The organism is Mesorhizobium loti (genome assembly GCA_014189435.1).
In the GTDB taxonomy this organism is placed as follows: Bacteria; Pseudomonadota; Alphaproteobacteria; order Rhizobiales; family Rhizobiaceae; genus Mesorhizobium; species Mesorhizobium loti_G.
Genome location: CP050293.1, coordinates 463,552 through 694,237, shown reverse-complemented (window position 1 = coordinate 694,237; position 230,686 = coordinate 463,552). Strand labels below are relative to the sequence as shown.

The window sequence follows — 230,686 nt, the reverse complement described above, 5'->3', positions numbered from 1 at the left end:
CGCGCGCCAGGTTTCCCGGCCAAACTGGAAGTCTGACGCCGGCTGGATATCAAGCGATTTCAGGGCGTTGTCTGGATCGGCGGATCCATCTGAATCAATCTGTCAACGGCTTGATTCAGTATCTGAGCGTCAATGCACCCGGCAGGATCTCGAAGGTCGCGGGTATGCGTCCCGGCGACTCGCCGTCTATGTCGACCAGCGCGCCATTCTTCTCGGCATCGCCGAGCGGTTCGACCACCACTTTCCTGCCGCGCAGGATGGTGATCGCAGGGTGGTTGCGGTGCCGGCCGCCATAGAGCAACCGGATGTCCCAGATCAGCTTCAGCTTGCCGGCCGCGCGCAGGATGACGATGTCGAACTGCCCGTCCGTCAGTTCGGCGTCCGGCGCGATCATCATGCCGCCGCCGAAGAACTTTCCATTGGCCACCGCCACCAGCGCCATGCGCGCCTCGACCGGCGCACCGTCGTCGACCGTGATCCTGACGTCCTGGAAGCGGTAGCGGATGAACTCGACCACGGTGCGCCACAGGAACAGCGCCTTGGCCGACATCCTGCCCTTGCGCTTGTCGGCATTGACGGCGCGGTCGGTGGCGCCGGAAAGCCCCAGACTGGCGATGTTGATGAAGTGCCGGCTGGCCAGCGCGCCGTGATCGTCGATGTAGCAGATGCGACCGGCATCGACCTTGCGAGCCTTGGCCTCGGCAATCCGCTTCAGCACCGCGTCCACCTCTTTCGGCAGGCCGAGCCCGCGCGCGAAATCGATGCCGGTGCCGCACGGCAACAGACCAAGTTCGGTGGTCCGGCCGCTCTCCTTGGTCGCCTGCAGCAGCCCGTCGGCAACTTCGCTGGCGGTGCCGTCACCGCCAGCCGCTATCACCAGATCGAAGCCACTCGCCGCGAGATCGATTGCCAGCCTTTCGGCGTCGCCTTCGGCCTGCGTCTCGCGCAGCTCGAATTCGCCGAAATGCTTCTTCAGCGACGCGGCGACCTCGGGCCAATGCCGTTTCAGCCGGCCGCCACCGGCAATCGGATTGAGAACCACCCCGACTTTCAAGCACATCCTCCCGCAGGACATCGAAACGCTCGGCGCCTCGAATCCTTTGCCGGCATTGAAGCCCGCACCGGTCGGCAGGGCAAGGGCCGAATGTCCGCCGCTGCCGCCCATCATGACGGATAGGAAAATCCCGCTATTCCTAATTGATCCCCGATAATCCCGTTATCCACAGGCCTGCGGCCATTCCCTACGACCCTTACCCGGCGTACGTTAAACCCATCTCAGGCGGCTACCGATCATCAAGCCGAAAGGCGAAGTGAAAGGCGGATTTCCTGAGGCCCGTACGGCCCGGATCGAGAGCAGGCTTGCCTGGTTGAGGGACGGATGCCGAGACCTACGGGGCCGCGGAAAGCGTGCCAACGCCGACGGCGGACCGATGCTGCCATGAAGGACGGCAAAAACCTTCGATGGTGCGCAGGGCAAAGCTCGCAAGGGTGGAGACCGGCGTGGTCCCGAACGGACGCTGCTCTCGGGTGGCGACTGGCAGGACCGTCAAAATCAAGGCCGGCAAGGCGCGACGACTTTACGGGAGTTGCTGCCGCGACCGGGTCCTGATCTGACAGGGAGGCGCTGGGAGAAATCCCGGCGCCGACTGTCTTTTTGACTATCCCCACAATTTTTGCGGTGTTTCCGCTTGGGGCTGCAACCGGCGACAAAAATCGGCTAACGTTCGGCGTCACTCGGAGGGGGATACTTCATGACGCTGATCCAGAAGCTTGCCGTTGCCTACGCCTTCCTGTTCTTCGGCGTCGTCGCCATCGGCTACATACCGGCGTTCAACGATGCCAACGGCAATCTGTTCGGCCTGTTCTCGCTGCAATGGTATGACGACCTGCTGCACGCCTTCTCCGGCGTCTGGGCGCTGGCCGCCGCCTTCATCTCGCACCGCCAGGCGGTGTTCTATTTCAAGCTGTTCGGTTCGGTCTACCTGTTCGACGGCGTGCTCGGGCTGGTCACCGGTTCCGGCTGCCTCGATGCCGGCATCTTCATCAACGGCTTCCGCTCCCTCAACGATATCGAATTCCCGGCCCGCTTCTTCGCCAACCTGCCACATATCGTCATTGGAGGCTTCGCCGTCTATGTCGGCTTCTGGTTGGCCAAGCGCGTACACGACCACTTCGCCACGGCCTGATCGGGCATGTTCCTGTTCCGCTGGTTGAAGCGCATCGTCAAGACGATCCTGTGGCTGATCGTCATCGTCATCCTCATCCCGATCGTCGGGCTGAGCTACGGCTTCCTGACGACGTCGTCGCTCGACAAGACGCCGCTGCCCGGCATTGCCGACGGCGCGCCGCCCAAGGCGCTGGCCGACAAGATCCGCGCCGAGATCCCCTTCTACCAGCGGCCGGAGGAATCGACCTTCCTCACCTATCCGGAATGGGCGATCGTCTACGCCGCGCGCGAATATGCCGGCTTCGTCGACAAGGACCAGCCGGGCGGCTTCCCCTACTGGTCCTATGTCGGCCGCTTCTGGCAGGATTACGCCATGGTGATCCGCGCCAGCGCTCCCTACAAATTCAACTACGCCAACCACCAGATGCTGGTCATCGTCGGCACCAGCCACTCGATCGAGCATATCCTGCAATGGGCCTATGAGAACACGGTCGGCCGCATCACCGAGGCGACATCTGCCAAGCGCACCGCCGCCGACATCTATCAGGCCAAGGTGGCGGCCGACTATGCCGCTTTCCTCGACCAGGTGCCTTGGTATCAGTTCCCCTATGCCGAAAAGCGCGCCGGCCTGTTTGCCGTGCAGCCGGCGCCGGGCGACAGTTCCGTCCGCACCAGCGAACGCAAACTTGCCTTCGGCCTCGCCGACACCATCAAGCAGGGCTATGCCGACCTGATCAAAAAGGCACTCGCCGCGACGTCCGACCCGGCCTTCCTCGACATCCATGTCTGGGCCAAGGGACCCGTCGGCGAAGCCACCCGCAACGAGCCCGACACGTTGCTCGAGCGCGACATGGGTTCCGACGGCACCGTCTTCGTCACCAAGCGCTATCAGGTGTTCACCGAAATGATCCCGCGCCTGATAGACAAGGGCGTGTCCTTCGTCGAGATCGGCGGCAATGACGAGATCATGGTCACAGTGCTCTCCACCGACACGATCGCCGTCCCCGAAGGCATGCGCATCCTGTTCAGCTATCCGCTGCCGGCCGATCCGGCAACGCGCCGCACCGGACTGACCGTCGCCGTGCGCAAGCTGCATCTGGTGCTGCCGGCGCTGATCAAATCAGGCGCCAGGCTCGAACACGTTTATGACTATTGAGACGGTAGCCCGGCAATGCGCCGACTGATCCGCATCGTTGGCTGGCTCGCGCTCACGCTGGTCGTGCTCGTTGCGGTCGCGCTTGCCGGCTTCCGCGGCGCGGCGGCGTTGCGTGAGACCCTGTCACCCGAGCAAGCAGCCCCGCCGGGAGCGCTGTTCGTAACGGTCGACGGTCTGAAGATGCACTATCAGGTCTGGGGTCCTCCGGACGGGCCGCCGCTGCTCCTGTTTCACGGCACGGCCTCCTGGGCCGAAACCTACCGCGATATCGCCGCGCCATTGGGAGAACAGGGCTTTCGCGTCATCGCGCCCGACATGCCTCCTTTTGGCTACTCGGAAAGACCAGCTGATCAGGACTATTCGCGCGCCGCCCACGCCAAACGCGTCCTCGGTTTTGCCGACGCGCTTGGCCTTCGTCATTTCAGCGTCGGTGTCCACTCCTATGGCGGCGGCGGCGTGATCGAAGCGGCGTTCCTGGCACCAGAGCGCATCGACTCGATGATCCTGCTGGACGTGGCACTTGGCCTCGGCCGGACCGAGGCGCCGGCTTTACCGTTCGCATCCTTCCTGAACATGGCCTGGCCACGCCAGTTGCTGACCGCCTCGACCTTCACCAATCCGCTCATGGTCGGGCCGGGTCTGCGCTCCTTCATTCAGAACGACGCCATGGTGACCCCTGAGCGCATCGCGATTTACGCACGTCCGCTCGACGTTGAAGGCACGACCAATGCGGTTGGTCATTGGCTGTTCAGCGGCCTCTTCAACGACGAGCGAAAATCGCTTGCCGCCAACAAGGCGAATTATCGCGCCTTCACGCCGCCCGTTCTCGTCATCTGGGGGCGGGAAGATACGACCACGCCCCTCGAACAGGGTCAGGAGATTGCCTCGTTGTTTCCGCACGCCGAACTGGCGGTTCTCGATGGCGTCAACCACATCCCGCAGGTCGAACGCCCGCCAGACGTGGTGCGGCTGATCGCGAATTTCCTCAAGCGGGCCTTGCCGGCCACGCGATAGGCGGGCTGTTTGATGCTCCGCCACGCTCATTTCACAATCGCGGCCCAATCCCGCCTTGTTCGCGCGCGAAGGAATGGGAAGGAAGTATGGGCTGCCGGGGGGCATCTCGAAGGGACAAGACCGTGATCAAGACCGCCCTTGTCGCCATGACCATCGTCGGCTGCGACTGCGACGCCAAGCTGTGCGAATATATCGGCGAGACGCCGGCCAAGTGGTCGACCATCGCCGAGTGCGAAGCGGCGATGAAGAGCCAGATGCTGCACGAGCGCAATTTCAACTATCCGCTCGTCTCCGGCATCTGCCGCACGAAGGGTTCGTCGTCCTCCTCGCAATTGGCCGCGACCGCGTCGCGCCCGGAATTGAAGCCCGCCAGCCGGGTTGTCAGGACCGAAAGCCCGTTGCCGCCTGAATTGAGCCACCGGCCGAGCGTCTCGGTCGGTTCGCCGACGACGGCCATAGAAGCCGACGCCGCCCGGCCCGTCGCCTATGAACAAGTTGTCGATGGCGGAACCGGCGTGCTCTATCGCACGAAAAACGGCTACGCCGTGGTCAAGACCGATCTTGGCCGCGCCGTCTCGGCGACCGCCGGCGCCGCGAAGCGCTCCGTGAACTGGCTGGCCGGACTGGTGCCGAAGGGGCTCTAGGCCCGCTAGCGTCTCGGTTTGACGACCACAACATGCAAGCGCGGCATCCTATCGTCACACCTGGTGTTCGAGATCAGGCAGGAACATAGGTCAACCTGATCACGCCATCGCCGATCAGATCGCTGGCGACAAAGCGAAGCGGCGGCCGGGGGCCGGCGAAGAATGGCTTGCCCTGACCGAGCACGAATGGGTGGAAGTAGAGTTGATACTCATCGATAAGGCCAAGGTCGGTCAGGCTTCGCGCCAGATCTGGTCCAGAAACTGAAATCTCCCCAACGAGTTGGGCCTTAAGCCCACGTATCACCGCCTCGACGTCATCCGCGACAAGGGTGGCGTTGGGGCCGACCGACTTCAGCGAGCGCGACACAACCCATTTCGGTTGGCTCCGCCACGCCGCCGCGAATTCGTGCCTCTCCGCACTCCATTCCGCACTGTCTTCGTCCCAATAACGCATGACCTCGTACATACCGCGACCATACACGCTGCCGGCCAAGTCGCGCACTTGCTCTATCCAGTGGCGAAAGACCGTGGGGCCTGATGACATTCTCATGTGGTCGACGTAGCCGTCGAGGGACACGTTCATTCTGAAAATGAGCTTCGCCATGCTGTAGGATCTCCAACCCAGGGTCGTCAGAATAACTTGGGCCACCGTTATGCAAAAGTGTGGACCCCCAGCCGAAATCCAAACCGAGACACGACCCTGGTCTCCTACAGCTTGACCTTCAGGCTCTGCCAGAACTTGTCGATCAACGGCTGTTCGGTGGCAGCGTCCTCGCCGGCAACGCGGGTGATGAACAGCAGCCCCCGATCGGCCAGGCCGAAGCCGACGATCTCGAAATCGGCGGTGTCGGTGCGTGTCTTCACCTGAGCGCGGATGCCGGTCAATTCCTTGCCGTCGGCAAGTTTGCGCGTCGTCGGCTCCTGCGTCAGCGTGGCGCCGGCCTGCACCGATTCCTTGGTCATCTCCTGCAGCATCAGCTGGTTGAGCGACACCGGATTCATCTTGCCATATTCCTGCACGACGACGATCGTGCCCAGCGCCGACGCCATCAGATACTGCGCGATATCATCGCCGAGATCGGTCTTGGTCACCGAAATGCTGCTGGCATGGACGAACGAGAAGTCGCTGCCTGAAAAGGTGGCGAAGTCGTTGCGCTCGAGCGTCACCAAGCTCCGCTTGCCGCCGGGCAGCGTCACGTCTGCGCTTTCGCCGGGATCGATATCGACCGTCACGCCGTCGATGGTCAGCTTGAAGGCCTTGAGGTCCTCGGCTCCGGCCGGTCCAGCGCACAGCGCAATGAGGGTGAGTGCTGCCGCCGATACCATCCGCATGGCTTGTTCTCCTGCTTTTTATACCACCCCGCTGAGCGCCTTGATGGCACGGTAGAAGGTCGAGGAAAACAGTTCCGTAGGGTCATACTGCCGCTTTGCCGCCAAGAAGGCCGGCAGTTCGGGATAGGAGGCCAGCAACTCCTTGGCCGTATAATGCAGTTGGTAGGGCAGGAAGAACCGGCCGCCATGCTTGATCGTCACATCGATCAGCGCCCGCGTCAGCGCCCGCATCCTGGCATTGCCGTCGGCATCGGTGGGCTGATTGATGTAGAGCACCAGCGAGTAGGCCGGCTCCGGCGCGTAGGTCAGTGCGACATCCTCCTTGTGGACGATGCGCACCGAGGCATTGAGCACCGGCAGCGTCTGGTTGCGCAGGATCTCGCGAGCTTCCGTGATGAATTCGACATAGGCGGCGCGTGGAATAAAATATTCGTGCAGGATGTCGGTCTCATCCATTTGATCGTTGAAGAGATAGGGCACCGAATCGTGCATCGGATTGTTGCGCGTGACGAGACAGGCCTCGCCCTCGGCCATCGCCGAAGTACGCGCCACCGTGCAGCTTTCGAACTTCGGCTCCAGCGTCTTTTCGGTGAACCATTTCAGCTCCTGGAACAGGCTGCCCCATTTCGCCAGGTTGATGATCACCCGTTTCAGCCCGACCGATCCCGGCTCGCCAATCGCTGGCTGGTCGGCCGGCGGCTGTTCGGCCACCTTGTCATAACGGTAGACGATCATGTCTTCGAGGAAATTGCCTGGCGCCGTCGACAGATGGCCGTAGAACAGGCCGATCTCCTTGTTCGGCTCCAGCACCTCGGTGAAGAATTTCGGAAAATCGTCCGATTTGATGATTTCGCGCGAGGTGCGGTAGACGGCGTTGTCGACGATATCGAGCGTCGCCTCCAGCACCACGCCGAACAGGCCGTAGCCGCCGACGACGTGGCGGAACAGATCGGTGTTCTCGGTGGGCGAGCAAATGGTCACTGAACCGTCGGCCAGCATCACCCGCATCGAGCGGATCGAGCCCGCCACCGAACCCGCCTGATGGTCCATGCCATGCGCATTGACCGACAGCGAGCCGCCGACCGAAAAGATGTCGGTCGACTGCATCGCCTTCACGGCAAAGCGCGGATGCAGGAGGTTCTGGATGTCGTGCCAGCGCGCGCCCGGCTGCAAGGTCATGGTCTTCGCCGCGGCGTCGACCGTCACCTTGTTGAACTTTCTGAGGTCGAGCACCAGCGCGTTGTCGTCAAAGGCATGCCCGCCCATCGAATGGCGGATGGCGGCCAGCGAGATTTTCAAGCCATTGGCGCGCGCGAAGGCCAGCGCCTTGGCGATGTGCTCGTCCTCGCTGACCTCGACCACACCATAGACCGGTGTCCTCGACAGACCGCTGGCATCGTTGATGTCGCCGCCTTTTGCCGACCAGGGCAGCGAAGGATCGAAGGCCGGCTCATTCTCCAGTGGCTTTAGAGGCAGCGCGATACCATCGATATCGGCAATCCGTCCGGCGTTCTTTGGTCCCGAAGGTCCGCGCGCCAGCCGCGCCACCGTGGTGCCGCCCCACAGCACCGCGCCGCCGACCACAGCCGCACCCAGCAGCAGCCTGCGCGACAGGCGAAACCCTTTTTGTTCGTCAGCCATGAATATCCCCCGTTGGCCAAGGGATAGCGCGGCTCTTTGGCAAAAACCATAGCGAAGCCGTCGGGACAGCGTTCCGCCTGGCATCGAGGGGTGGAGTGCACGAAAGTGGCCGGCTCCCGGAGGAACCGACCAGAATTGGAACAGGGTCTGAAAACTGCGTCAGCAGGTCTGCCGACGCACGGCGCTTACGCCCTACGAAGCCTTCTTGATCGACGTCACGATGCCGGTCTTGTCATCGACAGTCACCGCAACCTTGGCACCGACCTTCAGTTTCCCGATCGTCGCTTCCGGCGACAGCTGGTAGATCTTGCCATCGTCGAGGGTGATCGACTTGGTCGTCGGGTCAACGGCCTGGATGGTGCCCTGAACGGTCGCGGCATACGCCGTGCCGAGGAAGGCGAGCAGAGCGGCTGTGGTTGCGAGGGTCTTCTTCATTGCTAAGCACTCCGTGCTGTTTCACTTTTCCGGACCGCCGCCTTGGCAAACGACAGCACCGGACGGCCCGAAACTGGAACGGAAAGCGCTCCCTCCGCAAATCACATTGAGTGAATTTTCGCAAACAATATCATAGGCTTAATTCCGACACATTGCTTGCTGCCGACATCATTTCCGGCCGCTTCGGCTCCCCCGATGGGCGCACTTCTGTCCGCGAAAAGAGTCGTTTAGCCGGATTGTGGCGGGCGGTTTCGATCACGGCGCGGCCGCCGCAATCCGTCTCGATCGGCATCACGAAACAGACTACCGACCGATCATCTCTACACATTTTGTTTCATGGATCAGCTCAAACTCGCCACTCCGAAGTGGATGAAACTCGCGCTCCGGTTGCAAATCGGGAACGGATACACGATGGTGCGCCGTTACGATGAAGGGGGGCCTTCCATGAAACTTGCAGTCCGGACCATGATGTCCCTGATGCTCGCGCTTGCTCCGGGATCGGCCGGCGCACAAGGCGCGGATCCGGGCGACGACAAAACGGTTATCTTTACTCCCGACGATCCGGAGATGGCGGCGGCGACCGCGCAGGCGCTCGCCAGCCTGGACGACTTCCTGGCACTGTCCGAGGCTCCTCCCTCCGACACAGACAGGTTCAAGTTGAAGGTCAAGGTGCGGGACGGGAATGTCACCGAACACTTCTGGGTCATACCGTTCCGCCGCACCGAGACCGGATTTGTCGGCATATTGGCAAACCAGCCGGAGGAAGTGCACAACGTCGTCCTCGGCCAGAACATCGAATTCACCAGGGACGACATTTCCGACTGGGGATACACACGCGGCGGGCGCCAGGTCGGCGGCTTCACCGTCTGCGTCATGTTCAACAAGATGTCGAAAGAGGAGGCGGACTATATGCGCGGCAAATACGGCTTCGACTGCTGACGGCTCGGCCCGGTCACCCCCCCTCGTCCTTCGCGCCGATCTTGCGCACCAACGCCGCCGTAGCCAGCATCGCGCCCATGTCTGATATCATCGGCGCGACATGCGTGGTGTAGTCGAGCGGCACTGAAATATCCGGCAGCTCGAAGAAGTTCTTCGTCTGTGGCAGCAGCAAGAAACCATCGCTGCCGTTGAGCGCGACGCGGGCCGGGTCGTCCGGCCAGGTTTCGCCAAGCCATTTCAGCGCCTGCGCCAGCCGGCCGCTCACCAGTGGCTGTGCCGCCCCGAGATTGTCGGTTCGGAACTCGTAGGCGGCATCGAGCAAAGCATCGCCGCTGGACAACTCTTGCAGCTTGCTGGCGAAGATGCCGCGAAAGAAGCTGATGACCGCGTTTGTCCGCCGCGTCGCCACCAGCATGCCCGGGAACGGCGCGATCGTCTCAAAAGCGACGATGACGCCCTGGAAGGCGGTCGACGAGCCCTTGCCCGACCCTTCCCGCAGATGCGCCTCGTAGAGTTCGAACGGAAACCCTTCGTAGCGGCCCGCCACGATGTCGTCGAACGCCTGCCGGTTGAACGGACCGACCGCCGTGCGTGGCAACCGGTCGAAGGAATTCGGCGTCACGCTATGCTGGTAGCGCATATCCGCGATGAAGCCGAAGATGATCGGCAGCAGCGTCTCGCGGAACGATTGCTGCAGCCGCGTCGCCGGTTTCCTGGCCTGGAAATAGAGCACGATCGAAGCCGCGAAGCCGATGACGTAAAGAAACACATGCGGCGTCGAGAACCATTGCTCGTAGGGGTCGGCGACCTTGTTGAACAGCCAGGCGACCAGCACCACGGCCACCAGCACCAGCCCGACGAACACCGGCACCCGCCACCGCACCTGCCGGACCGCCGAGGCCCTCGCCGCTTCATAGGCCTCGATGTCTTTCCGGATGCCGGCGATGACCGTCTCGCTCGGCATGAAATCCGCTGTTTCCACCGCCACCCCCCACTGCCTGACTATGCTCATGATAGCCGGTTTTGTTCGATGTATCGACTGCAGCGCCTCTTCAACAAATGTTCGCGCCGCCCCTCATCGCCCTGCCGGGCACTTCTCCCCGTAAACGGGGCGAAGGACGCCTTCCTTGGTGATTTCGCCAATCATCAACGCTGGGAAAAAGTGCCGACGATGCGATCTGCGGGCTTCTCCCCGTTTACGGGGAGAAGGTGCCGGCAGGCGGATGAGGGGCGGCGCGACGCTTGAGGTAGGACTCACGCCGTTAAGAAAAGATCGCACCCAGCCGCCCCCCAACCTTCCTCTTCATCGCGCCCTGCAGCGCCTCCACCGACACCAGCCGCTCATGATCCCCGCCTCGCAAGCGCACAAACGGATGCAGCCGGTAGGCCGCAATGGCGCCGCGCGTGTCGGCATCGGCACTGACGTCCACAACGAAAATCCCGCCGATGCGACCCGGCCACGGCTGGCGGGCAAAGGCGGTGCCGAGGAAATCGCCAAGCCCGTAGGCGACGATCGTCCTGTCGATCCTTTCCAACGGCTGCACGACATGGGCGTGATGGCCAGCGATCAGCCCGACGCCCTGCCCGGCCAGCCGCCTGGCCAGCACCCGCGTCTCGGCGCGCGGAAAATGCCGGAACTCCCAGTCCCAATGCGGCACGGCGCAAAGAAGATCGACACCATCGCGCGACCAACGCGCCGGATCACTGTCCATTGATACGCGCCCCGTGAACACGCTTTCATCGGCGTTGCGCCACAGCGTGAAGGCGGCAAAGCCGATATCAAGCGGTCCGACCTGGACAGGCACCACCGGACCGTTGGCAACGAGGCCCACCGTCCGGATGCCGAGCCGCTGCAACGCCGCGACCGTCTCGTCGAAGCCGGCGACGCCCTGGTCGAGCACATGGTTGTTGGCCAGCGACAGCACGAGCTTTTCGCGCGCAATGCCGACCGCCGCCAGCGCCTCGGCCAGGAACCGCTCGCTCATCGCGTGATGCGTGCCGAGCCTCGTGCCCAGCGCCGCACTTGCTCTGTCCACAACAGGGCTTTCACAATTGCCGATCACCAGATCGGCAGCGCCGAGCAGCGCCTTGACTTCCGGATCGCAATCCGGCGCGCTGCGGTTGGCCACCGCCGAGATGTCGCCGACGAAGGCAAGCCGCACCGTCCGCTTCGGCGACGGATCCATCAGCGTTCCCGCCATCGGCGCAAAGTCTCGTGCGTCGCCGACGAGCGACGGCTTCACGAAACGCGGCAGCCAGGACAGCTTGTAGGAAAGCGGATAATTCGACACGCGGCGCCCAATTGTTTGCCCTGTGTAGACCGTCCGTGGGGCGGGTTGAAGCGCGACGCTGCAAAAGGTGTATATTTGCTCTGCGCGACAAATCTTGGGGGAAAAGATGACACGACTGACATGCCTGCTGACATCCGCTTTCATGCTGATTGTGCCCCTGTCTTCCGCGTCGGCGGCAATGCCGGAAGCGGCAACCGCACTGTTCGAGGCGAAGACCGTGGCCGTGCGCGACACCGCTCTCTCGACGCTGGAGGCCGCCGCGCCAAAAGACCCGGCATCAGCCTACGCCGCCGGCGCCGGCGAGTTCTTCACGGCATTGGAGATCCTGGCCAGCGGCCTGCACCGGCATGGCTTCGAGAGCCCGCAATCCTTCATGCTGCCGCTGATGCGGCTGCCGGTGCCCGACAATCCCAATCCCGAGCCGCTGACCTATGAGCAGTTCCGCGCCATCCTGGTCGGCTTCCGCGACCGGCTGGAAAAATCCGCCGCCACGTTTGCGTCGGTGCCGGCGGACGCCGATATCGGCATGGCGATCGACCTCACCCGTACCGGCATCGACCTCAACGAGGATGGCACCATCGCGCCGGACGAGAGCATGGCAGCGATCATCGCCTCGTTGTCACGCGGCGGCATCTCGTCGGACGCCGCCGCCCCCACACTGACATTCCGCTTCGACCGCGCCGACGGCTATTGGCTGCAGGGCTATGCCGAGTTTCTGATGGCGCAGGCCGATTTCTGGCTGGCGCATGATTTCAGGAGCACTTTCGACGGTTCCTTCCACATGCTGTTCCCGCGCGCCAAGCTGCCGTTGCAGGATATTCTCGTGCCGCCGGCCAGCGACATGGGCAGCAGCATCTTCGCCTCGGAATGGCGTATCGCCGATTTCATCTCGCTGGTGCATCTCGTCAACTGGCCGGTGGTCGAACCGGAGCGGAGGCAAGCGGCGCGCCGCCATCTGCTCGAGATGATCCGGCTATCGCGCGAGGACTGGAAGGCGATCCGCGCCGAGACCGACAATGACCGCGAATGGCTGCCGGGACCGCAACAGAAGGGTGAAAACCCGCTCACCGGCCTCGAAGTCGGCGAAGACCAGGTCCAGGCCTGGCTCGCCGCCCTGACCATGGCCGAGGATCTGCTCGAAGGCCGCACGCTGCTGCCGCATTTCCGCATCACCGGCAAGGGCATCAACATGAAGCGCTTCTTCGACGAGCCAAAAAACTTCGACCTCGTGCTGTCGATCACCGGCCCGGCCATCGCGCCCTACCTCGAAAGCGGCGAGATCCTGACCAGCGACGATTTCGACCAGATCCAGCGCCAGTTCGGCGGTGGTGGTTTTTTGACCTTTGCGCTTTGGTTTAACTAACGCGCAAACCCATGCAGCCGGCTCAGCAGCCATTGCAATGGATTGGCGACGAAGGCGCGAGTGACGAAGCTGTCGTGGGCGGCATCCGAGGCGAGGAAGGCGATGGTGCCGGCTTCGAGGCTACGAGGTGCGTCGGAATTGGCCTTGACGCCCTGGCTCGCCAGCAACCGTCGAATCTCCGCATTGCCGGAGGCCGATGACTGGCCATAGGCGCTGACGAAAAAACTCTTCCTGTGGCGCACGATCCAATCAGCGAAAATGTCGGCTTCGTCGAAGACGGCGTCGAGCAGGATGACGCCGAGCAGCCGGCCGCTGACGTCGCCATTCTTGAGCACGAAGGCGGCCGGGTTGTAGCCGCCGCTATAGGCGACCAGCACCACCGGCATGGCGTCGAATTTTGCCGCCTTGGCGCCGGTCAGCTTGGCCAGGCCATGTGCCGCCTCGGTCATGAACCCGGCAAAATAGCCCGGCGTCCAGAAATTGCCGGCGCTGGAATCCTGCGCGTTGCTGGCAAATTGCGGCGCCACCAGCACGGCGTTGAGGCCGGACGCCTCGACCTGGGCGACGACCCGCTGGCGGCCGACCACATCGCGCTGGAGGATCGCGCCATTGCCATGGAAGAACACCACGATGACCGCCGGCCTGGCGGGATCGAAGCCGCGGGGCACCGCCAGCAGCGTCGAGCGGTCGGAATAGGTCTCGTCTTCCCAATAGATGCCCCCGCGCGGCGAGGTGTGGCCATGCCGGCCATTGGCGGTCACGTCGAGAAAAGGCCCGGAACCATCCGGCAGCTTGCCTCCGTAGGGAAAGGGCGATGTCTTGAACGGCACGATCGTCGATATCGCCTTGCGCAAGCGCGCGCCCTGGCTCGCCACCGGAAATGCCGCCGTAGCCAGCAAGCCAGTGACGATGGCGCGCCGGTCGGGCATCAGGCCGTTACCAGCCGGACAGAAGGCGCCTTCGACGGCAGCAGCACGGCAAAGAAGGCCGGGATGGCGACGAGATAGGCGATGGCCGCCCATTGCAGCACGGCGCTGAGGCCGAAGCTGGTGGCGACGATCGGCACCGCGGCCGAGCCGATCACCGAGAAGCAGCCATTGATGCCCCAGGCCCAGACGAACAGATGCTCCTTGCCCAGCCGCGCCAGCCAGGTCATGGCGGTGGCCATCGGCATGCCCATCAGGAAGGCCGGCGGCGACACCAGGAGGAAGCAGAGCAGCAGCCGGACCGCATAGGGATAGGCGCCGATCCAGTCGAGCACCGGCGACAGAGTGAAGCCGCACGCCAGCAGCAGCACGCAGATCGCCAGCAGCACCACAGGCAGCAGCGTCCTGGCGCGGTCGAAGATGCGCTCCGCAAACAGGCTGCCAAGGCCGGAAAACACCAGCATCGACGAGATCAGCACCGAGGCCGATACGGTCGGATTGGCAAGCGCCACGGTGAAGCGGCTGATCAGCCCGACCTCGACCATGATGTAGCCGAGGCCGAGGCAAGCGAAATAGAGGATGGTGCCGAGCTTGCCGCGCGAGCGCGAGAACACGATGCGCCAGCCGAAAAGGACCGGCAGCAGCACCAGCGACGCCGCCGTGATGCAGGCAATGCCGAGCGTCGCCCAGATCAGCAGATAGCCCCAGTCATCCTGGAACAGGTCGAGCCTGTCCAGCGTCCGCGGCAGGTCGGCGACCTTCACATAGGCGGCGAAATAAGGCTGGTCGTTGCTAAGCGCATGTGCGTCGAAGACATAGTCGCTGGCGAGCTTCTCCCAGCCGCCGGTCAAAAGCGCGTGCCAGGCCATGCGCTCCAGCGCCGTCGCAGGCAGCACCTGCGGACCGGCATCGCCGCCAGCACCAGCGCAGGTATCGAGCGTCGGATCGGCGGGCTCCGTTGGATCGCAGTCGGGGTTCATCGGGGCGGTCGGATCGGCCGGCGCCGTCGCGTCGGGCTGGGTCAGCGTCGCGTCTTCGCCGCTGCCGAAGATCGAGGCGCGATAATCGTCGAGGATCTTTTGCGCCGCCGAGCCGTCATAGGCCATGCCGGGGTAATAGATCTCCTCCCACGACATCGACCTGGTGTAGTCGCGCAACGTCTTGATTTCCGCCTCGGTGAAACCGCCGCGCTTGAACAGCACCGTCGTCGTCGACAGATAGCTCGACACGGCGAAGATGTCATTGGCAGCACCTTGGCTGTCGAATGTCCTCGCCGCCTCGGCGATGGTCGAATAGAGCTTCAGCACCGATTTCGGCGGCTCTTCCTTGTTCCACAAGGTCACCGACAGCACGCCGCCATCGGCCAGCGCTTGCATGTAGCTCAGCATCGCCTCGCGCGTGTAGGCATACTTCTCCGAGATGGCGAAGCCGCCCGGATTGGACAGGCCGACGCTGTCGGCGAGGCTGAGATCGATGACGTCGTAGCGCTCTGTCGTGTTGGCGAGGAAAAGACGCCCGTCATAGTCGATCACCTTGAGGCGCGGCTCGGCCAGGATGTCGCCGGTGACGTCCCTGAGGATGGGGTCGCGGAACGCCCGCAAGGTCATCGGGTTGCTTTCGGCGACAGTCACCGAGGTCGAGCCGGCATCGAGCGCGGCCTGCGTGGAGATGCCGCCGCCGAACTGCACGACGAAGGTCTTGGGTCTAGCCTTGATGACATAGGGGTAGTGCATCGGCAGATAGCGGAAATAGACCTGCTCGGCTGGCGCCAGGTTGCGCATGATGCCTTCCGGCCCGTCGCCGTCCCGATACATGCCGACATAGGTGTTGGCCGGAACCTCGGGCATGCCGAAGGCGGCATTGTCGCTCAGGCCCGGCGCGAAATGCATGTAGGAGCTGGCATAGACCTGCAAATCGCCGAACGGCGAGACGCCGCGGTAGATGCGCTTGCCGTCCGGGAAGTTGCGGGCATAGGCGACGCCCTTGTACTGCGACACGGCGATATCGGGAATGCCGAGCAGGCCGGGCAGCATGAGATAGCCAGCGATCGACAGCGCTGCCACGACCGCGCCGGCGACAACGCTCTTCCAGGCGCCGAAGGCGGAGAACCATAGCAGCGAACCGGCGGCCCACAACAGCAGCGGCACGACGATGATGGTTTCCGGCGAGAACAGATACATTGACACCAGAACGACGAGGCCTGCGAGCCCCGAGCCGGTGAGGTCGGCGAAATAGACGCGGCCGAACGCCGTGCGGCTTTTCAGGAAGACGATGCCGAGGAAGAACGCACCGGCCAGGAACGGCAGGAGGTAGAGCAGGAAATTGGCCAGCAGCCGCCATTTCTGCTCAGGGTCGGAGACCAGGAAGATGGCGTTGAACGGCACCGTCTGGGCGATGAGATTGGAGCCGACGGCAAGCGGGCCGATCAGCAGCAGGGCTGATGTGGCGGCCCCTTGCCAGTGCTTGTCGAACCAGTCCTTGCCGGCGAAGATGACGACGCTGGACAGCGAGAAGCCGAGCATTGCGAGGCTGACCACCAGCGAGCCGAAATGCGACCAGCTGCCGACGGCGAACACCCGCATGACCGATATCTGCAACGCGATGATGGCGCCGGCGATCAACCCGACCGCAAGGTAGTGCGCGAGCCGCGGCGCCTCCAGCGAGGCTATGCTTGGTCGAGAGGTCGATACGACGGCTGCCATTCAGGCCCCTTGATGCAGCGGTTTCAGCTCGGCAGGCTTGGACCGGCGCGGCAACTCAGCCGTTGTGCGTGCCGACGATCTGGTCGCCTTCCATCTTGGTAAAGGGCACGAAAGGCACCACCTTGCCATTGTAGATATCCGAGCGGACGATGTTGAACGTACCGTCGGCAAGCTGCTGCTTGATCACCTTGAGCACATGCTGGGCGCCCGGCGGGCCGACCGGAATGACCATCACGCCATTGGGCTTTAGCTGTTGCAGCAGCGATGGCGGAATGTGGTCGATGCCGCAGGTGACGATGATCTTGTCGAACGGGCCGACGCTTTCCCAGCCATAATAGCCGTCGGCATTGCGGCTGGTGACCGAGCCGAACACGCTGTAGCCGCGATCGATCAGCGCGTCATAGGTGCGGCGGGTGCGCTGCGCCAGCGGGTTGATGATCTCGATCGTGTGCACCTTGTCGGTGAGATTGGCCAGATAGGCCGACTGGTAGCCGGAACCGGTGCCGATCTCGAGCACGGCTTCGCCGAACTGCACGTCGATGACCGTCGTCATGCGCCCGACCAGATGCGGACCGGAAATCGTCACGCCATAGCCGATATCGAGGAAGGCGTGATCATAGGCACGCCCCAGATTCTGCGGCAGCACGAACGCTTCACGCGGTGTGGAAAGGAAGGCGCGCTTGTTGCGGTCGTCCAGCACGTCCTTGTTGTAGACCATGATCTGGAAGCGATCGAATCGCTCAGCCAGAAACTTCGGATCCTCGCCACGATTGGCCACCATCCACTCGATGAACGCCTTCTTGTCGTTCACCGGCACCTCGGCGTTCCGGTCGTAGGGCACTGGCAGGGCAGCCCTGACGGCGCCTGGAAGAATGGAAAATGCCGCCGCCGCCCCCGACAGCGCCAAGAAATCCCGACGCTTCATGGAAAAAGCCTCCCAAAGTGGCCTTTGCCACCCCAAAACCCAGCACTTGATCCGATTGCACCGCCTCCCAAAACGAGTCAATGGCCGTCAGGAGACGGCCGTCCGGGCGGGAAATTTGTGGCAGGAGGGCAACAGTTTTGCGGGTGCCGGGCGCCTTTTAGGCAATTCCGGCTGGCAGTCGCTGCGCTGCAGGTACCACTGCAGGGCACTGCGAAAAAATTAGCAAGGGCTGTTTTGCTTGACTCGGCTGTCAAAAACAGGCAGCAAAACTGGGTCGGAAGGGCGACAACACCACTTTCCTGGCCGTGGATGAGGCCTCATTTGGCTCAAATCCACATCTCGTCGTTGGTTTTGAGAGGGATTGATTAACCAACTTTGTCCATATTTTGAAGCAATCGGCAACCAACGACAGGCGCGGCAAACGCGTCGGGGACCACCTGGGATCACTCGCAGAATGGTCGTCGCGGCTCACAAGGCCACGTACGGGGAAAACCGATTGGAGCGAGATTGGTTGCATGGCGTTGTCGAGTAAACAAAAAATAATCTGGGAACAGCGTGAAGGCGGCGAGTTCGTCGGTGCACCGCGTTCCTCTTCCTTCAACGCTGGCCGGGTCGTCCGCTGGATCGCACTGCCTTGCGCCAGCACTGCCATCGGCCTTTGGCTGATCGGCACCATGGCTGGCCTCAGCTCCGTTGGCGCCTCGCTCTCGGCGACATCGGGTGGCCTGCCGCAGACGCTGTCGATGTCGGGATCGCTCGCCCTTGCCGATCCGCTGAAACAGCATTTCTTGAAAGCACCCTTCGTGCTGGCCAATGCCCATGGCGGCGCTCAGGCGCTGCATGACCATGCCGTCCAATGCGGCGCCAGCTGCTTCAAACTGGCTGAGGTGAGCCCTCTGGCGGAGAAATCCGCGCGCCTTGTGGCGCAGGCAAAGCCGGTACCCGCCGTTGCAAAATCGAAATCGCAGGAACGCTTCGAACGCATGGAAGCGTCGCTGTCGCCGAACAGGCTCGCCGCTGCCTTTGCCGGCGCCGGAAAACCTGTGGTCGCTGCCGACACCCGCCCGGTGATTTCCACCGTTGCGCCGCAAATTACCGAGGCGTCGCTAGTGCCATCCGTCCAGGTCATGGCCAGCCTGTCGGATGACATGCCGGCTCCGGCGGCGGAACGCTTCGCTCGGCTGAACACCGGGTCCGCCGTCGTACAGACTGCGCCAGCGCCGATGGGCTTTGCCCAGTCGGAGACGCCGGATAATTCGCAGCTGGCGCTTGCCCTCCTGGAGTCGCTGCCAGCCGACGACGAGGCGTTTGCCTCACCGCTGCCGATCGAGGAATCGCCGGCTGATGTCGCGGTTTCGCCTGTCGAAACCCAGCAGGACCAACCCGGCGATGCAGCCTCGCTGCCGGGCGCGCTGACCGACGATGTGCCGTTGCCGACCCGCCGCCCGCAGTTCGACGCGCCGCAGCAGCCCAAAATCGTGCAACAGCAGTCCAAGCCCATTCAGCAGCCGAAGCCGGCGCGCGAGACGGTTCAGCCGGCCCAGCCTTCCCAGCCGGCAAAGCCGGGGCGTCAGGGCCGGCCGGCCGATGGCGGCGACGTGCTGGCCTATGCCAAGCCGGACACGCCTTCGGGCGGCCTCGGCAAGGCATTCAGAAACCTGTTCAATTCGCCGGGGTCCAGGAGCGGAGCCAGCAATGGCGTCGCCGTTTACGACATCAGCGCCGGGACCGTCTACATGCCTGACGGCTCGAGGCTCGAGGCGCATTCGGGCATCGGCGCCATGGCGGATCAGCCGCGCTATGCCGACCAGAAGAACCGCGGACCGACACCGCCCAACACCTACAATCTGTCGCTGCGCGAGTCGCGCTTTCATGGTGTGGAGGCCTTGCGCCTGACACCGGTCGATGGCCGCAACAAATACAATCGCGACGGCCTGCTGGCCCATACCTACCTGCTTCGGGGCCGCTACGCCCAGTCGAGCGGTTGCGTCGCCTTCAAGGACTATGCGCGCTTCCTCGCCGCCTTCAAGAAGGGCAAAATCAAACGCCTCGTGGTGGTGCCGCGCCTGAACGGATCGCCGACCCGCGTTGCGGCGGACAACGCACGCGGCGCCTGATCCTTCAGGGCGGGCACGCAACCACCGTCTCCTCCTGACAGCCTTCTGTCAGGAGCCGCATCTAGCGAAGCGGCTCACCTCATCCCACTCTTTCCATTTTGGCCAGGAAATCCCATATTCGGGACATGGCCAAATCTCCCGATAAGAAAACGCCGCCGACGGCGAATGACGACCGCGCCGCACCGAAGCGGCGCAGTCCGCTGACCGATTTCCTCGACGCCTCGGAGCCGCTGCATGGAGGCGGCTTCGCCGAAATGCCGCAGCCAGAGTTCTCGGGCACGCCGCTGACCGGTTCGATCGCGGATTGGGCCGAGCAGATCGAGCAGGAAGCCGAAAAGGAAGGACGTCTTGTCGGCAAGGGCGACGGCGGCAAATCGCCGAAGCCGTCGAAGAAGATACCCGAGCGCTCAAGCTCGCCGGGGCGCAGCTCGCGCGGCACCTCGATGGGTGGCGCGGCGTCAGCCAGGGAGCGCACGGCAGCCGGCCTCAATCCGGTCGCCGGCCTGGACATTTCGCTGGAAGACGCCGAGACCATGGCCTCTGGCAGCGTCACCGCGACGGTGGCCGCGCTGTCGGCGCTGATCGAATCCGGCAATCCGCTGCACAAGGACGGCGTGCTGTGGACGCCGCACCGCCCTGCCCGCCCAGAAAAGTCCGAAGGCGGCATTGCCATCAAGATGGTGTCGGATTTCGAACCGGCCGGCGACCAGCCGACCGCGATCAAGGATCTGGTCGAAGGCGTCGACAACAACGACCGCACCCAGGTGCTGCTCGGCGTCACCGGTTCCGGAAAAACCTTCACCATGGCCAAGGTGATCGAGGAGACACAGCGCCCCGCCTTGATCCTGGCGCCGAACAAGACGCTGGCGGCGCAGCTCTATTCCGAGTTCAAGAAATTCTTCCCCGACAACGCCGTCGAGTATTTCGTCTCCTACTACGACTATTACCAGCCGGAAGCCTACGTCCCGCGCACCGACACCTTCATCGAGAAGGAATCCTCGATCAACGAGCAGATCGACCGCATGCGCCATTCGGCGACGCGTTCGCTGCTCGAGCGCGACGACGTCATCATCGTCGCCTCTGTGTCGTGCATCTACGGTATCGGCTCGGTCGAGACCTACACGGCGATGACCTTCCAGATGCAGATCGGCGACCGGCTCGACCAGCGCGCTCTGCTCGCCGACCTCGTCGCCCAGCAATACAAGCGCCAGGACATCAACTTCGTGCGCGGCTCGTTTCGCGTGCGCGGCGACACGATCGAGATATTCCCGGCCCACTTGGAAGACCGCGCCTGGCGCATTTCGATGTTCGGCGACGAGATCGAGCAGATCACCGAGTTCGATCCGCTGACCGGCCAGAAGACCGGCGAGCTGAAAAGCGTCAAGATCTACGCCAATTCGCACTATGTGACGCCACGCCCGACGCTGAACCAGGCGATCAAGTCGATCAAGGAGGAGCTCAAGCACCGGCTGGTGGAACTGGAACGGGCCGGCCGCCTGCTTGAGGCGCAGCGGCTGGAGCAGCGCTGCCGCTTCGACCTGGAGATGCTGGAGGCGACCGGCTCCTGCGCCGGCATCGAGAACTATTCGCGCTATCTCACCGGCCGCCAGCCGGGCGATCCGCCGCCGACGCTGTTCGAATACATTCCCGACAATGCGCTGGTCTTCATCGACGAAAGCCATGTCACCGTGCCGCAGATCGGCGGCATGTATCGGGGCGACTTTCGCCGCAAGGCGACGCTGGCCGAATACGGCTTCCGTCTGCCGTCCTGCATGGACAACCGGCCGCTGCGCTTCGAGGAATGGGACGCCATGCGCCCGCTTTCGGTCGCCGTCTCGGCGACGCCGGGCGGCTGGGAAATGGAGCAGGCCGGCGGCGTCTTCGCCGAACAGGTCATCCGCCCGACCGGGCTGATCGATCCGCCCGTCGAAGTGCGCCCGGCCAAGAACCAGGTCGACGATGTCGTCGGCGAGATCCGCGACACCACCAAGGCGGGCTACCGCACGCTGGTCACCGTGCTGACCAAGCGCATGGCCGAGGACCTGACCGAGTATCTGCACGAGCAAGGCATCCGCGTCCGCTACATGCACTCCGACATCGACACGCTGGAGCGCATCGAGATCCTGCGCGATTTGCGCCTCGGCGCCTTCGACGTGCTGGTCGGCATCAACCTTCTGCGCGAAGGCCTCGACATTCCCGAATGCGGCTTCGTCGCCATTCTCGATGCCGACAAGGAAGGCTTTCTACGCTCGGAAACCTCGCTGATCCAGACCATCGGCCGCGCCGCCAGAAACGTCGACGGCAAGGTCATCCTCTATGCCGACCAGGTCACCGGCTCGATGGAGCGGGCGATGGCCGAAACCAACCGCCGCCGCGAAAAGCAGGTGGAGTGGAACGAGGCCAACGGCATCACGCCGGAATCGGTCAAGTCGCGCATCTCCGACATTCTGGATTCGGTCTACGAGAAGGACCATGTCCGCGCCGACATCTCGCAGTTCACCGACAGCGCCGGCGCCATGATGGGCAACAATCTGAAGGCCCATCTCGACGCGATGGAGAAACAGATGCGCGATGCCGCCACCAATCTCGACTTCGAGAAGGCAGCCCGCATCCGCGACGAGATCAAGCGGCTGCGCGAGATGGAACTGTCCATCTCCGAAGACCCGCTGGCCAAATATGCCGACATGGAAAGTCCCGCCTCAGGCCGCGAAAAAGGCAAGCACAACAAGGGCGTGGCCAAACATCGGACAGCAGAGGAGCAGGAGCGTTTCCGCAAGTTCGACGAAGCACGCGCCGCCGAAGAGGCGGCCAGGGCTGCCCGGCCCAACCTCTTCCGCAAGCCTGATCTCGACGAGATGGGCGCCGATGGCACGGTGCCGGTCAAGAAGCCGCTGTTCGCCAAACCCTCGCTCGACGCCATGGGGCCGGGCACCGACATGCCGACGCCGGCCGGCGCGGTATCGCGCTCGCTGTTCAAGAAACAGTCGGCCGAAGAGGCACACGGCTCCGACTTCGGCATTCCGGGCGACCCGGCCAAGCCGCTGTTCAAAAAGAATTCGCTGGATGAAATGACCGTGCGGCGCACGGAAAAGCCGGTCGAAGGAAAGGTGCCGGCCAAGCCGCAGCCAATCTCCCCCTCGTGGGGGAGATGTCCGGCAGGACAGAGGGGGCGCGAAGGAACGCACCGATTCCGCCAAGCCAATCGTCCGTCAGCGCGCCGGCATCGGCTCCTACGAGGACCCGGGCGACGCCCGCCGCGAAAAGCGCCGACCTGGGAAGACTGGGCGGCCTGGGAAGTAGTTCATTCGAAACGCCGGCGGGACAGCGCCCCCCTCTGTCCTGCCGGACATCTCCCCCACGAGGGGGAGATTGGCGGCTTCAGCGCATCACTCCCTCTTGGACCAAGCCCTTGCCACCATCCCCGCCTTTGGTGTAATCGCTTCCGCACACTCAACGTCTTGTCTTGAAAGGAGGGCTCACGTGTTCGATTTTTCTCGTCACCATCGTCAGCGTGGCCCGATTTCTGCCCTGCGAGCTAGCTTGCAGGGCTGACCAGGGACGGTCCGGGTTTTTCCCGCTTCGATTTTTTGGTCTGCCCTTCGTGGTGCCGCAACGCCGAGCCTGATGGCCAGCACGCGCACCGTCAAAGTGCACCCGGAGTTGTTTCCGGCAAGACCAGAGAAATCAAAAAATGGCCCTGATCAGCCTCAAATCCCTCGGCGTCACCATGAGTGCGCCGCTGTTTGCCAATCTCGACCTCACCATCGGCACCGGCGACCGGCTCGGCATCGTCGCCGCCAATGGCCGCGGCAAGTCGACCTTGCTGAAATGCCTGACCGGCGAGATGGAGCCGACCTCCGGCGACATCACCCGCACGCGCGGCCTGCGCGTCGGCCATGTCGAGCAATCCGTTGCCCCGGCTCTTCTCAGCCGCAGCTTCCATCAGGTGGTCGCCGACGCCTTGCCGCCCGAGCAAGCCGACAGCGAGATGTGGCGCGTCGATGTGGTTCTCGATTCGCTCGACGTGCCCGAGCCGATGCGCGAACGGCAAATGCAGGCGCTGAGCGGCGGCTGGCAGAGGCTGGCGCTGATCGCCCACGTCTGGGTCACCGATCCGGACGTGCTGCTGCTCGATGAGCCGACCAACCATCTCGACCTTGCCCGCATCAGCCAGCTTGAGATCTGGCTGAACACGCTGCCGCGCGAGGTGCCCGTCGTCATCGCCAGCCACGACCGCGCTTTCCTCGACGCCGCCACCAACCGGACGCTGTTCCTGCGCCCGGAGCAGTCGCCGGTGTTTTCGCTGCCCTACTCCCGCGCCAGGCAGGCACTCGACGAGGTCGACGCCTCGACGGAGCGCAAGTTCCAGCGCGACATGAAGGTGGCGCAGCAATTGCGCCGGCAGGCGGCCAAGCTCAACAACATCGGCATCAATTCGGGCAGCGACCTGCTGACGGTCAAGACCAAGCAGCTCAACCAGCGCGCGGAAAGACTGGAGGAAGCGGCGAACCCCGCGCACCGCGAAAAGTCGGCGGGCGCGATAAGACTGGCCAATCGCGGCACCCACGCCAAGGTGCTGATCACGCTCGACGATGCGGCCGTCGAAACGCCCGACGGCACGCTGCTGTTTCGGACCGGCAAGCGCCACATCTGCCAGGGCGACCGCATCGTCCTGCTCGGCCGCAATGGCGTCGGCAAGTCGCGCTTCGTCACCTTGATCCGCAATGCCATTGTCGAGCCGGACACGGTGCGGAATGTGAAGGTGACGCCATCGACGGTGCTCGGCTACAGCGACCAGGCGCTGTCGGGCATCAGCGGCGACGACACGCCGCTGGCGATGGTCTCGCGCCGCTACGATGTCGGCGAACAGCGCGCCCGATCGCTGCTTGCGGGCGCCGGCGTGGTCATCGAGATGCAAGAGAAAAAGATCGGCGTGCTGTCGGGCGGCCAGAAGGCGCGGTTGATGATGCTGGCGCTGAGGCTCGCCAATCCCAACTTCTATCTGTTGGACGAGCCGACCAACCATCTCGACATCGATGGCCAGGAAGCCCTGGAAGCGGAACTGCTGGCGCATCAGGCAAGCTGCGTGCTCGCCTCGCACGACTTCATCCGCGCCATCGGCAACCGCTTCTGGCTGATCGAGAAGCGGCGGCTGATAGAAGTCGAGGACCCGGAGGATTTCTTCCGCTCGGTCGCCGAGGCGGGTAGTTGAGGGCTTGGCGATAGAACCTACGAAATTCCAGCCTGTCGATGACGGGCCCGAATTTCGTATCATTGCGTGAGACGTTTTCTTGCGTTTCGCAACGTATCATATGAAGATACGTCGGCAGCAACAGATGATGGGTTCAATGCTGAACATCAATCCCCCGATCCATCCCGGAGAAATCCTCCGCGAGGAATATCTCGTGCCGCTTGGCCTGAAGTCTTACACGCTGGCCAAGAAGCTGCATGTGCCGCGCACGCGCATCGAGCGCCTGGCCAGCGAGATGACCCCAGTAACGCCCGATACCGCGCTACGCCTTGCGAAATTTTTCGGAACCACGCCGCAGTTCTGGATGAACATGCAGGCGAGCTACGACCTTGCCGTGGAGGGAGAGGCCAAGAAAGCCGACCTTGAAACGATCGAGCGATTGGAAACCGCTGCTTGATACAAGCTGCTCCACCGCAGTCCGCATCGAGCCGCCTGTAGTGGCTGCGACAAAATTTTCAGCGGTCTGTCGGATCGCCTGAATCTGCCGCGTCCTTGGGATGCCGACACAATGATGCCGGCTTCAACCGAGGACAAAGCATCATGTTCACCCTGTCATCCATAGGCCGCATAACCACCCGCTACATGCAAGCTCGCGCCCGCCATCGCAGCGAGCGCGCCCTGCTTTCGCTGCCGATCGAATTGCGCAAGGACATCGGCTGGCCGGAAATCGTGACCGACGCGCAAAATGGCCCACGTATCCGCAGGGCTCCCTGACCCATGCAGCCGGGGTACCAGGCCATCAATGCCGGCCGCCATCTGGCGACCGCCAATCAGTCATGCGTCTCGCCCGAAAGTGGTGTCGCCAGCATCGACACGCGCTTTTCGAAAGCCTCGAACCAGCGCGTCAGCCGCGCCCGTGAGCGAAAAGGCGGAAGGTGACGGAACGCCATCCAGGACAGCGTGGTGGCCAAGGCTATATGGCCGACATGGAGTGGCGCCTCGTCGTCCAGCGTGCTTTCGATCCAGTCGTAGCTCGCCTCGATCTTTTCCCGGTATCCGTCGGCGAGAGCAGCATAACGCAGCTGTTCGGGTCTCCTTTCTGTCTCCCAGCGCAACGCTATGCCTGTCTGCGCCAGGCCCTGGGCGACCGACTGCAGCCGCAACGCCTGCCAGCGCGCCTCGCCGTCTTGCGGCAGCAGCTTGCGGCCATCATGCAGCGTGTCGAGATAGGCGCAGATGACATCGGAATCGAAGATCGGCGACGCGTCGGGCCGCACCAGCACCGGCACTTTGCCGAGCGGGTTTTCGGCGTAGACGCGAGCATTGCGCAAGGTCGGACTGGTCTCGTGATGAATGACTTCCAGCCGATCGGCAATGCCGGCTTCATGAGCGAAGACGAGCGCCTTGCGCGCGAAGGGTGAGTGGGTCTGATAATAGAGGATCATTGTCGTCTCGGAGGTGAGGAAGCGTCGCGTGATCCATCCGTTCTAGCCCGCGAGCGGCGAGAATTGCGCTCTGATTGGGGGCGGCCGACGCAAGTTCGTTTCACGCCTCTCGCTCCAGCCGGCTGCCCGACCTATCCGGGGCCGACCACTAAAAATTTTCGCGACCATGTAGGATCGCCGTCACCTCATGCGTCCTGTGGTTGGCAAGGCCAAACCCAAAGAGGAGCAAGACATGACTGATCAGACCCCCGTTCAGCCCGCGGCCAAAGTGCTCGGCGGATTGACCCCCTATCTGCAGCTGGATGGCGCCTTCAAGGCTGCCGAATTCTACAAGAAGGCCTTTGGCGCCGAGCAGGTCTTTTTCTACCCGCCGGATGAGCAAGGCCGCACCATGCACATCCATCTCCACATCAACGGCTCGACGCTGATGCTCTCCGATTTCTATCCCGAAAACGGGATGCCGGCTGTCAAGCCGCAGGGCTACACCATGCAGCTTCACCTCGGCAGCGACGACATCGATGCCTGGTGGAAGCGCGCCGTCGATGCCGGCTGCGAAGTCGCCGTGCCGCTCCAGGTCATGTTCTGGGGTGACCAGTGGGGCAATATGCGCGACCCGTTCGGCGTCGAGTGGGCGATGAACGCACCGGCGAAGAAAGCCTGATCTATCGCCATGGCGAAGCCCTCACCGGCTAGCGCCGGTGAGGCGCTTTGAACTTCCAGGAGGAGACCCGCAATGTCCTATGTCGATGGTTTTGTACTCGCCGTGCCCAAGGCGAAGCTCGATGACTACAAGAGGCTGGCCCACCTCACAGGCCCAATTTGGATGGAACACGGCGCGCTCGCCTATGTCGAATGTATCGGCGACGACGTCCCCTATGGCGAGTTGACCTCGTTTCCGCGTGCCGTTCAGGCAAAAGACGACGAGATCGTCGTCTTCTCCTGGGCCGTCTATGAATCGCGAGAGCGCCGCGATGCCGTCATGGCCAAGGTGATGGCCGACCCGCGCCTGACACCCGATTGGGGCCCCATGCCGTTCGACGGCAAGCGCATGATCTTCGGTGGCTTCCAGCCGTTCATGGAGCTTTGAGTAGCTGAGCCCCCATCGCTTCGTCATCCTATGGCGGAGCAAGGAGCGAAGCGACGCGGCGCAGACCATAGGATCCATGCCGTGACCCAAAGGCGTTGCAACGGTGACGAATTCTGCCCCGTTGCATCCTTCGATCGAGGTCACGGAATGGATCCTCGGGTCTCCGCGACGCCGCTTCGCGGCTGCTCCGCCCGTGGATGACGAAGCTTGGGGGCTTCGGCCAATCTGTAACCAGCGTGGCTAATCTAGCCTATCCAGCAGCGGCTTCAGCCGGTCACCATAGCGCTTCCAAAGATCGACCGAGCCCTGATACATCGGCTGGCGCACCTGCGCGGCGGATGCGGTGCGCACCGGCCGGTCGGTCTCGTGGAAGGACAGCGCCGCATCGTCCCAAGGCAGGCCGAGATAGGCGATCAGCGCCCGCGTCTGGCCTTCCTGGTCGGCGACGAAATCCTCATAGCGCACATCGTGCACGACGCCTGGCAGCACCGTGTGCCAATGCGCCATGATGTCGGTGTAGAGATTGTGGAAGTCGGCGAGTTCGCCGAGATCGTAGCCATAGCGGTGACTGTCGCCGCGGAAATGCACCTTGTAGATCGACAGGCAGGTGGCCGCCGCATCGCGCGCGCAGTGGATGATCCTGGCCTTCGGCATCATCATGTGGATGAAGCCGACAAGCAGGAAGTTGCCCGGCATTTTGTCGGTGACGTGGCGCATGTTCGGATAGCGGGCATGCAGCATGTCAAGATAGGCTTGGCCTGCCTCGGCAAAATCCGAATCGCCGGTATCCGATACGCCCCAGGGGAAGCCACCCGGCATGGTCGCCGGGAACTGCCTGCCGACCGCCTTCTTCAAGATGCTGAGCTCGCCGGCGCCATAGACCTGCGGATGGCTGGCAATGATCTGCTCGACCAGCGTCGTGCCCGAGCGCGGCATGCCGACGACGAAGATCGGCGTGTCGTCGCCGATTGAGCTGGGCTTGTGTTTCTCGAAGAAGCCGGCATCGAAGGTTGCCTTCATCGCCTCGAACTCGGCCCGCGTCCTGGCCTGGTCGTAATCGATACCCTTGCGGCGGATCGCATTGCCCTCGGCGAAATAGTCGAAGGCCCGGCCATAATCCTTCAGATCGTCATTGGCCTTGCCGAGACCGAAGGACAGCTGCATGCGCGACAGGCTGTCCTGCGGCGCCTTGGCATGCTGAGCCTCCATGCTGGTCAGTTCGCTGTCACGTTCCTTCTGGCGCTTGACCTGCGTCAGCATCAGCCAGGCTGTGGCCATGGCGGGGTTGATCGCCAACGCCTGCCGAAACAGATCCGCCGCCTCGTCGAGCTTGCCCTTTTCCATCAACCCGACGCCGAGCCCGTGCAGCAGGTCGGCATCCTTGGGGCGTATCGCCAGCGCTTCGCCGAAGGCAGCCAGCGCCTCGTCCAGCCGCCCGGCTTCCTGCAGGGTTTCGGCAAGCCCGATGCGGGCGCGCACATGGAAGGGGTTGCGAGCAACCGTGCCGCGATAAATCTCTTCGGCCTCTTCGAACTGGCCGACCTGCTTCAGCGACGAGCCGAGATTGTCGCGCGCCGCGAGCTGGTCCGGCCGCAGATCCACCGCGCCGCGGAAGAAATCGATGGCCGCTGCAAGGCGGCCGAGGTCGCGCATCACCGTACCGAAATTGTTGAGGAAATCGGGATTGGTCGGCTGCATGCTCACCGACCGTTCGATGAGATCCAGCCCTTCTTCGCTACGCCCGGTCTGGTGCAGCAGCAGTCCCAGGAAATGTGCAGCGGCCGCGTGCTTGGGCTGACGCGCCAGCACCTGCCGGTAGATCGTCTCAGCCTCTTGCCGGCGCCCGGCCTGATGCAGTTGCAGCGCCTGTTGCACATACTGGTCGAGGCCCAGCGGCGGCTGTCCTCCCGCGCCAGACCTGGCTTCCGCACCCGCCGCTCGTCTCTGATCTCTGTTAATGGGAAACCTGCCGTGTTTGTCCGCCTGCCGCGATCTAGGCCATTGGCGCGCCAGGTTCAAGTCTTCGCGTGGTTCCGCGCCCTTTCCGTCGCCGCGAAAGCGTTCAAATCAGGCGGTTGGTCTCGGCGACCTGTCTGGCCCGCCTTACGGTGCCATCGGTATCAGCGATCGTTCGCCTTGCCGCCTCATCGCTTCTGATGGTCAGCCGTGCCGATTTGACGATCATCGGCTTGCCGGTCGGGCTGGCGGCAATGGCGTGCATGATGGTTGGCTTGATGATCGGGTTGATCGCTACGGTCATGCCTCTCGGGGTTCTGACGGAAACCATGGCTTTTTCCTTCCAGGAATAAATAAAATGCAAGTGCCGGGAAAATCGGCCCAGCGTAGGTTTAAGCAATTTTTTGAAAGCCACTGAGCCATATCAGGATTTTTCAAATAATTACAGCGATCTATTTTTTTGCCGTCGTCCCAGTTTTTCATGAATCTTCTTGAACAATTAGTCCTATCAGCCTATATAGACGACATCGCTTTGGGCCAGAATTGGCATCTCGCGGCGTCAGAGGTTCTCGACCCGCCAATCTCATTCCAAATCTTCGATACCGGGCGCGCGGCATATTCGCTCCGCGGCCATGTCTCATTCTTCGAAAGACCCAGATGAACACCGGAACCGTGAAGTTCTACAATGGCCAGAAAGGCTTCGGCTTCATTCAGCCAACCGATGGCGGCAAGGACGTTTTCGTCCATGTCAGCGCGCTGGAGCGTGCCGGCTTCCCCGGCCTCGCCGAAGGCCAGAAGCTGCAGTTCGAGTTGGAGCGTGACACCAAGGGCCGCGAGTCGGCCGCCAATTTGCAATTGATCTGATCCGGCCGAATTCGATGACCGCTGACCACGGATGTACTGGCAGCTCTCGAAAGCGGCTTATTTCCAGCGACTGCCGGAAATAGGAAAGCGGGGCTCGTCCCCGCTTTTTTGCTTTCAGGACCGCTGCTTTGCACAGGTAAGACAATGCCGGACCGCACCACCCACTCCATCGCGCATTTCGCGGCACCTTTCGTGCTCGGCGGGCTGGAAGGGCAGCTGCCGGCCGGCGACTACGATATCGATCACGACGAAGAGTTGATCGAGGGCATGTCGCGGCTTGCCTGGCGCCGCGTCGCCACCTTCATCCATCTGCCGGCAAGGGCAGTGAAAAACCCGCCCACCAGCCAGCTTGTCGCCATCGATTACCTCGAACTCGAAACTGCGCTGAAGCGCGACAGGGAGAATGCAGCATGATCCGTTTCCAGCAGAATGCGCGCACGCGCACCGACACGCCGGCGCACCAGTTTGCGATCGGTCAGACCGTGCGCATGAAGAGCCGCACCGGCCTCGTCCAGAAGACCGCCGAACTGTTCCAGATCAAGAGCAGGCTGCCGGTCAAGGACGGCTCGCCGCAATACCGCATCCGCAGCGAGCAGGAGACCCATGAGCGGGTCACCACCGAAGACAATCTCGAACCGGCCGATCCGGTTGTTGCCGACAGCCCGGTTGTTGCCAACGACCCTGTTGCTGCCAGCAACCCGGCCGTCTGAGACCCCACGCCAAACCAACACGCAGCAGGAGCACGACATGTCCAAGGGTCAACAGCGAAGCAACCGCGAGACACGCAAGCCGAAGAAGGACAAGGTCGTGGCCAAGCCCGCCTCGCCGTTCGGCTCGTCGGTCAAACAGGCGGAAAGCAGCCTGAAGCCGAAGTCGAAAGGCTGACAAACTGGAGGGGCGCGCCTCTTGCGCCCTCTCCGTCGTCCCTGTGTGAGGCGGCGAATCGACTGAACAGGCCCGCGCAATGGTCTGCCACGGAGGCGCGCTTGAACTTCGTCATCGAGTTCTACCGGTCGCGCGACACCGACGAAGCCACGCTCGACAAGGTGTCGCTGGAAGCGCCGAACCTGCGCGCCGCGCTGCAGGGCGCCACCGCGCTGTTCCACACGCTGGCCATGCCGCAAATCCCCGATCGCCTCCGCATTTGCGACGACGATGGCAGCGAGCTTTATGCCGGCCCTGCTGACGGTGCCTACCCGGTCTAGGGCAGCGGGGCTTGCCGCACGGCCCCATTAAAGTTCGTGTAAGATCGACGCCCTAAGATCCGCCTGAACCGGGCCGCTGCCGCGATTGGTGGCCCGAGACGTTGCGGGCGACGATCGCCGCTCGAAGGCAGGAGGCGCATGGACAGGTCGCGCATCATCGTGACGGCGGTGGTGTTGGCCATGCTGGGCGCCATCGTGCCCATCGCGGCGATGTTTCACCTTGCATGGATCCAGGCCGTCCAAAAGGAACACGAACGGCTGCAGCTGTTCGCCAGCCGCGCCATTGCCAGGGCCGACATCTCGCTCAACGATGCCACCGCCGCCTTGCGCCAGATCGACCAGTTCACCGGCATCCGCTGTTCGGCGGACCACATAGCCCGGATGCGGCAACTCACCATCAACACACGCCCTATCGAAGAGATGGGCTATTTCGAAAACGGCCTGCTCAAATGCTCTTCCTGGGGACTGACCGAAGGGCGCGTTGCGCAATCCACCCCGGACTTCACCACCAGGAACGGCATTGCCGTCACCGCCCGCATGCAGCCGGTGATGAGCGAGGGCCATTCGCTGATGGCGCTGCAATACAGGGACCACAACGTCCTTGTCGATCCGGTACGCTTTGTCGACGTCATAGTCGATCCCGGTGTCCAGCTCGCTTTGTCGACGCAAACGGGCATTCTGCTTGGCGCGCTGAACGGGCCGGATCCCGCCCGCATCGAGAAGATCATCGCCGGCCCCGGCGAAGGCATCGATGACGATCTCCTGTTTGCCACCGCGCGCGGCACGGGCTGGATCGCTGTCGCCACCGAGCCGACAAGCCAGATCCTGGACAGCGTTCGCCAGCAGCGGCTGCTCCTGCTCCCGCTCGGCGCCTTCATGGCCGCCTTCATCATCGGCATGGTTGTCTGGCTGTCGCGAAGGCGGCTTTCACCGCTTGGAGAATTGCAGATCGCCGTGCGCAAGCGCGAATTCATCGTTCACTACCAGCCGATCGTCGAACTCAGGACCGGCAATTGCATCGGGGCGGAAGCGCTGGTGCGCTGGAAGCGGCCGAACGGTTCCCTGGTCCGGCCCGATCTTTTCATTCCGCTGGCGGAAGAGAGCGGCCTGATCACGGCGATCACCGATCAGGTCATTGCAATGGTTGTGTTCGACCTCAACAGGCTTCTGGTCGCCGATCGCTCGCTTCACATTGCCATCAATCTCAGCGCAGCCGATGTCAGCACGGCGCGGGTCCTGCCCATTATCGAAAAGGCCTTGCAGCACACCGGGATCCAGCCCCAGCAGATCTGGCTCGAGGCGACGGAGCGCGGGTTTGTCGATATCAACTCGGCGCGTTCGACGCTCGCTCGTGCCCGCGAACTTGGCCACGCAGTGGCAATCGACGACTTCGGCACCGGCTACTCCAGCCTGTCCTATCTCGAAGGGCTGCCACTCGATGCGCTCAAGATCGACAAATCGTTCATCGACACGATCAGCACGAATTCCGCCACCAGTTCCGTCACCCCGCACATCATCGACATGGCCAAGACGCTGAAGCTGAAGATCGTCGCCGAAGGCGTGGAGACGCAGGCACAGGCCGACTACCTCGCGGAGCGCGACGTCGACTACGGCCAGGGCTGGCTGTTCGCCAAAGCCATGCCTGCATCCGAGTTCATCACTTACTGTCGCCGGGTGAAACTGCCGGCTTAAAGGCAGACAGAACACTGTCTGGCGAAGTCTGCAGGTGGCACTTGCCTTCTACCTTCGTGTGGAGAAGGCAAGCAACCCAGCCTTCTCAGCACGGTCCGTCGCCAACGACGCGATAGTCCGAGGCACGGGCTTCGCAGGAATTGGGGAAGGTACGCATCTCGCCGTGCCGGCGAGCGCACACCGGCGCATATTCGCGGGTGCAGAACGTCTGCTCTTCGCCACCGCCGCCACCGCCGCCACCACCGTCGCGGCACGGACCGTCGCGCACGATGCGATAGCCGGCCCGGTCGGCAAGACAGGCATTGGCGAAGGTCTGGCGGTCACCGCCGCGTCGGGCACAGACCGGCTCGTACTGCTTGCTGCAATATTGCGGTTCGGGCCGTGGCGGGCGTGGACGCGGCCCTGGTCCCTCATCGACCACGACGGTGCAGGCGGCAAGAATTGCCGACAGCAACAGGATGGCAAAACCCTGTCGCGAAAAGATTGCCGCCAGAAATTTCATGATGATCTCCCACGATCGCGTCCTCGGTGCCGATCCTCGCCATTCCCTTGCCAAATGCAACCCCCGTTTGCAGCCCTTACAGCCGGAAACGGCGCTTGGGCGGTGGTCGGGCATCAGCCTCCCCGGCGACCTCGACCTCTGGCCTATTCGTGGCCCGGCTCTGGCCGATGACCCGGCCGGCAAGCAAGCCTATGCCGGGCTGATCGATGTTCAGCTTAGTCGATCCATGCGTCGGGATGCGCCAATGCGGCGGCCCGCGGCGCTATCTTGCAACCATCACGTTTCCGTGCGATAAATTCCGTGTTCGGGCATTTGCGACCCGGAGAGCGGAACGTTTTGGACGACCTTTCCCCGATACTGTGAATCTCTGACGGCCCCGTTTTCGGCGGGGGGTGTGACCATGCGCCAATGCATGACTGCCGAAGCAACCACCGGGAACTGCCCTTTGCGCCAGGCGGCGGGCAGGACCACCAAAGACTGAACGGGTGAAGGAGTTTCCCCAATGGCCCAGACCGGCACCGTTAAATTCTTCAACGCGACCAAAGGCTTCGGTTTCATCACGCCCGATGGTGGCGCCAAGGACGTGTTCGTCCATATTTCCGCGATCGAGGCTTCGGGCCTGCGCACGCTCGTCGACGGCCAGAAGGTCACTTTCGACGTCGAGCCGGACCGCATGGGCAAAGGCCCCAAGGCCGTCAACCTCCGCGCTGCCTGAGCCATCGGCACGCCGCACGTCTCTCGGACGCGCGACGGAGGCTCCAATGCCTGAACCTGGCTTGGAGAGGGATTTGAATTTTGAAAGGCGCGGCGATCTTCGTCGCGCCTTTTTCGTACCGAAAAAACAGACCGATGCATGTCGCGCAAAAGTGGTCCCCGTTTTGGGCGAACGATATGCATGAAAACAAGGACTTAAAGCGCAACGCAACGCGCTTCAGGTGCCCGCAAAACTTTCTCTTGCCGATGACGCTAAAATAAAGGACAAATTTCCACTCGGGCATTTGCCGGCCCGAGACTGGAGTTTATGGGACAAAGGAGCTTCCCATGCCGCAGACCGGCACCGTCAAATTCTTCAACCATGCCAAGGGCTTCGGCTTCATCACGCCCGATGATGGCGCGAAGGATGTTTTCGTCCATATTTCAGCCGTGCAGGCGTCAGGTCTTCCCGGTCTCGAGGATGGCCAGAAAGTGTCATTCGACACCGAGCCGGACAAGCGCGGCAAGGGTCCGAAGGCCGTCAACCTGGCGGTCGGCTGAGCCAGCTTCAGACCGGTGACGGCGGGCAGTTTCGCCCGTAGAGAGCGCGTGACCTTTGACGCCTGTTTTGAAAAAACGCGTCAAAAACCGTTCAGCCCCCGTTCAGCCACGGTCGCATATTAGTCTTTGGTAAAGCCGGACCGCATCCCCCGAAACTGCACGGGCCGGCACGAAGGAGACCGACATGAACAGAATTTTCAAAACCGCCGTCCTGGCCGCCGCCGTAGCCGCCACCACGCTCGCGACCTTGCCCGCCGCCAATGCGCGCGACTGGCGCCGTCACGGCCATCACGGCAATGGCGATGCGATCGCCGCCGGCGTCCTTGGCCTCGCGGCCGGCGCGCTGATCGGTGGCGCGTTGGCCAATGACAGGCCCCCGCCCGACGCTGACCGCTACTACGATGACGGTTACTACGATCGTGACGTGGTGGTGCGCCCGGCCCCGGTCCGCCGCTACTATGCGGAGCCGAGGGTGGTCTACGCCGATCGCTATGCCGAGCCGTGGACGCGTGACTGGTACGAATACTGCTCGGACCGCTACCGCAGCTTCAATTCCCGCACCGGCACGTTCACCGGCAATGACGGCGAACAGCATTTCTGCACTGCCAACTAAGACCAAGGGCTTCCCTGCCCCCAAACAGAAAGCGCTGACCGCAAGGCCAGCGCTTTTTTTGGGGACATCGCAGGATTTGGGACCGGCGAATATCGGCACGCCTAAACGAGAAAAGGATTGGTCCGCCGTTCCTCGCCGAAGCGGCCGCCGGGACCGTGGCCGCAGATGAAGCCGATGTCGTCGCCGAGCGGCAGGAGCTTGTCCTTGATCGAGGCGATCAGCGCCGCATGGTCGCCGCCCGGCAGGTCGGTGCGGCCGACCGAACCGCGGAACAGCACGTCGCCGACATGGGCGAACTTGGCCGCGCGGTTGTAGTAGACGACGTGGCCAGGCGCATGGCCGGGGCAATGCAACACCTCGAACACATGGCCGCCGAACGACACGGTCTCGCCTTCGATCAGGAACCGGTCGGGCACGCAGTTGCGTGCACCAGCGATGCCGTAGCGTCTGCCCTGGTTTTCCAGATTGTCGAGCAGCGACTTGTCGGCCTCATGCGGGCCGACGATCTCGACGCCGAGCGCCTCCTTCAGCTCCATGGCCCCGCCGGCATGGTCGATATGGCCATGCGTTATCCAGATCGCTCCGGCCGATATCGCATTGTCCTTCAGCGCCGCCAGCACCTTGTCGATGTCGCCGCCCGGATCGACGACGACACCGTGCTTGTCGTCCATGTCGAAAAGGATGGTGCAATTCTGCTGAAACGGTGTGACCGGCACGATGCCGGCATTGAGCTGACCCATGATCGTCCTTTCGCTATGCCAGCGGTGATGTAGAGGCGCGGGCGAAGGGCGTCCACCCCTCGAAAGACGAACAGTCAGTAGCCCAAAACGGAAATGGGCGGCCGAAGCCGCCCATTTGAAAAGACCGAATGGCCGCTTACTTCTTCATGGCGCCCATGACCGCGCCGAGAATGCCGGTCAGGATCGCGCCGCCCCCGGCGCCGCCGACGATGTTGTTGAGGTTCAGCGCGCTGCCGAGACCGCTCGTTGCCGCTGCCGCAGCCGCCGGATCGACCGCGCCGCCGCCCAGCAGGCTGCCGAGGATCGCCGCGCCGCCGACGCCACCAATGGCTCCACCCAGGATTTTGGGAAGCTGACCCATCGCCGCCGTCTTGAGCGCCGCACCGATCGCCTGACCACCGATGACGCCAGTAATCACCTGTATGATGATCGGAAGAAGCGTGTTCATGTCCATAAGATTAGTCCCTCCATAGCTGCCAGCCTCCCGGGCCGACAGCATCATGAGACGCCGAATTGGACGAAAGTCAAATGCAGAAACGCTGAAATAAAAGGGGCGGCCCGAAAACCGCCCCTGCTTGCTCGAAAAGCTGTGACTTTCGTTATTCTGCGGCGATCGCGTGCTTCGGTTGAACGGCGGCAGAATAGTCATTCATAAGGTTTTTGGCGATTTCACCGACCTCGAATCGGTAAGGTCCGATCTCCGAAACCGGCGTTACTTCCGCTGCCGTCCCGGTCAGGAAGCATTGCTCGAAGCCCTCGAGTTCTTCCGGCAGGATGGCGCGCTCGATCACCTCCAGACCGCGATCCCTGGCCAAGCCAATGACCGTGCGGCGGGTGATGCCGTCGAGGAAGCAGTCGGGCTTGGGCGTGTGGATCTTGCCGTCCTTGACGAAGAAGATGTTGGCGCCGGTCGCTTCCGCGACCTGGCCGCGCCAGTCGAGCATCATGGCGTCGGCATAGCCCTTGGCCTCGGCGGCATGCTTCGACATGGTGCAGATCATGTAGAGGCCGGCGGCCTTCGACTTGGAAGGCGCGGTGCGCGGGTCGGGCCGGCGCCATTCCGCCACATCGAGACGGATGCCTTTCAGCTTCTGCGCAGGATCGAAATAGCTCGGCCATTGCCAGATGGCGATGGCGCAGTTGATACGGTTGTTCTGCGCCGAAACGCCCATCTGTTCACTGCCGCGCCAGGCGATCGGCCGGACATAGGCGTCCTGGAAACCCTGCTTCTTGAGAAGCGTGGTGGAGGCGTCGTTGAGCTCGGCCACCGAATAAGGAATCTTGAAGCCGAGCAGGCGCGCCGATTCATGCAGACGCTCGGTGTGTTCGTTGAGCTTGAAGATCTCGCCGCCATAGGCGCGCTCGCCCTCGAAGACGGCGCTGGCGTAATGCAGGCCATGGGTCAGCACATGGATCTTGGCGTCGCCCCACTGGACGAATTCGCCGTTCATCCAGATGAAGCCATCCAGTTGATCGAAGGGAACGGATGCCATGGTAACCTCCCGCGGGCGGCAGCCCGCATAGTGTTGTATCGTTGGTGTTTCGTGTCAGCCGCCCAAAGCGGCTTTTATGGTGGAGCGTAGGCGGATAATTGCGCTCTGGCAAACTCAGGAAGTTCCGGAAAAACCGCCTTCCCTTGCCTTTTCGTTCGCAATCCGCCCAAAAGCTTGTCAAAAATTACCATTGCAGGGAAATTACGTCAATAGTACTGACATAATCTCTCTTTCATACGGGGAAATGATGACGGATCGAAGCCCAGCTGCCGGAAAACCGATCAGGACCGCGATGTCAGACGAGGACGGCATCGACTTCGCCATCATCGAGCTGCTCTTCTTCGCCTATCGTGACTTCACCTCCGATCCGGATCAGATCCTGGCCGATTACGGCTTCGGCCGGGCCCACCACCGGGTGCTGCATTTCGTCAACCGCAGGCCCGGCCTGACGGTCGCCGAACTGCTCGACGTGCTGAAGATCACCAAGCAGAGCCTGGCCCGCGTGCTCAAGCAATTGATCGACACCGACCATGTCGTGCAGTTGCAAGGTCCGCGCGACCGCCGCCAGCGCGAGCTTTATCCGACGGCCAAGGGCCGTGCGCTGGCGCTGGCGCTGGCGCGGCCACAGTCGCGCCGCATCCATGCTGCATTGGGAGATTCCGGAATAACCGAACGGACCTTGGTGGAACGGTTCCTCGAAGCGATGGTCAATCCGGAACTGAGGGCGCAGATCGACGTTGGGTCCGTAAAAATGTCAGGGAAAAGCCATGGAGAGCACTGAACGGGTCGATCACGCGGCCGCACCGGACGACGACGCGCCACATCTGCTTGTGGTCGACGACGACACCCGCATCCGCAATCTTCTCAAGCAGTATCTGACCGAAAACGGCTTTCGCGTGACCGTCGCCGGCAATGCCGGCGAAGCCAGACGCAAGCTTGCCGGCCTCGACTTCGACCTTCTGGTGCTGGACGTCATGATGCCCGGCGAGACGGGCGTCGACCTGACCAAGTCGCTGCGGGCCGAAAAGAACGTACCGATCCTGATGCTGACCGCACTGTCGGAGACCGACAGCCGCATCTCAGGGCTTGAGGCCGGCGCCGACGACTATCTGCCAAAACCTTTCGATCCGCGCGAGCTGATCCTGCGCATCAACAACATCCTGCGCCGTGGCGGCCCGGCGACGACGCCCAAGGTCGAGCAGCTGGTCTTCGGCCCCTACACCTTCCAGATAGCCAGGCGCGAGTTGAAGCGCGGCGGCGAGGCGCTGAAGCTGACCGACCGCGAGCAGGAGATCCTGGCGATCTTCGCCGCAAGGGCCGGCGAGACGATACCCCGCCACGAGCTTGTCGGCGACGATTCGGAAGTCGGCGAGCGCACCATCGACGTCCAGATCAACCGGCTGCGCCGCAAGATCGAGCGCGATCCGTCCAATCCGGTCTGGCTGCAGACCGTACGCGGTATTGGGTATCGGCTCAGCGTGGAATAGAATGCCGCCTGCGGCCGGCTGAACGGCTGCGGGCAAGCGAAAAGAGCGAATGGCAACCACGGAACTGGAACAGCCAGGCAATGGCGGCTTGAGCGCACGCGCCGCGCGGACGCTGAAGGCGGTGCCGCGCGCCTGGAACCGCTTCTGGCGCCTCGTCTCGCTCTATATGCCAAAGCGGCTCTATGCCCGCTCGCTGATCATCGTCATCGCGCCGATGATCCTGCTGCAATCGGTCGTCGCCTTTGTCTTCATGGAACGCCATTGGGCAACCGTGACGCAGCGCCTGTCGCAGGCCACCGTGCGCGACATCGCCGCCATCATCGACCTGATCGAAACCTATCCGCGCGATGCCGACTACACCAACATCATCCGCATCGCCCAGGACCGCATGCAGCTGAAGGTCGACCTGTTGCCGCCCGACCCACTGCCCGCGCCCGGCCCAAAGCCGTTCTTCTCGATTTTGGATGATGTTCTGTCGTCCGAGATCACCCGCCAGATCAACCGGCCGTTCTGGATCGACACGGTCGGCAATTCCAACATCGTCGAGGTGCGCGTCCAGCTTGAAAACAAGGTGCTGCGCGTCTTCGTGCGCCGCAGCCAGGCCTATGCCTCGAACACCCACATCTTCCTGATCTGGATGGTCGGCACCTCGCTGGTGCTGCTGATGATCGCCATTCCCTTCCTGCGCAACCAGATCCGGCCGATCCTGACGCTTGCCGAAGCCGCCGAAAGCTTCGGCAAGGGCCGGCCGATGCCGCGCGATTTCCGGCCGCGCGGCGCCGAGGAGGTCCGTCGTGCCGGCTTTGCCTTCATGCAGATGCGCGAGCGCATCGAGCGCCAGATCGAGCAACGCACCGCCATGCTGACCGGTGTCAGCCATGACCTGCGAACCATCCTCACCCGCTTCAAGCTGCAGCTTGCGCTTTCCGGCGGCAAGGCCGAGACCAAGGCGGCGCTCGACCAGGACATCGACGACATGCAGTCGATGCTCGAAGGCTATCTCGCCTTTGCCCGTGGCGAGGCTTCGGAAGACGCCGGGCGGTTCGATCTCGAGGCCTATTTCGAGAAGCTCGACGAGGAAGCCAGGCTGCGCAAGCGCAAGCTGTCGACGACGCTTGCCGGCGACCCCGATGTGCATGTGCGGCCGAACGCCTTTGCCCGGCTGATGTCCAACGTCATCGGCAACGCCTTCCGCTATGCGAAGACGGTGGAGGTCAACGCCAACCATGGCCGCGGCTCGCTGCTGGTCACCATCGACGACGACGGTCCGGGCATTCCCGCCGACCGGCGCGAAGACGTGTTCAAGCCCTTCGTGCGGCTCGACGAGGCGCGCAACCTCGACGCCAGCGGCACCGGGCTCGGCCTGTCGATTGCCCGCGACATTGCCCGCAGCCATGGCGGCGACATCACCCTTGAAGACAGCCCGCTCGGCGGACTTCGCGCTATCATCAAGGTTCCGGCATAGTCGGCGCAGGGCGGGGCTTCATCCGCCCGTCATGAAACCATGGTCAAGAGCGCGCATGAAGCGCGCGACCTCACTTGATTCGGCCTTGCCGCCTCACTTCGACCCCGTGCCCGCCCGGGTGCGCTGGAGCGAAGCGAGGGCTGCGGGCTGGTCGCCGTTCCGGCATCGTCTCAAGGCAACCGTCGACCTTTCAAGCAAAGGGCCGCCATGCGCATACTGATGGTCACCGACGCCTGGCGCCCGCAGGTCAACGGCGTCGTCCACACGCTGGAGCGGCTCACCGAAACGCTGAAATCCTTCGACGTCGCGGTGGATTTCCTGACGCCCAACATCTTTCGCACCTTGCCCCTGCCGACCTACCCCGACATCAGGCTGGCGCTGACCACGCCCGGCCATGTCGCGCGCCTGATCGACGCCGGCAAGGCCGACCACATCCACATCGTCACCGAGGGTCCGCTGGGCATCATGGCGCGGCGCTATTGCCGCAATGCCGGCCGGCCGTTCACCACCAGCTATCACACGCGCTTTCCTGAATATCTCAGCGCACGCCTGCCGGTGCCGGAGAGCTGGGCCTATCGCTGGCTGCGCGATTTCCACAATTCCGGCCAGGGCACGCTGGTCGCCACCCAGTCGCTCGCCGACGACCTCTCGGCGCGCGGCTTCACCAAGCTGCGGCCGTGGACGCGCGGCGTCGACACCGACCACTTTCGGCCGGACAAGAAGAAGGACCTCGGCTTCCCCGGTCCAGTCTTCCTCTGCGTCGGCCGCGTCGCCATCGAAAAGAACCTCTCCGCCTTCCTCGACCTCGACCTGCCGGGCAGCAAGGTGATCGTCGGCGAAGGCCCCGAGCTTGCCAGGCTCAAGGCGAAATACCCGCAAGCCCATTTCCTTGGCCACCGCCCCAATGACGAACTGGCCGAGATCTATGCCTCGGCCGACGTCTTCGTCTTCCCGAGCCGCACCGACACCTTCGGCAACGTCATCATCGAGGCGCTGGCCAGCGGCACGCCGGTTGCCGCCTATCCGGTGACCGGGCCGATCGACATCGTCGGCGACGGCTTTGGCGGCGCGGTGTCGAACGATCTGCGCGAGGCCTCACTTGCCGCCCTCAACGTCGACCGCGCGCAGGCACGCGAACGCGCCATGCGCTACAGCTGGAAAGCCTGCGCGGAGATGTTTCTCGACACAGTCGAGGAAGCGCTTGGCACGACGCGGAAGCTGGCAGCCTAAAGAGCGCCAGATTAGATGATTCAAATGATAATGCAGTCCAAGACTGTATAATCATCGACGCCTAATATAAGGCGCGCCGCCATCTCGCTTTCCCAAAGACATGGAGAACCAATAGTCTTTGTCGGCGACTAAAAATTTACCATTTCTGCCCCACATTGCAGCATGTTCGGAGCAACATTCCCCAACAAAATCGACAATCCCATGAGTCATTTCACCAGGCTCAAAGGTATCTTGCTGATATTTCTACTGGTGGTGGCTTTCTTGCCAGTACTGCTCGTCGACATACCGGCTATGGCAGACTATCCAAATCATCTCGCAAGAATGTCGATCCTGATGCGCGCCGGCACGCCCGAGGCCCATCCCTACTATGAAGCCGCGTGGGCACCCTACCCTAATCTAGCCATGGACCTCATTGTCCCGTTCGCTGGACGCTTGATCGGGATCGAGTTGGCATCAAGGCTCTTCTATCTGATCGCGCAAATGCTGGTCGTTAGCGGAGCAATGGCCGTCGGAGCGGCCGCGCAGGGGCGTGTGATCCTCAGCGGCTTTGTTGCTTCGCTCTTCCTCTACGCCATGCCCTTCGCTTTCGGATTCGTGAATTTCGAATTTGCGCTAGGGATCGCTCTTTGGGCCGTCGCGGTCTGGATTTGGCTCGCGGAAAGACCTTTGCCGCTGCGCCTTGCCATCCACGCCGTCTTCGTCGTGGTTCTGTATATCTCTCACTTATTTGCCCTCGGCCTGTATGGCATCGTGGTGGGACTGTACGAACTCTCGCGCTGGCCCGACCATATTGAGAACTGGAAACGCACGATCTTGCTGGTTGCCGGAATGGCTGCTCCCGTCGTCGCAGTTGGCGCCCTGGCGCTCGCCTGCGGCGGCAACGTGGGTGGCGAAGGAACCGAATGGGCCCTGTCGGCAAAATTGGTAGCACTGGTTCAAGTCAACGGCTTCAGCAGATACACTTCCTCAGCCGTGACAGTGGTGCTGACCATTCCCACTTACCTTGCGGTGAAGCACAGGATGGTGGCGGTCTCTCGCGTCGGCTGGTGGATAGGTATTGGGCTCCTGTGCCTGTTCATTGTCATGCCGTTTCGCGTTGCAGACACGGCCTTTGTCGACGGGCGCGTTCTTCTGGCACTTATTCTGATCCTGCCAGCTTTCGTCACGATCAAGTGTCCGCAAGGCCCGCGCGGAACACTTTTCGTCGCGCTGGCGTTTGGCGTCGGGCTTGCAAACAGTGGCATCACGATCTGGGCGCAATTGTCGTGCCGCAGCGAATATCGTACGCTTATGACCGCGTTCGACGCCATTCCAATGGGCTCGCGAATCCTTACCGGCCAGAACGGCCCTCCAGACGACCCACCAACGAATCTGCTCCTTTATCCAATGTACAATGCTGCCGCGTTGGCCGTAGTCACACGCGATGCACTGATGCCAACACTGTTCACCTATCCGGGAAAACAGCCGGTGAGGCCCCGGCCGGAAGTAGCAAACCTGACCGTACCGCAAGGCGAGCCTATCCCGATGTCTGAGCTGGAGGCCTACGCCGCTGGTGCATCCCCACCGGTCGAGGCGGCGTATGCAGCGCATTGGACCCGTGACTTTGACTATCTGCTGGTAATCGGGCCGGAGAGTGGCCCGCCACGACACGGCAACCTTGAATTAATCGCCGAAGGCAAGCAGTTCAAATTATACAGGATAAGGAAATTGGTCGACGCGGACGGGAAAAGCCGATGATGTTCACGCGCGCCACTCCTGTCACGTCATCCGCATCGAATCCATACTGAAGCATCAGCCGAAAAGGATAATCAATCTGTCCCGGTTCGCCTGAAGGCGTGGGTTCTGATCCCCAGTTGGGATCCTAAAACAACCTGCCGCCATCCGGCACCTTGCGCTCAATCGCGCCGAGCACCACAGCGCCCTCCTCATCGGGAAAACCCAGCGTCAGCACTTCCGACATGAACGGCCCGATCTGGCGTGGCGGGAAGTTGACCACAGCGAACACCTGCCGGCCGATCAGCGTCTCTGGCGTATAGTATTTGGTGATCTGCGCCGACGATTTCTTGATGCCGATGCCGCCGCCGAAATCGATCTTCAGCTTGAACGCCGGCTTGCGTGCCTCCGGAAATGGTTCCGCCTCGACGATCGTGCCGGCGCGGATGTCGACACGATCGAAATCGGCAAAACTGATCTCGGGCTTGCGCTCGCCGCTCGAACTCATCTTGGTCTTGTCTGCCTTACGGGGACTCAGGCGTTGCCGTAGGTCTCGAACAGCACACCGGCCAGTGCGTCCTTGGCCGAGGTTCCAGACCAGACGACAAACTGGAACGCCTGGAAATAGCATTCGCAGGCTTCCAGCGCCGACGACAGCAACACTTCGACCTGCTGGCTCGACGGCTCGACCCCGCCTGCCAGCAGCAGCGACTGGCGGAACATGATCGCGCCTTCCTGCTCCCAGAGGTCGAAATGGCCAAACAGCATCTGTTCGTTGATCAGCGACAAGAGCCGCATCACTTCCAGTGCGCGGGTCTCCGGCACCTTGATGTCGAAGGCACAGGCCAGGTGCAGCGCCTCGAAATCCTCCATCCACGAGAAGGAGACGTGATAGTCGGTCCAGCTTCCGGCGACCGAGATCGAAATCTCGTCGTCGCCGGCCCGCTCAAAGGACCAGTCATTGTTGTGGGCCACCTGCTCGATAACATCCACCGGATGGATTTCGCGGGAGAATTCGAGTTCGAGAAGTTCCATGGAATGCTTCCTGTCGTTCTGTACGAGCGCCGCCACACGCTCCGCGGGAGGGCACACACAACGAACAATCTTGTCTAGAACTCGGACGGTCAGGACTTTCTTCGCGCAAAAGACTACGTCTCGACGCAAAGACCCCAGACCGGACCCCACCGCCCGGCCGCATGACCCTGCTCCGAATCATGCAACAAATTCAGTCTATTGATCGGGAGTCGCGTGAACAGCCCAATTTTTCGCACTGCGTCATTCGCATGTGGAAAGCCGCTGTCACAAAGATTCATGCAATGCCGTTAAGCGATTCACGGCAAAGCGCTTTTCAGGATCGGGCTATGTGGAAAAGTTTAACGATTATTTTTTTGTACGCGGCTTGGCCGCCGCCGCCGGTGCGGCGTCACCGGCCAGTTCGGCAAGCTTCGCCTCGAGCGCCTCGATGCGGGCGGCAAGGCGGGTGTTTTCTTCCCGAGCCTTGGCGGCCATCTCGCGCGCGGCTTCGAACTCTTCGCGCTGCACCACGTCCATGGTGTTGAGAATGCGCTCGGCCTGGCCCTTGAAGGCGGTCTCCACCTCACGGCGCACGCCCTGGGCGGCGCCGGCGGCGTCGGTCATCAGCTTGGCGAATTCATCGAGAATGCGGTTCGGTCCGGTCGACATGGCAAATCCTCGCTTGCTCAAGATGACGTAGTGGTGCTGTGCGCGGAATGCAAGAACGTTGAAGCCTGCTGCGGCATCAAGTCGAGAGCGCCCACCTTGCCTTGACCCTGCCAAAACCCTGCCGCATGGTCCGCGCCCAAATGCGATCGCAACCGAGAGTTCCCCGTTGAACGAATATTTCCTGCTGCCGCTGGCCTCCCTGCCCTTCCCCAACATCAACCCGATCCTCATCCAGATCGGGCCGCTGGCGGTGCACTGGTACGGCGTCGGCTACATCGTCGGCATCCTGTTCGCCTGGTGGTATGCCAAGCGGCTCGCCTCAAACGCGAAGCTGTGGCCGAACGGCGTCCTGCCGATGAAGCCGGAGGATCTCGACGACTTCATCGTCTGGGCGGCCATCGGCGTCGTGCTCGGCGGCCGCACCGGCTATGTGCTGTTCTACGACCTGCCGCGCTACATCGCGCACCCGCTCGACATTTTCGCGGTCTGGCAAGGCGGCATGTCGTTCCATGGCGGCCTGCTCGGCGTCATCCTCGCCATGACGCTGTTTTCCATTAAACGCGGCATCCGCACCTGGTCGCTGTTTGACGTCGTGGCCGCCGGCGTGCCGGTCGGTCTTGGCCTGGTGCGCGTCGCCAATTTCATCAATTCCGAGCTCTGGGGCCGGCCAACCGACGTGCCCTGGGCGTTCGAATTCCCCAATGGCGGACCGTTTGCACGCCATCCGAGCCAGCTCTACGAGGCGCTGCTCGAAGGCGTGGTGCTGTTCCTCGTGCTGCGCATCCTCACCCATTCGCGCCTCAAGCTGAAGACACCGCGCTTCGTCGGTGGCGCCTTCATCTGCGGCTATGGCCTGTCGCGCATCTTCGTCGAGTTCTTCCGCGAGCCCGACCAGCAGCTCGGCTATCTCCTCGGCACCAACTGGCTGACCATGGGCATGATCCTTTCCACCCCGATGGTGCTGGCCGGCATCTGGGCGATGGTGACCGCCAAGCCGGTGGCACAGCCGCAGCCGGCATGACACGGCTGAAGACCCGCATCGTCGACCTGATCGAGGCACTGGGGCCGCTTCCCGTCAACGAATACATCGCGCTGTGCCTGTTCGACCCCGCGGACGGCTACTACACGACGCGCGAGCCCTTTGGTGTGGCCGGCGACTTCATCACCGCACCCGAGATCAGCCAGATGTTCGGCGAACTGGTCGCTGTGTGGATGTATCAGGCCTGGGCAGCGACCGGCCGGCCGCTGCCGGTCACCATCGCCGAGATCGGGCCTGGCCGCGGCACGCTGATGAAGGACATGCTGCGCACGCTGTCGCGGCTTGATCCCGATCTGGCCAACGGCGCAGCCTTCGCCATGATCGAGACCAGCCCGCGCCTCACAGAGGTCCAGCAACAGACGCTTGGCGTCACGCCTTTTGCGATCGGCTGGCACGAAACCATCGAGACCTTGCCGCGGCAGCCGCTGTTCATCGTCGGCAACGAGTTGTTCGACGCCGTTCCCGTCCGCCAGTTCGTCCGCGCCGGCGCCGGCTGGCGCGAGCGCATGGTCGGCCTCGACGACGCCAATGACCTTTGCTTCTTCGCCGGCGCCGGCTCGGTCGACCCGACACTGTTGCCCGCCGATGCAGCGGACGCCCCGCAAAGCGCGATCGTCGAGGTCGCACCGGCCCGTACAGCACTGATGGCGGCCATAGCCGAGCGCATATCCAGGCATGGCGGCGCCGGCCTGTTCCTCGACTATGGCCATCTCCAGCCGGGTGTCGGCGACACGCTGCAGGCCTTGCGCAGCCACAATCACGAAGATGTGCTAGCCAATCCGGGCGAAGCCGACCTCACCTCTCATGTCGATTTCGCCACCCTTGCCGCGATCGTGCGTGCGCATGGCCTCGACGCCCATCTGTCGACGCAGGGCGACTTCCTACTCGGCATGGGCATTCTCGAACGCGCCGGCCGGCTCGGCACCGATGCCGACCAGGCGGCACGCGACAAGATCACCGAGGCCGTCGAGCGCCTTGCCGGGCCGCAAGCCATGGGCGATCTGTTCAAGGTGCTTGCGGTGCTGCCGCACGGCGTGGCGGTTCGGCCCTTTGCCGAGGCGGATTGACTTTTTACCGCCGCCCCTCCCAATCTCCCGTCCGGCGAAGAGCGGCCAAACCGCCTGCCCCGGACTTTTTCTTGACGAAACCGCCCACACGGACAACAACGCCCGCATGTTGAATCAGACCAAACCGGATCCCGTTCGGTCGCCGCTGCTGGACAAGGCGCAGGCACAAGGCATCCGCCACGGCTATTTCACCCGCATCGGCGGTGTCTCCAGCGGCATCTATCAGGGCCTCAACATCGGCACCGGATCGGACGACGACCAGTCGCTGGTGGCGCAGAACCGTGCCCGTGTCGCCGCTTGGATGGGCGTGCCCGCGAGCCGTCTGTTGACCGCCTGGCAGGTCCATTCGCCCGACGTCGTCATCGCCAGCGAACCCTTTGCCGGCGAACGGCCCAAGGCAGACGCCATCGTCACCGACCGGCCAGGCATCGCCATCGGCGCATCGACCGCCGATTGCGGTCCGGTGCTGTTCGCGGATGCCGAGGCGCGCATCATCGGCGCCGCACATGCCGGCTGGAAAGGCGCTTTCACCGGTGTGCTTGAAAACACCATCCTGGCCATGGAAAGCCTTGGCGCCCGGCGCGACAACATCGTCGCCGTGCTCGGCCCCTCGATCGGCCCTGATAACTATGAGGTCGGGCCGGAATTCGTCGCCCGCTTCGTCGAGGCCGACGCCGAAAACATCCTCTATTTCGCACCCTCGGCAACCCCCGGCCATGCGATGTTCGACCTCAACCGCTACACGGTCGACCGGCTGGCCAAGGCCGGTGTGACGGCGCAGGGCCTCGGCCGCTGCACCTATGCCGAGGAAGATCTGTTTTACTCCTACCGGCGCACCACGCACCGCAAGGAACCCGATTACGGCCGGCAGGTTTCGGCAATCGTTTTGGAGAGGGAATAATGGCGTTGCATTTTGAACGATCGGAATTTGACGCGCGGCGCGACCGGCTGATGATCGAAATGGCCGAGAAGAAGCTCGACGCCATCCTGCTGTTCGCGCAGGAAAGCATGTACTGGCTGACCGGCTACGACACGTTCGGCTTCTGCTTCTTCCAGTGCCTGGTGGTGAAGGCCGACGGTTCGATGGTGCTTTTGACCCGCTCGGCCGATCTGCGCCAGGCGCGCCAGACCTCGATCATCGACAACATCGTTCTGTGGACCGACCGCAACGGCGCCAATCCGGCGGTCGACCTGCGCAATCTGCTCAACGAGCTCGACCTGCTCGGCGCCCGCATCGGCGTCGAATACGACACCCACGGCCTGACCGCCTTCAATGGTCGCCGGCTCGACGAACAGTTGCAGACCTTCGGCCAGATCGCCGATGCGTCCGGCATTGTCGGCCGGCTGCGCCTGTTCAAGAGCCCGGCCGAGATCGCCAAGGCCGAGAAGGCCGCCAACCTCTCCGATGATGCGCTCGACGCGGCCCTGCCGCTGATCAAGCAGGGCGGCGACGAGGCCCTGATCCTGGCCGCCATGCAGGGCGCGATCTTCGCCGGCGGCGGCGACTATCCGGCCAACGAGTTCATCATCGGCTCCGGCGTCGACGCGCTGCTGTGCCGCTACAAGGCCGGCCGCCGCAAGCTCACCAAGAACGACCAGCTGACGCTCGAATGGGCCGGCGTCTTCAACCACTACCATGCGCCAATGATGCGCACGGTGCTGACCGGCAAGGTCTCGAAGCGCCATCAGGAGCTGTTCGACGCCGCCCGCGCAGCACTTCTGGCCGTCGAAAAGGCGATGATGCCGGGCAACAGCTTCGGCGACGTGTTCGATGCGCATGCCCGCACCATGGAGGCGCACGGCCTGACCAAGCACCGGCTGAACGCCTGCGGCTACTCGGTCGGCGCCCGCTTCACGCCGTCCTGGATGGACATGCCGATGTTCTACCAGGGCAACCCCGAACCGATCGCGCCCAACATGACGCTGTTCGCCCATATGATCATCATGGATTCCGACACCGAGACGGCAATGACGCTTGGCCGCACCTACCTGACCACCGAATCCCAGCCGAAGCCGCTGTCCCGCCATGATCTCGACTTGATCGTACAGTGAATCCATAATGGGAGGCGTTCTTCGCCAAGGAGTTAGAAGGCAAATGAGACGATCGCATGTGACGACCGTGTCATTGCTTGTGGCATTGGCTCTTGCCGCCTGCACCAACGCAAAGGACGTGCTCGAACCGTCGGCCATCACCCCGCCGGCAACGTCGGGCCAGACGCTGCCCGCCACGCCAGGCAACACGGCGGCCACGGTTCCGGCGCCGGCCGGCACCATTGCGGGCGCGCCTGCAACCGCCACCACCCCGGTCACATCAGCCCAAAGCGCCGCGATCCTGTCGAAGACCCGCCTGCAGATCGCGCCGATCGTCGGTGCTTCGGTGGAAGCCGCGACGCCGCTGACGGCGGAACTGCAGACGCGCGCCAGGCAGCGCGGCATCACGCTCGCCGGCAGCGCCGACCAGACCGCGACCCATGTGCTGAAGGGCTATTTCTCGACGATGACTGAAGGCGCGGACACCACCGTCATCTATGTCTGGGACGTTTATGACCCCTCAGGCAACCGCCTGCACCGCATCAACGGCCAACAGAAGGCGCCGTCGGTCAATTCCGGCGCCAGCGCGGGCGGCGACAGTTGGAAGGGGGTCTCGCCGGCCACCATGCAGGCGATTGCCGACCAGACCATCGACCAATTCGCTGCCTGGCTTGGCGGCAAGGCGGGTTGAGATGTTGCAGGCCGGCGATGACGCGGAGCTTTCTTGAGGTTAGCCGGCGGATTCCCGATCTCGGCGCTTGCAATACCGGCGCGGGCCGCTAAAAGCCCGGTTAAAGGGCGCAGGCGAGTCCGTCAGGTCTTTCCATCCTCCACCAGGAACCGTGCATGAAACTCTTCGCGGGCAATTCCAACAGGGTGCTGGCCGAAGCGGTCGCCCGGTACCTCAACGTCCCGCTGGGCAAGGCCAGTGTCAGGCGCTTCGCCGATCAGGAAATCTTCGTCGAAATCCAGGAAAACGTGCGCGGTGAGGATGTCTTCATCCTGCAATCGACCTCGTTCCCGACCAACGATCATTTGATGGAACTGCTCATCATGATCGATGCCTTCATGCGCTCGTCGGCCAAGCGCATCACGGCGGTCATCCCCTATTTCGGCTACGCCAGGCAGGACCGCCGCGCCTCCGGCCGCACGCCGATCTCGGCCAAGCTGGTCGCCAACATGATCACCCGCGCCGGCGTCGACCGCGTTTTGACGCTCGACCTGCATGCCGGCCAGATCCAGGGCTTCTTCGACATCCCGACCGACAATCTGTTTTCCGTGCCGGTCATGGCCCGCGACGTAAAGGCCAAATACAAACAGCTCGGCAACGTCGTGGTGGTCTCGCCCGACATCGGCGGTGTGGTCCGCGCCCGTGCGCTGGCCAAGCGCTTCGATGCGCAACTGGCCATCGTCGACAAGCGCCGTGAGCGGCCGGGCGAATCGGAAGTCATGAACATCATCGGCGCGGTCGCCGGCAAGGATTGCCTGCTGATCGACGACATCGTCGATTCCGGCGGCACGCTGTGCAATGCCGCCGATGCGCTGCTGGCCAACGGCGCCACCAGCGTCACCGCCTACATCACCCACGGTGTGCTGTCGGGCGGCGCGGTTGCCCGCATCAGCGGCTCGAAGCTGCAGGAACTGGTGATCACCGATTCCATCCAGCCGACCCAGGGGGTGCTCGACGCTCCCAACATCCGCGTCATCTCGATCGCCGACCTGATGGGCGAAGCCATCTCGCGCACGGCGACCGAGGAATCCGTTTCCAGCCTCTTCGACTAGATCGGCACCAAGCGTTACGGCGCAGGGCTTTCCAACCGAACCGGACCGATAAGGCGACGGGCGACTTCCACGCTTTCGCGTGCGCCGCGCATGTAGCCACGCGGCGAGGCGCCCAGCATGCGCTTGAACATGGTGATGAAGGCCGGCACGCTGTCATAGCCGAGATCGAGCGCCACCCTGGTGATCGGTTCGCCGTCTGCGAGCCTGGGCAGGGCCGCGAACAGGCAGGCCTGCTGGCGCCATGTCGACAGCGACAGGCCGGTCTGACGCTGGAAGGCGCGCGTGAAGGAGCGGCGGCTCATGCCGGCGGCATCGGCCCACTCGTCGATCGTCGCGTGCGGCGACGGTGCAGCGACGAAGCGCCGGCAGAGCGCCGACAGCCTGGGATCGGACGGGAATGGCAGCCCGAGCGGCCGTTCCGGCAGGGTCGGGATTTCATGCAGCAGCAGGTTCATGATCAACCCGCCGCGCCCTTCCAGTTCGCCGCCTTGCGGCAGCTTTTCCGATTCGACGATCAGGCTGTGCATCAGATCGGTGACGCCGACGACGCGCAAGCCTTCGGGCAGCCCGGGGATCGCCTGCGGCATGACATAGACCGAACGCATCGAGACATCGCCCAGCATTTCGACGGAATGCTCGGTGCCGGCTGGTATCCACATCGCGTGGTCGGGCGGCACCATCCAGCGCCCGTAGCGCGTCGTCACCAGCACCACGCCGACCAGCGCATGCAGCAGCTGGCTGCGGCTGTGGCGGTGCTGCGGCACGCGATAGCCGTCCGGATATTCGGTCGGCAGCGCCACTGCCGGCCCGGCCACTTGCTCCAGCCACTGCCAGCGGCTCTCGTGCAACTGACCGAGATTGGCATTGCCGGCGTGAAAGACTTCTTTGCCGTGCGGCATCCTGTATGGCCCACTTGCGAAACTATTGGACCAAACCACGAAAGAAGTAGTGCCGCAAGCAGCTTATAAGGCAACCGTCCCCTAGGCGGCCTTTAGCAGCGTCCGCCAGTTTGCCCTGCGGGCCTGCCCGCCAAAAAGACCACGGAGCCTTACCTTGACCGATACGACAGCCGCCAGCGTCGCCGCACCGGCGAGCGCCAGTCACGCTTCAGCCCAGGCGACGGCCTTCACCGTCATCCTGGCGGTGAGCTTCTGCCACTGCATCAACGACATCATGCAGTCGCTGCTATCGGCCATCTATCCCTTGCTGAAAGAGAATTACGGCCTCGATTTCTGGCAGATCGGCCTCCTGACCTTCACCTTCCAGGTGACCGCATCCTTGCTACAGCCGCTGATCGGCATGATCACCGACAAGCGGCCGATGCCCTATTCGCTGCCCTACGGCATGGCGTCGTCGCTGATCGGCCTGATCGTGCTGGCCTATGCCGGGCATTACTACCTGCTTCTGATCGGCGCCTCGCTGATCGGCATCGGCTCGGCGATCTTCCACCCGGAATCCTCGCGCATCGCCCGCTTTGCCTCCGGCGGCCGCTTCGGCCTGGCGCAGTCGCTGTTCCAGGTCGGCGGCAATTTCGGCCAGTCGATGGGGCCGCTGCTGGCGGCCTTCATCGTCGTGCCCTTCGGCCAGACCAGCATCTCCTGGTTCGCCGTCGGCTCGCTGATCGGCATCATCGTTTTGTGGCAGGTCGGCGGCTGGTACAGCCGGCTGCGCGCAGCGCAGGGCAACCGCAAGACGGCAAGCTTCGTCTCGCCCTTCCCGCGCCGCAAGGTGATGAATGCATTGATCGTGCTGACCCTGCTGGTGCTGAGCAAGAACGCCTATATCGCCAGCCTCGCCAGCTACTACACCTTCTATTCCATGCATAAGTTCGGCGTTTCGGTGCAGATGTCACAGGTCATGCTGTTCCTGTTCCTCGGCGCCTCGGCGCTCGGCATCCTGCTCGGCGGCCCGTTCGGCGACCGCTACGGACAGAAGGCGATGATCTGGTTCTCCATCGTCGGCGTGCTGCCCTTTACGCTGGCCCTGCCCTACGCCAATCTGGAATGGACGATGGTGCTGACGGTGCTGATCGGCCTGATCCTGTCGTCGGCCTTCTCCAACATTGTCGTCTTCGCGCAGGAGTTGGTGCCGGGACGTGTCGGCATGATCGCCGGCATCTTCTTCGGCTTCGCTTTCGGCATGGGCGGCATCGCCGCTGCCGTGCTGGGCGTCGTCGCCGACATGAAGGGCATCGATTATGTCTTCCAGATCTGCTCGTATCTGCCGCTGCTCGGACTGCTGACCGTGTTCCTGCCGAACATGAAGGAAGCCAGGAAGGCACAGGTCGCTGCCGGCTAGAAATCAGCTCATCTTCCGGATTTGACAAGAGGGCGCGGCATTGCTGCGCCCTCTTTGATTCTTTCACTATACGACGGATGAAAAGCTGCTAGGAGATAGTAATCAACGAAGGCTTGGGGCCTCTGACGTCTCTGGAGAATGATATGCGCAAGATCGTGTTGGCCGTGTTGGGTGTGCTTCTTGTTACCTTGCCGGCTACGGCACGCATCGTTGCTTTTCCACCGGGTTTCAAGACGCAGTCCGTCGAAACCAACGGCACCAAACTCTATGTGCGCGTAGGCGGAAAGGGTCCCGCCGTCGTGCTGCTGCACGGCTTTGCCGATACCGGAGACATGTGGGGCGCGGCGGCGGCCGCACTTGCGAAGGATCATACCGTCGTCGTACCGGATCTGCGCGGCATGGGCCTGTCCGCTCACCCGGAAGCGGGCTACACCAAGAAGAACCAGGGCGTCGACATCGCCGGGGTGATGGACGCGCTTAAGATCGACAAGGCCGACCTGGTTACGCACGACATCGGCAACATGGTCGGCTATGCGCTTGCCGCACAATATCCCAAGCGCATCACCAAATGGGTCATCATCGATGCGCCGCTGCCCGGAATCGGCGACTGGGAGAAGATCAAGCAAAGCCCGCTGCTTTGGCACTTCAACTTCCGCGGCCCGGACATGGAGCGGCTGGTCGCGGGTCGCGAGCGCATCTATCTCGACCGCTTCTACAACGAGCTGTCGGCCAACCCCAAGAAGATCGACGAGGCAACGCGCAGGCACTACGCCAAACTCTATGCCCGCCCGCATGCGATGCATGACGCTTTCGAGCAGTTCAAGGCCTTTGACCAGGACGCGATCGACAACCAGGCGATGCTCGCCGCCGGCGGCAAACTGACCATGCCGGTGCTGGCTGTTGGCGGGGAAAAATCCGCCGGCGCCACGCAGGCCGATATCCTGCGGCTTGTTGCCACCGACGTCACGGGCGGCATCGTGCCCGACTCCGGTCACTGGATCATGGAGGAAAACCCCGACGCCACCGTCAAGCTGATCACTGGTTTTCTCGCCAAATAGACACTGTCCCGCGGACATTTCGATCAAAGCACAAAGCACCCGCCTGACGGCGGGTGCCTCTGTCTATCTGACTGGACGATTCTAGGCCTTGAAGAAGGCCAAGAGGTCGGCATTGATGACATCGGCATGGGTCGTCGCCATGCCATGCGGAAAACCCTTGTAGACCTTGAGCTCGCCCTTCTTGAGCAGCTTGACCGACAGCAGCGCCGAGTCGGCGATCGGAACGATCTGGTCGTCGTCGCCATGCATGACCAGCACCGGCACGTCGATCGCCTTCAAATCCTCGGTGAAGTCGGTTTCCGAGAAGGCCTTGATGCAGTCATAGTGCGCCTTGGTGCCGCCCATCATGCCCTGGCGCCACCAATTGTCGATGACGCCTTCCGACACTGCCGCGCCGGGACGATTGAAGCCATAGAACGGGCCTGCTGGGACATCCCTGTAAAGCTGGGCGCGGTTGGCCGCCACGCCGGAGCGGAAGCCGTCGAAAACTTCGATCGGCAGGCCGCCGGGATTGGCCGCCGTCTTGAGCATGATTGGCGGCACGGCGCCAATCAGCACCGCCTTGGCGACACGACCGCCGGCGCCGTACCGGGCGACATAGCGCGCCACTTCGCCACCGCCGGTCGAATGGCCGACATGGATGGCGTTCTTGAGGTCCAGATGGGCGGCGAGTTCCGCGACATCGGCGGCATAGGTGTCCATCTCGTTGCCGATATCCGTTTGGGTCGAGCGGCCATGACCGCGGCGATCATGGGCAATGACACGGTAGCCCTGTGCCAGGAAGAACAGCATCTGGGCATCCCAGTCGTCGCTGCTCAACGGCCAGCCATGATGGAAGACGATGGGCTGGCCGGTTCCCCAATCCTTGTAGAAAATCTCGGTGCCGTCCTTGGTGGTGATCGTGCTGCTGCCGAGCTTGGTCATCTCAAATCTCCATTTATTGGTTTCGCGACAATCAATATCGCGATAACAATAAACCTAGCGCAGTTCAAAACCTCTGTCCACGAAAAATACATATCGCGATATCATTTTTCGTGGTACACAATCCGTGACTAGTCGGCAAAAGGAATGCGCCGTGCCTCTCCCGTTGGACAATCAACTCTGTTTCACGCTCTACGCCACCAGCATGGCGATCAACCGCACCTACAAGCCGATGCTGGACGAGATGGGCATTACCTATCCGCAGTACCTGGTGCTGAACGCGCTTGGAGAGGCCGATGGCATGTCGGTCGGCACGATCGCCCACAGGCTCGCTCTGGAATCGAGCACCGTCACGCCACTGGTGAAGCGAATGGAGCAGGCCGGGCTGGTGACCCGCCAGCGCAGCCAGACAGACGAGCGCCAGGTGCAGGTCGACCTGACATCGGCCGGGCGCGCGCTGCTTGTCCAGTGCAACTGTCTGAACGAGACCTTGATCGAGCGCTCGGGCATGACGCTGGCCGAGCTTGATGCCTTGAACCGGCAGATCCAGGCGTTACGCGCCGCATTGAGCGGCGACCGGTAAGCCCACAGCCCCTGCGTAGCCGCTTGGACCGGTCATGGGTTGATGGCAATCAGCGTGACTTTTGACCCACAGCGGCCAGATGGCGGCTAAGCCAAACGTCGGAAAGAGGCCGTCATCATGCGGACTTGAGCACGGCAAATGACCGTTTGCGCATGGCCCGCTTTGCCTGGAAACTGGCTGCGGGAGCGGGACGGCCGACATGAAAGCCCTGGACCTTGTCTATGCCGAATTCGCGCATGAGGGTCATCTGTTCGTCGGTCTCCACCCCTTCGACCAGGATTTTGTGGCCGCGATTTCGAACCAGCGTAATAATGTCCTGGAGCATTGCCTTGCCGTTCGGGGCGCTGCAGTCATGCAGAAACGACCGGTCGATCTTCACCGTATCGAAATCGATCAGACGAAGCCACGAAAGGCCAGCGAAGCCCGTCCCGAAATCATCAAGCCATATCTTGATCCCCAGCAGCTTCAGGTCGCTGATGCAGCGAAGGATGTCCGAATGCATCTCCATCTCCAGCCCTTCGGTGATTTCGAAGGCCAGCCTGCTGCCGGCGACGCCGGTCTCGCCCAGAATGGTCGCGACAGAGGTTGCGAAGCCGGGTGTCTTGAGCTGGATTGGAGAGACGTTGACACTGACGACACGGACGTGATCGTCCGCCAGGAGTTCGGCGCACACTGTCCTTATGGCCCAGCGCCCGAGTTCCAGGATCGCGCCGGTCCGTTCCGCGACGGGGATGAACAGGCTTGGCGGAACCGATGTGCCGTCCAGCATTTTGAGGCGCATCAGAGCCTCTACCGCTTCAACCCGGTCCGTTTTGACATCCTGGATAGGTTGATAGACGAGTGAAACGAGATTCTGGCCGATCGCGATCTTCAGCAAAGCCGCAATGTTCTCACTCTCGTCGCTGCTCTGGGGATCGGTTGGATCGAACAGCCGGGCACAGTTTCGACCACCGGCTTTTGCCAGATAGAGCGCGCGATCGGCCTCGTGGATGATCTTCTCCAGCTTGGCGCCGGTCTGCGTCCTGGTGAATGCAGCGCCAACGCTCACTGTCACGATCGAGACACCGTCGCGCCGCAGCTCGTGGGTAAGCGCCAGGTTCTCCACCGTGGCGCAAATGGCTTCCGCTATATCCAGGATCTGCTCTTTTTCTCCATGCGAGCCAGGACAATGAACTCTTCACCGCCGTAGCGGCCGATGGAGCCATTGTATTGCTTGATCATATCGCTAAGGGCATTGGCGACATGGATCAGGCAACGGTCGCCTTCCTGATGGCCGTAGCAGTCGTTGAACTTTTTGAAGAAGTCGACGTCGATGAGGATCGCCCCGAAACTGGTGCCAACCCTTTGCCAGTCACTCCAGTAGTCCCGCAGCTTCTCGTCGATCGCCCGCCGGTTCTCCAGGCCCGTAAGCGGATCGGTCCGCGACAGTCTCAGCAGGGCCTTGCCGCGCTCGGTCGCCTCGTTGTGCTGGATTTTGGCTTCCAGGGCGTTCAGGAAGACGTTGTAGCGCTCCTCATTCAGTTTCCAGTTCACATATGAGGTGAATGTGAAGCAGGAAACGTAGAAAGTTCCGAATACCATTTTGTATGTTAGGGTAGAAGGAACAAAGTAGTTTACTATGTAAAGTATACACAATATTATTGCAGAGGTTACGATAGAAAGTTTGAAATTGAACGTGAAGAAAAGATTGGCGCTCATCATGAATATGGTGCCAAAAACCATATAGTAGGAGACGCTTTCCTTGTCCGCGCCCAGAACCGCTGGGCACAACCAACCGACATAGCCAAAGATGATGGCTCCGGCGCAAGTCACGTCAAGCCATTCCGTTCCAACCCCCCGGCGAAGCTGTGCTTCCAGGATCAAAAGCGCGCTCAAGCCGACCGCGAAGCGCGCCGTGATCGTATAGACGGCCACATCCGGGATCAGCAGCAGATCCGTAGCTGAAAACAAGAGATAGATGGCGACGGCGATCCAGAGCCCCGGCCTGGCTTCCCCTCTTCGCGTCGCCTGGGCTTCCGTACGGTAAAGGGTGCGGAGCTCGTCGGCGCCCAGTTCGTTGCGCGGCTCGTACGGTTCCGCGTCAGCCGTATCAGCCAATGCGGATGACAGGTGCTCGTTCATCACAGACCCCGTTTGAAAGGGATTTTGTATTCTGAACTCATTTCCAGCTTCTGCCCCCACGCGGGCCGGCTCCTTGGGACGCGACGGCGATTGCGACGCCGGGCAAACAAATGCAATCGCGCAAGACAAGTTTCCGTTAACTCGAACCCGGAATCGGGCTCGAAAGCTGTCTAACCAACGAACATGGTTTGCGGGAAATTAATCATAACGCTAAAATGCCGATAGGCTGACATTGGCAAAGGGAGCATTCTACGCAATAAGTTAACCGACTGTTAACTATGGAGTGATGGCGTGCAGACCGTTCTTGATGGCAAAAGCTTGATTACTGCCGAGATGCTGGCCGGCAGCCTCCCTCGAGGAAAGCTCGAGCATCATGGCGAAGCGTTCGAAACCGCGCGCGCGGAACTGGCGCTCATCCTCCAAGCGACACACCAGCAGGTCGAGCAAAGCAAGGATCCCGCCGAGATTGTTCGTCGCCTGCTGTCTTACCTCAACGCGCTGCGTTCCAAGGTTCATCCAGACGTTTGGCATGCCTTGATACCGGTGGCGCAGAACCACCCGATCCTGAAGTATTTTCTCGAGGACCCGCTGACACACTGGTCCTTCACCAAGCCCAGGGGCTATTCCGGCGACGCGCAGTTGCTCGACTACATCTATTGCGATCCGCACGTGGCAGAGAGCGTGGCGAACGCCTCGGAGATCGGCAAGGCCCTCTACAGCCATACCCAGAATGTTCCGTCATGCGTCGCGGCGCGGGAACGGCGCGATCTCCTGACCCGATATGTCGATGAGATTGCAGCCAAGAACGGACCGCAAACCGAGGTCCTCGCGATTGCGGCCGGCCACTTGCGGGAGGCCAATCGATCAGTCGCCCTGGCGGAGGGCCGTCTCAAGCGTTGGGTTGCGCTCGACCAGGATCCCCAGAGCGTTGGGCTGATCGCGCGCGACTTCCAGGGCACCGTGGTCGAAGCCATCGACGGCTCGGTGCGAACCGTGCTCACGAGGAGCCACAAACTGGGCAAGTTCGACTTCATCTACGCCTCCGGCCTCTACGACTACCTCGCCCACAACGTCGCCGTGAAACTGACGAAAACCTGCCTGCAGATGTTGAAGCCGAATGGGACATTCCTGTTCGCGAACTACGCCGAGGGCACCCCTGACGCCGGCTACAGGGAGACGTTCATGGACTGGGTGTTGCTGCTGCGGTCCGAGGTCGACATGTGGAACATCGTCAATGCCAGCGTCGACCGCAACGCCGTCGAGGCGCAGGTGTTCTTTGGCGAGAACCACAACGTGCTCTATGCCGTCATCGAAAAGCGCGGATAGCACCCGCCTGGGCCGCGCGCCGGCGGACATGCCTTTGGCTTGCACCTCCGGCCGCCTTCCGCTATAGAGCCGCCACCCGCGTAGACACCCTTGGAGGCAACGCGGCGGAAGGCCGCCTTCCCGCATGATCCCGAAAAGTGGATTCCGGTTTTCGGACCAGATCATGCATGGGTATGTCGGCTTTCGACGTTTACGGTCCAGGCACTCTGCCAACCGTGAGCGCTCCAGAACAAACCGAAAGGAAATGCCATGAGCCACGACACTTACGAGCTCAAGGCCGAAGCACGCGAACAGGTCGGTAAGGGGTCCGCCCGTGCAGTTCGCCGCAACGGTAAAGTGCCTGCAGTAATCTATGGTGACAAGCAGCCTCCCCTGGCTATCGCGCTCACCTACAAGGACATCTACTACAAGATCCATGGCGGCGGGTTCCTGACCACGATCGCCACGATCGATGTCGACGGCAAGAAGATCCAGGTCCTGCCGAAGGACTTCCAGCTCGACCCGGTCAAGGATTTCCCTGTCCATGTCGACTTCCTGCGTATCGGCAAGGACACCCAGGTCAACGTCAACGTGCCTGTCCACTTCATCAATGAAGACAAGTCGCCCGGCATCAAGCGCGGCGGCGTGCTCAACATCGTGCGTCACGAAGTCGAGTTCCACTGCCCGGCCAATGCGATCCCGGAGTTCATCACCGTCGATCTCACCGGCGCCAACATTGGCGACTCGATCCACATCTCGGCGGTTACACTGCCGGCCGGTGTGAAGCCTGTGATCTCCGACCGCGACTTCACCATCGCGACCATTGCCGGTTCGTCGGCGATGAAGCCGGAGACGGAAGAGACGGCTGAAGCGGCTGCACCTGAAGCGGCTCCTGCCGCCGAAGAGAAGTAACTCTTTCCCGCCCGGAGCAGACGATGCCAGAGAAGACAGTGCTTGTCTTTGCAGGCCTCGGCAATCCGGGCGCGAAATATGCCAACAACAGGCACAATGTCGGTTTCATGGCGGCGGACGCAATTGCCCGCCGCCATTCCTTTTCGCCCTGGTCGAAGAAATTCCAGGGCCTGATTTCTGAAGGCACGCTCGGCGGCGAAAAGATCGTCCTGATCAAGCCGCAGACCTTCATGAACCTGTCCGGCCAGTCGGTCGGCGAAGCGCTGCGCTTCTACAAGCTCGAGCTTTCCGCACTCACCGTCTTCTATGACGAGATCGACCTTGCCGAAGGCAAGCTGCGCATCAAGACCGGCGGCGGCGCCGGCGGCCACAACGGCATCCGCTCGATCGACGGCCATGTCGGCAATGCCTATCGCCGCGTGCGCATCGGCGTCGGCCATCCCGGCGTCAAGGAAATGGTCCAGCATCATGTGCTCGGCGATTTCGACAAGGCCGACCGCGAATGGCTCGAACCGCTGCTCGACGCGATCGCCGACAACGCCGCCATGATCGCCAAGGGCGACGAATCCGGTTTCATGAACAAGGCCAGCCTCGCCGTTCAGGGCAAGGCCGGCGCGGAACCGGAAAAGCCGGCGCCAAAGCAGCAAGGCTCAAAGCAGCAGAGCCACATCCGCCAGGCCCGCCCGCAACAGGTGCCCGCCAAGCTGCCGGAATCCGGCCCGATGGCCGCCATGCTGAAGAAGCTGTTCGGCGGCAAGGACTAAGCGGGATCGGCGCCGCAGGGCTTGACGTTGATCACCCCTATCGCCCATAGCCCTGATCAAATTTCGATTTTCCCGATAGGACCGGACAAAAATGGGTTTCAAATGCGGCATCGTTGGCTTGCCCAACGTCGGCAAGTCGACGCTTTTCAACGCGTTGACCAGGACGGCTGCGGCGCAGGCCGCCAACTATCCGTTCTGCACCATCGAACCGAACACCGGCGAGGTCGCGGTGCCCGATCCGCGCCTGCAGAAGATCGCGGCGATCGGCAAGTCGAAGGAGATCATCCCGACCCGCATCTCCTTCGTCGACATTGCCGGCCTGGTGCGCGGCGCCTCGAAGGGCGAAGGGCTGGGCAACCAGTTCCTTGCCAACATCCGCGAGGTCGACGCCATCGTGCATGTGCTGCGTTGCTTCGAGGATGACGACATCACCCATGTCGAGGGCCGCATCGACCCTGTTGCCGACGCCGAGACGGTCGAAACCGAGCTGATGCTCGCCGACCTCGACAGCATCGAGCGCCGCATCGTGCAATTCCGCAAGCGCGCCGGCAGCAAGGACAAGGAAGCGACGTCAGTGCTGCCGATGATGGAGGCAGCGCTCGAGCTGCTGCAAGCCGGCAAGCCGACCCGCGTCCTGCTCAAGGGCATCTCGGCGGAAGACCTGCGCATCCTGCAGGGGCTCAACCTTTTGACCTCGCACCCGGTCCTCTACGTCTGCAACGTCGCCGAAGCCGACGCCGCCACCGGCAACGAGCACACCGAAGCCGTGGAGAAGATGGCTGCGGCGCAAGGCGCCAGCACCGTCGTCATCTCGGCCGCGATCGAGGCCGAAGTCGCCCAGCTCTCCGATGAGGAAGAGATGGAATTCCTGTCCTCGCTCGGCCTCGACGAGCCCGGTCTGAACAAGGTGATCCGCGCCGGCTACGAGCTGTTGCACCTCATCACCTATTTCACCGTCGGGCCGAAGGAGACGCGTGCCTGGACCATCCATAAGGGCGACAAGGCCCCCCAGGCCGCCGGCGTCATCCACACCGATTTCGAGCGCGGCTTCATCCGCGCCCAGACCATCGCCTACAACGACTTCGTCACACTGGGCGGCGAAGTGGCGGCCAAGGAAGCCGGTAAGGCGCGCGACGAAGGCAAGGAATATGTCGTCCAGGACGGCGACATCCTGCTGTTCAAGTTCAACACCTGACGTGACGAAGATCACGCCGCCCATGGCGGCGTGATCAGCGATCTTTCCGGGCGGCCGAAAAACAGGCTATTGCCCAACCAAAAGTGTCGCCTATGAAGCTGATAATCTTTGATTGTGACGGCGTCCTTGTGAACAGCGAGGAGATATATCAGGCAGCCGAGCTTGAATATCTGACGGCGGCGGGCATCACGTTCGAACCGAGTGCCTATACACAAGCCTTCATGGGATTGTCTCCCGCTCTGTGGCGGGCGAAGCTCGAAGCAATCGGCCAGGAGCGAGCCAAGCCGCTCTCTCCGCGCTTTTTTGATCAGCTTGCCGGCTACACCAACGAACGCTTGCGGAAGGACCTGGCGGCCTTACCCGACGCACGGAATGTGATTAGCCGGCTCCCGGCACCGAAATGTGTTGCGTCAAGCACGCCGCTCGCCCGATTGCGTTGGAAACTCGAACACACAGGCCTTGTCGACCTTTTCAATCCTCATATTTTTTCATCGGACATGGTCGTCAATGGAAAGCCGGAACCAGACCTGTTCTTGCACGCGGCGGCTACGATGGGTGCTCTTCCAGGAGAGTGCATCGTGATCGAGGACAGCGTGAACGGCGTCCTGGCGGGCAAGGCAGCGGGTATGCGCGTGATCGGATTTATCGCTGGCAATCATTGCACCGGCCCTCATGGCGATGGTCTGTTGCGACATGGCGCGGATGCTCTGGTCGGCGCATACCAGGACTTGGAGGTCACTCTCGCCAGTCTCTAGATTCGATCCATTGACGCGGCTTCCAAGCCGCTAGCGCTGTCCCCCGGCCGATCCGGGCTTGTCTTGATTTTGTCATGCCACGGGTCTAAGCGGCGGATGCACGGGCGGCGCATTCGCCGCACACCCCATGCAATCCGACACGACGCGTCAATCTGGACGCACCCTTTGGCCCCAACAAGGGATATCAGGCGATGATCAAAGCCTTCGTCGTGGACAATGACCGCCTGCGCGCCGTCGATGATCTCCTCGCAAACAGCGAGACCATCGTCTGGGCCGACCTGCTCAACCCGACAAAGGACGAGGAAGCGACGATCGAAAGCTGGCTCGGCGTTGCCATTCCGACGCGCGAGGAGATGGAGGAGATCGAGATTTCGAGCCGCCTCTATGTCGAGGACGGCGCCTATTTCATGACCGCCACCCTGCCCGCCCAGACCGAGGTCGACGATCCCCTGATGTCGCCGGTCACCTTCGTGCTCGCCGGCACCAGGCTGATCACCGTGCGCTATCACGAGCCGAAGGCGTTCAAGACCTTTCCGCAGCGCGCCGAGAAGGTGGCGACCGGCTGCACCAGCGGCGACACCATCCTGATCGGTCTGCTGGAGGCGATCGTCGACCGTCTTGCCGATATCCTTGAACGCGCCGGCCGCGACATCGAGGCGATCTCGCGCGATATCTTCGAGGCGAGATCGACCAAGGTTTCCAAGCGCAATCGCGACTTCCAGGAACTCCTGAAGGCCATCGGCCGCAAGGAGGACATCGCCTCCTCGATCCGTGACAGCCTGATCTCGCTGCAGCGCCTGGCAGGCTTCTTCGCCCATGCCTCGACCCGTACCAAGATGAGCAAGGACACCAAGGCGCGCATCAAGACGCTGTCGCGCGACGTGCTGTCGCTCGCCGACCACGCCACCTTCCTGTCGCAGAAGATTTCCTTCCTGCTCGACGCCACGCTTGGCATGATCTCGATCGAGCAGAACGCCATCATCAAGATCTTCTCGGTCGCCGCCGTCATCTTCCTGCCGCCGACACTGGTCGCCTCGATCTACGGCATGAATTTCGACGTCATCCCCGAGCTCAAATGGGAGCTGGGCTATCCCTTCGCCATCGCCATGATGGTGCTGTCGGCGATCCTGCCCTTCTGGTATTTCCGCCGCCGCGGCTGGCTCTGATCCGCCCGCCAGAGGCCATGCAGCCACGACGTGGCGCTATAGAAATCTCTTGACCAAATGCGCTGCGGCCTGCATCCGGAAACCCTGATCCACAGGGATCGCAGGTTCGTGAGCCGGATTTCAGACCATGACTGCAAAGATAAAAACATGGGCCTATGAGGATTTCGTCGAGGGCGCATCGATCGACCTCGGCTCGAAGAAGGTGAGCGCCGCTGAGATCGTCGAATTCGCGGGAGAATTCGACCCGCAGCCGATGCATCTCGACGAGGAAGCCGGCAAGGCCAGCATCCTCGGCGGGCTAGCGGCGTCGGGCTGGCACACCTGCGCCATGTTCATGCGCATGCTGTGCGATGCCTTCCTGCTGGATTCGACCTGCCAGGGCGCGCCCGGCGTCGATCAGGTCAAATGGAAGAAGCCGGTCCTGGCCGGCGACCAACTCACCGGTACCCTGGTGGTTGTTGCCAAGCGCCTGTCGAAATCGAAGCCGCAACTCGGCTTCGTCACCATGCGCAGCGAGTTGTTCAACCAGCGCGGCGAAAGCGTCTTCGAACTTGAGAATTCGGTCATGTTCCTCACGCGCGATGCCGCGGGGTATCAGGCATGACACTGGACGAGTTCTTCCGCATCGGTACCACGGTGGCGCTCGGCTCGCACACATTCGAGCCCGAGGCGATCAAAACCTTCGCCCGCAAATACGACCCGCAAATCTTCCATATCGACGAGGAGGCCGCGAAGAAAAGCGTGCTCGGCGGCCTCTGCGCCTCCGGCTGGCATACCGCCGCCACCTGGATGAAACTCAATCTCGAAAATAGCATGGATGCCGAAGGCACCGCGTGGAACGGTCCCGGCCCGGTGCCGGAGTTCGGCCCCTCGCCCGGCTTTAAGAATCTCAAATGGCTGAAGCCGGTCTATGCCGGGCAAACCATCACCTTCGCGCGCACGGCATTGTCCCACCGCCCGATCGCCTCACGTCCCGGCTGGCGGCTGCTGGCGCTGCGCGCCGATGCTTTCGATTCGACCGGCGACAAGGTGCTCGAGTTCGAGAGCGCCGTGCTGGTGAAGACGGAGTAGCGCCGGCGCTTCTTCAATGTCCTTCGAACCCGATCAACGTCCGCACCGGCACGCCGAGCGCCTCCAGCTTGGCGCGGCCGCCGAGGTCCGGCAGGTCGATGACGAAGCAGGCGGCGAGGATATCGGCGCCGATCTGGCGCAGCAGCTTGACCGCGGCTTCCGCGGTGCCGCCGGTGGCGATCAGATCGTCGACCAGGATCACCTTCTCGCCCGGAGCAACGCCGTCCTTGTGCATCTCCATCTCGTCCAGCCCATATTCTAGGCTGTAGGCGACGCGCACTGTTTCGAAAGGCAGCTTGCCTTTCTTGCGGATCGGCACGAAACCGGCCGAGAGCTGATGCGCGACGGCACCGCCAAGGATGAAGCCGCGCGCCTCGATGCCGGCGATCTTGTCGATCTTCTGGCCGGCATAGGGATGCACGAGCTCGTCGATGGCGCGGCGGAAGGCGCGCGCATTGCCGAGCAGCGTGGTGATGTCGCGAAACAGGATGCCGGGTTTGGGATAATCCGGAATGGTGCGGATCGCGGCAAGCAGCGTGTCTTCGAGAGAGGATTTCATCGGTCGAGATTACCTGAAACGGAGGTTGTTGCGCGACAATTGTTCGATCGAACTGCAGCCCATCAGCTTCATGCCGCGTTCGATCTCGACCCGCATCTGCTCAAGCGCCCGTTCGACGCCGGGCTGGCCGGCCGCCGCGAGCGGGAACAAATAGTAGCGGCCGACGCCGACGGCCTTGGCGCCGAGCGACAGCGCCTTCAGCACATGCGTGCCGCGCTGCACGCCGCCATCCATGATGACGTCTATTCTGTCACCGACCGCATCGACGATCTCGGCAAGCTGGTCGAACGCCGCCCGCGAGCCGTCCAGCTGCCGGCCGCCATGGTTCGACAGCACAATGCCGCTGCAGCCGATGTCGACGGCGCGTCTGGCATCCTCCACCGACATGACGCCCTTGAGGCAGAACGGACCCGACCAAAGCTTGACCATCTCGGCGACGTCGTCCCATGTCATCGATGGGTCGAGCATCTCGGTGAAGTAGCGGCTGATCGACATCGTGCCACCGCCCATGTCGACATGCTCGTCGAGCTGCGGCAGCTTGAACCCCTCATGGGTGAAATAGTTGATCGCCCAGGCCGGCTTGAGCGCGAACTGCGCCATTCCGGCGAGGTTGAGCTTGAAGGGAATGGCAAAGCCGGTGCGTTTGTCTCGCTCGCGGTTTCCCCCGGTGATGCTGTCGACGGTCAGCATCATCACCTCGACGCCAACCGCCTTTGCCCGCTGCATCATCGCCCGGTTCAGGCCGCGATCCCGGTGGAAATAGAATTGGTAGACCTGCGGGCTGCTGCTGATGCTGCGCGCCTCCTCGAGGCTGACGGTGCCAAGCGAGGAGACGCCGAACATGGTGCCGTATTTGGCGGCGGCCTTGGCGACCGCGCGCTCGCCCTGATGATGGAACAGGCGCTGCAAGGCGGTCGGCGAGCAATAGAACGGCATCGCCAGCTTCTGGCCCATGACCGTCACCGACATGTCGACCGCGCTCACTCCGCGCAGCACGTTGGGAACAAGGTCGCAGGTCTCGAAGCTTTCGGTGTTGCGGCGATAGGTGACCTCGTCGTCGGCCGCGCCATCGATGTAGTTGAAGATCGGCCCCGGCAGCCGCTGCTGCGCCATGCGGCGGAAATCGGAAAAATTGTGACAGTCGCTGAGCCGCATCATCGAATTCCAAGGCCATGGCGGGACAGGTTCCTCGCCGCTGTTCGATGCGTCGAATATCAAGCTGATGCCGCTATGCCAACGGACTAATTGCTGAACTTCCGCTCAAGCACGGGCCTAAACGAGAAAGGAGCGCCTGAGGCGCCCCTCTCTCGTCTAATCCGACTGACGAAGATTACATGCCGAGATCGGAACGAAGCTCGGCCCTGGCCACTTCATATTCGGCCTTGAAATCGTCCCGGTTGAGCAGGACCGCGGCAATGACGCTGCCGGAAATCTTGCCCATCTCGACATCGGACGCATAGTGGATACCGCCAACCTCACGATTGTGGGCGTATTCAGCCGCACGCGCCATGATCTCGGCGCGCTTTTCCGGGACCATGTCGGACAGGATGATGCCCATCATGGTGCCGACGGTGGCGTGGCCCGACGGCCAGGAACCGGAGCTCGACAGCTTGACCGCCGGCTTGACGAGGTCGCTGAGCTGATGCGGACGCGGGCGCTTCCAGACATCCTTGGCCGGATCGACGACGGCGCCTTCGGTGGCCACCACGCGATCGAAGAAGGCACTGAATTTCGGCAGCGTCTCTTTGTTGAATTTCGGCCCCATGACGTTGGCGAAGCGCCAGACATTCTCCTCGGCGTCGGCGACGGCGCTGGCTACCATCTCCGGCGTGCGCGTTACCTGCAGCGCCAGCACCTCGCCGAGTTCGGCCTTGGTCTGCGCCGAATCATTTGCCGGCGGCGGCGGCAGGATCATCGTCAGGTCGACATCCTTGTTGGTGACGAAGGGCTGGGCGTCCTCCGCTTGCGCGGCCGAGCCGACGATGAGCAGCAGCAAGCCTGCCGCGAGCGATGCATATCTTTTCATGGGGGCGATCCTTTGATGAGAGCAGCACAGGATCGCCGGATGCGGTGACGGCCATGTGACACGACCGGCCTCTGGAAATGCAAAAGGGCGCCTCTCGGCGCCCTTTTTTGATCACTTGGCTGTGTGGCTCAATGCGCCACGCCTTCCCACACCTTGCGCTTGGTAAGATAGACCAGCGCGCCGAACAAAAGCAGGAACACCAGCACGCGAAAACCCGTCTTCTTGCGGTCTTCCATATGCGGCTCGGCCGCCCACGCCAGGAAGGCGGAGACGTCGCGGGAATACTGGTCGACCGTCTGCGGCGCGCCGTCATCATAGGTCACCTGGCCGTCGGACAGCGGCTTCGGCATCTTCAGCGACACGCCCGACATGAAGTACGGGTTGTAGTGGGTGCCTTCCGGGATGACCATGCCGGCAGGCGGCGTCTGGTCGTAACCGGTCAGCAGCGAGTGGATGTAATCGGGGCCGCCCGCGTCATACTGGGTGAAGATGTCGAAGACAAATTGCGGAAAGCCACGCTCGACGCCGCGTGCCTTGGCCAGCAGCGACATGTCGGGCGGAGCAGCACCCCCATTGGAGGCAGCGGCGGCGGCTTCGTTGGCGAATGGCGCCGGGAAATAGTCGGATGGCTTGCCGGGACGGTCGAACATGTCGCCGGCATCGTTGGGGCCGTCATGGATCGTGTACTCGGCCGACAGCGTCTTGATCTGCGCATCGGAATAGCCGAGGTCCGACAGCGTGCGGAACGCCACCAGGTTCATCGAATGGCAAGCCGAGCAGACTTCCTTGTAGACTTTCAGGCCGCGCTGCAGCTGCGCCTTGTCATAGGTGCCGAAAGGGCCGGTGAAGCTCCAGCTCATTTCCTTCGGCTCGTCGATCGGGAAATGCGTCGGCGCGGCCGCATTGTGTGCCTCTTCGGCGGCGATCGCCCCAGTGCCTGCTGCCCCAATGCCGGCGGCCACAAGGCCGACCAGCGCCAGCGAGGTGAGAATCTTTTTCATGCCAAATCCCCTTAGATTCTCTACCGCTCAGCCCTTGGTCTCTGGCGCGGCCGTGGCGCCTGTCGGATGACCGCCGCCGCCCTTGTTCTTCTCGAGCACCGCCTCGGTGATCGAGTTCGGCAGCCTGCGCGGCGTCTCGATCAGGCCGAGCACCGGAAGGGCGATCAGGAAGAAGGCGAAGTAGACCAGCGTCGCCATCTGCGCCATGAACACATAGCTGCCTTCGGCCGGCTGCGAGCCCAGCCAGCCAAGCAGGATGGCATCGGCCACGAACAGCCAGAAGAACAGCTTGTACCAGGGCCGATAAACCGCCGAGCGCACCTTCGAGGTGTCGAGCCACGGCACCAGGAACAGCATGACGATGGCGCCGAACATGCACAGCACGCCGCCGAGCTTGGAGTTGATCGGCCCGACATTGAAGGTGATGGCGCGCAGGATCGCGTAGAACGGCAGGAAGTACCATTCGGGCACGATATGAGCCGGCGTCTTCAGCGGGTTGGCGACGATGTAGTTGTCTGGGTGACCGAGATAGTTCGGCAGGTAGAAGACGAAATAGGCGAAGAAGAACAGGAACACGATCATGCCGAACGCGTCCTTGATGGTCGCGTAGGGGGTGAAGGCGACGGTGTCGGTCTTCGATTTGATCTCGATGCCGGTCGGGTTCGACTGACCGACGACATGCAGCGCCCAGATGTGCAGCACGACGACGCCAGCAATCATGAACGGCAGCAGGTAGTGCAGGGCAAAGAAGCGGTTCAGCGTCGGATTGTCGACGGCAAAGCCGCCGAGCAGCAGCTGCTGGATCCAGTCGCCGACCAGCGGAATGGCGCTGAAGAAGCCGGTGATGACGGTGGCGCCCCAGAAGCTCATCTGCCCCCATGGCAGCACGTAGCCCATGAAGCCGGTCGCCATCATCAAGAGGTAGATGATGCAGCCGAGGATCCACAGCAGTTCGCGCGGCGCCTTGTAGGAGCCGTAATAGAGACCGCGGAAGATGTGGATGTAGACCGCGACGAAGAAGAACGAGGCGCCGTTCGAGTGCATGTAGCGCAGCAGCCAGCCCGAATTCACGTCGCGCATGATCTTCTCGACCGAGCCGAAGGCGAGATTGGTGTCGGCCGTGTAGTGCATGGCCAGCACGATGCCGGTCAGGATCTGCGCCACCAGCATGATCGACAGGATGCCGCCGAAGGTCCACGCGTAATTGAGGTTGCGCGGCACCGGATAGGCGACGAAGCTGTCATAGATCAGCCGCGGCAGCGGCATGCGGGCGTCGAACCAGCGCTCGATACCGGTCTTGGGCGTATAGGTCGAGTGTCCCTCGCTCATCGAAATATCCCCTGCCTCAACCGATAAGGATCTTGGTATCGGAAATGAACTTGAATACCGGAACCGCCATGTTCTCGGGCGCCGGGCCTTTGCGGATGCGGCCGGCGGTATCGTATTGCGAACCGTGGCACGGGCAGAACCAGCCGCCGAAATCGCCTTCCTGACCGAGCGGAATGCAACCCAGATGCGTGCAGACCTGAACCATCACCATCCAGGCTTCCTTGCCGGGCGTGGTGCGGTTGGCATCGGTCGCCGGTGCGTCGGCCGGCAGATTGGCGTTGCGCGCGATCGGATCCTTGAGATCGGCCAGCTTGACCGCCTCGCCGTCCTTCATTTCCTGTTCGGTGCGGTTGCGCACCACGACCGGCTTGCCGCGCCACTTGACGATCAGCGACATGCCCGGCGTCAGCGAGGCGACGTCGACCTCGACCGAGGCGAGCGCCAGCGTCGAGGCATCGGGGCGCATCTGGTCGATGAACGGCCACGCGAAGGCACCCGCGCCGACCACTGCGGCCATGCCGGTGGCGACGTAGAGAAAATCACGACGGTTGGGATCCTGGGTGTCGGTTGCGCTCACGGGTGCCTGATCCTTTCGCCTCTTCCGTGCCGGTGGCTGAGCCTTGTTCCCCGCTCAATTACGCCAACCCGACAGCGCATGGCGAACAGGCTTGCGAATTCCTCCGGCATTTGGACTTCGGTTTATGCGTGAAGCCCGTTTTTGTCCAGACGGGTGAAGGCACAAGGGCAGATTGTCGCGGGGACAAAATCCGCCGCCGGTCAACACGACGCCGGATAGCCGCCAAACATCGCTAAACAACCGGGAAATAACCGCGAATCCGACGCCCTTGTTCGCCTCGACACAAGGCGTCGGCCGGGTCTATCCTTGCCATCATGGCACATGTCATAGACCGCGACATCTGGGCTGTTCGCTCCGACGGCTGGAAGGGCGAGCTGCAATGCGGCGCCTACAGCTCCAACTCCTGCCTGATCTTCAACTACCTGCCCGATGTCGGCGGCGGTCCCCGGCTGCACACGCATCCCTACGCGGAGATTTTCATCATTCGCCAGGGCACCGGCCTGTTCACGGTCGGCGACAAGGAGATCGAGGCCTCCGCCGGCCAGATCCTGATCGTGCCACCCAACACGCCGCACAAATTCACCAATCTCGGCCCTGGTCCGCTGGAAACGACCGACATTCACGAAAACGGTAGTTTCATCACCGAATGGCTGGAGTGACCCCTATTTCGCGCCGAGCCTGGCCAGCACCGCCTTTGGGATGTTGTACTCGCGAATGACGGCGTCATGCTTGCGCAAGCCGCACAGCTCGCGCTGGATGAAATAGCCATGCACAGCCTCGGCGGCGTCCTTGAGCAGCCGGGGGCGCTGTTGTTCGTCGGCATTGTCGCGCAGCCTGGCCAGCGTTTCCTCGACCCGCTGGCCGGCGCGGCCAAGTGCGGCCGCCTTCTCCGCCAGGATTTCATGGCCGAGCGCGTCGAAGGCGGCTTCGGCGGCAGAGGCGCCGGCAAGATGAGATGGCGGACGCAAGGACATTTCAGCCCCCTTTCCCGAAAATCATGCGGTGTGTGACGAAATCTTCGCCTTCCACGCGCTGAAAGCCAAGCCGTTCATAGAAACCGAAGGCTTCCTGCGGCGCGCGGGTGTTCAGCACGGCGAAATGGTGACGTGCCCTGTCGATAACGGTCTCGACCAGCATCCGGCCAAGGCCGGTGCGACGGTGGCGCGCACTGACGAACAGGTGCCGGACCCGGCCGTGATCCCTGCCCTCGAAATAAGGATCGATGTTCAGCCCGCACACGCCGGCGAGTTCCCTTCCATGCCAGGCCGCATAGAGCGCCTCGCCGCGCTTCAGGAATTTGTTGCGGCCGCTTGCCCAGCCATCCGCCAGGCGCACCAGCATCCAGTAGCCTTCCAGCCGGCTCTCTTCCTTCAGCGTGTCGAAAGCCGGCATGGTTGGTCGGAGCCGCTTGAGCACGACCTCTGGGCTGACCTCTGGCGCCCCACCCATGGCTACTCCGCCGGGCGTGTCTCTTCGAGCACGCTGTCCTCGTGATAGAGAAAACCGCCGGACTGCCGCTTCCACAGTCGCGCATAGAGCCCGTCGACCGCCACCAGCTGGTCATGCGTGCCTTGCTCGACGATGCGGCCACCGTCGAGTACCACCAGTCGGTCGAGTGCTGCGATCGTCGACAGCCGGTGGGCGATGGCGATGACCGTCTTGTTTTCCATCAGCCGCGTCAGATTCTCCTGGATCGCCGCCTCGATGTCGGAATCGAGCGCCGACGTCGCTTCGTCGAGAATAAGGATCGGCGCGTCCTTGAGGAAGACGCGGGCGATCGCCACGCGCTGGCGCTGGCCGCCCGACAGCTTGACGCCGCGCTCGCCGACAAAAGCCTCGTAGCTGGCGCGGTCCCTGTTGTCGCGCAAGCCAAGGATGAACTCGTGCGCCTCGGCCTTTTTCGCCGCCGCGATCACTTGCGCCTCGGTCGCGTCCGGCATGCCGAGCTTGATGTTGTCGCGCAGCGAACGGTGGAACAGGGCCGTATCCTGGCTGACCACGCCGATATTGGCGCGCAGCGAATTCTGCGTGACTTTGGAGACGTTCTGACCATCGATGGTGATCGACCCGCCTTCCAAATCGTAGAGGCGCAGGATCAGATTGGCGAGCGTCGTCTTGCCGGCGCCCGACGGTCCGACCAGTCCGACCTTCTCGCCCGGCCGCACCACAAGGTCGATGCCGTTCAGCACGCCGAAGCCCTTGCCGTAATGGAACTCGACGTTCCTGACCTCGATGCGACCGCCGGTCACGACAAGCTCCTTCGCATCGGGCGCATCGACAAGCCCGAGCGGTTGCGAGATCAGCGCCTTGGAGTTCTCCAGCACGCCGAGGTTTCGCAATATGCCGTTGAGCTGCATCATCACCCGCCCTAGCAGCATGTTGAGCCGCAGGACCAACGACAGCGTGAAAGCGACGGCGCCGACGGTGATTGACCCTTCGACCCAGAGATAGACGGCAAAGCAGCCGATCGCCGTGATCATGATGCCCGACAGCGTCGTCAGCGCCATGCGCACGCCGGTCAGCCGGCGGGTGAAGGGCCGTAGTGCGTCGAGATAGATGTCGAAGCCGTTCTTGATGTAGCGGTCGTCGCCATCGGCCGAGAACAGTTTCAGCGTCTGAACGTTGGAATAGGAATCGATGATGCGCCCATTGATCATCGAGCCGGCCTCGGCGGCCTCCTCCGCATGCTTGCGGATTGCCGGCAGATAGAGCTTGGCCAGCCAGCCGAAAGCAAGGATCCAGATCACCACCAGCGCCGCCAGTCTGAGATCCAGCCCGGCGACCAGCGCCAGCGTCGTCACCGTATAGATGAGCATGAACCAGATGACCTCGATGAAGCTCTCCATCAGGTCGCCGGTCGCTTGCCCCGCCTGCCAGACTTTTGTCGCGATGCGGCCGGCAAAATCGTTCTGGAAGAAGGTGTAGGACTGTCGCGAGACATGCCGGTGCGCCTGCCAGCGCACCAGATTGTAGAAGCCCGGCGTGATCGTCTGTTCGTCGACCAGCGTCGACAGCCCGACGACGATGGTGCGGATGACCAGCACCACCGCGATCATGAACACCAGTTCAGGACCGGCGGCGTTCCACAGGGCATGCCAACTGCGTTCGGCGGGAAGCTGGTCGAGAATATCGACCAGCCGCCCGACGAAATAGAACAGCCCGGCCTCGACCAGCGGCGCGATGCCGCCGATGACCAGCATGGCGAAGAAGGCGAACTTCGCCTGGCCGACATAGTGCCAGAGAAAGCCGCCGACGCTGGTCGGAGGCCGAAGATTCGCTGGCTCCCTGAACGGATAGACCCAGTTCTCGAACCAGCGATAGACGGCAGTCATCATTCGGCGGCTTGGCCCTTTGCAAGCGCATCATTGGCGGCGTCGGCGGGACCGTCCTCGAGCAGGAACCCGCCCGACTGGCGCTGCCAGAGCTGCGCGTAGAGCCCGCCCTTGGCCACGAGTTCCTCGTGCGAACCTTCCTCGATGACACGACCCTTGTCCATCACCACCAGCCTGTCCATCGCCGCGATGGTGGACAGCCGGTGCGCGATGGCGATGACGGTCTTGCCTTGCATGAGCTTGTAGAGGTTCTCCTGGATCGCCGCCTCGGCTTCGGAATCAAGCGCCGAGGTCGCTTCGTCAAGGATAAGTATAGGTGCGTCCTTCAACATAACGCGAGCAATGGCGATGCGTTGCCGCTGGCCGCCGGACAATTTGACGCCGCGGTCGCCGACATGGGCGTCGAAGCCCTTGCGCTCCTTGGCGTCCGAAAGCCCCGATATGAAGTCCAGCGCCTCGGCACGCCCCGCTGCCTCGACAAGCAGCTCTTCCGAGGCATCGGGCCGGCCATAGAGGATGTTCTCGCGCACCGAACGATGCAGCAGCGAGGTGTCCTGCGTGACCATGCCGATCTGGGCGCGCAGCGAATCCTGCGTCACGTCAGCGATTTCCTGGCCGTCGATCAGGATCTTTCCGCTCTCCAGATCGTAGAAACGCAGCAGGAGATTGACCAGCGTCGACTTGCCAGCGCCGGAGCGGCCGACGATACCGACCTTCTCGCCCGGTTTCACCGCCAGCGACAGGTTCTCGATCACCCCCTTCTGCTTGCCATAGTGGAAGCGGATGTCCTCGAAGCGGATCTCACCTCTGGAAACGGCGATGTCCTTCGCCCCCGGCCGGTCCTCGACCAGGCGTGGCAACGAGATCGAGGCGATGCCGTCCTGCACCGTGCCGATATTCTCGAACAGCCCGGACATTTCCCACATGATCCATTGCGACATGCCCCACAGCCGGAGCACCAGCCCGATGACCACGGCGACCGCGCCGATCGTCACCGACTGGCCGAGCCACAGCCACAGCGCCATCGCCGTGACCGAGAACAGCAGCAGCGAATTCATGATGTAGAGCAGGCCGAAAAGCACCGTCACCAGCCGCATCGACCGGTAGACGGTCTGCAGGAAGCCGGCCATGCCTTCTCGCGCAAACGACGCTTCGCGGCGTGCGTGGCTGAACAGCTTGACCGTCTGGATGTTGGAGTAGCTGTCGACGACGCGGCCGGTCATGGTCGAGCGCGCATTGGCCTGCTCCTCGCCGACCTTGCCCAGTTTCGGGATGAAATAGCGCAGCAGCAGGATGTAGCCGACCAGCCAGACGCCGAGTGGCGCCGCCAGCCGCCAGTCGGCCGACCCGACGATGACCAGCATGCCAAGGAAATAGACGATGACGTAGTTCAGGACATCGATCAGCTTGATGACGCATTCGCGCACGGCGAGCGCCGTCTGCATCAGCTTGGTGGCGATGCGGCCGGCGAACTCGTCCTGATAGAAGCTCATCGACTGCTTGAGCAAATAGCGGTGCACCTGCCAGCGGATGCGCATGGGATAGTTGCCCATCAGCGTCTGCTGGTTGAGCAGCGAATGCAGCCATACCGTGCCCGGCAGCGCGAACAGCACGATGAAGGCCATGCCGGCGAGCTTCCAGGCTTCCGTCTGCAGGAAGGTTTCGCGATTCTGCCCCGACAGCCAGTCGACGATGCGGCCGAGGAAGCCGAACATCCACACTTCCGCGATCGCGATGGCCGTCACCAGCACCGCGTCGAGAAGGATATAGGGCCACGCGCCGCGCGTATAATGCACGCAGAAGGCAACAAGCGTCCTGGGCGGCTCGACCGGTTCCGCCGCGGGGAACGGATCGAGCCGTCTTTCAAACCAGCTAAACAACAACATGGGTCATGCTCATGAAATCTGTTTTCCGCTTACGCGGCACGGGAGCGTACGAAGTCTTCGGAACCCTTGGCGTCGAGGGCCGACGGTCCGGAATCATCCGGACCGTCGGCCCTGCTTCGCGCAATATAGGGGCTCGCGGGCTTTTCGCCGACAGGCGCGCCTGACGATCCTGACGGCGCACTGTTCACGATCCGGATTCTCGCGCCGGGTCGGATCAAACGGATGATCCGGCGCACCAGAGACGGCCGGCCCGGGTCGGGAACCGCGCGCGAGAAATCGACATCCGGCAGCATGCCGCGATGCGGCCGGCGGCGGATCTCGGCGTGAACGGCCGACGAGTAGGTGTCGCCGATCAGCAGCGCCCAGGTCGGCGGTCGGTGGATATGCAGGCTCCTTGAGCCCGGTATTCTATAGGGATCGAACATCGGTCCGTCCTCCGTGTGAAAATCGAGATAAAAAGGCGAAGCAATCTCGTCCGCCGGCATTCGGCCGGAGGCACGCATTGCGTCAGTCCGGACACGACTGGTGTCGGTCTGGACACGATAAGCATCGGTCCGGACATGACGAGTGTCAGTCTGGACAGGTTCAGGTGGGGCGTTCAGCCCTTTTGACTTTTTGAAAAACATCGCAGGATTCCTTCGAGAGCCGAAAAATCGTTTCGGCGGGAATCGGTGCGATCAAGTCTTAGAGAGTCAGGAGAATCGTCGTACCGAAACCGCCGGGAGGCAGGTAAGCCCACGAGAGGGGCGCTGGATGTGCATGGTCATCATGAATTACCCCTCCATCGGTTCGGGTTGACAATGGAGCTGACATACCCGACTTCGCAGAAAATGGCCACCCGCAGGTCCAGCAATTTCCAAAACCGCTGATGCGCTGTGGCCGATCTGCCACTTATTAGAAGGACGCGGAAATGAACTGTCGTCTCCGCATCGCGCTCTACCAGCCGGACATTGCCGGCAACACCGGGACAATCCTGCGCTTCGCCGCGTGCCTCGGGCTCGGCGTCGACATCATCGAACCGGCCGGCTTTCCGCTCTCCGACAAAGCGCTCAAGCGAGCCGGCATGGACTACCTCGAAATGGCTGCCCTGACCCGGCATGTCGACTGGCACGCCTTCGAGGACTGGCGCAAAGCCCGCGCGAACCGAGTGGTGCTGCTGTCGACCAAGGCCACCACCCCTTACACCGGCTTCACCTTCGCCGATGGCGACATCCTGCTGTTCGGCCGCGAATCCGCAGGCGTTCCGGATCCTGTCCATCAGGCGGCGGATGCGCGCCTGACCATCCCCATGCAGGGCGCGGCGCGCAGCATCAACGTCGCGCTTTCCGTCGCCATGGTGGCGGGCGAAGCCATCCGGCAGCTTAGACAGTAGCTCGCCGTCTCCCGTCATCTTGACCCAGGCGCACATCGCCTTCTCCTTCGTTTGCACATCCAGGGTTTCTTCGCTACAAGCTCAACTTAACTTGAGGTCAAGTGGAAAAATCGCGGGCGGAGAATCAGGAATGGCACCGGTTACGGAGTTGACGGTCGGCCAGGTGGCCATGCGCAGCGGGGTGGCGGTGTCGGCGCTGCATTTCTATGAGGCCCGCGGCCTGATCCGCAGCCACCGCACATCAGGCAACCAGCGCCGCTACGGCCGCGACGTGCTGCGGCGCGTGGCGATCATCAAGGTCGCGCAGGAGGTCGGCATCTCACTGGCCGAGATCGGTGAAGCCCTGGCGTCGCTGCCCGAGGGTCGCACGCCGACGCGCGATGACTGGAACCTTTTGTCGACCGCCTGGCGCGATGGGCTCGACCACAAGATCGCCCAGTTGAAGAAACTGCGCGACGGGCTGACCGATTGCATCGGCTGCGGCTGCATGTCCATCGACAAATGCCCGCTGCGCAACAAGGGCGACCGGTTGGCAAGGGAAGGCACGGGCGCGAGAAGGTTGGTGGCCGGCTAGGCAAGCCGCGCCTCAGTCAGCCACCGGCAACCGCCTGATGGTGAACTCGATCAGGTCGCCTGGCCGCTCGAACCAGCTTTCGATCTCGGTCCAGTAGGCCTGCTTGGGAAAGCGCTCGAACCATTCCTTGGCCTTGAGCCGCGCATCGGAGCGCGGCAGCACGAAGGTCTCGCGCAGGAAGCCGTCGCGCGGCATGCGCGCGCGCTCGGCCCGGCTTTGGTCGAGCCTTTTCTTCAAGCCATCCAGCGGCGGTCTTGCCGGGGTGCGCACGAAACCGCTCCTTGCACCGTAATGACACTTGACCCTTGCCTCTAAGAGATTAGGGATCGCGCCGGCAAAAGACGAGTCATTTGTAGGACTCGCCACCCCAACCGGAGACGGCACTTGGAACGACCTGAAATACCGGCAGGCCTGCCCGCCGACATCGAACAGAAGAAGATGAAGGCGCGCCTCTGGTTCGAGGCGCTGCGCGAACGCATCTGCACCACCTTCGAGCAGATCGAGCAGGATCTTGGCGGGCCGCTGGCCTCGTGGTCGCCCGGCCGCTTCGAAAAGACGCCATGGGAACGTGACGAGGGCCGGGGCGGCGGCGGCACCATGTCGATGATGCACGGCCGCGTCTTCGAGAAGGTCGGCGTCCACACCTCGACCGTCCATGGCGAGTTCTCACCCGAATTCAGGAAGCAGATGCCCGGCGCCGAGGAAGATCCGCGTTTCTGGGCATCCGGCATTTCGCTGATCGCGCACCCCTGGAACCCAAACGTTCCGGCCGTGCACATGAACACGCGCATGGTGGTCACATCGCGCCAATGGTTCGGCGGCGGCGCCGATTTGACGCCGGTGCTCGACCGCCGCCGCACCCAGGACGATCCTGATACGGTCGCCTTCCACCGCGCCATGCAGTTCGCTTGCGAGAAGAACGTGGCGGTGGCCGACTACCCGAAATACAAGGCCTGGTGCGACGAGTATTTCTATCTGTCGCACCGCAACGAGCCGCGCGGCACCGGCGGCATCTTCTTCGACTGGCTGCATTCGGGCGAGGACAGAGGCGGCTGGAATGCCGATTTCAACTTCGTCCAGGATGTCGGCCGTTCCTTTCTCGTCGTCTACGGCCACCTCGTGCGCGCCAACTTCAACGAGAACTGGACCGACGGCGATCGCGACGAACAGCTCATTCGCCGCGGCCGCTATGTCGAATTCAACCTGCTTCACGATCGCGGCACCATCTTCGGCCTGAAGACCGGCGGCAATGTCGCGTCCATTCTCTCCAGCCTGCCGCCCGAGGTTCGCTGGCCGTAGGCTTCCGGTGAGCGGAAGGCGCACGGCACTTTGATGCAACCAGACCGCCCCTGCCGTGTTATGGTCTCAGCCCCGCTCGCGGATCCGCGGATTCAACCCTGGAATCGGACCCGTGAGCCAAGAAAGTGCCGGAGCCTCGATGAGGCTCCACGGAGGAAAAAGGAGAATCCCATGAAGGAATTTCACTGCGGGTCGCTCGTGCCCGGCTGTGACTGGCACACGCGTGCCGATGAGGAGGCCGAGGTCATGCGCCGTGCCGTCGAGCACATGCGCGAGACGCATGGCGAAACGGTCATCCGCGAGACGATGATCGAGGCGATCCGCTCGCGCATCGAGAAGACCCGCGACGCGGCCTGATCTACCCGGCCTTCAAGGCTTCGGCGGCGCGCTTGACCAGCGCGTCGCGATCAGGGGCAAACCCGGCTTCGACCCATTCCGCCTCGAGATTCCTGAGAATTTCACCAAGTTTCGGCCCTGGAGTTGCGCCGAGCGCCGTCAGATCGGTCCCTTTCAGCGGAAACAACGGCTTTTCCCATTTGGCGGCGAAGGCAAGCAGGCGCGAAAAGCCACCGGCTTCGAGCAACGCCGCATTGTCCTCGACAGCGCGCACCCTGGCTGCAGCAAGCGACAGCCGCAGACGGTCGACAAATCCCTGCCGGTCGCCGCGATAGAGCCTTTTTGCCAGTTCGCTTTCGGTCGTCTTCGGCTCGACGGCGGTGGCAAGCGCCCAGTGGCGCAGGCGATCCGCTTCAGCGGTCGAAAATTTGAGCCGCTCGGCGAGCGTCTTCATGCGCGCCGCATCCGGCGGCACGATCGCTTCCAGCCTTAACAACGGATCAACGGTCCAGCCCAAGTCCTTCTCGGCCTTGGTCAGCCCATGAATCGCGTCGATGCCCCATTTCTCGCTTTCCGGCAGGGCAGTGCTCAAGACACTGGCCTGCCGCATCCAGAGCAGCGCCCGTGAGGGATCGGGCGCCGACAGAAGCTTCTTCAGTTCCGACCAGATGCGCTCGGCCGAAAGCTGGGCGAGCCCCTCCTTCAGCCGGGCACAGGCCTTCAGCCCCTCGGCGTCGGGCCGGCCATCGCCATACCAGGCGAAGAAGCGGAAGAACCTCAGGATGCGTAGATAATCTTCGCGGATGCGCGCTTCCGGGTCACCGATGAAGCGCAGCCGGCGCGCCTCGATGTCGGCGATGCCGCCGACCAGGTCGACAATCCTGCCATCGGCCTCGGCATAGAGCGCGTTGATGGTGAAGTCGCGCCGATCGGCGTCTAGCTTCCAGTCGCGCCCGAATGACACCTTGGCGCGCCGCCCGTCGGTCTCGATGTCGGCGCGCAAGGTGGTGATCTCATAGGGCTTGCCGCCGGCGACAACCGTGATCGTGCCATGCTCGATGCCGGTCGGTATGGCCTTGAAGCCTTCCGCCTCGGCGCGGTGGATGGTTTCTCCAGGCAAACACGTGGTGGCGATGTCGATGTCGGCGACCGGCTGGCCCATCAGCGTGTTGCGCACCGCACCGCCTGCGACACGCGCCTCTTCGCCGCCCTCGGCCAATGCGGCCAGCAGGCGCTGCAGATGCTTCTCGGTGAGCCACTCGGCCCTGCTCGCGATCGAGACACTCACGCATAGAGCCTTTCATACAGCGTACGGATGATGCCGGCGGTGACGCCCCAGATGCGCCGGTCGCCATAAGGCATGTCGTAGAAGAACCATTCGAGATCGTTCCACATGCGGCTGTCGCGCTTGTGGTTGGCCGGGTCCATCAGAAAGCGCAGCGGCACTTCGAAGGCGGCGTCGACCTCGTCGGCGTTGAGGGTCAGCTCAAAACCTGGCCGCACGATGCCCAGCACCGGTGCGATGCGGTAGCCGCTGCCGGCGACATAGTCGGGCATACGGCCGATCACCTCGATGCGATCCGGGGCAAGGCCGATCTCCTCGAACGTCTCGCGCAGCGCCGCCGCTTCCGGACTGGCATCGGTCGGATCGATGGTGCCGCCGGGAAAGGCGACCTGCCCCGAATGGCTGCGCAGCTTTTCGGCCCGCTTGGTCAAGAGAACCGTCGCATCGCCCTCATGATCGACCATCGGGATCAACACGGCCGCATCGCGCAGCGCCTTGCCCTGGTTGAGGCGCGGATGACCGGGGTTGAAGCGATGGTCGCCATAGTCGTCCCCGGCATGCGCATCCGGCTGCACGGCAAAGCGCGCGCGAAAATCCGCTGATGAAAACGGCGACGGCGACACCTGGTCCATCACGCGCTCAGCCGCTTCAACTGGTCCGCCGGCATGATCGGGAACACCGCGCCCTTCGAGCGCACGGCAAACATCGTCTTGCCGTCGATCTCGACCTCCTCGCCATGCCCGACCAACTCATACATCACTGGCCGCGCCACCAGCGCCTCCAGCCGGCCGCGCACCAGCACATAGGGCTTCAGGCCGCCGGTCTCGTTCTCGTCGACGAAACGCAGCGGCCGCTCCGGCCCGGCCTCGACGACGTCGCCGACATTGGTGCGGAAGGTGATGATCTGCCCGTCGCCGCTGCCCGAAACATCCATTTCGACGGCGATGAAGGGCGCATCGGCGACACGGATGCCGACCCGCTCCACCGGCGTCACCAGATAGGTCTTGCCGTCCTCGTCCTTGCGCAGCACCGAGGAGAAAAGCTGCACCAGCGGCATGCGGCCGATCGGCGTGCCCAGATAGAACCAGGTGCCGTCGGCCTTGATCTCCATGTCGAGATCGCCGCAGAAATCCGGATTCCAGCGTTCGACGGGTGCCGCGCCCTTGCCGGCGCGGGCCGCGCGCGAGATCAGCGCCTCGAGACCGCGCGCTTCGGTGGCGGCCGTCAGGCTTTCTTCACGATGTTCCAAGGGTCTCGTCATGGTCACGAAATAGTCACTGTTGTTGCGCTTGTCAGCCTAAGTCTGGGATTTAAGTTCAAATGCAGATGCTGGGCGAGGCCGAATCGCGGCAGTCATGTTATGCTGCAGGCTGGTATTTCCAACCACGAGGATCGATGCGGCATGAGCGTGATGGTCAAGGAAAGCCCGATCAGCGAAAAGGACATGATCGCCGAGGCCGAGAAGGCGCTGGCGGATATCTCCAAAATCCGTGACGGGGTCGGCCGGGTCATCTTCGGCCAGGAGAGTGTCGTCGAGCGCACGCTGGTGGCGCTGCTGGCCGGCGGCCATGCGCTGCTGGTCGGCGTGCCGGGCCTCGCCAAGACCAAGCTGGTCGAGACGCTGGGCATCGTGCTCGGCCTCGATTCGCGCCGCATCCAGTTCACGCCTGATCTGATGCCGTCGGATATCCTCGGCTCCGAAGTGATGGAGCAGGATGAGATCGGCAAGCGCTCCTTCCGCTTCATCTCCGGACCGATCTTCGCCCAGCTTCTGATGGCCGACGAGATCAACCGCGCCTCGCCGCGCACCCAGTCGGCGCTGCTGCAGGCGATGCAGGAATACCACGTCACCATTGCCGGCGCCCGCTACGACCTGCCGGCGCCCTTCCACGTGCTGGCAACGCAGAACCCGCTGGAGCAGGAAGGCACCTATCCGCTGCCCGAGGCCCAGCTCGACCGCTTCCTGATGCAGGTCGACATCCTCTATCCTGAAATCGAAGCCGAGCGCCGCATCCTGCTGGAGACCACCGGCATCGAGGACGCGAAAGCCCAGAACGTGCTGCAGCCGGCGCGGCTGAAGGAGATCCAGACGCTGATCCGCCGCATGCCTGTGCCCGAAAGCGTCGTCGAGGCGATCCTGACGCTGGTGCGCTCGGCGCGTCCCGGCCAGGGCAATGCCGAGACCGACAAGCATGTCGCCTGGGGCCCCGGCCCGCGCGCCAGCCAGGCGCTGATGCTGTGCACAAGGGCGCGCGCGCTCTACGACGGGCGGCTGGCGCCCTCGATCGACGATGTCCGCGCGCTGGCCGAGCCGGTGCTACAGCATCGCATGGCGCTGACCTTCGCCGCCCGCGCCGAAGGCACCAGCGTGCGCGACGTGGTGGCGAAGCTAGTGAAAGGGATTTGATGGCGCGTATTGGCGAGGTCCAGGCACCGGCAGCGACGCGCGACGCGCTCGCCCGTGGCCGGTTGCGGGCCTCGCTGGTTCCCGACCTGCTGGTCGAGGCACGGCGCATCGTCAACACGGTGATCGCCGGCTGGCACGGCCGCCGCAAGCGCGGCATCGGCGAGAATTTCTGGCAGTTCCGGCCCTATGTCGAAGGCGATTCCTCGCGCATCGACTGGCGGCGCTCGGCCCGCGACGACCACACCTATGTGCGCGACCGCGAATGGGAAGCCGCCCATACGGTCTGGCTATGGGCCGACCCCTCGCCGTCGATGCTCTACAAATCAACCGGCGCCAGCGTTTCCAAGCAATCGCGCGCGCTGGTGCTGGCGCTGGCCATGGCCGAATTGTTGTCGCGCAGCGGCGAGCGCATCGCCTGGCCCGGCCTCACCGATCCGTTCACCGCCCGCAACGGTGCCGAGCGCATCGCCGCCCAGCTCATGCATGCCGGCGATTTGCCGGCAAAACCCGATTTGTCCGATATCAGGCGCTTCTGCGACATCGTTGTCGTCAGCGATTTCCTCGATCCTGTCGAAGAGACGATGGCCTGGCTCGACGTGCTTGCCCGCCACGGCGTGCGCGCCCACCTGATCGAGGTCGCCGACCCGGCCGAGGAAACCTTCCCCTATGCCGGCCGCACCGAATTCACCGATCCCGAGACCGGCGACAAGCTGACCGCCGGCCGCGCCGAAATGCTGGGTGACGAGTATCGCCTGCTCTACACCGCCCGCCGCCAGGAACTGGCCGCCTGGTGCAAGCGCCTCGGCTGGAGCTTTACCGTCAACCACACCGACCGGCTGGCTTCGGATGCGCTGGTGCGCCTGCACATGGCGATGACCGCCGATGGCTCTTACTCCGGGCCGACCGCTGGCGGTCGTGCCGGCATGATCGCCAGTGGCGATCAGCCAGGAAAGGCTGTCGCATGAGCTGGCTGCCGCTCTCTTTTGGCGCTCCCATGGTGCTGTGGGGCCTGCTGGCGCTGCCGGTGATCTGGTGGCTGCTCAGGCTGACGCCGCCCAAGCCGCAGACCGAAATCTTCCCGCCGTTGAAGATCCTCGCCCGCGTGCTGAAGCGCGAGGAGACGCCGCAGCAGAGCCCGTGGTGGCTGACGCTGCTCAGGCTCTTGATGGCGGCGCTCATCGTCGCCGCATTGGCCGACCCGGTCTTCAACCCGCGCGAAAAGTTGCCGGCCGAGGGCGCTGCCCTGGCCTTGGTTATCGACAATGATTGGGCCAGTGCCGCCGACTGGGGCAAGCGCGTCGCCACCGCCGAGCGGCTGATCAACGATGCCGGCTCCAACGGCGTGCCTGTCATCATCGCCTTCACCGCCGAAAAGGCCAATGCAGAGATCGGCCCGTTCGACGCCGCGGCGGCCCTCGATCGGCTGCGCGCCGCAAAGCCACGGCCGATCCCGACCGACCGGCCCGCCGTCTATGCCCGCGTCGCCGGCGTTCTGGAGACCTTGCCCGGCGCCAGCGTCGCCGTGCTTGCCGACGGCTTGGCGGCAAAGGGCGACGAAGCCGCCTTCAACACGCTGTTGTCGAAAAATGCCGCCCGCGTCGTCTGGGCAACCGCCGACAGGCTGTCGCTGACCGGCCTGACCACCGCCGACAACCAGGTCGACGGCTTTGCCCTGACCGCCATCCGCGCGCCGGGCGACCCTGCCCCGGCGCAGGTCACCGCCGGCGCCTTCGACGACAAGGGCCGCCGCATCGCCGATGCGACGCTGACCTTTTCGCCTGGCGAAACCACCGCCACCGGCACCATGGCGGTGCCGTTCGAGCTGCGCAACGACTTCGCTTCGATCGCGCTCGACGGCGAGCGCCAGGCCGGCGCGGTCCGCGTCCTCGACGAAAGCTCCAAGCGCCGCCGCGTCGGGCTGTTGTCGCAGGCCGAGGCCGACCAGGCGCAGCCGCTACTGTCGCCGCTCTATTACATCCGGCGCGCGCTGCAGCCCTTCGCCGATCTCGTCGAACCCTCCAGCGCCGACCTCGCCGACGCCATCCCGCAGATCCTCGACCAGAAGCCGGCAATGATCATCATGGCCGACATCGGCACCATTCCCGCACAGGTCCGGCAGAGGCTGGTCGACTGGGTCGACAATGGCGGCACGCTGGTGCGTTTCGCCGGCTCGCGGCTGGCCGCCGCCGGCAATGACGACGACCTGCTGCCTGTCCGCCTGCGCACCGGCGAGCGTTCGCTCGGCGGCGCGCTGTCATGGACGTCGCCGCAGCCGGTCACCGAATTCCCCAAGGCCGGCCCGTTCGCCGATCTTGCGCCGCCGACCGAGGTCACTGTCAGCAGGCAGGTCCTGGCCGAGCCGACGCCCGACATCGTCGAGCGCACCTGGGCGGCCCTTGCCGATGGCACGCCGCTGGTCACCGGACTGAAGAAAGGCAAGGGCACGCTGGTGCTGTTCCACGTCACGCCCGAGGCGACCTGGTCGAACCTGCCGATCTCGGGCAGCTTCGTCGAGATGCTGCGCCGCATCGTGCAGCTGTCGCGCAACCAGGGCGCGGCGATCGCCAATGCCGAAGCCGCCGCCACCTCGCTGGCGCCCTACCGAATGATTGCAGCCGACGGCACGCTGGTGCCGCCGACGCCGGACGCGCGGCCGCTGGTGCCAGGCCCCGGCGCCCTGCCCGTGACCTTCGAAAACCCACCCGGCCTCTATGGTTCCGAGACGGGTGTGTTTGCCCACAATCTGCTTGAAGCCGACAGCACGCTGGCCCCGCTGGCACGCCCGCAAATCACTGTCCCGGTCACATCGATCCAATATGCCTTTGACGAATCGCGCAATTTGAAGGGCGCGCTGGTTGCGGCTGCGCTGGTGCTGATGCTGCTCGACACGCTGGCGGTATTCTGGATGGGCGGCCTGTTTTCGCGCCGGCCGCGCCGCGCAGGTGCCGTGGCAACCACCGCCGCGGTCCTGATTGCGCTCGGCGCCTTGTTCGGCCATGCCGATCTGGCGCGCGCCGACGACGCCAAGCCGGGCGACGAGGTTGCCATAGAGGCGATTTCGAAGACCCGCATCGCCTATGTGCTAACCGGCGTGCCGGGCGACGATTCGATCAGCCGCGCCGGGCTCGAGGGCCTGACCCGCTTCCTGGTCGAGAAGACGGCACTTGAACCGGGCGCGCCGGCCGGCGTCGACATCTCGAAGGACGAGCTGTCGTTCTATCCGCTGATCTACTGGCCGATCGATCCGGCCGCATCGATGCCGAGTCAGGCCGCGATCGCCCGCATCGACGCCTATATGCAGCAGGGCGGCACAGTGCTGTTCGACACCCGCGACCAGTTCGCCAACGGCATCGGCGCCGATTCGACCAGCCCGGCGACGGAGCGGCTGCGTGACATCCTCGGCAACCTCAACGTGCCACCTCTGGAGCCGGTGCCGTCCGACCACGTGCTGACCAAATCCTTCTTCATTTTGCCCGAATTTCCCGGCCGATTCGCCGGCAGCCCACTGTGGGTCGAGGCGTCGCTCGACGCCAGCAACGCCGAAAACCGGCCGGTGCGAACCGGCGACGGCGTCTCGCCGATCATGATCACCGCCAATGATTTCGCCGGCGCCTGGGCGGTCGACGAGAATGGCGACCCGCTGCTGCCGACCGTGCCGGCGGACCCGATGCAGCGCATCTACGCGTTGCGCGCCGGCGTCAACATCATGATGTACATGCTGACCGGCAACTACAAATCCGACCAGGTGCACGTGCCCATCCTGCTCGAGCGGCTGGGGCAGTAAGATGAGTTTGTTTGGTGCCCTCCGGTCACGGATAAGCCCTCCCCACAAAGGGGAGGGTAAGGGATGAACTGGTCGATCTCCTTCGAACCGCTGATCTCCTGGCCCTTGCTGGCCTTGGCGCTGGTGCCGCTGGCGCTGCTAGCGCTTGTAGGCCTGTGGTTTCGCCAGCGCGGCTCGGTCTTCCGCTTCATCGCCCTTTTGGCGCTCGCCGCCGCCCTGTTCAACCCGGTGTTCCTCAACGAGGAGCGCGAGCCGCTGAAAAGCGTCGTCGCGCTGGTTGTCGACCGCAGCCAGAGCCAGGATATCGGCGACCGCACCAAGCAGACCGACGAGGCGCTGGCCGGGATGCAGCAGCGTCTCGGCCGCTTCAAGCAGTTCGACGTGCGCGTCGTCGAGGCCGGCAAATCCGAGGCCGCCGAGGAGCGCACCGAGACACGGCTGTTCGGCGCGCTCGAGGGCGCCTTCCGCGACGTGCCGCCATCGCGCATCGGCGGCGCCATCATGATCACCGATGGCGAGGTGCATGACGCGCCGCCGGGCGCGCCCGATTTCAACGCCCCGCTGCATGCCTTGATCACCGGCAACGACCACGAGAAGGATCGCCGCATTCGCTTCGAGAATGCGCCGCGCTTCGGCCTTGTCGGCAAGCCGCTCGACATGACCTACCGCGTCATCTCGACCGAAAAAGAGACTGGCCCGGTCGATGTGCGCGTCTCGGTCAATGGCGAGCAGGTCGCGGTCGAGCACGCCACGGTCGGCCAGGCCATGCCGCTGCAGGTGACCATTCCAGGCGCCGGCCGCAACATCGTCGAGCTCGCCATCGATCGCGAACCGGGCGAGCTGACCGACACCAACAACCGCGCCATCGCGCTGATCGACGGCATCCGCGAGAATTTGCGCGTGCTACTCGTCTCCGGCGAACCGCATGCCGGCGAGCGCACCTGGCGCAACCTGTTGAAATCCGACGCCTCGGTCGATCTCGTCCATTTCACCATCCTGCGGCCGCCGGAAAAGCAGGACGGCACGCCAATCAACGAATTGTCGCTGATCGCCTTCCCGACCCGCGAGCTGTTCGTCGAGAAGATCAAGGATTTCGACCTCATCATCTTCGATCGCTACCAGCACCGCGACGTGCTGCCGATACTCTACTACGACTACATCTCCGAATATGTCGAAAAGGGCGGCGCGCTGCTGATCGCCGCCGGCCCCGAATACGCCGGCGAGAGCTCGATCGCGCGCACACCGCTGATGGCGGCCCTGCCGGCAATGCCGACCGGCGAGGTTGTCGACAAGGCTTTCTATCCGCGCCTCACCGAACTCGGCCAGCGCCACCCGGTGACGCGTGGGCTCGACGGCTCGGCCACCGAGCCGCCGCACTGGAGCCGCTGGTTCCGCACCATCGGCGTGCAGAATCCTGAAGGCGAAGTGGTGATGAAGGGCGCCGACAACCGGCCCCTGCTGTTGCTCGACCGCAAGGGCGAAGGCCGCGTCGGCATGCTTCTGTCCGATCAGGGCTGGCTGTGGGCGCGCGGCTTCGAGGGCGGCGGCCCGCATGTCCAGCTCTACCGGCGCATCGCGCACTGGCTGATGAAGGAGCCCGAGCTCGAGGAAGAGCGGCTGACCGCCGACGGCCGCGGCATGGTGCTGGAGATCCGCCGCCAGACGATGGCCGACGATCCCGGCCCCGCGCAGATCATCACCCCGACCGGCAAGACCTTGACCGTCAAGCTCGAGAAATCCGAACCCGGCGTCTTCCTCGGCAGCGTCGAGACCAGCGAGATCGGCCTCTACCAGGTCGCCAATGGCGACCTGACGGCGCTCGCCCATGTCGGACCTGTCAACGCGCCGGAATTCGCCGATGTCATTTCCACCGAAAACCGGCTGAAGGCGCCGGCGGAAGCCACCGGCGGCAGCGTGCGCCGGCTGGCGTCATCCACAGCCCTTGGCAGCGACGTGACGCTGCCTTCCATCGTGCCCGTGCGCTCGGCCGGTGCTGCGTCCGGCAGCGACTGGATCGGCCTGCGCACGACGGATGACAGCGTGCTCAAGGCCGTCTCGCGCGTGCCGCTGTTCGGCGGCTTCCTCGGTCTCGGCCTTTTGCTGCTGGCGATGGGTTCGATGTGGTACCGCGAGGGGCGGTAGGACTACTCTTCCGGCTCCGTCGTGAACATCAGCGGATAGCCCTTGGCCTTGCCGGCATCGGTGGCGCGCGTCGCCTTGGTCTCGGCGACATCCTTGGTGAAGACGGCGACGACGCAGACGCCGCGCCGGTGCGCGGTGATCATGACCCGGTGCGCCTGGTCTTCGCTGAGCTTGAACTCGCCCTTCAGCACCGTCACCACGAATTCGCGCGGCGTGAAATCGTCATTGACGAGGATGACCTTGTAGAGCTTCGGCCGTTCGACCTGCGGCTTGACCTGGGTACGCGGTTTTGTGGTGATTTCAGGCATCGGAACCGACAATTAGAGCAATTCCAGGAAAAGTGTAAAACGGTTTTCCGTCCGGAATTGCGTCAAAACAAGGATCAGAGCGGTTCGCCGTTTCCACGAAACGGTGAATTGCTCTGGCGTAAGCGACGTGACCGCCATTCTGGCATCGGCGACTGCGGCCGTCCATTTTGATTGACGCGCAAAGCCGATGTCCGGCGGGCGCGGCCATTCACAATCATGTGGGAAAGCGTCGGTTGCCGTTCAACGGTCCTGACGGCCGAACATGCGACGGCCCTGGATCGCCCGCATGGCCGTGGCGGACGGCATATCGTGACGAAGGCGGGTTCCACCCGCATCGGCCCGGCGTTCCAGCCATGCCGCGATCGGCCACGCGGCGGCGCTGATCAGCGTTGCGCCGGTCAGCACGATCAGTAGCCAGGTCTGTGCCGGCGTGATGTAGTCCCAATTGGTGGAGATCGCCGGCGCAAACAGCGAAGGCTCGGTGCGCCCGCTGGCCGGATCGGGCACCGGGCTGGCGGTGAACAGGATCAGCACCCTGGCGACGCCGGTGGCCACCAGGCCGCCGAGCACCATCGAGCGCAAAATGGACGAAAGCCGCTTCTTCATGCGGGTTGTCCTACACAGCCGGGCGTTGCAAACGGGTTAAGCGTCAGTCGAGGCGGAAGTTGCCGGCACCAGGCTTCGGCCAAACATAGGGCCTACCAATCCGCTTCATCGCCGATATCAGGGGCTTTTCCACGGTTCGGACAGGAGGAAGGCCGCTCCAGCCGAAACCAGCTGGAGCGGCCTTGGTCAAAAGGCCGGCATGTTATGCCGAGCCTGGATTAGGCCTTCGGAGCTGCCTTCGGGGCAACCTTCTTCGCCTTCTTGTGCTTCTTGACGGGCTTCTTGGCGACGACCTTTTTCACGACCGGCTTGGCAGGCGTGGTCGCCGCCGGAGCGGTGGTCGTGGTGGTGGCAGCCGGAGCAGCGGTCGTGGTGGCAGCGGCGTTGCCGAGAGCCGGCATCGCGAAAGCGAGAGCGACGGCGAGACCGGTGGCGGAGAGGATGGACTTCTTCATGGCTTCATTTCCTTCTTTATGCGGGTCGAGTTTTCTAATGTCACTGAACCGGGTCGTTCGGTGTCACTCCAAGGAGCTTCAAAGCGTTGGCGAGCATCCGGATGCCCTGCGCCTGTTTCTTGGCGGCGCAGTACCGGTTGCCCTTTCTCTGAAGTGCCTTTGCCGCGGTGACCTGCGTTGCCGTGGCATGGGTTTCGAGGGCTTCATCGAATTGGTGGCTGAGATTGGCGCACCGTTCGCTCCGGGTCGTGGGCGTCACCTTTGCGTCCGATTGTCCGACAGCGGCAGTGACCAGGCCAAGGCCCAGCAACGCACCCAACAAACTGATCGACAACCTTGGCATCGGTTTATCCGTAAACCCGGAGACTAGCGTCGCAGCCGATGACCTGACCGCCACGAGATCAGTTATGCCTTTGAAATTTTTCAGGAGTTTTTCTGAACTGTAGAATTTTGTTTCTGGATTGTGTCTGAGAAAGCCGGTGTGAACCCATCATCACCACTGGCCAACATATGGCCTGAATTCTATCGTGTGGGTTGCGACAGAACGGCTTGGCAATCAACAATGACAGGGCTGCTGTGAAATCAGACGCGCACATACTGATCGTCGACGACGACAAGGGCATCCGCGACCTGCTGCAGGAATTCTTCCAGAAGCGGGGCCTGCACACCTCGGTTGCCGCCGACGGCATCGAGATGGAGACCATCCTGCGCCGCACGCAGGTGGATCTCATCGTCCTCGACGTGATGCTGCCCGGCAAGAGCGGGCTGGAGCTGTGCCGCGACCTGCGCGCCCAGTATTCGACGCCGATCATCATGCTGACCGCCGTCACCGAGACGACCGACCGCGTCGTTGGCCTGGAGATGGGCGCCGACGATTATGTGCCCAAACCCTTCGACCCGCGCGAGCTTTTGGCGCGCATCCGCGCCGTGCTGAGGCGCAATGGCGCCGCCGAGCCCAAGCGCGCCACCACCAAGCAGATCTACCGCTTCGCCGGCTGGACGATGGACTGTTCGCGCCGCCGGCTGATCGCGCCCGACGATGTCAGGGTCGAGCTGACCATGGCCGAATTCAACCTGCTGCAGACCTTCGTCAAGAGCGCGCAGCGCGTGCTGACGCGCGACCAGCTCATCGAACTGTCCGGCGGCGACAGCGACTACTCCTTCGACCGCAGCATCGACATCCTGGTCAGCCGGTTGCGGCGCAAGATGGAGGATGACCCGAAAACGCCAAAACTGATCCTGACCGTGCGCAGCGGCGGCTATCAGTTCCTGCCCGAGACGACCTCCGAATGAGACGTTTCCTGCCGCAGACCTTGCCTGTCTGGGTGCTGCTGATCGTCATTGCCGGCCTGCTGATCAGCCAGGTCGCGACCCTCTACATCGTGTCGCGAGATCGCGCCGCCGCCAACGACGTCGTCGACCTCTACCGGCTCAACGACCGTGCCTTCTCGCTGGTGCAGCTCATGCATGACGCCAGCCCGGACGAGCGCAAGGCGACGGCGACCGGCCTGTTCAACTCGACCTACGCGCTCACCGTTTCGGACACGCCGGCGGTCACCTCGTCGATCGCCGGCGACGACGAGCTGGCCGAGCTCGAAGACATCCTCGTCGGCCGGCTGTCGAAATTCGGCATCACCGATGCACGCGTGCGCCGCGATCCGGCGACGCGCGAGGCCGACGACGCTACCGGCATGGCGCCGGGGCCCGACATTGGCCAGGTGGAGCGCGACCTTCTGGTGCTGGCCGCCGACTTCGCCCAGAGCGACAAGCTGACGGCATCGCTGCGCTTCGCCGACGGCCAATGGCTGAACTTCACCGAGCCGATCACGCCCGTTGGCCCGATCCTGAGCTTCGACAGCTTGCCGCTCTATTCGCTGATCGCAGGCCTGGTGGTGATCATGTCGATCTGGTCGCTGCGCCGGCTGACGGCCCCCTACAGGATGATGGAAACCGCCGTGAACCGGATCGGCAAGGATCTGAAGAGCCCGCCAATCGCGGAAGGCGGCAGCCGCGAGGTGCGTGCCGCCGCCAAGGCGATCAACGCCATGCAGGCCCGGCTGCGCGAATATGTCGAGGACCGCGAACATCTGGCGGCGGCGCTGGCGCATGATCTGCGCACGCCGATGACCAGGATGCGCCTGCGCCTGGAGCTGTTGCGCAAGTCGGCGGTTCGCGAAGCGCTGGCGCACGATCTCGCCGATGTCGAAAGCATTGCCAGCTCGGTGATCGACTTCGCCACCTTCGAGGTAACCGAGGAAAAGAACGAACGCATCGACTTCTGGTCGCTCGTGGAATCGATCGCCGACAGCTATGACGACGTCTCGTTCGACGACGATACAAGATCACGCGGCCTGATCTGCATGGCGCGGCCGGTCGCGCTCAAGCGCTGCGTCACCAATTTGGTGCAGAACGCGGTCACCTACGGCAAGAAAGCGCATCTCAGCCTGCGCCGGTCGGAAAACATGATCCTACTCACCATCCGCGATGAAGGACCAGGGATACCACAGGCCCAGATCGACGCCGTGTTCGGCTCTTTCGTGCGCCTCGAACAATCGCGCAACCGCCAGACCGGCGGTCTCGGGCTCGGCCTGACCATCGCCCGCAACATCGCGCGCGCCGCCGGCGGCGAGATCAGCCTGTCCAACAACCCGGGCGGTGGCCTGCTGACGCAGCTGCGCCTGCCGCTGGCGGCATAAAAACGAGGCGCGCTCAGCGCCTCGTCGACTTCCGGTTCCGAAGAAATTACCGCCGCAGCACCGCGCTCAACACGTCGCGGATGCCGATCGCGCCGACAAAGCGCGACTGGTCGTCGAACAGCGCCACCGGTGCGGTCTGCGACCGGTGCATGGCGAGCATCACGGTTTTCAGCGAGGTGCCGGGATTGGCCCAAAACACTTGCGCGGCTTCCTCCGACTGGGCCTCGACATCAGCGCACGACACCCACACCGCCGGCTTGCCGTCGCGTTCGGCCGCCGCCACCAGCCCGTGATCGTCGATCTTGAAGCGCGTCGTCTTGCGCCGGTCGAGCCACACCCAGCCATCCTTGCCGTGATCGAGGTCGCGGCGGTCGCGCATCACGTTCCAGGCGGTCAGCACCGACAGCGGGTTCACATTGGCGATGAAGTCACGGACATAGTCGTTGGCGGGCCGCAGCACGATGTCTTCCGGCGCGCCGGTCTGCACGATGCGGCCACCCTCCATGATGGTGATGTGGCTGCCGATCTTCAGCGCCTCCTCGAGGTCGTGGCTGACGAAGATGATGGTCTTCTTCAGCTCGGCCTGCAGCTGCAGCAACTCGTCCTGCAGCTTGGTGCGGATCAGCGGGTCGAGCGCCGAGAACGGCTCGTCCATCAACAGGATCGGCGCCTCGGTGGCGAAGGCACGGGCCAGGCCGACACGCTGCTGCATGCCGCCCGACAGCTCATGCGCGTATTTCTTCGACCACTGGTCGAGATTGACCAGCTTGAGCTGACGTTGCACGCGCTCCTTGCGCTCGGCTTCCGGCACGCCGGCGAGTTCAAGACCGAGGCCGACATTCTCCTCCACCGTACGCCAGGGCAGCAGGCCGAATTGCTGGAACACCATCGCCACCTGTTTCTGGCGCAGGCGCCGCAAAGTCGCCTCGTCGCATGTGACGACATCGACGGTCTTGTCGCCATCCTTGACCAGCACCTGGCCGCGCGACACCACGTTCAGCCGGTTGACCGCCCGCAGCAATGTCGACTTGCCCGAACCGGAGAGGCCCATCAGAACGGAGATTTCGCCCTCGTTCACGGTCAGGCTGGCGCCGGCGCAGCCGAGAACATTGCCGGTCTTTTCGAGGATCTCGGCGCGGCTGGCGCCGGCGTCGATCATTTTCAGCGATCCGGCCTGGTCGGCGCCGAAGACGATATCGACGTTCCTGAAGTCGACGGCGACGGTCATTTCTTGCCTCCAACGGCGATGCGGGTCATCCGGTCGAGCACGATGGCCAGCACGACGATTGCCAGGCCAGCCTCAAGCCCGAGATCGATGCGGCGCGAGCCGAGCGCCCGGTTGATCTCGGTGCCGAGACCGCCGGCGCCGATGAGTGCGGCGAACACCACCATCGACAGCGACAGCATGATCGATTGCGTCAGGCCGGCCATGATGGTGGGCAGCGCCGAGGGCAGCTCCACCTTCCACAGCAGCTGGCTCTTGGTGGCGCCGAAAGCCTCGCCGGCCTCGACGATCGACTTCGGCACCGAGACGACGCCGAGATGGGTGAGCCGGACCGCGGTCGGGATGACGAAGATGATGGTGACGATGAGGCCGGGCGCGTTGCCGAGACCGAACAGCGTCAGCACCGGGATCAGGTAGACGAAGGTCGGCAGCGTCTGCATCAGGTCGAGCACCGGCAGCATGACGCGATAGACCTTCGGCTTGTGCGCCGCCCAGATGCCGAGCGGCACGCCGATGGCCATCGCCATGGCAGCGGCCGCGACGACCAGCACCAGCGTCTGCACCGTCTGCTTCCACAAATTCTGGTTGATGATGAAGATCAGGCCGAGAAAGACGCCGATGGCGAGCGGCCTCGAGCGCTGCAGCAGCCAGGCGACAACGGCGATGATCAGCGCCAGCAGCACCGGCGGCACCATCAGCAGAATGCCGACCAGCCCGTCGAGCAGGAAATTGAGGCCGTTCGAAAAGGCCCTGAACACAGTGTCGAAATTGTCGGTGAGGAAACCGAAAAACGCCTTTCCCCAGGCGCCGATCGGAATCTTGTGATCGACCATGAATTTCGAAATCGGATCCATCTCACCCCTCTTCGTCCAGGAGCCGGCCTGCTCTCGGCTCGCGCAACGTCATCTTGTCACAGGATATGAAAAAGGGCAGCCTTTTCTAAGATGGCTGCCCTTCCTGGTTCGGCTTTGCCGAATTCAGTCGGCTCAGCTTCCGAGAGCGGTCTTGATGGCAGCCGCGGCGTCGCCACCGTCGAAGGTGGTCACGCCGGCGATCCACGGAGCGACCGCGCCGGGATTCTTCTTCAGCCAGTCGGTCGCCACCGTGTTGGCGTCGCCGCCCTTGAGGATCGCGTCCATCATCTGGCCTTCCATGTCCAGATTGAACTTGAGGTTGGCGATGAACTTGCCGGCATTCGGGCACTCGGTGGTGTAGCCCTTGCGCACATTGGTAAAGACGGTGGCGGCGCCGAAGCCGCTGTCGCCCATGCCATCGAGATAGGTGATCTTCATGGCGCCCATCACCGGATGCGGCGTCCAGCCGAGGAAGGCGATCCACTCATTGTTCTTCATCGACTGCTCGGCCTGCGTCAGCATGCCGGCCTCCGAGGATTCGACCAGCTCGAAGCCTTCGAGATTGTCCTTCGGGTTCTTGATCATGTCGAGGATGATGCGGTTGCCGTCATTGCCGGCCTCGATGCCATAGATCTTGCCGTTGAACTTGTCCTTGAACTTGCCGATATCGGTCAGCGACTTGACGCCGGCGTCCGCGACATAGGTCGGCACGACGATGCCGTAGCCGGCGCCGGTCAGGTTCGTGCTGATCGTCTCGACCGAGCCGTCGGCGGTGTAGTCCTTGATGTCGTTGGTCATCGACGGCATCCAGTTGCCGAGGAAGACATCGAGATCCTTGTTCTTCAGCGAAGCCATGGTCACCGGCACCGACAGCTGGATCGTCTGCGGCTCATAGCCGAGCGCGGTCAGCAGCACGGAGGCGACGCCGGTCGTCGCCTGGATGTCGGTCCAGCCGACATCGGAAAGACGCACCGCCTTGCAGCTCGCCGGATCACCGGCGAAGGCAGCGCTGGTGGACAAAAAAGCCGCCAGACCGAGGCCGGCGACGAAAGAGTTCATACGCGACATAGACAGTCTCCCATTGTGATTCTTTGGCGAAGCGTAGTTACGGTTTCTCAGCCCGCCTTGTTTCGTCAGCCAAACACCATTCTGGTGTGGTTTCAAGCATTAAGGCAATCACGATCAACGGCGCGGGCTGGCCAATCAGCGACACGGCTGACGCTTTTGTCTTGCGATACGGCTTTTTCAGGGGAATGCGGGCGGCGGCCCCTCCCCGTGCCCGTCGAAGTCGGCTTAAAAGAGCGGCATGGCCAAGCTTTACTTCCACTATGCAACGATGAATGCCGGCAAGACGACGATGCTGTTGCAAGCGTCGTATAATTATCGCGAGCGCGGCATGGGCACGATGCTGTTCGTCGCCGGCCACTACCGCAAGGGCGATACCGGCCTGATCTCGTCGCGCATCGGCCTGGAGACGGAAGCCGAGATGTTCCGCGACGGTGACGATCTGTTCGCCCGCGTCGCCGATCACCACGCGCATACATCAGTGCATTGCGTCTTCGTCGACGAGGCGCAGTTCCTCGAGGAAGCGCAGGTCTGGCAGCTCGCCCGTATCGCCGATCGCCTGAACATTCCGGTCATGTGCTACGGCCTGCGCACCGATTTCCAGGGCAAGCTGTTTTCCGGCTCGCGCGCGCTGCTGGCCATCGCCGACGATTTGCGCGAAGTACGCACCATCTGCCGCTGCGGCCGCAAGGCGACGATGGTCGTGCGCCTCGGCCCCGATGGCAAGGTGGCGCGCCAGGGCGAGCAGGTGGCGATCGGCAAGGACGTCTATGTCTCGCTCTGCCGCCGCCATTGGGAAGAAGAAATGGGCCGCGCCGCACCCGACGACTTCATCGGTTTTATCAAGGGCTGACTCTGTCTCTTGGTTTTTGGAGCAATTCCCAGGGGAAGCGCTATGTGCTTTCCCTGGAATTGCACCGGGCTCATACGGTCGAGACACGCCACTTCGGAAACCGCCAACCCAGCCGCACACCCAGCGTCGCCACTGCAATCAGCGCCATGCCGGCAGCCTGCGCCAGCCCGAGCGGATGCCCATAGATCGCCCAGTCGACGATGATGGCGACGACGGGATAGATGAAGGTGATGACGCCGATCACCGGTGTCGTCAGGCGCGGAAAGGCCGAATTCATCAGCACATAGGCAATGCCGGTGTGCAGCACGCCGATGCCGAGCAGCCAGCCCCATGACGCAAGCGCAATATGTTGGCCGACGCCGGCGAACGGGGCGAGCATGACGACCCCCACCACCGTCTGGCAGAGTACCGTAATTTCGGCGCGCTGCTGACCAAGGCCCTTGGCGAGGATCGTTGTAACGGCATAGAGCATTGCACCGCCCAGCGTCAGCGCAATACCCGGCGCCCAGTTGGCATCGGCATGGCCGCGCGCGAAGACGAGGCCGCTGGCCAGCACGACGCCGAGAAACGCACCGAGCATCCACAGCAGTTGGTCAGGCGAGATGCGCTCCTTGAGGAAGACGACACCGATCAGGACCACGAAGAACGGCTGGATGTGGTAGATAATCGTCGTCGTGGCGATCGACGTCATGGCAAAGCCGGCGAAGAAGGCTGTCCAGCTCAGCACCATGCAGACGCCGGCAAGTGCCGCGAGGGCAAGCCGGGACGGCGACAGCGTCCGATCCGGCAGATAGCCGCGCAACAGGCACCATGCGAAAAGGAACAGCGCGCCGAACACGCACCGCCAGAAGACGACGGCGACGGGATGCAGCCCCGATTCCGTGGCGAAGGCGCCGACCGTGCCGGCGATCACCATTGCCAGAGCAAGGCTCGCGGCCGGAAAGCGGGCTGTCGAGGCGTCTGTCATGGAGGTCGTCCAGTTGGTGCGACGCATGTGGTCACTGGCTGCGGTTTCAAACGAGTGAATAGATTTGGGATAGGCTATTCGATATGCTGATAGCACCATGCCCGCGCCACTCGATCTCAACCTGCTGAAAACCTTCGTCGCCGTCGTCGAGAGCGGCAGCCTTTCCAATGCAGCACCTCGGGTCGGCCGCAGCCAGTCAGCCGTCAGCATGCAGATGCAGCGGCTGGAGGAGATGGTCGGCAACCAGCTTCTGGTGCGTGGTCCGAGAACCGTCATCCCCAATGCCATCGGCGAGGATTTCCTGATCTATGCGCGCCGGTTGTTGAAGCTGTCGGATGAAGCATGGGCAAGCGTCACCCGGCCGAAGGAGACCGGCAGCGTCCGTCTGGGTGTGCCGGACGACTATGCCGCCTTCCTCCTGCCGCCCGTGCTGTCGCGCTTTGCGGCGGAGCACCCCCTGGTGACGGTGGAGTTGATCTGCGAACAGTCGACCGCGCTGGTGAAGACGCTGGCGGAGGGACGGCTGGATCTCGCCATCGTCACCCGCTTGCCGGAGCAGCCGCTCGAGGTGATCCGGCTGGAACGCTTCGTCTGGGTCGCCTCACCCAATCATGTCGCCTGGCAGACCGACCCGCTTCCAGTCGCTCTGTTCGAACCCGGCTGTGCAGCCAGGATGAATGTCCTGCAGGCGCTTGGCGATGTGGACCGCTCCTACCGCTGCACCTACTCCAGCGCCTCGCTGCTTGGCCTGATCGCGGTCGTCCAGGCCGGGCTCGCTGTGGCTGGCCTCGCCCAGCGCAGCGTGCCGCCGTCGCTGCGCATCATCGGCGGCAATGAAGGGTTTCCCGTGCTGCCGGACCTCGAAATCGGCATCCTGCGCAACCCGCTGTCGACGACGCCTGCGGTCGAGCGGCTGAGTGATTTCCTGCGCCGCGACCTGGCCCAGCAAGCCTGATTTGCAATACCATTGTCATGGCCCGTCTTCCGCAATCCCGCCATGATGCAGCGTTTGTTAAGGCCTCGGTCCTATAAGGCCGCCAGCCAGAACTCTCCGGGGTCAGCCATGTTTCGAGCCGCTTCGTCCGCCAGCATTCTTCTCCTTGCCACCTCCCTTGCCGCCCATGCCGGCGGAGATCCGGCCCTGGGCAAGAAGGTCTTCAACCGGTGCATCGCCTGCCATGAAGCAGCCACCGACCGCGACAAGGTCGGCCCGCATTTGATGGGCGTCGTCGGCCGCACTGCCGGCAGCGCCGAGAGTTTCCTTGGCCACTATTCCGAGGCGATGAAGAGTGCAGGTTCCGGCGGCCTGGTCTGGAATGAAGCCAATCTCGCCGAGTATCTCAAGGCCCCCAAGCTGAAAGTGCCCGGCAACAGGATGGCGTTTGCCGGCCTGACCAATGACGACGACATCGCCAATGTCATCGCCTATCTGAAGGCCGATCCCAAACCCTGATCCGCTGTTCGTCCGCCTCTGTAAAGCCGGCTTTCGCTTCGCATATCGCGGCCGCGATTGCTTCAGTGGTTTGCCGAATACAAAGGCATCCGTGCGCCGTCGCTTTGCCGCGTGAAAGTTCAATGACAGCTGAACTATGCCTGGCCGGCAAGCTAATCACGCCATGACCCCGCCTTCACTGGCTTTCAAGACCGTGACGGATTCTTTTGTTTTCACGCCGCCCTTGTCTTCACGTCTTTCAATCCCCGGATGCCCCACATATATTCGCCGCTGTTCGCGACCAGCGACGTGATGCCGAAGCGGGAGGCCCCAATGGCGACATTGCAGAATTTCGACGCCGAAATTGCCAAAACCAAGCAAGTCGTGCAGGACATGCGCAGCAAGATCGAGCAGTCCGGCACCGTGCTTGATACGCTCGCCACCGCCGACAAGAAGATCGGCGACGCCAATTTCGACATCGAGAACGCCCGCATCGAGGATGTGCTGAAGCAGCAGAAGGTGATGGAAGGCAACATCGCCGACCTGATCATCGGGCTGGAGGACGCCACCAACGTCTTCGGCGCCGAGTTCGAGAGCATGAAGAACTACACCGGCTGGGAAAAATTCATCGGCGTCTTCTCCAGCCAGAGCAAGCAGCGCATGCGCACCGACCGCGTCCGCAACATGTCGCTGGCCGGCAATCTGCAGGAACTGCTGGTCAAGTCCGACACCATCGTCGGCATCCTGAAGGCGCAGAAAGAGGTCCTCGACCAGCGCTACAAGACCTCCGAGACCAGCCTGTCGCAGGTGATCGAGCGCCGCAAGACCACCATGACCAACCTCGAAGCCGTGCAGAAGCGCATCGAGGAACTCAATCCGATGCTGCTCGACATCGAAAACAAGATCGCCGCCTCGACCAGCCAGAAGGACCGCACACAGCTTGAAGGCGAACGCTCCAAGCTGGCGACGGAATACAACGAAAAGCAGGCCAAGGAGCAGGAACTGCTGGCCGAAAGCCAGACGCTCGAGCGCTACACCTCGATGTTCCAGACCTTCGTCGATTCGCTCAACAACCAGATCGCCGCGCAATCGACGCTGATCAACAAGCTGACCATCGATACCGAGCAGCGCATCGTGCTCTACAAGGCGCTGGAAGATTCGCTGAAGACCGCCGCCCAGCAGGACGTCGCCCACAAGATCAACACGCTGGGCAGCCAGGTCGACAACACCGCAGAGGAAACCATGGCCGGCATCGGTGCCGCGTCGCAAAAGCACATCGGCGACCTGCTCGAAATGCACGAGAAGAACATGGTCGCCAGCGCCGACATCCAGCGCCGCAAGAAGCTGGCCGACGATGCCTTCGCCCGCCGCTTCGACGAGGTGCTGAAGAAGCACAATTCGGCAAACTACGTGCAGTCGTAAGGGTGACAGCACTGCCCGCGAGCGCACAGGCATGACCCCCGAAAACGAAGCGGCGACACGGTATTTCTCCGCCATCACGGCCGCGCTCAGCGGCCTTGAAGTGTTCATGCGCGACGATCGCTCGCCGCTCTACCGGCATGGCATCGTCGCCAAGATCGTCGCCGAATACATCGCCCGGCTCGACAAGTCGTTTTCCTGCTGGCGCAACCGGCTGGGCTTCATGGACACGTTCCGCATTTCGCGCGCCGAAAGCGGCTTCCCGGTGTTCCAGAACCTGCTTGAGCTGGAGAACGACCGCCGCCAGGCCGACGCGCGGCTTGCCAACATTCCGCTGGCTGGCGAGTTGCGCGAGGAAATGGCCGACTTCATCCTGCGCCACAAGGAATTCCCGGAAGCGCTGCAGAAGTCGATGGCCGAGCGGCTCTATCTCGAGGACGTGAAAAGCGAGAACACGTTCGGCCCGTTCACCCTGGCGCAAACGGCCAAGGTCTCGGTCAACCCGAAGACGGCGCGGCCCTATTATCTCGTCCACTGGGCGACGTTCGACGGCAGCGCCAACCTGCCTCTGGTCTACATGGTGACTGTGGAGGATTCTTCCGAAGCGATGATCCGCCAGCTTGTCGACAGAAACGGCAAGCTGAACGAGACGATCGACATTCCGCTGCCGGTCGACGGCCTGCTCAATCCCGAGCTTGCCCACCGTTTCGACGATTTCACCGAGAAGAATTCGGCCTACACGCTGTCGCCGGCGACCATCGCGGTCAACCTCGACAAGGATTTCGAACCGCTGCACCCCAAGCAGCTGCGCCGCGTCGTGCTCGGCCCGTTCTATTCCGCGGGGATTACCGACAACAATTCGACGGTGACCGAAGTCCTGGCCAAGGTGCGCAAGCCGGAAAATGCCTGGCTGCTGACCTGGACCATCCAGGAGGTCTATTCCAAGAGCGAGAAACCCGGCCGCAAGGGCCTGTTTTCGAGCGAGAAGACGACGCAGGAATTCTTCATCAACACCGACGATCTGGAAGCCGCGCGCCAGGGCGTGTCGAGCTACGAAAACCACGCGCTGATCCCGCATGAGGCCTACCAGGCGCTCTACGCCGCCGGCGAGGCGCAGAAGATCTTTGCCGGCTACAAGGTTCACATCCTGTCCAATGGACAGGTCATTTCAGACGTCTGACCGTCACACCACGGAGCACCCTTCATGGATACCGGCCTGACCACCATCCCGGAAGCCGCCATCGAGAAACACCGCGCCACCGCGCAAAGCTTCATCACCCGCATTGTCGTGCTGGAGGATCCGTCACGCGAGTCCGGCACCGCACTTGCCGGCACCAACCGCCGCTTCGTCTCGACCGTCTCGGTCGGCTCGGTGCGCCGCACGCGCGAGGTCGAGCTGTCGAAGACCGTCGGCGCCGTCCATCCCGACGACCAACTGCTGACCATCCCGCAGCATACTCTGCTCTTCCGCGCCCGGCGCGGCACGGCCATCGCGCTCGCAGTATCGGATGTCTTTGCAGAAGGTTCGGACCTTGAAAGCCTGCAGGCCAAAAACACCCGCGCCCCGCTCGAAGGCGACGAGGCGTCCACCTTCAAGAAGCTTCTGTCGGCCTCGGCTTACATTTCAGCCTTCAGCCTCGCCTCCTATCTCTTCCAGCTGATCGACAGCGACGGCGAGGCGCCCAACGACATCCCCGAGCCGGACTTCCTGTTCGACACGCCGCAGGATGCGGTGAAGTCGATCCTGGCCGGCCTCGACAAGGCGATCTCGGGATCGTCCGACGACGCCGACCTGATGACAAGGGCACGTGCCTTTGCCCGCGTCGCCATCGACGGGCTTCTGGCGCGCAAGGGTCGCTTCGACGGCATCGGCCCGTTCGAGAACGCCCATATCCGCATCGATGCCGATGACTTCACCCTCGATGGTTTCGACGTCGCGCCGGGCAAGCGCTCAAAACCGCTGGTGATGACCTTCAAGAAGCCGGAAGAGGTCGTCGGCAACCACATCGCCAAATACCAGTCGGTCAAGCTCGCCAAGATGCTGATGGCCTATGATTTCGAGCGCGAGATGAACCCGTTCGTCGAACTCGGCGGCTTCCTGTTCACCTTCATCGGCGACGGCGCGCCCGGCACCGGCAAGACGACGCTGATCCAGATGATCGCCGGTCTCGTCAACGGCTATTGCCAGGTCGCCGGCTATCCCTTCGCCTATGAGAATTTCGGCGTCGACCAGATCTCGTCCTACCAGGGCAAGTCGGGCCAGAACTGCCGCCAGTTCATCAACAATGTGCTGAACCCGCGCGTCATCGGCTTCGGCACCATCGACGACATCGACCAGGTGGCGGCGCGCCGCTCCGACGACCGCGCCTCGGCCGGCCAGCAGGAAATAACCGGCGTTTTGATGGACGCCTTCGCCGGCGCCGCCACCGTGGTACGCGGCAACTGTTCGTTCGGCATGTTCTCCAACTATCCCGAAAATGTCGACGACGCGCTGCGCCAGCGCGCCGGCGCCCGCTGGCTGGTCGACGGGCCGCAGTCGCGCGACGACTACATCGACATCTTCGTGCTGCTTGCCGGCAAGAACCACAAGATCCCGCTCGGCGACCACGATCTCTATGCCGCGCAGGAAATCCAGCGCGCCGTGACCGAGGCCTATGAGGAACACGAGAAGCCGCAGGAAGATGGGCTGATCAAGATCTACGAGCGCTACATGAAGGAGAACGGCGCGCCGAAATCGATGGCCGACATCGGCACCTATCTGCACCTGATCAAGGATGCCGAGCCGCGCTTCACCGGCCGCGCCGTCAAGAACGTCACCGACGCCATCAAGATGCGCGCCATGGACATCGAGCTTCCCGACGATTGGTTCGAGAAGCCGGAAGTCTTCATGCACAAGGGCTACGACGAAAAGAAAGCGATGATCGAGGAACTGCGCGGCCCCTTCTCGATGGACATGGTCATGCAGGAGATCAACCGCTACGCCGACTCGGAATTCCGCTATTCCGACAAGTCCGACGACTCCGCGGTGCAAAAGTTGCTGCGCGACGCCCGCCTGCGCGAACGCGCCGCGCGCGAGATGGAGGAGATGAAGAAGAAGGGGCTGTGGAATGCGTAGTCCTCCTTTGCAGCCCATAGGTGCTGAAAGGCTTGGCGCCAACGCCGACGCCCCCCTCTCCCCGTCCTTCACGGGGAGAGGGTAAGGGTGAGGGGCAGCGCATGCGTGGACCAGAAATCGAGACAACGGGGCGAGCGAGACGTCTGCGTCAGTCGGACAATGACGCCGAGAACGCACTTTGGCTCGAATTGCGTGACCGCAGACTGAACGGCCATAAGTTCGTGCGGCAGTTTCCGATAGGCCGCTACCTTGCCGATTTTGCCTGTAGGGAATGCCAGCTGGTTGTCGAAATCGATGGCAGTCAGCATGCCAGCAACAAGTATGACGAGGCCAGAGATCGCTTCATGGTTTCAAATGATTGGTCGGTCCTCCGCCTCTGGAATGTCGACGTGTTGAAAGATCGGGAAGCTGTACTCGAAACCATATTGGCCGCGATCAAGGGACGTCTTGAACGCCGTATCGAAACGCATGAGCTTCGATTTGTTGCCGCCAAAGGCTATGGGGAGGCATGTTCTTGACCGTTAGCGCCGCCCCTCACCCTTACCCTCTCCCCGTGAAGAACGGGGAGAGGGGGACGTCAGCGTTGGCGCTTGGTTCCTTTAACCAAAGCTCCTCGGAGCCTTCCACATGACCGCCAAGAAACCCGATCTTCTGCGTGACAACGAGCTGATCTACGGCCGTTTGCTCACTGTCGACGAGCCGCATCTGATCCAGCGCTACAACAAGGCGCTGGCCGCATTCGGCTTGAAGCCCACGAAACTGAAAAGCTTCCAGATCGACCGCACCGGCTTCTCGCCCGAAGTGGCCGAGGAATGCGGCGATTACGATTATCTCGATCCCAACGAGGTCAACCGCCGCTTCATCATCCTGACGCCATCGCAGATCGACCTGCCGGTGGTGCACACCGCCTTCTCCAACACCTCGCAGCTGATGTTCGAGTTCATGTCCAAGAACCAGCGCGCCATCGACGCGCTGACGATCAAGGACGTGATCTACGGCGAGATCGAGGATTCCGTTCCAAAGGTCAACGACATCGAAGACCTGCTGTCGATCAGCCAGGTCGAGTTCAAGGTGCTGTCGGCCGAGGATGTGCTGGGCAAGGCCGCCGAACTCGGCAAGCTCGTCGACCGGCTGAAGCAGGAGCCTGACGCCTGGCGCGACAACGCCATGCTGACCCGCATGGTCGAGCTTGCCAAGATCTGCGGCGATATCCGCGAGAACGCGCTGGTGCCCGACCAGGTGATCTTCCGCCACAATGCCTACTGGACCAGCCATTTCGGTGGTCTCTATGTGTTCGTCGACCCCGATATGACGACGGTGATCGGCGATCCGGCCGCACCCGGTTTCCGCCGTTCGCGGCCGTGGCAGGTCAGCTATCTCTCCATCAACGACGCCGACAAGGTGTTCAAGTTCCTCGCCACCACCGGCCGCATCGAGCTGCCGCGTGCCTCCTGGGTCGAGGCCTCGGGCTATCTCGAGCACCGCGCCGAGATGGTGGTGCGCGCGCTGATCCGCGATGCCGAGCCGAACCGCAATTTGACCGATGTCGACAAGGTCTGGCTGCAGACCTGGATCCAGAGCCACGCCGACCTGATCACCAAGGACGGCAATTTTCCCTTCCTCAACGCCGCCAAGCGCGAGATCGCCCAGCTCGGCCACCTCAAGATCGAGGATGTCTTCCCGCAGCAGCGCTTCCTGGTGATCCGCGCCAAACCCGACCACCCCGACGCCTGGCTGACCAACCGGCTGATCTCGGATTTCGTGCCGTCGGACTTCGTTTCGCGCTACATCTTCAACAAGCAGGGCTTCTACAAGGACTATGACGGCTTCAGCGACGCCTGGCGATCGCATGTTGTGGACGTTCTCAAAACCACATATTTGAAGGACAAGGTGGCGTTTCGCACACGCCTCTACGGCCTGACTGACTAGAACGAAATGAACCGTCATTTCGTTCTAACCTACTGTTTTGGCGCATGATGTTATCCAAAAAGTCTGCAACTTTTTGGCATCATGCTTTGAGGGGGTGACATCGCCATGCTCGATCCGATCGTGAACTTCTTCACCCGGATTTTCCAGTGGATCGGCCGCGGCATCGGGCTTTTGATCGGCGTGATCCTGCGGCCGTTCCTATGGGCCGGGCGCTGGTATACGCAGCGCGGCTGGATCCTCAAGGCGGCGGTCGGCGTCGCCCTGCTGGTGCTGATCGGCCTCTACGCCAACTTCTTCTACGCCACCCAGTGGTGGAACAACTTCAACCCGAACTATCCCGACACCTACACGTTCGAGAAGCGCAATGTCTCCGCCGGCGAACAGGTTGCCGCCGGCGCCGGCACGGACACTGCCAAGACCTGCGGCAACTCCGGCATTGCCCAGATCGCCGCCGACCTGACAGACTTCAACGTCAACCAGAATGCCTGGATCTCGTCGATGATCCTCTACAAGCTGGGCCTGTTCGGCGTCGATTGGGACAACACGCCGTGGATGGACAACAAGGCCTCGTTCCAACGCGGCATCAACCAGGCGGTGCGGCGCACCGCGACCGAACTCGCCGACAATCTCGGCCGGGTGCGCACCACATCGCAGATCGATGCCGATCTGCAGGACGCGCGCGGCAATCTGCAGTTCGACGAATACACCTGGTATTTCGGCGTCAGCCCGTTCGGCCCCAAGACGCCGACGCCGAGCTACTACCGCGACGCCGTGCGCAAGCTGCGCTCCTTCAACGCCCGCCTGGCCACCTGCCAGGCGACCTTCGATGCCCGCGCTGACAATCTGAAACAGTACATCGACCGTATCGCTTCGGACATCGGCTCGACCTCGGCCATCCTCAAGGAGCGCGCTGAAAACCACAACAATGGCTGGTTCGATTTCCGCGCCGACGATCGCTACTGGTTCGCCTATGGCCAGCTCTATGCCTATTACGGCCTGATGAAGGGCGCCCAGGCCGACTTCGAGGACGTCATCAAGGAAAAGCATCTGCAGAGCCTGTGGGACACGATGGACGCGCAATTCGTCTCGGCGCTGCGCATCCAGCCCTTCATCATCGCCAATGGCCGCGAGGATGGCTGGCTGTTGCCGACGCATCTGACGACGATGGGCTTCTACGTGCTCAGGGTGCGCTCCAACATGGTCGAAATCAGCAACGTGCTGACGCAGTAAAGCTCTCCGGCCCAATACATGTCGTTCTCCGGTTTGGGAGAACGACATGTGTAAAACAAAAGCCTGAAGCGCAAGGCGCTTTAGGCATGCGATGGCGAATTTGCGCCGTCGCCTCTGTCGCATTCCGTGCATTGCGCGGCTGTTTTGAGACGGCGAAGCGACGCGTCCTCTGGCTTCTATACGGCGCGGCAACGGAGCCAGGAAGAACCGATGACAGGTCGGCCGGTCCGCAGAGGAATTTTCTCTATAGGAAACATAGTTGCATGCAAGTTGACGCCGCGGTCGCGACAGGGTTAGAACATGCCCGCGCCCGGTTCCAACCTGCTTGCCAGTAAGATCAAACCCGTCCCCTCCACCGTCCAATCCAGAGGAAAGCCGTCATGGCCGAAGTGAAGTCCGACATCGAGATCGCGCGCGGCGCCAAGAAAAAGCAGATCCAGGAGATCGGCCAGAAGATCGGCATCCCAACCGAACACCTGCTGCCCTACGGCCACGACAAGGCCAAAATATCAGCCGAATTCATCAAGTCGGTGAAGGGCAACAAGGACGGCAAGCTGATCCTTGTCACCGCCATCAACCCGACGCCGGCCGGCGAAGGCAAGACCACGACCACGGTCGGCCTCGGCGACGGCCTGAACCGCATCGGCAAGAAGGCGATCGTCTGCATCCGCGAGGCCTCGCTTGGCCCGAATTTTGGCGTCAAGGGCGGTGCCGCCGGCGGCGGCTACGCGCAGGTCGTGCCGATGGAGGACATGAACCTCCACTTCACCGGCGACTTCCACGCCATCACCACGGCGCACAATCTGCTTTCGGCGCTGATCGACAACCACATCTACTGGGGCAATGAGCTCGGCATCGACACCCGCCGCGTCGTCTGGCGTCGCGTCATGGACATGAACGACCGTGCGCTGCGCGAGATGATCTGTTCGCTCGGCGGCGTCGCCAACGGCTTTCCGCGCGAGGGCGGCTTCGACATCACCGTCGCCTCCGAAGTCATGGCCATTCTGTGCCTGTCCACCGACCTGAAGGACCTTGAAAAGCGCCTTGGCGACATCATCGTCGCCTACCGCCGCGACAAGTCGGCGGTTTATGCCCGCGACCTCAAGGCCGACGGCGCCATGGCCGTGCTGCTCAAGGACGCCATGCAGCCCAATCTGGTGCAGACGCTGGAGAACAACCCGGCTTTCGTCCATGGCGGCCCGTTCGCCAACATCGCGCATGGCTGCAATTCGGTCGTCGCCACCACGACGGCGCTCAAGCTTGCAGACTATGTCGTCACCGAAGCCGGCTTCGGCGCCGACCTGGGTGCTGAAAAGTTCTTCGACATCAAGTGCCGCAAGGCGGGTCTGAAGCCGGCGGCGGCCGTCATCGTTGCCACCGTGCGCGCCATGAAGATGAATGGCGGCGTCAAGAAGGAAGACCTCGGCAAGGAAAACGTCGAAGCGGTGAAGAAGGGCTGCGCCAACCTCGGCCGCCACATCGAGAATATCAGGCAGTTCGGCGTCCCGGCGGTTGTCGCCATCAACCATTTTTATTCCGACACCGACGCCGAGATCCAGGCGATGAAGGACTACGTCGCCTCGATGGGCGAAGAAGCGATCCTGTGCAAGCACTGGGCCCACGGCTCGGCCGGCATCGAGGAGCTTGCCAACAAGGTGGTGGCGCTGGCCGAATCCGGCGCATCGCAGTTCGCGCCGCTCTATCCCGATGCCATGCCGCTGTTCGAGAAGATCAACACCATCGTCCAGCGCATCTATCGCGGCTCCGAAGCGATCGCCGACAAGTCGGTGCGCGACCAGCTGCACGCCTGGGAGCAGGCCGGCTATGGCCATCTGCCGGTCTGCATGGCCAAGACCCAGTATTCCTTCTCGACCGACCCGAACCTGCGCGGCGCGCCGACCGGCCACACCGTGCCGGTGCGCGAGGTCAGGCTTTCGGCCGGTGCCGGCTTCGTCGTCATCATCTGCGGCGAGGTCATGACCATGCCCGGCCTGCCCAAGGCGCCGTCGTCGGAAAAGATCTTCCTCAACGAGGCCGGCCAGATCGAAGGCCTGTTCTAGAGCGGTTCACGGCTTGATGGAATCGAAGGGGATTCCCGATTTGTCGGTTTTGTGATTCAAGATGCTGGCTGGAGTGGAGGCCAGCATCTGATGACCCGACCTCTTTCCAATGATCTTCGCGAGCGGGTTGTGGCTGCGGTTTTGAGCGGCGAGAGCCGGCGGTCTGCTGCGAAACGGTTCGGCATTTCGATTTCGGCCGCGGTGAAGCTGTTGCAGCGCCATGGGACGACCGGCTCGGTGGCGCCGGGCAAGATGGGTGGACATCGCAAGAGGGTACTGGAGCCGCACCGTGCCTTCATCGAGGCGCGTGTCCGTGAGACACCGCATCTGACGCTACACGGTCTGAAGGATGAGTTGGCCGCGCGCGGGGTTAAAGTCTCGCACAACGCAGTGTGGCTGTTCTTGCGCCGCGAGGGCCTGAGCTTCAAAAAAAACGCTGTTCGCCCTCGAACAGGCACGCGCTGATATTGCCCGTAGGCGTCAGCGATGGCGATCCTGGCAGACCGGCCTCGACCCGCAGTGCCTGGTCTTCATCGATGAGACGTGGATCAAGACCAACATGGCTCCGCTGCGCGGTTGGGGACCGAAGGGCAAGCGGCTGCGCGGCTTGGCTCCGCATGGTCATTGGCGCACGCTGACCTTCCTCGGCGCACTGCGCTGGGATCGGCTCGCGGCACCTTGCGTCTTCGACGGACCGATCAACGGCCAATGCTTCCGCGCTTATGTCGAGCAGCAGCTCGTCACCGTTCTGAAGCCCGGCGACATCGTCATCATGGATAATCTGGGAAGTCATAAGTCGGCGGCGATCAGGCAGATGATCAAGGCTGCCGGCGCCAGGCTTTGGTACCTGCCGCCCTACTCTCCGGATCTCAATCCGATCGAGCAGGCCTTCGCCAAGATCAAACACTGGATGCGCCAGGCTCAGAAACGCACCGTCGAGGACACGTGGCGCCACATCGGCCACCTCGTCGAAACCATCGAGGCAGCCGAATGCAAGAACTACTTCGAAAACGCAGGCTACGCTTCCGTCAAAACGTGAAAGGCTCTAAGAGCAATTCAAAATCGCAAAGGGCGCCGCAGCGATGCGGCGCCCTTTCTGTTTTTCGGATAGTCCTACGCGGCGTTGCGCGACAGCGCCCGCTGGTTGGAGCCGAAGATCGTGTCGCGTTCCGGCAGCGCGCCTGTCCTCAGGCACTCGACCCATTCGGCGGTCTTGAGCACGGCGGCGAAGCGCGACTGCAGGATGATCGTCACCACGCGGTGGATCTCCTCGGCCGAAGCGTAGCCGGCGCTGTTGGCATAAGGCACCGAGCCGGTCGCATCCGACAGGAACTCGACGGCAAAACCCATATGCACGGCGTGGATGATGGTCGACAGGTCGCAATTATGCGTCATGTAGCCGACCACGGTGATCGTATCGATGGCATTGGCGCGCAGCCAGTCCTCCAGATCGGTGCCGGTGAAGGCGGAGGGCAGGTTCTTTTCGACATAATGGTCGCGCTCACGCCTGGCGATCTCGGGATGCAGTTCGCCGCCGTGACTGCCCCTGGCGAAGATCGGCGATGTCTCGGGCGCCATCTGCTTGACGACCACAACCTTGATGCCGGCAGCAGTCGCCGCGTCCATCGCCTGCGCCACATGGATGACGCTGTCGCGGAATGGCGGATGCTGGATGGCGAGATTGCCGCCGTCATAGTCGTTCTGCACATCGACGACGATCAGCGCCCGGCGCGGCGTGGTGTTGGCTGGGTCAGACATGGTTTTTTCCTTTCCGGCTTGAATGCGATGGGCCGAAAATAGGCGGGCTGCCGGGCTGCCGAAAGTGGCCCGATTGACATCAATCGAAAGAATTGGGACAATCCGCTTTCACCTGCCGGAAGCACCCATGACCGACCCGATCATTGCCGTTCTCGCCTTCGACGGCATCAGCCCGTTCCATCTTTCGGTGCCGTGCCTGGTGTTCGGCGAAGACAGGACGGCGCTTGGCCTGCCGCGCTTCGACTTCCGCATCTGCGCGGCCAAGGCCGGCCCGATCCACACCGAGGCCGGCTTGACCGTTGCCGCGCCGCATGGGCTCGAAGGGCTCGACGGCGCCGACATCGTCATCATCCCAAGCTGGCATCATCTTGGCGAGCCGGCGTCGCCGCTGCTGATGAAGGCGCTGCGCCGGGCCCACCAACGCGGCGCGTTGATCGTCGGTCTGTGTCTGGGAACCTTTGCCATCGCCGCGGCCGGGCTGCTTTCGGGCCGCCGTGCCGCCACGCACTGGGCCTATTCAGAACAGTTGCAAACACTCCATCCCGACATCGCTGTCGATGCCTCGGTGCTCTATGTCGACAATGGCGATGTCGTGACCTCGGCCGGCGTCGCCGCCGGCCTCGACTGCTGTCTCCACATCGTGCGCGCCCGCTATGGCGCGGAAGCAGCACTCCGGCTCGCCCGCCAGATCGTGCTTTCTCCGCATCGGCAGGGCGGGCAGGCGCAATTCATCGAGCATCCGGTGGCGAGAAGCGCGGACGCCGACCGCTTCACCCAGGCCCTCGACGCGGTTCGCGCGACGCTCAGCGAGACGCATAGCCTGGACAGCGTCGCCGAGGCCGCCGGCCTGACCCGGCGCACCTTCACCCGCCGCTTTCAGAAATCGATCGGCACCAGTTTCGGCGAATGGCTGACCAGCCAGCGGATCGAACTGGCGCAACGGCTGCTGGAGGCGACGGAAAAGTCGATGGACATGGTGGCATTCGAAGCCGGCTTCGGCAGCGCCACGTCACTGCGTCAGCACTTCGCCGCAAAGCTCAAGACATCGCCGGCGCAGTACCGGCGGGAATTCTCCCGGCGGGCCGATCAGGACGAACCAATAGCGCACGGCCTTTCGCACTGAGATAGGGCGCCGCATCGATGCGGCGCCCCTGGGATCTCCAGTCTCCATGGTTCAGGCGACATCTTCCGGCGATGGCGCGCGTTTGCGGCCGGTGAGCATCGCGCGAACAAGATTCTCGCCGTGGCGCAGACTGGCCAGCATCACGCCACCAACATGAAGCCCGACCAGCACCAGGATAATTGCGGTGAACGGGAAAGTGCCGGCGCCCCGGCAGCACCGGCGCAAAATCCATTCGGATTCTTCGAAGTCACGTGCTGGTCAAATGCCCGGCCTATGCTAGCCTGCTCTTGCCGGACTGCCCTGGCCCGGTGATCGAGGGGGATCAACCATGCTGTATATTCTCGCACTTCTGATCGGCGTCATTGCCGGTCTTCGCGCCATGACCGCGCCGGCCGCCGTCGCCTGGGGCGCTTATCTCGGCTGGCTGCCGGTTGCCGGCACCTGGGCGAGCTTCATGAGCCACTGGGCGGCTGTCGGCATCTTCACCATCCTGGCCATTGTCGAGCTGGTCACCGACCAACTGCCGTCGACGCCGAGCCGTAAGGTACCGCAGCAATTCGGTGCCCGCATCATCATGGGCGCTTTCACCGGCGCGGTGATCGGCGCTACAGGCGGCGCCACCATCGGCGGCCTGATCGCCGGCGCCATCGGCGCTGTCATCGGCACGCTGGGCGGCGCCGAAGCACGCGGCCGGCTGGCAGCCGCTTTCGGCAAGGATCCGCCCGCCGCCTTCATCGAGGACGCGGTGGCAATCATCGGCGGCCTGCTGATCGTGGCGGCGGTGGCATGACGGCAAAAAGCTTCGACGCCATCATCATCGGCGCTGGACAGGCCGGCACACCGCTCGCCGGCAGGCTGAACGCAACCGGCATGAGCGTAGCGCTGATCGAGCGCAAGCTGGTCGGCGGTACCTGCGTCAACACCGGCTGCATCCCGACCAAGACGATGGTGGCGAGCGCCTATGCCGCGCATCTGGCGCGGCGCGGCGCCGACTATGGCGTGACGATCTCCGGCCCCGTCGGTGTCGATTATAAGGCGATCAAGGCGCGCAAGGACAAGGTGTCGGGCGCCTCCCGCACCGGACTGGAAAGCTGGATCGCCAGCATGGACAAATGCACGCTTTACCGCGGTCATGCGCGCTTCGAATCCGCCAACACGGTGCGCGTCGGCGACGATTTGCTGACCGCCGAAAAAATCTTCCTCAACACCGGCGGCCGCGCTTCGGTGCCCGACCTGCCCGGCATCCACGACATCGACTACCTGACCAATTCCTCGATGATGGATCTCGATGTTTTGCCGCGCCACCTCATCGTCGTCGGCGGCAGCTATATCTCGCTCGAATTCGCGCAGATGTTCCGCCGCTTCGGCAGCGAAGTCACCGTCATCGAAAAGAGCCCGCGCCTGACCGGCCGCGAGGATGAGGATGTCTCAGCCGCCATCCTGTCGATCCTCGAAAACGAAGGCATCGCGGTCCATGTCGGCGCCGACGACATCGGCTTCGCCAAGCAGGGCGGGGATGTTGCCGTGACCTTCTCGGCCGGCAAGCCGCCGGCCGTCGGTTCGCACGTGCTGCTGGCGCTCGGCCGCAACCCCAACACCGACGATCTCGGCCTCGACAGAGCCGGTGTCGCGGTCGACAGTCGCGGCTTCGTCACTGTCGACGACCAGTTGCGCACCAACGTGCCCGGCATCTGGGCGATGGGCGATTGCAACGGCAAGGGCGCCTTCACCCACACCTCCTACAATGACTATGAGATCGTCGCCGCCAATCTGCTCGACAACGATCCGCGCAAAGTCAGCGATCGCATCGAGGCCTATGCGCTCTACATCGACCCGCCGCTCGGCCGTTGCGGCATGACCGAGGCCGCGGTGAAGAAATCCGGCCGTCGCGCCCTGGTTGGCCAGCGGCCGATGACCCGCGTCGGCCGCGCCGTCGAAAAGGGCGAGACGCAAGGCTTCATGAAGATCCTGGTCGACGCCGACACCAGGGAGATCCTCGGCTGCTCGGTGCTCGGCCCCGGCGGCGACGAGGCGGTGCATTGCGTGCTCGACCTGATGTACGCCAAGGCGCCCGTCGACACGCTGGCGCGTGCCGTGCACATCCACCCCAATGTCTCGGAGCTGCTGCCCACCATCGCCCAGGAGCTGAAGCCGCTGGTCTGACAGCCTGTGGCGACCCATTTCAAAGCCCTTCCTTTTCTGCATCGCTGCAATGCAGCAATGCAGCTTGCGTATGGCGCCGTCCTTCGTTCAGTCTCAATTTGAACCGATTCAGTCTGGACGCCCCATGCCCTTGCCGATCCTTGCGCTTGCCATTGCGTCCTTCTGCATTGGCACCACCGAATTTGTCATCATGGGCCTGCTGCCGGAGGTCGCCGCCGATCTCGGCGTATCGATCCCTTCAGCCGGCTTGCTGGTCACCGGCTATGCGCTGGGCGTCGTCTTCGGCGCCCCGATCGTGGCGATGGCCACCGCGCATTTGCCGCGCAAGCCCGTACTGGTTGGTCTCGCCGCGCTGTTCGTCGTCGGCAATCTGTTCTGCGCCATCGCCCCCAACTACTGGCTCTTGATGGCGGCGCGCGTCTTCACCGCCTTTGGCCACGGCGCCTTTTTCGGCATCGGCTCGGTTGTTGCCGCGAGCCTGGTGCCACGCAACAAGCGCGCCAGCGCCATGGCGATGATGTTCGCCGGCCTGACGCTTTCAAACATTCTGGGCGTTCCCGCCGGCACCGCGCTTGGCGAAGCTTTCGGCTGGCGCTCCACATTCATCGCCGTGGTCGGCATCGGCCTGATCTCGGTCGCGGCCATCGCCTGGCTGGTGCCGTCCGACGTCGCTGAACCGAGCAGCGGCGGCCTGCGCGGCGAACTGCGCGTGCTGGGCAAACTGCAGGTGTGGCTGGCGATGCTGATCGCAGCCCTTGCCTCGGCCAGCCTGTTTGCCGTCTTCACCTACATCAAACCCTATTTGACCGACGTCTCCGGCCTGTCCACCTCCGCCGTCACCTGGGTCCTGCTGCTGTTCGGCGCCGGCATGACCATCGGCAACATCATTGGCGGCAGGCTGGCCGACTGGAAGCTGATGCCGACGGTGATCGGCACGCTGATCTTGATGGCGTTCCTGTTCGTCGGTTTCATGCAGTTCGGCGCCATCGCGAATGTCGCTATCGGCATCGTCTTCCTCTGGGGCCTGCTGATCTTCGTCGTCGTCCCGCCGCTGCAGATCCGCGTCGTCGAGGCGGCCTCGGAAGGGCCGAACCTCGCCGCCACGCTGAACCAGGGCGCCTTCAATGTCGGCAATGCCAGCGGCGCCTGGATCGGCGGCGTGGCCCTTTCGGCCGGCGTTTCCTATGCCAATCTGCCGCTGGTCGGCGCGGCACTTGCCCTGTTGGCGGTCACCGTCGCGGTGCTGTCGCAGGCGCTGGACCGGCGCGCGCCCGTCATCCCGCTTCAGGCTCCGGCTGAATAGTCTCTTGCGCCCATAGCGCAGTAGGCTGGACCAATCGACATCAGCGCTTTCAAATGGGCATGTCTTCTCGTTCCAGAGCAATTCCAGGAAAAGTGTAAAACGGTTTTTCCGTCCGGAATTGCGTTAAGACAAAGAGATAGAGCAGTTCGGCGTTTCCACGAAACGGTGAACTGCTCTAATGGAGGAAGTCATGCAGAAATCGATCGAGCGCATCGCTGGCGAAAGCGAAGGCGTTTTCTACGAATTCCCGCTGTTCCGCTTCGCGGGTGCGGACATGGCCGCCCCTTCGGCCTATCTGCAGGCAGCGCTGCATGCCGGTGAATTGCCGGGCGTTGTCGCCATCGACGCGCTGATGCCGATGCTCAGCAAGGCCGAAGTCGAAGGCCACATCAAGGGCAACCTCACCATCGTGCCCTGGGCGAACCCGATCGGCCGGGCGCAATATCATTTCGGCGAGCATCAGGGCCGCTTCCATCTGGGCACACGCACCAATTTCAACCGAGGCTTCCCGCTGCTCGCCGCGCCCGACGCAGCCCTCTTGCCCGACACCAGCCTTGGCACGGTTGACCAGCGGCTGAAGACCCGGCTGGTCCAGTTGTCGCTCGGCCATGACATCGTGCTCGACCTGCACTGCGACGACGAGGGCCTCGCCTATCTCTACGTCCACACCAGCTTATGGCCTGGTATGGCCGATTGCGCCGCCGCCATGGGCGTCGACGCAGTCGTGCTGTGGAGCGAGGACACCGACGGCACCTTCGAGGGCGCCTCGATCATGCCCTATCAGAACGTCCCCGCCGATGTGGCAAAGCTCGACCGCCGTGTCGCCACCACGGTCGAATATCGCGGCATCCTCGATGTCGACGGCGCCTTGGCCGCCGCCGACGCCGAAGGCCTCTACCGGCTGCTGGTGGCACGCGGCGTGATCGCCGATAGCGCCCTGCCCGCACCTGGCCCCTTCGCCGGCGTCGTGGCCCCATTGGAGAACATCGACATGATGCCGGCGCCTCGGGCGGGTGCTGTGCTCTACGACGTGAAACCCGGCGACCGCGTCGCCAAGGGCGCTCGCCTCGCCACCATCGTCCATGCGCCGGGCGAAGCCGATGGCCGCACCGAAGTCTTCGCACCCCAGGACGGCATCATCCTGACCCGCCGCTCGCGCCGCATCATCCGCGCCGGCGAGGATCTCCTGAAACTGGTCGGCGACGGGAAGAGCACCGACGCCAGGTCGGGGACGCTGGAGGATTGAGGAAGCTTGTCTGGTAGGCGTCCCATAGCTTCGTCATTCTAGGGCGGAGCAAGGAGCGAAGCGACGCGGCGCAGACCCTAGAATCCATGCCGTTACATCTGTGCACCACAACGATGCAGAATTCTGCGCTGTTGCACTCCACGTCCAAGGTCGCGGCATGGATCCCAGGGTCTCCGCGACGGAGCTTCGCTCCTGCTTCGCCCTAGGATGACGAATTGGGAGGTCTCCGCCTCACCCCCTACTGGCTGCCCATGCAGCACCACTATCCCGAAATCGCCAGCCGCGCCTTGGCCTCCAGCCACTCCGCCATCTGCCGGTAAGGCACGGGACCGTGGCTGATGCGGGCGACACCCAGTTCCGCCAGCCGCTGGCGCGGCGGCACGTGCGCCAGCGCAATGATGTTGACCGGCAACGCAATTGCCTTGCAGAGCGTCTCGATCAGGCCCTCATCGCCGAGACCCGGCGCAAAGAAGCCGTGCGCACCGGCTTTTTCGAAGGCCTGTGCGCGCTCGATGGCCTGGTCGAGCAGGACGTCATCATGCGCATCCGGTTTCGCCTTGAGGAAGATGTCGGTTCGGGCGTTGATGAACGCCGGTATGCCGGAGGCCTTGACGGCCGCACCAGCGGCTTCGATGCGTTTTACCTGGACAGCAATGTCATGCAGGCCGCTGCCACCAACAATCTGGTCTTCGAAATTGAAACCAATAGCGCCGGCCCGCAGCGCCAACGTTACCGTGCGAGCAACGATTTCCGGATCGACGCCGTAACCGCCCTCGAGGTCCATGGTCACCGGCAGGTCGACCGACCCGACGATGCGCTTGATGTTGTCGAGTGCCAGTTCCAGCGGGATTTTCTCGCCATCGGCGTAGCCGAACGCGGCAGCCACCGGCCAGCTTCCGGTGGCGATCGCCTTGGCGCCCGCCTTCTCGACGATCTTGGCCGAGCCCGGATCCCAGGCATTGTAGAGAACGATCGGGTTTCCCCTGACGTGGAGGGAATGGAACGTCCGCGCGCGCTCGATCTGCTCGGTCATTGGTCTTTTCCCGTCTTCCTGCTGTTGGATGTACAGTCTAGGCGGCACTGCCAACTCTGGCGATGTGCCATGAGATGCAGAAGCGGCGGCCACCGGACAGGCTTTCAAATCAGTTGCGCATCCGGTTTTTCGCGGCTATGGATTTCGCCATGAACATGCGTTCGACCAAGACCATTTGGTGGTGGGCCTGCTGACAGCGGCCTGTTCGAACGCGCGTGCGTGAAAAGAGAGGGTGGCCGCAACGGAAAGTCCGGGCGGCCATTTGTTTTTTCCAAGCCAGTCCCGGGTCCGTTGCCCCAAGAAGCTGATGGAGACGGCAATGACGATGAAGGTTCTGGAAAACGGGGCGGAAAGTTTCGTGACCGCGGGTGGCATCACCATCACCCGCGAGCGCCACGACCGGCCCTATGCGGGCGCGATCGACGCTTACGTCGACGGCTTGAATTCGCGCCGTGGCGCGGTGTTTTCCTCCAACTATGAATATCCCGGCCGCTACACCCGCTGGGACACCGCCATCATCGACCCGCCGCTGGTCATCTCCGCGCGCGGCCGCGCCATGCGCATCGAGGCGCTGAACGGCCGCGGCGAGGCGCTGCTGCCGGTCATCGGCAAGGCGCTTGGCAGTCTGAACGATGTCACCATCGCCGAGGCGTCGAAAAAGCTCATCCGCCTCGACGTCGCCAAGCCCGGCCGTGTCTTCACCGAGGAGGAGCGCAGCCGCGTTCCTTCGGTGTTCACCGTGCTGCGCGCCATCACCGCTTTGTTCAAGACCGCGGAAGACGCCAATCTTGGCCTCTACGGCGCTTTCGGCTACGACCTCGCCTTCCAGTTCGACCCAGTCGACTACAAGCTCGAGCGCAAGCAAAGTCAGCGCGACCTGGTGCTGTTCCTGCCCGACGAGATCCTGGTCGTCGACCATTATTCGGCCAAGGCCTGGACCGACCGCTACGACTATGCCGGCGACGGGTTTTCGACCGAAGGGCTGCCGCGCGACGAAATCGCCGAGCCGTTCAAGAGCCCCGACCGCATCCCGCCGCGCGGCGACCATGAGCCTGGCGAATATGCCAATCTGGTGCGCAAGGCGATGGATTCGTTCAAGCGCGGAGACCTGTTCGAGGTCGTGCCCGGCCAGATGTTCTACGAGCGCTGCGAGACGCAGCCATCCGAGATTTCGCGCAAGCTGAAGGCCATCAACCCCTCGCCCTATTCCTTCTTCATCAATCTGGGCGAAGGCGAGTACCTGATCGGCGCCTCTCCGGAAATGTTCGTGCGCGTCAACGGCCGCCGCGTCGAGACCTGCCCGATCTCGGGCACCATCAAGCGCGGCGACGATGCCATTTCCGACTCCGAGCAGATCCTGAAACTGCTCAATTCGAAGAAGGACGAATCCGAGCTGACCATGTGCTCGGACGTCGACCGCAACGACAAGTCGCGGGTCTGCGAGCCGGGTTCGGTGCGCGTCATCGGCCGCCGCCAGATCGAGATGTATTCGCGCCTGATCCACACCGTCGACCACATCGAAGGCCGCCTGCGCGAAGGCATGGATGCTTTCGACGCCTTCCTGTCGCACGCCTGGGCGGTCACCGTCACCGGCGCGCCGAAGCTGTGGGCCATGCGTTTCATCGAACAGAACGAGAAAAGCCCGCGCGCCTGGTATGGCGGTGCGATCGGCATGGTCAATTTCAACGGCGACATGAACACCGGCCTGACGCTGCGCACCATCCGCATCAAGGACGGCATTGCCGAAGTGCGCGCCGGCGCCACATTGCTCTTCGACAGCATTCCCGAGGAAGAAGAAGCCGAAACCGAACTGAAGGCATCCGCCATGCTCTCCGCCATTCGCGACGCCAAGACAGGCAATTCCGCCAGCACAGAGCGCACCACCGCGCGCGTCGGCGACGGCGTCAACATCCTGCTGGTCGACCACGAGGACAGTTTCGTCCACACGCTGGCCAACTACTTCCGCCAGACCGGCGCCAATGTCTCGACCGTGCGCACGCCGGTGCCGGAGGAGGTGTTCGACCGGCTGAAGCCCGACCTTGTCGTGCTGTCGCCCGGTCCCGGCACGCCGAAGGATTTCGACTGCGCCGCCACCATCAAGAAGGCGCGCGCCCGCGACCTGCCGATCTTCGGGGTCTGCCTTGGCCTGCAGGCGCTGGCCGAGGCCTATGGCGGCGAGCTCAGGCAACTGCACATACCGATGCACGGCAAGCCGTCGCGCATCCGCGTCTCGAAGCCGGGCATCATCTTCTCCGGCCTGCCCAAGGAAGTCACCGTCGGCCGCTACCATTCGATCTTCGCCGATCCGGTGCGGCTACCCGACGATTTCATCGTCACGGCGGAAACCGAGGACGGCATCATCATGGCCTTCGAGCACCGCAAGGAGCCAATCGCCGCGGTGCAGTTCCATCCGGAATCGATCATGACGCTCGGCCACAATGCCGGCATGCGCATCATCGAGAACATCGTCGCCCACCTGCCGCGCAAGGCCAAGGAAAAGGCCGCCTGACAGCCATGGCCGAAACCGAGAACACGATGGCGATCGCGGCCAAGGCGGCTGCGAAGCGCAAGATCGCCAACCTCGCCTTCTGGTCGATCGTTGTCGCCTTTGTCGTGCTCGCTCTGAAACTTGCCGCCTGGTACGTCACCGGCTCGGTGGCGCTCTATTCGGATGCGCTGGAATCGATCGTCAACGTCATTGCCTCGGCCGCCGCCTTCTGGGCGATCCAGGTCAGCTACAAACCGGCCGACCAGGATCATCCGTTCGGCCATCACAAGGCCGAGTACTTCTCGGCGGTGCTGGAAGGCGTGCTGATCGTGCTCGCCGCCCTTTTGATCCTCAACGAGGTCTGGCGCTCCTGGCAGGCGCCGGCACCGATCGAACAGCCTTGGAACGGCCTCGCGGTCAACGGCGTTGCCACGATCATCAATGCCTTCTGGGCCTGGACGCTGATCCGCGCCGGCAGGGCCGAGAAGTCACCGGCGCTGGTCGCCGACGGCAACCACATCATGACCGACGTGGTCACCTCGATCGGCGTCTTCGGCGGCCTGGTCGGAGCGATCCTGACCGGCTGGCAGATCCTCGATCCGGCGCTTGCCGTCATCGTGGCGCTGAACATCCTGTGGCAAGGCTGGCACGTCATCGGCTCATCGATGAACGGCCTGATGGACCGCGCCGTCGACACGGCGGAACACATGCGCATCCGCGACGTCATCTCGGCCAGTTGCAAGGGCGCGCTCGAGGTTCACGACCTCAAGACACGCATCGCCGGCCGCGCCACCTTCATCGAGTTTCATCTGGTCGTCGACGCAGACATGTCGGTCGGCGCCAGCCATGTCATCTGCGACCGCATCGAGGACGCGCTGAAAGCCGAAATCCCCTCGGTGCGCGTCACCATCCATGTCGAACCCGACGACGAAGCCAAGCTGCCGAAGGGCACGACGGCCGTGCCGTTCGCGTGAGGCGGTTTACCAAGTCTCGATTGAGAGATCTTTGATCCGCTCGAATTCCCGGACATTCCGGGTTATCAGCGTAAGGTTCCGAGCGCGCGCCTGCCCGCCGATCAACGCATCGTAGGGACCGATCGGAGTTCCCAACGTCGCAAGCGTTGCCCGAATCTCTCCAGCATGTCTCGCATCTTCTCGGTCGAATTCGAGCACCGGGAACTGCAGAGCTTCGATGCGTGCCAAATTTTCAGCCCTTCGCTGGCTCTTCTCAGCACCATAGTACAGTTCGTGCACGACGACCGCAGAGAGGGCAAAGTCCTGCGGCCTGTGCCGCTTCAGTAGCGCCAACAGACTGACGTCGCCCTTGATGACCGCGATGACTGCATTGGTGTCGAGCACGTACATCACTTGAAAACGTCATCCAAGGCAGGCCGATCCTGCCCGTCTTGACGCTCCTGCGCTGCCTCGGCGAAATCGTTATCAAGCGGTCCGATCACTTGGTCGAGCCACGCCCAATCCTGCGCAAGCGGTTCCAGAATGACTGTTTGCCCGTGGCGGCGGATCGAAACCTCGTCTGTTTCGAAACGGAACTCCTTGGGTAGACGCACAGCTTGTGACCTGCCCGACCAGAACACCTTTGCTTTGTCCATCACGCTATCCTCAAATGAGATATAGCAAAGATATATCCCTTCATGGCGACGTAGACAAGTCCGAGTTCAAGGCGCGCAGGCCGATTGCGGCATCGGCTGCAGCCGATAGACCTTGTCGTCGGATTTCGTCTTCCCGTCGGCGGCCTTCGAACACAGATCGACGATGGCGAGTGCGCTGTTGGGATTGGCCAGCATCATCGTGCCGTTGGCGCCACGCTTGAGGAAAATCTCCTTCTGCGCGATGTCGCAGGAGAAGTCGCTCATCTTCGAGCTCGCCGCGCAGCGCCACTGGTCGGCCTCGCCCTGGCAGGAATAGGTCTGCGTGACCTTGGCCGACTTCTGCCGTGTGGTGACCGTAACGGCAATGTCGGCGCCGTCGGGCCAGTTGGCGACGTCGCCACCCGAGGCGAAGGACGCCGATCCGCGGAAAACCCGGATCGACTGGGTCAGCTGGTCGGGATGCGAACCGAGATGGGCTGCATCATAGTCGCGCCCGTAGCAGAAGGGCTGGTCCGGCTTCAGCCGCTCACGCAAGGGAGTTCCAAGAGCCGGATCGATCGGATCGATGCGCGCGAACTCCGCCTGGCATGTCGCGGCCGGCATCGGGTCGAGGCGGAAATTGTCGTCCTCGCTGCCCAGCGCCTGCCTGTCATATTCGGCTTCACCGAGTTCATCTTCCGATCCTGCGTCGAGATAAAGATCGGCCGAGACATCGGTGAGGATCAGACGGCCTTTGTCATCGAGCTTCAGCGAGGCCATGGTGCGGTCGCAGTCCATGCCGCAACGGATCGGACCGCTCTTTCCGTCCTCGGACTCGTGATTGCACCAGCCGCCGGCCCATTCCGGCGCCTTGGCGCCGCGCACCGTGGTGGCGATAAAGCCGTTATAGGACGAGTCGGAGTTTGTCGGTGGCTCCTCGTTCGGGCGGCTGACCGGGTCGTGCCCATAGAGGAAGAAGATCCGCGCCACCTTCTGCTTCGGATGCGCCTTGAGGTGCGCGGCGTCATAGATCCGGCCGAAGCAGGCATCAGCCCCGTTCGGGCTGAGTTCGGTGAGCTTCAGCGCATCGTCGGCGAAGGCCGAACCGGCAAGTGCGCCAAGCAGCGCAACGCCTAACCCGGCGCCTGCAACTGTCTTCCATTCCCCCAACCCAAACGCCCATTCCTTCAACGCCATGTGACCTCTCCTCCGCATCGACAGGACGTAGCGTCAATTTATGCTAGTATTGCGGCTGGAGTCACGCAATTCGCGGCGAGCCGCCAAGCGGGGGAGGATGCCATGCGTCGGCGCGATATGTTCCGCGCGGTTCTTGCCGGAACCGGAACGCTTCTTGGCCTGCGGGCGGCGCAGGCGGCCACCACGGAGCCCGCCAGGCAAAAGGTCGCCTACCATCTGAGCGACGTCGACAAGGTCAATTTCGTGCTCGGCAACATCAAGAACCACTATGACGGCACCGGCGGCAATGTCGACATCGTGCTGGTGGTGCATGGTCCGGCCTTGGCCAGCTTCAAGTCGAAAGGCATATCGGCCGCCATTTCCGGGCGCTTCGCCGGCCTGGTGCAGCAGGGGCTGGAACCGCACGCCTGCGCCAACACCATGCAAGGCATGGATATTTCGCTCGCCGACCTGCTCGCCGGTTTCCATGCCGCTGACAAGGGCGGCGTCGTCAAGCTCGCTGAGCTGCAAGGCCAGGGCTACGCCTATCTGCGCCCCTGAGACTTGAACACCGGGGCGGCTAAGGCCTACGAAGGACGGGCCGACATCCGGAGGAACAATCGTGCCAGCCACCCCCACACTCAGCATACCCGATCTCGCCGGCAAGGCGGTGCTGGTCACCGGTGCATCGACCGGCATCGGCGCGGCCCTCGCACTGGCCTATGCCGCGCAGAAATCCAGGGTTGCCCTGCACTACAATTCAAGCCGCGAAGCCGCCGAGAAATTGGCCAAGACCATCGCCGACAAGGGCGGTGAGGTGTTGCTCGTCCAGGGCGATTTCTCCGTTGCCGCCGATGTCGAACGCGTCGTCGAGGACAGCGCGCAGCATTTTGGCCGGCTCGACGGGCTGGTCAACAATGCCGGCGGCATGCTTGGCCGCGTGCCCTATGCCGAGCAGACCGAAGCGCATTACGACGCGGTGATGGACCTCAATGCGCGCTCGGTGCTGACCGCTTCGCGCAAGGCGATCCCGTGGCTGAAGAAACAGGGCGGCTTCATCGTCAACACCTCCTCGATCGCCGCGCGCAATGGTGCCGGCGGCGGCGCCGGGCTTTACGGCTCGGCCAAGGCCTTCGTCTCCAATGTGACGCGCGGCATGGCCAAGGAACTGATCGGCTTCGGCATCCGCGTCAATGCGGTGGCGCCCGGCACCATTCTCACCCCCTTCCACGAGCGCTATTCGACCGACGAGCAGATCAAAGGCATGGTCGCCACCATTCCGCAGGGACGCGCCGGCACGGCGCAGGATTGCGTCGGCGCCTATCTGTTCCTCTCTTCCGATCTTCTGAGCGGCTACATCACCGGCCAGGTGATCGAGGTGAATGGCGGCCAGTTGATGCCTTGAGCCGCTATCGGCATACTGGCGATCTGCATGTTCTTGTCGAAAACCTCAAAGGGAGACAACGGAATGTATGGACTGATCGGCAAGATGCGGGCGGCGCGCGGCCAGCGCGACGCGGTCATGGACGTGCTGCGCGCCAGCACCGGCGCCCTGCCGGGCTGCCTGAGTTACATCATCGCCCGCGACCCAGCGGATGCCGATGCGATCTGGGTCACCGAAGTGTGGACCGACGCCGAAAGCCACAAGGCCTCGCTGCAGCTTCCCGAAGTCCGGGAGGCGATCGCCAAGGCGCGGCCGTTCATCGCCGGTTTTGAATTCCAGGTCGAAACCCACCCTGTTGGCGGCTTCGGCCTGGCCGACGGCAAGACGGGCTGATCCGCCCACACGGCTTGATGCCGAGGCGAGGTTCGGTCTTCGAGGAGCAACTTTGACGCAAACTGCAGACACTCACGATGCGAAAACCCGTCTGTCGTGCCTCGTCAGACGGGCAGCCAAAGGTGAGTCGTTTGTTATCACCAAGGCTGGCGAGCCACTGGCCAGAATCGTGCCGATCGATCAGCCTGCCTCGGCGCAAAGGCGGCGGGTCGGGTTTATGGCCGGCCAGTTTTCCATCCCTGACGATTTCGACCGCATGGGTCGCAATGAGATCGAGCGACGGTTCGACGCCGGAATATGAAACCTGTTACTCGACACCTGGACGCCTGAAACCATCCTTTTTTGGCGAACCGGGCTTCGCATTTTTCGCCTTCCGGGTCTAAGACCAAAACATGGATTCCTCGGCCGAGCAGCCCCCAGACCAGCCCGCCATCGAACGCATGGCGCGGATGCGCAAGTTCTGGCAATGGCTGGCCCTGCTGATCGTCTCCTTGCTGTTTTCCGGCGCGCTGGAACTGGCGGCCCTGCCAGCGGCGCTGCTGATCGGGCCGATGCTGGCGGCCATCGTCGCCGGCACCAATGGCGCCACGGTGCGCGTGCCGCGCCTTCTGTTCGGCGCCGCCCAGGCGATCGTCGGCTGCCTCGTCGCGGCGTCGATCTCGGCCGACATCTTTCCGGTCTTCACCGAGGAATGGCCGCTGTTTCTCGGCGTCGTGGTGGCCACCGTCACGGCCTCCAGCCTGCTCGGCTGGCTGATCAGCCGCTGGCGCATCCTGCCCGGCACCACCGCCGTCTGGGGCTCCTCGCCGGGCGCGGCCACCGCCATGGTGCTGATGGCCGGTGCGTTCGGCGCCGACCAGCGTCTTGTCGCCTTCATGCAATATCTGCGCGTCATCTTCGTCTCGATGACGGCGGCACTGGTTGCCAAGATGTGGGTCGACACGTCGGGCGTCGAAATCCCCGCCATCATCTGGTTTCCGCCGATCGATGCCCAAGCCTTCGCCGCCACCATCGGCATCGCGCTTGTCGGCGGGCTGCTGGGGAAGCTGCTGAGGCTGCCCTCGCCCTTCTTCCTTGGCACTTTCATCTTCGGCGCCGTCGTCCATCTCGGCTTTGGCGTGGAGATGCAATTGCCGCCATGGCTGCTGGCCGTCAGCTACGCGATGGTCGGCTGGTCGATCGGATTGAACTTCACAAGGGCGATCTTGCGCCATGCGGCACGCGCACTGCCGCAGATCGTCGCCTCGATCGTGGCGCTGATCGCTTTTTGCGGTGGCCTTGCCTTCATGATCAGCCATCTCCTGGGCATCGATCCGCTGACCGCCTATCTGGCGACCAGCCCCGGCGGCATGGACAGCATCGCCATCATCGCCGCCGCGGCGCAGAACGTCGACATCTCCTTCGTCATGGCGCTGCAGTCGGCACGCTTCCTGATCGTGCTGCTGGTCGGCCCGAGCGTGGCGCGCCTGGTGGCGAGAAGCGTCAGACAATAGGCAAGGCCGTCGCTGGAGCCAGTCACACGTGGTGGATTGTTCCTCGGCTGCCTTCATCCTTGCCCTGCGCTTCCTGGCGCCAGCAGGGCCTAAGTACTTGCCCCCGCGGCAAGGCGCTCGGGAAGGAAATCGACGAACACGCGCACCTTCGGCGACAAATGGCGATTGGAGGGCCAAAGCATCCGGAACTGGCCACGGCCGTCGACATGATCGTCGAGGACGGTGCGCAGCCTGTCTTCGTGCAGCGCCTCGCGCACCAGGAAATCCGGCATGCAGGCGATGCCGAGGCCGGCGATCGTGGCGCCTTTCAAGGCTTCCATATTGTTGCAGGTCAGCATCGAGCGTATCTGCGGTTCGGCACTTCCGGTAATAAATGGCCACTCCAGCAGCCTGCCGCTGTTGAGGAAGCGGAAGTTTATGCCGAAATGCCTGATGAGATCCGCCGGCTCGCCGGGTGTGCCATGGCGCTCGAGGTAGGAAGGCGCCGCGCACAGCAGCATGCGAAAGGGCGCAACGGGTCTCGACACCAAGCGTGAATCCGGCAGCTCGCCGCTGCGGATCGCAACGTCGATGCCCTCGTCGATCACGTCGACGATCCGATCGTTGAAATCGATGTCGAGCTCGATCTCGGGATAGCGGGCCATGAACTCCGACAGCACCGGCAACAACAGATGATAGGTGACGATCGGAGTGGATATGCGCAGCCGCCCATGCGGCGTTTCCCGCGTCCGCGACAGCATCGCCTCGGCATCGTCGATGTCGTCGAGGATGCGCCGCACCCGTTCGTTGAACAGTCTGCCCTCTTCCGTCAGGCCGATGCGCCGCGTGCTGCGCTGCAGGAGCCGCACACCGAGCTCCTGTTCGAGCCTTGCAACGCTCTTGCCGACGGCGGAAGCCGAGATGCCGAGCACCCGGCCGGCAGCGATGAAACTGCCGAGTTCGGCGGTACGGGCAAAGGCTATGAGGCCGCTAAGGCGATCCATCGCGTCTTTCCATTCAAGCGTTTCAGTCCGGTATATCAGGAGATATAGTACCATTTTTCCTGAAACGCTGCCGACCTATCTTGTCATTGCGACCGGCTCCGCAACCGCGCGGCCTACCGGCAGATTCTGCTTCAGATAGGAAAATCCATGACCTTGAAGTCCACAACCGGCTCTGCCGAGCGATGGCTCGTGCTCTTGTCGGTATGCCTCGCCGCGATGACGATGCCCTTGACCTTCACCGGCCCGGCCGTCGCACTCTCCCGCATCGCGGCCGATCTTGGCGGCAGCCCGGTCGAACTCAACTGGGTTACCAATGCCTTCATGCTGACCTTCGGCGCCACCCTGATGGCGTCAGGCGCACTGGCCGACAACCACGGCCGCAAGCGCCTCTTCCTCGCCGGCCTCTGCCTCTATGTCCTCGCCTCACTCGGCGCGATGCTCGCGCCTGACATCGTCTGGTTCGACATCCTCAGGGCCGTGCAAGGGATCGGCAGCGCCGCCGCCTTTGCCGGAGGTGCGTCCGCGCTCGCCCAGGAATTCGAAGGGCCATTGCGGCTGCGCGCCTTCAGTTTCCTCGGCACCAGTTTCGGCATCGGCCTTGCCTTCGGCCCGATCGCCTCCGGCCTGCTCATCGATGCATTCGGCTGGCGGTCGATCTTTCTGCTTGTCGCGGCACTCGCGGTTGCCGCGGCAGCCCTCGGCCAGCGCACCATCAGGGAATCGCGCGATCCGGATGCGACGGGCGTCGACTGGGCGGGAGCCGGCACCTTCACGATCGCGCTGGCGTCGCTAACCTATGGCGTGCTCCAGGCGCCGCAGAGCGGTTGGGCCAATCCCCTTGTCGTCACGCTGCTCGCAGCGGCGGCGCTCTTCTTTGCCGCGTTCGTTATCGTCGAGCGGCGCGTGAGGCGGCCGATGCTCGATCTCACGTTGTTTCGCTTTCCACGCTTCGTCGGCGTCCAGTTTCTGGCGGCGGCACCCGCCTATGGCTTCGTCGTCCTGCTCGTGCTGTTGCCGATCCGCTTCATCGGCATCGAAGGGATGAGCGAGATCAAGGCCGGGCAATTGATGATCTGCCTCTCGGGCCCGCTGCTGATCCTGCCGATGCTCGCCGGCCAGCTGGCGCGCTGGATCGCGCCGGCCACGATCTGCGGCGTCGGCCTGCTCGTCGCTGCCGCCGGGCTTGTCTGGCTAAGCCTGACACCGCCGGTCGACAGTGCGCTGGTGGCGCCGCTGATGCTGATCGGCGTCGGCATCGCCCTGCCCTGGGGCTTGATGGACGGGCTTGCCGTCAGTGTCGTGCCGAGGGAGCGCGCCGGCATGGCGGTCGGCATCTTCAACACCACCCGCGTCGCTTGCGAGGGCGTGGCGCTCGCCATCGTCATGGCCACCCTGTCGGGCTTCACCGCCGCTCAGCTCGCCGCGCAGGCAATGGCGTCTTCGACGGATGCAGCGGCCGCAGCGCAGTTGCTGGTGACCGGCAATCTCGGTGCAACGGCGCAACATTTGCCGCAAGCCGGAGGCGCTGTTCTTGTCCAGGCCTATGAGACCGCGTTCGACAGGTTGCTGATCGTGCTGGCGGCAATCACCGTCATGACCGCCATCGTCGTCTTCCTTGGCCTGCGTCGCGGATCGGCGTCGGAACATGAGGCCATCGCTCTGCCGGCATGCCAGGAAGGATAGTCAGGCGATGACGAGGCTCGCTATGCGGTTCCGGTCCAGCGTGAAGCTCATGTCACCCTCGCCGTTGAAACCGTTGCCTGTGACGGCGATGCGGACGTGGTAGCTGCCTTCCGCCGACGTGATACGGACGATGCGAAGCTGGGATTTCACGCCGATATTGTCCGACTGGTTCCAGCGCGCGATCTGCTCGCGGCCCTGGAAGGACCGTCCCCAGTCGGTCAAGGATGCGTCGGCGGTAAACGTGTCGAGAAAGGCTTCCGTGTCGCTGGCATTGGTGGCCTCGACAAAGTGGCGGATCGGGTCGGGTGTGATCATTCGTCTGTGCTCAAGGTGCGTTGAGATTCAGGTCAGGCTGAGTCGAAAATGGTTGATACCGAGAACCGGAGCGGAGCGTACTTAAAGCGCGGGAAGCCGCCATTGGCAGGCCAGCCTCACCTGAATATCAATGCACCTCAGTCGAGCCTGTGCATCAGATCCTCATCCAGCCAGCGGCCGAAGAAATAGCCCAGCTGCTTGTGCCACCACGGCCAATCGTGGCTGACGTCGCCGCCCCAATAGTCGACCCAGGCGGGAATCGATTTGTCGCGCAGGATCTGTTCCAGCCTGCGCGTCTCGACCAGCATCCGCTCTTCCCAGGCGCCCTGCCCGCAGCAGAAGATCAGCCTGAGCGCCTTGAGGCGGGCAAGCAGTTTGGGATCGACGATGCCCGGCAGATAGTCGAGCGGCGAGTTGTAGAAAATGTCGCCTTCAAGCGCCTTGCCGAAAAAGTCGCGAGCCGAATAGACGCCCGACAGCGCGATGACACCGCTGGCGAGTTCGGGAAAACGGAAGACGAAGTTCGAGGAATGATAGCCGCCCATCGAGCAGCCCGAGAACAGTGGCTTCAACTGGCGCCCGCCATTGGCTGCCGCCGCCGTGGACAGGAACTCCGGCAGCGCCTCCTCGCGCACATAGCGGAAATAGGCCTCGTGGCGGGCGATGCGGTGGGCAGCGTCGGCATGCTTGTCGAAGAAGGATTCCGAATCGACGCCGTCGACCGTGAACAATTGGATGCGGCCGGTGTCGATGAATTCGGCCAGTGCGCCCACCCCGCCGGAATCCTCGAACTGGTAGAACCGCCCCTGCGAGGTCGGGAACACCACCACCGGCCGGCCGGCATGGCCGTAGCGCTTGTATTCCATGTCGCGGCCGAGCTTGCCCGAGAAATTCTTGTGATAGGAAATGTCCATCGCCTCACGCCTTTTCCGCGTGGATATAGGCGACCGCCTCGCGCAGCGCCGCCTCGTCCTTCGAGCGCATCTGATAGGCGTAATTTCCCATGGCGCGGCTGAAAACCTCTTCGATGGCCTGATGGTGGACAATCTTGTCGCGATGCGCGGCTAGCACGTCCTCATGGCCATGCAAATACCGCAAGTGCCGCTTGCGGCTGGCATAGGCGGTGAAATACTTGCCCTCGTAAGGCCCGCCGGCGGCATCTTTCACCACCATGTCGGCCCATGCCGCGTAGACGTCGATGTCGAAGGTGTAGTTGATGGCATCGGTCATCCAGGCACCGGGCGGCCGCATGTTGACCTCCAGCGCGATGACCCGATCGTCCTTGGTCTCGAACAGCTCGATGTGGAAGAAGCGCTCGCGCACGTCGAACGCCTTGAGGATCTTGCGGCCGGCCTCCTCGACCGCCGGGTTGATCCTGGGAAAGCAGATGTAGCTCATGTGGCGGTCCTTGTTGACCACCTCCATGACGCTCTGGTCGTAGCGATGGCTGGCCGCCAGCACCACCTCGCCATCGCGGTTGACTAGCCCGTCGAAGGTCACCACCAGCCCCTCGATGAACTGCTCCATGACGAAGGTCACGTCCTCGGGCTTGTCCCGAAAGAACTGGTCTAGCTCTGTGGCGTTGGAGATCTTGAAAGTATTCGAGGCGCCCGAACCGCTGTCGGGCTTGACCACGACGGGATAGCCGACGCGGCGGATGAAGGTCATGGCCCCGGCGCGGTCGGAGCATTTGCGCTGTGCGATGGTGTCGACGCCGCTCTTGCGGAAGAAGGCGCGCATGCGGCTCTTGCGCTTCAGATTCTTCACGAAATCGAGCTTGGTGCCATAGATGTTGAAGTCGGTGCGGATGTTGGCTTCCAGCTCCAGCCAGTGCTCGTTGAGCGATTCAAAGCGGTCGATGCGGCCCCATTTGTGGATGAAATGCCCCATCGCCCGGAACACCGGATCGTAGTCCTCCATGTCGGCGACGCGATAATATTCCGAAAGGGCTGCTTTCAGCTTGGCGTCGAGCGCCTCATAGGGTGCGTCGCCGATACCCAGCACCCTGGCCCCGGCCTTCTTCAAACGGTCGCAGAAATCCGCGCCATTGGCGGGAAAATGCGGCGAGAAGAACACGAAATTCATGGACGACCCCCTCCCGGCGACGGGACATCGCAACCCCGTCGATGCCCAAGTCTGGCGCATTTGCAGCGCCTGGGGAAGAGCACCCACGTTCGGATAATATCCGACAGATCACGGCTCGCCCTGTGGCCCCACTTGCCTCTCACAAGCCGCTCCTGTATGAGAACCGCCATGAACACGCGCGCCACCAACGCTTCCCGTCCGACCGGTTTTTCCGGCGAGACCGTGCGCGCGCTGGCTTCCACCCTGCTTCTTCTCGGCCTTATCGGCGATCGCCGGGTTCGCTGAAGGAGCGCCCGGCGGTCGAACCGCCGCGCAAGCGCATGCTCCTTGGCAATCACATCAAGCGAACGAAATTCTGGTAAAGGCGCCGCTCGCCATCATCCACCTGAAGGTGGATCCATGAGCCGCCGGGAGAAACGACGATGAACGCACGAGAAGAGATCCGCTCCGATGCCGCCGTAGCCGGCAAGGATGCAGCAAGAGGGATGCCCGACGCAGCCCGCAAATATCAGCCCTATCCCACCGTTGGCCTCACCGACCGCACCTGGCCCTCGAAGGTCATCGACAGGGCGCCGATCTGGTGCTCGGTCGACCTGCGCGACGGCAACCAGGCGCTGATCGATCCGATGGGCCACGAGCGCAAGGCGCGCATGTTCGGCCTGCTGCTCGATATGGGCTTCAAGGAGATCGAGATCGGCTTCCCGTCGGCCTCGCAGACCGATTTCGACTTTGCCCGCTGGTGCATCGAGGAGGGCAACGTACCCGCCGATGTCTCGCTCCAGGTGCTGGTGCAGTGTCGGCCCGAACTGATCACCCGCACCTTCGAGGCGCTCAAGGGCGCCACCAACCCGATCGTCCATTTCTACAATTCGACCAGCGAATTGCAGCGCCGCGTCGTCTTCGAAAAGGACGTCGGCGGCATCAAGCGCATCGCCACCGACGCGGCCAAGATGATCACCGACATGGCGGCCAAGGCCGGCGGCGGCTTTCGCTTCGAATATTCGCCGGAGAGCTTTACCGGCACCGAGCTCGAAGTGGCGCTGGAGATCTGCAACGCCGTCACCGAGATCGTCAGGCCGACGGCGGACAACAAGCTGATCATCAACCTGCCGTCGACGGTCGAGATGTCGACGCCCAACATCTATGCCGACCGCATCGAATGGATGTGCCGCAACCTCGAGAAGAGGGAGAACCTGCTGGTCTCGCTGCATCCGCACAATGACCGCGGCACCGGCATCGCCACCACCGAACTCGGCCTGATGGCCGGCGCCGATCGCGTCGAAGGCACGCTGTTCGGCAATGGCGAGCGCACCGGCAATGTCGACATCGTCACGCTGGCGCTCAACATGTACACGCAAGGTGTCGATCCCTTGATCGACTGCTCCGATATCAACCGGATGAAGGACGTCTACGAATATTCGAACCAGTTGAAGATCCCCGAACGCCACCCCTATGTCGGTGAACTCGTCTACACCGCCTTTTCCGGCTCGCACCAGGATGCCATCAACAAAGGCATGAAGGCGCTGAAGAAGGCCAACACGAGCGTATGGGAGGTGCCCTATCTGCCGATCGATCCGGCCGATGTCGGACGCAGCTACGAAGCCATCATCCGCATCAACTCACAGTCCGGCAAGGGCGGCATCGCCTATGTGCTGCAGGCCGATTACGGCCTCAATCTGCCGCGCAATCTGCAGATCGAATTCAGCCAGGAAATCCAGGCGATCACCGATGCCGAGGGCAAGGAAGTGCCGGCAAGGCGCATCTACGAGCGCTTTCTCGAGACCTATGTCGATCAGCCTGCCGCGCGGCTGAAATTCCTCGATCACCACACCTATCCCAGCACCGAAATCAAGGGCCGGCGCGTGGTCGAGGCGGTCATCCTCGACCAGGGTAAGGAAGTGACGATTACGGGCACAGGCACCGGTCCGATCGACGGCTTCGTCGATGCGCTGTCGCGTCATCTCGGTGTCGAGATGTCGGTGCTCGACTATTCCGAGCACTCGTTGCAGCGCGGCTCGAACGCGTCGGCCATCTCCTATGTCGAGATGGAATATCCTGGTGGCAAGCTGTTCGGCGCCGGCATCAACACCAACATCGTCGCCGCCTCGCTGGAAGCGGTGATGTCCGCCGCCAACCGTATCGTCGGCAAGAAAGCCGGCTGACGCACGGCCAGAACAAGTATCGGGACCGTCCCACTCTGGTGATCGGTTCCGATCTTTCGGCCATTAACCACCGTCGAATTATCCGGTGGGGTACGCGATCGCATAATGGGGTGTATACTTGTGTGGTGGTGCGGGACCTATATGATCGCGCCTTAACCTGTGCCGACTTCGAGAGGATCGACACTTGCAGCATGCCACGCCTGCCGCCCCCGCAGTGCGCGAGACACTGGAGCGACTGCTTGCCAGCCAAACGTTCGGCCGGTCCGAGCGTGCGCGCAAGCTGCTGCGTTATCTTGTCGAGCGTGAACAGGCCGGCGAAGGCGACAGGCTCAAGGGCTTCTCCATTGCCATGGATGTTTTCGGCAAGGACGGCGATTTCGATCCGTCGACCGATGCCGTGGTGCGTGTGCAGGCAGGCAGGCTGCGCGAGCTTCTGCAGCACTATTTTGCCAATGAGGGCATTGCCGAACCCGTCCGCATCGCCATTCCGCGCGGCGGCTATGTTCCTGCCTATGAACTGAACGCGATCCGGCTGCCGGATGTTGCCGAGCTCAAACTCGACGGCGCTGTATCCGCCGATCCTCCCAACGACGCCAGCACGGGCATGCTGCACGCGGTATCGCTGGCTTCGGTATCGTCTTCGCCTGCCCCTTCGGTGGCGCGTCATCTCCGCTTCTTCTGGGTGGCGATCGCCCTGGTCATCGCCATGCTGGGCGTATTGATCCTTCGTCAGGGCAGCGCTGCCTTGCTGGCGGGCGGAGACATGTCGGCAACGCTCCAGACCGCCGGCGCAACCGGCAGCATCGTGCCATCGGCAATGGCTGACGTCCTGCCGCTCGTCCATATCGACGTCAAGGCGGAAGGCACTGACGCCAGCCGTGTCGCCGCGTCGCTGCGTGCCGGCCTGAGCGGCTTCGATACGATCGACTTCATCGGCCGCGACACCGCCACCGATCCGGCCGACGATGCCACGAGCTTCATATTCGACATCCTGCCCGGACCAAACGCGGGCGACATCACCATAGAACTGCAAAGCATGGCGTCCGGACGGGTGCTTCTTTCACGCAATCTCACCCCTGCCGACAGTGCACCTGCCGCGGTCGAAGACCGTATCGCCGATATGCTGAGTTCGGCGCTTCCCGCCTCGGGCACGATCTACAACTATATCGAGCAGACCGGCGCGCCGAACGGTCTGACGCAATGCCTGCTGCTCAACGATAAATATTATCTCGACCAGAACGCCAGGACCCATGAGGCTGCCTATCGCTGCCTCGAGAAACTGGCCAATGGCGGAGCGAAATCCTCGCTCGTTTATTCGGAACTTGCCTCCCTGCATCTCGAGGCGGTCTCCGATCATTACGCCTATCCGCCCAATGCGACGGTTGAAAAGGCAATGGAGTTTGCCCATCGCGGCGTGCAGATGGGGCCGACCAGCCCTTACGCGCATCGCTCCTACGGCTATGTCAGTTCGCGCCTCGGCAACACCGACGAAGCGATCCGCTGGATGCGCAAGGCCTACGAACTCAATCCCTACGATCTCGGCATGGCTGCCACCTACGGCTATGGGCTGATCTTCGCCGGCCGCTACGCGGAGGGAACGCCGATCCTTGCCCATGCCGTGGAGACCTTCAGCGGCCACTCGACATGGTGGGATTACGGACTGTTCGTCGGCGAGTTCATGCGGGGCGACATGAACAAGGCCATCGCGGCCAGCACGGCACTGAGGACGACGGCAACGAAATCGCACTATCTGGCGGCGCGGCTGATCGGCGCCAAGGCTGCCGGACAGGACCATCTGGTGAGCACTCTGCTGAACCAACTGACCACCGAATTCCCCAAATTTGCCGCCGATCCGCGCGCGACCTTCGTCGAGCGGAAATATCCGGCCGACCTGACCGAGCGGCTGGTCCAGGCGCTGCGCGCTGCCGGGCTCGGCAACCCGAGCTGACACCAATCAACCTCCGCGGATTGAGCGCGCGGCGTTCCGATGGATTTCCTGCGCTCCATCGCATGATGCTGGCCAAGCGCCGAGTATTGTCCACAACCGTACAAATCGCGAAAATTTTACTGGCCATTGCCATGGACTAGGCGCAATCCAGCCACAATTGGTGTTCCGCATTCCCACAATAGCAAAAAACTCAGCTTTCATGACCGCATCGCTTTTTGCCGCCGAACAGGGTGTTGGCTCGAAGGCCATTGTCCTGCTGCATGGTTTCGGCGGCTGCCACGATATCTGGCGCGAGGTGATTTCCGCCCTGGCGCCTTCCACGCACACGCTGGCCTATGATCTGCCGGGGCATGGGATGTCGCTCGATTTTCCCGCCGCCGGTCCAGCCAAGGTGGCGGCAAGGGCCGTGCTCGCTGACCTCTCGGAGCGGCGCCTGAAGCGCGTTCATCTGGTGGGCCACTCGATGGGCGGTGCGGTGGCGGCGCTGATGGCGCTGGCCGCGCCCGAAAAAATAGCCTCGCTGACGCTTTTGGCGCCGGGCGGCCTAGGCCCCGAGATCAACGGACCACTGTTGCGTCGCTATGCCGACGCAGCCGATCGGTCCGAGATCCGAGCCTGCCTCGCCGCCATGTCGGGGCCGGGAATCCGGCCCTTCGATCGCACCGTGGACGTTCTCTGGGAAATGCGCAGGCGACCCGGCCAGCTCGAAAAACTCGTCGAGATCGCAGCCGCCATGACCATGGCCGATCGGCAAGGCGTCATCCCGCATGATCTTCTCGACGGGCTGAACATGCCGGTCATGGTGGTGTGGGGAACCGACGACGCGGTGCTGCCCTTTGCTCAGGCCGATGATCTGCCGGCACATTTTCATGTGCACCATGTGCTGGAGGCCGGCCATATGCTGGCCGAGGAAGCACCCGACCTCATTGCCGAGATCATTCGCCGCAACACCAACCGCCGCGCCAGGCCGTATCGCCAGAAATTCGCCGCCGCGGCCAGCTGACCTTTTCGCGCACAACACTTTCCTGAGCCTCGATCCCGTCCACCTGCCAGTGCATTTTGCCGGCGGCTGTGTTAACCCCGTGTTAACCAAACCCGCGAGGCAGACGCCGATGAAGGAAGCAGGCGAGAAGACCATCGACCAGTCGAAGAAACTGTCCGATGCCATCCGTGATGTGAAAAATGCCTTCGCCGACCGCGACGACGTCGTCGTCGATATGCGTGAGGCCCATCGCATGCGCCTCGATCTGCTTGCCGCCGAGCTGGCGCCGGTTTTTGCCGATGTTCCGGCCGACATGGACAATTTCGACTTCGTCGTCTCGTCCGGCTTGCAGCCGCGCCTGTGGATCGACGCCGTCAGCCATGTCGCCATGGGACGCGACCGCCGCACCTATCGCTTCCTCAAGGACACCCGTATCGGTCGGGTGGTGCTTGCCGAATCCACGGAGATGAAGCCGGTTGTCGATTCCGTGACGCGCTATGTCGCCGAACGTATCGTCGAGCGTCAGAGGATGATGGAAGGCGGGGTCGAGCCGGCTGTCGCCGGCATGAAACGCGCCGATGTACCGGAAGCCGAACCGCCGCTGCGCGCGACGACGCGCGGCAAGGGCTGGTCGGCCTTTCTGTCGGGGCTTGGCCTGGTCGCTGCCGGCGCGCTGGTCGGCCTTGTGGTGTCGGTCGTCCTGTTCTGGGACCGCATCGTGGCCATGGTTGTCAACTTGCGGCCATAGCGGCTCCAGCCGGAGCACCGAGCTCCAGCGTCTGCAGATCGGATGGCGGTATGGACGGCCCGGTCAGGCCGCGCCGTGTCAGCCGTATCAGCCAATTGCCCTTTTCACCGTCGATGTCGAACAGATTGTACTGCGCCGCCGGGTGCTTGCCGCCTGGCGCCTGGCCGGCGGCAGCAACGCCGACCGCCGGGATCCTGACGCCTCGACCGCCGATGAAGAACAGCGACGGCAGATGCGAGTGGCCGTGCAGCACAAGTTCGGCGCCATGGCGGCGAATGATCTTGTGAAAGCGGGCGATGCCGAACAGCCGCTTGTGCTGCGGGACCGCGCCGCGCACCGGCGGATGGTGGATCATGATGACGCGGAACAGCCCCTGTCCGGCGGTGTCCCGTAGGATTTTGCCGAGCCGCTCCGCCTGGCCTTCCATGAAGAACCCATTGGCCATGAAGGGTGCCGTGGCGCGCGCCGTCGAGACGCCGATCAGCGCGACATTGCCGCGCACCCGCAGATAGGGGAAGGCGTTGCGGTCGACCGGCGTGTTGACGCCGTCGCCGCTCATCCACGCCGCCCAGGATCGGCAGACCTTGTCGAAGGCGCCGGGCACATAGGCGTCATGGTTGCCTGGAACGACCGAAACATCATGCGGCGGTCCCAGCGTCTCCAGCCAGTGCTTGGCCATCTCGATCTCGCCATCGAGCGCCAGATTGACCAGGTCGCCGGTGACGGCGAGATGGTCGGGCGTGTTCGCCTTGATGTCGGCGACGATCGTGTCGATGACGGCGTCATGCATGTGGCGGCGGCGGTTGCGCTGCCAGTTGACGTAGCCGAGCACGCGCTTGGAGGCGAGATCGCGATAGGATACATCGGGGAGCGGCCCCAGATGGACATCGGAAATATGCGCGAGCCTGAACATTTCTTCTTCATAGGCGACGGGCGCGCGGCTTTCCACACAAGGTTTCCTTTCCAGCCACGGTTTCGCAGCTGATGGCGAAGCCTGAAGATGCCTTCCGCCAGACCGGCTGGGCGGGCCTCAGGGCCAGGCTGTTCCATCTCTATTTCGTGCTGCGGCGGCCGATGACGCTTGGCGTGCGCGGCCTGATCCACGACACCGCGTCCAATTCCGTCTTCCTCATTCGCCATACTTATGTGCCGGGCTGGCAGCTTCCCGGCGGCGGCGTCGAAGTCGGCGAGACGCTTGCCGAGGCGCTGGAACGTGAGCTGGCGGAGGAAGGCAACATCGCGCTGACTTCGCCACCCACGCTGAAGTCGATGCATTTCAATCGTCGCGCCAGCCGCCGCGACCATGTCGGCTTCTATCTGATCGAGCAGTTCAGCCAGACGGCGCCGAAGCTGCCGGACCACGAGATCGCCGAAGCCGGCTTCTTCCCGCTCGACCGCTTGCCCGAGAAAACGACGCCGGCGACCCTGCGCCGGATCGCCGAGATTTTTGGCGGTGAGCGGCCCTCGCCCTACTGGTAGATCAGGCCGCCGCCTTCTCGAACCGCGCCCGGTCATGCCGTGCGCCGTAATCCAGTTCCGGTCCGACAGGCACGATCCGCGTCGGATTGATCGTTTCGTGGCTGCCGTAGTAATGCGCCTTGATGTGATGCAGGTTCACGGTCTCGGCGACACCAGGCACCTGGTAGAGGTCGCGCAGATAATTCGACAGGTTCGGATAGTCGGCGATGCGGCGCAGATTGCATTTGAAATGGCCGACATAGACCGGGTCGAAGCGCACCAGCGTGGTGAACAGCCGCCAGTCGGCCTCGGTGATACGGCCGCCGACGAGATAGCGCTGTTTTGACAGCCGCTCCTCCAGCGTATCCAGCGCCGCGAACAATTCGCCGAACGCCTCTTCATAGGCGCGTTGCGTGGTGGCGAAGCCGGTCCGATAGACGCCGTTGTTGACCGCGGGATAGACCAGCGCATTGATGCGGTCGATCTCGCGGCGCAGGTCCTCGGGATAGAAATCCAGGCTGGCGTCACCCCATCCATCGAAGGCTGAATTGAGCATGCGGATGATCTCGGAAGACTCGTTGGAGACGATGGTCTGCTCCTTTTTGTCCCACAGCACCGGCACCGTTACCCGACCCGAATAGGCGGGATCGGCCTTGGCATAGATCTGGTGCAGGACGTCGAGGCCGTAAAGCGTGTCGCCGGTGGCGCCGTCCTCAGCCACGAACGTCCAGCCGTCGGCGCCCATGAAATGATGCACCACCGACACCGATATGATGCCTTCCAGCTTCTTCAGCGTGCGAAAGATCAACGTCCGGTGCGCCCACGGACAGGCAAGCGAGACATAGAGGTGATAGCGCCCGGGCTCGGCCTTGAAGCCGCGCGTCCGGCCTTCGGCAGGCGCTCCGTCAACGGTGACCCAGTCGCGCCATTGCGAGTTTGTGCGCACGAACCTGCCGCCATTGTCAGCCGTATCGTACCAGCGATCCTGCCACCTGCCTTCAACCAGCAATCCCATGCAAATCTCCTTGCGTCCTGTTGGTTCATGTAGGCGCAAGGCTGCCCTGTCGAAGACGTCAGGTGCTGAACAGACCGTCACTTGGCAGAAACGACGGACATATCAGGCCGATTGCAGCGGCGGGAAATTGATGCTAGCGGACAATCCGCATGTTCGACTTTGCTTTGATCCGGTTTGACCGACGACGAAAGGGCGCCCGCGCTTGATGAAGCGCTGACTGGCGAATGCTGCCGTTTGCAGCAAACCTTTCCTCCTTACCGGAACGCAAAGACCATGAGCCTTGCCGACGTGAAATACCTGCCGGAAACCCCGGCGCATGACCCTGAGATCGAAGCCATCAACGACGAAGCCTTCGGGCCCGGCCGCTTTGTGCTGGCCGCCTACAAGATTCGCGAAGCCGGAGGGCACGAACGCTCGCTGTCCTTTGTCGCCGTCGACGGCGACCTTGTCGTCGCCTCGGTGCGCATGACCCGCGTCGCCGCCGGCGCCGGTCGCGCGCTGATGCTCGGGCCGCTTGCGGTGCGGCCGGCCTTCAAGAATCTCGGCATCGGCCGCCGGCTGGTGGCGATCGCGCTGGAGGCGGCCGCCAAGGCCGGTGCGCCTGCGGTCATGCTGGTCGGCGACGAACCCTATTACGGTCCGCTCGGTTTCAAGCGGATCCCGCGCGGCCAGATTTCGATGCCGCGCCCCGTCGATCTCGACCGGCTGCTGTCACACGAGATCGCACCGGGTGCGGTCGCCAGGCTCTCGGGCGAGGTCTGCCACGCCGATCAGGCCAGGGTGGCCGATCCTGTCGCGGCGATGGCTTGACCTTTCCCGTCGATCCGGCGCCTGATCCGTCCCACTGTTCCTGAGATCAAAGGATGACGCCATGAACCCGAACGGCCAGATCGCGATCGTCACCGGCGGCGGCTCCGGCCTTGGCGAGGCGACGGCGCGCGCGCTGGCCGCCAAGGGCGCCCGCGTTGCCATCTTCGATGTCGGTATCGATCGCGCCACCAAGGTCGCGGCCGAGATCGGCGGCATTGCCGTCCAGTGCGACGTCAGCAGCGCCGACAGCGGGACCGCTGCATTCGCCGACGTCGCCGCCAAGCTTGGCGAGCCGCGTATCCTGGTCAATTGCGCCGGCATCGCCATTGGCGTGAAGACGATCGGCAAGGATGGTCCCCATCCGCTCGATCAGTATCGCAAGGTGATCGAGGTCAATCTGATCGGCACGTTCAACATGATCCGCCTCGTCGCCGAGCGCGCGTCAAGGCTCGAGCCGCTGCAAGGTGGCGAGCGCGGCGTCATCGTCAACACCGCTTCGGTTGCCGCCTATGATGGCCAGATCGGCCAGGCCGCCTATGCGGCGTCCAAGGGCGGCGTCGTCGGCATGACGCTGCCGGTGGCGCGCGACCTTGCCCGTTCCGGCATCCGCGTCTGCACCATCGCGCCTGGCATCTTCAAGACGCCGATGATGGCCGGCATGCCGCAAGAGGTGCAGGATTCGCTGGGCGCCGCCGTGCCCTTCCCGTCGCGCCTGGGCGAACCGTCCGAATATGCCGCTCTCGCCCTGCACATCATCGAGAACCAGATGTTGAACGGCGAGACCATTCGCCTCGACGGCGCCATCCGCATGGCGCCGAAATAGCTGGTCATGAGCACCGGCCTGTCCGCTGCCGGGAAGACCGGCCCGCTTGCCGGGCTGAAGGTGATCGAGATGGCCGGGCTCGGCCCCGTGCCACTGGCCGGCCTGTTGCTATCGGAGATGGGTGCCGAAGTGCTGCGCATCGAACGGGCGGGGACGAGCCAGCTCCTGTCGCTGCCGGATGAGTACAACATCGACCGCCACGGCCGCGCCCTCCTGCGCCTCGACCTGAAGCGTCGGGAAGGCATCGATCTGCTGCTGCGCCTGGCCGAAAAGGCGGACATCTTGCTCGAAGGGTTTCGTCCCGGCGTCATGGAACGGCTTGGCCTCGGCCCCGAAGCGGTGCTGGCGCGCAATCCGGCGCTGGTCTACGGCCGCATGACCGGCTTCGGCCAGGACGGCCCGCTCGCCAGCCGCGCTGGCCACGACATCACCTACCTCGCCTATTGCGGCGTGCTGCACACCATCGGTCACGCCCAAGGCCGTCCCGTCCCGCCGCTCAACCTGGTCGCCGACTATGGCGGCGGCGCCATGATGCTGATTGCCGGCGTGCTGGCCGCCCTGTTTCAACGCTCGCGCACGGGCAAGGGCGAGGTCATCGACGCGGCGATGGTCGAAGGCGCCTCGATGCTGGCGGCGCCCTTGCACGCCTTGATGGCGGCCGGCCTATGGGGCGAAAAGCGCGGCACGAACCTGCTCGATTCCGGCGCTCCCTTCTACGACACCTATGAGACGGCAGACGGACGCCATATCGCCATTGGCTGCCTCGAGCCGCAATTCTTCGCCGAATTCGCCAGGCTGCTGCCGCTCGACGAGCGCTTTGTGTCCGGCCAGTACGACAAAGCACTGTGGCCGCCGATGCGCGCGGCCATTGCCGATCGGGTCCGGCAGAAATCGCGCGACGACTGGGACCTGCTGTTTGCCCAGACCGATGCCTGCGTCGCCCCCGTCCTGTCGCTGCAGGAGGCGAAGCGCCACCCGCACAATCGGGCGCGCAACGCCTTTGTGACGGCGGGTGCATTAGAGCGCCCTGCCCCGGCGCCGCGTTTCTCGAGCTCGCAACCGACACTGGCCACTATGCCCGGCGATGAGGATTTGTCGCCGGCTACAATCCTGGCACGTTTCGGCTTTGCGAAAGCCGAGATCGACGACCTTGTCAAATCCGGCTTGCTGACCGATAACTAGAGAAGATAAATCAACTTATTGCGGTGAGGCCTTGGACGAACCGAAGAAGGACGTGATCCGCGAGACGGACGCCGAAGCAATCCGGCTGGGCAAGACGCTTCTGCGCAGCGCCCGCTTTGGCGCTCTGGCGGTAGTCGAACCGCAAACCGGCTGGCCGCTGGCCAGCAGGGTCGGCGTGGCCACCGACATCGACGGCGCGCCGCTGATCCTGGTGTCGATGCTCTCGGCGCACACCGGCGCCTTGCTTGCCGATCCGCGCTGCTCCCTGTTGCTTGGCGAACCTGGCAAAGGCGACCCGCTGGCGCACCCGCGCCTGACACTGGTCTGCCAGGCGGCACGGCTTGAGCGCGGATCAAGCGAACACGCCCGCGCCGAACGCCGTTATCTCAATCGCAATCCCAAGGCGAAACTTTACGCCGGTCTCGGCGACTTTTCGATCTTTCGCCTCGAGCCGCAACGCGCCAGCCTCAACGGTGGCTTCGGCAAGGCCTATCAGCTCGATCAATCGGATCTGCTCACCAGCGGACCGATCGTCGACGAACTGGCGGCGAGCGAACAATCCGCCATCGACCACATGAACGCCGACCATCTCGACGCGATCGCCGTTTATGCAAAGCATTTCACGAAAGTGTCCGGCAACGGCTGGAGTGTTGCCGGATTTGATGCCGATGGTATGGATCTGGTGTCGGGCGACGATGTTTGCCGCGTCTTCTTCCCACAACCCTTGGCAGCGGCACGCGAATTGCGACACGTTCTGGTCGAAATGGCCAGGGTCGGCCGGGCCTCGGTCGACACCGGGACTGGACTTAATTATATTTGATTAAAACCAACACTTGAGATTTAAAGGAAATGCTCTACCTTTTGCCGGTGACGTTGAATCGCCTGCGCCGATTCACGTGTGAGTTTATGGAATCAGATGCCATTGCCCCCATGGCGTCAGGATGAACAAGAAGCATGGGGGATCGATGGTCTCGACAAAGCTAATCGTCAACGCCGAATCGGCGGCCGAATTTCTCATGCTGATGGGCAATGAGAAACGGCTGTTGATCATGAGCTATCTCGCCGACGGTGAAATGTCGGTTGGCGCCATCGCCGAGAAGGTGATGCTCAGTCAATCCGCCCTCTCGCAGCATCTGGCGAAGTTGCGGGCGCTCGACCTCGTCGAAACCCGCCGCGACCGGCAGATGATTTACTATTCCTGCAAGTCCGATGCCGTGCGCGAACTGCTTGGCATGCTTGATGGCATTTTCGGCAGCGGCAAGGATGACCTGTCCCAGATGGCGCACCGTTTGCGCCGTGCCGGAACCTGACCACCCTGTAACTGCTGACCTCGCCGGCGACTTCAGAGCGACATGCGCCCATCCGGGCGCACAGAGCCAGCCGGAGCGATATGCGCCCATCCGGGCGCACAGAGGTAGCTGATCGTCTCGAATTGTCGCATCGTGCTTTCCGAACCAAAGGTGAGCGCCGCGGATCGGTCCGGATTTTCGGGCCGATGCGACGGCCGCGAGGAATGCATGGATCCCATTCGCATTGACGACCCGCAAGATCCGCGCGTCGCTGCCTATCTCGACATCCGCGAGCGCGACCTCGCCGGCCGGCAAGGCCGCTTCATCGCCGAAGGCAAGGTTGTGTTGGACCTGCTGCTCTCGGCCGGACGCTTTGCCGCCGAATCGGTTCTGATCCTGGAAAACCGGCTGGCCGGCCTCGAGGGCATCCTGCGCAAAGCACCGGCCGACCTCCCGGTCTATGTCGCCACCAGCGCGGTTATGGACGCAATCGCTGGATTTCACATGCATCGCGGCATCCTGGCCATGGGACGCAAGGGGCCGCCGCTGTCGGCCGAGGCTCTTCTCGATGCCCTGCCGGCCCAGGCGCTGGCCGTGGTGCTCGTCGGCATCGCCAACCATGACAATATGGGTTCGATCTTCCGCAATGCCGCCGCCTTTGGCGCCGACGCGATACTGCTGGATGCGACATGCTGCGATCCGCTCTACCGCAAGGCGATCCGCGTTTCCGTCGGCGCCGCGCTCAAGATCCCTTTCGCGTCGTTCACCGACACCGCCGGCTTCACGACGATGCTCGTCCGGCGGGGCTTCGAACAATTCGCGCTGTCGCCACGCGGGCTGACCGACATCCGCAATACGCAGCGGAGCGAGCGCCTGGCGCTCTATCTCGGCACCGAGGGCGAAGGCTTGCCGGACAGCCTGCTCGCAAGCCTGCACACCGTGCGGATCACCATGTCGGAAGGCTTCGACAGTCTGAACGTCGCAGCCGCATCAGCCATTGCGCTGCATCATTTTTCGGCAAAAGAGAGCTGATTTCAGCCTGCCACGTCAGCCTTCTGCAAATCCCGCACGCGGTCGGCAAGACTGCGGTTGCCGGAGCGTGCATCCGACGGCGCCGCCAGCGCCTTGGCGATCGGCGAACCAGGCCCCTCGAGTTTGGCCGTCAGATGGACGACCTCCGCCGCGAGTTCGTTCATCTGCTCGCGCAGGGCGGAGCTGCCTTCCGTGGGATTGGACGCGGCCAGCGCGGTGAGATCCGCCTTCAGCCGCTTGTTCTCGCGCGCCAGCGCCGTCAGCCTGGCCTCGAGCCGCTCACGGTCGCTGTCGAGCTTGGCGATTGCCTTGTCGAGATCGTCGCCCTTGGCGGTTTCGCCGCCCTTGCCGACCAGCCGCAAGGCCGGTGCACTGTCCTCGGCTTTCGATTTTTCACGCATGCGCGCCAGTTCCTTTTCGCGGCGGTCGAGCTTGTCCTCGCGATCGGCAAGCGTGGCCAGCAGCCGTTCGACCTTCTTGTCGAGCTCGGCGGTCCTTTTCTTCTCGGTTTTCAGGGCGTCGCGCGCTGCCTTGCTTTCGGTCGCGATCTCCTGGCCGCGCCTGTCCGCTTCCTTGCGCTGGCCGCGCAGCAGCGCGATGTCGCTGGCGAGTTTCTGCATTTCGGATTCGCGCGCCACGAGCTCGATCTGCCGGCTGCTGGAGGAAAAACTGGCGTCGTCATACATGTGCTCCAGCTTTTCCAGCTCGAGCGCGCGTTTTTCCAGCTTGCGTTCGGTCTCCTTGAGCCGCTCCGAAAGCTGCTGCAACTCGCCCTCGCGCTGACGCAACGCTTCGTTCTTGGCGCCGAGCTCGGTCAGCGCCTGGTTCTTGTCCATGCGCTCGACCGCCAGCCCCTTCAGGGACTCGCGGCCGCGATTGATCTCGACGAGCTGTTCGGCCGCCTTCTCGCGCAACGCCTTGACGCTGATTTCGAGGCGGCGCGTCGACATGGCGTACTCGGCGCGGATGCGGTCCTTGTCCGCCTGGATCTCGGTTTGCGTCAGGGGGATCGAGCCTTCGATGCGTCTGCGTGTCAAAGCGACGGCGCGACGCCATATGGCCGGAGCCACCATAAGCGCCAGAAAGCCGGCGCAGAGAAAGCCTAGGACGAAGAACAGGACCGACTGGACCAAGTGACTACCCGTTGTGGACGGCAACCATCAAACCAATGCATGTCGCCCAAAAATGGAACCGGTTCTGGGACAACGACATGCAACAAGATAAAACCAAAAAAGCGCTGCGTGCGCTTTTGACTGTGCCACGTTGACATGGCGGAAATCCAGCGTTGCGGCAAGGGTTTGCCGCAACGGTACGGGTTTAATGCATGTCGCCCAAAAGCGGTCCCGGTTTTGGGAGAACGACATGCATGGGCCAAAGACCTTTAACTCAGAACGGATTCCAGGTGGCGCGCTCGGTAAGCTTCAGATAGCCGAGATTGACGCCAAGCCGGGCACCGACACCGGTGCGGATCGGCACCAAAATCACATTGTTGTTCTTCAGCACGTTGAAGCCGACACCAGCCACCACATAGGCCGACCCGGCGACGCCGCCATAGCGGTTGTAGAGGCTGCCCACATCGTCGAGATTGTAGACCAGCATCATCACCCGCGACCCCTCGCCGCCGAAATCCCAGCCGAGCGACGGGCCTTGCCAGAACACTTTGTGATCGCCGGCATTCTTGGTGTAGAGCGTGCCTTCGCCGTAGGTCAGGCCGCCGATCAGCGCGCCCGAGCCCTCTTCGCCCAGCAGATAGCCGTTGGGCAGGCCGTAGGAAGCAAAAATCTTCTCGACAACCGTGGCGAGCCCGCCTGATGTCGCGCCGAAGAACTTGTGACCGGAATCGACAATCTCCTGAGCGGTGTATTCCTGGGCCCGCAGGGCTGAAGTCGAGAAGACGAGAACGCCCAGGAGCGTGACCGCCATTGAGAAGACACGGAGAAAGCTCCGGTCGTAGTATCGGGAAAACATGCTTCCAATCTCCGTCAGGGAGCACCTTCGCCGACGCCTCGCACCCCGTACGGCTCTTTTAGCCGGCCGTTAAGGGTAACTGTTACGGGCAAACTATGCCGTAATCCTTTTTCAACCATTAAGCTCCCACATGAACATGGCGGTTCGAAGGCTGTTTGGGGTCGCTCAAGTGGGTCGGCAGCCTGCGTGAACACGTCATTTGCCACATCCACAATTTTGGATTTGTTGCTGCACGCACGGGTGCTGTGTATTCAGAAAGCCCGAGGAGAGAGCGTGATTCGCGTGGGCAGGCGACGATCGATCGCTAGGCCATGAGTAGTGAAATTTTGCAGGGATTTTCGCCGATGGCCGAACTGTTCACCCTTTCCGCACCCGATCTGGCAGCGCTTTTGTGCAGTCGGGTCTGCCACGACATCATCTCGCCGGTCGGCGCGATCAACAATGGGCTCGAACTCCTCGATGAAGGCGGCGCCGACGAAGACGCCATGAAGCTGATCCGTCAGAGCGCCCGCAACGCTTCGGCCCGCCTGCAGTTCGCCCGCATCGCCTTCGGCGCCGCCGGCTCGGCCGGCATGCTGATCGATACCGGCGATGCCGAAGCGGTCGCCATCGCCTTCCTGAAGAACGAAAAGCCGGAACTGACCTGGAACGGGACCCGGGCACTGCTGCCCAAGAACAAGGTCAAGCTGCTGCTCAACCTGATCCTCGTCGCCAACGCCGCCATTCCGCGCGGCGGCAAGCTTTCGGTAACGCTGGAAAACCTCGAGACCGAGCCGCGTTTCGCGCTTGCTGCGGCTGGCCCGATGCTGCGTGTGCCGCCGAAATTCCTCGAACTGCATTCCGGCCACAAGCCGGAGGAACCGATCGACGCGCATTCCGTGCAGCCCTATTACACGCTGCTTCTGGCACGCGAGGCCGGCATGACGATATCGATCCACGCGACGCCGGAAGAAATCGTGCTTTCGGCGGCTTGATAGCGCAATCGAGCAATCGAAGTATTTTTACATCGAAATCTGTAATTCCGGCCCAACGACATGAAATGCGTTTGGTCGCCTGGGCAGCGTCGAAGCATTCGCGAATGAAAGCAAGCAGCCGCCATCTTTGTAAAAATTTTACCTAACGCCTTTTCGGCTTCTTTACCAGATTGGCCTATGGTGCGTCTGGATGCCCCCGACGCTACCGGATTGCCAGAAGGCGAAGAGGACCGGAAATGAAACGCTGCATGTTCGTCGACGATTCAAGCGTCATCAGGAAGGTTGCAAAACGCATCCTGGGCGGCTCCGAAATGATTGTCATCGAGGCAGCCAGCGGACTTGACGCGCTGGAGATGTGCGCCGCCGACATGCCCGACATCATCGTCGTCGATGGCGCCTTGCCCGATGTGCCGGCGGTCGATTTCATCCGGCGCGTGCGCGCCATGGAGAGCCCGATAAGGCCGCAAATCCTGATTTCACTGGTCGAGCTCGATATCGCCTCGATCATGCGGGCCAAGCGCGCCGGCGCCCAGGGCTATCTCTTGAAGCCATTCAACCGGCCGCAACTGCTCGAGCGTTTTCGCACCTTGAAGATCGCACCTGATTCGGCGGCGTTGAGCAATTCCAGGAAAAGCGCGTGACGCGCCTTCCGTCCAAAAGTGCGTAAAAACAAATAGTTATCAGCTAAAATGCGAAAACCCGGCCGAGGCCGGGTTTTTTGTTCGAACGTGTTCGTCGCTCAGGCGCTGACGCGGATGTCTTCCGGTTCGCGCAGCACATAGCCGCGACCCCAGACCGTCTCGATATAATTCTGGCCGCCGGATGCCGCGTCGAGCTTCTTGCGCAGCTTGCAGATGAAGACGTCGATGATCTTGAGTTCAGGCTCGTCCATGCCGCCATAAAGGTGGTTGAGGAACATTTCCTTGGTCAGCGTCGTGCCCTTGCGCAGCGAGAGCAGCTCCAGCATCTGGTATTCCTTGCCGGTCAGGTGTACGCGCTGGCCGCCGACTTCGACGGTCTTGGCATCGAGGTTGACCACCAGGTCGCCGGTGGTGATGACCGACTGGGCATGTCCCTTGGAGCGCCGCACGATGGCATGAATGCGGGCAACCAGCTCATCCTTGTGGAACGGCTTGGTCATGTAGTCGTCGGCGCCGAAGCCGAGGCCGCGCACCTTGTCCTCGATGCCGGCCATGCCGGAGAGGATGAGGATCGGCGTCTTTACCTTGGAAAGGCGAAGCGTTCTCAAGACCTCGTAGCCCGACATGTCAGGCAGGTTGAGATCGAGAAGGATGATGTCGTAATCGTAGAGCTTGCCTAGATCGACGCCCTCTTCACCGAGATCGGTCGTGTAGACGTTGAAACTTTCCGATTTCAGCATCAGTTCGATGCTTTGTGCGGTTGCACTGTCATCTTCTATCAGCAGAACACGCATTTCATTCCCCTTTTCTGCTGCCGGACCATTTCACGACCCGTCCGGACCCGGAGCAGTGGTTGCCTTGTGCAGAGGCTGCCATCAAATGGTTAACAAAACCTAATTTCCCGTCCACGACGGTACCAGATTTTTTAACCTCTTTCTACACCCTCTTGAATCTAATAACGAATCCAGAACCAAATTCCTAATGCAACACATCAACAATCTGGACTAAGTGACTCCAGGGACTCATCGACGTCGCTTCCGCATCGGCGGCCGAATTTTTACCCGGCCTTAAGTCCTGACCCGTATGATTAACAATGCCCGTAAACGAATGGTTACCGCCGGCAAAAAACTTTAGGGTTTTGTTTCCCATAGTTCGGGGAAAGACGGTGGACACGGGTGCGGCCTGGGCTCTTCCAGGCGGTTTGGACGATAAGTGCGGGTGTGCGTTTCCGGGAGTACGAATCATGAAGTCACGTGAAAACCTCGTTCGGCTGAAACAGTTTCAGGTGAATGAGAAGCGGCGGCAGCTGCTGCAGCTCGACATGATGATCGCCGAGTTCGAACGCATGGCCGTCGAGCTGGAGCTTCAGATCACCGCCGAAGAAAAGAAGGCCGGCATCACCGACATCAACCATTTCGCCTATCCGACCTTCGCCAAGGCGGCACGTTTGCGCCGCGACAACCTCAGAAATTCGCAAAGCGACCTCGCGCAACAGCGAAGCACTGCCGAATCATTACTCGGCGAAGCTGAAGCGGAGCTTTCCAAGGCGGAAATGCTGGAATCGCGTGACACCAAGATCCGCGAAGCCGAAATCGGCGGCCGCAGCGCCATGATCGGCTGAAGCCGGCCTGTTCGCGACATAATCGCTTGCCACCCGGCGAGTGCATGAGCTCGGCTTCCAGCCTTTGGCGGGAAGGCCGCCAAGAGAACTGAAAACCGCCCTAGGCGGCCCAATCCCCCTTCACCATCGGCAATTGCCCTTGCACGGGCATCCTTGATATCCGGTGCATGCTGCTCGGCCCATGATCTGATCTGGGTAAGCAGTCCCGCCAGGTTCTGGCCGAGCTCGGTCAATTCATATTCGACACGCGGCGGGATGACCGGGAAGATCTCGCGCCGCACCAGTCCGTCGCGCTCGAGCACGCGCAGCGTCTGCGTCAGCATCTTCGGCGTGATGCCTTCGAGCTTGCGGGCAAGCTCGCCATTGCGCAGCCGGCCTTTGCGCAGCGCGCAAACCACCAGATAGACCCATTTGCTGGCCAGCATCTCCAGCACGGTGTGCGAGGGGCACGTCCGCCGGAAAGCGTCATAGCCGAAACCGCGGTCGTCTTCACTATCCATGAGGTGCGTATATATCATTTGGGTACATACTGGACAAGAGACTATTACTATCCAAATGATAGTGGCGAAAACCAAGCAGGAGATATCCCAATGCGTGCCGCTATTCAGAATTCCGTCGGCGGACCCGACGTCCTTGTCATTGCCAATCGGCCCGACCCGACGCCAAAGGCCAGCGAAGTGCTGGTCCGCGTCAAGGCGGCCGGCATCAATCCGGTCGATGGCGCCGTCCGAGCCGGTTACTACCCGTTGCTCGGCGAGCCGCCCTTCATACTGGGTTGGGATATCTCGGGAACTGTCGAAGCGCTGGGCGCCGGAGTTTCCGGCTTCCGGGTCGGCGACGAGGTGTTCGGCATGCCCCGCTTTCCCAAGCAGGCGGCCGCCTATGCCGAACTGACTGCGGTTCCTGCCGATGAAATCGTACTGAAACCGAAAGGCGCCGACCACCTCCAGGCAGGCGCCCTGCCATTGGCCGGCCTGACCGCCTGGCAAGGCCTCGTCCGCCATGGCGGGCTGAAATCGGGCCAGCGCGTGCTGATTCACGCCGCAGCCGGCGGCGTCGGCCATCTCGCGGTACAGATCGCCAAGGCGCACGGCGCTTACGTCGTCGCCACAGCCAGCCCGACCAAGCTCGATTTCGTCCGCAAACTCGGCGCCGATGAGGTCGTCGACTACACCAGGGGCGATTTTACCGACCAGGTTCGCGACATCGACCTGGTGTTGGACCCAATGGGCGGCGACCACGCCGAACGTTCGCTGAAGGTCCTCAAACGTGGCGGCGTGCTCGTGTCATTGCTCGATGTCAGCGACGCCACCAGGGCGCAGGCCGGGGCGCGCGATATCCGGGTCGAGCGTATGTCCGTCGTGCCCGACCGGGAGGGCCTGCTGGAACTGGCTCGGTTGATCGATGCCAACAAGCTCACCGTCCATGTGGCAAAGAGCTTCCCGCTCGAGCAGGCGGGGGCCGCTCACGCCTTCCTCGCCACCAAGCCGATCGGCAAGGTTGCACTGACCGTCTGAGCGCCAGAAGGCTCGCTTCCAGAAAAAAGCGTTTTGGAAAACACGAAGGGCGCGGATTACCCGCGCCCTTCGTCTAAATGCACAACTGTCAGTGCCGGTATTGCTGGATGCGCGTCGTGCGCAGCCCGGCAAGGCCATATTCGTCGATCGACGCCTGCCAGGACAGGAATTCCTCGGTGGTGAGCTTATAGCGTTGGCATGCCTCGTCCAGGCTCAAAAGCCCGCCGCGCACTGCCGCAACCACTTCCGCCTTACGCCGGATAACCCAGCGACGTGTATTGGTCGGCGGCAGATCGGCAATCGTAAGAGGGCTGCCGTCAGGCCCGATAACATACTTGACTCTCGGTCTAACCAGATCGGTCATCGTACTCTCTACAAAAAACTCAAAGACCCAATCCCCGCCACGTTACCGCCACAGCTTTAAAAATTGCCTAAGCAGACCCTAATGACTAGGTAAGGATCATGAACGCCGCGTTAGTCTTTTCGCAGGCATTTGAAACATCTCCCCGGCAAGCCTGATTTGCCGGGGAAAATTGCATCTCTTTGCGGGCTCGGCCGCAACCGGTGAATCGCCCTGTGCGCTGGCGCGACCGCAAAGCTTGACCTATATTCTCGACATTGGCATTGAGGCGCCGCGCAGAACGAAAGCACCATGAACAGTCTCGATCTCCCCGGACGTCCCGAAAACACCCGCATCGTCGTTGCCATGTCGGGCGGTGTCGATTCATCGGTCGTCGCCGGCCTGCTGAAGCGCGAGGGCTACGATGTCGTCGGCGTCACCTTGCAGCTCTACGACCATGGCGCGGCGACGCACCGGGCCGGCTCATGCTGCGCGGGGCAGGACATCGACGATGCCCGCCGTGTCTCCGAGACGCTCGGCATCCCCCATTACGTGCTCGACTACGAGGAGCGCTTCCGCAAGGCGGTGATTGATCCCTTCGCCGAGAGCTACGTCGCGGGCGAGACGCCGATCCCCTGCGTTTCCTGCAACCAGACGGTGAAGTTCGCCGACCTGCTGGCCACCGCCAAGGAGCTTGGCGCCGACGCGCTGGCCACCGGCCACTATATCCGCTCCGGCGCCAACGGCGCCCACCGCGCGCTCTACCGGCCGGTCGATGCCGACCGTGACCAGAGCTATTTCCTGTTCGCCACCACGCAGGCGCAGATCGACTATCTGCGCTTTCCGCTCGGCGGCCTGCCGAAGCCCGCGGTTCGCGCCATTGCCGAGGAGATGGGGCTGACGGTCGCCGCCAAGCAGGACAGCCAGGACATCTGCTTCGTGCCGCAGGGCAAATATTCCGACATCATCGCCAAGCTGAAGCCGACCGCCGCCAATCCGGGCGACATCGTCCACATCGACGGCCGCGTGCTCGGCCGCCATGAGGGCATCCTGCGCTACACGATCGGCCAGCGCCGCGGCATCGGCATCGCTTCCGGCGAGCCGCTTTATGTCGTCCATCTCGATGCCGATCGCGCCCGCGTCGTGGTCGGCCCGCGCGAGGCGCTGGAGACGCACAAGATCTATCTGCGCAACATGAACTGGCTGGGCGACGGACCGCTCACAGACGTCCCCGCCGGCGGCCTGGAGCTGTTCGCCAAGGTTCGCTCGACGCGACCGCCGCGCCCGGCCGTGCTGCATCATCGTGCCGGCGCCACATGGGTGGAACTGGTCGACGGCGAGTCCGGCATCGCGCCGGGACAGGCCTGCGTGCTCTATTCCGACGACGGCAACGAGGCCCGCGTGTTCGGCGGCGGTTTCATCGAGCGCTCGGAGCGCGGCGCCGAGGCCGAGGCCATGCTGACCCGGCTGGCCGCCAGGCCGGCGCAGATTCCCGCCGAATAGGGGCTCCGTCCTCTCGGAGTCTCAGGATTTGGTGTGGGTGACCGTGCCAGCGGTCAGGATGCGCAGCACCCTGATCGCTTCCTCGCCGCTGGTGCGCGGCTCGGCACGCGTCTCGATGCACTGGATGAAGTGCTCCAGCTCACGCGTCAGCGGCATGCCCTGGGCGACCGCGACATAGGACGGCTCATTGGTGGTAAAAGCCCATTGGCCACTGTCCTGCCACACCGCGTGGCGGTAGACGGCAAGCTTGCGTTCCCATGGCTCGACGTCGTCGAACACCGCCATCGCCTTGGTGCCGACCACGGTCAGCCGCCGCTCGCGATAGGGATTGAGACGCGAGGTGAAGAGATGGCTGCGCAGACCGTTGGGAAAACGCATGTGCAGATGCGCGAAGTCGCTGAGATTGTCGAGCAGGGCGGCCCCCTCGCCGCGAACCTCGATCGGCTCTGTGCCGGTGATCGCCAGGATCATCGACAGATCGTGCGGCGCCAGGTCCCACAGCGCGTCGTTCTCGGTGTGGAACTTGCCGAGGCCGAGCCGATGCGAGTGGATGTAGCGGACTTCGCCGAGTTCGCCCTTGTCGATCAGCTCTTTCAGCGTCTCGAAGGCGGGATGGAACCGCAGCACATGGCCGACCATGAAGACGCGGCCATTGTCCTTGGCCGCCTGCACCGCACGCTCGGCGTCGGCGACCGTCAGCGCGATCGGCTTTTCGACCAGCACGTCCTTGCCGCTCTCGACGGCACGCACGGCAAGGTCGGCATGGAATTGCGGCGGCAGTGCCATGACGATGGCGTCGATATCGTCACGGACGAACAACTGGTCCGGCTCGATCGCCAGGCAGTCCTGCTCGCTGGCGAAGCCTTCGGCACGGGCCCGGTTGGTGTCGGAGACCGCGTGCAGCGCGCCGAGCGCCTTGAGGGTGCGGATGTGGTTGCTGCCCCAGTATCCGCAACCGAGGACTGCAATGCGCGGCTTCATCTGTTTCAAACTCTAAAAACTCGTGGCCGAGACATAGCGACGTGCCCCTTCGAACTCAACCCCGGCGGCAGCAACCAAATGTCTGCGCGGCAAAGCTTTTCGATAATGACGATAAGCCGGCAAGCCGGTTGCTTCGAAGCTTGACAGGCTCACCCTCCCAACCTTATATCCGCGCGACCTTGGCGAACGCCCCCGACATGCCTTTCGATTTGAGGCGGATTTCGGGCCTTTCGCCGCCCTGGCGGGGTAGCTCAGTTGGTTAGAGCACGGGAATCATAATCCTGGGGTCGGGGGTTCAAGTCCCTCTCCCGCTACCAGTCTCACTAAGCCGTTGATTTTAAAGGCTTTTTTGGCTTACGGCGGCTACCACATTCCCCGTGGCTCGCTTGCGCGGCAGGGGTAAGCCATTGATTTCATTTGATTTCTAGGACCTTGGTTTTCGCGTCTCGAACACCCGAAAATTTGCAACTACGGTATTTACGGTATCAAATTACGGTATCGAGCAAACGTCCGATACCGTAAACTTCGACGCATCCCGCAGTGCCTCTAGGTCCCGCAGAAACGTGAAATTACGTGCTTACAGGGGCTTAGGACGCCAGCCCTTGATCGCACCTAAAACGGTGGTGGTAGCCGGGCTTCGTCAAGTGAGTGCTGCGGCGGCACTCACTCTTCCAGCGGGCGTTTGAACAGGGAAATAGGCGCCCTTCTAAGCGCGTGACCAAATACGCTCGTCGAGTGTCTTGGGAGATACGAAAAGTTAGCGATTGGGAATGCCGAGCCGATCCATCTCATCGCTGATTTCAAACAGAAGAATCATGACATCGGAAACGTGAAATTCATCGCCGATGATCACACGACCATTGTCGGTTGGTGATAGTTGGTAATGGTGCCAATGAACCGATGCTGCGGTCATATTCGTGAAATACACGCGGCCGCCATGGGCGCAGGCATTGCGTATCACTCGGGCAAAATTCAAGATTGGTGGCCATTGCGTATAGTAATCTTTGCCAAGGATTGCTTTGAGATCATCCACGTATAGGTCCCAAAACATCACGAAAACGCTGGCGAAGAAGTATGGCGTTCCTTGAAAACCATTGGTGGATTTTTTCTTTAATCCCAAGGCAGCCATATTAGCGGCCTGTCTTCCCATGTCGTTATCAGTGATCCTCATTTCGATCGCCACGGGGTTTCGGTCGGCAATGGCATGAGCTACCGCGCCTTCTTCAAGCGGCATAGGTATCTCGATCTTCACGCCGAAGAGGTCGCTGCCTATAATGCAAACCTCAAAGCGGCGGATTTTCTCATTGAGGGCAATGGCCGTGCTCAATGCGTCCAGATAGATGCAAATTTGGAACAGATGGAAATGCAACCGATGTTTCCCAGGTTCTGAGCGTATGATGCCACGTAGCTTGGTCATGCAGAACTCCAAAGAAAATCAGCAGCGGTGCCACAGATCAAATTGTCTGGGCTAATTCTCGGCAATGCCGACAGCGGCGCACCGATTTGTAGCGGGAATCTAACTTCACAAGGCGGCGATGCAAATGGGTCTCGCCGCAGTGTAAGAACTCCGCCGATCACGGGTTGCCGTGTGGCGGAATACCGCAAAGATTCACGGTACTTCCGACATAAACATCTGAATTATAACGATTAAAGTATCCCTCTCCCGCTACCATTTGGTCAATAATATCAATCGGTTACGTGGGCATCCGCTACCGTTGGCCATACTGATTGCTCTCACTAGCATCGACACACGAACCCGCCAGCGCCCCGTGCAGACAAACGAGGCTCGGCAACGGTGCCCTACTCAGCAGCCATAACTGGTCGCATTTCCAGTTCCTCCGTCGAAACCTCATTGATTTCATCCGCAGTCGGGACCTCATCCGCAGTCGGCTTGATTCGGAACCACGCAGTGTAGAGCGCGGGGAGGAAGAGCAGGATCAACACCGTGCCGGCCGCCGTGCCGCCGATCAGTGTATAGGCCATTGAACCCCAGAAGACGGAGTGCGTGAGGGGGATGAAGGCCAGCACGGCGGCAAGTGCGGTCAAAATGACGGGCCGGGTGCGTTGCACGGTGGCCTCGATGACGGCGTGATAGTCGTCAATGCCGGCAGCGCGGTTTTCCTTGATCTGTTCAGTCAGGATCAGCGTGTTGCGCATCAGGATGCCGGCCAGCCCTATCATGCCCAGAATGGCGTTGAAGCCGAAGGGCTGGTGGAAGGTGAGCAGCATCGGCACGACGCCGACAAGGCCAAGCGGTGCTGTCAGCACGACCATGAACATCGTTGAGAAGGATCGCACCTGCAGCATGATGACGATCAGCATGGCGGCTATCATGGCCGGGAAGACTTTAGCCAGGGCGGTATTGGCCTTTTCCGCCTCTTCGATCGATCCGCCCATTTCGATGTGATAGCCGGCCGGAAGTGACGCAATCAAAGGCTGAAGGGCCTTCATGATCTGCTTGGAGACCTCCGGAGGCTGCGTCGCCTCATTGATGTCCGCGCGGATCGTGACAACGGGCGTGCGATCGCGGCGCTTCAGGATTGGCTCTTCCTGACGGATTTCCGAATGCCCGATCTGGTCGAGCGGAATCGAGCGGCCGTCTCGGCTCACGAGTGAGAAATCCGCCAGACGCGCCGGATCCAGCCGCTCACCGCCGGCGCTGCGTGCCACGATGGGGACATTGCGGATATCCTCGCGAACCTGCGTAACGGGGATGCCGGTGAGGAGGAATTGCAGTTGCTGTGCCACCTCCGCCGGCGAGAGGCCGATAAGGTTTAGTCGATCCTGATCCGGGACGAAGCGAAGTACGGGCGTGCGATTGCCCCAGTCGCGGTTGGCCTGTCGCACGTCCGGGACGCCCCGCATGATGTCGAGGGCCTTTTCGGAAATGCCGTAGAGTTGCGTGGAATCGGGTCCCATGACCCGGAACTCGACCGGGAACGGCGTGTAAGGGCCGAACACGAGTTGCGTAACGCGGACATACGCCTCGGGCGCAAGCCCCTGCGCCACGGCCTCCCGGAGCCGGTGCTTCAACGCCTCACGCGCTTCGGCGTCCGGGGTCAGCACGACGATCTTCGCGAAGGCAGGATCAGGCAGTTCCGGTGCCATCGCGAAGAAGAAGCGCGGAGCGCCCTGACCGACATAGCTCGTCACGATCTTGGCCTCGGGCTGGCTATCCAACCAATGTTCGAGCTTCTCGACCGCGGCGGTTGTCGTCTCGATGCTGGCACCTTCCGGCAGGCGAACCTCCACCAACACTTCGGGGCGGTCGGATGTCGGAAAGAACTGCTGTTTGATGCCCCCCATACCGACGACGGAAAGCGCGAAGGCGATGCCGACGATACCGCAGGTTACAAATTTATGCCGCACGGCAAAGGTGATGAGCCGCCGCAAACGTCGATAGTTAGGCGTGTTGTAAATGGCGTGGTGACCGCCTTCGACCGGTTTGATCGCGGGCAGCATTTTGACGCCGAGATAGGGCGTGAAGACCACCGCCACGACCCATGAGACGATGAGGGCGAACCCCACGACCCAAAAAATGTTGCCGGCGTATTCGCCGGCCGTCGAGCGCGCAAAACCCACCGGCACGAAGCCCGCGATCGTCACCAGAGTTCCCGATAGCATCGGCGCCGCAGTGTGGCTCCATGCATAGGCCGCCGCCTTGATGCGGTCCATGCCCTCTTCCATCTTCACCACCATCACCTCGATGGCGATGATGGCGTCGTCCACGAGAAGACCAAGCGCCAGAATGAGGGCGCCGAGCGTGATGCGATCGAAGAACCGGCCGGTTTCCAGCATGATGAGGAACACGACGGCGAGCGTCAGAGGGACGGCAGCCGCCACGACGATTCCGACACGCCATCCCATGCTGATCAGGCTGATCAGCAGCACGACGCCGAGCGCCATCGCGAATTTCAACATGAATTCGTCGACCGCCGAGGTGATGTTGACGGCTTGGTCGCTTACCTTGTCGAGCGTCATGCCGAGCGGCAGTGTTTGTGCGATCGCGGCAGTCTTGTCCTCAAGTGCCTTGCCGAGCGCGCGTCCATCCCAGCCCTTCTGCATAACCGCCGCGAGCATGATGGTGGGCTCGCCCTGACGCCGGATGAGGTATGTGGGAGGGTCCTCATAGCCGCGGCTGACCTCGGCAATGTCGGAGAGCTTCAACGTCCGCCCCGCAGCGACAATAGGCGTGTCGGCGATCGCCTGAACGCTGTCATAAGCGCCATCGACCCGAATGAAGAGCCGCGGCCCCATTGTGTCGATCGAGCCTGCGGGCGTGACGGTGTTCTGCCGCTGCAAGGCGGAGACGATGTCCTGTGCCGACACGCCGAGGGTTGCCAGCTTGGCATAGGAAAACTCCACGAATATCTGTTCGGGACGTTCACCAAGGATGTTGATCTTCTTGACGCCGGGCACGTGCAGGAGGTCCTGGCGGATCACCTCCGCCTGCCTCGCGAGCTCCCGCATCGGCATGCCTTTGGCCTTCAGCGCATAAAGGGCGAAGCTCACATCCGAATACTCGTCGTTGACGAAGGGGCCGAAGACGCCGGGCGGCAGGTTGCGGGCTTCATCCCCGAGTTTCTTGCGAGCCTGGTAGAACTCCTCCTGCACGACGGATGACGGTGTGCTGTCCTTCAGCGTGACCGTCATATACGCATACCCTGGCCGTGCGGTCGTCTCGACCCTGTCGTACCAGGTCAATTCCTGAAGCCGCTTCTCCAACGGTTCGGCGACGAGATCCTGCATCTCGCGCGCCGTCGCGCCCGGCCATGCCGTCGTAACCGTCATGGTCTTGATGGTGAAGCTCGGGTCCTCGGCCCGGCCGAGCATGAGGAAGGCGTAGGCACCGGCAGCCACCAGCAAGAGGATGAAGAACAGGGTGACGGCGCGTTCGCGAACGGCGATCGCGGACAGATTGAAGCTCATCATTTGTTCCCGCTTTCGGACGCAGTCCGGACGAGAGCGCCCTCCTGCAGGAGGTGGGCGCCGAGCGACACAATGGGAACGTTGGAATTCAATCCTGAGATCACAGCGGTCTCGCTGGTTACACGAACAAGCTGGACGGGCTGAAAGTGTACGGTCGAGGTGGCGCTATCCAACACCCAAACGCCGGTCTTCCGGCCATCATCGAGCACGGCTCCCAGTGGCACCTGAACCTCCGGCTGCTTCACCTGGCTTGCAAGCCGAATGGTTACCGTCGCGCCAAGCGGTGCCGCGGCAGCCTCGCCGTCGAGCACATAGCGGGCCTCATAGGTGCGGGTCTGGGCATCGGCGGAGTCCGACAACTGCCGCAGATGCGCTGAGTAGCGACGCTCATCGCCACCATACACGCTGGCCTCGGCCGCAGAGCCGATCGCCGGCCGGATCGTTTCGGGAAGCGTGACCACCGCTTCGCGGGGGCCGGCTTTGGCGATCCGGATGATTGGCTGGCCGGCAGCGACGACCTGCCCAGGCTCGCCGAGCGTTTCAACCACCATTCCATCCGCGTCCGCCAAAAGGACTGCATAGGCCGCTTCGTTTTCGGCGACCCGTGCGTCGGCCTCGGCGGCGGCGAGTTGCGCCTCGGCGGTATCCATCGCAGCCTTTGCCTGTTCGTAGCGCTGGGGTGTGACCCACCCACTGCCGAGCAAGCTGGCGTATCGCCGTTCATCCGGCTGTGTCTGAACGACGGTTGCACGCGCTGCGGCAACGGCGTTGCGCTTCGCCGAAAGCGCAAGGCGCAGATCGGTATCGTCAATCCGCATCAGCGGCTGACCGGCTTTGACATTCTGACCGACGTCCACCAGCCGTTCCACGATCTTGCCGGGAACCCGAAAGCCGAGATTGCTCTGCACCCTCGCCCCGATGATGCCGGTGAAGCCGCGTTCTGATCCGGTCACCGGCGCTGCCGACACCAGTCTGACGAATGGTGCTTCCTGCCTCGGGTCGGTCACCAAAGGGGCTTCCTGCGCAGGAGTAGCAAACGTGGCGAATGCCGCCGCCCATGACATCGCCGTCAGGGTCGATCCCAATACGATAACGGTTCTCTTTTTCACGCTGGTCGCCTCATCTCAAAATAGATTGCATTCACCCTCTATATCGATTATAGATTACGAATGCAATCTAAAAGGAAATTGACGATGCGTGTGAGTCGTAGTCAGGCCGCGGAAAACCGCGAAACCGTGATCAATGTGGCAAGCCGGCTTTTTCGGGAGCGCGGCTTTGACGGCATCGGCCTCAAGGATCTGATGAAGGGTGCCGGGCTGACACAGGGCGCCTTTTACAAGCAATTCGAGTCAAAGGAGGACTTGGCAGCTCAAGCGTCCAGGCGGGCAATGGAGAGCGCCACCCACCGATGGTCGGCCGCAACCGCGGCAAACCCTGAGCATCCGCTCGAAGCAGTGATCTCCTTCTATCTCAGCATGGGCCATCGCGGAGAGAGGATGGACGGATGCCCGATCGTGGCACTCGGTTCGGATGCCGCCAGACAGGGCCAGGACGTGAAAGCGTCGTTCGAAGCAGGCATCAACGAGCATCTGGAGATCCTCGGCCGTTTCATTGCCGAGGCCAATGGCGAGCAGTCCGATAGGAAGGCCATGGCCATTCTCTCGACAATGGTCGGTGCGGCGCTCCTCTCGCGGGTCGTCAACGATCCTGACCTCGCGCAGGCCTTTCTGGATGCGGCGAGCGATCAGGTTCGCGAAACAGCTGGCGCTTGAGCGGCGTGCGCAGTGCCGGCGCTGCACCCAATTTGATAGGAAAATAGATGCGACGGATTGTTGTTACAGGCATGGGAGCAGTCACGCCCCTTGGCGCCAATGTTGAAGCGTCATGGTCGCGCCTGCTGGCCGGCCGTTCGGGCATTCGTAGGCTTCCGGACGATATGGTGGGAGACCTGCCGGCGAAGATTGGCGGCGTGGTTCCCTCCCTGGAAGAAGACCCCGACGCTGGCTTCGATCCTGATGGCGTCCTGTCCGCAAAAGATCAGCGCAAGGTGGATCGGTTCATTCTCTTTGCGCTGGCCGCGGCGGAAGAGGCGCTTGCACAGGCGAAATGGAAGCCTGCCTTGGAAACGGACCGCCTGCGCACGGCAACGATCATCGCTTCGGGGGTCGGCGGGTTCCCCGCCATCACAGAAGCCGTGCGCACGGTCGACCTGCGTGGCGCCCGCCGCCTGTCGCCTTTTACGGTGCCGTCCTTCCTGGTGAACCTCGCAGCAGGCCAGATCTCAATCCGTCATGGCTTCAAAGGTCCATTGGGCGCACCAGTGACGGCGTGTGCGGCCGGCATCCAGGCGATCGGCGACGCGGCCCGTCTCATCCGCGCGAACGAGGCTGATATTGCCGTTTGCGGCGGCACGGAAGCATGCATGAACGTCGTCAGTCTCGGTGGGTTTGCTGCGGCACGCTCTCTTTCAACCGGCTTCAATTGGGCGCCGGCTCAAGCCTCGCGTCCCTTCGACATATCGCGGGACGGCTTCGTCATGGGCGAAGGAGCCGGCGTGCTGGTCATCGAGGCGTTGAGCCACGCGCTGGCACGCGGCGCAACACCGCTCGCCGAGCTCGTCGGCTACGGCACGACGGCGGATGCTCATCACGTCACTTCTGGTCCCGAAGACGGCAGCGGCGCGCGCAGGGCCATGGAGATAGCGATTGCGCAAGCGGGGATTTCGCCGCACGAGGTTCGTCATCTCAATGCGCATGCGACCTCCACGCCAGTCGGCGACCTGGGCGAGATCGAAGCGATCAAGAGCGTGTTCGGCCGCGATTTCGCGATAGCCGTCAGCGCAACCAAATCGGCGACCGGACACCTGCTGGGCGCGGCCGGCGGGCTTGGAGCCATCTTCGCGATCCTGGCGCTCAGGGACCAGATGGCACCGCCGACACTCAATCTGAGCGCTCCCGATCCGGCCGCCGACGGCATCGACTTCGTCGCAAACGAGCCCCGGCCAATGGAGATGGAGTACGCGATCTCCAATGGCTTCGGCTTTGGCGGCGTGAATGCCAGCGCCTTGTTCAGGCGCTGGACCGCCCCGGCGGCCCGACGCGAGGGCCAGGGGCGCTCATGATTGGCACCCTTCACACCCACCTTTCATGCTTCTCCAATTCCGATCCAACACAAAGAAAGATATGATTTCCATGAACAAGACCAATCCTGGCGTCGCCCTCGTCACAGGGGCATCTTCCGGAATCGGGCGGGCTACCGCCGAAGCCTTGCTAAGCGCTGGCTTTCGCGTATTCGGAACCAGCCGTCGTGGAGCCTCCAAACAATCCGACGGCGTTACCATGCTGACCTGCGACGTGACCGACGACGCGTCCGTTGCGAAAATGGTCGATGACGTTCTGGCCAAGGCCGGGCGCATCGACCTGCTTGTCAACAATGCCGGCATGGGTCTGTTTGGCGGCGCGGAGGAGTCCTCGACCGCCCAGGCCCAGGCGCTGTTCGACGTGAACGTCTTCGGCGTTCTCCGCGTGACCAACGCGGTGTTGCCGGCAATGCGACGCCAAGGGAAGGGCAGAATCGTCAATTTGAGTTCGGTACAGGGATTCATCCCCGCTCCCTATTTCGCACTTTACGCGTCGACCAAACATGCCATCGAGGGTTATTCCGAATCGCTCGATCACGAATTACGCCCGTTCGGCATTCGAGTTTCATTGGTAGAGCCCGCCTACACCCGTACGTCATTCGAGGACAATCTCGCCGCCCCCGATCAGTTGCTTGATGTCTATGACTCCGCGCGCGCCAGCATGACTACATCAGTGCGGAAAGCGATGGAAAAAGGCGATGCGCCGGAAGTGGTAGCCAAAACCGTTTTGGCCGCTGCGATCGATCCCGCTCCCAAGAAACGCTACGCGGCGGGAAAAATGGCGCGCCAGGTCAGTTTGCTGCGCCGCTTCGTCCCCTCGTCCGCCTTCGACAAAAGCCTGCGAAAGCAGCTCGGGCTGCCGGTCTGACGATTTCGGCTGCAGACAAAACGAGGTCTTCGAATCCAGATGCTGGTATTGGATAACCAACGTTCACATTGAGTAGAAGGCGCAATTCAAAATGGCTCATCACCCAAGACAACGGAGCAGAAACCGCCGATCCGACGAGGGGGAAGGCGGTAGCGCGCTCCCGCTACCATCGTTCCCACCGACAGAGTGGCAGTCGGCTTCCCGGGCAAAAGTTCTGCCGCCCCTAGCGCCGCCAAAAACTGAGATGCGGGGCGAGGAGCTCCTCCTCCATCTCGGGAAAGGGGCCGTGGACAGCGATCTGCTTCTGCCCCGAGCCGAGCACCGTGCGCGAGGAAATATCCATCGTCGGATTCTCGGCGTGGTCGCCAGTCAGCGCGAGAAGCTTGGTCTCCTCGAAGCCGTAGACCAGCCGCCCGATATTCGCCCAGTAGAGCGTCCCGGTGCACATGGCGCAGGGCTCGCCGGTTGAGACCAGCGTGCAGGACCAGAGAAAGTCAGGCGGATAGGCGTCCGCGGCACGCCGGCTGAGTTCGGTTTCGGCGTGGCGCACGGTGTTGATGTTGCCTTGCCGCATGAGGATGCGGTCATCCGGGCCGACGAGCACACAGCCGAAAGGATGATGCCCATGCGCAGCGGTCTCGCGCGCTACCGCATCGGCGGCGCGCAGGTGGGCGAGCATCTGGTCGCGGGTCATCGTCTGGTGCCCCTCCTAGGCCGTCTAAGCCGATACTCCCAGATGAAGTCTGGAATGGCGTGGACGGTAGCAGATGGAGTGATTTCGCGATAGCCATGGGTGGCTGAGCAGTGCTCCCGGCGGTCCCAAGCGAGGGCCGATCCGCGCGTCGTAGCCTTCCGGCAGATGGACGATGAGACCGTGCCCGCCGGGCAGCGCCCGCCCCGTCAATATCTCGTCCGGGGCCAACTGAGGTTTGAAGCGCCATGTTTTCGGCAATGGTTCCGTCGAACAAGTCGAACAATTGGACGTCCTACGGAAGGTGGCCGACATGGCTTGATGACGAATGTGTCCGTGGCGACCCCAGCGTCAGCTGTTGCGCCTAGATAACCCAATCGTTCAACGAATAGGCATGGATATAGTCGATCTGCATTTCCGCGGGCGTCGCAAGCCCGTCGGCGGGCGCTCCCGCGATGCCGCCCACTGCCAGATCGACCAGCATATACATCGGCTCGTGCATGTCGGCAGGTGTTGCGGCATGGGCAACTTCGACGTCGTCGAAATACCAGACGAGTTCGTCTTCCGTCCACAGCACCCCGTAGGTGTGGAACCCTCCGGTATCCGAGACAAAGGGGGTCGAGGCCGCTGTCGTATGCGTTCCCGTCTCGTTCGAATGGCTTGTCAGAAGAAGCTTGTTTGGATCCTGACCGGTCATCTCTATGACGTCCAGTTCCGGTGGCCAGGAGCCGTCCGCCGGCAGAAGCCAGAAGGCCGGCCATGCGCCTTGTTTTTCGGGCATGTCGGCCCGAATTTCGAAATAGCCGTAGGTCTGTGCGAAGGATTCGTAGGTCGTCAGCAAACCTGACGTGTATTGGTAGTTGTTTATGTAGGGCTTGATAGCCTCGGCGGCTCGGGCGGCGGTAATCGTGAGAATACCGTCCTCGACGCTGAACGGGTTGACGGAACTCGTCGGGGCGTAGCTTGTATCGATATACCATTGAAGCTCGCCATTGCTCGTGAGCGAACTGCCGTTCGCGCCTCCCCACCAGAAGTTCGTGTCCCAGGTGCCGCTCGAGCCGTTCCACAGGTTCAGCGTGTTGAACTCGTCCGAGAAGGTGAGTTCCAGATGCGACCTGTCCAGGGCCAGATCGAACTGGCTTGCGCTGAACTGGTCGATCGTCTTGTTGGCGAAGACGAGAAACTCGGTGCCGGATAGATCAAGTCGGACGTTCGCTCCCGACTGGACCATGTTGGCATGCACCTGTTCGAAGGAGGTGAAGCCGTAGCTCCCGATGCGCACTGTATCCTCGGCGCTAAAGTCCAGGATCAGGTCACTGCCGTTGCCGGGGGCCACGACGAAAATGTCCGCCCCGGATCCGCCCTTGAGAACGTCGTCGCCCTTTAAGCCATCGATCGTCTGTTGGCCGGAGCCGCCGGTGATGATGTTGTTCAGCTCGTTTCCGAAAGCATAGCGTTTGTCGCCCGTGACCGTCAGGTTCTCGAAATGCGCCGGGAGCCTGTAGCTCATCCAGGTCGAGATGGTGTCGACACCCTCATTGGCCAGCTCGACCGCCTTGTTCTTCGTCGAATACAGATAGTAGATGTCATCGCCCTTGCCGCCATACATCGTGACGCTGACATTGCTGTCGCCGTAGAGCGAGTCGTTGTAGATGCTGCCATAAAGCGCCGGGCCGGAATTCGTCGCCGAGTACCACCTGGTCGAGGACCCGCTGTAGGGAAGTGGAACGCCCTTGGCGTTCAGGACGGTGGCCATGCTGGTCTCGGCTCCTTGGACTAGCCTCGATGTCACCCCTAGCATCTATGGAGGACACCAGAAGCCAATGCCTTTCTTTGCCTTCGAGTTGTGTTCGACGTGTGAGAGTTACCAGGAACTTAACACGCAGGCGGTCCGGGCAGCCGCCATTGCCTCGAATGCATCAAGGTTGGGCTGCCAGCACTTTTTTTGGTCACAAGTCGTCGCAATCCGGGGCGAGGTTTGACGTCGTCGTCAGCGTGGAGAAAACGCGCGTTGCGCCATCAAAAGGCAATCCGCCGAGCAACATCGTGACGGCGGCGGAATCCCGAGCCGGCCCGGCCTGACAGCCTCGGATTATTTTTATAGCAGTAACTATATTAGCTATTACTTGACAAACAATCTAAGCTCTGGTTTCCTGATTTAACCGGTACTTAACCAAGTTCGTTGCGTTTTTACTGGACGGTGTTCGTATGTCGACTTTGGTTGTCGCGGACCCGCGGGGGGTGTATCTCGCCGGTCTGGAGTGGGTGTTGCAGAAGGCTGGACACGATGTTGTCGCCCAGTGCCGCCGCCCTGTCGACGTTCTCCCTTATGTGGAGCGCCATAAGCCTGATATCATCATCGTCGGCTTGGATATCGCGGACGCGCAGACATCCGGTCTTTCCTCCCGGCTGAAGGCCTGCAACAGTGCTCTCGGCATCATCTTCATCGTGCAGCCAATCGGCAGGCTCGATATCAAGGAAATACAGGCGCTCGACGTCGACGGCCTGCTGCTGGACGGCATCAGCCACCGCTATCTCGTCGAATGCGTGAATGCGGTGGCGACAGGCAAGAAGTGGATCGACAACAAGATCGTCCAGCAACTGCTGATGCCCCGATCGCAGCCGCTGCCGACGTCCAGGCTGACCGGGCGGGAGACCGAGATCGCCGATCTCGTCTCGCGTGGGTTGCGCAACAAGACCATCGCGCAGCGGTTGCACGTATCCGAAGGCACGGTGAAAATGCACCTGCACCACGTCTACGAGAAGCTGCATCTCGGCAGCCGGGCGGAGCTGGCCTGGGTGGCGCATGGCAAAGGCCTCGACCATCCAGGCACCGGCCTGCTCTGACCAGCACTTTCCACTGACATCGACATGAGGCCGGCAACGGGCCGGAAAGCCGCGTGATGGCCTCGGCCGTGATACCCGCGCAGCCGCTCGCAGCGCCTGCGACGGCCTGATCTATCGAAGGATATATATCGTTCGATCAGATACGGCCATTGACCCCAATACTATCGAACCGGGAATGGACGCGCCCTCTTCGTTGGCGGCACATTGCAGGATTAAAGGCCGCAATTCAGCGGGTCAGCGGGTGCACTCGGGTAGGGGCATCCAGCATCTGGGGAGGGGAACCCCTTTTCTTGGTGCGTTCTAAAAAGGGGAGAATCTCCATGGCACTCGATATCATAACCCAGGACATCGTCATCGACGAAAGCATTGGCCTCACGGACAACGATATTGACGCGTCCATTGCGCCGTACAACGGCAACACCACGCTGCAATATCTCCTGACCCTCGGCACCTCACTGGAGGTCGCCTACAAGGCCGATTTCGTCGAGGTCACGGCGAGCGCGGGGGAAACCATCACCTCGGTCATCCTCACCCAGGACTCCTCGGGAACTCCATTTTCCATCACAGACGGCGAGAACAGCGGCGTTAAGACGGTCGATGGCAATTATGTCTGGCTGTTCCAGGACCCGAACAATGCAGACGTTGTGATCGGCGTCATTGGCACCGCTGACCCGAACTTTGAGCCCGATGAGGGCGGGGCGCTTGCCTTCTCGTTTGGGCTGGACAGCACCAGCGCCACCAAGGCGGATCTGTACCTGGTTGAATATGTGCCATTGTTTCACCCCAACCCGAACAACCCGGATGACCGCATCGATTTGACAGACACGGTGTTCGCATCGGTCACGGGAACCTCCGTGAATAATTTCTTGGGCTCGGCCGCCGCGCCCGGCAATCATGATTTCTACCTGATCAATTCGGCCAATGACGCTTCCAAGCAGCTTCTGGTCATAGGTTTGAACGGTGGCACCGCCAACGTGAGTACACAGGGCTTCGGCATCGACAACCAGAGCATCAATCCGGGCGAAACACTGCAGGTCGATTTTGTGACCGGCGGCAATCTGAACGCTGGGACTGCCGCGCAAATCCAGTACGGCAGCCATATCGAGACCATCACGCAGGCCGGGTTCACGATCAACCAGATCACGCCTTCCAATCCGAATGATCGGGTGGACATCACCATCCGCGCTTTCAACAATACGGGCAACGACCAAGGCACGAACTTCTTTGACGGCACCGCGACCAGCTCCGTTGACATCGTCAGCCTCAAGTTGACGGGTACATCAGGGTTTGCGTCCGTCATCACCGCCGATGGCACCTATGCCACGGGGAGCGGCAACGTCACGGTCACCGGGCTCACCGGGACCGGGAACGCCGTCACCGTCACCGGGCTCGATAACGTCACCACCGTCGACATCACCACCGGCAGCCCAATGGATCGGATGCAGGTTGCAGGGGTCGATGCAAACGAAGGGTGCGACATCTCCGAGTTCCATTTCTCGGCGACGAGTACCAATGCCCTCACCGAAGAGGTAGGCTCCTTCATCAACTTCGACGATGACGGGCCGACGCTTTCGGTCACGGCGGCAGTGACGGTTGGTCCTGCCGAGGTGGTCGAGGCCAGCGGAGCTGGCGGGCAGAGCCAGGCGACGATCACGCCGCCGACCTTCGACGCCAGCGCGGTCGACGGCTACACGACGGATGTGAGCTACGCGCTGGCCCTGGCCGGCGCGGCGGCAACCGGGCTGCTGACGACCGACGGCAACCATGCCATCACGCTGGTGGTCGACTCGGCCACCCAGGTCTCGGGCAAGTACGACAGCGACGGCGACACCACGCTCGATGCGACGGCGTTCACGGTGACGCTGTCCGGCACGACGGTGACGCTGACGTCGTTGGTTGCGCTTGAGCACTCGAACGCGCCGCAAGGCGGGGGCGAGGATAACACGCTCGACCTCAACGGTCTGATCAACGTGGTGGCGACGGTGACGGTGACGGATGGCGACGCCGACGTCGTGTCGAAGCAAAGCACGAGCTCGGGGCTGTCGCTGATCTTCGACGACACCGATCCGACGCTTTCGATCACGGCGGCAGTGACGGTTGGTCCTGCCGAGGTGGTCGAGGCCAGCGGAGCTGGCGGGCAGAGCCAGGCGACGATCACGCCGCCGACCTTCGACGCCAGCGCGGTCGACGGCTACACGACGGATGTGAGCTACGCGCTGGCCCTGGCCGGCGCGGCGGCAACCGGGCTGCTGACGACCGACGGCAACCATGCCATCACGCTGGTGGTCGACTCGGCCACCCAGGTCTCGGGCAAGTACGACAGCGACGGCGACACCACGCTCGATGCGACGGCGTTCACGGTGACGCTGTCCGGCACGACGGTGACGCTGACGTCGTTGGTTGCGCTTGAGCACTCGAACGCGCCGCAAGGCGGGGGCGAGGACAACACGCTCGACCTCAACGGTCTGATCAACGTGGTGGCGACGGTGACGGTGACGGATGGCGACGCCGACGTCGTGTCGAAGCAAAGCACGAGCTCGGGGCTGTCGCTGATCTTCGACGACACCGATCCGACGCTTTCGATCACGGCGGCAGTGACGGTTGGTCCTGCCGAGGTGGTCGAGGCCAGCGGAGCTGGCGGGCAGAGCCAGGCGACGATCACGCCGCCGACCTTCGATGCCAGCGCGGTCGACGGCTACACGACGGATGTGAGCTACGCGCTGGCCCTGGCCGGCGCGGCGGCAACCGGGCTGCTGACGACCGACGGCAACCATGCCATCACGCTGGTGGTCGACTCGGCCACCCAGGTCTCGGGCAAGTACGACAGCGACGGCGACACCACGCTCGATGCGACGGCGTTCACGGTGACGCTGTCCGGCACGACGGTGACGCTGACGTCGTTGGTTGCGCTTGAGCACTCGAACGCGCCGCAAGGCGGGGGCGAGGATAACACGCTCGACCTCAACGGTCTGATCAACGTGGTGGCGACGGTGACGGTGACGGATGGCGACGCCGACGTCGTGTCGAAGCAAAGCACGAGCTCGGGGCTGTCGCTGATCTTCGACGACACCGATCCGACGCTTTCGATCACGGCGGCAGTGACGGTTGGTCCTGCCGAGGTGGTCGAGGCCAGCGGAGCTGGCGGGCAGAGCCAGGCGACGATCACGCCGCCGACCTTCGACGCCAGCGCGGTCGACGGCTACACGACGGATGTGAGCTACGCGCTGGCCCTGGCCGGCGCGGCGGCAACCGGGCTGCTGACGACCGACGGCAACCATGCCATCACGCTGGTGGTCGACTCGGCCACCCAGGTCTCGGGCAAGTACGACAGCGACGGCGACACCACGCTCGATGCGACGGCGTTCACGGTGACGCTGTCCGGCACGACGGTGACGCTGACGTCGTTGGTTGCGCTTGAGCACTCGAACGCGCCGCAAGGCGGGGGCGAGGACAACACGCTCGACCTCAACGGTCTGATCAACGTGGTGGCGACGGTGACGGTGACGGATGGCGACGCCGACGTCGTGTCGAAGCAAAGCACGAGCTCGGGGCTGTCGCTGATCTTCGACGACACCGATCCGACGCTTTCGATCACGGCGGCAGTGACGGTTGGTCCTGCCGAGGTGGTCGAGGCCAGCGGAGCTGGCGGGCAGAGCCAGGCGACGATCACGCCGCCGACCTTCGATGCCAGCGCGGTCGACGGCTACACGACGGATGTGAGCTACGCGCTGGCCCTGGCCGGCGCGGCGGCAACCGGGCTGCTGACGACCGACGGCAACCATGCCATCACGCTGGTGGTCGACTCGGCCACCCAGGTCTCGGGCAAGTACGACAGCGACGGCGACACCACGCTCGATGCGACGGCGTTCACGGTGACGCTGTCCGGCACGACGGTGACGCTGACGTCGTTGGCTGCGCTTGAGCACTCGAACGCGCCGCAAGGCGGGGGCGAGGACAACACGCTCGACCTCAACGGTCTGATCAACGTGGTGGCGACGGTGACGGTGACGGATGGCGACGCCGACGTCGTGTCGAAGCAAAGCACGAGCTCGGGGCTGTCGCTGGTCATCGACGACACCGATCCGACGATCACGAAACCGTTCGACGCTGATCCCATTGCTGGCGGCATCCAAACCCCCGAGCATCTGGGCAACGCGGTGGGACAGACGGCCAGCGGGACCTTCGGGTACGACATGACGGACAAGCACACGGCCGCAGAGTATCTGGCGGGCATCAGCGACTTTGTCGATGCCAACGGTGGTCTGTTGGGCACTCAGATCGGGCTCACCGGCACGGTCGATAATGCGCAGAACCCGAACATCACCGGTGCGGTGGCAACCCTCACGGCTGAGACCCTTACATCCGCGACGTTCGACTTCTCGTTCCACTACGACAAGGACCCGATCACGGGTGGCGTGCAGGACGCTACGGCGGCCGGCACTCTTGTCTTCGACAAGGTTGCCGACACCTACACCTTCACCCTGACCGATCTGCTCGAAGGCTTCAGCTTCGATGTGCTGCACACCAGCGACTTGGTGAATAAGGCACCCATCGGCAACACGGGACACCCGCTGATCGTTGCGGAGCAGTTGACGCCGAACGGCGACCCGAGCCCGTTCTTCGTGCAGTTCACAGCAAATTCGACAACCAACTCCATCAAGTTCGGTTTCAACCCGACCGGCGACGGAGCGACCGTTGGTGACACCACATTCAACAACAACGGTGCCACCCACGACATGATCACCAATGCCCACGAAGACTGGGTGTCAGCAACCCAGGCAACAAACGGAGTCGCCGGTGATACCATCCAGAAGGGCGAAGCTCTGACCTTGCGGTTCTTCGGAGAGAACATTTTGGGCGATGTGAACCCGAAAGCCCCCGGTGGTGGCAATGAGCAGATTGATCCGACCGCGAAGGCCAGTGGTGTTGTCATCAAGTTCGACGGCGTCGGCAACAGTGAAGACCTGGTCCTGATCCTCGACCTGAAGGATGCCAACGGGAACGAGGTGACGAGGGCGGTCAACGTGCAGAACTCGGACCTGATCAAGGGGAACGCCAATGTCCCCTTCCCGTACAGCACCGAGTTCACGCTCGATAACAACGACGCCCTGCTTATCCTCGAACAGAACGACTACACGGCCGCTGGCGAGACCTACCAGATACAGGGCATCCAGATCATGCAGAGCGCCAATGGGTTGTCGGGTACCGCCATCAACCTGGACGGGAACATCGGAGCCAATCACGGCAGCAGTACCACCGTTGGACTGACGGCTTGGGACCCGACCGATAACGATGTCCTGAAGATCGTGGACATCGGGTTTGTGCAGCAGACCAGTGGGACTATCGACGCCAACCTCGACTTCAGCCTCGCGCTGGCGGACGCGGACGGCGATACGACTGCCACGCAGCACATCGCAGTGAACGTCAGCAACGACTTCATCGTCTAGGCACTGAACCAAGGGGGCAGTTAACGCTGCCTCCCTCCCCTTGCGACATCGTCATGATCACGTCCTTCGACAAGTCCAGCGATTACCGCATGTCATCGACGACTCCGTCGGGGGCACGGAATTTTCCGGGCGTATGTGGAATCTGTTGCAACCCTCACGCAGAGCAGAGACATGGCTAAACCAGCTAACTCACGCCCCTCTGCCCTGCAAGTGGTGATGAAAGAGGCCCGACGCGCCGTCAGGCCGCTCATCTGGTTTAGCGCCGGTATCAACATGCTGATGCTGACCGGGGCGCTGTACATGCTCCAAGTCTACCACCGCGTGCTGGGCAGCCACAGCACGGAGACACTGGTGGCGTTGACGTTGATGGCGACGACGGCGCTCGCGACGATGGCGGCACTGGAAGTGGTGCGCCAGCGCCTGCTGGCCAAAGTCGGAACGTGGATGAACGCGCGGTTGGCGCCGGTTCTCCTGACCGCGTCGGTAGAGTACGCCGCCGCCGCGCCCGGCCAGGTTACCACCCGCCCGCTGCGCGACCTGGACCAGGTGCGGAATTTCTTCACCAGCCCGAGCATCTACCCGATCCTGGACGCGCCTTGGGCGCCGATCTTCTTCGCCGCAATCTTCCTCATGCACCCTTGGCTGGGCTGGCTGGCATTGTGCGGCGGGATTGTATTGCTCGCACTGGCGGTGCTGAACGAGTACATCACACGCAAGCCGCTGACGGAGGCTGGTAGCGCGCAGGTCCGGGCTTACACGCAGGCTGACGCCGTGATCCGCAACGCCGAGGTCGTGCAGTCCATGGGCATGTTGAAGCCCCTGCTCGAAATTTGGAAGGTCCACCAGGACGAGGCGAACGACGGACAATCCCGCGCCAGCAGCCGGGGCGGCACCATCTCGGCCATCGCGCGTTCCTTCCGTCAGGCCCTCCAGATGGCCATCCTCGGCCTCGGCGCTTATCTTGTACTGCGAAACGAGGCTTCAGGCGGCATCATGATCGCCGCCTCCATCCTGATGGGCCGCGCGTTGGCCCCCGTCGAACAGGCGATCGGCACGTGGAAGGCGACGGTGGGGGCCCGCGCCGCCTACAAACGCCTTGTCGCAATCGCCGGTCAGTACCAGGAGGCCACACCGGCCTTGCCGTTGCCGCGCCCGAAAGGCAGGTTTGAGGCCGACAACATCGGACTTGCCCGGCAGGGCGGCGGCGAGCCGATTCTGAAAGGAATCAGCTTCCACCTCAACCCGGGCGAAGTGATGGCGTTGATCGGCCCGAGCGCGGCCGGCAAGACGAGTCTGGCGCGCGTGCTGGCCGGCGCCTGGCGCCCATCCGCAGGCCGCGCGTTGCTCGACGGCATGGACGTCGCCCAATGGGCGTCGGAGGACCGGGGGCGCCACGTCGGCTACCTGCCGCAGGACATCGAGCTCTTCGCCGGCACCGTCTCCGAAAACATCTGCCGCTTCGCCACTCTCAACCCAACAGTCTTCAACAGCGTGGTCAAGGCCGCGCAGTTGGCGGGAGTTCATGAACTGATCAAGGGACTGCCGAAGGGTTACGCCACCGAGATCGGCGAATCCGGCGCCGTCCTGTCAGGCGGGCAGCGCCAGCGCATCGGGTTGGCGCGGGCACTCTACGGCGACCCGGCACTCCTTATCCTCGACGAGCCCAATTCCAACCTCGACAAGGAGGGCGAAGACGCGCTGGCCGCCGCCATCGGCATCGCCAAGGCGACGAAAACCACCGTCATCTTGATCGCACACCGCCCGAACATCATGGAGAAGGTCGACAAGGTGTTGGTCATCAACCGCGGCCAGCAAGACCTGTTCGGTTCACGTGACCATGTCTTCAACGAACTCGCCGCGCGCGTCCGCCAGATACCCCAGATACCAGTGAGCCAGGCGCCGGAAATCTCCGCCGCCGTGATCAGCGTCAGAAACGGGCCAAGTCCCTCCTCAAAGCGTACGTCGGGTCAAAGCGCATTGAGCACGACCGAAGTGGCGAACCAGGCATGAAACGAGGACAGATATGAGCGTCGTGCTGTTACCCACCCCGCCACCGTCCCTGCTGAAACCGGTACCCTTGCGTCTGACAGGCGTGACGTGCACCGGGTTCGCGATCATGTTCCTGTTCTTCGGCGTGGCCGGGGGCTGGGCGGCGCTGGCGCCATTGGACAGCGCCGCTGTGGCGCCGGGCGTTGTCAAGGTCGCCGGCGACCGCAAGCTCATCCAGCACCTCGAGGGCGGCATCATCGCGGAGTTGAACGCCGCCAACGGCGATATCGTCAAGGCCGGCAAGATTCTCATCCGGCTCGACACCACGCAGGCAAAGGCGCAGCTCGACCTGATCCAGAACCGGATAGCAACGCGTGAGGCGCTCGCCGCGCGTCTCAGGGCTGAGCGTGACGGCAAGGCCGAGATCGAGTTTGATCCGGCGTTGCTCGCAAACCCCGCCACCGCCGCAAAGGACGCGGTGGCCGCACAGCGTGACGTGTTCGCTGCGAAGCACCACAACTTGACGGACGAGCAGGAAATTCTCAGCCAGCGCCGTCACCAGACCGAGGAGGAGATAACGGGACTGGAGCAGCTTATCGTCACCAAGGACAAGCAGATCGAGGCAATCGAGGGTGAAACCAAAGACCTCGAGAGTCTGCTCAAGAAGGGGCTGACCACCCGCGAGCGGAACCTGTTGCTCAGACGACAACAGCAGGAGATCGAGGGGGAACGCGCTACCAACATCGCCGCAATCGCTCGGGCCAGAAGCGCCATGGCCGAGATTGACATGCAGATCTTGAACCTCGACACAGTGCGGCTGAACGAAGCCGTCGACGAGTTGAGCAAGGTCGAGGCAGAGTTGTTTGACCTCGGACAGCAGGAGCGTTCCGCCAGGGACGTGCTTACCCGTACCGATGTTGTCGCACCAGTTGACGGCATCGTCATGGACCTGAAGGTCCATACGGCGGGCGGCGTCGTGAAAGCCGGTGAGACATTGATGACAATCGTGCCGCTCGGACAACAGCTTGTGGTCGAGGCCATGGTCAAGCCAGAAGATGTCGAGACGATCGCCCCCGGACAGCCCGCGCACGTCAGTTTCCCGGCCTTCGCCCGCTACAACCTGCCGCCGCTCGACGGCGTTGTGGAGATCGTATCGGCTGACCGCATGGTGGACGAACGCAGCGGGGCACCGTATTTCACCGCGACCGTTCTGATCGACAAGAGCGAACTCGCCAAGCTGGAGGGCCGCAAGCTGCTGCCCGGCATGTCGTGCGAGGCGATGATCCGGACGGGTGCCCGCACCGTGCTTTCTTACCTCGCCGAACCGATCACGCAGAACTTCCGCCGAGCCATGCGGGAAAAATAGCCGCAGGCCGCCCAACGGGATTCAGGCCAACGAAATTCAGGAAAGCAACATTCGCCCGGCCGTGATCGCCAGGAAAAACGCAAAGGCAAGTTTCAGATAGCGCGGGTTGAGCGCGTGGGCGAGCCTTGCACCCAGGGGTGCGAACAGAAAGCTCACAGGCGCTATGATGGCAACGGCCGGCAGGCTGACGTAGCCTAGGCTGAGCGGAGGCCTGCCGGCAATCTCGAGACCCGACCAGATGAAGCCGGCCACCGCTGGAAGCGCGATGAGCAGGCCAAGCGCCGACGATGTGCCGACGGCCCGGTGCACCGGAAAGGAAAAGCTGGAAAGCGTCGGCACCGAGAGTGTGCCGCCGCCAATTCCCATGAGCGAAGAGACAAAGCCGATGACGGAGGCGATCGCACGGTTGACCCAGCCGCTTTGCGGCAGGTGATGGGAGATCACGAGGTGCTTCGGCAACGCCATGTTGACGGCCACCAGCAGGCCGACGACGCCGAAGACCAGCCGCAGGCCGGCGCCGGGGATGAATTTCGACATGATGCCGCCGATCAGCGCGCTGACGAAAATAGCCGGCCCCCACAGACTGAGCAGAGGCCGATCGACATTGCCGCGCTTGTTGTGTGACCGCATCGACGAGATCGAGGTGGGAATGATGACTGCAAGCGACGTCGCGACCGCCAGATGGCTGGTCACAGCAGGCGAAAAGTGAAACAGGCCAAGCACCCAGAACAGCACCGGGACGATGACGATGCCGCCGCCGACCCCCAGCAGGCCGGCCAGCACGCCGGACGCCACGCCGGTCATGGCCAGGCCGCCGATCAGCATTGCAATCGTCAGCCCGTCGAACATCGACGTGTCGAATCCGAAGTCCACTATGATTTCCCCTTGATTGGTAGGCCATGACACAGCCTTGCGGAGGGAACACTTTGGCCACGCCCGCCCGCCGTTGCGACCCGATGCAGGTCGCCAAAAAATGTGCAGTGGTTTTGAGGCGCGCCGCGTTCTAGTGGCGCACCATCCCGGCGTCGACATTGAGCGTCTGGCCGGTGATCCAGCGCGCATCGTCGGAGGCCAGGAACGAAACCACATCGGCGATATGTTCCGGCTGCCCCTTGCCTTTCATCGCCTGAAGCATCTCGACGAAGCCGAACGCCTCATTGTGCGGGCTTGCCTTGACGCCGTCGCTCTCGATCAGGCCAGGCGTTACCGCGTTGGCGGTGATGTTGTATTTGCCGAGTTCGGTGGCGAGCGCCCTGGTGAAGCCGATGACGCCGCCCTTGGCCGCGACATAGGCCGCCATGTTCGGCGTGCCGGCAAAGAAGGTGTTGGATGCGATGCTGATCACCCGTCCGGCCTTGCCCGCCGCACGCATCTGGTCCGTGCCGGCGCGGCTGACGATGAAGGTGCCGGTCAGGTTGACGTCGATGATCTTGCGCCAATGGTCGAGATCGACATCGTCCCAGGCGACGAACGGCACGATGCTGGCATTGTTGACCAGGATATCGATGCCCCCGGTCAGGGCCTGGATTTCGGCAAAGAGTGCCTTGACGGATGCCGGATCGGAAATGTCGGCGGCGATTGCCCTCGCCTTTGCGCCTATCGCCGCGGCCGCCGCCCTGGCGCCTTCGGCATTGATGTCGCTGACGATGACGGTTGCCCCGTCGGCGGCAAGCCGCACGGCGATCGCCTTGCCGATACCCTGCGCGGCGCCCGTAACCAGGGCCGTCTTTCCCGCAAGCCGTTCAGTCATGAAAATGCTCCCTCAATCCGTGATCCGATGATGTCTGTTCAGGCGTCGGCGTCGATCACGACCAGCGCCGCGTCGATGCCCTTGCCGACCGCCAGTTTCTGGCCGGCCGCGTTCATGGCGCCGCCAAGTGCCGTCAGCGCCGCGATCGCATAGATCGGCTGCGCGGTCGGTCCCATATGGCCTATGCGTGTCAGCTTCCCCAATGTCTCGCCGCGCCCCGACGAAAACACCACGCCGTAGCGGGCGCGCGCGGCCTGGCGAAGCGCCTTCTCGTCGACGCCTTCGGGCGTGCGCACGGCGGTCGTGGTCGGCGACGCGATGCTGTCGCTGGCGGCCCAGATCGACAGGCCCATCGCGGCGACGCCGGCGCGCATGGCCTTGGCGGTGAGCGCATGGCGCGCCCACACCGCCTCCGGCCCCTCATTGAGGTAGAGATCGAGCGCGACGTCGAGCCCGTTGATCTCCGAGACCGACGGCGTGAATGGAAACGGCTTGTCCCGCGACCACGCGTGCTCCCAGTCGACGATGCTCAGCATCGACGCGCGGGGGGCCGCCTTGTTGCCCTTCATCTTGGCCCAGGCTCGCTCGCTGACGCCCATCATCGTGAGGCCGGGAGGTGCGCCCAGGCATTTGTTCGGGCCGGTGACATAGATATCGGCCTTGCAATCCTCCGGATGCGTCTTCATGCCGCCAAAGGACGAGACGGCATCGACGATGAGATAGCCGCCATGCGCTGAAACCAGCGCGCCGATGGCGTCGATCGGATTGATGGTGCCGGACGGCGTATCGTGGTGGCAGACGGAAACGACGGTAATTTCCGGATGCGCTTTCAGCATCGCCGCGACCGCCTGCGGATCGATCGCTTCGTTATAGGGCACCTCGATCTCGAGCAGATGTGGCGAATAGCGCTTCGCCCAATAGCCAAAGCCCTTGCCGTAGACCCCGGAGGCAAGGTTGAGCACGACATCGTCCGGTGTGATCAGCGAAGCCGCGGCGGCCTCCAGGCCAAGCACCGGTTCGCCATGCAGGATGACCGGCTTGTTCGACAGGCGCATCGCCTTCTGCGCCTTGTCGACCACACCCTCGTAGAAGAGCTGGAATGCCGGGTCGTAGTCGTAGAGCACCGTGCGCCCGAGGCCGCGCAGCACTTCGGGATAGGCGTTCACCGGCCCCGCGGTCAAGGTGATGACCGGATCGGCGTGTTCGAGATAGCGCATCGTCTTGTCTCCGGATTGGGCTGGCGTTCAGCCGTAGAATTGCGTGCCGGTCCTGTAGGTCTTGAAGTTGTCCATGTCGTGCGAGTACATCAGCTCGGCGCCATGGTCCTCGGCGAGTTTCTTCACCTTGCGCATCGAATTGACGCCCGCCACCGGGTCTATGTGGAAGGCCGCCTGGCACAGCGTCTCGAGGCTCTTCTGCGTATAGGCCGCGTCGATGGTGAACATGATCGGCTTGCGCTTGGGGAACTCGACCAGCAGGCTGTAGTGGCCGATCGAATGGCCGGGTGTCGAGATCAGCTTTACGCCCTTGGCGAGATCGACATCGCCCTCGATGCCCTCGAAGGTCGAGTTGGCGCGCGTCGTGCCTTCCAGCAGTTGCGCGGTCGCGCCACGCGCTTCGGCAGCCTCCGCCGAAAAGCTCAGATCGGAATAGCCGAGATGCTCGAAAGGCTCGGGATTGCACGCCTGTGGCACCTCGGTCCGGTGACAGATCTTCTTGGCATGCGGAAAATACTTGTTGCCGCCGCAATGGTCGAAGTGGAAATGCGAATTGACGACGACGTCGATGTCCTTCGGCTCAAGGCCGAGCAGCGCCAGGGCGCCGGGGATGGTCTGGTGCTTTTCCTGGATCGGTTTTTCGAACGGCAGCACCTTCATCACATGATCGTAGTCGTAGCCGGTGTCGATGAGGAACCGGCCCTCGGCATGTTCGATCAGGATCGAATAGACGGGGAAGCGCACTTCGCCGCCAGGGCCGCGATTCCAGAACACGTGGTAGCCGTCGAGAACGAGCGAGCCGCCGTCGAGCAGGTAGACCTTGGTATCCGACATTCTTGCCTCCTTTATTGGCGCGGGTCCCGTCCGCGCATGAATTGTGGTCAGCGCGCGCCGCGCTCGTATGGAATGCCGAGCGCCGCCGGCAGGCTGGCGCGCCGGCCGAACAGCACCAGCATGATCATCACCGCCAGGAACGGCAGCATCTGGATGATGTCGGTCGGTATGTTGATGCCGGCCACTTGCATGGCTGTCGTCAGCGACAGGCAGACGCCGAACAGCAACGCGCCGAACAGCACCCAGATCGGGCGACCGCGCGCCAGCATGGCCAGCACGATGCCGAGAAAGCCCGCGCCATTGGTGATGAACGGAATGAACAGCCCTGCCCCGACATTGGCGAGATAGGCGCCGCCGAGCCCGGCCAGCGCTCCGGTCGTCAACACGGCGATGGTGCGGGTTCGCACGACATCGATGCCGGCGACATCGAGCGCGGCCGGCTTGTCGCCTGCTGCCTGCAAATTGAGGCCGAGCTGCGTGCGCCGATAGAGGTAGCCCATGCCGAAAACCAGCGCGACCGCCAGATAGACGATCAGATGATGTTTGAAGAATGCAGGACCGACGACCGGAATGTCCGAAAGCAGCGGAATGACGGTTGCATCCGCAGCCGGCAGGCGGGGGTAGCTGCGTGAGAACTGGAAATGGTGGAGCAGTGCCGTCAGGCCTTCCAGACCCAAGGTCAGCGCGATGCCAATGACGATCTGGTTCAGCCCGATGCGCACGCAAAGCAGCGCCATGACAAGCGCCACCGCGGCACCCCCGGCGGCACCGGTGAGAAAGCCCAGCCACAGCGACCCGGAATAGAAAGCACCGACAAAGCCGAGATAGGCGCCGGCCAGCATCATGCCTTCGATGCCGATATTGAGCACGCCCGCCTTCTCGGAGATCTGCTCGCCGAGCCCGGCAAGCAGCAGCGGGATCGCCGCGGTGACGGCGCCGAACAGCAACGCGCTGAGAAAGACTTCGCTGAAGAGCCCGGTCATGCCCTAGGCCCTCCGCGACTGATTGTATCGGTGATCGAAATATTCGGCGAGCGCGAGCACGATCAGCACGATGGAAACCAGCATCAGCGTGAAATGATTGGGCACGCCAAGCCGGCGCGCCGCGCTCTCGCCGCCGATCGAAAGCACCGAAAGCAGGAACACGAAACCGATGGCTGCAAAGCCGTTCATGCGGGCCAGAAACACGGCGGGTATCACGGCAAGCCCATAGGCGGGATTCCAGTCGGCGCGGACATTACCCTGGACGCCGATGATGTCGACGGCGCCGGCAAGCCCGGCCAGCCCCGCCGAAATGGCGAAGACGGCAACGGTCAGGCCGGGGACGCCGAGCCCGGAGTGAACCGCCGCGCGCGGATTGGCGCCGACGATCCTCAGCTTCAGCCCGAACGCCGTGCGCGTCATCACCAGATGCACGATGATGATCGCCGCCAGCCCAAGCAGCAGGCCACTGGTGATGGTGGTTTCGAATAGGCGCGGCAGCCGGTCTTCCACGGGAAGCGTGCGCGTCTGCGGCACGGTCGTTCCTGGATCGCGAAACGCCAGCTTGACCAGCACATTGGCGAGCGAGGTGCCGAGGAACGTCATCATCAGCGTGGTGATGATCTCGTTGACGCCCTGATAGGCACGCAGCAGGGCCGGCACCAGCGACCAGATCATCGCCACCACCATGGCGATGAGGAACGAGCAGACCAGCGCCAGCCAGGCCGGCATGATCTGCACGAACACGGGAGCGCTGGCCGCCGCTGTCACCGCGCCGAGCAGGAACTGCCCGTCGCCGCCGAGATTCCACATACCGGCCCGAAAGGCCACGATCAGGCCGGCGGCAAGAAACAGCAGCGGCGCCATGCGCGTCAGTGTCTGCTGGATGCCGAGCGGCGAGAACAGTCCTTTCTCCAGCACGAAGCCATAATAGGCGAGCGGGTCGACGCCGACGGCAAGCAGGATACAGCCGGCTATGACGAGAGCGATGAGGATCGGACCGAGCGTCATCAGCAGCCGATGCAGGATGTCGCGACGCGTCGTCGCCCCGCTCGTGGCATCGAGTGCGGTGGCACTGACCGTAGGGGCGGTGTCGATGCTCATGCGGCAAGTCCGATCATCAGGCGACCGACCTTGGTGCGGGCGTCGTCGGCATTCTCGACGGTACCGACCAAAGCTCCATTCGCGATGACGGCGATGCGGTCGCACATACCAAGCAATTCCTCGAGGTCGGTGGAGATCAGCAGCACGGCAAGGCCACGCGCCGCCGTGTCGCGGATGCGCTGACGCGACGCCAATGTGTTGGCAAGATCGAGCCCATAGGTCGGTTTGTTGAAGATGACCACCTTGGCGCCCTCAGCCAGTTCTCGCGCCAGAAGCACCTTCTGGATGTTGCCGCCGGACAGCCGCGCGACCGGCGTCTTCAGGCTCGGCGTGCGCACATCGTATTCGCGCACGAGCTGGGCGGCGCGCTTGTCGATCTCCGCGCGCTGCTCGACGCCGTTGCGCCAGAACGGGGCCGCGCCGACCTGCTTGAGGAAGAAATTGATCGAGACCGGGAAGGTGCCGACAGTGCCCTCGCCCAGTCGGTCGTCGGTCAGGTAGCGAAGGCCGCGCCGGCGGCGTTCGCCGACGCTCAGCGTCTCGATGGCGGCGCCGTCCAGCCGCACCGAGCCGCTGGTGGCTGTGCGCTGGCCGGCCAGCGCTTCCGCCAGCTGCTTCTGGCCGTTGCCGTCGATGCCGGCAATGCCCAGGATCTCACCCGGGCGGATGTCGAAGGAGATCGACGACAGGCCTGGTGCATTGTCCGTCGCTGCGACCGTCAGATCCGCGACCTGAAGCAGCGGGGCCGTTCCGGCGCGGGCAGTGCGGACAGGACGCTCGACGGCTTCCGGATCGTCCTTCTGCTTGCCGAACATCAATTCCACGATCTCCGAGACGATCTCCTGTTCGCCCAGCGCGCGAAACCGCTCGGGCGGGATCTCGCCGACCTTGCGGCCGAGCTTCAGCACCGAGATGCGATCGCCGAACGCAGCCGCCTCCTTGAGCTTGTGGGTGATGAAGACGATCGCCAGGCCCTGCTCGACGAGGCGGCGCATCAGCGCGCCCAGTTCGTCGATGCCTTTCGGCGTCAGCATGGAGGTGGACTCGTCAAGGATGAGCAATCGGCTGTTGCGTACCATAGCACGCAGGATCTCGACCTGCTGCTGCTCGCCGAGCGACAGCTCCGATACCTTGGCATGCAACTTGACGGTGATGCCGAGCGTGCTGGTGATCTCGGCGACGCGCGCCGCCAATTCCCCGGTCCTGGGGCGCCGCCACCACGGCCCGCCAAGCAAGAGGTTTTCCGCCACCGTCAGCGTCGGCACCAGCATCATGTGCTGGAATACGGTGCCGATGCCAAGTGCCAGCGCGTGGCGCGGCGAGGTGATCGGCGTCGGTTTTCCGTCGACCAGTATGCGTCCTTCGTCCGGCTGCTGCAGGCCGGACAGCATGCCGATCAATGTCGATTTTCCAGCGCCGTTCTCGCCCAGCAGCACATGCACTTCGCCCGGGCGGATCGACAGGTCGACGCTGTCATTGGCAACGATGCCGGGGAACCGTTTGGTCACGCCTTCGAGCGCGACAATGTCGCGCCCGGCAACGGACGATGAAGAAGAACCGCTCATGAAAGCCCAGCACCAAAAATTGGGAATCGACCGGAGGGGTGACGGATCACCCCTCCGGCAGCTGACCGTGATCGCCTTACTGGGCGACGCTGGTCATCAGTGCCCTGACGGCGGCCGCGTCATAGACCGGATCGACCTTGATCTTGCCGGAAATGACGTCTTCGCGCAGCGCCTGGATCTCTGTCCAGACATTGTCCGGGATCGCAGCGGTTTTCAGCAGCTTCACCGAGTCGTCCTTGAGGCCGATCGTATAGTGCTTGGTGCCGAACGTGTCGGCCTTCAGGTCGGCAATCATCGCCGCATAGACCGGCTCGATGTTCCACACCACCGACGACAGCAGGAAGCCCTTGTCGATGGGCGACTTGTCACCGATGACGTCGATGAAATAGACCTTGCCGCCATCGGCTGCCTTGGTCGTCTCGACCGCCTGCAGCATGCCGAAGCTCGAACCGTTGCCCTGGCCGAAGATGATGTCCGCGCCCGATGCGATGACGCTTTCGGTGACGCGCTTGCCGCCGGCCGCATCGCTGTAGGCGGCCGGGCCGATCACCGCATAGGTGATCTTGACGTCCGGGTTTTCCGCCTTCACGCCTTGCGCGAATGCCGCCGACTGCGAATTCCATGATGGCGGTTCGCCCGAGACGACGATGCCGACCGACTTGGAGCGCGACACCTTGGCGGCGAGACGGCCGGCAAGATAGGCACCCTCGTGGCCGCTCAGCGTGTAGTCGGCGACAAGGCCCTTCTCCAGGCCGTTCGGCGTGTCGACGATCGCCACCGGAACTTTCAGTTCCTTGGCGATTTCGGGAGCCGAGGTGTTGTAGCCGCTGGCATGCGCGATCAGCAGGCTGGCGCCGTCGGACGCAAGTTCCCGCAACGTCGGACGAACATCGCCATAGCCGAGGCCCTGGGCCACGACCACTTCGACGCCGGCCGCCTTGCCCGCCGCCTTGGCGGCGTCGATGCCTTGCTGGTTCCAGCCATAGTCCGTGCCTTCTTCGGGCGTCAGGATGGCGATCGACTTGACCTCGCCGGCAAGCGCGCCGCTCATCAAGACACCGGTCAATATAACTGCACTTACACTGCTCTTAAGAAGCTTTAACATGTTACCCTCTCCGTTGTTTTGCCAATCAATATTCTTATTGTTATTGCGCGAAAGCGAGATAGACTGCCTAGGAAAAATTACATATGGAGCTCAGGCAAAGTGAAGATCCGTTATGCCCTTCCGGTGATGCTGGCGTTTTCGTCCTTCGCCAACGCGGTTGAGTTGCACCATGTCACCGTCCGCACCGGCACTGACGGGCTCGACATGGTTCCGTTGACGATTTCGAATGCGGGCCGCGAAGACCTGTCCTGCAACGGCGACTTCGCCCACTGGTATTCGGCCGAGATCGCAACGGTCGAACCGGGCAAGAGCGCTCGCATCGAACTCTGGTTCGATCCGAAGACCGGCACATTCACGATCCTCAACGACAAGCGCGAGAACCTGCCCATCGAGCGGCTTTGGTGTGGCCTCGAGGGCCGCGCATATGCCACGCGCGTGCAGGTCACGCTCGACCGCACCGACGCGGCAAAAGGCGAGCGTGACGTGTCCTGCACCGTGGCGCAGGACAGTCTGGTCTGCCGGTAGGCGCTCATCGAGCTTTCCGTTCGAACACCACGCGCCCCTTATTCTTTTGCCAGGAATGCGTCGGTGAAGACATCGTCCGCCGACAGAGCCGCCTTGAGCACGCCCTGATCCGTCAGCGTCTTCAAGGTTTCTTCCCACTGTGTCTTCGTCATCCAGCCGAGACCGTGTTCCTTGGTGTCGGGGCTGCTGAACGTCGATGCGATGTCGGCGTTGATCTGCGCCAGCAGCACATCCTTTTTCTCCGCATAGCCGGGCGCGGCCTTGGCGGTGATCTCAGCAGCCTCTTCCGGGTGTGCCACGACATAGTCGAAGGCTTCCCTGTAGGCCTTGACGAAGCGGCGCACGACATCAGGTTTGTCCTTGATCATCGCCTGCGAGGTGAACAGGCCCGAGCCATAGGCCTTCCAGCCGTGGTCCGCCCCCATCATGATGCTGAGCGAGCCTGGGCCCCCGGCCTTGGCCTCAAGTTCGGGAACCTCGGCGTCGACATAACCGACGACCGTCTGAACCCGGCCTAGAAGCAGATAGCTTTCATAGGGCGGCGAGACGCTGTTCAGCGTCATGTCCTTTTCGGTCAGGCCGTTGGCGGCCAGGAAACCCTTGAAGAAGATGTAGGTGGAGCCGGCCGGATGAATGCCGATGGTCAGTCCCTTGAGATCGGACGGCTTGGTGAGCTTCAGTGTCTTGGCCAGCGAAATGATCCCCAGCGGCGAGTGCTGATTGACGGCCACCAGCGCCACGACCGGAACATTCTGCGACCGTGCGACGGCAAGCGTGGGAAGATCGCCGAACCCGAAATCCGCGTTCTCATTGCCCACCAGCCGCATTGCGTCCGGCGAACCGGATCCCTTGCGGATCTCGGCCACATCGATGTCGTTCTTGGCGAAGAAGCCCTTTTCCTTGCCGACAAAGAACATGGCGTGATTGCCGCGTACCACCCAGTCGAGCTGGACGTTGACCTTGTCGGCAGCCAGAGCAGCGCTGGAAAAGCCGAGTGCTGTGACAAACGCCGCGACGGTAGCGGCCTTGATAAGTGAGCGTCTCAGCATTTTTTGTTCCCTTTTATGAATTTGGTTGATCGAGCGGGCCTAGGACTGGCTGAATTTCGGCGCCCACGGCACCACGATGCGTTCGAGAATTTCGGCGGCGTAATAGAAGGCGATGCCAAGCACGGAAACGAGCAGCAGCGCCGCGAAGACCAGCGCTGTGTCAAGCTGGGTCGAAGCGAACTGGATGACGTAGCCGAGACCGTCGGACGCGCCGGCAAATTCGCCGACGATGGCGCCGATCACGCTCAAAGTGGCTGCGATCTTGGTTCCGGCCATCAGGTTCGGCAGCGAGTGCGGAACGCGGATCCTGAACAGGATCTGCGTCGGGCTGGCACCGACCGAATTCATCAGCGACAGCAGCGAGCGGTCGACCGATTGCATGCCCGCCAGCATGGACAGCGTCACCGGGAAGAAGGCGATGACCAGGATCAGGCCGATCTTGGGCGCCAGCCCGTAGCCGAACCAGAGGATGAAGATCGGCGCGAGTGCGACTTTCGGTACGTTCTGGAACAGCACCACCAGCGGATACAGCGCGCGTCCCAGCCAGTCGAAGCGCACGATGACCAGCGCAATGGCAATGCCGACCACGACCGAGACCAGGAAGCCGAACAGGATCTCGCCCGCCGTCACCAGCGTCGCCTGCATCAGCGTGCCCCATTGCGCGACCAGCGATTTCGCGATCTCGGACGGGGCGGGAATGATGAAGGCGGATATGGAAAAGATCCGCACGGCGGCTTCCCACAGCACGATCGTCACCAGCAGCAGGATGACCGCCGGAAGCCAGCTGCCTGTCGCAGCGCTCCAGCTGGAGGCGAGCCGCGGCTCGGAAAGATCCGTGATGGGTTGGTCGCTCATGACGCGCCTCCCGGTTGATGGCTGGAGCGCAGCATCGTTCGCAACTGAACCACCAGCCTGACGAACTCCGGATCTTCGGTGACCGACAAGTCGCGTGGATAAGGCAGCGCAATGTCGAGGCTCTCGGTGATCCGCCCCGGCTTGATCCCCAGCACGTGAACATGGCGCGACAGATGGATGGCCTCGTCGATGGAATGGGTGACGAGCACGATCGTCTTGCCGGTGCGCTGCCAGATCTCCAGAAGCGACTGCCCCATCGAATCGCGGGTGATGGCGTCGAGCGCGCCGAACGGTTCGTCCATCAGCAGAACCGCCGGGTCGAGCGCCAGGGCCCGTGCGATGGCCACCCGCTGCCGCATGCCGCCCGACAGTTCGTTTGGCCGCTTGTGGGCGCTATCGCCCAATCCCACCAGTTCCAGCATCTCTTGCCCGCGCGCCCGCAAATCCGAACGCGACAGCGATTTGTCGGCAATGCCGAGCAGCATCGAGGCATTGTCGACGGCGTTTTTCCACGGCAGCAGGTTGGCGTCCTGAAAGACGAGGCCGATCATCCGCTTGCGCGCCGCCTCGACCGGCGCGAGCCCGGCGATCGAAACGCTGCCCTGGGTCGGCTGCACCAGCCCGGCCAGTACCTTGAGCAAGGTGCTCTTGCCGCAGCCCGAAGGACCGATAAGCGAGACAAACGACCCCTTGGGCACCGAAAGATCGATGTTCCTGAGGATCAGCTGCCGGGCCATGACCACCGAAACGCCCTTGGCGGAGATCAGATCGTCATGGCGGATATGGGCCGGCCTGTCGCCGGCTGCTCGGATGGTTTCAATGCGCATGGTTTGCCGCCCCGCGCGCGCTCGTCGGCCGCACCTGCGCCTTCTTGATGGCGAAGGCGCCCTTCACACAAACAGCCGACCGGTGGAACTCCCTAAACCGGCTGGCCCTCTGCGCACCATGTGACATTGGCTACTCCCGGCCTTCCAGGATGCGCCGCACCGCGACGAGCTTGCGGGCCCGTTCGCCTTGCAGCGCCTTTGTCTGCTCGGGCGTGTAGGCAAACATGCCCTCGCCCGACTTGATGCCGAACTTCGACGCAGCCGTCTTCTCCAGCACCATCGGCGCGACATCGTCGCGATTGGAGAGATCGGCGTTCAGGAAGGACGAGACGGACTTGTAGATGTCCAGCCCCGCCATATCGAGCAGCGCCATCGGGCCGATCACGGCGATCTTGTAGCCGATGCCCCACGACACGCAGGTGTCGAGATCTTCCGGCTCGATGACGCCGCGCTCGACAAGGTCGACCGCCTCGCGCAGCAGCGCATAGAGCACGCGGTTCTCGACGAAGCCTGGAACGTCCTTCTTCACCACCACCGGCAGCAGGCCGATCGAGCGGATCAGGTCGCGGATAACAGCCACGGTTTCAGGCGCGGTCTTTTCGCCGCCGATCACCTCGATCATCGGGATGATGTGCGGCGGGTTCGACCAGTGCATACCGACCATCCGCTCGGGATGCGAGATATGTGCCTGCAGCTTGGTGATCGGGATGCCCGACGTGTCGGAAGCGACGATGACCGACGGGCCGATCAGCGGATCGATGTCACGATAGGTCTGCGCCTTGATGTCGATATTCTCGGGCACATTCTCGATGACCAGCTCAGCGCCATCGACAGCCTCGGCGATCGTCTCGACGAAACGCACGCTGCCGGCGCCCGTCCCGGGCGCCTTGATGTCGAGACGGTCGAGCACGCCGCCGGCGAGATCAAGCATGCCGCGGGCACGCTCGACTGACGCCTGCGAGACATCATACGCCGTGACATCGAGCCCGCCGCGCGAAAGCCGCGCGGCGATGCCTGGACCCATTGTTCCCAGTCCGATGAGAGCGGCGCGCTTGATCATCATGCCGCCTTTGCGGGAGCAGCGGCGGTTGCCGCCTTGAAGGCCGGTCGAGCGGCGATCGCGGCCACCCAGCGCTCCAGATTGGGCATCGACGGCCGGTCGATCTTGAAGTCGACGCAGCGCTTCAGGATCGGCGCGCAGGCGATGTCGGCAAGGGTCAACTTGCCGAGCGCCAGGAAGTCCTTGCCGGCCAGGTGGCCGTCGACGATCTTGAGCTGCGCGACCAGGTCCTTCACCTGTTCCTTGTAGTCGGCGGTCTGTTCCTCGGGTGTGAGCTTGGCGCCCTTGAAGGCCGCCAGGTAGCCCGGATTGACCGCCGCCAGCAGGAAGTCCATCCAGCGCTCGACCTCGGTCTTTTCCGCCGGCGTGGCGCCATTCAACTGTTCGCCGCCGGATGCCGCGAGATAGCGCAGGATGGTGTTGGACTCCCAGATCACGGTATCGCCGTCGACCAGCGTCGGCACCTTGGAGGTCGGATTGAGCGCCTTGTATTCCGCCGTCTGGGTGTTCTCGAACTGGCGGCCATAGTCCTCGCGCTTGTAGGACGCCCCAAGCTCTTCGAGCATGAAGAGCACCTTCTGGACGTTGCCTGATGTCTGGCGGCCTAAGAGCTTGTACATGTCGTCTCCTCGATTGTGTCCAAGGCCTACTTGCCCGCTGGCAGCGGCTTGTAGACGATGGCGTCCATTTCGATCTTGGTGTTGATGACCGCCTTTGCCTCGACGGTCGTGCGCGCCAGGACGGCGTCGCCGATCCCTTCGAGGAACGCCTTGTTGTAGCGGCCGAAATCGCGCGTATCCTCGAGATAGGTGGTGATCCGCACGACATCCGACAGCGTCGCGCCTTCATGCGCGATGACGCGCGCGATTGTCTTCAGCGTGGCCAGCGTCTCTTCCTCGATCGTGCCGCTGATCATGTTGTTGTTCTCGTCCTTCGGCACCTGGCCCGAGACGAAGATGAAATCGCCGGCACGCACCGCCGGATGAAACGGCAGGTTCGGGTTCTTGTTGCCGATGGCATAGTGGCTGGCGGATTTTCGCGTGCTGTCGCTCAACATACCCCCCTAGAGAACACTGGTTTCGATGATGTCGACGCCACGGATGCGATCGATCAGGTAGACGATGCCACGATCGTCGATGGTCACGTCGTTGGACGAGGAACGCTCCGCCCCATCCGGCGCGTCGGGCATGAAATGGCCGACTTCCTTTGGCGCGAACGGGTCGGCGATGTCGACCAGCCGCAGCCCCTGCGCGAACCACGCAAACGGAATGATCGTGCCCTTGAAGCGTTCGGAAGGCTGGTGGCAGCCGGTCATCTGCGGCTGCGGTGAACCGTCCGTGTCGAGGCCCGGCACCTGGAAGGTCGAGATCGGCAACGGGTTGGTCTCGTCGGTGATGTCGTAAATCCAGGCGAAGGCCGGCGGGGACGGCCGAAGCTTGGCGACATCCTCGTCCGCCACCACCATGATGTTGCGGCCCTTGAGCGGCTGTGGAATCGGCAGGCAGGTGTGGGTGGGATGCGGAAAGCTCGGGCTCGAATTGACGTGCGAGACCAGCTTCGGCTTGGTGATGTCCGAAATGTCGAGGATGAACAGGCCGTGGTGCCAGTAGCTGACATAGAGCCGGTCGCCCATGCGCAGCGGATGGTGGCAACGCGGGGTGACATAGTCATGCCAAGGGTATTCTTCGCCGCCACCGGTCCACTGGCCGGGTATCCACCAGCGTCCGACCTCGACTGGCTTCGTAGGATCGATCAGGTCGAGGATCATCACGATGTTGCCGACATAACCATCGGCGGTCGGCGAGATGTAGACGTAACGGCCGTCGAAGTCGTAGCGGTGGACGCCCTTGCCGCCGGTTATCCATTTCGAGATGAGCTTGGGCTGTGCCGGCTTGGTGGTGTCGTAGAGCGCCAGTCCGCCGCCGAAATCGGCCGGGCCGGCATCGCCAAAGCGCTCGTGGTTGATGATCATCAGCCCGTCCTTGGCGCGCACCTTGTGCGAGTGCCAGCCGGGCGGAACATCGATCGTGGCTATCTTGCGCGGATTGCGCGGATCGGAAATGTCGACCAGCGTCGTGCCGCTCGGCGGCCGCATGTGGCCGATATAGAGGATGTTGCCGTCGACCCAGACCTGGCCGCCGCCTGGGCAGTCGACATGGCCGATCTGCTTGGTGTTGAACGCCGAAACCAAATGTATACGCCCTTGCTGCTGAAAATCATTTCGATGTCCCCGCCGCCAATCGCGGCGGGACAGTGCTTGCCTAAGGATCGGACTAGACGAGGCGGAGCAGATCGCCGGCCTGGTTGCGGCCCCAGCGCTTGTAGAGGAGCAGCGCCTTCTGCGTCGGCGCATCGGTGGCGCCGAAGAAGATCACCGGCTCGCTCGAAGAGCCGTTGACATGTTCGACCCACGAACCGCCGGGTATGGCGATGGTGTCGAACTGGTTCCAGTCATAGCGTTTGCCGTCGATGATCGAATGGCCGTTGCCGCGGAACGGCGCCAGAAGCAGGCTGGCGGTCTCGCGCTGCGGCAAGGTCTTCTCACCGGGGCGCAGCATCTGCACGTAGAAATTGATGGTGTGGAAGACGGGGCCGCCGGTGGTCGGATCGACATAGTCGATGACGATGCCTTCATGAGGGTCGCCATCCCAATCCTTGTGGGCATCGAGGACCGCTTCCATCTTCTCCCAGCGATAGACATACATCGGCGACGACAGGCCGCCGCCGCGCTTGTGGTCGACGAAACGCGGCATCAGGCCACCCTCGCCGTAGATGCGCTGTGAGTAGTCGCTGGGATAGCGGGCGGTCTGCACCTTCTTCTCGACTTCCTTGCCGTCGACCATCTCGGTGTATTTGTGGTCGAAATGGACGGCATGCAGCGTTTCGACCAGCGGCAGGTCGAGCACCGACAGGTTGACCGCCTGCTCGCCGCCGACGGTGCCATGATTGTGCCAGGCGTCGTTGGGCGTCAGCACCATGTCGCCCGGGCCGAAGACCACGTCTTCGCCCTCGACGCCGGTGAAGTTGCCCTTGCCGGTCAGGCCGAAGCGGATGGCGCTCGGCGAATGCTTGTGCGGCGGCATGATCTCGTCGGGATCATTCAGGCGGTAGGCGGTGTACATGGTGCTGACCGATGCACGCTTGGGCGCAAGGCCAGGATTGACCAGAATCAGCGAACGACGCTCGCTGTCGTCCATGGTCACCAGTTCGGCGGCGCGCTGCAGCAGCGGCTCGATGTCCGAATAGGACCACACGAAGGGAACGGCCTTCGACGTCGCCATCAGCTGCTTGATCTCGTCATGGTCGACGCCTTCCGACGTCGCCCAGAACGGAAACATGTTTTTCGCGTAGAGGGCGTCATAGAGGCCCTTGAGTGCTGCCTTCTTGTTGGTGAGCACATCGTTAGCTGGTTGCGCCAGGGACATATCGGACACCTCTCGTCACGAAGAAAATGCTTCTAACCAACTCAACCGTATTCGCATTGGTTTTGCTCGACAATCCCCAAATTGCGAAATTTATAAGTTTTTGGTTGAGATGCGTTTTCGGCAGGTAAATGCCTGAAAATAGGCAGAAATGGCCAAAATTGGTGCCAAATACACTCATGAAAGCGCAATGAAGTCCATCCGTCACGGCCGCGCAGGCTCACACGGCAATCCAACCAACACAGATTCTTATCTCAACCAAAAGATTTTGGTTGCACTCCGGCGGTCGCTATCAGGCCGCCACGCTCTGTTGAGCGCGGCTGCGGATCAGATCCGCGGCCTTTTCGGCGATCATGATGACCGCCGCATTGATGTTGCCGCAGACAAGATCCGGCATCACGGAGGCGTCCACGACACGAAGTCCGGCAACGCCGCGCACCCGCAATTCCGGATCGACCACCGACTCCGCATCGACACCCATACGGCACGTGCCGGCCGGATGATGCACGGTGATCGACGTCTTGCGGATATGCTCGTCGATCTCTTCGTCGCTCTCGCATTTCGGGCCGGGGAAGAATTCCGCGCCAACGAACGGGGCCATGGAAGGCTGGCTGGCAAGGGTGCGCGCAACACGAAAGCCGGCGCGAAGCGACTGCCAGTCGCGCTGCGAGGACAGGAAGTTCTGATGGATCAACGGAGCGGCGACCGGATCGCTCGACGCCAGCTTGACGCTGCCACGGCTCTCCGGCTGCACGGCAACGATACGGGTCGCAAAGCCGTCGGCGAACGGCGCCTTGAACGGCGACATGTAAGGCCATGCCCCAAGCGGTGCGGCGGTGAAAAGCAGCTGCACGTCCGGCAACGGCCGGCTTGCGTCGCTTTTCAGGAATGCCACGACGCCGCCAGGCACATCTCCCGAAAAGCCCTTTCCGGTGAGATAGGTCTTGACGAAATCCAGCCCGATACGATCGGCCCGCATCATCTTGAGAAACGGTCCCGGCTGTTTGCGTCGATACATTACGATGACCGAAACATGGTCCTGCAAATTCTTGCCGACCTGCGCACGGTCGACCTTCGTCTCGATGCCATGCGCCGCCAATTCGCCGCTATCGCCGATACCCGACAGCATCATCAGCTGCGGCGTGTTGATGACGCCGCCGGCAAGCAGAACTTCGCGCCGCGCCAGAACTTCGTGGCTCGCCCCGCCTCTGGTATAGGCAATGCCCGTTGCACGCCCATCCTTCAGCAGGATCTTCGTCGCCATCGCGCCGGTCAGCACCTTGACGTTGCCGCGGCGCATGGCGGGCCGCAGATAGGCGGTCGCGGTCGAGCAGCGCCGGCCGTTGGCAATTGTCATCTGCAGGCGGCCGAAGCCTTCCTGGATGGCGCCGTTGTAATCGTCGGTCTGCGGGTATCCGGCATCGCGGCTGGCCGTGGCGAAGGCATCGATCAGTTCGTCCTTGTAGCGGCAGAACTGGGTGTTCAGCGGCCCACTGCCGCCACGATACCGGCTTTCGCCCGCCTCCCAGCGCTCCTGCTTCTTGAAGTAGGGCAGCACCTTGTCGAACGACCAGTCCGTCAGGCCGCTTGCCGCCCAGCGATCGTAATCGCCGCGATTGCCGCGCACATAGGCCATTGCGTTGGTGGAGGAAGAGCCGCCGATGACCTTGCCGCGCGCGCATTCGACCTTGCGCCCGCCGACATTGGCCTCGGGCTCGCAGAAATACATCCAGTCGTGGCGGCGCTCGGTCAGTATCTTGCCCCAGCCAAGCGGGATGTGGATCATCGGATCGCGGTCCCAATCCCCCGCCTCCAGCAGAAGCACCGACACCGCGGGGTCTTCGCTCAGCCGGTTCGCCAGTACGCAGCCGGCCGATCCCGCACCGACAATGACGTAGTCAAAGGTTTCGCCAGCCGGCATGCGTGATCCTCGGGAGAAAGACGGCCCGCCGCGATGGCAACCGTCGACGAAGGCAGTCAACCATCGCGCAACTGGTGTTGTCAACCATTGCGTACAGTTGTAGATTGGTTGAATTGGTTGAGTGCCGTCCATCAGGTTTCGTGTCAGAATATGATGTCAGGACGATGAGTCGGCGGTCTGCCGATCGGACAGGAGATTTGGTTTTGAGCGCATTCGAGCCGCAGGTCGGACCATCGGATCTCGACGACATCATTGCCGCGGTCCGCCAATTGCAGCAGGGCGGCGGCAAGCTTCCGTCCGAGCGCGATCTTGCTGAACATCTGAGCGTAAAGCGCCATCAGCTTCGCAAGGCGCTCGAAGCGCTGCGCCATTCAGGCGACCTCAAACCGGCGCGCGCTAGGCGGGCGCCGACCGCCCTTCCAAGATATGGCGAGGAACTGGTCAGGGTAACCAATCCGATCGAGGTTCTGGAGTTGCGCCTGATCATGGAGCCGGGCCTTGCCCGGCTGGCGTCGCTGCGCGCCTCCTCCTTCGAGACGGCGCGGATCCTCGACGCGGCAACCACGCCGGACAATGCCCCGTCGGGTGAGGTCGACTTCGCCTTCCATCTCGCGATCGTTGCCGCCGCCCGCAACCATCTCGCCGCGGAATTCTACAAGATGCTGCGTCAGGTCGGGGTCGATGCGCGGGTGAAGGTAGCGCGCACCGCGGCCCCCACCTGTCCCAAGCGGATCGCCCAGCGCGACGGTGAGCATCGGCTGATCGCCGAAGCGATCTCGCAGCGCGATCCCGAAGCGGCAGAGGCCGCAATGCGCGCGCATCTTTTGTCCGTGCAGAGACAGATCATGGAACGATCGAATGCCGGCGCCTTTGCCGCGTGATCGCATCACCTTCTGACATTGAGCTGTGCGGGGAATTTCAAATTGAAACGTCATTTCGACGTGCTGGTGATTGGCGCGGGATCCGCCGGTTCGGTTGTTGCCAGCCGGCTCAGTGAAGACCGGTCATGCCAGGTCGGCCTCATCGAGGCCGGGGCGATGCCGGCCGATCCCGATATTGCCGACCCGCTGAAATGGACGATGCTCCAGGGCCGCGCCTACGACTGGAGCTACCGCACGGTGCCCCAGCCTTTCACCGCCAACCGCGTCCATGAATGGCCACGCGGCAAGATCGTCGGCGGCTCGAGCTGCCTGCATGCAATGGCCTATGTGCGCGGCCATCCCGATGATTTCGAACCTTGGGCGCAAGCCGGCGGCGAGCGCTGGTCCTATCGGGGATTGTTGCCAGGCTTCATCCGCAGCGAAGCCTTCACCGCCTTCGATGGGCCGACACGCGGCAGGAGCGGCCCGCTGGATGTCTATCTGCCGGACGCCGAGGTCAGTCCGGTCGTGCGTGCTTATATCGCCGCCGGGCGGGCCATGGGGGCTCCCGCCCTGAGCGACCACAACAGCGGCGAACTGGTCGGCACCAGCCCCAATTCGCTCAACATACGCGACGGCAGGCGCCTGAGCGTCGCCGACGCCTATCTGCCGCCGCAGGTTATGGCGCGGCCGAACCTGACCTTGCTCGCCGGCCACGAGGTCGAGCATCTCATGCTGGACGGACACAAGGTCACGGGCGTGAGCGTGGTCTGCGAGGGTGAGACCAGAACGCTCTCCGCCGACAGGATCGTTCTTTGCGCCGGCGCCGTGTCCTCGCCGCTCATCCTCATGCGGTCGGGCATTGGCTGTCCGGATACCCTGAAGCAGGCTGATATACGCTGCCTTGCCGATCGACGCGACGTCGGCCGCAACCTGCAGGACCATCTGCTGGCGCTTGGGAATGTCTACAGCACGAAAAAGCCGGTGCCACCGTCTCGCTTGCAGCACTCCGAATCGCTGATGTACCTGCATGGTGACGACCCTGCCCGTTGCACGGGAAGCCCCGACATTGTGCTCGCCTGCGTCGTCGCTCCCTCAGCGGCCGAGGGCCTGAAGGCCCCGCCCTATGGCTCCGCCTTCACGATCCTGTGCGGCGTCACCCATCCGACAAGCCGCGGGCGCATCGCCCCAAGCGGGCCGGGCCGCAACGATGCGCCGGTCATCGATCCGCATTATCTCGAAACCGAACACGACCGCACGGTCTTCAGGATGGCCTTGAAGCGGGCGCGCATGGTCGGCCATCATACTGCTCTGGACGAATGGCGCGATGCGGAGATCCTGCCGGGTGCAGCGGTTCAGTCCGACGACGAACTCGATGCCTTCATCGCCAGGGCGGCTTCCACCCATCATCATCCGGCCGGCACATGCCGGATGGGTCGTGACGCCGACGCCGTCGTCGACCCTGACCTGCGGCTGAACGGTTTTGACAACATCTTTGTCGTCGACGCCTCGGTGATGCCGGCGATCCCGAGCGGACCGATCAACGCCGCAATCGTCGCCATCGCGGAAACCTGGGCAGCGTCTTGCGGCGTTGCCGCGTCGACAGTGGCCGCTGCGTCTGACAATTCCCCTGGTGTTTGAACGGCGCCGGCGCCCGGCCCTTGTCAGCTGTGGAGATGCGTCAATTCAAACGCGGCTCCGTCCTGGATGCCGGCCATGCGCTGCTCGGCTGACCGGAACATGTCCGCGAACTCCACCTCGTTTTCGAACATTACGCCGCCGACCTTGACGGTCAGGGCATCTTCGGTTCCTTTTGGAGCGAAATAGACCTGCGCGATGCGCGCCCGGATACGCTCGCCGATTTCCCTGGCTTCCGCTTCGGTGGCCCCTGAGAGGAAAACCCCGAACATCGAAGTCCCGATGCGTCCAACCAGATCCTCCGCGCGCACCGATGATTTTATGGTTGAGGCTACGAGCCGCAAGGCCTCGTCGCCCCATTCAAGGCCAAAGCGCAAATTGATGGACCGCAGATGTTCCGAATGGATGACCAGGAAGGCGCCCGATCCCGGCCCCGGCGCCGACGGCCTTGCCGTTCTTTTTTCGACCATCGACGTGAAGACCGCTCCGTTCAGGCAGCCGGTCATAGTGTCGAAGGTTGCCGACTTGTCGAGTTCCCGGCGATAGCGACGAAGCTCGATCTGCTTCAATCCAATGAACAGAAAAAGCGGAACACCAAGGACAACAGGCAACAGGATTGCCGTGACCATGCTGCGCCCAAATGGCGTCAGCGCCTCGGAGAACAGGAGCAGATAGTTGAGGCCGACGGAAAGGGCCAGGATTCCCATGGTCCCCAGAAAGGTCAGCCAAGCGACGCCTCTCCATGCCTGGGCGGTGGTGGTCGCCATAGTCTTTGTCACTGGCCGATCTCCTGTGGACGGGTTGGTATAAGGCCGGTGTGTTGCAATTTCAGTTTCAAGGAACCTCGCAATTTAATCGATTGCGCGATGACCCCATGAAAGGCTGCGGACGAAACTGGCTTGTTCCCAATGCATGTCGCCCAAAAGTGACCCTCGGTTTTGGGAAAACGACATGCATAAAAAACAAAGATCTAAAGCGCGTCGCCTGAATCCGCTGAATGGATTCAAGCGGCGCGCTTTGGGGAAAGCTTCGCCCTTGACGGTTAACAAACAAAATATCAGGGGCTGAATGACCGGCTATTGTGCGGGGCCGAATATGCCCATCTGCGCGTTTCTGGCTGTCGCCTCCGCCTTGCCGTAGATGCCGCTCGGCAGCGCCATGGCCCAGCCGTTGGAGGCAAGCCAGGCGCCGACATCCTGCTTGCCCAGGCTGCACGGCGCGGCGATCGCAAAACGCTCGGCGTCCGGCGGCACGAAACATTTCAGCGCACGTCCCCTTAACCACGAATTGAAAGCGGCGCGTGCACGCTGGCCGCAGGGCCAGGTGACATCGTGAAACGAGCAGGATCGGTCGAGGTCGATGCCTTGCACCCCGCTGATGACCACCTTCCGGCCCATGGATTCGAACATCGCCGACGATGTGGCAATCGGGCGGTAGAGCAAGACCTCCCGCCAATCTCCGGGCATCGGCGTTTTCGGGGGCACGGCGAGACCGAGCTCGCTGAGTGGCGGACGGGGCTCGGCCCGTTCGATCTCCGCGGGATCAAGCCGTGGTGGAGCGATCAGGTCTTGAGCAACCTTGCGCGCCGGTTCCAGGCGCTGTGCGCTCGCAACCGGCCGGATTGGCTTCGTATCGTCAACAGCCGGCGAAGGGGTAAGGACAGGCCGATCGACCGAAAGCAAAGCCCCTGCCTGAACGATCAGCAGGACCCCGGCCAGAAGCAGGAGGCTTCCGAGCCCGGTCGCCAAGCGGTTGCGGCCCGGCCTGCCCATCAGCTCGAACAGCTTCTCAAGGCTACTCGCCGGTCAGAAACCCGACGTCGATTTGGCAACCAGCTTGAGCGCACCTTTTTCAATCCGATAGAACGGCATCGATCGTTCGCTGGACCCGTCAGCCCGAAACCGGAACAGACCTGTCGACCCACGAAACCCGTTTGGATTTTCGAGAACCTTTTTGCTGAAGCCATCAGGCCCGACCGCGCTGGCAATCCCTGCAGTCAGCGCAACCATATCATAGGCGTAGGCCACATTGACGTCGGCCGGATAGTTGTATGCCGTCCTGAAGCGGTCGGCGATCGGCCCGGTTTCACTGGGATCGAGGGTGGCGATATATGCCCCCCCAAACAGCGGATCCATGGGGTGTTCCAGCCAACGGTTCGTTCCGACCACGGAGATTGTCTTCCCAGGAATGCCTTTTGCTTTGAGGGCGGCGAGGATAGACGACGGGCTGCCATCGCCGCTGGCAACGATGACGGCGTCGGGATTGTCCACGAGTGAACCCATTTCGTCGACCGCCTTCGCGCCACCGTCACCGGCCGAATACGGGAGAGTGACCGCGAGCGTCGCGCCATAGATGCTGAGGCTGTTGGCGACCCGCTTCTCCATGGCGCCGGCGTTTGGGCCTTCCGCGACAAACAACACGAACTTCTTGCTGCCTTTCGCCGCCAGCCCCGCGGCGCCCGCGGCGGCGCTGTCCGCTTCGCCAAGGAGCACGGCATAAACCCCGGCGCCGCCGGCGAAATTATCGGCAAGCGCCAGGACCGGTGGCCGCTTCGATCCAGACAGCGTGGCGATGTGCTGGGCTGCCGGCAGTTCGGTCGGGCCGATCACGACCTTCGACCCCGTCGTTATGGCCGTTATCGCCAGTTTGCTGGCCAGTGTGCTGTCGCCCTTGGTGTCTTCTACCGTCAGCGTCAGCAATCCATTGCCGATATCCGTCATCGCCAGCTTGGCGGCATCCAGCATCTTCCTGCCGTTTTCCCCCGCCGTTCCGGCGGCGGACAATGGCAGCAACATCGTGATTTTTGTCGAACCGGTGCCCAGCGACTGGGTCGCCTGGACGGGACCGGCAGCAGCGGCGCCATTCTGCCCGGCAGGCACGGTAACCGCCGCCGGATCGAGCACTTCGGAAACGCCGCCTTTCGACTGGCAGCCCGACACGATCACGGCGAGCGCCAAGGCGATTGCCCATGTCCGTGGACAGTGGACCTGTCGGCCAGCTTCCATGATTGCTCCACCCTCTACGTCGCCGGGTATTTCTTTCCGGTCTGATCTTCAAGTCATGTTACGGCGGACTTGCTGTTCCGTCTGCAGTTCTTTTAGCTTCCGAAAAGCCTGGCTCTGAGCGCCTTGATCTGCCTTGCTTGCCCAGCACTTCGATAGTCGGCGCATTTCATGTATCGCGGCCCAGGCACGAACACGCGGCGCACGCACACACCTTTTCCATGGGCAGGGGCTCCACCCTCTCCTCCTGGCGAGAATGCGGAAAAGCCGAATGTCGCCACCGGCAACGGCCCGGTCACTTCAATCCCCTCCCTTGCCAGGATTGCCCGCGCACGCTGGCAGTAGCGGACCGAAAGGGCCGAGAACCGGCTTTCATTGTGCCCGGCGCGATACTTCATGACGGTGGTGCACAGATCGCCCGCGGCGAGCCTGTTGGCCTGTGCAAGGTATTTGACCCCCAGCGCGATGTTGGTCGCTGGCGCGCTCAGATCGTCAAGGGAGCCTCGAAAGCCGAGCATCCTGGCCGTGGCCGGCATAACCTGCATCAGGCCGACTTCGCCATCGGCGCCCTGCACGCCGGGATCGAACCCGCTTTCGATCTCCATCACAGCATGCGCCAGCATCGGCTCCAGCCCATAGATCGATGCCTGGCAGCTCGCAAACGCCTTGAATGTCTGCCGGGTCCACTCCGTGGCTGCGTCACAGTGTGCCGGCCGCGGCAGGCTGGACGGCTGCCGTTGTTCCGCAAAAGGCCGTTCCAGCCAGTTGGCGTGGGCCAGCGTGACAGTGAGGCCAAAGCCGACGAACGCGATCGCGGCTGCGATCGCCTTCGAGAATGATCCGTCGGCTGTCATGATGGCCAACAGGCGTGGGTTCGCCTATCCGGTCAGTGCATGTACTCGACCATGCGATCGTGAAAACACTCGCATTTGTTGAGGGTGTCTTCGTCCTTGTAGTTCGTCTTCAGGTAGCCGTAAGCCATGCCGCAGGCGACCTTGGCTTCCGATGCCCAGACGAAGACGGGCCGGGACGAGTTGATCCACTCCGAGCTGTTGGCGGCGGCGACCGACTCGTCCATCAGCTTCACCACCTGCTCCTTGAGGTCGACGATGTTGTCGTTCAGCACCAGGTTGGACGTGCCGACGACACGGCAATAGTCGCCCGTCGGACCTTCGATGATGTCGGCGGCATACCCCGTCGACCCGACTGCCAGCAACAGCGTCGCAGCGGAAACAAGCAGTCTTGCAGAACGTTTCATGTTGAGCTCCCCTAGATATTAGCGACGTATAACATAATCGCGTGGCCACGCGCTATGGCGTTAGATCGTTGCCGTGTGCTGTGTGTGTGCCGTATCGTCGTAGAGTATGTTGATGGTGCCGGACGTGGCCGGTCCGTTCTGCAGCGTGGCCACGTCAACGAAACTGGCCGCATTGCCCGAACCATCGGTGTCGACGCTCAGCGTCTTGGTGCTGGTGTCGTAGTGCACGTAGTCGGCGATGGTCCCCGCACCCTTGTCGAACAACGCAGTCAGGTCGATCTGATCTCCTTCTCCTTTATTGTAGTCGATGATGAGATCCTTGATATTCAGTTCGAGATGATCGAGCTTGAACGTGTCGGCGCCGGTGCCGCCGGTAAGCGTGTCCTGGCCGAAGCCTCCGATCAGCAGGTCGTCGTTGGCACCGCCATTCAATTGATCGGCTCCCGAGCCGCCGAAAAGCGTGTCATTGCCCGCGAGTCCGTTGATGATGTCGTTACCGGACGTCCCCGCCATTGCCTCGTCGCCCGCCGTCCCAGAGATCGGGGTACCCGCGGGGTGTTCGCCCAACGTCGTGATCGACAGGGTTTGATTAGCCGAATGATCGCCATCCCCGTCCACACCTGACACAGAGAAATTGAACGTCTGGTCCGACGGCAAGATAAGCTTCGAATAGCCGAAATTGTCGAACTTGGCTTTGCCTTCCGTGACGGTGAACGTGATGGAGGTGAAGTCACCTGTCGGATCGATGGTAAGCAAGCCGTCCACGGCGGTCGTAGCGGTGCCCGTCAGACCGGTATTGGTCGTGTAGGTCATGGTGAAAGCACCGGCAGCCTCGTGCTCGACGAAGAAGTTCAGCTTGTCGATTGCTGTTGCGAAGTTGATCTGGAACTGCTCTCCAACATCCAGATTTCCATTTTGGACGCCAAAGCCATTGCTCGTCGGCTTCAGCTCTTCGGCGTTGCCGATGCTTCCATTGCCGTTCGTATCGACCGCCTTGAAGGTAGCATCTCCCAAGGTGAACTGTATGGTGCTCGCACCACCAGACACGCCGCTGAAATCGAATGTCTGATTGGCAACGGGGCGAGATTCGATCAAAGTAAATGTATAGGTTCCGTCCGCACTGACCTTCAGATCGAAGAAATTCGATCCACCTGCCTGCGCAATGAGATCCGACGAGCCATCGGCATTGTGGACGACAGGCAGATATGTCAGCCCGCTGATATTGGTCAGCGGCGTGATCTCGATCGACTGCTCGCCATCGGCGCCGAAGGCAAGGTCGTGCGTGCCAACCACAACATTGTTGTCTTGATTAGCGACGATACCATTCGTGATATGAGTGAAGGTTGGCGTGTCGTCGTTCACCTGCACCGTTAGCGAGCCATTTGCCGTATCGGAGTCACCGTCCGTGACCGTGAAGCCGATCGTCACATTCATGGTCTCTTCCGTCGTGCCGACGGTGGGGTGCACCAGCGGTTCCGACAGGGTGAAGGCGTAGGAGCCGTCCGGCGCAACGTCGAGCACGAACACTATGCTGCCCGAGATCACACCAGTCGCGGTGAGGATCGTGTGCCCAGCATTCGTCGTCGTTGCGTATTGCACGCCTTCCTGTGCAGCGAGCCCGTTTGGAGTCTTGTAGATCGCCATTACGCTTGGACCGGCAAAGCTGAGCGCTTTCAGCCCGTCCGCACCAGCCGTAAACAGCGACCCCGCGCTGCCCGACAAGACTTTCGCGTCGGCGACATCGCCCGTCCCGCCCGGATTGCCAGTAAACAGCGCCTGCGCATCGTCGTCCAGTACGGGTGTTGCCGCCACGACTTTCGCAACCGGGATGTCGTCGTCGACGGTCACGGTCAGCGTGCCGGTCGCGGCCGTGGCCGCCGTGTCGTCGGCGTCGTAGACCTTGTAGCTCAGGTTGAAGCCGAGATTGTCCTCGGTTCCCGCTGTCGGATGCTGGATCGGCGACAGCAGTGTCACCGTATAGGTGCCGGTGACCGCATTGGTCAGGTCGACCTGGAACACATTGACGCCGCCGGCCGACGCGATGATCTGCGTGCCCGCTCCGTTCGCCGTGTAGGTGTAGGTGGTGCCGTTCACCGTCTCCGAGCCCGACACCAGCGCGATATGGCCCGCGCCGTCCACACCATAGTTGTGCGTCAGCGTTCCGGGCTGCGCGCTCGGCGCATCGTCACCCAGGGCGTTGTCGTTGTTGCCCGTCGCAAGGTTGTCCTCGTCGACCAGCGTTGCCGACACACCCGCCGTCGCATGGTTGTTGTCGCCCGAGAAGGTGAACGACAGAACCGCCTGCGAGGTGTCCCCGTCAGCGTCCTTCATCGTGTAGGTGAAGCTGTCCACCGTCCCAGCCGGCACCGATGCCTTCGGGGTATAGATGTAGGAACCGTCGCCGTTCAGCGTCAGCGTGCCATAGGCCGTCACGATCGGATTGCCGATCGTGCCGCCCGTCACCGCCGTCACCGTGCCGGGCTGATCCGCACCGACATGGTCGTTGGCCAGAACACCAGTGGCCGCAGTCGCCACGATCGCCGCGCCGCCTTCCGTCGCGGCCTGACCGTCATTCACAGCAACCGGGATGTCGTCGTCGACGGTCACGGTCAGCGTGCCGGTCGCGGCCGTGGCCGCCGTGTCGTCGGCGTCGTAGACCTTGTAGCTCAGGTTGAAGCCGAGATTGTCCTCGGTTCCCGCTGTCGGATGCTGGATCGGCGACAGCAGTGTCACCGTATAGGTGCCGGTGACCGCATTGGTCAGGTCGACCTGGAACACATTGACGCCGCCGGCCGACGCGATGATCTGCGTGCCCGCTCCGTTCGCCGTGTAGGTGTAGGTGGTGCCGTTCACCGTCTCCGAGCCCGACACCAGCGCGATATGGCCCGCGCCGTCCGCACCATAGTTGTGCGTCAGCGTTCCGGGCTGCGCGCTCGGCGCATCGTCACCCAGGGCGTTGTCGTTGTTGCCCGTCGCAAGGTTGTCCTCGTCGACCAGCGTTGCCGACACACCCGCCGTCGCATGGTTGTTGTCGCCCGAGAAGGTGAACGACAGAACCGCCTGCGAGGTGTCCCCGTCAGCGTCCTTCATCGTGTAGGTGAAGCTGTCCACCGTCCCAGCCGGCACCGATGCCTTCGGGGTATAGATGTAGGAACCGTCGCCGTTCAGCGTCAGCGTGCCATAGGCCGTCACGATCGGATTGCCGATCGTGCCGCCCGTCACCGCCGTCACCGTGCCGGGCTGATCCGCACCGACATGGTCGTTGGCCAGAACACCAGTGGCCGCAGTCGCCACGATCGCCGCGCCGCCTTCCGTCGCGGCCTGACCGTCATTCACAGCAACCGGGATGTCGTCGTCGACGGTCACGGTCAGCGTGCCGGTCGCGGCCGTGGCCGCCGTGTCGTCGGCGTCGTAGACCTTGTAGCTCAGGTTGAAGCCGAGATTGTCCTCGGTTCCCGCTGTCGGATGCTGGATCGGCGACAGCAGCGTCACCGTATAGGTGCCGGTGACCGCATTGGTCAGGTCGACCTGGAACACATTGACGCCGCCGGCCGACGCGATGATCTGCGTGCCCGCTCCGTTCGCCGTGTAGGTGTAGGTGGTGCCGTTCACCGTCTCCGAGCCCGACACCAGCGCGATATGGCCCGCGCCGTCCGCACCATAGTTGTGCGTCAGCGTTCCGGGCTGCGCGCTCTGCGCATCGTCACCCAGGGCGTTGTCGTTGTTGCCCGTCGCAAGGTTGTCCTCGTCGACCAGCGTTGCCGACACACCCGCCGTCGCATGGTTGTTGTCGCCCGAGAAGGTGAACGACAGAACCGCCTGCGAGGTGTCCCCGTCAGCGTCCTTCATCGTGTAGGTGAAGCTGTCCACCGTCCCAGCCGGCACCGATGCCTTCGGGGTATAGATGTAGGAACCGTCGCCGTTCAGCGTCAGCGTGCCATAGGCCGTCACGATCGGATTGCCGATCGTGCCGCCCGTCACCGCCGTCACCGTGCCGGGCTGATCCGCACCGACATGGTCGTTGGCCAGAACACCAGTGGCTGCAGTCGCCACGATCGCCGCGCCGCCTTCCGTCGCGGCCTGACCGTCATTCACAGCAACCGGGATGTCGTCGTCGACGGTCACGGTCAGCGTGCCGGTCGCGGCCGTGGCCGCCGTGTCGTCGGCGTCGTAGACCTTGTAGCTCAGGTTGAAGCCGAGATTGTCCTCGGTTCCCGCTGTCGGATGCTGGATCGGCGACAGCAGTGTCACCGTATAGGTGCCGGTGACCGCATTGGTCAGGTCGACCTGGAACACATTGACGCCGCCGGCCGACGCGATGATCTGCGTGCCCGCTCCGTTCGCCGTGTAGGTGTAGGTGGTGCCGTTCACCGTCTCCGAGCCCGACACCAGCGCGATATGGCCCGCGCCGTCCACACCATAGTTGTGCGTCAGCGTTCCGGGCTGCGCGCTCTGCGCATCGTCACCCAGGGCGTTGTCGTTGTTGCCCGTCGCAAGGTTGTCCTCGTCGACCAGCGTTGCCGACACACCCGCCGTCGCATGGTTGTTGTCGCCCGAGAAGGTGAACGACAGAACCGCCTGCGAGGTGTCCCCGTCAGCGTCCTTCATCGTGTAGGTGAAGCTGTCCACCGTCCCAGCCGGCACCGACGCCTTCGGGGTATAGATGTAGGAGCCGTCGCCGTTCAGCGTCAGCGTGCCATAGGTCGTCACGATCGGATTGCCGATCGTGCCGCCCGTCACCGCCGTCACCGTGCCGGGCTGATCCGCGCCGACATGGTCGTTGGCCAGAACACCAGTGGCTGCAGTCGCCACGATCGCCGCGCCGCCTTCCGTCGCCGCCTGACCGTCATTCACAGCAACCGGGATGTCGTCGTCGACGGTCACGGTCAGCGTGCCGGTCGCGGCCGTGGCCGCCGTGTCGTCGGCGTCGTAGACCTTGTAGCTCAGGTTGAAGCCGAGATTGTCCTCGGTTCCCGCTGTCGGATGCTGGATCGGCGACAGCAGCGTCACCGTATAGGTGCCGGTGACCGCATTGGTCAGGTCGACCTGGAACACATTGACGCCGCCGGCCGACGCGATGATCTGCGTGCCCGCTCCGTTCGCCGTGTAGGTGTAGGTGGTGCCGTTCACCGTCTCCGAGCCCGACACCAGCGCGATATGGCCCGCGCCGTCCACACCATAGTTGTGCGTCAGCGTTCCGGGCTGCGCGCTCGGCGCATCGTCACCCAGGGCGTTGTCGTTGTTGCCCGTCGCAAGGTTGTCCTCGTCGACCAGCGTTGCCGACACACCCGCCGTCGCATGGCTGTTGTCGCCCGAGAAGGTGAACGACAGAACCGCCTGCGAGGTGTCCCCGTCAGCGTCCTTCATCGTGTAGGTGAAGCTGTCCACCGTCCCAGCCGGCACCGACGCCTTCGGGGTATAGATGTAGGAGCCGTCGCCGTTCAGCGTCAGCGTGCCATAGGTCGTCACGATCGGATTGCCGATCGTGCCGCCCGTCACCGCCGTCACCGTGCCGGGCTGATCCGCGCCGACATGGTCGTTGGCCAGAACACCAGTGGCTGCAGTCGCCACGATCGCCGCGCCGCCCTCCGTCGCCGCCTGACCGTCATTCACAGCAACCGGGATGTCGTCGTCGACGGTCACGGTCAGCGTGCCGGTCGCGGCCGTGGCCGCCGTGTCGTCGGCGTCGTAGACCTTGTAGCTCAGGTTGAAGCCGAGATTGTCCTCGGTTCCCGCTGTCGGATGCTGGATCGGCGACAGCAGCGTCACCGTATAGGTGCCGGTGACCGCATTGGTCAGGTCGACCTGGAACACATTGACGCCGCCGGCCGACGCGATGATCTGCGTGCCCGCTCCGTTCGCCGTGTAGGTGTAGGTGGTGCCGTTCACCGTCTCCGAGCCCGACACCAGCGCGATATGGCCCGCGCCGTCCGCACCATAGTTGTGCGTCAGCGTTCCGGGCTGCGCGCTCGGCGCATCGTCACCCAGGGCGTTGTCGTTGTTGCCCGTCGCAAGGTTGTCCTCGTCGACCAGCGTTGCCGACACACCCGCCGTCGCATGGTTGTTGTCGCCCGAGAAGGTGAACGACAGAACCGCCTGCGAGGTGTCCCCGTCAGCGTCCTTCATCGTGTAGGTGAAGCTGTCCACCGTCCCAGCCGGCACCGACGCCTTCGGGGTATAGATGTAGGAGCCGTCGCCGTTCAGCGTCAGCGTGCCATAGGTCGTCACGATCGGATTGCCGATCGTGCCGCCCGTCACCGCCGTCACCGTGCCGGGCTGATCCGCGCCGACATGGTCGTTGGCCAGAACACCAGTGGCTGCAGTCGCCACGATCGCCGCGCCGCCTTCCGTCGCCGCCTGACCGTCATTCACAGCAACCGGGATGTCGTCGTCGACGGTCACGGTCAGCGTGCCGGTCGCGGCCGTGGCCGCCGTGTCGTCGGCGTCGTAGACCTTGTAGCTCAGGTTGAAGCCGAGATTGTCCTCGGTTCCCGCTGTCGGATGCTGGATCGGCGACAGCAGCGTCACCGTATAGGTGCCGGTGACCGCATTGGTCAGGTCGACCTGGAACACATTGACGCCGCCGGCCGACGCGATGATCTGCGTGCCCGCTCCGTTCGCCGTGTAGGTGTAGGTGGTGCCGTTCACCGTCTCCGAGCCCGACACCAGCGCGATATGGCCCGCGCCGTCCACACCATAGTTGTGCGTCAGCGTTCCGGGCTGCGCGCTCGGCGCATCGTCACCCAGGGCGTTGTCGTTGTTGCCCGTCGCAAGGTTGTCCTCGTCGACCAGCGTTGCCGACACACCCGCCGTCGCATGGTTGTTGTCGCCCGAGAAGGTGAACGACAGAACCGCCTGCGAGGTGTCCCCGTCAGCGTCCTTCATCGTGTAGGTGAAGCTGTCCACCGTCCCAGCCGGCACCGACGCCTTCGGGGTATAGATGTAGGAGCCGTCGCCGTTCAGCGTCAGCGTGCCATAGGTCGTCACGATCGGATTGCCGATCGTGCCGCCCGTCACCGCCGTCACCGTGCCGGGCTGATCCGCGCCGACATGGTCGTTGGCCAGAACACCAGTGGCTGCAGTCGCCACGATCGCCGCGCCGCCTTCCGTCGCCGCCTGACCGTCATTCACAGCAACCGGCCCATCGTCGTTGACCTTGACGGTCAGCGAGGCATTGGCCGTGTCGTTGTCGCTGTCGGTGACCTTTACCGCGAAATTTTCCCCGGTCGCCTGGTCGGCGGCTCCGGTCTGGTTGGGATTGGCGTTCGCCACGTTGTTTGAGAGCGTGTAGCTGTAGCTGTAGACGCCAGCGCTCAGGCTCACCGTCAGCACGCCGTTGACGCCCTGGACCGTGCCGCCAGAAGTGACATCCACCAGGTTGCTGTCCTTGTCCATCACCTCAAGCTTCTGCAGCGTGTCGCCGCCCGTCGTAATGTTGAACGTGCCTACCGTGGTTTCCGAGTGATCCGAGTTCAAGGCCGGGTCGGCAAGCTCGCCGGTCCCAGCCGGCAGGCCCTTCTCGTCGACAACCGCGGTCGCGTTGACCGACGGCGTTCCGCCTTCCGGCGTCACATCGATCGTCGGCGTCGAATCCTTCAGCAGGTTGATCGTGACCGTCGCCACCGACGAATCGCCATCACCGTCGATGATCTGGTACTGGAACGTCACCGTCCCTTCTTCGCCGGCAACCGGCGCGTAGGTGAAGGTGCCGTCATTGTGGTAGGTAACCGTGCCGGCGCCGCCGCTCAGCGAGTTCGCCACATAGCTCACCTTGGCCGGATCGGCGATGGCCACTCCATCCGCTCCGGGCACGTCGTTGGCGAACACATTCACCGTCACAGCGGCGTTCTCGGTCGCCTGCGTGGCACTGTCATCATGCGCTGTCGGCACGTCGTCGACAATGTTGATGGTGAGCGTCGTCGAGGCCGGGTCGCCGTCGGTATCAACCACCTGGACGGCGAAGTCGTCATGGGTGGTGTTGCCCGAGGTGTTGTCCAGCAGCGTGTAGGAATAGGTGTAGCCGGTCCCCGGCGTGCCGGTGATGGTCAAGTCGCCATACTGGCCGTGCACCAGGATGCCGCCGGCCGCGTTGGTCACCTCGATCTGGGTGTTGTCCTTGTCGGTCACATAGAGGTGGCCGATCGTGTCGCCGCCCGTGGTGATGTTCAGCGAACCCGTCGCCGTCTCGCTCGGATCGCTGTTGTTGGTGCCGTTGTTGTCGGCGATCTCGCCGGAACCCGCCGGCTCGATACCGCGCACCGCAAGGCCCGCTTCGTTCACCGCGCTGTGCCCCGACGCATCGGGAGCCTCGGGCGCCACACCGATCGTCGGCGTCGAGTCCTTCAACAGGTTGATCGTCACCGTCGCTATCGACGAGTCGCCATCACCGTCGATGATCTGGTACTGGAACGTCACCGTCCCTTCTTCGCCGGCAACCGGCGCGTAGGTGAAGGTGCCGTCATTGTGGTAGGTAACCGTGCCGGCGCCGCCGCTCAGCGAGTTCGCCACATAGCTCACCTTGGCCGGATCGGTGATGTTCACCCCGTCCGCGCCAGGCACGTCGTTGGCAAACACGTTCACCGTCACGGGCGCGTTCTCGGTCGCCTGCGTGCCGCTGTCGGCAACCGCCGTCGGCACGTCGTCGACGATGGCTACGGCAAAGCTCGTGCTGGCCGAATCGCCGTCGACGTCCGTGACCGTGATGCTGAAATTGTCCGGAACCGTGTCGGTTGGGTCGAATCCGTTCGTCTGATTGGAATGAGTGACCGATTCGGTCACCGTGTAATTGTATTCGATAGCGCCCGTGGTCGGATTGAAGGAGACGATCGTGATGTAGCCGAACTCCCCAGGGATTTTGTCGCCGACGGCGGTGACGGTGACGCCGTTGATGACGATCGACCCGATTCCATCCGGCGCCTCGATGCTGATTGTTCCAGTGCCGGACGTTTCCGAATGGCTCGGCGCGTCGCTGCCCGGCGATTGTGTCGGGCCGCCGTCAAGACCGGTTTCGCTGGCCGCTTCGCTCGGAGCAAGCAAGGACGTGGCCGTTACAGTAACCTCCCTGTCGACGATGGACGGGAAGAGTTCGCGGCGATCCAGAAGGCCAAACTGCAAGGCGGTCGGCGGCAGCAGTGCCGACAGGTCGAACCCGTCGCCGATGCCGCCGGGGGGAACCGAGAAGTCTCCGCCTGCACTCGAGTTCGAACCGCCAGGGCCGGCCGAGATCGAACCGTCGGCGCCGAAGGCGACATCGACATGGCTGGCTTCCAGCGCTGCCAGCAACGCGACGCGCGGCACCTCGACGTCGCCAATGATGAAGGTCGGCACGTTCAAGGCGCCATCCTTGATCACGATCACCGAGCCGTCAGCCTGTTCAAGCACAAGGTTTTGGCCGTCGACCTTGATGTTGTCGATCGAGGCGTTGGCGGGGAGCCTTACCACGTGGCTGGCGTCAGCCACATATTCGTGCGGCGCAGCTGCCGGCGGTGCCTTTGCTTCCGCGGGGGCTTCCGGTTTGACAGGCGCTCCGCCGCCGACATCGACCGGCACTGGTTCGGACGCTGCCGGTGCAGGCTGCTGCGTCGAATTTGCTTGTGCGATCCGGATCTCCGCCGGCGATGTCTGATCGCCGTGTTCATTGGGCGCGGAATGCTCGTTCAAGGAACCCGAAAAGCTGTCCAACTCGATATTGGTCGTCATGGCTGAAACCCCTCCGATATTTCCCGGAAAGAGACAGCGGCCACTTCTACTTTGCAACAGTCCCGAAATCTATTTCATATATTCTGATATGCATCGTTCGGCATTTTTTACACGTGGTAAACCTCAAATATATAACCTGATATATGTTGGCTTCCATGTCGCTTGTTTGACCGGCTGCAGGTCGGAGATTTCTGGTAAATGAAAGTATAAAATCGAATAAAGTTTTAAAGAAAATAGACGTAGTGATTTGCGAGAAAGTTATCCACCTTCCTTTCCAATAATTTGAGACAAGATTGGTAGCGTCCACAGTCAAAGGTGGGCGTTATGAAAAAACAAAAATCGGCCCCGGGAAAAACCGGGTTCCAAGTGCTCTTGCTGGCAATCGGGCTTTTCGGCCTGACCGGGCCGTCATTCGCGAACGCAGTTTCGAGCGATGTCGCCGCTATCGGCGCGCCTTTGGAAAAGGTCCAGACGCCGCCCTTCCTCGGTGGTGTTTCGCTGGTGAGATCCCAGCCCTGGCTGCCTGCGGTCGCTTACCGGATCGGCATGGTGACCGGCAGCTACGGCGCGGCGGTTGCCGACCGCGGCGACGGCTCGTCAATGGCACAAGGCGAGGCCGGTATAGATCCGGTGCAGACGGCGTCGATCATTCCGGGCGTGTTCGGATCGGTTGCCTTGTCGATGCGCAATTTTCCCGTCGCGGCGCGCTGGGCACCCGTCTACCGGGCCATCACCGCCTGCTCGGCGGACAGCCCCTGCGAGCGCAAGAGCGCGGCTTTTGCCGCCATGATCTCCGCCGCTCAGGGCAAGGGCTTCAGCGAAAAACTATCTTTCGTCAACAGCAGCGTAAATCGGCTGATCGCCTACAGGAAAGACAGCGTCGTCTACGGCAAGCTCGACTATTGGGCGAAGCCTTCGGAGATTCTCGAGCGGCGAGCCGGCGACTGCGAGGATTTTGCCATCCTCAAGATGACGGCTCTGCTGAGGGCCGGCATTCCAACGCAAAGCATGGCGCTGGTTGTCCTCCAGGACCGCAAGCGAGGCTTCTTTCACGCTGTGCTGTCGGTGAGCACAGGCAGCGGCACCTTCATTCTCGACAGCCTCAGCAACACCGTCGTGCGCGATAGCGATCTCCCTAGTTACGTTCCGCTCTATTCGTTCAGCACGGACCGGGCCTGGATCCACGGCTCAAGACCGGGCGGCGCCCAGATGGCCGACATCAAAGGCGGTTTCGCAACCGTCGCACCCGGCGAAGGTTTTCAGCCGTAAGTTCTCGTTAGGATTGGCGGTGCATTCAGCCGCCGAAGACGAACGCCATCAGCAACTCCGGCTCAAGCACTGGGGCTCGCACCGCATTCAACTGACCTCGGTATCGACGGTCACCGGCGCCGATGACAAAACCGGTAGCCACCGGCGCTTCGCCGTTGGCATCGAGCCGCGCGAATATGTCGGCCACATTGAGGTCCAGCGCCAGCTTGAGATCGTGCCGTGCATCATCGCTTGGAGCTATCGGCAATTGACGCTTGACCAGCTGCTGGAACGGCGCGTTGAACGACAGGATCTTCTTCGACGAAGCCAGGGCAAAGGCTGGTGACGGGCAAGCGACCAGTATGGCGTTGATGGTATTGATCGACGCAAGCCTTCGCAAAGTCAGGTTTTCGTTTCCCAACCCACGCATGCAAGCCACCCTGATCGCGGATGTCAGGTTACCTGTCTGCGCCTGGCTTTCGGCGATCTCGTCGATGAGCATGCCGATCGTGCACTTCCTGCTTTCAGCCATCTGTTTCAGCGACATCCAGAATGCCCGCTCCAAACGGATGCCGCGTCGTATGCCGCCGCGTGCCACAACCCGAAATTCCAGCCCAAAATCCTGGGCCGTGACCGCGGGAAGCAGCCGCTCGCCCTCGGGATGATGAAAGCTCGCGCTACCGCTCACTCATCGCCTCCTCGCGAGCCTTGTTGATCGGCTTCAAGAGGTAGTGCAGGATCGTCTTGCGCCCGGTCTTGATGTCGACTGAACAGATCATTCCGGGGATGATCGAGTAAGCCTTGCCGTCTCTCTCAAGTGTCGATTTGTCCGTCGACACGCGCACCTGATAATAGGGTTCCCCTGTCTTCTGATCGACCAGGCTGTCGGCTGTGATGTTCGAGACCTTGCCCTCGATGCCGCCGAAGATGGAGAAATCGTAGGCGGTGACCTTGATGAGCGCTTCCTGGTCGGGACGGATGAACGCCACATCCCGTGGCGAGACCCGTGCCTCCACCAGCAAAGTCTCGGAGGTTGGCACGATGCCGGCCACGACCGCGCCAGGCTGGACGAAGGCGCCGACCGTGTTCAGCTCCAGCGTGTTGACGATGCCGTCCACGGGAGACCGGATATCGGTGCGCGCGACCTTGTCGGTCGCTCCCCTTATGGTTTCGTCCACCACCGAAAGGTCCGCCAGCGCCTGGGTAAGGTCGTCCAATGCCTCCTGCTGCAGTTGCAGGCCGAGCTCTTCGACCTGAAGCTGGGCTTCCGTGATCGCTGCCTTGGCTTTCTTGATGGTCTCACCGGCCAGGTTCAGCTGGCCGTTGAGCTCGGTCTGTTCGCGCTCCACCCGGAGTTGCTCGGTCCTTGCCATCAGGCCTTTCTTGACCATCGCGTCGACCAGCTTTGCCTCCTGGTCGCTGACGACCAGGTTCTTGGTCAGACGGTCGGAATTGGCCACGGCCTCGGCCAGTTCCCTCTCGCGCTGATCAAGGCGTGACTTGAGCACGGACAGCTTGTTGTCGAAGTTCTCGCGTCGGGCGATGAGCAGCTTCTGTTCATTGTCGCAAATTTGCGGAGCGACCGACTGAATGTCCGGCGGGCACGGAAACGGGCCTGAGAGATTGCCGGCCTGTTCGTATTTCAGCCTTGCTATGCGCACTTCCAGCGCGCGCGCCTTGGCCTGCTGCTCGCCAAGGCTGGACGTGTTGAGCGTGTTGTCCAGGCGGATGATGAGATCGTTCTTCTTGACGATCTGGCCAATCGTGACTGCGATTTCCTGAACGACGCCGGCCTCGCTCGCCTGAATGATCTGGGTCTTGGAAGCGGGTATGACCTTGCCATCGCCGCGTGCGATCTCATCGACCTCGGCAAAGGACGCCCAGGCGACAAAAACGACGAAGAGCGCTCCGATGATGAATATGGACGCCGACGCAAACAGCGGCGGTCGATCTTCTCTGGCAAGCATTTCCCACGCCCCAACGCATTGGATGCAGCAATATTTGTTTTGTCAGGCGCTTGTTTTCTGCAACGCCTGTATGACTTGGTCCTTCGGTCCGTCAGCTACGATCTTGCCCTGTTCGATAACGATCAGGCGGTCGGCCAATTCAAGCATGCTGAACCGATGTGTAGAGACGATCAGCGTTGTGTCGCGGTCAAAGGCGACTTTGAGCTGCTTGATCAACTGGCGTTCCGATGCGAGGTCCATCGAGCCCGACGGCTCATCCAGAAAGACGATTTTCGGTTTGGTCAGCAGCAAGCGTGCGATCGCCACCGTCTGCCTCTGGCCGCCTGAAAGATTGGTGCCGCGCTCGCCGACATTCATGTCGTAGCCGCGCGGGTGTCGTGAGACGAAATCGTCGACGCCAGCCGCCTTTGCCGCTTCGATGATCTGCTCATCGGTAGCCTCCGGACATGCCATCAGGAGGTTCTCCTTGATGGTGCCCGAGAACAGATCGCCAGCCTGCGCAACGATGCCGACCGCGGCGCGAACCTCGGACGGGTGATACTGGCGAATATCGATCCCATCCAGCAGCAACTCACCGGAGGTCGGCAGGAAAAGCCTGCCGATCAGCCGGCCCATCGTCGTCTTTCCCGATCCTATGCGGCCGATGATGCCTATCCGCTCACCCGGCTTCACCGAGAAATTCAGGCCGGTCAAAACCTCGTTTTCCGAGCCGGGATAGACAAACCCGACATTCCTGAACACCATCGCCCCCTTGCGAATGGGGCGGTTGACGAAACCCACCGTGTCCGGTCGGTCTTCCGGTTGAGCCATGATCGAGTTCACCATTCTCAACGAGAGCATGGCCTGGCGAAACCGGGACAGCGTGATGGCGATCTGGCCGAGCGGCGCCACGGCCCTGCTCGCTAGCATCACCGTTCCTATGATTGCTCCCGTCGAAACATGCCCTTCCGAGAAGGCATAAGCGCCGGCCACGACCAGAGCGACGGTCACCAGCTGTTGTATTGACTGTGTTATGTTGCCCGCGGCCGCAGAAAGCTGCTTGATCTTCTCGGACGTGTTGGCGGCGTTCTTGGAGTGCTCCCCCCACTTTCGCAGCAGATACGCCTCGGCGCGCAGCGACTTGATGGTCTCCAGCGTGGAGATGGATTCAACCAGCAGGGCCTGGCGCTGCGAGGCTTCGTTCATCGAGGCGGCGACACGCTTGCCGATGCGGCGCTGGGTGATCAAGCCGACAATGACGGACATCACGAAGGCCAGCGCCGGTATGATCACCAGCCAGCCGCCTATCGCATAGATGACAAGAAGAAAGACGAAGACGAATGCCGTGTCGATGAACACGCTGATGGTGTTCGAAGTGAAGAACTCTCTGACGAACTCGTATTGCGTGACCCTGTTTGCGTATTCGCCGGTCGAGCCGGGACGCGCCGACAGTGACGAATTCAGCACTTTCTCGAACAGAAGATAGGATATCCGAAGATCGGCTTTGCGCCCGGCATAGTCGATGAGAGAAGCCCTGGCCGTCTTCAAAAGCAGGTCGAACAGGATGACGGCGCCAATGCCGAGAGCCAGGACCCACAGTGTCGATATCGCCTTGTTCGGCAGGATCCTGTCGTAGACGTTCATGGTGAAGATGGGCGAGGCTATGGCCAACACATTGATGAACACCGCCGCCAGAACGACCTTCGAATAGGTGCGCCAGAAAGCGCCCATCGTCCCCGTAAGCCAATGGCGTCTTTCGATCTTTTGCGCCGAGCCGACCTTCATCTCCTCGGCGGCATTGGCATAGGTTATCGAGAAGGAAGCGCCGCCGCTGATGTAGCTGGCGGCCAGTTCCGATCGGCCAATCGTGGTGCGGCCGTCTTCCTGGGGCGCGGTGATATATCCATCGTCCTCAGTTTGGGCGAGCAGGGCGAGGGGCAATTGGCTGACGCGAAAGACGATCGCGGGTAGGTCGATACGCCCCCTGAGAAAGTCGCGGTGGCTGAACTCGGTGACTTCCAGGCCGATGCGCTCGGCAAGGTGCCTGATGTCGTCGACCGCAATTCGCGTGTCCGAGAGCGGCACGCCGGCAAACAGCACGGTCTCCGCACTCGGCCTGCCGAGATATCCGGCAACAGCTGAGAAGCAGGCTTTGAACGCCTCCTTGGGGGAGAGGATGTTGGGTTGCTGGTTCACGATCTGCCCGTCAGGACTCTCGCTGGACCTTGTGCCGTCTTATTTCTTCCTCACCGGGGCCAGGATATCGAAAGGCAGGTCGTTCTTCTGCTCCGATGGCGTCCGCGCATAGGTTTCAGTGTCTGCGGTTTCCGGTGTCGCAAACTCGGCTCGCGCATAGGCCGTAGCCTGCTTTGCCGGCTGAAGGTTCATCGTTTTCAGCAACTGTCCGGTCGCGGCCAGAAGCCGGTACTGGGCAAACAGCGATGCATAGGACGCGGTATCCGCCAGCGTTGCTGTGTTGAACCGCGTATTCTGCGCATCAAGCACGTCGAGCAGCGAGCGCTGTCCGACTTTGAACTGCTCGCGATAGGAAGCAACCAGCTTCTCATTGGCGGCGGCTTGTTGCCTCAGGGTCTTTGCCAGATCGGCTTGCCGGAAACGGCGATCCCATGACGTGCGAACAGCTTCCTCGATTTCGCGCTGAACCTGATGCAGCGCGAGACGCTGTTCACTGGTGCGGCGGATCTGCTCTTGCTCATTGGCCTTGTCGATGCCACCGCGGTAGAGGTTCCAGCGCAGGACCACGCGCGCCTGCAGGTCGCTGGTGTCGCCATCGTCGCCGTCAATGTCGGTTCCCGCCCGGGCGACACCCTCGGCGATGATGGAGGGGCCAAATTTTGCCCGCGCAGCGTCCACGAGGGAGGCCGCCGCGCTGATGTCGCTGTTGGCCATGTGCACGCGCGGATTGCTTTCCCGCGCCAACCCTATTGCGTCGTCGAGCGAGCGCGGGAGTGCGGCCGAGACATCGCCTGGCCTCGAAGGGTTGGTCAGTGGCTTTCCGACGGTCTTGAAGAAGCGGATCTTGGCCGCTTCCAGCTCCTCGGTCGCCTCCTGCATGCGCGCCTTGGCGGCGAACAGCCGTTCCTCGGCCTGTTGCCGGTCGGCCTCATTCAGCGCGCCGCCCGAGATGCCTTGCCGGATGTCGCCGAGAATTGCCTGGTGGAAGCCGAGATTTTTCTTCGCTTCGGCAACGATCGAAGCCTGCAGCATGTACTCCAAATAGTCCTGGACAACGGACAGCCCGATGAATTCGGACCGTTCCAGCACACGGAATGAAGCGCCATCGACGCGCGATGCCTGACGGTTCAATTCGGCGCGCCTTGCGCCGCTGTCATAAAGCGTCTGCGAAACGGTAAGATCCGTTTCAGCCGGATAGAGCGCATCGTCTTGGATGGAAAGCGAGCGCCGGGATGGATTGTCGAGCCGACGAACGCCGGCCGATGCCTCGACATCGACACTGGGAAGATAAAGGCCTTTGGCCTGCCGCAACTCGAATTCTATTGCTTCGCGGTTTTCGATTGCCTGTCCAATCTCAGGATTGGATTCCACCGCAACAGCCATTGCCTCCTTGAGCGTGAGCGCATGAGCGCTCGCGCAGGTCAGCATGGTGGCCGCCATCAAAAGGCCAAGGCGCTTGCCTATGGTCGACATGCTTGTCGTATTCATTCAACCCACCCTAACGTTTCCCCAGCGCCTTTTTCAGAGCACTACAGCCAAGCCAAGGCCTGCCCGTCTACGAATTATCCACAAATTCACGAAATGTGTGAGCAATTATTGATTTAGCGGTCGCTAAATCGCTGTTTCAGGCAACAAGGCTGCGAGATGTAGCAAAAATAGCACATAACATCGACCCGCTGCGGTTGCGCCCGTGCGCTGCCAAGTGTGGAGAATGCGCAGAAAACAGAAGACTATCGACCGGTACGGCCAGAATCATGGGTGCGGAAAGCCGCTATTGACGATTGAACCGGGAGTTGGACCGCTCGGGTAACGCCACACAGAGCATTATGTCAGAAAAAAGTGTGAAGCGGTTTTCGGCATAATGCTCTATATCTTTGATTTAGAGGCTCAAGATCAGAAAAGCGCCATCAAGGATCGTCATTTACTCCGGACGGGGATGATCTTGATGGCGGCCGGCCGCCGCGTGTCATGGCTGCATAGGCTTGGCAGCCGGCGGAACTGATCGGAAAACCCATCAGATCGCGGGCTGACCCGTTTCCCCTCAACGCGCGCTCAACGCCACCATGCGGTCGAGCGCCGCGGTCAGGCCGCGAAGCGACACCGGGAAGGTCAGCGGGGTCTCGGCGTCCGTCGTGACATTGAGCTTCAGCACCGTGCCTCCCCTCATCTTTCCAAGCGTCGGTCGATCGACGACGAAGACCGCGATGCAACCGGTTGGCAGGCAGGTCCTGAAACGCTGCGGGGACAATGGCGGCTGATCGTCGATCTGCAGCGTCACGCCCTGATCGAGCAGGATGCCGAACGGCAGAAGCAGGGTAGCCGTCGTCGAACCGTCCGCGCGTCCCGCGATCTCCACCGCAAGAAGCCTCTGGCCATTTTGCTGGACCTGGTCCTGCGCAAGCGAGCACACCCTCGCCTTCTCGCGAACGGAACAGGTCACACTCCAGTCCTGATAGACTTCACGCAGAGATGACGGTCCATCCGGGACAGCCGCCACCTGTTGCTGAGCAAACACCGGCGACATCAACGAAAATAGGATTGCCCCACATGCGGAGATGGCCTTGGGGCCAGGCTTCATGTGCAGACCCACTCGCGGATCTTGCATTTTTCTCCCGTCGCTTCGCAGGCCTGCAACGCCAGATCCTCCGCGTCCCGGCGGGTCTCGGCCGAGTTCACGCCCCAGGGCGTGAAACGGTTCTCCACTTTGTCTGCCACGGCAAGAGCACCGCAGTGCTTGTAGGGAAAGCCGGTCTCGTCGTCATCGTTCCAATGGCGATGGTTGCGGAAGACCGTGACGACGTTGCAGGCCTTTCCGCCCGCGTTCTCGCAATATTTCTGCGCGATGTCCTTCGCCTCCTGCCGCTTGTCGGCGCCCCAGAAGAAGCCGTACTTGCTATCGGTCTGCGAATAGGCGATCGCCGCCCAGATGCCTTTTTCCTCCTGCTGCGGCTCCGGCGGCGCCACCAGGTCGGCCGAGACGACGTGTCCGCTCCACAACAAGGTCAAGCCAAAAACTGCCAAAGCCCGCAATCTCATGGTCGGTACCCCTTTCCTTAACGCCGGTCGCTTCGCCTCACTTCGCCGCCGAAGCGACGGAGATCACCACACAGCTTTTGCCCGTCGGCAGGAGAAGCGCTTCACCGGCATTGCCGCCGAGCTCGTAAACTTCGACCTGCCCGAGATGGTCGGTAATCTTGCTGCCCTGCGGCAGAATGGACGGGATGTCGGCGCAGGGGCTGGCGAATGGCGCCACGCGCACCATCGCCCCCTCGCAACCCGAGGCGGTGGGCGATGCGAAGACGATGCCGGCGGCCGGCCCGCTATAGCGTTCCGACGCATAATCCATGCCGACAAAGGCCTGGACAGCATGCTTGTCGGCGGCCTGGTCATTCCACAGTGATTTGACGCTGTATTTCGTGCCGGTCGTCAAAATCTGTCCGAGCACCGGATAGATGGTCGAACAGGCCTGCACCCCGGCTTGCTTGACATGCTGGAGGAAAGGCGTGTCCGGAAGCGCCGGGTTGGCTGTCTCAGGCTGTGCGGCCGTCGCGCTGCCGACCAGATTGGCGATCGCGGCATAGTTGCCAGCGGCGAAGCCGAGGCCCGCAACGACCAGCCCCAGCAGTGAATATCCGGCGACGCGTGGCCAGCGCCGCCGTGGAGGCTCGACCCGCCTCTGCCGATCCGCCTCGACGGTCGGGGGGCGTTTTGTGGACGTGAACTGGTCCTGCTGGCTCATGGTGGTGCCCCGGTTATTTGAGTGGTGAAAGGGCCTCTGACAGCCCCTTGAGCGTCGCGGCCACGGTGATCTTCCCGCCATCGACGGTCGGGTAAGAGATCGCCGGCGTCGCATTTTGCGCTATCTGTCGGCGCATCACAGGTCCGACCGGCAACATGCCGACACAGACCATTTCGTTGCAGCCGTTCAGGTGCACATCGATCGGCTGCGCCTGTCCCTCGAACTTCAGCGACACCAGGCCATCGCTCCTGGCGTTCGGAGCGGTGCGCAGGATCATGTAAGGCTTGCCATCCTGCGTGGCGGCAAGCGACCAGCTGAAGGCCATCTTGCCGGACGCGTCCTCGATGATTTGCGAGACATTGCAGACCTTCTTGCGGGCCTTGAGGTTCTCGTCGCAGATCAGCGTCCAGTTTTCGAAGGGACGGATGGTGCGCTGATAGGTCCCCAATTTCACGTCGGGCGGCAGCACCACATCCGAAGGCTTGATCCTGTAGGGCGACGCGACCTGCCCGGCAGCCGGCACGAGGCCGCCGCAGAGCGCCAGGCAGGTCAGGGCAACAAGTCCTTTCATTCCTGCCTCAGTTCAGCGTGAAGCTGATGCCGGCGCCGACGCCGACATTTCCGCCCGCCGCCGTGCCCGACACATTGCCGCGGATGCGGCCGTCCTCGCTGGTGTAGCCCGCGCCAAAGGCGAAGGCGCCGGCGTCCCGCCAGAAGCCGCCGCCCGCCGCGACGCTCAACTTGCCGGGCCGGTCGTCGTAGCGCAGCGAGGCTGCGGCAAGGCCTATCGCGGCCGCCTGCCGCGCCTCGTCGCGTATGCCGCCGATGTCCGTATTGAGCTGGCTGAGCTTCTGGTCGGTGTAGTTGTTGGCCTGTTGCAAGGTCGTGGCCGCCACCTTGTCGGTATAGGTATTGGACGTGTTGATGCTCGTGGCCAGCCCCTGGTTCAGCTGGTTGACGTTGACCGCATCGGTGCCGGCAACGCCGGGACCGACATTGGAGATGACGACCGGCGCGTTGACGTCGCCGCCCTGCAGCGTGATGCTGTTCTTCTTGCTGCCGTCCGGATTGGTGTCATACGTCACCGCATTCTGGGTGAGCGATCCAAGGCCCGATTTCAAATCCTCGACCGCCGTGTTGGTGGCGTAGAGCTGCGAGCCGTTTATCGCATCGGTGCTGCCGGCGTTGACCCGTCCGGCCGCGACATTGGTGATCGTCCTCTCGGCCCCGGCATCGCCGACACTGACGGTTCCGGTCGGGGTCGTCCCGGCAAAGGCGTAGGTCTTGCCGTTGATGACGGTGCTGGAGGTGCCGACGGCGGTCTGCGTCACCGAACCGGAACCGAGCGCCACATCGTTGGCATTGTTAGCCTTGGCGCCCTGGCCGAGCGCCACCGCGCCTTGACCCGTGGCGGTCGAACCATTGCCGGCGGCGAGGCTGTTGGTGCCGCTCGCCACGCTGGCCGGTCCGATCGCGACGCTGTCGGTGCCGCTGGCGGTGGAGTCGGCCAGCGTCGAGTTGGCGTGGAAATACTTGATGCCGCCGCCATTGGTGATGTTGGTCAGCGCGTTGTCGACCGCCGTGAGCCCGTCATAGACGGTTGTGTAGGTGTTGCCCTGGACGGTGTAGGTCGGTCCGGTGATCGAGCCGTCGGGATTGACCGTGGTGCCGCCGCCGAACAGGTTGCTGATATTTTGCGTCACGCCGCGCAGCTGCGAGACGTTGACGGCGTCAGTCTCGGCCGAACCCGCCGCGACATTGGTGAGCTTGCGTTCGGCTCCCGCGCCGCCGATCGACACCTCGCCGACCGAGGTCTGCGGGGCGGTCAGCGCAAAGCCCGTGTAGCCGGTCTGAGCGCCGACCGTGGTGATGGACTGCGCGCCCAGCGCGACGCTGTTGATGAAGGTGCTTTGGGCGCCGGCGCCGAGCGCCACCGATTGGATGCCGGACGCCAGCGAATTGGTGCCGAGCGCGAGACCGTCGGCCAGCATCACATGAGCGTTCTGGCCGATGGCCGTGCCGCCGGGCGCGGTCTGGTCGACGATGGCGCCGTTGCCGATGCCGATGCCGTTGTCGCCGTTGACGACCGTCGTCGGACCGACGGCGACCGACTCGGCGCCGACCGCGAGCGAGTCGACCGCCGCCGAATTGGTATGGAAATACTTGGTCGAGGTGACCGATACGGCAGCGATGGCGCCGGCGAGTTGGCGCACCGTCACCGCATCCTGATCCTGCGTGCCGTCGGCCACATTGGTGATCTGCCGGTAGGAGGTGGCGTCGCCGACCGAAACGGCGCCGAGTAGCGTCTTGTCGGTCGTGTTGTACTGGATGAAGTTGGATGGGCCGGCGGGCAGTTGCCCGGTAGCGGGAGCGATCGCGCGATCGGAGACCGAACCCGAGCCGAGCGCTACGCTGCCGTCGATGCTGGCGTTGCTGTCGCGGCCGAGCGCCAGTGCGCTGACGCCGGTCGCGGTCGCCTGGTAGCCGACGGCGGTGGAGCCGACCCCTTGTGCGAAGGAATCGGTTTGCGCCAGCCCGGCCTCGTTGGTGCGGGCATAGCGAATGCCAACGCCATTGGCGTCAGTATAGGCGGTCGAGGTGTCGCCGGCGATGTTGTTGATCGTGTCGCCGAGACCGGTCACATTGCCGCCGATGGCGGCGATGTCGGTCGTGTTCTGCGTGACCTGCTGGTTGGTGGCGAAGAGCTGCGAGCCGTTGACCGCGTCGGTCGAGCCGCCGTTCAACTGTCCGGCCGCGACATTCTGGATCTGGCGTTCGGCTCCAGCCGAGCCGACCGAGAAAGCGCCGGCCGGCGTAGTGCCAGCGAAGGTATAGTTCACGCCGCCGATCGTCGCGCCGCCAACCGCCGTGGTGGTGCCTGATGTGGAATTCAGGCCGATCGCCACATCGCCGGCATTGTTGGCCACGGCATTCGGCCCGACCGCGACGGAATCCGTTCCAAGGGCCTGGGAATCCGGCAAGGTCGAATTGGCATGGAAATACTTGATGCCGCCGCCGACATTGATGCTGTTGAGCGTCGTGCCGATGGCGTCGACCGCCTGGTTGGTGGCGAAGAGCTGCGAACCGTTGATCGCGTCAGTCGAGAGCGCGCTGACCCGCCCCGCAGCCAGATTGGTGATGGTGCGTTCCGCACCGGGCGCGCCGATGCTGACCGTCGAGGTCGGGTTGGTGCCCTGGAAGGCATAGGTCGTGCCGTTGACCACCCCACTGGCCGTGCCGACGGCCGTGGCGGTCACCGAGCCCGAGCCCAGCGCCACGTCGCCGGAGCTTGCCGCCGCGGTGGCGCCATCGCCCAGCGCGACATTGCCGGCGAGGCCGGCGGCGCCCGCTGTCGAGCCGTTGCCCAGCGCCACGGAGCCTTGCCCGATCGCCTTGTTGCTGTTGCCGATGGCGACCGCGCCGTTGGCCATATTGGCCGCGGTGGCGCTCGCCGTGCCGTCGCTGTTGGCGATGTTGTTGGCGCCGCCGGTGAAGGCGCCGGTGCCGCTGGCATAGCTCGGATCGCCGATGGCGACCGCGCCGTCACCATACGCTGCGTTGCCGGCGCCGATGGCCACGGCCTTGCCGCCATCGGCAGTCGCGCCCGTGCCGATGGCGACGGAGTCGGCGGAGAGCGCGGCGGACTGTAGACCGACCGCGACGGCGTTGGTTGCCGTCGCCTGGCTGTCGCGTCCCATCGCAATGGCGTCGTCCTCGGATGCCGTCACGTCCGTGCCGATGCCGATGGCGTTGTCTCCACTGGCGCTCGTTGCAAAAGTGCTCGAGCCGACATAGACGGAACCTATCCCGGACGCCCTCGTCCCGGCGCCGAGAGAGATGGAGTTCACGGCGCTGCTTTGGGCGCCGCGGCCGAGCGCGGTGCTGTTGAGTCCGGTGGCGCGGGATTCACGTCCGACGGCAGTGGAATTGTCGGCGCTGGCTACGGTGCCGATGCCGAGAGCCACCGACTGCGCGCCGGCCGAGCTGGCACTGACGCCGGCGGCGAGAGAATTGTCTCCTATCGCGTTCGCTCCGGACCCGAACGAGGAGGCGTTTGCGCCGCTGGCAACGGCCGTATTGCCAACCGCTGTGCTGGCGGCACCACTCGCAATTGACGTAGTGCCCATGGCGATGGCGTCTTGCGCGCTCGCATTGGCTTGCATGCCGACCGCCGTGCTGTCTACACCGCTCGCGGTGGCGCCCAGCCCCAGCGCGGTCGCCTGCGCGGCGCTGGCGGTGGAGTTCGCGCCCAGGGCGGTCGAATTCAGGAAGCTGGCATTGGCGTTGAAGCCGAGAGCGGTCGCTTGAACGCCCGACGCAGCCGTGTTCTGGCCGATCGAGGTGCTGGACGTCGCTGAGGCATTGGCGTTGGCGCCGACGGCGGTGCTGTATTGGCCCGAGGCCTTGGCTATGTATCCCATCGCCGTTGAGTCAAGCGCCGACGCGACGGCCTCACGTCCTACGGCAGCGGAATCGGCGCCGCTGGCGACGGATCCCCAGCCTGCGGCTGTCGCATAGTTGTTGCTGGCCGTGGAGCTGGTACCGAGGGCGGTGGAATTCCCTCCCGAAGCGGTGGAAAAGGTGCCCAGGGCGTTGGCGCCAGCCCCGAGGGCTTGGGCCTGAACGCCGAGCGCTACCGAATTGACACCGCTTGAGATCGTGCCTTGGCCCAGTGCCATCGCACCACCCGCGCCTGTGGCACTTGCAAACAGACCGAGAGCCACCGAATATTGCGCTGACGCAACGGACTGGCGGCCTATCGCTACGGCGTCGTTCAGAGACGCCGTGACATCCGTTCCGATGCCGATCGCGCCCGGCGCGGTAGCGCCCGTTCCCGCGACGGTGCGCGAGCCAAGATAGATGGAGTTTATCTGGGTCGCGAGCGACTGGAAGCCGATTGCGACGGCATTCTGGCTGCCCGCATTGGCGTTGGTGCCCTCGGCTATTGAATCGGCTCCGTTCTGCACGGCTCCGGATCCAAACGCGATACCGCGTACTCCGTTTGCCGTGCCGCCGCCGCCGAAAACCTGTGCCAATGCCGGCGTGGCGATGCCGCCCAATGCGATCGCACCCAGCGCCGCTGCCAGAACCCTGCCGTTGCCGAGCATGCCGAGCCCATGTCCCTTGCGGCGCATGCCGAGTACGCGGTGCGCCATGCGCAATACCGCCATCAGGCGGCGGCGAAGCGAGCGAGAGCCGAAATCGGCGCCCGCAATCCAGTGCCCGGCGAAATGCACTGCCTGACGCTGCACAAACGAGCCACTCGAAATGCGATTGTCGGTCATGGTCCCTCTCCGCTGGCCGGCATGAAATGTCTGACAATTCGAACTCACGCCAAGAAGACATGATTCCGGTTTGCCGTATTTCAGGAAATTGCTGCCTCGTGAGAAAAGACTGGAGCAACCCAGCAGGAGTTAACGGATAGTTACTTTAGACCGCGCTTTGATAAGCGGTATTTGATCAATATCACAGGCGATTTATCGCTTAACCTTTGAATTAACCTTGCTCAGCCGCGCCTGCAATGGCGTTACACCCCGATATTTCTTCATCACGGTGGTAAAGTGGCTCTGGCTTGAAAAACCGCTCAGATGAGCGATGTCGGCGATCGTCATGCGGCTGTCGGCAAGCAGTCTTTCAGCGAAATCCAGCCGCAGCTTGAGGACGTACTGGTGCGGCGGCATCCCGAACGTCCTCGAGAAAGCCCGCATGAAGTGATAGGGTGAAAGACCGCAAATCGCGGCCATCTCGGCAAGCGCCAGCTTGCGCGTAAAGTTCTTGTCCAGGAATTCCTGCACACGGCGTGTGCTGCGCACGGAAAGCCCGCCTTTCGCGTTGAACGTCGGCTGCCCCGAATTGTTACCGAAAACCGATCCGGGGAAACCATCATCGCCCGGCATTTTTCGGCCTCCTGATACGTCCCAGATGAGGTCCAACCCGAGGCCTCCCTCCCCGTTCCCCTGCAAAACAATTCGTGATTGATCGAACCGCATCCGCGTCGCCAGTCCAGTTCATTTCATCGATTCGGCCACGTGGCGGATAATGTCGAGGCTGCATCGTATTCCGAATGGCTCCCACGCAGGCTTGGGCATGTTTGTGGTGGATGTATTTTGGAAAATTCCGGAAGCTTTGTAGGAAATTCCGATCTTTGATCATGCATCAGCAGGCACAGTCCCTTGCCATAGCTTGAACTTTCAATTTTTGACCGAAGCCTGTCCGGTCCTGGTCGGCGTTCTCCCCCTGTACTTCTTCATGGTAGCGGCCAGATGGCTCTGGTCCGAGAACCCGGTGAGGTAGGCGACTTCCGCGATCGCGAACTCGCCACCGACGAGCAATTTCTCAGCCAGGTCCAGGCGCAGATTGATCAGATAGCGATGCGGCGGCATGCCGAACGTCCTGGCGAACCTTGCGATGAAATGGTTGGGGGAAACCCCCGCAACGGAAGCCAGTTCGGCGACCATTACTTTTCGCACGAAATTCTCGTCGAGATATTCGCGCACGCGTCGAGCGCCAACGGCTGAGAGCCCGCCTTTGGGCGACACGGCCTGCCTGCTGCGGCTCGTGTAGGTGCGCAGCAAATGCACCCCGAACACCGTGAGCAGCGAGTCCAGATAAAGTTCGTTCGGAGGCATCTGCCCGGTCAGTTCGGCAGTGATCATCTGGGCTATGTTGAGAGCCCGCAGGTCGACCGTGCCGAACGCGGGCGGCTCGAGTTCGACATCGCCGACATCGAATTCGTGAGCCGCCAACTCCATCAGCGCTTCGGGGGCTATGGAAACGACGGCATTTTCCCTGGTCGCCGACCAGGCGAGGCTGCTGTCCACACCCGCGGGATTGATCACGAGGCATCCGACAGGCGCATCGTATTCGATGATCCTGTCGCTGCCGAGCGAGGCTCTCAACTTGCGGATGGGCCTCAGCACAATTCCCGTGGAATGCTCCTTGGCCAGGAATGTCTGCGATCCGGGACCACGGACGGAATGTATTACACTGCCCCGCGCGGTGGCTCTTCTGGGCCCGGCACTTTCGGGAATTATATCCAGGACATACCGAGCTGTCCGATCCTGATCGACGCCTCGGGAATCGCCGCTTTCCCTAGCCTCGTCCGCATGTTTCATCGCCTGGCCTCAGCCGCTTTGCCTGCTGCCTGAAATCCCCCTTAGCCCGACCCGGACCCAGCGTAACGCACATGCCGCGGATAGTGAATAACGCCCGTGCGCAAAGAAAAAATTTTGTTCGGGATAAGAAGAAAAAATATGGCCGACAAAGGAAGTTCTAGAACATTTTTTCCTACTCGATGGAGAGCCCCTTCATCAACGCAGCGCACCCATTGGGCTTGGGGATAATTCGGCCACTTCGGCTGGCCATGCAACAAGCCGACGCGAGCTACCGGGTTCGCTGCCGTCATTGCAGATCATCGCGACGATTCTCGTACAAACCCCATGCAAGTTCCACAAAGGCCAAAAGAACATCGTCCTGGTTCCACCCGGCAGCGACCGCCGCCTGAACGATCTCACGGATGAGAGGCAGCAATTGGCGCTGACATTCGGCCGATGTGTCGACAGTCTCGTCGTCCACAGGAGGCCCATCGAAGTTGAACTTCACCATTCGGCGCCCCCCCTCGCCATCAATCAAAATGCTACATCGTTAATTTTATTCGTGCTGATATACATTACATCCAGGACCAAAGCATAGGAAGCCTCGAAGGACCAACGGCGGCGAACGACAACGCGCCGAAGCACCCGCTCATGCATGCCGTTGCGTTAGCGTTATGAGCTAGATGTTCTCGCGGGTGTAGATCTCGAAGGGCAGGATCGTCGTGAAGTTGCCGCCGTCGTTCGGGGCGGAGACGGCGCGGACCATGCCGGCCAGCGCTTCCTGCGCGATGCGGGCGAGCGGGTGCGAAATGACAAAGGTCAGCGTGCCGTCGAGCAGTGCCGGGCGCGTCGAGTCCATCAGCTCATAGCCGACGACGACGAGGCTGCCGGCCCGCCCGGTGGAACGCAACGCCGCGATGGCGCCGGTGATGCCGCCGCCGGCGACATAAAGGCCCGACAGATCGGGATTTTCGTTCAGCAGCTTTTCGGTCATTTCCTGCGCGATGGCGCTCGATTCGAAGGTCAGCAGCGGTTCCAGCAGGGTGAAGCCAGGGGCGTGCTCGCGGAAATAGGAGCGAAAGCCGCTCTCGTTCATTTCCTGGCAGCGGTAGCGGTGATTGCCGACGAGGATGCCGAGCTTGCCGGGCGCCCGGCAGACATGCTCGAACACCCAGGCCGCGGTGCGCCCAACCTTCCAGTTGTCCAGCCCGATATAGCGCACATGGCCCGTCGCCGAGATCTGCGAGATCAGCGCAAACACCGGCACGTTGCGGGCCTTGAGCGTATCCACAGCCTGGGTGACGAGGGGATGGACCGCGGCGACGACGCCGACGGCATCGCATTCGGCGCCCAAGGCCAACATCCGCGAAGCAACGTTTTGTGGCGACAGATCGTCCAGAAACTCCGTGCGCAGCTCTATCTCGCAGTCGGACATCGTTTCGGCTGCAAGGCGCAGCGCCTCGGCCATGTTTCGGTAGAAGGCACGGCCGGGCTGGTGCAGCAGGAAACCGAGCCGGTAGCGCGGCCGGGCGGCCGCCACGCGGCTGCGCAGCGCGCCCATGCCATAAAAGCCGATCTGCTCCGCCGCCAGCCTGACGCGCTCGCGCGTGCCCTGGCGCACGGCACCAGCGCCGCTCAGCACCCGGTTGACGGTGGCCACCGAAACATTGGCCTCGGCGGCTACATCCCTGATCGTCGGCCGCTTGTTCTGATCCATTCCGTCTCATCCGCCTGTAGCAATTGATACGAAAATATCATTTCCCGTGCCTGATTGATATGAATGACACAATCCATTTGGAACAAACATTCTATTCTTGATTCATTTTGGATCAAGATGTTTATCTCCGGAAAAGCAAGCAAGGCGGACGCACCGCCAGCCCAGGGATAGCAGCAGCACAGCGCAGGCAGGTTCTCGCCCACCGCCCTCAGGCGGTGTGAGGCAGCGTGCGCGCGTGCGGCCCGTCCCAAGGCGTTGCGGGTGTGGCGTTGCGGGTGGAGGATCTGCATGGACGATCTCAAATACGGCGTGCGCGACAAGCGCGGCGACTGGAAGCCGAACGGACGCATCGAGGGGGCGCCGTTGCTGAACTGGCCGCCCAGGCTGCCGAAAATCCTGGCGTGGCTGCCCGGCTATATCTGGCCGTGGAATGCCTTCCACATGGCCACTGCCCTGCTCTACTGGTTCTATGTCGTGCCGAGCGTCGAGACGATGAAGACCATAGGCTGGGGCTGGGCGCTATGGCTCTACGCCGTCAACGCGGCGGCGATCCTCGTCTTCTACGGCATCTTCGAGCTGCGCTATTACATCAAGCGCGCCCAGGCGACGCGGTTCAAATACAACCACAAATTCCCCGGCGATGCGCCGTCCGACGTGTTCTGGTTCCAGAGCCAGAACCTCGACAATTTCCTGCGCTCGTTCTTCATCACCATCCCGCTGTGGACGCTGGTCGAAGTCATTTTCCTCTGGTGCTTTGCCAATGGCTACGTGCCGTGGGTTGGCTGGCAGGATCACCCGGTCTACCTCGCCGTGCTGGTGCTGATCGCGCCTGCCATTCACGAGGTGCACTTCTTCTTCATCCACCGCCTGATCCACTGGGGACCGCTCTACCGCTGGATCCATTCGGTCCACCACAATTCGATCAACCCGTCGCCCTGGTCGTCGCTATCGATGCATCCGGTGGAAGGCTTCCTCTACCACGCGGTCGCCTTCTGGCATCTGGTCATCCCATCCAATCCGATCGTCGCGCTGTTCCAGCTGCACGTCGCCGGCTTCGGCGCCGTCAATGGCCATCTCGGGTTCGATAAGCTCGAGGTGACCGAGGATACCGCTGTCGATAGCCACGCCTACACGCACTACCTGCACCACAAATATTTCGAGGTGAACTATGGCGGCGACGGGCTGATCCCGCTCGATCGGTGGTTCGGCACCTGGCACGACGGCACCAGAGAGGGCGAAGCCATGATGGACGCCCGCTTCCAGAAAAAGAAAGAACGCATGAACGCCAAGGCCGCGGCGAACCCTTGATCACGTCACGCGGCGCGCAGCCGGGAGAGAGGCGCGCAGCAGAGGTCACAGTTTTTCAAAAACCCGTCTGAAGACGGCAAATGGGAGGAGACGACATGAAGCGTATCACAAGACTCTTGGCGGCGATCATGCTTGCCGGCGTGGCGGCGACATCGGCCACATCGGCAATGGCGCAGTCCAAAGGGGCAAAGATCTTCGTCATCGGCGGCAAGGCCGACGACCCGTTCTGGTCGAAGGTCAAGAAGGGCGCCGACGATGCCGGCAAGGTCGCCGAACTGACGGGCGGCTCGGTCACCTGGCTCGGTCCGCAGAACTACGACAATCTGGGCCCGGACGCGGCCAAGCTGATCCGCACCGCGCTCAGCCAGAATCCCAGCGCCATTGTCGGGCCGGACTGGGTGCCCGAGGCCATGGATGACGCCTTCAAGGAAGTCGTCGCGGCAGGCGTGCCGCTCATCATCTACAATTCCGGCGGCATGGATGCGGCCAAGCGGCTCGGCGCCATGAACTATGTCGGCAACGAGGAATACGCGGCCGGTCTTGGCGGTGGCGCCTATTTTGGCGGCCATGGCGCCAAGAACGTGCTGTGCGTCAACACCTTGCCGGGCTCCACCAACACCGAAGACCGCTGCAAGGGCATTGCCGACGCCATCGCCAAGAGCGGCGGCAAATCGAGCCAGCTGCCGCTGCCTTCTTCCAGCTTCGGCAACCCGACCGCGGTCGCCGAGGCGATCAAGGCCGCCGTGCTGAAGGACAACACGCTCGACGGTGTCATCACCATCAGCGCCGGCGACGCCAACAGCGCCGCCAATGCCATCAG

210 protein-coding genes, 1 tRNA gene and 3 pseudogenes (2 of these 214 running past the window's edge) are annotated in these 230,686 nt (G+C 62.8%); 110 read left to right on the top strand and 104 right to left on the bottom strand.

From position 1 onward, the window contains the following. Nucleotides 1-36 carry the 3' portion of an NAD(P)-dependent oxidoreductase gene (locus HB777_03310; protein QND63043.1) on the top strand. Its footprint begins 882 nt before the window's first position, so only the last 36 of its 918 coding nucleotides appear in the window; the start codon falls outside the window, past its left edge; the stop codon is at nucleotides 34-36. Nucleotides 37-115: 79 nt separating this feature from the next. On the opposite strand, the gene HB777_03305 is transcribed toward HB777_03310, so the two are convergent. Next, nucleotides 116-1,054: a diacylglycerol kinase family lipid kinase gene (locus tag HB777_03305; protein QND63042.1), complete on the bottom strand. Its 939-nt coding sequence runs from the start codon at nucleotides 1,052-1,054 to the stop codon at nucleotides 116-118. A gap of 697 nt (nucleotides 1,055-1,751) precedes the next feature. Between HB777_03305 and HB777_03300 the strand changes: the two genes are divergently transcribed. From HB777_03300 to HB777_03285, 4 genes are all read left to right on the top strand, one after another. Further along, nucleotides 1,752-2,186 (top strand): hypothetical protein, encoded by a 435-nt coding sequence (locus tag HB777_03300; GenBank protein QND63041.1) that lies wholly within the window; start codon nucleotides 1,752-1,754, stop codon nucleotides 2,184-2,186. 6 nt (nucleotides 2,187-2,192) lie between these two features. After that, entirely contained in the window at nucleotides 2,193-3,323 is a 1,131-nt protein-coding gene (locus tag HB777_03295; GenBank protein ID QND63040.1) for a hypothetical protein, read from the top strand. A 15-nt stretch (nucleotides 3,324-3,338) separates the two neighbouring features. Next, nucleotides 3,339-4,337, top strand: coding sequence for an alpha/beta hydrolase (locus tag HB777_03290; protein ID QND63039.1), 999 nt, complete (start codon nucleotides 3,339-3,341; stop codon nucleotides 4,335-4,337). 122 nt (nucleotides 4,338-4,459) lie between these two features. Next, nucleotides 4,460-4,981, top strand: a complete 522-nt coding sequence (locus tag HB777_03285; protein QND63038.1) for a hypothetical protein — start codon at nucleotides 4,460-4,462, stop codon at nucleotides 4,979-4,981. 73 nt (nucleotides 4,982-5,054) lie between these two features. On the opposite strand, the gene HB777_03280 is transcribed toward HB777_03285, so the two are convergent. The 4 genes from HB777_03280 to HB777_03265 form a co-directional block, all read right to left on the bottom strand. Continuing rightward, entirely contained in the window at nucleotides 5,055-5,585 is a 531-nt protein-coding gene (locus tag HB777_03280) for a dihydrofolate reductase family protein (protein ID QND63037.1), read from the bottom strand. Nucleotides 5,586-5,689: 104 nt separating this feature from the next. Next, nucleotides 5,690-6,313: a hypothetical protein gene (locus HB777_03275; protein QND63036.1), complete on the bottom strand. Its 624-nt coding sequence runs from the start codon at nucleotides 6,311-6,313 to the stop codon at nucleotides 5,690-5,692. 18 nt (nucleotides 6,314-6,331) lie between these two features. Next, on the bottom strand, nucleotides 6,332-7,954 hold the full coding sequence (locus HB777_03270; GenBank protein ID QND63035.1) for an FAD-binding oxidoreductase: 1,623 nt from the start codon (nucleotides 7,952-7,954) through the stop codon (nucleotides 6,332-6,334). A gap of 192 nt (nucleotides 7,955-8,146) precedes the next feature. Further along, entirely contained in the window at nucleotides 8,147-8,389 is a 243-nt protein-coding gene (locus HB777_03265; protein QND63034.1) for a DUF1344 domain-containing protein, read from the bottom strand. Nucleotides 8,390-8,833: 444 nt separating this feature from the next. Here HB777_03265 and HB777_03260 point away from each other — a divergent pair, with 444 nt between their 5' ends. Next, complete coding sequence (locus HB777_03260; protein QND68634.1) at nucleotides 8,834-9,328, top strand: YegJ family protein; 495 nt, start codon at nucleotides 8,834-8,836, stop codon at nucleotides 9,326-9,328. A gap of 13 nt (nucleotides 9,329-9,341) precedes the next feature. On the opposite strand, the gene HB777_03255 is transcribed toward HB777_03260, so the two are convergent. Both HB777_03255 and HB777_03250 read right to left on the bottom strand, forming a co-directional pair. Beyond that, entirely contained in the window at nucleotides 9,342-10,310 is a 969-nt protein-coding gene (locus HB777_03255) for a DUF3137 domain-containing protein (GenBank protein QND68633.1), read from the bottom strand. Between the two features lie 280 nt (nucleotides 10,311-10,590). After that, complete coding sequence (locus tag HB777_03250; GenBank protein QND63033.1) at nucleotides 10,591-11,619, bottom strand: CapA family protein; 1,029 nt, start codon at nucleotides 11,617-11,619, stop codon at nucleotides 10,591-10,593. A 106-nt stretch (nucleotides 11,620-11,725) separates the two neighbouring features. On the opposite strand from HB777_03250, the gene HB777_03245 reads away from it, so the two are divergent. Continuing rightward, nucleotides 11,726-12,982: a hypothetical protein gene (locus HB777_03245; GenBank protein QND63032.1), complete on the top strand. Its 1,257-nt coding sequence runs from the start codon at nucleotides 11,726-11,728 to the stop codon at nucleotides 12,980-12,982. On the opposite strand, the gene HB777_03240 is transcribed toward HB777_03245, so the two are convergent. From HB777_03240 to HB777_03230, 3 genes are read right to left on the bottom strand one after another with little or no spacing between them, the layout of a single operon-like run. Beyond that, nucleotides 12,979-13,911: a hypothetical protein gene (locus HB777_03240; GenBank protein ID QND63031.1), complete on the bottom strand. Its 933-nt coding sequence runs from the start codon at nucleotides 13,909-13,911 to the stop codon at nucleotides 12,979-12,981. The genes HB777_03245 and HB777_03240 overlap by 4 nt on opposite strands. After that, on the bottom strand, nucleotides 13,911-16,610 hold the full coding sequence (locus tag HB777_03235) for a hypothetical protein (GenBank protein ID QND63030.1): 2,700 nt from the start codon (nucleotides 16,608-16,610) through the stop codon (nucleotides 13,911-13,913). The genes HB777_03240 and HB777_03235 overlap by 1 nt, the downstream gene beginning before the upstream one ends. A 55-nt stretch (nucleotides 16,611-16,665) precedes the next feature. Continuing rightward, the gene (locus HB777_03230) at nucleotides 16,666-17,535 is read right to left on the bottom strand and encodes a protein-L-isoaspartate O-methyltransferase (protein ID QND63029.1); all 870 of its coding nucleotides are present in this window, start codon (nucleotides 17,533-17,535) and stop codon (nucleotides 16,666-16,668) included. A 515-nt stretch (nucleotides 17,536-18,050) separates the two neighbouring features. Between HB777_03230 and HB777_03225 the strand changes: the two genes are divergently transcribed. From HB777_03225 to HB777_03205, 5 genes and pseudogenes are all read left to right on the top strand, one after another. Next, nucleotides 18,051-19,652 carry a DUF2778 domain-containing protein gene (locus tag HB777_03225; protein QND63028.1) on the top strand — a complete coding sequence of 534 codons (1,602 nt, stop codon included), beginning with the start codon at nucleotides 18,051-18,053 and terminating at the stop codon, nucleotides 19,650-19,652. 254 nt (nucleotides 19,653-19,906) lie between these two features. Beyond that, nucleotides 19,907-22,952 (top strand): annotated as a pseudogene (gene uvrB / locus HB777_03220) (excinuclease ABC subunit UvrB). Between the two features lie 391 nt (nucleotides 22,953-23,343). Then, nucleotides 23,344-24,864, top strand: coding sequence for an ABC-F family ATP-binding cassette domain-containing protein (locus HB777_03215; protein QND63027.1), 1,521 nt, complete (start codon nucleotides 23,344-23,346; stop codon nucleotides 24,862-24,864). 136 nt (nucleotides 24,865-25,000) lie between these two features. Further along, a complete protein-coding gene (locus HB777_03210) occupies nucleotides 25,001-25,300 on the top strand; it encodes a HigA family addiction module antidote protein (protein QND63026.1) in 300 nt (99 codons plus the stop codon). 143 nt (nucleotides 25,301-25,443) lie between these two features. Further along, nucleotides 25,444-25,617: a hypothetical protein gene (locus HB777_03205; protein ID QND63025.1), complete on the top strand. Its 174-nt coding sequence runs from the start codon at nucleotides 25,444-25,446 to the stop codon at nucleotides 25,615-25,617. Between the two features lie 56 nt (nucleotides 25,618-25,673). On the opposite strand, the gene HB777_03200 is transcribed toward HB777_03205, so the two are convergent. Then, entirely contained in the window at nucleotides 25,674-26,288 is a 615-nt protein-coding gene (locus HB777_03200; GenBank protein QND63024.1) for a glutathione S-transferase, read from the bottom strand. 232 nt (nucleotides 26,289-26,520) lie between these two features. On the opposite strand from HB777_03200, the gene HB777_03195 reads away from it, so the two are divergent. Then, nucleotides 26,521-26,949 (top strand): glyoxalase/bleomycin resistance/extradiol dioxygenase family protein, encoded by a 429-nt coding sequence (locus tag HB777_03195; protein QND63023.1) that lies wholly within the window; start codon nucleotides 26,521-26,523, stop codon nucleotides 26,947-26,949. 72 nt (nucleotides 26,950-27,021) lie between these two features. Then, nucleotides 27,022-27,375: a DUF1428 domain-containing protein gene (locus tag HB777_03190; GenBank protein QND63022.1), complete on the top strand. Its 354-nt coding sequence runs from the start codon at nucleotides 27,022-27,024 to the stop codon at nucleotides 27,373-27,375. A 240-nt stretch (nucleotides 27,376-27,615) separates the two neighbouring features. On the opposite strand, the gene HB777_03185 is transcribed toward HB777_03190, so the two are convergent. Beyond that, a complete protein-coding gene (locus HB777_03185; GenBank protein ID QND63021.1) occupies nucleotides 27,616-29,250 on the bottom strand; it encodes a tetratricopeptide repeat protein in 1,635 nt (544 codons plus the stop codon). 187 nt (nucleotides 29,251-29,437) lie between these two features. Next, entirely contained in the window at nucleotides 29,438-29,662 is a 225-nt protein-coding gene (locus HB777_03180; GenBank protein QND63020.1) for a hypothetical protein, read from the bottom strand. A 326-nt stretch (nucleotides 29,663-29,988) separates the two neighbouring features. On the opposite strand from HB777_03180, the gene HB777_03175 reads away from it, so the two are divergent. The 6 genes from HB777_03175 to HB777_03150 all read left to right on the top strand — a co-directional run bounded on the left by HB777_03175 (nucleotide 29,989) and on the right by HB777_03150 (nucleotide 33,092). After that, nucleotides 29,989-30,195 carry a cold-shock protein gene (locus HB777_03175; GenBank protein ID QND63019.1) on the top strand — a complete coding sequence of 69 codons (207 nt, stop codon included), beginning with the start codon at nucleotides 29,989-29,991 and terminating at the stop codon, nucleotides 30,193-30,195. Nucleotides 30,196-30,339: 144 nt separating this feature from the next. Then, nucleotides 30,340-30,609: a hypothetical protein gene (locus HB777_03170; protein QND63018.1), complete on the top strand. Its 270-nt coding sequence runs from the start codon at nucleotides 30,340-30,342 to the stop codon at nucleotides 30,607-30,609. After that, nucleotides 30,606-30,905, top strand: coding sequence for a hypothetical protein (locus HB777_03165; protein QND63017.1), 300 nt, complete (start codon nucleotides 30,606-30,608; stop codon nucleotides 30,903-30,905). Before HB777_03170 ends, HB777_03165 begins: the two co-directional genes overlap by 4 nt. Nucleotides 30,906-30,942: 37 nt before the next feature. Continuing rightward, nucleotides 30,943-31,080 carry a hypothetical protein gene (locus HB777_03160; protein ID QND63016.1) on the top strand — a complete coding sequence of 46 codons (138 nt, stop codon included), beginning with the start codon at nucleotides 30,943-30,945 and terminating at the stop codon, nucleotides 31,078-31,080. A 101-nt stretch (nucleotides 31,081-31,181) separates the two neighbouring features. Continuing rightward, entirely contained in the window at nucleotides 31,182-31,400 is a 219-nt protein-coding gene (locus tag HB777_03155) for a hypothetical protein (protein ID QND63015.1), read from the top strand. 138 nt (nucleotides 31,401-31,538) lie between these two features. Next, complete coding sequence (locus HB777_03150; GenBank protein QND63014.1) at nucleotides 31,539-33,092, top strand: EAL domain-containing protein; 1,554 nt, start codon at nucleotides 31,539-31,541, stop codon at nucleotides 33,090-33,092. An 85-nt stretch (nucleotides 33,093-33,177) separates the two neighbouring features. Here HB777_03150 and HB777_03145 read toward each other — a convergent pair whose 3' ends face one another. Further along, nucleotides 33,178-33,594, bottom strand: coding sequence for a peptidase (locus tag HB777_03145; protein QND63013.1), 417 nt, complete (start codon nucleotides 33,592-33,594; stop codon nucleotides 33,178-33,180). 502 nt (nucleotides 33,595-34,096) lie between these two features. On the opposite strand from HB777_03145, the gene HB777_03140 reads away from it, so the two are divergent. The 3 genes from HB777_03140 to HB777_03130 all read left to right on the top strand — a co-directional run bounded on the left by HB777_03140 (nucleotide 34,097) and on the right by HB777_03130 (nucleotide 35,461). Next, nucleotides 34,097-34,309: a cold-shock protein gene (locus HB777_03140; protein QND63012.1), complete on the top strand. Its 213-nt coding sequence runs from the start codon at nucleotides 34,097-34,099 to the stop codon at nucleotides 34,307-34,309. Between the two features lie 326 nt (nucleotides 34,310-34,635). Further along, a complete protein-coding gene (locus HB777_03135) occupies nucleotides 34,636-34,848 on the top strand; it encodes a cold-shock protein (protein ID QND63011.1) in 213 nt (70 codons plus the stop codon). Between the two features lie 184 nt (nucleotides 34,849-35,032). Then, on the top strand, nucleotides 35,033-35,461 hold the full coding sequence (locus HB777_03130; protein QND63010.1) for a BA14K family protein: 429 nt from the start codon (nucleotides 35,033-35,035) through the stop codon (nucleotides 35,459-35,461). Nucleotides 35,462-35,562: 101 nt separating this feature from the next. Here HB777_03130 and HB777_03125 read toward each other — a convergent pair whose 3' ends face one another. The 3 genes from HB777_03125 to HB777_03115 form a co-directional block, all read right to left on the bottom strand. Next, nucleotides 35,563-36,201, bottom strand: a complete 639-nt coding sequence (locus tag HB777_03125) for an MBL fold metallo-hydrolase (protein ID QND63009.1) — start codon at nucleotides 36,199-36,201, stop codon at nucleotides 35,563-35,565. A gap of 136 nt (nucleotides 36,202-36,337) precedes the next feature. After that, on the bottom strand, nucleotides 36,338-36,655 hold the full coding sequence (locus tag HB777_03120; GenBank protein ID QND63008.1) for a hypothetical protein: 318 nt from the start codon (nucleotides 36,653-36,655) through the stop codon (nucleotides 36,338-36,340). Nucleotides 36,656-36,800: 145 nt separating this feature from the next. Beyond that, the gene (locus tag HB777_03115) at nucleotides 36,801-37,694 is read right to left on the bottom strand and encodes a branched-chain amino acid aminotransferase (GenBank protein ID QND63007.1); all 894 of its coding nucleotides are present in this window, start codon (nucleotides 37,692-37,694) and stop codon (nucleotides 36,801-36,803) included. 247 nt (nucleotides 37,695-37,941) lie between these two features. Between HB777_03115 and HB777_03110 the strand changes: the two genes are divergently transcribed. The 5 genes from HB777_03110 to HB777_03090 all read left to right on the top strand — a co-directional run bounded on the left by HB777_03110 (nucleotide 37,942) and on the right by HB777_03090 (nucleotide 43,613). Continuing rightward, complete coding sequence (locus HB777_03110) at nucleotides 37,942-38,475, top strand: MarR family transcriptional regulator (GenBank protein ID QND63006.1); 534 nt, start codon at nucleotides 37,942-37,944, stop codon at nucleotides 38,473-38,475. Beyond that, entirely contained in the window at nucleotides 38,462-39,181 is a 720-nt protein-coding gene (locus HB777_03105) for a response regulator transcription factor (protein ID QND63005.1), read from the top strand. Before HB777_03110 ends, HB777_03105 begins: the two co-directional genes overlap by 14 nt. A gap of 121 nt (nucleotides 39,182-39,302) precedes the next feature. Then, complete coding sequence (locus HB777_03100) at nucleotides 39,303-40,646, top strand: two-component sensor histidine kinase (GenBank protein QND68632.1); 1,344 nt, start codon at nucleotides 39,303-39,305, stop codon at nucleotides 40,644-40,646. A gap of 207 nt (nucleotides 40,647-40,853) precedes the next feature. After that, nucleotides 40,854-41,876: a glycosyltransferase family 1 protein gene (locus tag HB777_03095; protein QND63004.1), complete on the top strand. Its 1,023-nt coding sequence runs from the start codon at nucleotides 40,854-40,856 to the stop codon at nucleotides 41,874-41,876. Nucleotides 41,877-42,077: 201 nt separating this feature from the next. Continuing rightward, nucleotides 42,078-43,613 (top strand): hypothetical protein, encoded by a 1,536-nt coding sequence (locus HB777_03090; GenBank protein ID QND63003.1) that lies wholly within the window; start codon nucleotides 42,078-42,080, stop codon nucleotides 43,611-43,613. Nucleotides 43,614-43,737: 124 nt separating this feature from the next. Here the strand turns inward: HB777_03090 and HB777_03085 are convergent, their stop codons facing one another. The 3 genes from HB777_03085 to HB777_03075 all read right to left on the bottom strand — a co-directional run bounded on the left by HB777_03085 (nucleotide 43,738) and on the right by HB777_03075 (nucleotide 45,272). Continuing rightward, the gene (locus tag HB777_03085) at nucleotides 43,738-44,097 is read right to left on the bottom strand and encodes a tRNA-binding protein (GenBank protein QND63002.1); all 360 of its coding nucleotides are present in this window, start codon (nucleotides 44,095-44,097) and stop codon (nucleotides 43,738-43,740) included. Nucleotides 44,098-44,123: 26 nt separating this feature from the next. Then, entirely contained in the window at nucleotides 44,124-44,624 is a 501-nt protein-coding gene (locus HB777_03080; GenBank protein QND63001.1) for a hypothetical protein, read from the bottom strand. Nucleotides 44,625-44,969: 345 nt separating this feature from the next. Further along, nucleotides 44,970-45,272 (bottom strand): accessory factor UbiK family protein, encoded by a 303-nt coding sequence (locus HB777_03075; GenBank protein QND63000.1) that lies wholly within the window; start codon nucleotides 45,270-45,272, stop codon nucleotides 44,970-44,972. 181 nt (nucleotides 45,273-45,453) lie between these two features. On the opposite strand from HB777_03075, the gene HB777_03070 reads away from it, so the two are divergent. The 6 genes from HB777_03070 (at nucleotide 45,454) to HB777_03045 (ending at nucleotide 51,191) form a co-directional block, all read left to right on the top strand. Continuing rightward, a complete protein-coding gene (locus HB777_03070; GenBank protein QND68631.1) occupies nucleotides 45,454-46,293 on the top strand; it encodes a prolipoprotein diacylglyceryl transferase in 840 nt (279 codons plus the stop codon). Then, the gene (locus tag HB777_03065) at nucleotides 46,290-47,378 is read left to right on the top strand and encodes a class I SAM-dependent methyltransferase (protein QND62999.1); all 1,089 of its coding nucleotides are present in this window, start codon (nucleotides 46,290-46,292) and stop codon (nucleotides 47,376-47,378) included. Before HB777_03070 ends, HB777_03065 begins: the two co-directional genes overlap by 4 nt. 106 nt (nucleotides 47,379-47,484) lie before the next feature. Then, nucleotides 47,485-48,279, top strand: a complete 795-nt coding sequence (gene pgeF / locus HB777_03060) for a peptidoglycan editing factor PgeF (GenBank protein ID QND62998.1) — start codon at nucleotides 47,485-47,487, stop codon at nucleotides 48,277-48,279. Beyond that, a complete protein-coding gene (locus tag HB777_03055; GenBank protein QND62997.1) occupies nucleotides 48,279-49,430 on the top strand; it encodes an aminopeptidase P family protein in 1,152 nt (383 codons plus the stop codon). Before pgeF ends, HB777_03055 begins: the two co-directional genes overlap by 1 nt. Nucleotides 49,431-49,473: 43 nt before the next feature. Then, nucleotides 49,474-50,100 carry a DUF3597 domain-containing protein gene (locus HB777_03050; protein ID QND62996.1) on the top strand — a complete coding sequence of 209 codons (627 nt, stop codon included), beginning with the start codon at nucleotides 49,474-49,476 and terminating at the stop codon, nucleotides 50,098-50,100. Between the two features lie 155 nt (nucleotides 50,101-50,255). Next, a complete protein-coding gene (locus tag HB777_03045) occupies nucleotides 50,256-51,191 on the top strand; it encodes a ribose-phosphate pyrophosphokinase (protein ID QND62995.1) in 936 nt (311 codons plus the stop codon). Between the two features lie 14 nt (nucleotides 51,192-51,205). Here the strand turns inward: HB777_03045 and HB777_03040 are convergent, their stop codons facing one another. Then, nucleotides 51,206-52,090: an AraC family transcriptional regulator gene (locus tag HB777_03040; GenBank protein ID QND62994.1), complete on the bottom strand. Its 885-nt coding sequence runs from the start codon at nucleotides 52,088-52,090 to the stop codon at nucleotides 51,206-51,208. Between the two features lie 154 nt (nucleotides 52,091-52,244). On the opposite strand from HB777_03040, the gene HB777_03035 reads away from it, so the two are divergent. Both HB777_03035 and HB777_03030 read left to right on the top strand, forming a co-directional pair. After that, nucleotides 52,245-53,489, top strand: coding sequence for an MFS transporter (locus tag HB777_03035; GenBank protein ID QND62993.1), 1,245 nt, complete (start codon nucleotides 52,245-52,247; stop codon nucleotides 53,487-53,489). Nucleotides 53,490-53,632: 143 nt separating this feature from the next. Next, entirely contained in the window at nucleotides 53,633-54,547 is a 915-nt protein-coding gene (locus HB777_03030) for an alpha/beta hydrolase (GenBank protein ID QND62992.1), read from the top strand. Nucleotides 54,548-54,628: 81 nt separating this feature from the next. Here the strand turns inward: HB777_03030 and HB777_03025 are convergent, their stop codons facing one another. Next, entirely contained in the window at nucleotides 54,629-55,471 is an 843-nt protein-coding gene (locus tag HB777_03025; protein QND62991.1) for an alpha/beta hydrolase, read from the bottom strand. A gap of 151 nt (nucleotides 55,472-55,622) precedes the next feature. On the opposite strand from HB777_03025, the gene HB777_03020 reads away from it, so the two are divergent. Continuing rightward, nucleotides 55,623-56,051, top strand: coding sequence for a MarR family transcriptional regulator (locus HB777_03020; GenBank protein QND62990.1), 429 nt, complete (start codon nucleotides 55,623-55,625; stop codon nucleotides 56,049-56,051). Between the two features lie 115 nt (nucleotides 56,052-56,166). On the opposite strand, the pseudogene HB777_03015 reads toward HB777_03020, so the two are convergent. Further along, nucleotides 56,167-58,172: pseudogene (locus tag HB777_03015) on the bottom strand (EAL domain-containing protein). 291 nt (nucleotides 58,173-58,463) lie between these two features. Here HB777_03015 and HB777_03010 point away from each other — a divergent pair. The 8 genes from HB777_03010 to HB777_02975 all read left to right on the top strand — a co-directional run bounded on the left by HB777_03010 (nucleotide 58,464) and on the right by HB777_02975 (nucleotide 65,340). Next, on the top strand, nucleotides 58,464-59,498 hold the full coding sequence (locus tag HB777_03010; protein ID QND62989.1) for a class I SAM-dependent methyltransferase: 1,035 nt from the start codon (nucleotides 58,464-58,466) through the stop codon (nucleotides 59,496-59,498). Between the two features lie 249 nt (nucleotides 59,499-59,747). Then, entirely contained in the window at nucleotides 59,748-60,389 is a 642-nt protein-coding gene (locus tag HB777_03005; protein ID QND62988.1) for a 50S ribosomal protein L25/general stress protein Ctc, read from the top strand. Between the two features lie 38 nt (nucleotides 60,390-60,427). Next, nucleotides 60,428-61,153: an aminoacyl-tRNA hydrolase gene (locus HB777_03000; protein QND68630.1), complete on the top strand. Its 726-nt coding sequence runs from the start codon at nucleotides 60,428-60,430 to the stop codon at nucleotides 61,151-61,153. Between the two features lie 91 nt (nucleotides 61,154-61,244). Beyond that, nucleotides 61,245-62,348, top strand: a complete 1,104-nt coding sequence (ychF, locus tag HB777_02995) for a redox-regulated ATPase YchF (GenBank protein ID QND62987.1) — start codon at nucleotides 61,245-61,247, stop codon at nucleotides 62,346-62,348. Between the two features lie 92 nt (nucleotides 62,349-62,440). After that, nucleotides 62,441-63,103, top strand: a complete 663-nt coding sequence (locus tag HB777_02990) for an HAD family phosphatase (protein QND62986.1) — start codon at nucleotides 62,441-62,443, stop codon at nucleotides 63,101-63,103. Between the two features lie 191 nt (nucleotides 63,104-63,294). After that, complete coding sequence (gene corA, locus HB777_02985) at nucleotides 63,295-64,269, top strand: magnesium/cobalt transporter CorA (protein ID QND62985.1); 975 nt, start codon at nucleotides 63,295-63,297, stop codon at nucleotides 64,267-64,269. 127 nt (nucleotides 64,270-64,396) lie between these two features. After that, nucleotides 64,397-64,873, top strand: coding sequence for a MaoC family dehydratase (locus tag HB777_02980; protein ID QND62984.1), 477 nt, complete (start codon nucleotides 64,397-64,399; stop codon nucleotides 64,871-64,873). After that, nucleotides 64,870-65,340 (top strand): MaoC family dehydratase, encoded by a 471-nt coding sequence (locus HB777_02975; protein ID QND62983.1) that lies wholly within the window; start codon nucleotides 64,870-64,872, stop codon nucleotides 65,338-65,340. Before HB777_02980 ends, HB777_02975 begins: the two co-directional genes overlap by 4 nt. A gap of 13 nt (nucleotides 65,341-65,353) precedes the next feature. Here the strand turns inward: HB777_02975 and HB777_02970 are convergent, their stop codons facing one another. The 6 genes from HB777_02970 to petA all read right to left on the bottom strand — a co-directional run bounded on the left by HB777_02970 (nucleotide 65,354) and on the right by petA (nucleotide 70,832). Then, the gene (locus HB777_02970; protein ID QND62982.1) at nucleotides 65,354-65,899 is read right to left on the bottom strand and encodes an adenine phosphoribosyltransferase; all 546 of its coding nucleotides are present in this window, start codon (nucleotides 65,897-65,899) and stop codon (nucleotides 65,354-65,356) included. A 9-nt stretch (nucleotides 65,900-65,908) separates the two neighbouring features. After that, nucleotides 65,909-67,054, bottom strand: a complete 1,146-nt coding sequence (locus tag HB777_02965) for an alpha-hydroxy-acid oxidizing protein (protein QND62981.1) — start codon at nucleotides 67,052-67,054, stop codon at nucleotides 65,909-65,911. 175 nt (nucleotides 67,055-67,229) lie between these two features. Next, nucleotides 67,230-67,925, bottom strand: coding sequence for a phosphatase PAP2 family protein (locus HB777_02960; GenBank protein ID QND62980.1), 696 nt, complete (start codon nucleotides 67,923-67,925; stop codon nucleotides 67,230-67,232). Nucleotides 67,926-68,053: 128 nt separating this feature from the next. Beyond that, nucleotides 68,054-68,926 (bottom strand): cytochrome c1, encoded by an 873-nt coding sequence (locus tag HB777_02955; protein QND62979.1) that lies wholly within the window; start codon nucleotides 68,924-68,926, stop codon nucleotides 68,054-68,056. Between the two features lie 27 nt (nucleotides 68,927-68,953). After that, entirely contained in the window at nucleotides 68,954-70,255 is a 1,302-nt protein-coding gene (locus tag HB777_02950) for a cytochrome b (GenBank protein QND62978.1), read from the bottom strand. A 16-nt stretch (nucleotides 70,256-70,271) separates the two neighbouring features. Further along, nucleotides 70,272-70,832: a ubiquinol-cytochrome c reductase iron-sulfur subunit gene (gene petA / locus HB777_02945; GenBank protein ID QND62977.1), complete on the bottom strand. Its 561-nt coding sequence runs from the start codon at nucleotides 70,830-70,832 to the stop codon at nucleotides 70,272-70,274. 314 nt (nucleotides 70,833-71,146) lie between these two features. Between petA and HB777_02940 the strand changes: the two genes are divergently transcribed. Then, complete coding sequence (locus HB777_02940; GenBank protein ID QND62976.1) at nucleotides 71,147-71,491, top strand: cupin domain-containing protein; 345 nt, start codon at nucleotides 71,147-71,149, stop codon at nucleotides 71,489-71,491. Between the two features lie 3 nt (nucleotides 71,492-71,494). Here HB777_02940 and HB777_02935 read toward each other — a convergent pair whose 3' ends face one another. From HB777_02935 to HB777_02915, 5 genes are read right to left on the bottom strand one after another with little or no spacing between them, the layout of a single operon-like run. Continuing rightward, nucleotides 71,495-71,806: a hypothetical protein gene (locus HB777_02935; protein QND62975.1), complete on the bottom strand. Its 312-nt coding sequence runs from the start codon at nucleotides 71,804-71,806 to the stop codon at nucleotides 71,495-71,497. Nucleotide 71,807: 1 nt separating this feature from the next. After that, nucleotides 71,808-72,281: a GNAT family N-acetyltransferase gene (locus HB777_02930; GenBank protein QND62974.1), complete on the bottom strand. Its 474-nt coding sequence runs from the start codon at nucleotides 72,279-72,281 to the stop codon at nucleotides 71,808-71,810. Nucleotides 72,282-72,283: 2 nt separating this feature from the next. Continuing rightward, nucleotides 72,284-74,167, bottom strand: a complete 1,884-nt coding sequence (locus tag HB777_02925) for an ABC transporter ATP-binding protein (protein QND62973.1) — start codon at nucleotides 74,165-74,167, stop codon at nucleotides 72,284-72,286. Continuing rightward, complete coding sequence (locus HB777_02920; protein ID QND62972.1) at nucleotides 74,164-76,050, bottom strand: ABC transporter ATP-binding protein; 1,887 nt, start codon at nucleotides 76,048-76,050, stop codon at nucleotides 74,164-74,166. Before HB777_02920 ends, HB777_02925 begins: the two co-directional genes overlap by 4 nt. Before the next feature lie 29 nt (nucleotides 76,051-76,079). Then, on the bottom strand, nucleotides 76,080-76,676 hold the full coding sequence (locus tag HB777_02915) for a hypothetical protein (protein QND62971.1): 597 nt from the start codon (nucleotides 76,674-76,676) through the stop codon (nucleotides 76,080-76,082). A 284-nt stretch (nucleotides 76,677-76,960) separates the two neighbouring features. Here HB777_02915 and HB777_02910 point away from each other — a divergent pair, with 284 nt between their 5' ends. Both HB777_02910 and soxR read left to right on the top strand, forming a co-directional pair. Next, a complete protein-coding gene (locus tag HB777_02910; protein ID QND62970.1) occupies nucleotides 76,961-77,422 on the top strand; it encodes a tRNA (cytidine(34)-2'-O)-methyltransferase in 462 nt (153 codons plus the stop codon). 130 nt (nucleotides 77,423-77,552) lie between these two features. Next, nucleotides 77,553-77,996, top strand: a complete 444-nt coding sequence (gene soxR, locus HB777_02905; GenBank protein QND62969.1) for a redox-sensitive transcriptional activator SoxR — start codon at nucleotides 77,553-77,555, stop codon at nucleotides 77,994-77,996. A gap of 12 nt (nucleotides 77,997-78,008) precedes the next feature. Here the strand turns inward: soxR and HB777_02900 are convergent, their stop codons facing one another. Then, the gene (locus HB777_02900; GenBank protein ID QND62968.1) at nucleotides 78,009-78,266 is read right to left on the bottom strand and encodes a hypothetical protein; all 258 of its coding nucleotides are present in this window, start codon (nucleotides 78,264-78,266) and stop codon (nucleotides 78,009-78,011) included. A 114-nt stretch (nucleotides 78,267-78,380) separates the two neighbouring features. On the opposite strand from HB777_02900, the gene hemF reads away from it, so the two are divergent. Further along, nucleotides 78,381-79,295: an oxygen-dependent coproporphyrinogen oxidase gene (gene hemF, locus HB777_02895; GenBank protein QND62967.1), complete on the top strand. Its 915-nt coding sequence runs from the start codon at nucleotides 78,381-78,383 to the stop codon at nucleotides 79,293-79,295. Between the two features lie 171 nt (nucleotides 79,296-79,466). Continuing rightward, on the top strand, nucleotides 79,467-79,652 hold the full coding sequence (locus HB777_02890) for a DUF1059 domain-containing protein (GenBank protein QND62966.1): 186 nt from the start codon (nucleotides 79,467-79,469) through the stop codon (nucleotides 79,650-79,652). A gap of 1 nt (nucleotide 79,653) precedes the next feature. Here the strand turns inward: HB777_02890 and HB777_02885 are convergent, their stop codons facing one another. Genes HB777_02885 through HB777_02875 form a run of 3 tightly spaced genes read right to left on the bottom strand, consistent with a single transcriptional unit; the run spans nucleotide 79,654 to nucleotide 82,177 of the window. Beyond that, the gene (locus tag HB777_02885) at nucleotides 79,654-80,919 is read right to left on the bottom strand and encodes a CCA tRNA nucleotidyltransferase (protein ID QND62965.1); all 1,266 of its coding nucleotides are present in this window, start codon (nucleotides 80,917-80,919) and stop codon (nucleotides 79,654-79,656) included. Further along, on the bottom strand, nucleotides 80,916-81,548 hold the full coding sequence (locus HB777_02880) for a CoA pyrophosphatase (protein QND62964.1): 633 nt from the start codon (nucleotides 81,546-81,548) through the stop codon (nucleotides 80,916-80,918). Before HB777_02880 ends, HB777_02885 begins: the two co-directional genes overlap by 4 nt. Further along, entirely contained in the window at nucleotides 81,548-82,177 is a 630-nt protein-coding gene (locus HB777_02875) for a DUF1285 domain-containing protein (protein ID QND62963.1), read from the bottom strand. The genes HB777_02880 and HB777_02875 overlap by 1 nt, the downstream gene beginning before the upstream one ends. Before the next feature lie 141 nt (nucleotides 82,178-82,318). On the opposite strand from HB777_02875, the gene HB777_02870 reads away from it, so the two are divergent. The 4 genes from HB777_02870 to HB777_02855 all read left to right on the top strand — a co-directional run bounded on the left by HB777_02870 (nucleotide 82,319) and on the right by HB777_02855 (nucleotide 89,249). Then, on the top strand, nucleotides 82,319-83,323 hold the full coding sequence (locus HB777_02870; protein ID QND62962.1) for a MoxR family ATPase: 1,005 nt from the start codon (nucleotides 82,319-82,321) through the stop codon (nucleotides 83,321-83,323). After that, a complete protein-coding gene (locus HB777_02865; GenBank protein ID QND62961.1) occupies nucleotides 83,323-84,288 on the top strand; it encodes a DUF58 domain-containing protein in 966 nt (321 codons plus the stop codon). Before HB777_02870 ends, HB777_02865 begins: the two co-directional genes overlap by 1 nt. Continuing rightward, a complete protein-coding gene (locus HB777_02860; GenBank protein ID QND62960.1) occupies nucleotides 84,285-87,107 on the top strand; it encodes a DUF4159 domain-containing protein in 2,823 nt (940 codons plus the stop codon). The genes HB777_02865 and HB777_02860 overlap by 4 nt, the downstream gene beginning before the upstream one ends. A gap of 63 nt (nucleotides 87,108-87,170) precedes the next feature. Further along, complete coding sequence (locus tag HB777_02855; GenBank protein QND62959.1) at nucleotides 87,171-89,249, top strand: hypothetical protein; 2,079 nt, start codon at nucleotides 87,171-87,173, stop codon at nucleotides 89,247-89,249. Nucleotides 89,250-89,251: 2 nt separating this feature from the next. Here the strand turns inward: HB777_02855 and clpS are convergent, their stop codons facing one another. The 4 genes from clpS to HB777_02835 form a co-directional block, all read right to left on the bottom strand. Next, nucleotides 89,252-89,557 (bottom strand): ATP-dependent Clp protease adapter ClpS, encoded by a 306-nt coding sequence (gene clpS / locus HB777_02850; GenBank protein QND68629.1) that lies wholly within the window; start codon nucleotides 89,555-89,557, stop codon nucleotides 89,252-89,254. A gap of 240 nt (nucleotides 89,558-89,797) precedes the next feature. After that, nucleotides 89,798-90,163, bottom strand: a complete 366-nt coding sequence (locus tag HB777_02845) for a hypothetical protein (GenBank protein QND62958.1) — start codon at nucleotides 90,161-90,163, stop codon at nucleotides 89,798-89,800. A gap of 218 nt (nucleotides 90,164-90,381) precedes the next feature. Then, a complete protein-coding gene (locus HB777_02840) occupies nucleotides 90,382-90,618 on the bottom strand; it encodes a hypothetical protein (protein ID QND62957.1) in 237 nt (78 codons plus the stop codon). Nucleotides 90,619-90,658: 40 nt separating this feature from the next. Beyond that, the gene (locus HB777_02835; GenBank protein QND62956.1) at nucleotides 90,659-90,961 is read right to left on the bottom strand and encodes a hypothetical protein; all 303 of its coding nucleotides are present in this window, start codon (nucleotides 90,959-90,961) and stop codon (nucleotides 90,659-90,661) included. A 233-nt stretch (nucleotides 90,962-91,194) separates the two neighbouring features. Between HB777_02835 and HB777_02830 the strand changes: the two genes are divergently transcribed. Then, nucleotides 91,195-91,911, top strand: a complete 717-nt coding sequence (locus HB777_02830) for a response regulator transcription factor (GenBank protein ID QND68628.1) — start codon at nucleotides 91,195-91,197, stop codon at nucleotides 91,909-91,911. After that, a complete protein-coding gene (locus HB777_02825) occupies nucleotides 91,908-93,314 on the top strand; it encodes a HAMP domain-containing protein (protein QND62955.1) in 1,407 nt (468 codons plus the stop codon). The genes HB777_02830 and HB777_02825 overlap by 4 nt, the downstream gene beginning before the upstream one ends. 46 nt (nucleotides 93,315-93,360) lie before the next feature. Here HB777_02825 and choV read toward each other — a convergent pair whose 3' ends face one another. The 3 genes from choV to HB777_02810 form a co-directional block, all read right to left on the bottom strand. Beyond that, the gene (choV, locus tag HB777_02820) at nucleotides 93,361-94,542 is read right to left on the bottom strand and encodes a choline ABC transporter ATP-binding protein (GenBank protein QND62954.1); all 1,182 of its coding nucleotides are present in this window, start codon (nucleotides 94,540-94,542) and stop codon (nucleotides 93,361-93,363) included. Continuing rightward, nucleotides 94,539-95,393, bottom strand: coding sequence for a choline ABC transporter permease subunit (choW, locus tag HB777_02815; GenBank protein ID QND62953.1), 855 nt, complete (start codon nucleotides 95,391-95,393; stop codon nucleotides 94,539-94,541). Before choW ends, choV begins: the two co-directional genes overlap by 4 nt. A 132-nt stretch (nucleotides 95,394-95,525) precedes the next feature. Further along, nucleotides 95,526-96,461, bottom strand: a complete 936-nt coding sequence (locus HB777_02810; GenBank protein QND62952.1) for a choline ABC transporter substrate-binding protein — start codon at nucleotides 96,459-96,461, stop codon at nucleotides 95,526-95,528. Between the two features lie 238 nt (nucleotides 96,462-96,699). On the opposite strand from HB777_02810, the gene HB777_02805 reads away from it, so the two are divergent. Then, nucleotides 96,700-97,311, top strand: a complete 612-nt coding sequence (locus HB777_02805) for a thymidine kinase (GenBank protein QND62951.1) — start codon at nucleotides 96,700-96,702, stop codon at nucleotides 97,309-97,311. A gap of 70 nt (nucleotides 97,312-97,381) precedes the next feature. Here the strand turns inward: HB777_02805 and HB777_02800 are convergent, their stop codons facing one another. After that, entirely contained in the window at nucleotides 97,382-98,278 is an 897-nt protein-coding gene (locus tag HB777_02800; GenBank protein ID QND62950.1) for a DMT family transporter, read from the bottom strand. Between the two features lie 97 nt (nucleotides 98,279-98,375). Between HB777_02800 and HB777_02795 the strand changes: the two genes are divergently transcribed. The 10 genes from HB777_02795 to HB777_02750 all read left to right on the top strand — a co-directional run bounded on the left by HB777_02795 (nucleotide 98,376) and on the right by HB777_02750 (nucleotide 110,502). Then, the gene (locus HB777_02795; protein QND62949.1) at nucleotides 98,376-99,233 is read left to right on the top strand and encodes a LysR family transcriptional regulator; all 858 of its coding nucleotides are present in this window, start codon (nucleotides 98,376-98,378) and stop codon (nucleotides 99,231-99,233) included. A 108-nt stretch (nucleotides 99,234-99,341) separates the two neighbouring features. Further along, a complete protein-coding gene (locus tag HB777_02790; protein QND62948.1) occupies nucleotides 99,342-99,731 on the top strand; it encodes a cytochrome c family protein in 390 nt (129 codons plus the stop codon). Nucleotides 99,732-100,043: 312 nt separating this feature from the next. Continuing rightward, on the top strand, nucleotides 100,044-101,132 hold the full coding sequence (locus HB777_02785) for a hypothetical protein (protein ID QND62947.1): 1,089 nt from the start codon (nucleotides 100,044-100,046) through the stop codon (nucleotides 101,130-101,132). 31 nt (nucleotides 101,133-101,163) lie between these two features. Next, the gene (locus tag HB777_02780; GenBank protein QND62946.1) at nucleotides 101,164-102,309 is read left to right on the top strand and encodes a hypothetical protein; all 1,146 of its coding nucleotides are present in this window, start codon (nucleotides 101,164-101,166) and stop codon (nucleotides 102,307-102,309) included. Between the two features lie 24 nt (nucleotides 102,310-102,333). Then, complete coding sequence (locus HB777_02775) at nucleotides 102,334-104,244, top strand: ATP-binding protein (GenBank protein ID QND62945.1); 1,911 nt, start codon at nucleotides 102,334-102,336, stop codon at nucleotides 104,242-104,244. A 101-nt stretch (nucleotides 104,245-104,345) separates the two neighbouring features. Continuing rightward, the gene (locus HB777_02770) at nucleotides 104,346-104,762 is read left to right on the top strand and encodes an endonuclease domain-containing protein (GenBank protein QND62944.1); all 417 of its coding nucleotides are present in this window, start codon (nucleotides 104,346-104,348) and stop codon (nucleotides 104,760-104,762) included. 109 nt (nucleotides 104,763-104,871) lie between these two features. Next, nucleotides 104,872-106,173 (top strand): hypothetical protein, encoded by a 1,302-nt coding sequence (locus HB777_02765; GenBank protein ID QND62943.1) that lies wholly within the window; start codon nucleotides 104,872-104,874, stop codon nucleotides 106,171-106,173. A 105-nt stretch (nucleotides 106,174-106,278) separates the two neighbouring features. Next, complete coding sequence (locus tag HB777_02760; GenBank protein ID QND62942.1) at nucleotides 106,279-107,403, top strand: DUF2333 family protein; 1,125 nt, start codon at nucleotides 106,279-106,281, stop codon at nucleotides 107,401-107,403. A 380-nt stretch (nucleotides 107,404-107,783) separates the two neighbouring features. Then, nucleotides 107,784-109,463, top strand: a complete 1,680-nt coding sequence (locus HB777_02755) for a formate--tetrahydrofolate ligase (GenBank protein QND62941.1) — start codon at nucleotides 107,784-107,786, stop codon at nucleotides 109,461-109,463. 90 nt (nucleotides 109,464-109,553) lie between these two features. Next, nucleotides 109,554-110,502, top strand: a protein-coding gene (locus HB777_02750) for an IS630 family transposase (GenBank protein QND62940.1) whose coding sequence is annotated in 2 segments (ribosomal slippage) — nucleotides 109,554-109,889 and nucleotides 109,891-110,502 — 948 coding nt in all. Because the reading frame shifts where the segments join, the coding sequence is not laid out codon by codon here. A 74-nt stretch (nucleotides 110,503-110,576) separates the two neighbouring features. On the opposite strand, the gene HB777_02745 is transcribed toward HB777_02750, so the two are convergent. Next, the gene (locus HB777_02745; GenBank protein ID QND62939.1) at nucleotides 110,577-111,221 is read right to left on the bottom strand and encodes a cysteine hydrolase; all 645 of its coding nucleotides are present in this window, start codon (nucleotides 111,219-111,221) and stop codon (nucleotides 110,577-110,579) included. Nucleotides 111,222-111,348: 127 nt separating this feature from the next. Here HB777_02745 and HB777_02740 point away from each other — a divergent pair, with 127 nt between their 5' ends. The 5 genes from HB777_02740 (at nucleotide 111,349) to HB777_02720 (ending at nucleotide 117,056) form a co-directional block, all read left to right on the top strand. After that, complete coding sequence (locus tag HB777_02740) at nucleotides 111,349-112,344, top strand: helix-turn-helix domain-containing protein (protein QND62938.1); 996 nt, start codon at nucleotides 111,349-111,351, stop codon at nucleotides 112,342-112,344. Nucleotides 112,345-112,672: 328 nt separating this feature from the next. Then, entirely contained in the window at nucleotides 112,673-113,134 is a 462-nt protein-coding gene (locus tag HB777_02735) for a DUF4126 domain-containing protein (protein ID QND62937.1), read from the top strand. Then, complete coding sequence (locus HB777_02730; protein QND62936.1) at nucleotides 113,131-114,507, top strand: FAD-containing oxidoreductase; 1,377 nt, start codon at nucleotides 113,131-113,133, stop codon at nucleotides 114,505-114,507. Before HB777_02735 ends, HB777_02730 begins: the two co-directional genes overlap by 4 nt. Before the next feature lie 124 nt (nucleotides 114,508-114,631). After that, nucleotides 114,632-115,810, top strand: a complete 1,179-nt coding sequence (locus HB777_02725) for an MFS transporter (GenBank protein QND62935.1) — start codon at nucleotides 114,632-114,634, stop codon at nucleotides 115,808-115,810. A gap of 190 nt (nucleotides 115,811-116,000) precedes the next feature. Then, the gene (locus HB777_02720; protein QND62934.1) at nucleotides 116,001-117,056 is read left to right on the top strand and encodes a succinylglutamate desuccinylase/aspartoacylase family protein; all 1,056 of its coding nucleotides are present in this window, start codon (nucleotides 116,001-116,003) and stop codon (nucleotides 117,054-117,056) included. 262 nt (nucleotides 117,057-117,318) lie between these two features. Here the strand turns inward: HB777_02720 and HB777_02715 are convergent, their stop codons facing one another. Beyond that, nucleotides 117,319-118,089, bottom strand: coding sequence for an isocitrate lyase/phosphoenolpyruvate mutase family protein (locus HB777_02715; GenBank protein QND62933.1), 771 nt, complete (start codon nucleotides 118,087-118,089; stop codon nucleotides 117,319-117,321). Between the two features lie 319 nt (nucleotides 118,090-118,408). Here HB777_02715 and HB777_02710 point away from each other — a divergent pair, with 319 nt between their 5' ends. Both HB777_02710 and HB777_02705 read left to right on the top strand, forming a co-directional pair. Beyond that, nucleotides 118,409-120,598: an anthranilate synthase gene (locus HB777_02710; protein ID QND62932.1), complete on the top strand. Its 2,190-nt coding sequence runs from the start codon at nucleotides 118,409-118,411 to the stop codon at nucleotides 120,596-120,598. Between the two features lie 5 nt (nucleotides 120,599-120,603). Next, the gene (locus tag HB777_02705) at nucleotides 120,604-121,551 is read left to right on the top strand and encodes a cation transporter (protein QND62931.1); all 948 of its coding nucleotides are present in this window, start codon (nucleotides 120,604-120,606) and stop codon (nucleotides 121,549-121,551) included. Between the two features lie 6 nt (nucleotides 121,552-121,557). Here the strand turns inward: HB777_02705 and HB777_02700 are convergent, their stop codons facing one another. From HB777_02700 to HB777_02690, 3 genes are all read right to left on the bottom strand, one after another. Further along, nucleotides 121,558-121,944, bottom strand: coding sequence for a type II toxin-antitoxin system VapC family toxin (locus HB777_02700; GenBank protein ID QND62930.1), 387 nt, complete (start codon nucleotides 121,942-121,944; stop codon nucleotides 121,558-121,560). Then, nucleotides 121,941-122,186, bottom strand: coding sequence for an AbrB/MazE/SpoVT family DNA-binding domain-containing protein (locus HB777_02695; GenBank protein QND62929.1), 246 nt, complete (start codon nucleotides 122,184-122,186; stop codon nucleotides 121,941-121,943). The genes HB777_02700 and HB777_02695 overlap by 4 nt, the downstream gene beginning before the upstream one ends. A gap of 66 nt (nucleotides 122,187-122,252) precedes the next feature. Next, entirely contained in the window at nucleotides 122,253-123,362 is a 1,110-nt protein-coding gene (locus tag HB777_02690) for a hypothetical protein (protein ID QND62928.1), read from the bottom strand. 102 nt (nucleotides 123,363-123,464) lie between these two features. Between HB777_02690 and HB777_02685 the strand changes: the two genes are divergently transcribed. The 5 genes from HB777_02685 (at nucleotide 123,465) to HB777_02665 (ending at nucleotide 126,611) form a co-directional block, all read left to right on the top strand. Next, nucleotides 123,465-123,902, top strand: a complete 438-nt coding sequence (locus HB777_02685; protein QND62927.1) for a hypothetical protein — start codon at nucleotides 123,465-123,467, stop codon at nucleotides 123,900-123,902. A gap of 61 nt (nucleotides 123,903-123,963) precedes the next feature. Further along, the gene (locus HB777_02680) at nucleotides 123,964-124,746 is read left to right on the top strand and encodes an SDR family oxidoreductase (protein ID QND62926.1); all 783 of its coding nucleotides are present in this window, start codon (nucleotides 123,964-123,966) and stop codon (nucleotides 124,744-124,746) included. A gap of 63 nt (nucleotides 124,747-124,809) precedes the next feature. After that, nucleotides 124,810-125,118 (top strand): antibiotic biosynthesis monooxygenase, encoded by a 309-nt coding sequence (locus HB777_02675; GenBank protein QND62925.1) that lies wholly within the window; start codon nucleotides 124,810-124,812, stop codon nucleotides 125,116-125,118. 52 nt (nucleotides 125,119-125,170) lie between these two features. Continuing rightward, nucleotides 125,171-125,419: a type II toxin-antitoxin system prevent-host-death family antitoxin gene (locus tag HB777_02670; protein QND62924.1), complete on the top strand. Its 249-nt coding sequence runs from the start codon at nucleotides 125,171-125,173 to the stop codon at nucleotides 125,417-125,419. A 91-nt stretch (nucleotides 125,420-125,510) separates the two neighbouring features. Further along, nucleotides 125,511-126,611, top strand: coding sequence for an AbrB family transcriptional regulator (locus HB777_02665; protein ID QND62923.1), 1,101 nt, complete (start codon nucleotides 125,511-125,513; stop codon nucleotides 126,609-126,611). Nucleotides 126,612-126,700: 89 nt separating this feature from the next. On the opposite strand, the gene HB777_02660 is transcribed toward HB777_02665, so the two are convergent. Further along, on the bottom strand, nucleotides 126,701-127,594 hold the full coding sequence (locus HB777_02660; protein ID QND62922.1) for a LysR family transcriptional regulator: 894 nt from the start codon (nucleotides 127,592-127,594) through the stop codon (nucleotides 126,701-126,703). 147 nt (nucleotides 127,595-127,741) lie between these two features. Between HB777_02660 and HB777_02655 the strand changes: the two genes are divergently transcribed. Then, nucleotides 127,742-129,277 carry an MFS transporter gene (locus HB777_02655; protein ID QND62921.1) on the top strand — a complete coding sequence of 512 codons (1,536 nt, stop codon included), beginning with the start codon at nucleotides 127,742-127,744 and terminating at the stop codon, nucleotides 129,275-129,277. Here HB777_02655 and HB777_02650 read toward each other — a convergent pair whose 3' ends face one another. From HB777_02650 to HB777_02640, 3 genes are all read right to left on the bottom strand, one after another. Next, nucleotides 129,278-129,592 carry a nuclear transport factor 2 family protein gene (locus tag HB777_02650; protein QND62920.1) on the bottom strand — a complete coding sequence of 105 codons (315 nt, stop codon included), beginning with the start codon at nucleotides 129,590-129,592 and terminating at the stop codon, nucleotides 129,278-129,280. 137 nt (nucleotides 129,593-129,729) lie between these two features. Beyond that, a complete protein-coding gene (locus HB777_02645; protein ID QND62919.1) occupies nucleotides 129,730-130,506 on the bottom strand; it encodes an esterase family protein in 777 nt (258 codons plus the stop codon). Between the two features lie 4 nt (nucleotides 130,507-130,510). Next, nucleotides 130,511-131,677: an ATP-grasp domain-containing protein gene (locus HB777_02640; GenBank protein ID QND62918.1), complete on the bottom strand. Its 1,167-nt coding sequence runs from the start codon at nucleotides 131,675-131,677 to the stop codon at nucleotides 130,511-130,513. 422 nt (nucleotides 131,678-132,099) lie between these two features. Between HB777_02640 and leuA the strand changes: the two genes are divergently transcribed. From leuA to HB777_02620, 4 genes are all read left to right on the top strand, one after another. Next, nucleotides 132,100-133,839: a 2-isopropylmalate synthase gene (gene leuA / locus HB777_02635; protein ID QND62917.1), complete on the top strand. Its 1,740-nt coding sequence runs from the start codon at nucleotides 132,100-132,102 to the stop codon at nucleotides 133,837-133,839. 184 nt (nucleotides 133,840-134,023) lie between these two features. Next, complete coding sequence (locus HB777_02630; protein ID QND62916.1) at nucleotides 134,024-135,787, top strand: tetratricopeptide repeat protein; 1,764 nt, start codon at nucleotides 134,024-134,026, stop codon at nucleotides 135,785-135,787. A gap of 199 nt (nucleotides 135,788-135,986) precedes the next feature. Then, nucleotides 135,987-136,790, top strand: coding sequence for an alpha/beta fold hydrolase (locus HB777_02625; GenBank protein QND62915.1), 804 nt, complete (start codon nucleotides 135,987-135,989; stop codon nucleotides 136,788-136,790). 109 nt (nucleotides 136,791-136,899) lie between these two features. Then, the gene (locus HB777_02620) at nucleotides 136,900-137,517 is read left to right on the top strand and encodes a hypothetical protein (protein ID QND62914.1); all 618 of its coding nucleotides are present in this window, start codon (nucleotides 136,900-136,902) and stop codon (nucleotides 137,515-137,517) included. Here the strand turns inward: HB777_02620 and HB777_02615 are convergent. Further along, complete coding sequence (locus HB777_02615) at nucleotides 137,501-138,466, bottom strand: metallophosphoesterase (GenBank protein QND62913.1); 966 nt, start codon at nucleotides 138,464-138,466, stop codon at nucleotides 137,501-137,503. The genes HB777_02620 and HB777_02615 overlap by 17 nt on opposite strands. 35 nt (nucleotides 138,467-138,501) lie before the next feature. Here HB777_02615 and HB777_02610 point away from each other — a divergent pair, with 35 nt between their 5' ends. Beyond that, complete coding sequence (locus tag HB777_02610; GenBank protein QND62912.1) at nucleotides 138,502-138,996, top strand: NUDIX domain-containing protein; 495 nt, start codon at nucleotides 138,502-138,504, stop codon at nucleotides 138,994-138,996. Nucleotide 138,997: 1 nt separating this feature from the next. Here HB777_02610 and HB777_02605 read toward each other — a convergent pair whose 3' ends face one another. Continuing rightward, a complete protein-coding gene (locus HB777_02605) occupies nucleotides 138,998-139,990 on the bottom strand; it encodes a glutathione S-transferase family protein (GenBank protein ID QND62911.1) in 993 nt (330 codons plus the stop codon). A 273-nt stretch (nucleotides 139,991-140,263) separates the two neighbouring features. Between HB777_02605 and HB777_02600 the strand changes: the two genes are divergently transcribed. The 6 genes from HB777_02600 to HB777_02575 all read left to right on the top strand — a co-directional run bounded on the left by HB777_02600 (nucleotide 140,264) and on the right by HB777_02575 (nucleotide 145,126). Continuing rightward, the gene (locus HB777_02600; GenBank protein QND62910.1) at nucleotides 140,264-140,800 is read left to right on the top strand and encodes an N-acetyltransferase; all 537 of its coding nucleotides are present in this window, start codon (nucleotides 140,264-140,266) and stop codon (nucleotides 140,798-140,800) included. Between the two features lie 61 nt (nucleotides 140,801-140,861). Further along, on the top strand, nucleotides 140,862-141,623 hold the full coding sequence (locus HB777_02595; protein ID QND62909.1) for a 3-hydroxyacyl-CoA dehydrogenase: 762 nt from the start codon (nucleotides 140,862-140,864) through the stop codon (nucleotides 141,621-141,623). A 6-nt stretch (nucleotides 141,624-141,629) separates the two neighbouring features. Then, nucleotides 141,630-142,805, top strand: coding sequence for a CoA transferase (locus HB777_02590; GenBank protein ID QND62908.1), 1,176 nt, complete (start codon nucleotides 141,630-141,632; stop codon nucleotides 142,803-142,805). A gap of 31 nt (nucleotides 142,806-142,836) precedes the next feature. Beyond that, nucleotides 142,837-143,625, top strand: a complete 789-nt coding sequence (locus HB777_02585; protein QND62907.1) for a HugZ family protein — start codon at nucleotides 142,837-142,839, stop codon at nucleotides 143,623-143,625. A gap of 145 nt (nucleotides 143,626-143,770) precedes the next feature. Beyond that, nucleotides 143,771-144,115, top strand: a complete 345-nt coding sequence (locus tag HB777_02580) for a winged helix-turn-helix transcriptional regulator (GenBank protein ID QND68627.1) — start codon at nucleotides 143,771-143,773, stop codon at nucleotides 144,113-144,115. A 207-nt stretch (nucleotides 144,116-144,322) separates the two neighbouring features. Further along, a complete protein-coding gene (locus HB777_02575) occupies nucleotides 144,323-145,126 on the top strand; it encodes an RNA methyltransferase (GenBank protein ID QND62906.1) in 804 nt (267 codons plus the stop codon). A gap of 2 nt (nucleotides 145,127-145,128) precedes the next feature. Here HB777_02575 and HB777_02570 read toward each other — a convergent pair whose 3' ends face one another. Both HB777_02570 and HB777_02565 read right to left on the bottom strand, forming a co-directional pair. After that, nucleotides 145,129-146,259, bottom strand: coding sequence for a hypothetical protein (locus tag HB777_02570; protein ID QND62905.1), 1,131 nt, complete (start codon nucleotides 146,257-146,259; stop codon nucleotides 145,129-145,131). A gap of 253 nt (nucleotides 146,260-146,512) precedes the next feature. Continuing rightward, nucleotides 146,513-147,094, bottom strand: a complete 582-nt coding sequence (locus HB777_02565; protein QND62904.1) for a DUF1134 domain-containing protein — start codon at nucleotides 147,092-147,094, stop codon at nucleotides 146,513-146,515. A gap of 344 nt (nucleotides 147,095-147,438) precedes the next feature. On the opposite strand from HB777_02565, the gene HB777_02560 reads away from it, so the two are divergent. Continuing rightward, entirely contained in the window at nucleotides 147,439-148,068 is a 630-nt protein-coding gene (locus HB777_02560) for a histidine phosphotransferase (protein QND62903.1), read from the top strand. Nucleotides 148,069-148,304: 236 nt separating this feature from the next. Then, the gene (locus tag HB777_02555) at nucleotides 148,305-148,709 is read left to right on the top strand and encodes a response regulator (protein ID QND62902.1); all 405 of its coding nucleotides are present in this window, start codon (nucleotides 148,305-148,307) and stop codon (nucleotides 148,707-148,709) included. Between the two features lie 98 nt (nucleotides 148,710-148,807). Here HB777_02555 and HB777_02550 read toward each other — a convergent pair whose 3' ends face one another. After that, complete coding sequence (locus HB777_02550; protein ID QND62901.1) at nucleotides 148,808-149,503, bottom strand: response regulator transcription factor; 696 nt, start codon at nucleotides 149,501-149,503, stop codon at nucleotides 148,808-148,810. A 449-nt stretch (nucleotides 149,504-149,952) separates the two neighbouring features. Between HB777_02550 and HB777_02545 the strand changes: the two genes are divergently transcribed. Continuing rightward, nucleotides 149,953-150,330 (top strand): flagellar export protein FliJ, encoded by a 378-nt coding sequence (locus HB777_02545; protein QND68626.1) that lies wholly within the window; start codon nucleotides 149,953-149,955, stop codon nucleotides 150,328-150,330. A gap of 128 nt (nucleotides 150,331-150,458) precedes the next feature. Here HB777_02545 and HB777_02540 read toward each other — a convergent pair. Further along, nucleotides 150,459-150,830 (bottom strand): annotated as a pseudogene (locus HB777_02540) (helix-turn-helix transcriptional regulator). A 90-nt stretch (nucleotides 150,831-150,920) separates the two neighbouring features. Here HB777_02540 and HB777_02535 point away from each other — a divergent pair. Further along, nucleotides 150,921-151,847: an NADP-dependent oxidoreductase gene (locus HB777_02535; protein QND62900.1), complete on the top strand. Its 927-nt coding sequence runs from the start codon at nucleotides 150,921-150,923 to the stop codon at nucleotides 151,845-151,847. Between the two features lie 88 nt (nucleotides 151,848-151,935). Here HB777_02535 and HB777_02530 read toward each other — a convergent pair whose 3' ends face one another. Next, nucleotides 151,936-152,211, bottom strand: coding sequence for a DUF1153 domain-containing protein (locus tag HB777_02530; protein QND62899.1), 276 nt, complete (start codon nucleotides 152,209-152,211; stop codon nucleotides 151,936-151,938). Between the two features lie 288 nt (nucleotides 152,212-152,499). Between HB777_02530 and mnmA the strand changes: the two genes are divergently transcribed. Beyond that, entirely contained in the window at nucleotides 152,500-153,690 is a 1,191-nt protein-coding gene (gene mnmA / locus HB777_02525) for a tRNA 2-thiouridine(34) synthase MnmA (protein ID QND62898.1), read from the top strand. A 21-nt stretch (nucleotides 153,691-153,711) separates the two neighbouring features. On the opposite strand, the gene HB777_02520 is transcribed toward mnmA, so the two are convergent. After that, the gene (locus HB777_02520) at nucleotides 153,712-154,671 is read right to left on the bottom strand and encodes a Gfo/Idh/MocA family oxidoreductase (GenBank protein ID QND62897.1); all 960 of its coding nucleotides are present in this window, start codon (nucleotides 154,669-154,671) and stop codon (nucleotides 153,712-153,714) included. A 240-nt stretch (nucleotides 154,672-154,911) separates the two neighbouring features. Between HB777_02520 and HB777_02515 the strand changes: the two genes are divergently transcribed. Then, nucleotides 154,912-154,988 (top strand) — tRNA-Met (locus HB777_02515). Nucleotides 154,989-155,428: 440 nt separating this feature from the next. Here the strand turns inward: HB777_02515 and HB777_02510 are convergent. The 3 genes from HB777_02510 to HB777_02500 all read right to left on the bottom strand — a co-directional run bounded on the left by HB777_02510 (nucleotide 155,429) and on the right by HB777_02500 (nucleotide 160,709). After that, nucleotides 155,429-156,088 carry a hypothetical protein gene (locus HB777_02510; protein QND62896.1) on the bottom strand — a complete coding sequence of 220 codons (660 nt, stop codon included), beginning with the start codon at nucleotides 156,086-156,088 and terminating at the stop codon, nucleotides 155,429-155,431. A gap of 383 nt (nucleotides 156,089-156,471) precedes the next feature. After that, on the bottom strand, nucleotides 156,472-159,600 hold the full coding sequence (locus HB777_02505; GenBank protein QND62895.1) for an efflux RND transporter permease subunit: 3,129 nt from the start codon (nucleotides 159,598-159,600) through the stop codon (nucleotides 156,472-156,474). After that, complete coding sequence (locus HB777_02500) at nucleotides 159,600-160,709, bottom strand: efflux RND transporter periplasmic adaptor subunit (protein QND62894.1); 1,110 nt, start codon at nucleotides 160,707-160,709, stop codon at nucleotides 159,600-159,602. The genes HB777_02505 and HB777_02500 overlap by 1 nt, the downstream gene beginning before the upstream one ends. 84 nt (nucleotides 160,710-160,793) lie before the next feature. Here HB777_02500 and HB777_02495 point away from each other — a divergent pair, with 84 nt between their 5' ends. The 3 genes from HB777_02495 (at nucleotide 160,794) to HB777_02485 (ending at nucleotide 163,607) form a co-directional block, all read left to right on the top strand. Beyond that, entirely contained in the window at nucleotides 160,794-161,372 is a 579-nt protein-coding gene (locus HB777_02495; GenBank protein ID QND68625.1) for a TetR/AcrR family transcriptional regulator, read from the top strand. 47 nt (nucleotides 161,373-161,419) lie between these two features. Then, on the top strand, nucleotides 161,420-162,721 hold the full coding sequence (fabF, locus tag HB777_02490) for a beta-ketoacyl-ACP synthase II (GenBank protein QND62893.1): 1,302 nt from the start codon (nucleotides 161,420-161,422) through the stop codon (nucleotides 162,719-162,721). Nucleotides 162,722-162,791: 70 nt separating this feature from the next. After that, nucleotides 162,792-163,607, top strand: coding sequence for an oxidoreductase (locus HB777_02485; GenBank protein ID QND62892.1), 816 nt, complete (start codon nucleotides 162,792-162,794; stop codon nucleotides 163,605-163,607). Between the two features lie 223 nt (nucleotides 163,608-163,830). Here HB777_02485 and HB777_02480 read toward each other — a convergent pair whose 3' ends face one another. Together HB777_02480 and HB777_02475 are read right to left on the bottom strand one after the other, a co-directional pair. Then, nucleotides 163,831-164,301: a nucleoside deaminase gene (locus HB777_02480; GenBank protein ID QND62891.1), complete on the bottom strand. Its 471-nt coding sequence runs from the start codon at nucleotides 164,299-164,301 to the stop codon at nucleotides 163,831-163,833. A gap of 361 nt (nucleotides 164,302-164,662) precedes the next feature. Then, nucleotides 164,663-166,054, bottom strand: coding sequence for a family 16 glycosylhydrolase (locus HB777_02475; protein ID QND62890.1), 1,392 nt, complete (start codon nucleotides 166,052-166,054; stop codon nucleotides 164,663-164,665). Between the two features lie 452 nt (nucleotides 166,055-166,506). Between HB777_02475 and HB777_02470 the strand changes: the two genes are divergently transcribed. From HB777_02470 to HB777_02455, 4 genes are all read left to right on the top strand, one after another. Beyond that, entirely contained in the window at nucleotides 166,507-167,145 is a 639-nt protein-coding gene (locus tag HB777_02470) for a response regulator transcription factor (protein QND62889.1), read from the top strand. 320 nt (nucleotides 167,146-167,465) lie between these two features. Then, nucleotides 167,466-172,592 (top strand): hypothetical protein, encoded by a 5,127-nt coding sequence (locus tag HB777_02465; protein ID QND62888.1) that lies wholly within the window; start codon nucleotides 167,466-167,468, stop codon nucleotides 172,590-172,592. Nucleotides 172,593-172,763: 171 nt separating this feature from the next. Then, on the top strand, nucleotides 172,764-174,602 hold the full coding sequence (locus HB777_02460; GenBank protein QND62887.1) for a type I secretion system permease/ATPase: 1,839 nt from the start codon (nucleotides 172,764-172,766) through the stop codon (nucleotides 174,600-174,602). A 106-nt stretch (nucleotides 174,603-174,708) separates the two neighbouring features. Beyond that, the gene (locus HB777_02455) at nucleotides 174,709-175,947 is read left to right on the top strand and encodes an HlyD family type I secretion periplasmic adaptor subunit (protein ID QND68624.1); all 1,239 of its coding nucleotides are present in this window, start codon (nucleotides 174,709-174,711) and stop codon (nucleotides 175,945-175,947) included. Between the two features lie 36 nt (nucleotides 175,948-175,983). Here the strand turns inward: HB777_02455 and HB777_02450 are convergent, their stop codons facing one another. From HB777_02450 to HB777_02415, 8 genes are all read right to left on the bottom strand, one after another. Continuing rightward, nucleotides 175,984-176,796 (bottom strand): sulfite exporter TauE/SafE family protein, encoded by an 813-nt coding sequence (locus HB777_02450; GenBank protein QND68623.1) that lies wholly within the window; start codon nucleotides 176,794-176,796, stop codon nucleotides 175,984-175,986. A 154-nt stretch (nucleotides 176,797-176,950) separates the two neighbouring features. Next, a complete protein-coding gene (locus HB777_02445; GenBank protein QND62886.1) occupies nucleotides 176,951-177,697 on the bottom strand; it encodes an SDR family oxidoreductase in 747 nt (248 codons plus the stop codon). 38 nt (nucleotides 177,698-177,735) lie between these two features. After that, nucleotides 177,736-178,914, bottom strand: a complete 1,179-nt coding sequence (locus HB777_02440; protein ID QND62885.1) for an alanine--glyoxylate aminotransferase family protein — start codon at nucleotides 178,912-178,914, stop codon at nucleotides 177,736-177,738. A gap of 27 nt (nucleotides 178,915-178,941) precedes the next feature. Continuing rightward, on the bottom strand, nucleotides 178,942-179,748 hold the full coding sequence (locus HB777_02435; protein QND62884.1) for an N-acyl homoserine lactonase family protein: 807 nt from the start codon (nucleotides 179,746-179,748) through the stop codon (nucleotides 178,942-178,944). 47 nt (nucleotides 179,749-179,795) lie between these two features. Continuing rightward, complete coding sequence (locus tag HB777_02430) at nucleotides 179,796-180,731, bottom strand: ABC transporter permease (protein QND62883.1); 936 nt, start codon at nucleotides 180,729-180,731, stop codon at nucleotides 179,796-179,798. Between the two features lie 3 nt (nucleotides 180,732-180,734). Further along, the gene (locus tag HB777_02425) at nucleotides 180,735-181,832 is read right to left on the bottom strand and encodes an ABC transporter permease (protein ID QND62882.1); all 1,098 of its coding nucleotides are present in this window, start codon (nucleotides 181,830-181,832) and stop codon (nucleotides 180,735-180,737) included. Then, nucleotides 181,829-183,397: an ABC transporter ATP-binding protein gene (locus HB777_02420; GenBank protein ID QND62881.1), complete on the bottom strand. Its 1,569-nt coding sequence runs from the start codon at nucleotides 183,395-183,397 to the stop codon at nucleotides 181,829-181,831. Before HB777_02420 ends, HB777_02425 begins: the two co-directional genes overlap by 4 nt. Before the next feature lie 76 nt (nucleotides 183,398-183,473). Then, complete coding sequence (locus HB777_02415; protein ID QND62880.1) at nucleotides 183,474-184,502, bottom strand: BMP family ABC transporter substrate-binding protein; 1,029 nt, start codon at nucleotides 184,500-184,502, stop codon at nucleotides 183,474-183,476. A 99-nt stretch (nucleotides 184,503-184,601) separates the two neighbouring features. Here HB777_02415 and HB777_02410 point away from each other — a divergent pair, with 99 nt between their 5' ends. Then, the gene (locus tag HB777_02410) at nucleotides 184,602-185,027 is read left to right on the top strand and encodes a hypothetical protein (GenBank protein QND62879.1); all 426 of its coding nucleotides are present in this window, start codon (nucleotides 184,602-184,604) and stop codon (nucleotides 185,025-185,027) included. A gap of 38 nt (nucleotides 185,028-185,065) precedes the next feature. On the opposite strand, the gene HB777_02405 is transcribed toward HB777_02410, so the two are convergent. From HB777_02405 to HB777_02365, 9 genes are all read right to left on the bottom strand, one after another. Next, complete coding sequence (locus tag HB777_02405; GenBank protein ID QND62878.1) at nucleotides 185,066-186,076, bottom strand: ABC transporter substrate-binding protein; 1,011 nt, start codon at nucleotides 186,074-186,076, stop codon at nucleotides 185,066-185,068. 39 nt (nucleotides 186,077-186,115) lie between these two features. Continuing rightward, a complete protein-coding gene (locus HB777_02400; GenBank protein QND62877.1) occupies nucleotides 186,116-186,931 on the bottom strand; it encodes an ABC transporter permease in 816 nt (271 codons plus the stop codon). After that, nucleotides 186,928-187,758 carry an ABC transporter ATP-binding protein gene (locus tag HB777_02395; protein QND62876.1) on the bottom strand — a complete coding sequence of 277 codons (831 nt, stop codon included), beginning with the start codon at nucleotides 187,756-187,758 and terminating at the stop codon, nucleotides 186,928-186,930. The genes HB777_02400 and HB777_02395 overlap by 4 nt, the downstream gene beginning before the upstream one ends. Before the next feature lie 130 nt (nucleotides 187,759-187,888). Beyond that, nucleotides 187,889-188,818, bottom strand: coding sequence for a 3-hydroxyacyl-CoA dehydrogenase family protein (locus tag HB777_02390; GenBank protein QND68622.1), 930 nt, complete (start codon nucleotides 188,816-188,818; stop codon nucleotides 187,889-187,891). Next, complete coding sequence (locus tag HB777_02385; protein ID QND62875.1) at nucleotides 188,818-189,438, bottom strand: glutathione S-transferase family protein; 621 nt, start codon at nucleotides 189,436-189,438, stop codon at nucleotides 188,818-188,820. The genes HB777_02390 and HB777_02385 overlap by 1 nt, the downstream gene beginning before the upstream one ends. Nucleotides 189,439-189,464: 26 nt before the next feature. Further along, the gene (locus tag HB777_02380) at nucleotides 189,465-189,875 is read right to left on the bottom strand and encodes a RidA family protein (protein ID QND62874.1); all 411 of its coding nucleotides are present in this window, start codon (nucleotides 189,873-189,875) and stop codon (nucleotides 189,465-189,467) included. Between the two features lie 6 nt (nucleotides 189,876-189,881). Continuing rightward, the gene (locus HB777_02375) at nucleotides 189,882-191,009 is read right to left on the bottom strand and encodes a hypothetical protein (GenBank protein QND62873.1); all 1,128 of its coding nucleotides are present in this window, start codon (nucleotides 191,007-191,009) and stop codon (nucleotides 189,882-189,884) included. 82 nt (nucleotides 191,010-191,091) lie between these two features. Continuing rightward, nucleotides 191,092-192,243 carry a cupin domain-containing protein gene (locus HB777_02370; GenBank protein QND62872.1) on the bottom strand — a complete coding sequence of 384 codons (1,152 nt, stop codon included), beginning with the start codon at nucleotides 192,241-192,243 and terminating at the stop codon, nucleotides 191,092-191,094. A 289-nt stretch (nucleotides 192,244-192,532) separates the two neighbouring features. Further along, nucleotides 192,533-194,161 carry a choline dehydrogenase gene (locus tag HB777_02365; protein QND62871.1) on the bottom strand — a complete coding sequence of 543 codons (1,629 nt, stop codon included), beginning with the start codon at nucleotides 194,159-194,161 and terminating at the stop codon, nucleotides 192,533-192,535. A gap of 203 nt (nucleotides 194,162-194,364) precedes the next feature. On the opposite strand from HB777_02365, the gene HB777_02360 reads away from it, so the two are divergent. Further along, complete coding sequence (locus HB777_02360; GenBank protein ID QND62870.1) at nucleotides 194,365-195,042, top strand: FadR family transcriptional regulator; 678 nt, start codon at nucleotides 194,365-194,367, stop codon at nucleotides 195,040-195,042. Between the two features lie 42 nt (nucleotides 195,043-195,084). After that, the gene (locus HB777_02355) at nucleotides 195,085-196,662 is read left to right on the top strand and encodes a pyridoxine 4-oxidase (GenBank protein ID QND62869.1); all 1,578 of its coding nucleotides are present in this window, start codon (nucleotides 195,085-195,087) and stop codon (nucleotides 196,660-196,662) included. Between the two features lie 23 nt (nucleotides 196,663-196,685). Here the strand turns inward: HB777_02355 and HB777_02350 are convergent, their stop codons facing one another. The 6 genes from HB777_02350 to HB777_02325 all read right to left on the bottom strand — a co-directional run bounded on the left by HB777_02350 (nucleotide 196,686) and on the right by HB777_02325 (nucleotide 210,618). Then, nucleotides 196,686-197,426: a GGDEF domain-containing protein gene (locus tag HB777_02350; protein QND68621.1), complete on the bottom strand. Its 741-nt coding sequence runs from the start codon at nucleotides 197,424-197,426 to the stop codon at nucleotides 196,686-196,688. Between the two features lie 309 nt (nucleotides 197,427-197,735). Continuing rightward, a complete protein-coding gene (locus tag HB777_02345) occupies nucleotides 197,736-198,431 on the bottom strand; it encodes a thermonuclease family protein (GenBank protein ID QND62868.1) in 696 nt (231 codons plus the stop codon). 33 nt (nucleotides 198,432-198,464) lie between these two features. Then, nucleotides 198,465-199,664, bottom strand: coding sequence for an ABC transporter substrate-binding protein (locus HB777_02340; GenBank protein QND62867.1), 1,200 nt, complete (start codon nucleotides 199,662-199,664; stop codon nucleotides 198,465-198,467). A 92-nt stretch (nucleotides 199,665-199,756) separates the two neighbouring features. Further along, nucleotides 199,757-200,515 carry a lytic transglycosylase domain-containing protein gene (locus HB777_02335; GenBank protein ID QND68620.1) on the bottom strand — a complete coding sequence of 253 codons (759 nt, stop codon included), beginning with the start codon at nucleotides 200,513-200,515 and terminating at the stop codon, nucleotides 199,757-199,759. Nucleotides 200,516-200,547: 32 nt separating this feature from the next. Continuing rightward, nucleotides 200,548-200,919, bottom strand: coding sequence for a hypothetical protein (locus HB777_02330; GenBank protein QND62866.1), 372 nt, complete (start codon nucleotides 200,917-200,919; stop codon nucleotides 200,548-200,550). 60 nt (nucleotides 200,920-200,979) lie between these two features. Further along, the gene (locus HB777_02325) at nucleotides 200,980-210,618 is read right to left on the bottom strand and encodes a tandem-95 repeat protein (GenBank protein ID QND62865.1); all 9,639 of its coding nucleotides are present in this window, start codon (nucleotides 210,616-210,618) and stop codon (nucleotides 200,980-200,982) included. 324 nt (nucleotides 210,619-210,942) lie between these two features. On the opposite strand from HB777_02325, the gene HB777_02320 reads away from it, so the two are divergent. Continuing rightward, nucleotides 210,943-211,887, top strand: coding sequence for a transglutaminase (locus HB777_02320; GenBank protein ID QND62864.1), 945 nt, complete (start codon nucleotides 210,943-210,945; stop codon nucleotides 211,885-211,887). A gap of 25 nt (nucleotides 211,888-211,912) precedes the next feature. Here the strand turns inward: HB777_02320 and HB777_02315 are convergent, their stop codons facing one another. From HB777_02315 to HB777_02255, 13 genes are all read right to left on the bottom strand, one after another. Beyond that, entirely contained in the window at nucleotides 211,913-212,554 is a 642-nt protein-coding gene (locus HB777_02315; protein ID QND62863.1) for a ribbon-helix-helix domain-containing protein, read from the bottom strand. Beyond that, nucleotides 212,544-213,833 (bottom strand): HlyD family type I secretion periplasmic adaptor subunit, encoded by a 1,290-nt coding sequence (locus HB777_02310; protein QND62862.1) that lies wholly within the window; start codon nucleotides 213,831-213,833, stop codon nucleotides 212,544-212,546. The genes HB777_02315 and HB777_02310 overlap by 11 nt, the downstream gene beginning before the upstream one ends. A 42-nt stretch (nucleotides 213,834-213,875) precedes the next feature. Continuing rightward, entirely contained in the window at nucleotides 213,876-216,008 is a 2,133-nt protein-coding gene (locus tag HB777_02305; GenBank protein QND62861.1) for a type I secretion system permease/ATPase, read from the bottom strand. Between the two features lie 39 nt (nucleotides 216,009-216,047). Beyond that, on the bottom strand, nucleotides 216,048-217,496 hold the full coding sequence (locus tag HB777_02300) for a TolC family protein (GenBank protein ID QND62860.1): 1,449 nt from the start codon (nucleotides 217,494-217,496) through the stop codon (nucleotides 216,048-216,050). A 553-nt stretch (nucleotides 217,497-218,049) separates the two neighbouring features. Continuing rightward, on the bottom strand, nucleotides 218,050-218,598 hold the full coding sequence (locus tag HB777_02295; GenBank protein ID QND68619.1) for an invasion associated locus B family protein: 549 nt from the start codon (nucleotides 218,596-218,598) through the stop codon (nucleotides 218,050-218,052). After that, entirely contained in the window at nucleotides 218,583-219,044 is a 462-nt protein-coding gene (locus tag HB777_02290; protein ID QND62859.1) for a DUF4189 domain-containing protein, read from the bottom strand. Before HB777_02290 ends, HB777_02295 begins: the two co-directional genes overlap by 16 nt. Before the next feature lie 37 nt (nucleotides 219,045-219,081). Continuing rightward, the gene (locus HB777_02285; protein ID QND62858.1) at nucleotides 219,082-219,747 is read right to left on the bottom strand and encodes a hypothetical protein; all 666 of its coding nucleotides are present in this window, start codon (nucleotides 219,745-219,747) and stop codon (nucleotides 219,082-219,084) included. Nucleotides 219,748-219,760: 13 nt separating this feature from the next. Next, entirely contained in the window at nucleotides 219,761-220,318 is a 558-nt protein-coding gene (locus HB777_02280) for an invasion associated locus B family protein (GenBank protein QND62857.1), read from the bottom strand. A 7-nt stretch (nucleotides 220,319-220,325) separates the two neighbouring features. Beyond that, nucleotides 220,326-225,032, bottom strand: a complete 4,707-nt coding sequence (locus HB777_02275) for a calcium-binding protein (protein QND62856.1) — start codon at nucleotides 225,030-225,032, stop codon at nucleotides 220,326-220,328. A 192-nt stretch (nucleotides 225,033-225,224) separates the two neighbouring features. Then, nucleotides 225,225-225,737, bottom strand: a complete 513-nt coding sequence (locus tag HB777_02270; protein ID QND62855.1) for a helix-turn-helix transcriptional regulator — start codon at nucleotides 225,735-225,737, stop codon at nucleotides 225,225-225,227. Between the two features lie 201 nt (nucleotides 225,738-225,938). Next, nucleotides 225,939-226,862 carry a helix-turn-helix transcriptional regulator gene (locus HB777_02265; GenBank protein QND62854.1) on the bottom strand — a complete coding sequence of 308 codons (924 nt, stop codon included), beginning with the start codon at nucleotides 226,860-226,862 and terminating at the stop codon, nucleotides 225,939-225,941. Nucleotides 226,863-227,148: 286 nt separating this feature from the next. Next, on the bottom strand, nucleotides 227,149-227,352 hold the full coding sequence (locus HB777_02260; protein QND62853.1) for a hypothetical protein: 204 nt from the start codon (nucleotides 227,350-227,352) through the stop codon (nucleotides 227,149-227,151). Nucleotides 227,353-227,520: 168 nt separating this feature from the next. Further along, complete coding sequence (locus HB777_02255; protein QND62852.1) at nucleotides 227,521-228,558, bottom strand: LacI family DNA-binding transcriptional regulator; 1,038 nt, start codon at nucleotides 228,556-228,558, stop codon at nucleotides 227,521-227,523. Nucleotides 228,559-228,846: 288 nt separating this feature from the next. On the opposite strand from HB777_02255, the gene HB777_02250 reads away from it, so the two are divergent. Both HB777_02250 and HB777_02245 read left to right on the top strand, forming a co-directional pair. After that, nucleotides 228,847-229,866 carry a sterol desaturase family protein gene (locus tag HB777_02250; GenBank protein ID QND62851.1) on the top strand — a complete coding sequence of 340 codons (1,020 nt, stop codon included), beginning with the start codon at nucleotides 228,847-228,849 and terminating at the stop codon, nucleotides 229,864-229,866. A 95-nt stretch (nucleotides 229,867-229,961) separates the two neighbouring features. Continuing rightward, nucleotides 229,962-230,686 carry the 5' portion of a sugar ABC transporter substrate-binding protein gene (locus HB777_02245; GenBank protein QND62850.1) on the top strand. 262 nt of this gene lie beyond the right edge of the window, so 725 of the gene's 987 nt are visible here — the first part of the coding sequence; its start codon is at nucleotides 229,962-229,964; its stop codon lies beyond the right edge, outside the window.

Coding starts and splice junctions, on each gene's coding strand:
- HB777_02915 (QND62971.1), bottom strand. CDS start 76,676: ATGTTTTTCAAAAAGTCAAAAGGGCTGAACGCCCCACCTGAACCTGTC.
- HB777_02690 (QND62928.1), bottom strand. CDS start 123,362: ATGGCGTTGAAGGAATGGGCGTTTGGGTTGGGGGAATGGAAGACAGTT.
- HB777_02435 (QND62884.1), bottom strand. CDS start 179,748: ATGTCGGATACCAAGGTCTACCTGCTCGACGGCGGCTCGCTCGTTCTC.
- HB777_02745 (QND62939.1), bottom strand. CDS start 111,221: ATGTCTGACCCAGCCAACACCACGCCGCGCCGGGCGCTGATCGTCGTC.
- HB777_03300 (QND63041.1), top strand. CDS start 1,752: ATGACGCTGATCCAGAAGCTTGCCGTTGCCTACGCCTTCCTGTTCTTC.
- HB777_02560 (QND62903.1), top strand. CDS start 147,439: ATGGCCGAACTGTTCACCCTTTCCGCACCCGATCTGGCAGCGCTTTTG.
- HB777_03275 (QND63036.1), bottom strand. CDS start 6,313: ATGCGGATGGTATCGGCGGCAGCACTCACCCTCATTGCGCTGTGCGCT.
- HB777_03190 (QND63022.1), top strand. CDS start 27,022: ATGTCCTATGTCGATGGTTTTGTACTCGCCGTGCCCAAGGCGAAGCTC.
- HB777_02910 (QND62970.1), top strand. CDS start 76,961: ATGAACTGTCGTCTCCGCATCGCGCTCTACCAGCCGGACATTGCCGGC.
- HB777_03245 (QND63032.1), top strand. CDS start 11,726: ATGACACGACTGACATGCCTGCTGACATCCGCTTTCATGCTGATTGTG.
- HB777_02825 (QND62955.1), top strand. CDS start 91,908: ATGAGACGTTTCCTGCCGCAGACCTTGCCTGTCTGGGTGCTGCTGATC.
- HB777_02555 (QND62902.1), top strand. CDS start 148,305: ATGAAACGCTGCATGTTCGTCGACGATTCAAGCGTCATCAGGAAGGTT.
- HB777_02590 (QND62908.1), top strand. CDS start 141,630: ATGAGCACCGGCCTGTCCGCTGCCGGGAAGACCGGCCCGCTTGCCGGG.
- HB777_02845 (QND62958.1), bottom strand. CDS start 90,163: ATGAAGAAGCGGCTTTCGTCCATTTTGCGCTCGATGGTGCTCGGCGGC.
- HB777_02860 (QND62960.1), top strand. CDS start 84,285: ATGAGCTGGCTGCCGCTCTCTTTTGGCGCTCCCATGGTGCTGTGGGGC.
- HB777_03230 (QND63029.1), bottom strand. CDS start 17,535: ATGAAGCGTCGGGATTTCTTGGCGCTGTCGGGGGCGGCGGCGGCATTT.
- HB777_02930 (QND62974.1), bottom strand. CDS start 72,281: ATGGGTGGGGCGCCAGAGGTCAGCCCAGAGGTCGTGCTCAAGCGGCTC.
- HB777_02320 (QND62864.1), top strand. CDS start 210,943: ATGAAAAAACAAAAATCGGCCCCGGGAAAAACCGGGTTCCAAGTGCTC.
- HB777_03115 (QND63007.1), bottom strand. CDS start 37,694: ATGGCATCCGTTCCCTTCGATCAACTGGATGGCTTCATCTGGATGAAC.
- HB777_02460 (QND62887.1), top strand. CDS start 172,764: ATGGCTAAACCAGCTAACTCACGCCCCTCTGCCCTGCAAGTGGTGATG.
- HB777_02395 (QND62876.1), bottom strand. CDS start 187,758: ATGCGCATTGAAACCATCCGAGCAGCCGGCGACAGGCCGGCCCATATC.
- HB777_02710 (QND62932.1), top strand. CDS start 118,409: ATGACGATGAAGGTTCTGGAAAACGGGGCGGAAAGTTTCGTGACCGCG.
- HB777_02740 (QND62938.1), top strand. CDS start 111,349: ATGACCGACCCGATCATTGCCGTTCTCGCCTTCGACGGCATCAGCCCG.
- HB777_02365 (QND62871.1), bottom strand. CDS start 194,161: ATGCCGGCTGGCGAAACCTTTGACTACGTCATTGTCGGTGCGGGATCG.
- HB777_03090 (QND63003.1), top strand. CDS start 42,078: ATGAGTCATTTCACCAGGCTCAAAGGTATCTTGCTGATATTTCTACTG.
- HB777_02450 (QND68623.1), bottom strand. CDS start 176,796: ATGTTCGACGGGCTGACGATTGCAATGCTGATCGGCGGCCTGGCCATG.
- HB777_02810 (QND62952.1), bottom strand. CDS start 96,461: ATGTCGCGTATGAACTCTTTCGTCGCCGGCCTCGGTCTGGCGGCTTTT.
- HB777_02480 (QND62891.1), bottom strand. CDS start 164,301: ATGACCCGCGACCAGATGCTCGCCCACCTGCGCGCCGCCGATGCGGTA.
- HB777_02695 (QND62929.1), bottom strand. CDS start 122,186: ATGGACAAAGCAAAGGTGTTCTGGTCGGGCAGGTCACAAGCTGTGCGT.
- HB777_03140 (QND63012.1), top strand. CDS start 34,097: ATGGCCCAGACCGGCACCGTTAAATTCTTCAACGCGACCAAAGGCTTC.
- soxR (QND62969.1), top strand. CDS start 77,553: ATGGCACCGGTTACGGAGTTGACGGTCGGCCAGGTGGCCATGCGCAGC.
- HB777_02685 (QND62927.1), top strand. CDS start 123,465: ATGCGTCGGCGCGATATGTTCCGCGCGGTTCTTGCCGGAACCGGAACG.
- HB777_02795 (QND62949.1), top strand. CDS start 98,376: ATGCCCGCGCCACTCGATCTCAACCTGCTGAAAACCTTCGTCGCCGTC.
- HB777_02735 (QND62937.1), top strand. CDS start 112,673: ATGCTGTATATTCTCGCACTTCTGATCGGCGTCATTGCCGGTCTTCGC.
- HB777_03160 (QND63016.1), top strand. CDS start 30,943: ATGTCCAAGGGTCAACAGCGAAGCAACCGCGAGACACGCAAGCCGAAG.
- pgeF (QND62998.1), top strand. CDS start 47,485: ATGTTGAATCAGACCAAACCGGATCCCGTTCGGTCGCCGCTGCTGGAC.
- fabF (QND62893.1), top strand. CDS start 161,420: ATGCGACGGATTGTTGTTACAGGCATGGGAGCAGTCACGCCCCTTGGC.
- HB777_02875 (QND62963.1), bottom strand. CDS start 82,177: ATGACGAGACCCTTGGAACATCGTGAAGAAAGCCTGACGGCCGCCACC.
- HB777_02965 (QND62981.1), bottom strand. CDS start 67,054: ATGCGGCTCAGCGACTGTCACAATTTTTCCGATTTCCGCCGCATGGCG.
- HB777_02335 (QND68620.1), bottom strand. CDS start 200,515: ATGACAGCCGACGGATCATTCTCGAAGGCGATCGCAGCCGCGATCGCG.
- HB777_02520 (QND62897.1), bottom strand. CDS start 154,671: ATGAAGCCGCGCATTGCAGTCCTCGGTTGCGGATACTGGGGCAGCAAC.
- HB777_03150 (QND63014.1), top strand. CDS start 31,539: ATGGACAGGTCGCGCATCATCGTGACGGCGGTGGTGTTGGCCATGCTG.
- HB777_03280 (QND63037.1), bottom strand. CDS start 5,585: ATGGCGAAGCTCATTTTCAGAATGAACGTGTCCCTCGACGGCTACGTC.
- HB777_03165 (QND63017.1), top strand. CDS start 30,606: ATGATCCGTTTCCAGCAGAATGCGCGCACGCGCACCGACACGCCGGCG.
- HB777_02890 (QND62966.1), top strand. CDS start 79,467: ATGAAGGAATTTCACTGCGGGTCGCTCGTGCCCGGCTGTGACTGGCAC.
- HB777_02605 (QND62911.1), bottom strand. CDS start 139,990: ATGGGATTGCTGGTTGAAGGCAGGTGGCAGGATCGCTGGTACGATACG.
- HB777_02580 (QND68627.1), top strand. CDS start 143,771: ATGGTCTCGACAAAGCTAATCGTCAACGCCGAATCGGCGGCCGAATTT.
- HB777_02980 (QND62984.1), top strand. CDS start 64,397: ATGACTGCAAAGATAAAAACATGGGCCTATGAGGATTTCGTCGAGGGC.
- HB777_03295 (QND63040.1), top strand. CDS start 2,193: ATGTTCCTGTTCCGCTGGTTGAAGCGCATCGTCAAGACGATCCTGTGG.
- HB777_02770 (QND62944.1), top strand. CDS start 104,346: ATGCGTGGACCAGAAATCGAGACAACGGGGCGAGCGAGACGTCTGCGT.
- HB777_03050 (QND62996.1), top strand. CDS start 49,474: ATGAGACGATCGCATGTGACGACCGTGTCATTGCTTGTGGCATTGGCT.
- HB777_02300 (QND62860.1), bottom strand. CDS start 217,496: ATGAATACGACAAGCATGTCGACCATAGGCAAGCGCCTTGGCCTTTTG.
- HB777_02280 (QND62857.1), bottom strand. CDS start 220,318: ATGAAAGGACTTGTTGCCCTGACCTGCCTGGCGCTCTGCGGCGGCCTC.
- choV (QND62954.1), bottom strand. CDS start 94,542: ATGACCGTCGCCGTCGACTTCAGGAACGTCGATATCGTCTTCGGCGCC.
- HB777_03135 (QND63011.1), top strand. CDS start 34,636: ATGCCGCAGACCGGCACCGTCAAATTCTTCAACCATGCCAAGGGCTTC.
- HB777_03290 (QND63039.1), top strand. CDS start 3,339: ATGCGCCGACTGATCCGCATCGTTGGCTGGCTCGCGCTCACGCTGGTC.
- HB777_02725 (QND62935.1), top strand. CDS start 114,632: ATGCCCTTGCCGATCCTTGCGCTTGCCATTGCGTCCTTCTGCATTGGC.
- HB777_02595 (QND62909.1), top strand. CDS start 140,862: ATGAACCCGAACGGCCAGATCGCGATCGTCACCGGCGGCGGCTCCGGC.
- HB777_03080 (QND63001.1), bottom strand. CDS start 44,624: ATGGAACTTCTCGAACTCGAATTCTCCCGCGAAATCCATCCGGTGGAT.
- HB777_02405 (QND62878.1), bottom strand. CDS start 186,076: ATGCTGAGACGCTCACTTATCAAGGCCGCTACCGTCGCGGCGTTTGTC.
- HB777_03025 (QND62991.1), bottom strand. CDS start 55,471: ATGACCAAGCTCGGCAGCAGCACGATCACCACCAAGGACGGCACCGAG.
- HB777_02780 (QND62946.1), top strand. CDS start 101,164: ATGACCCCCGAAAACGAAGCGGCGACACGGTATTTCTCCGCCATCACG.
- HB777_03065 (QND62999.1), top strand. CDS start 46,290: ATGACACGGCTGAAGACCCGCATCGTCGACCTGATCGAGGCACTGGGG.
- HB777_02455 (QND68624.1), top strand. CDS start 174,709: ATGTTCCTGTTCTTCGGCGTGGCCGGGGGCTGGGCGGCGCTGGCGCCA.
- HB777_02510 (QND62896.1), bottom strand. CDS start 156,088: ATGACCAAGCTACGTGGCATCATACGCTCAGAACCTGGGAAACATCGG.
- leuA (QND62917.1), top strand. CDS start 132,100: ATGAACGCACGAGAAGAGATCCGCTCCGATGCCGCCGTAGCCGGCAAG.
- HB777_02855 (QND62959.1), top strand. CDS start 87,171: ATGAACTGGTCGATCTCCTTCGAACCGCTGATCTCCTGGCCCTTGCTG.
- HB777_02640 (QND62918.1), bottom strand. CDS start 131,677: ATGAATTTCGTGTTCTTCTCGCCGCATTTTCCCGCCAATGGCGCGGAT.
- HB777_03200 (QND63024.1), bottom strand. CDS start 26,288: ATGATCCTCTATTATCAGACCCACTCACCCTTCGCGCGCAAGGCGCTC.
- clpS (QND68629.1), bottom strand. CDS start 89,557: ATGCCTGAAATCACCACAAAACCGCGTACCCAGGTCAAGCCGCAGGTC.
- HB777_03240 (QND63031.1), bottom strand. CDS start 13,911: ATGCCCGACCGGCGCGCCATCGTCACTGGCTTGCTGGCTACGGCGGCA.
- HB777_02870 (QND62962.1), top strand. CDS start 82,319: ATGAGCGTGATGGTCAAGGAAAGCCCGATCAGCGAAAAGGACATGATC.
- HB777_02345 (QND62868.1), bottom strand. CDS start 198,431: ATGGGCAGGCCGGGCCGCAACCGCTTGGCGACCGGGCTCGGAAGCCTC.
- HB777_03125 (QND63009.1), bottom strand. CDS start 36,201: ATGGGTCAGCTCAATGCCGGCATCGTGCCGGTCACACCGTTTCAGCAG.
- HB777_03105 (QND63005.1), top strand. CDS start 38,462: ATGGAGAGCACTGAACGGGTCGATCACGCGGCCGCACCGGACGACGAC.
- HB777_03225 (QND63028.1), top strand. CDS start 18,051: ATGGCGTTGTCGAGTAAACAAAAAATAATCTGGGAACAGCGTGAAGGC.
- choW (QND62953.1), bottom strand. CDS start 95,393: ATGGATCCGATTTCGAAATTCATGGTCGATCACAAGATTCCGATCGGC.
- HB777_03270 (QND63035.1), bottom strand. CDS start 7,954: ATGGCTGACGAACAAAAAGGGTTTCGCCTGTCGCGCAGGCTGCTGCTG.
- HB777_02610 (QND62912.1), top strand. CDS start 138,502: ATGGCGAAGCCTGAAGATGCCTTCCGCCAGACCGGCTGGGCGGGCCTC.
- HB777_03265 (QND63034.1), bottom strand. CDS start 8,389: ATGAAGAAGACCCTCGCAACCACAGCCGCTCTGCTCGCCTTCCTCGGC.
- HB777_02390 (QND68622.1), bottom strand. CDS start 188,818: ATGATCAAGCGCGCCGCTCTCATCGGACTGGGAACAATGGGTCCAGGC.
- HB777_02440 (QND62885.1), bottom strand. CDS start 178,914: ATGCGCTATCTCGAACACGCCGATCCGGTCATCACCTTGACCGCGGGG.
- HB777_02400 (QND62877.1), bottom strand. CDS start 186,931: ATGAGCGACCAACCCATCACGGATCTTTCCGAGCCGCGGCTCGCCTCC.
- HB777_02650 (QND62920.1), bottom strand. CDS start 129,592: ATGATCACACCCGACCCGATCCGCCACTTTGTCGAGGCCACCAATGCC.
- HB777_03130 (QND63010.1), top strand. CDS start 35,033: ATGAACAGAATTTTCAAAACCGCCGTCCTGGCCGCCGCCGTAGCCGCC.
- HB777_02655 (QND62921.1), top strand. CDS start 127,742: ATGACCTTGAAGTCCACAACCGGCTCTGCCGAGCGATGGCTCGTGCTC.
- mnmA (QND62898.1), top strand. CDS start 152,500: ATGAACAGTCTCGATCTCCCCGGACGTCCCGAAAACACCCGCATCGTC.
- HB777_02970 (QND62982.1), bottom strand. CDS start 65,899: ATGAAATCCTCTCTCGAAGACACGCTGCTTGCCGCGATCCGCACCATT.
- HB777_03095 (QND63004.1), top strand. CDS start 40,854: ATGCGCATACTGATGGTCACCGACGCCTGGCGCCCGCAGGTCAACGGC.
- HB777_02660 (QND62922.1), bottom strand. CDS start 127,594: ATGGATCGCCTTAGCGGCCTCATAGCCTTTGCCCGTACCGCCGAACTC.
- HB777_02865 (QND62961.1), top strand. CDS start 83,323: ATGGCGCGTATTGGCGAGGTCCAGGCACCGGCAGCGACGCGCGACGCG.
- HB777_02960 (QND62980.1), bottom strand. CDS start 67,925: ATGAAAAGATATGCATCGCTCGCGGCAGGCTTGCTGCTGCTCATCGTC.
- HB777_02325 (QND62865.1), bottom strand. CDS start 210,618: ATGACGACCAATATCGAGTTGGACAGCTTTTCGGGTTCCTTGAACGAG.
- HB777_03175 (QND63019.1), top strand. CDS start 29,989: ATGAACACCGGAACCGTGAAGTTCTACAATGGCCAGAAAGGCTTCGGC.
- HB777_02370 (QND62872.1), bottom strand. CDS start 192,243: ATGTCCCTGGCGCAACCAGCTAACGATGTGCTCACCAACAAGAAGGCA.
- ychF (QND62987.1), top strand. CDS start 61,245: ATGGGTTTCAAATGCGGCATCGTTGGCTTGCCCAACGTCGGCAAGTCG.
- HB777_02270 (QND62855.1), bottom strand. CDS start 225,737: ATGCGGTTCGATCAATCACGAATTGTTTTGCAGGGGAACGGGGAGGGA.
- HB777_02880 (QND62964.1), bottom strand. CDS start 81,548: ATGGACCAGGTGTCGCCGTCGCCGTTTTCATCAGCGGATTTTCGCGCG.
- HB777_02705 (QND62931.1), top strand. CDS start 120,604: ATGGCCGAAACCGAGAACACGATGGCGATCGCGGCCAAGGCGGCTGCG.
- HB777_02385 (QND62875.1), bottom strand. CDS start 189,438: ATGTACAAGCTCTTAGGCCGCCAGACATCAGGCAACGTCCAGAAGGTG.
- HB777_02340 (QND62867.1), bottom strand. CDS start 199,664: ATGGAAGCTGGCCGACAGGTCCACTGTCCACGGACATGGGCAATCGCC.
- HB777_02920 (QND62972.1), bottom strand. CDS start 76,050: ATGTTGTTGTTTAGCTGGTTTGAAAGACGGCTCGATCCGTTCCCCGCG.
- HB777_02275 (QND62856.1), bottom strand. CDS start 225,032: ATGACCGACAATCGCATTTCGAGTGGCTCGTTTGTGCAGCGTCAGGCA.
- corA (QND62985.1), top strand. CDS start 63,295: ATGATCAAAGCCTTCGTCGTGGACAATGACCGCCTGCGCGCCGTCGAT.
- HB777_03085 (QND63002.1), bottom strand. CDS start 44,097: ATGAGTTCGAGCGGCGAGCGCAAGCCCGAGATCAGTTTTGCCGATTTC.
- HB777_02925 (QND62973.1), bottom strand. CDS start 74,167: ATGATGACTGCCGTCTATCGCTGGTTCGAGAACTGGGTCTATCCGTTC.
- HB777_02835 (QND62956.1), bottom strand. CDS start 90,961: ATGCCAAGGTTGTCGATCAGTTTGTTGGGTGCGTTGCTGGGCCTTGGC.
- HB777_02350 (QND68621.1), bottom strand. CDS start 197,426: ATGGCGACCACCACCGCCCAGGCATGGAGAGGCGTCGCTTGGCTGACC.
- HB777_02760 (QND62942.1), top strand. CDS start 106,279: ATGCTCGATCCGATCGTGAACTTCTTCACCCGGATTTTCCAGTGGATC.
- HB777_02715 (QND62933.1), bottom strand. CDS start 118,089: ATGACCGAGCAGATCGAGCGCGCGCGGACGTTCCATTCCCTCCACGTC.
- HB777_02990 (QND62986.1), top strand. CDS start 62,441: ATGAAGCTGATAATCTTTGATTGTGACGGCGTCCTTGTGAACAGCGAG.
- HB777_03215 (QND63027.1), top strand. CDS start 23,344: ATGGCCCTGATCAGCCTCAAATCCCTCGGCGTCACCATGAGTGCGCCG.
- HB777_02535 (QND62900.1), top strand. CDS start 150,921: ATGCGTGCCGCTATTCAGAATTCCGTCGGCGGACCCGACGTCCTTGTC.
- HB777_02620 (QND62914.1), top strand. CDS start 136,900: ATGAAGGAAGCAGGCGAGAAGACCATCGACCAGTCGAAGAAACTGTCC.
- HB777_02475 (QND62890.1), bottom strand. CDS start 166,054: ATGGCCACCGTCCTGAACGCCAAGGGCGTTCCACTTCCCTACAGCGGG.
- HB777_02625 (QND62915.1), top strand. CDS start 135,987: ATGACCGCATCGCTTTTTGCCGCCGAACAGGGTGTTGGCTCGAAGGCC.
- HB777_02505 (QND62895.1), bottom strand. CDS start 159,600: ATGAGCTTCAATCTGTCCGCGATCGCCGTTCGCGAACGCGCCGTCACC.
- HB777_02720 (QND62934.1), top strand. CDS start 116,001: ATGCAGAAATCGATCGAGCGCATCGCTGGCGAAAGCGAAGGCGTTTTC.
- HB777_02265 (QND62854.1), bottom strand. CDS start 226,862: ATGAAACATGCGGACGAGGCTAGGGAAAGCGGCGATTCCCGAGGCGTC.
- HB777_02950 (QND62978.1), bottom strand. CDS start 70,255: ATGAGCGAGGGACACTCGACCTATACGCCCAAGACCGGTATCGAGCGC.
- HB777_02465 (QND62888.1), top strand. CDS start 167,466: ATGGCACTCGATATCATAACCCAGGACATCGTCATCGACGAAAGCATT.
- HB777_03005 (QND62988.1), top strand. CDS start 59,748: ATGAGCCACGACACTTACGAGCTCAAGGCCGAAGCACGCGAACAGGTC.
- HB777_02290 (QND62859.1), bottom strand. CDS start 219,044: ATGAGATTGCGGGCTTTGGCAGTTTTTGGCTTGACCTTGTTGTGGAGC.
- HB777_03260 (QND68634.1), top strand. CDS start 8,834: ATGAAACTTGCAGTCCGGACCATGATGTCCCTGATGCTCGCGCTTGCT.
- HB777_03055 (QND62997.1), top strand. CDS start 48,279: ATGGCGTTGCATTTTGAACGATCGGAATTTGACGCGCGGCGCGACCGG.
- HB777_02260 (QND62853.1), bottom strand. CDS start 227,352: ATGGTGAAGTTCAACTTCGATGGGCCTCCTGTGGACGACGAGACTGTC.
- HB777_02550 (QND62901.1), bottom strand. CDS start 149,503: ATGCGTGTTCTGCTGATAGAAGATGACAGTGCAACCGCACAAAGCATC.
- HB777_02575 (QND62906.1), top strand. CDS start 144,323: ATGGATCCCATTCGCATTGACGACCCGCAAGATCCGCGCGTCGCTGCC.
- HB777_02420 (QND62881.1), bottom strand. CDS start 183,397: ATGAGCGGTTCTTCTTCATCGTCCGTTGCCGGGCGCGACATTGTCGCG.
- HB777_02955 (QND62979.1), bottom strand. CDS start 68,926: ATGAAAAAGATTCTCACCTCGCTGGCGCTGGTCGGCCTTGTGGCCGCC.
- HB777_02250 (QND62851.1), top strand. CDS start 228,847: ATGGACGATCTCAAATACGGCGTGCGCGACAAGCGCGGCGACTGGAAG.
- HB777_02255 (QND62852.1), bottom strand. CDS start 228,558: ATGGATCAGAACAAGCGGCCGACGATCAGGGATGTAGCCGCCGAGGCC.
- HB777_02645 (QND62919.1), bottom strand. CDS start 130,506: ATGGACATTTCCTATCACAAGAATTTCTCGGGCAAGCTCGGCCGCGAC.
- HB777_02765 (QND62943.1), top strand. CDS start 104,872: ATGACCGCCAAGAAACCCGATCTTCTGCGTGACAACGAGCTGATCTAC.
- HB777_03210 (QND63026.1), top strand. CDS start 25,001: ATGCTGAACATCAATCCCCCGATCCATCCCGGAGAAATCCTCCGCGAG.
- HB777_02975 (QND62983.1), top strand. CDS start 64,870: ATGACACTGGACGAGTTCTTCCGCATCGGTACCACGGTGGCGCTCGGC.
- HB777_03235 (QND63030.1), bottom strand. CDS start 16,610: ATGGCAGCCGTCGTATCGACCTCTCGACCAAGCATAGCCTCGCTGGAG.
- HB777_02600 (QND62910.1), top strand. CDS start 140,264: ATGAGCCTTGCCGACGTGAAATACCTGCCGGAAACCCCGGCGCATGAC.
- HB777_02665 (QND62923.1), top strand. CDS start 125,511: ATGGATTCCTCGGCCGAGCAGCCCCCAGACCAGCCCGCCATCGAACGC.
- HB777_02430 (QND62883.1), bottom strand. CDS start 180,731: ATGACCGGGCTCTTCAGCGAAGTCTTTCTCAGCGCGTTGCTGTTCGGC.
- HB777_02730 (QND62936.1), top strand. CDS start 113,131: ATGACGGCAAAAAGCTTCGACGCCATCATCATCGGCGCTGGACAGGCC.
- HB777_02940 (QND62976.1), top strand. CDS start 71,147: ATGGCACATGTCATAGACCGCGACATCTGGGCTGTTCGCTCCGACGGC.
- HB777_03075 (QND63000.1), bottom strand. CDS start 45,272: ATGTCGACCGGACCGAACCGCATTCTCGATGAATTCGCCAAGCTGATG.
- HB777_03040 (QND62994.1), bottom strand. CDS start 52,090: ATGCCGCACGGCAAAGAAGTCTTTCACGCCGGCAATGCCAATCTCGGT.
- HB777_02485 (QND62892.1), top strand. CDS start 162,792: ATGAACAAGACCAATCCTGGCGTCGCCCTCGTCACAGGGGCATCTTCC.
- HB777_02775 (QND62945.1), top strand. CDS start 102,334: ATGGATACCGGCCTGACCACCATCCCGGAAGCCGCCATCGAGAAACAC.
- HB777_02285 (QND62858.1), bottom strand. CDS start 219,747: ATGAGCCAGCAGGACCAGTTCACGTCCACAAAACGCCCCCCGACCGTC.
- HB777_03145 (QND63013.1), bottom strand. CDS start 33,594: ATGAAATTTCTGGCGGCAATCTTTTCGCGACAGGGTTTTGCCATCCTG.
- HB777_02755 (QND62941.1), top strand. CDS start 107,784: ATGGCCGAAGTGAAGTCCGACATCGAGATCGCGCGCGGCGCCAAGAAA.
- HB777_02495 (QND68625.1), top strand. CDS start 160,794: ATGCGTGTGAGTCGTAGTCAGGCCGCGGAAAACCGCGAAACCGTGATC.
- HB777_02675 (QND62925.1), top strand. CDS start 124,810: ATGTATGGACTGATCGGCAAGATGCGGGCGGCGCGCGGCCAGCGCGAC.
- HB777_02840 (QND62957.1), bottom strand. CDS start 90,618: ATGAAGAAGTCCATCCTCTCCGCCACCGGTCTCGCCGTCGCTCTCGCT.
- HB777_02805 (QND62951.1), top strand. CDS start 96,700: ATGGCCAAGCTTTACTTCCACTATGCAACGATGAATGCCGGCAAGACG.
- HB777_03120 (QND63008.1), bottom strand. CDS start 36,655: ATGGACATGAACACGCTTCTTCCGATCATCATACAGGTGATTACTGGC.
- HB777_02565 (QND62904.1), bottom strand. CDS start 147,094: ATGTTTTCCCGATACTACGACCGGAGCTTTCTCCGTGTCTTCTCAATG.
- HB777_02935 (QND62975.1), bottom strand. CDS start 71,806: ATGTCCTTGCGTCCGCCATCTCATCTTGCCGGCGCCTCTGCCGCCGAA.
- HB777_03205 (QND63025.1), top strand. CDS start 25,444: ATGTTCACCCTGTCATCCATAGGCCGCATAACCACCCGCTACATGCAA.
- HB777_03110 (QND63006.1), top strand. CDS start 37,942: ATGACGGATCGAAGCCCAGCTGCCGGAAAACCGATCAGGACCGCGATG.
- HB777_03180 (QND63020.1), bottom strand. CDS start 29,662: ATGGTTTCCGTCAGAACCCCGAGAGGCATGACCGTAGCGATCAACCCG.
- HB777_02310 (QND62862.1), bottom strand. CDS start 213,833: ATGCTTGCCAGAGAAGATCGACCGCCGCTGTTTGCGTCGGCGTCCATA.
- HB777_02330 (QND62866.1), bottom strand. CDS start 200,919: ATGAAACGTTCTGCAAGACTGCTTGTTTCCGCTGCGACGCTGTTGCTG.
- HB777_03195 (QND63023.1), top strand. CDS start 26,521: ATGACTGATCAGACCCCCGTTCAGCCCGCGGCCAAAGTGCTCGGCGGA.
- HB777_02445 (QND62886.1), bottom strand. CDS start 177,697: ATGACTGAACGGCTTGCGGGAAAGACGGCCCTGGTTACGGGCGCCGCG.
- HB777_02545 (QND68626.1), top strand. CDS start 149,953: ATGAAGTCACGTGAAAACCTCGTTCGGCTGAAACAGTTTCAGGTGAAT.
- HB777_03045 (QND62995.1), top strand. CDS start 50,256: ATGAAACTCTTCGCGGGCAATTCCAACAGGGTGCTGGCCGAAGCGGTC.
- HB777_03170 (QND63018.1), top strand. CDS start 30,340: ATGCCGGACCGCACCACCCACTCCATCGCGCATTTCGCGGCACCTTTC.
- HB777_02530 (QND62899.1), bottom strand. CDS start 152,211: ATGACCGATCTGGTTAGACCGAGAGTCAAGTATGTTATCGGGCCTGAC.
- HB777_02425 (QND62882.1), bottom strand. CDS start 181,832: ATGAGCATCGACACCGCCCCTACGGTCAGTGCCACCGCACTCGATGCC.
- HB777_02470 (QND62889.1), top strand. CDS start 166,507: ATGTCGACTTTGGTTGTCGCGGACCCGCGGGGGGTGTATCTCGCCGGT.
- HB777_02380 (QND62874.1), bottom strand. CDS start 189,875: ATGTTGAGCGACAGCACGCGAAAATCCGCCAGCCACTATGCCATCGGC.
- HB777_02790 (QND62948.1), top strand. CDS start 99,342: ATGTTTCGAGCCGCTTCGTCCGCCAGCATTCTTCTCCTTGCCACCTCC.
- HB777_03030 (QND62992.1), top strand. CDS start 53,633: ATGCGCAAGATCGTGTTGGCCGTGTTGGGTGTGCTTCTTGTTACCTTG.
- HB777_02785 (QND62947.1), top strand. CDS start 100,044: ATGGCGACATTGCAGAATTTCGACGCCGAAATTGCCAAAACCAAGCAA.
- HB777_02415 (QND62880.1), bottom strand. CDS start 184,502: ATGTTAAAGCTTCTTAAGAGCAGTGTAAGTGCAGTTATATTGACCGGT.
- HB777_02800 (QND62950.1), bottom strand. CDS start 98,278: ATGACAGACGCCTCGACAGCCCGCTTTCCGGCCGCGAGCCTTGCTCTG.